Raw genomic sequence first — 230686 nt, forward strand, 5'->3', positions numbered from 1 at the left:
GCGACTGCCATTCCTGCAGGTCGTCGATTTTCAGAACAACAACATAGCGCTCATTCTGATTGACCCCGGTGACATTGGCCGGCTCGCCATCAAGCGTATAATAAGTACGCTCGATGTTGAAACCTTCTCCACCCGCAGGCAGTGACTGCGCAGGCGGTGCAACTGCGGTCACGACCGCATCAACCGAACCCTGACCCTTGTTAGTGACGACCAGCGGCTGTGCTTCAAGGGCTGCACCATTGAGACGCTCGGAGAACGCGCCCTGATGCGCTGTGCCATTGATGTCGAGGCTGATTGCACCATTGTCATCCTGAAGCCCGCGTGCTGCAAGCAGCATCCATGCCTGATCCTGCGTGCTCAGATAACGCGCGCGCTCACGTTGGAACTCGACCAGCGTAATCAGCGACGGCAGCACTTTCGGCGCAGGTTTGGTTTCCGCAGCAAGCGCCAGCATTGCCGCGCCATCACGCAGCGGCGAACCATAATCCGAGCGATTATAATCGTAGCTGGACTGGCTGGTTGCGAGCTGGAGCGACGAATTGAATACGCGTTCAGAGCGCGGCTGATCACCATAAAGGGCAAGTGCAGCACCAAGCTGGGCAACGGCCATCGGGCTTGCGAAGTTTTCGAGCTGGGTATCGGCGAAGTAACGCAGATCGCCAACGGAAGCCTTCTTGTTGCGGGAGAGAACATAGAGCGCATAGGCAATGTCGTTGCCGCGTTCCTTGACGTCGGTGGTATAGCCGAGCGCGTTCTGCAGATTGGCAAGTGCGGAGAGCATCGCCTGCTGCGGCACGTCATAACCCTTTTCACGGGCACGCGTGAGGAAGTCGGTCACATAGGCGTCCATCCAGAGATCACCCGATCCCGGCGACCAGAGGCCAAACGAACCGCTCGAAGACTGGTTGTTCAGCACGCGGAAAATGGAATCCTGTACGCGCTTCTTGAGCTCTTCCTGACTTTCCAGACCCGCAGCTGCTTCTGTACCTGCCGCCATTTCGCTCAAATAGAGCAGCGGCATTGCGCGGCTGGTGGTCTGCTCGGTACAGCCATACGGATAGCGGTCGAGCGCCATCAAAAGCGCTGGCACATCAAATGCAGCACTTCGCGTCACACCAACGCTGACAAAAGCACCATCAAGCAGGCTTTCCGACAGAAGGCCGCCGTCGACTTTCAGGCTTCCGCCATTGGCCGTGAGATTGACGACATGGCGGCTCGTGACCGGCAGATCGATCGGACGCACCGGCAATGCCAAGGCCTGTTCAACATTGAGGCCTGCATCGTTGGAAAGCCGGATCGTCACACCACCCGCACCCGTTGCCACAGCATTGAGTGGAACGGTGATCGACTGCCGTTTGCCACCTTTAAGCGCGATGCTTTCAGGATAGGAGCCAACCTCGACACCGAGATTATCGGTGGTCTCTAAGCTCACACGATAATCGCCATCCGGTGCATCCGTATTGGCAATATCGAAGCGGATATTGGCCTGATCGCCGGGGGCCATGAAGCGCGGCACACCAGCGGTAATAACCACCGGATCGCGGATGATGACATCGGTGACGGCGTGGCCGACAGCCTTCTTTGTCCATGCTACCGCCATGACGCGCGCGGTGCCGTTGAACTGCGGTATGTCGAAAGTGACTGTTGCCTTGCCGTCGCTGTCGAGTTCAACCGGACCGGAGAACAGCGCAACCAGCTTTTCGGTGGGCGGACTGCCTTCCGCTGCCATATTGCCACCATCGCCACCTGTGCGCAGCTTGCCGGTGACGCCGAGCGAACCATCGATCAGGCGACCATACATATCGCGCATTTCAAGGCCCAGCTGACGCTGGCCGAAGAACCAGTTTTCAGGGTTCGGCGGCTGATAGCGTGTCAGATTGAGAATGCCGACATCGACTGCCGCGACCATGACATAGGCCTGTTCGCCACCCGCATTTTCAACCGAAACAGGGATGGAAAGTGTGGAGCGCGGCGTGATCTTTTCAGGCGGGGTCAGCTTGACAGCAAGCTGCTTGTCGGCAGGATCGACCTTCAGCCATTTAAGACCAATCGCACGCGCAGGCATACGGCTTTCAATAGCCTCACCCGGACGGAACAAAGTTGCCGTAACGTAGGCGCCCGCACCCCAATCCTCACCAACCGGAATATCGATGGTCGTGCCACCTTCCGGCACACTGGCCGTGATGGTCTGGAGCAGCTTTTCCGCACCAATGGTGATGAGCAACTCACCGGCAAAACGCGGGGAGATTTTCAGTTCTGCCGTGTCACCCGCCGCATAATGTTCCTTGTCGAGCGCGATTTCGAGCCCGTCCGGTGTTTCGGTCGAGGTTGAGCTGACAAACCAGCCCGCATCAAATTCATAGCTTGTGGCCGGGCCCGAAGCATCAGCTGTTTCGATTTCCAGACGGTAACGACCCCAATCAACCGGCAGGCTGATTTCAGCTTCGCTATCGATTGTAAGGTCAATCTTGCCGTTGGAAACCGCCTTGGTGAACGTCACCGGCTCGTAATTCCAGCTGTTGCCGCTACGATACCACTGATAATTACGCTCGATCTTGACCAGCGACCATTGTGCGCCGTCGAGCGCCTTGCGATCACCCTTGCTGTCAGATGCGATTACACTGAACTTAGCGGTTCCGCCCTGCGGAACTTCATCGCTAGCAAAATCCGGGCGAATGCCGATGAGATCGGTTTCCGGCTGAATGGCCACATCGATCTTACGCTCAACCGCACGACCGCCGGTTTCGCGCATGCGAACGGTGACGGCTGCATTTACGAGGCGCGTTGTTGACGGCATTTCATCGATTGTAACCGGGAAAGTCGCCTTGCCATTCTCATCAACTTTTGACAGGCCATCGAGCGGCAGGCGCGTGGCTTCGCCCTGTTCTTCATCGGCGAGGCCGAAATAATAGCCCTTGAAACGGTCCCACTGACGCTTGGTCGAAAGCGTGACTTCGCCTTCAAGCGCAAGACCGGCGGCAGGCGCACCATAGAGGAAACGACCGTCCACGGTGATATTGGCAGTTTCGCCAACAGCGATTTCCGGCTTGTCAGACGTCAAATCGAACTCGATCCGGTCCGGCACGAAATCTTCAACCAGGAACATCTGCGTGGCAATCGCTGGCTGCTTGGGATCGGTATAGACCGAAACATTCCAGGTGCCGCGCATGGCGTTCGACGGCAAGGTCAGGTCGATGGCATGACCACCGGCCAGTTTGCTGTCGGAAACAAGACGGCGATCTTCCACGCCATCGGGACGCGTAAAGATGAAGGTGAGCGGCAGATCATCAATTGCAGTTGCGGTGTCGTCACGCGCAAGCGCACCCACATGCACAACTTCGCCAGCACGATAGATACCGCGCTCTGTCCATGCATAAAGATCAAGCGCTTTCGGCACGGCACGGCCCGTCACGCCGCGGTCAGACAAATCAAAACCAGCGCGCGCCATATCTAGGAATGTGAAATCCTCATCATCCCCGCTCGCCATCAGCACCGCTGGCACCATGCCGTCTGTGCCGCGTGTCAGTCCCGGCGTAAACGTCGCCCGACCATCGCTGTCGGTGGTCGCTTCGCCCAGCACTTCGTTGTTGCGTGCCAGCAGCGTCAGCTTCACGCCTTTAAGTGGCTCTGCGCTTTCCAGCGAACGGGCAAACACATTGATGCCGTCCTGTCCGGTATAGGTCGAAAGGCCGATGTCGGAAACAACAAACCACTGTGTTGCCTTGGTGCCATATTCATCATCGGACTTCTGAACCAGCGGCTCAGCAGTCAGCACATAGACGCCCGGCTTGCGTTCCGGCAGTGCTTCATCAACCGGGAAACTGGTCGTTGCTTCCTTGTTCAGCTCATTGCCTGCAACCTCGATCTCACCTTCCCAGACAGGTGCACCCATCTGTTCGGAAACCGTGCTGATATCGTAGCTGTCTAACTGGCGCAGGAACTGGTAGCCGGAAAGGAGCTGTGCCAGCGAACGGTCGCCGACGCGGTAGAGCTTGACCTTGGCTGTGCTCAAATTGACGCTGACCAGCGGAATGCCGCGACGGGCTTTCGCAGGCAGCACGAAGCTGTCGCCGGTAAAGCGCACCGATGGCGCGCGGTCCTGCACATAGATCGAAAGATTGACCGGAGCTGGCAGCACTTCGCCAACAGCCGATGGCAGACCCTGACGGAACGTCACCGTATAATTGCGGCCATGTTCCAGACCCTCGACGCAAATCTGGCGATCCTTGGCTTCAACTGCCTGCGGCGCGCCATTGTCAAGCTTGACGAAGCTTGAATAATCGACACCACTCTTGACCAGTTCTTCCGAGAACTGCGCGCAAATGCGCGGGGCGGCATTATCATTATCGACCGTGTTGTTGACGATGCGGAAGCCTTTGCGGGCTTTCAGATCTTCATAGACTGCACGAACGGATGCGGAATTGACGAGATCAAGGCTCGCTTCATAAGCCTGCAAGGCCGGGCGCGATGCATCGCGCTTTTCGAGTACCTGCGCCATGACGGCAAGCGCTTGCGCGCGCTCATCCTTGGTGCGTGAAGCCTGATAGGCAAACCACGAAGCCGACGTCGCATCGCGCTGGAATTTGGAGCGTTCCTGACCATTGGACGGCTCGGTCGCAAGCGCCGAAAGCGCATATCCGGTCCAGATTTCGCTTTCATCCGGCGACATGCTGGCAGCCAGGCGGAACTTTTCCATCGCCGTGCGCGGATCGCCATTCAGGCCCGCTGCACCTGCTTCATTTCGCAAAGTGCGCAGGCTGTCGGAGCTTTCAAGGCCATTGATTTCGCGCTTCAGACGACGGGCTTCGTCAACCAGATTGGTGGCAAAGAACGAGATGCTGGGCGGAGCGCCAATATCTTCAACTTCGCGGGCTGCAGCGGATTGCGTGACGACCTTACCTGCAATGGAGCCAACGGACTGATTGAGTTTGTTGAAATCGGATTTCAAGAAGCACCACTTGACCTTCGGATTATAGGTGAAGGCGAGGCATGCATTGTCGCCCAGACAAATGTTTTTGCACTGGTCGAGCGAGACATTCTTTTCCGTACGCAAGTCGAAGCCGAAATAATCGCTATCTTTGGTGATCTCTATCCGCCGGGTTTCGGCAGCTTGTGTAGTGTGTGGAGCTGCCGACAGGCAAGCTGTGACTGCAAAGGCCCAGAAAAGCCGGTTGAAACCAATAAGCATTTGCATCCCCTCACGACGACCGGTGCCATTTCCAATTCTATTAGAAAAGGCGAAAAGAATCCGGCTCATGTGAAGCCTCACCGCGACAAACTGTCAAGGCGAATAGGGATTATCTACAACTATTGGGATAAGTTTAGGGAATAATACGCTCTACGAGGTAAATGCCTCGCAGAGCGTGCACGGGTAATCTAGATGATCCCACCATTGGCGCGCAGTATCTGGCCATTTACCCATGCACCGTCGGGTCCGGCCAGGAACGCAACCACCCCTGCAATGTCTTTCGGGGTCCCCAGACGTTCGAGCGGGCTCATCTTGGCCATGCGTGCGACCAGCTCTTCGGATTTTCCATCGAGAAAGAGATCGGTCGCAGTGGGGCCGGGCGCAACGGCATTGACGCTGATGTTTCGACCGCGCATTTCCTTGGCCATGATGGCCGTCAGCGTTTCGACTGCGGCCTTGGTTGCAGCATAAACACCGTAGTTTTCCAGTTTCAGGCCGACGACAGTGGTAGAAAAATTGATGATACGCCCATTGTTGCGGAGGCGTTTGCCAGCCTCCCGCATGGTATTGAAGGTGCCCTTGAGGTTGACCGAAACGAGCTTGTCGAAATCTACGTCCTCTGTTGTGGCGAGAGGCGACAGGGTCATGATACCGGCATTGTTGACGAGAACATCTACGCCGCCGAAAGCGTCTTCGGCCGCATCGAACATTCTCTTTACTGCGACAGGATCGGCAACATCAGCCTGTGCTGCTCGCGCAATGCCGCCTGATGCCTCGATCTTGCTGACCACGGCATCAGCAAGAGCAGCATTGCCCGCATAGTTGACGATGATAGTAAAGCCGCCGCGACCCAGTCTTTCGGCAATGGCAGCGCCAATGCCGCGCGATGCTCCAGTAACGATGGCAACCTTGTTTTTCATATCGGACATTGTCTGCTCCGTTCCGGTGGTTTGGGTTTGTACAACCCTCAGCAAGATCGCACTTTTCTAACATCGTTTAATCCGGCATTATTTGTCATTACTATCCGAAAGTAGCGAACAATCAGATGGACCGGTTTGATGCGATGCGGGTTTTTACCCGTGTACTGGAACGACGCAGTTTCACATTGGCGGCGGAAGATCTAGGGATTCCGCGTTCGACAGTTACTGACGCGATCAAGCAGCTCGAAAGACGATTGGGCACGCAATTGTTCTTGCGCACTACGCGTCACGTTAATCCAACGCTTGATGGTCAGGCCTATTATCAGCGCTGCATAGAAATCATAGCTAGTATCGAGGATGCCGAAGGCGGATTTTCTGGCGCAATGCCGAGAGGTTTGCTTCGGGTGGAAGTGCAGGGCACGCTTGCGCGGCATTTTCTGCTACCGGAATTGCCAGCTTTTCTGGAAAAATATCCGGATATTGAACTTTATATGACCGAGGGCGATCGGTTCGTCGATCCGGTTCGGGAGGGTATCGATTGCGTTCTGCGTGTGGGTCTCCTGCAGGATAGCGACATGATTGCCCGGCGTGTTGCGATGCTGGATGAGGTTACTGTCGCGTCTCCTTCCTATCTTGCACGATTTGGAGAGCCCCAGCATCCAGATCAACTGACTGATGGCCATCAGATGATCGGCTTCCGAGCCAGCGGCAGCATAGCCCGTATGCCCCTGGAATTTATGGTCGACGGCAAGTTGCGAACAGTGACGATACCGGCTCCGGTTTCGGTCAATGCCGCTGAAAGCTATACGGCTGCGGCCAGCTTGGGCCTTGGGATCATTCAGATACCTCGCTATCATGCGATGAAGCATATCGCTGGCGGAAAACTGGTGCAGATACTCGGCGCTTATCCGCCCAGCTCGTCACCGGTATCTGTTGTATATCCGCGCGATCGGCAACTTTCGCCTCGGGTCAGGGTATTTATCGACTGGATTGCCGTGATACTCGCCCGTCAGAACAATTGAGGCCGTTAACCCCTCATTAAGAATTTGGAACAAGATGGCTTCTTACGTGTTAGAATAGAGCCTGCAGAAATGCAGAAAGCACATCGCTACGCACCACGGGAGGGAGGGCAGAGATGAGCAACATTCTATTCTGGACCGCTTTGGTAATCGTTCCTGTGCTTCTGGGCACAGCCTACGCTTATGTGCAATCGATACGGCATAGGGACGACTTCTAGAACGCAAGCGTAGCTGACGGAAAGCTGCTCTTATCTTGAAGCAGGCGAGTGGTCGCGTGCTTCAAGATAATTCTATTGCATAGAATTTTGTATCGACAGCCATCCGCGGAAAATCTTCCGGTAAATCTGTATGGGAGATTTCCACGAAGCCGTTCTTTTCATAAAACCGATGTGCGCCCAGAAACTTCTCGGTCGTTCCAAGCAATATTTTGGTAACGCCTCGTTCGTGAGCGTGCGAAATGAGCGTTGCAAGCAATTTGCGCGCAGTACCGAATTCGGAACCGCGATAAGCCTTGGCGACAAACATTTTCCGCAAAGCAGCCTGACCTTGCCCTATATCCTTGAGGGCTATGGTGCCGACGATGTGACCATCGGCTTCGGCTACCCAAAATTCACCGCTTCCCTGACGATAGAACCCCTCCACGTCTCGTATATCAGGTTGGTCGTCTGCGCTGATCGGAATGTCGAACTCGCATTGTTGTATTGGCAGGATTACAGCAAAAACACCGTCCGCGTCGCCCGTCTGGAATGTTCTAATTCTGATCAAGTCCGCTTTGCTCGTCATAGTGCTGCCGTTCATCTCGCCCGCGAATCTGCATTGATTTAGTTGTTAATGAATCCGCTTCTCGGATTCTGGGTCAAGAGACGTTCAAATCTGTCCGGCTGACGAGGTTTTCGTAGATAAAGTTAATATTGGGCTCGTTTTGAAGGTTTTGATCACATCCAGTTGGTGTTCGGTTGCTTAAACCAATTTCAACCAGAGCGCGCTGTGTGCGGCAGCGTGTGAATCCCCCTATTCAGGGGGATCAAGGCGAATATATGAGCAAAATTAGCAGTTTACGCTATAAAATATATTTCATGCTATTTTACTCGGAAGAAAAGGTGTCATATTTTGGTAATCGATATGGTTGCTTTGAACTTTTGATTATCTTTGTTTTGTGGAAGTAGTTTCACTTTTGAAGTGATATTTTACGTTGCCTAATGAAAGAAAATACCCTTCTATTGTTTTGAGTAGAGCACTGCAAAGAGCTGAGGGGTTTCAATGCATTGTCGCAACATCGGCTCGCGCGCCATCCGTTTTCTGTCCAGCACAGCGCTCATATCCTTAGGAACGGTTTTGCTACAAAGCACTCCCGGCATGGCTGCATGTTCGTTTTCGCCGACGCTAGGTGATGACACATTCATTTGCGACAGCGGCACATCTTCCGGCGGTCTTACCGACCTCAATGGTAACAATACATTGCTTTTGCCGACTGGAGGAACAGGCACCGTCAGCGGAGATGTAGCGTTCGGCTCCGGCGTGGACCGCGTGGAAGTCCATTCCGGTTCGATTGTCGGGAATGTCAATCAGGGCGATGGTCTCAACAGCTTTCTCATTACGGGCGGAAGCGTTACAGGCAATGTTCGTCAGGGAAATGATATTGACGAGTTCCGTATAACGGGCGGCGAGATTGGTTCGCTCAATCAGGGTAACGGGTACGACCAATTTTTTATGTCGGGTGGACGTATCGTCGATGCCTTTGACGATGGCGATTATGCCGTGATGACGGATGGACGCATCGGACGCGTCAATCTCAAGCTCGACAATAATTATTTCAACATGTCCGGCGGAACAATTGATCGCAATCTGATTGCCGGGCTCGGTAATGATACGATTATCGTGTCTGGAGGGATGATCGGCGGCAATATAAGCATCAGCAGTGGAACCGACAGTGTAACGATGACGGGTGGCACAGTCGCAGGCGATGTTTTGCTCGGTTTCGGTAATGACCAATTCTCATGGAATGGTGGCGGTATTATCTATGGGAAGATTGATCTTGGCCCGGATAATGATACGGCCGTTCTTACTAATCTTACTGATGCTAATATAGGCGCTACTGCGCAGCTTAGCGGCGGCGAGGGGAGTGATGTCCTCACGTTTAATAATGTGAAAACCGGAAAAGTCTCTCGTATTGACAGCTGGGAAACAGTCAACCTGACTGACGATACGCGCCTTGTTTTCGACAGCGCTCTCACGTTGGGCGACGCCGGAACAGGAACGGGGACGCTCAACGTTGATGCCACAAGTACAATTTATGGCGGTGCTGCAAAGGGCGGCGTGAACCCATTCGCCTCAGGCCAGCTGGCAAATGTTTTCAACGCCGGGCGTATCGACCTCACCAATGGCGGGACGAGTACGACTGACGCATTTACGATCAAGGGCAATTACGTCGGGCAGAACGGTCTTCTGTTTTTAGATACCGTTCTGGCTTCTGATGGCGCTCCTTCGGACAAGCTTGTGATCGATACAGGTGTTGCATCAGGTAATACCGCCATTGCGGTTACCAACGCGGGTGGGGCAGGCGCTGCAACAAATGCGGACGGCATTATGGTCGTACAAGCATTGAATGGTGGTTCCACCAGTCAGAATGCTTTTTCGCTGAACGGTCGTGCTGCTGCCGGTGCCTACGAATATTTTCTGTTCAAGGGCGGTGTAACGGCGAATACCACCGAGAACTGGTATCTGAGATCAACTTTGGTTCGTGGAAGCGAACCGCCTGCTTCGACGGGGGGAACATCCGTTTCGCCGGAAGAGCCCGAAACAACTGCGCCGCCACCCGCACTCGAGCAGCCTCCAGCGACTTTGCCTGTCGATCCGGATACAGAAACTCCGGTAACAGAAGATGCTTCCGCTCCCGATGCGCCTCCGCCTCCCGTATCGGCGGAGGCTCCCAATCCACCCGACAATACGACGGGTCAACAACAGAATGTTGTCCTTCCATTCGATGGAGCAGTTCCGCCTTCACCTGGCGCAACGAGGGTTAAGGGCGACGTGATTTCTCTCTATCGCAAGGAAGTGCCGGTTTATTCAGCATTGCCGCCTGTGGCGTACCATCTGGCACTTTCTACTCTCGGTACGTTTCATGAACGTCGCGGCGAGCAGGATTTGCTGAAAACTGCCGGATATCTGCCTGCGAGCTGGGGCAGAGTCTTCGGGCAGGATATTGATATGAAATGGCGGGGAACAGTTGCACCGGGTCTCGACGGAAAGCTCTTTGGTATTCAGGCGGGACAGGATATTCTGGGTCGCGAAACGGATGGCGGACATTTTGACCGTTTCGGTCTGTTTTTCGGTTATGCCCGCGCAACAGGTGATATCACCGGGCAAGCGCTTGGCTGGAACGATCTCGCTGTTGGCGATCTGGAAGTTACGGGTACGAGTTTCGGCGGGTACTGGACTCATATCGGGCCGCAAGGCTGGTATCTCGACGCCATACTTATGGGAACGTGGTTCGGTGGTGATGCAACCTCGAATGAAGGTCAGAGTATTGACCTCGACGGGCATGGGGTTACGGCTTCGCTCGAAGGAGGCTATCCTCTCGCCCTGAGCGAAAGCTGGACACTGGAGCCGCAGGCGCAACTGATCTGGCAGCATCTCTCGCTTGATGATCAGGCTGATCATTATTCCTCGATAGCGTTTGATACAGATGATGCGTGGACGGGCCGGATCGGGTTCAGATTGCAAGGTGAACAAGAAACTTCGGTCGGGAAATTACGGCCATATCTGAAAGCCAATCTCTGGCAGAATTTTTCATCGGATCAGACTGTACGTTTTGCCACCGATCCGATTGTGACTGATCTCAAGGGCACATCGCTGGAACTGGGTGGCGGGCTGACCTTGGATATTACCGAGAAAGCCAGTTTGTTTGCGACTGCAGACTACACGACCAATCTTGGTGGCGAACGCAACCGGATATGGGAGGGTAACTTGGGGCTGAATATAAAATGGTGAAGGCAATGGCGATCGGAGATGATCGCCGTAATGACAGAGGAGGGAACAACGGTAATGGGTAGACGTGCATACGAAAAGCTCGCGAGAATCTGTGCATCCCTAAACACATCCGAGCAGGAGCTGGCCCACTCTCTCGGTATTTCGCGAGTTGCGCTGAAAGCGATAGATCGCACTGATGCGCCGCTTTATCTTCGATTGGCATTGGCCGCTTTGGTATCGGAAATGGATCCGGATCAGGTGCTGAACTCCAAACGAGGGAGTTCAGAAATGGAAGCACCTCGTCAGCTCTTGTCGGTGAGGTGATCATCAAAAGTTATGGGTTTCAAAGGTGTTGTGGTGGCAAAATCTTTCGCCTTGCTTCTTTTGATTGGACTGTTCTGTTTCCCGCAATTGGCTGCCGCGTCCTGCACGCGTGCAGCCGGTGCTGCGGATATGATGACGCAGCGCCAGCTTTCGGCACTGCGCGCGCTGGAACGCAGCCGTGGTTGCAAGGGTGGCGACGAGCGCGGCGGTTTTTTCAATCCTTGCCGCGATCTTTCTCAAAGAATAGCTGAAATACAGCGGCAGCTTTCATCCAGTTCGCTTTCTTCCCGATCATGCGTAGAACAACCGACTGCCAGTCCGGCAGCAAAAGTGAAACCTGACCGTCCCAAAGTTGCGTCTGTCGCAACGAACGACAAGCCATGGGTGCCGAATGGTATCAAAGGCGCTCTGACTTATTGTGTGCGTTTGTCGGATGGTTATCTTTTCCCAGCTCCGCATTCACAGTTTCAGAAGTCCGACAGCGTGACGGAGACAGTGGCACAATGCCGTTTTATTTGTCAGGGGGAGAATGTCGATCTCTACGTTCTGAATGATCCGAACGGCGAAACGGCCGATATGGTGTCGGTCTCGAACGGTAAGCCCTATGTCGAGTTGTCTACAGCATATAACTATCAGGGAAGCGGTGATTTCAGAAGATGCAACTGGGCCGGTTATGTCGACAAGATCAGTGAGCTGCGGGCCAGTAGCAAGGGTGGTCGCGCGCTCAAAAATGTCGTTGTTCCCATGCCAGATGCTCGACCGACTCGTAATGATGACGTAGCTGCTTCAGCGGCGTCTTTTGCTCCCATAACAGACCGTAGTGTACGTGTTGTCGGCCCTGCCTTCATTTTTGATGACGGTGCGGGAAACATGAAGCTTACTGCACATTGACGGTGATGCACCAAATCCTCAAGTTCAATTTGAATGAGACGTGTCGCGATTGGGACTGAACCGCTCGCTTTCCGTCTGTAACCTCCCTGAAACGGGCGTTGTCAATTTGCGTCCGGAAACCATCGATCATTGCATTGTTTGAAATCTGTCAGTGTTGTTCGACCTGGAGGAGGTAGACATGAGCAAGAACCGTGGCGTCGTTTATTTGCGGCCCGGGACAGTCGAAGTGCGCGATATTGAAGATCCAGCGTTAGCGGCACCGGACGGGAGGAAGCTGGACCACGCCGTTATATTGAAGGTAATCTCGACAAATATTTGTGGTTCCGACCAGCATATGGTTCGCGGACGCACGACTGCGATGCCCGGTCTCGTGCTGGGGCATGAAATTACCGGTGAAATTATTGAAAAAGGCAGCGATGTCGAGATGCTTGATGTGGGCGACATCGTTTCAGTCCCGTTCAATGTCGCTTGTGGTCGCTGCCGTTGCTGTAAATCCCAGGACACAGGTGTTTGCCTGACGGTCAACCCGTCGCGTGCCGGTGGCGCCTATGGATATGTTGATATGGGAGGCTGGATTGGCGGGCAGGCCCGCTATGTCATGGTGCCCTATGCCGATTTCAATCTGCTCAAGTTCCCCGATCGCGAGCAAGCGATGGAAAAAATCCGCGACCTGACGATGCTTTCTGACATCTTGCCGACCGGCTTTCACGGTGCGGTGAAAGCCGGCGTCGGGGTTGGTTCGGTTGTATATGTCGCGGGTGCGGGACCGGTGGGGCTTGCTGCTGCGGCATCCGCTCGCATTCTGGGCGCTGCGGTCGTTATGGTCGGTGACTTCAACAAGGAACGGCTCGATCACGCACGGAAAGTGGGGTTCGAACCAATCGATCTTTCGGCAAGCGATCGTCTCGGCGACATGATTGCAGAAGTCACAGGCAGCAACGAAGTGGATAGTGCTATTGATGCTGTTGGGTTCGAGGCGCGCGGTCATAGCGGTGGCGAGCAACCGGCGATCGTGTTGAACCAGATGATGGAGATAACTCGTCCCGCCGGGGCAATCGGTATTCCGGGGCTTTATGTCACCGAAGACCCAGGTGCTGTCGACAATGCTGCGAAACAAGGCAGCTTGTCGTTACGGTTTGGCCTCGGTTGGGCCAAGGCGCAGTCATTCCATACCGGACAGACACCGGTTCTGAAGTACAATCGCCAGCTGATGCAGGCGATCCTGCATGGGCGCCTGAATATCGCCGAGATCGTAAACGCTCAGGTCATTTCACTTGAGGACGCGGCAAAGGGCTATGAAAGTTTCGATCAGGGCGCTGCGAAGAAATTCGTTCTCGATCCGCATGGCCTTTTGAGCAAGGTGGCTTGATTCAAGTCGATTTCGAAATGCGAAAAAAGGGCGCTCTCACGAGTGCCCTTTTTGTTTGTGATTGTTGCAATCTGTAACGTTACAGATTCATAGGTCTTGAGTGTTTCATGCTGAATATCTTACGAGATAAAACACAAGATGATTCTTTCGCGCCAAAAAAGTTCTTTAAGGAAAACAACAGAAGATCAATATGTTAGACTCTGCCTGAGCGCCAGATTCCACTCGTTGGAAATTAAGGACTTGCAAGCGAGATTGTTTTGAATACCATATCTGTAACGTTTCAGATTTGGGAGGATATGAAATGTTACCAGAAAGAGCAAAAGTTCTCGCCACATCCGTGTGTCTCGCTATGACAACGTTAACAATGGCAGATTCGGCTTCTGCGGCTAATCTTGAAGTTACGCATTGGTGGACATCTGGCGGTGAAGCGGCAGCTGTCAAAGTTCTCGCTGAAAAATATGATGCGCTCGGCGGCGACAAGTGGGTCGATGGGGCGATTGCCGGTAGCGGCGCTACAGCCCGCCCGATCATTATCAGCCGTATTCTCGGCGGCAATCCAATGGGAGCGACCCAGCTCAATCATGGACGGCAGGCTGAAGAACTGGTTCAGGGCGGATTAATGACGGATTTGACCGAGCTCGCCGAAAAGGAAGGCTGGGCCAACTTCATTCGTCCGAAGAGCCTCTTGGAATCCTGCACTTATGAAGGGCGCCTCTACTGTGTGCCGCTGAATATTCATTCGTGGGAATGGATGTGGATCAATCCGCAAGCCTTTCGCGAGGCCGGAACCGAACCTCCAAAAAACTGGAATGACCTTATAGCTGCAGCTCCCAAGCTGAAGGAAAAGAACATTGTGCCGTTGGCGACCGGTGACGGTTGGCAGGTGAATGGCATGCTGACTGTCCTGACAACTGCGATTGGCGGTAAGGACCTCTATCTAAAGGTCAATAAGGACAAGAACGCCGATGCGGCACGCGGTCCTGAAATGAAGAAGGTTTTTGAAGCGCTGGCTCAGGCGCGTTCACTGGCTGATCCGGGTTATGTGGGCCGTTCATGGAACGAGGCGACCAACATGGTGCTGACCGGCCGCGCCGGTACGCAGATCATGGGAGACTGGGCGCAAGGCGAGTTTGGGACAGCGGGCAAGGTTGCAGGCAAGGATTATGACTGCTTGCCAGGACTCGGCGTTCATCAATATCTGGATACTGGCGGTGACGCGATCTACTTCCCGAAGAACAAGGACCCGGAAGTCACCAAGGCGCAGCTCAAGCTGGCAAGCATGCTCGTTTCCAAGGAGACGCAGGTTGCATTCAATCTGGCCAAGGGGTCGCTGCCGATCCGCGGCGATGTGGATCTCGATTCAGCCTCGAGCTGCATGCGTGCAGGTATCGATATTCTGAAGAACCCGGACAACATCGTTCCCTCTGTGGAGCAGTTGCGTGCGCCGGATACCCAAGGGCAAATCGAAAGTCTGGCTGCCGAGTTTTTCTCCAATCCAGACATGACGGTCGATGATATTCAGGAACGTTTTGCGGAGATTATCGAACAGGCACAATAGTCACGTTCAAGTCCTGCGCTGTCGATGAGGACGACGGTACAGGACACTCCGAGAACCGGAACAGGGAGGAGCATCATGGCCGTCATGGAAGAGGGCAATCGTGGAAAGCCGTCGGGAATATTTCGCAATCTGAATGCAAAGGTTGCAGCACTTCCAATGATCGCGACGGTTCTCGTGGTCTTCATTGGCTGCACGCTCTGGACGGTTGTTTATTCCTTCACGTCCTCCAAATCGCTGCCTATGTTGAATTTTGTCGGCTTCGATCAATATACGCGCCTGTTTTCTGCAACCCGCTGGCATGTGTCAGTCCGCAATCTGGCGATCTATGGCGTCCTCTGCATGGGCTTTTCCCTTGTGGCCGGGTTTGTCCTTGCTGCCCTGATGGACCAGAAAATCCGCTTCGAGAACACATTTCGCACGATTTTCCTCTATCCCTATGCCCTGTCGTTCATTGTGACGGGCCTTGTCTGGCAGTGGATTTTCAACCCGCAACTCGGACTGGAGAAAGTCATTCGCGATATAGGCTTCGACAACTTCCAGATGGCTATCCTGTCGAGCCGCACCTACGTCATCTATGCAATTGTCATTGCCGGGCTCTGGCAGATGACGGGGTTGGTCATGGTTCTGATGCTGGCCGGGCTGCGCAATGTCGATGATGAAATCTGGAAGGCTGCACGAGTTGACGGCATTCCGAAGTGGAAAGCCTATCTCTTCATCATCCTGCCGATGATGCGCCCCGTTCTGGTGACGACCGTCGTTCTTATCGCGACAGGCATCGTCAAACTATACGATCTGGTGGTTGCCATGACCAATGGCGGTCCCGGCATAGCGTCGGAAGTACCAGCAAAATATGTCTACGATTTCATGTTCGGCTGGGCCAATTTGGGGCAGGGGCTTGCTGCTTCTACCGTCATGCTGACCACGGTTCTGATCATTCTCGTTCCTTGGACAATGCTGGAATATAGTCGGAGGAAAGCGCGATGACTGAAGCTGTCCTCAACAGGAAGAGGCCAGCCGAAACTGAGGCTGTAGCAGCCCAGGCTCGTCCGGCACAAAAGCGGGCTTCGCAGCCGTGGGGTCGTAAGCCAAAACGGCGCTTTGCACCGGCCACCATCATGCTCTACAGCATTTTGTTCGTTGCTGCCGTCTATTATCTGTTGCCGCTTTACGTGATGGTAGTCACTTCTCTGAAGGGTATGCCGGAGATCCGGCTCGGCAACATCTTTTCACCGCCAGTCGAAATCACCTTTGAGCCATGGGTCAAGGCATGGAGTCAGGCTTGTACCGGCCTTTATTGTGAAGGCATCAGCGCGGGGTTCTGGAATTCGATCAAGATCACCGTGCCGAGCGTGATCGTTTCCATCACCATCGCTTCAGTCAATGGTTACGCGCTGGCCAACTGGAAATTCAAAGGATCGGAAATATTCTTTTCGGTCTTGTTGTTTGGGGCATTCATTCCGTATCAGGTCATGCTTTATCCCCTCGTGATCATAACCCGCGAGCTTGGTATATTCGGCACGCTGACCGGCGTTGTCTTCATCCATACCATCTTCGGCATGCCGATCTTGACGTTATTGTTCCGCAACTATTTCGCCGGCCTGCCGCCGGAACTCTTCAAGGCAGCGCGTGTCGACGGAGCCGGGTTCTGGCGCATTTTCTTTCAGATCATGCTGCCGATGTCGCTGCCGATCTTCGTGGTTGCAATCATTCTGCAGGTGACCGGTATCTGGAACGACTTTCTGTTCGGCGTGGTGTTTGCAGGAACGCAGAATTTTCCGATGACCGTCCAGCTGAACAATATCGTCAACTCCATGCAGGGCGTGAAGGAATACAACGTCAATATGGCCGCCACCATTCTTACCGGGGCCGTGCCATTGCTCGTCTATTTTGTTTCTGGTCGGTATTTTGTACGCGGCATTGCCGCTGGCGCAGTGAAAGGATGAATTCATGAACTCCAGCGTTTCCATCCAGGATCTGTCGCTCGGCTTCGGCTCGGTCAATGTGCTGCAAAATCTCAATCTGGAAATCGGGGAGGGCGAATTCCTCGTTCTTCTGGGGCCGTCCGGTTGCGGCAAGTCCACTCTGCTCAATTGTGTAGCGGGCCTTCTCGATATCTCCGAAGGCAGCATTTTCATCAAAGGACGTAACGTTACCTGGGAGGAGCCGAAGGATCGTGGCATCGGCATGGTGTTTCAGTCCTATGCGCTTTATCCGCAAATGACTGTTGAGAAGAACCTTTCCTTCGGTTTGCGGGTTGCCGGCTTCCCGAAAGGGGAGATTGATAAACGCATCAAACGCGCGGCCGAAATTCTGCAGATCGAACCCTTGCTGCAGCGCAAACCTTCGGCACTGTCCGGCGGACAACGTCAGCGTGTTGCGATCGGTCGTGCGCTGGTGCGCGATGTCGACGTGTTTTTGTTCGATGAACCGCTTTCCAATCTGGATGCAAAATTACGTTCTGAGCTACGCGTTGAGATCAAGCGCCTTCACCAGAGACTCGGCAATACCATGATCTACGTCACGCACGACCAGATCGAAGCCCTGACATTGGCGGACCGCATCGCAGTCATGAAAGGTGGGGTGGTCCAACAACTGGCTGATCCGTCGACGATTTACAATCGCCCAAAGAACAGGTTCGTAGCGGGTTTTCTCGGCTCGCCGTCGATGAATTTCTTTACGGGAGAAATTACGGCTACAAATGGCAAGCCAGTCTTCCATGCTGGCGAGACCGCCGTTCAGCTTGATGGATATGACGGTGGGCTGACACCCGGACGTAAGGCCACTCTCGGGGTTCGTCCTGAGCATACTAGACTTGATGTCGAAGATGGTTTTGAGGCGACCGTCGATCTGGATGAGCCGATGGGTGCCGACAGTTTGGTCTGGCTTCGCCTGAACGGACATTCGCTATCCGCACGGGTGGAAGCGGGGAAGCGCTATCGGGCAGGTGAGAAGGTCAGGATCGGTTTCAAGCCGGATGCCCTGTCGCTTTTCGATGCGCAAACGGAGGAGAGGCTTTAGATGAATAGCGAAGAACGTTCCCCTTAAGAGCCTCTCCTGCGAGAGGCGAAGCTATTGGCTTTCAATGGACGGCACGAGGGCTTGCCTCGGACCGTGCGGGGATTTTTTGCTCGCAAGAAAGCCCGACACAATTCTGGATAGAGTTCTGAGGACGAGGACATGAACGGATATTCCTATCAACTTTACAGCTCCCGCAACTTCCAACCGTTGGAACGCACGCTCACCATGCTGCGGGATCTCGGCTATCGTCGGGTGGAAGGCTATGGGGGGATTTATGGTGATCCTGTTCGATTAAAGAAGGACCTCGACGCATTGGGACTTTCCATGCCTACCGGACACTTTGGTCTGGATATGCTGGAGAACGAAGTCAACCGTGTTCTGGAGATTGCCAAGGTCGCCGATATGAAGGCTATTTTCTGCCCTTATCTCGATGCAGACCGCCGCCCGGATAGTGTTGCCGGTTGGCAGGAGTTCGGAAAACGCCTTGCTGTCGCTGGAGAGCATTATCGCAAGGCGGGCTATGCATTTGGCTGGCACAACCATGATTTCGAATTCCGCCCGTTGGCCGACGGTTCCGTACCACAGGAACATATCCTCGATGCTTCGCCCGATCTTGCATGGGAGGCGGATATTGCGTGGATTATCAAAGGCGGTGCCGACCCGCTTGAATGGATCAGGCGCTATGGCGACCGAATCCTTGCGGTCCATGTCAAGGATATCGCCATAGCCGGTGAAAAAACCGACGAAGACGGCTGGGAAGACGTCGGACATGGCACTGTGGACTGGGCTGAATTGTTTACGGCTTTGCGCAAGACGCCCGTCCGCTATTTCATCATGGAACACGATAATCCGTCGGACGACACCCGATTTGCGCGCCGTTCCATCGAAACCGTAAAGAATTTCTGAGTTGGAGAACGAAATGACCAAGGCACTTGGTGTCGGCATTATCGGTTGTGGCAATATATCCGCTGCCTATCTGCGGCTGTCTCCCATGTTTCGAGGTATCGAAATAATAGCATGCGCCGATATAAATCCTGCTGCAGCAAAAGCGCGCGCAGACGAGTTTGGTATAAAAGCACAGACTATCGATGAGCTGCTTCAGAACGACGGCATTGATATCGTCGTCAACCTGACAGTTCCCGATGCTCATTATGCTGTCACGAAGCAAATTCTGGCCGCAGGCAAACATGCATACTCAGAAAAACCTTTGGTTCTCTCGATGGAGCAGGGGCTGGAACTGAAGGCGCTTGCCGATGGTCGCAACCTGAAAGTGGGGTGCGCGCCGGATACGTTTCTGGGTGGAGCCCATCAGCTGGCGCGGCGCGAAATCGATAATGGTAATGTCGGTCGCATCACCTCCGGTACATGCCATGTCATGAGCCATGGCATGGAACATTGGCATCCGAATCCCGACTTTTTCTTCCGAAAGGGCGGTGGGCCGATCCTTGATCTTGGACCGTATTACATCGCCAATCTCGTTAATCTGATTGGCCCCGTGAAGCGCGTCGCCGCTTTGACTTCTGCAGCTACACCGACGCGGACGATTAGCTCTGAACCACGCAAGGGCGAAGCCATTCCTGTGGAGACGCCAACGACCATTCACGCATTATTGGAATTCGAACAGGGCGCAACAGTAACACTATCAGCCAGTTGGGATGTCTGGGCGCATCGCCATGCGAACATGGAGTTGTATGGCACCGAAGGATCGCTTTACCTGCCCGATCCCAATTTTTTTGGCGGAGAAGTTCAACTGGCGAAGCCGGGCGAACCAGCGGAAATAGTGGAAAATTGGGAGCATCCATTTGGCGTTGCCAATGAACAGCATTCTCAAGGTATGATGGCTAACTATAGAACGGCTGGTCTGGCAGATATGGCGGCTGCTATTCTGAACGGCCGCGATCTACGTTGTTCGCTGGAACGTGCACTGCATGGGGTCGACGTCATGCTGGCTATTTTGAGATCAGGCGAGGAAAAGCGTTTCATTGACATCGAAACGCGCTGTACGCGCCCGGAAGCACTGAACATTAAAGCGGCTGAGGCTTTGTTGCTGCCAGTTGAAAATGGAAAGAAACGGGCGGCGAACTGACTTTGCATCGCTCCTCCCGAGCGATAGGAGGCCATTCCGGGCTCACGGGTCCGGAGTGGCCTCCGCCCATTCTTATCCGATGGTCTGCAAGGACCTCACATCGATGCCGTTAATCCGGCCCAGAATGGCTTTGCCAAGCTGCTGCCCGGCCAGCTTGAAACTTTCCTCGACGACAATCAGCCCCGGGCGAAACCAATGCAAAATCTGCGTCGATTGTTTGGCTGCGACATCGACTTCATTACCGATACTCAATCCCGCATCTTCTACACCGGCAACAATTGCCAGAGCGGCTGCACTGCCAGAGCAGATGATACCGTCCGGTCGATCAGGTCTTTTCATCAATTGAGCTATATGCTGCCGCAAATCCTCAAGCGGTGTATCCAGATCAACGTCTTCGAGCGGCGATCCACTACAGTGAAAGGCACGCAGACCTTCATAAAATCCACCTACCATATGCCGGTAATAGGTGAGATGTGCGGGCGGAGTCAGTAAAGCGAGCCGCTTTCGTCCGCGCGCTGCCAGTTTGCCAACCATATCCAGCGCGAAAGTGAAATTATCAAAGTCGTGAAAAGGATGCTCAATGCCCGTATCAGTGCGACCATGGGTGGCGAACGGAAAATCATGTTCCGTCAGATAATGGACGCGTTGATCGTCCGGTTCTGTACGCGAAAAAATAATACCGTCGGCTGAGCCCGTTTCCACGATATAGCGGATCGGTTCGATTGGCGCCCGCGAATGAAAATAGGGTGTCAGAATGAGATGGTATTGCGTTTCGGCAAGAACATCCGCGACGCCATGAATGACCTGGCTGGTAAAGCCCATGATCTCGTCCTGTGTGTTCAGGACAAGGGCAATGACATTCGTCTTGCCGGTTCGAAGGCGCACACCGGCACGATTGGGACGATAACCGATCTGTCGGGCGATCAGTTGTACGCGTTTTCGTGTTTCCGGACCGATTTCCGGTGCATCCTTTAAAGCACGCGAAACCGTGGTCACGCCAAGGCCGGTCATGAATGCAATTGTCTTCAGCGTCGGACGTTCATTTTCAAAGAACGATTTGGCTGGATTTTGCGGCTTGGAAGCCTGCGGGCTCCGTTTTTCATTCATGCGTATTTCGTCCGGCAGCGAGGAACGATGTGTACGGGAAAAGCTAGAATTCGCTTTATCTATCAATAGCTTGTTTTGACGGACTTGTCATCTTTTATGATGTTGAATCGATATTTTCAGATACCATTTCGAACGGTTTTTATTGCGTTCCGCACGTACTCGCTGAGGCATGCTTTCCATCGTCTCGGTGCTTGTCATTGCCAGCGATAAGAACTTCTCCTTGAACGCTGTTTTGACTAGATTGTCATGAAGAAATTTCAGTATAATAGGACAATTCTGGATATGTCATGATGGAGTTGGTAGACGCATGTGGGAACCCATGTTGGAAATGCGCAAGGGCGTCACCAAGCACAGGCTTTTGACAGATAAAATTGTCGACGATATCGAGAAGGGCGTTCTTTTGCCCGCCACGCGCATGCCGACCCATCGGGATTTGGCGCACAAGCTCGGGCTTTCGGTACAGACGGTCAGTATCAGCTACAAGGAGGCAGAACGGCGCGGTTATTTGCGTGGTGAGGTTGGCCGGGGAACCTATGTCTGCAACCGGGTGACGGAGCGGGCTGATCGTTTCATGCTTGATCGGGATCCCAGCGGAACGGCGGATCTATCCATCATTCGCGCAGTCTATACAGAAGCCCACGAGAATGCATCGCGTCGTCTGCTGGAGGAAATGAGCCAGTCGGACAATGCGAGCTTCATGCGTCCATGTCGACCTATTGCGGGGCTGGATCGACATCGCGCGGTCGCGCGAGACTGGCTGCGTGGCCTGTCGGTTGATGTTGATCCGGGCCGGATCATTATTACGAATGGCGCTGCTCATGGCTTGTTTCTGGCAGTCGCAGCGGTTGTGCAGCCGGGTGAGGTTGTACTGACGGAAAGCCTTACCGATCATGGCATCATAGGTCTTGCCAATGTGCTTGGCTTCACGCTGCGTGCGCTGCCGACGGATAGAGAAGGTATATTGCCCGATGCTTTTGAAACTGCGTGCAAGGCGGGAGATGTAAGGGCGCTGGTGCTCATTCCGACGCTTGGCAATCCGACTAGTCATTTGATGGGAGTTGAAAGGCGCATTGCTGTCGCGGATATTGCCCGGCGATACGGCGTTTGTGTCATCGAGGATGAAGTCTATAAGCCGATCCTTGAAGAGCCTCTGCCGTCAATGCCGGAACTGCTGCCAGAACTGGGCTTCTTTGTGACAAGCTTCACCAAGACGGTTATGACCGGCTTGCGGACAGGCTATCTTGTGGTGCCTGCGCATTATTCCATCCGCGTAACGTCGATTTTGCGCGTCACGAGCTGGAGCGGCGTCAATCTCGTTGCAGAGATGGCCAGCCGCTGGATCGAGGACGGAACGGCGACCGAGCTTCTGGATATTCAGCGTAGCGAGTTGCGTTCAAGGCAGACATTGGTAGCCGATATTCTTGAGCCGCACATTGCTGGCAGCAATCCGCTGTCGCTTTGTGCCTGGTTGAAGATCCCGCGCAACTGGTCGGAGGATGGTCTGGTCCGTGCTCTGGCAAGCAAGGGCGTCGCTGTCACACCTTCTGATCCGTTCGTGGCAGGTGGTGAGCGGGGGGATGGCGGCATCCGCATCTGCCTCGGCGGAAGGCTTTCGCGATCTGCCTTGCAGACGGCTCTTGAAACTATTCGCGAAACCTTCGCGCAACTGCCGCCAGTCTATGACGTCAGTTCTATAGCCTGAGCGCTATAGAACTGATTGCAGAAATTCTTTCGTCCGCTCTTCGGTCGGAGACTGGAATATCTGTTCGGGCGTGCCCTGTTCGCAGATGCGTCCCTTGTCGAAAAAACAGACACGATCGGAAACTTCGCGTGCAAAGCGCATTTCATGAGTGACGAGGAGCATTGTCAGGTCATGTTCTTGCGCGAGACTGCGAATGACTGCCAGAACTTCGCCGACAAGCTGCGGATCCAGCGCCGATGTGGGTTCGTCAAAGAGTAGAACACGTGGACGCATAGCCAATGAACGCGCAATCGCAACGCGTTGCTGCTGGCCACCTGAAAGCTGTGAAGGGTAGTGATCTTTTTTGTCAGTCAGGCCGACAAGAGCAAGAAGATCGAGTGCACGCGCCTCGGCTTCGTCCCGCTTCATACCGAGAACGTGTACTGGCGCTTCGATGATATTGCGCAGCACAGACATGTGCGGAAACAGATTGAAGCTCTGGAACACCATGCCGACATGCGATCTGATTTTACGCAAGTGGGCTTCGCTCGCTTGAAACGGTCCTTTGCCGTTTGGTTGGTGATAGGACATATCTGCGAGTTCGAGCGTACCCTCCTGAAACGGCTCCAGTGTCATGAGAATACGGAGCACCGTCGATTTTCCCGATCCTGATGGGCCGATCAGTGTTACTTTCTCGCCTGTCTTGACCGAGAAATTGAATTGATCCAGCACAGTCAGTGCGCCGAAACGCTTGGCTACGTCCTGAAAGCGGATGATTTCCTGGGTCATTTGAGGGCGATCCCGTTCTTTGGAAGTGTGCGTTCGAGCAGGCGTATGAGCGCCGAGCAGATAAGTGTCAGGATGAGGAAGATCAGGCCGACCATGGACAGCGGCACCAAATATTCGAAGGTGCGGTCGCCGATCAGATTGGCGAGGTTCAGCATGTCGACGATACTGACGACAGACAGAACCGGGGTCTCCTTCAGCATGGAGACGAGGTAGTTGCCCATGGCCGGGATGATCCGGGGTATGGCTTGCGGAATGACAATGTCGCGATAGGTGCGCCAAGGCGTAAGGTTCAGGGCGCGCGCTGCTTCCCATTGTCCGCGCGGAATGGCCTCTATACCTCCGCGGTAAACCTCCGACGTATAGGCCGAATATTGAAGGCCAAGCGCCAGAGCGCCGGTCAGGAATGCGGGCAGAACAATGCCATAGGCAGGCAGCACGTAATACAGGAAAAACAACTGTACCAGCAGCGGTGTATCGCGCAGAAACTCCACAACGACCACGGTCGGCCAGGATATGATTTTGTATGGGCTGCGGCGCAGAAGCGCAAAGACGAGGCCGAGCACTAGCGCAATAGCAAAGCCGGTGGCTGCGGCCTTGAGTGTTACTGTGAGGCCAATTCCCAGAATTGGTAGAATGGAAATCGCAAAGGATAGCGTGGACGAGGTGTCCCATGCATAGCCGTAGATCATGCGAAACCTCCTGCCATTGTCTGGCGTTTCAGTCGTCGCTCAAGCCAGCGAATAGCGGAGGCGAGCACCAGGGCCATTGCAAAATAACCAAGTAGTGTCAGCGAATAGATCGTCACATTGTCGAGCGTCAGATTGCGCAAACGCTGGGCCTGGAAAGTGAGATCGCTGATGGCGATAAGCGAGGCGAGTGCTGTATCTTTCAGATTATGAATAGCCAGATTGCCGAAAGCCGGCATCATCTCGACAACCGCCTGTGGCAGGACGATGTGAAACAATGTGTGGCCTCTGCTGAAGTTGAGGGCTCTTGCGGCTTCATGTTGCGCTTCAGGAACGGCCTGCAAGGCACCACGCACGACCTCAGCACCATAAGCACCAATGTTAAGGCCAAGCCCCATAATGCCGGTCGTGATCGGATCGAATGAAATGCCGATCAATGGCAGGGCGTAATAGAGCCAGAACAATTGCACGAGCAGGGAAGTACCCCGGAATATCTCGATATAGATCACCGCAATCGTGGAAAGGATCGGCCCACCCGCAAACCGGGCAATACCGGCTGCGAACGCCAGCAGAGTGCCGATAGCCATCGAACTGAGGGCAAGAACGACGGTGATTTGTGCGCCTTTGAAAAGGGCGGGAAGATACTCCGTCCAGTGCATATGGTCTTCTCCCGATAGAGATGAGACAAGGCCCGCCGAACCAATCATCATGGCACGGCGGGCGATAAAAGCGTTACTTTGCGTTGCAGAGGCTGGCCGTATCAACAGTCCGCGCCGCTTCGACGCTCTCTTCGCTAAGCCCATAGGTCATCAGGATTTTCTTGTAGTCATCGGTCTTCTTGAACTCGATAAGCTCCTTGTTGAAGGCGTCGTAGAACTCCTTGTCCTCTGGACGGAAGCTGAAAGCGCCAAAACTGCGCGCGGATTTGCCATCCACAACCGGATCGGTAAACGGATGTGCCTGTTCCAGTTGTGGCGAATTTTCAACGAGCTTGGCCACTGTCAGCTCTGTTGCGGCATAGGCATCCGCACGACCGGTCTGAACCGTGGATGGAGCGTCAGCATTGCCCTGAATCATGACGATCTGTGATTCATCGATACCCATTCCATGCAGGAAATCGATCTGATCGGCACCCGAAACAATTGCGACTTTCAGAGACGGATCTTTCTTGATGTCATCATAGGAATGAATGTTTTTTGGATTGCCTTTTGGAACCAGGAGACCTTCACCGTAGCTGGAATTGGCGACCGTGAACTGAACCTGTTTGCAGCGGTCGGGCAAAACATTCTGCTCGGCGGCGACAAACTCAAAGCGCTTGGCCTTCAATCCGGGAATAAGCGAGCCGAAAGGCGTAACAGTCCAATCGACTTCTTCAATTCCGAGTTTTTTGAAGATTGCTGCGGCAACGTCCGGGCCGATGCCTTTGGCTGCGCCACTCGCGTCCATATAACCATAGGGCACTTCGTTGGCAGTCGCTCCTCGCACAAAGCCCGCGCTTTTCAGATCGTCGATGGTGACGGCCTGTGACGGGATTGTAAGAGCTGCAAATGCTGCCGCGGAAAGCAGAGCGGAAATCGTATGAAATTTCATGCGCATGGTGTTCACTCCTCTTTATGGATGCCGGTTGTTTTTGGTCCGGCTTTTCAATTGGTCGGTACTGATTGATTTAAGACGAGGACGGTTCCTCGCTGATCGTGGCGATGACCGAAAGGCAATCACCCATCTTGATGAGACCCGGAAAGTGCCGTGCCGCGAGAATTCCGTCGAGTGCGGCGCGGTACTCTTGCGGAGCTACGCCGGTGCGTGCCACATTATGAACGCGGGCAATGAGGTCGCCCTTGCGTATTTCCGCGCCAAGATCGACCAAAGGTTCAAGCAAACCTTCGGTATCGGCAAAGCCGAAGCATTCCTGCGATGGCATATCGAGCCATGTCGTGGGTGAAAACTCCACTTCGCCATGCAAAATGTCTGCGTGACGCAGAAGGTTGCGAATGCCGCGCTTGGCGATTGTTGCCGACCGTGCTGAAATCGTGCCGCCGCCGGAAAGCTCGGTCGTCACAAACACCTTCCCGGCTTCCTCAGCGGTCGTGTCGTACATGCCTACAGCATCGATCTCGATCATCCGCATGGAGAAAGGAGCCGAAAAAGCTTTGACGGCAGCAAAGCATTGGGCTTCCTGAGTTGCATCGGGCAGGGCGTGTGCTGCTGCATAGGGCAGGAAATCAAGTGTGCGGCCCCCGGAATGAAAATCCATGACGATATCGGCTGTGGGCAGCAGATAGCGGGTGAAATAATCGGCGATCTTTTCAGTTACCGTGCCATCCGGGCGGCCAGGGAAACTACGATTGAGATTGCCTTTATCTATCGGCGATGTGCGTGTTCCCGCCGTGAAAGCTGGAAAATTCATTGCAGGAACAATGATAACGCGTCCGTTGATCTCAGCCGGTTTCAGATTGGCGGCGAGATCGTAGAGTGCAACCGGCCCCTCATATTCATCGCCGTGATTGCCACCCGTAAGAAGGGCTGTGGGTCCATCGCCATTGCGAATGACGCAGATTGGCAGCATCAGCGAGCCCCAGGCGGAATCGTCTCTGGACCAAGGCAGCCGCAAATGTCCGTGTTGCACGCCGTCGCGGTCAAAATCGACAGTTGGCGTGATTGGGGAGGGACGGGAAGGGGGCGAGCTAAGCATCATCGTAGCGTCCTAATTCTTGACCACGAGCTTGCGTGGCACATTCGACAGGCATTCGACGCCGGTTTCGGTGATCACGATGCTCTCGGTGATCTCCAGCCCCATGGTTTCCAGCCAGAGACCTGTCATGAAGTGAAAGGTCATGCCGGGCTGCAATTCGGTGTGATCGCCGGGGCGCAGGCTCATGGTGCGTTCGCCCCAATCCGGCGGATAGGACAGGCCGATGGAATAGCCGGTGCGGTTGTCCTTGATGATCCCGTATTTCTTCAAAACAGCGAAGAAGCCGTTGGCAATATCTTCGCAGGTATTGCCGGGACGAGCAGCAGCAAGTCCCGCTTCCATACCTTCGAGTGTTGCTTTTTCTGCATCAAGAAAAGCCTGCGTCGGCTTGCCGAGAAATACAGTCCGCGACAGTGGGCAATGATAACGCTTATAGCAACCTGCAATCTCGAAGAAGGTGCCTTCTCCGGTCTTCATCGGCAAATCGTTCCAGGTGAGATGCGGGGCGGAGGCGTCAGGTCCAGAAGGCAGCAACGGCACAATGGCAGGATAATCGCCGCCGAAATCGTCAACGCCGCGTGTGCCTGCATCATAGATTTCTGCAACCAGATCGCATTTACGCATACCCGGCTCGATTTTATCGACGATGCGCTGGTGCATGGCTTCCACGATGCGCCCGGCTTTGCGCATATAGCCAATCTCGGTTGAACTCTTCACCGCCCGCTGCCAGTTGACGAGACCTTGCGCATCTTTGAACTGTGCATTGGGCAGATGCTTCTGCAAAGCATGGTGGGCCGCAGCAGTGTACCAGTAATTGTCGAACTCGACGGCTATCGTCTTGTTACCCCAACCCTTTTCCTCAAGGGTTGAGGCCAGAAGATCCATCGGGTGGCGTTCCAGCGATTGCACGTAGTGGTCAGGATAGCCGATGATGTTGTCATGGCTTATCCACGCGGTGCGTTTCGCACCGTTGCCATCCTGACCGCGACCGTACCAGATCGGTTCGCCTTCCATCGAAAGCACAACGCATTGATGGACATAGAAGGACCAGCCATCATAACCGGTAAGCCAGTGTATGTTGGACGGGTCTGTGACGATGATGACATCGAAGCCTGCCTTCTCCATGGCGCGACGGGTTTTGGCTATCCGCTCATCATATTCCGCGCGGGTGAAGTTGAGTTCCACACTCATCGACTGGCTCCTGCAGTTATGGTTGAATCAATTTTCGTGCCTGCGTCGCGCAGGCTGGCGCGCTCCGTCGCAAGGCGAGCAATTGCGGTGTCCTGAACACCGGTGCCCGTGAGGTCGCAGAAGGTTATGTCCTCTGCCTGACGCTGGAATTTCGCCTTATTGAGAACGATCTGGCCCAGTTCTGAAAAGACAGTACCCGCTGCTACAATCCCAGCCGAAATTGCATGGTGCAATTCGCCAAGCCTGCGTGTCTGGGAGAGGCTGTCAGCGACATAGGTGATTGATCGCAGGAAAAGGGCGGGGTCGATCTCGTTCTTATGTTCGGCATCCGAACCCATCGCAGTAACGTGTTGGCCGGGTGCAAGCCATTCAGCCTTTATGAGCGGTGTTTCCGATGGCGTCGTCGTGACGATAATGTCAGTGCCATCGCAAGCTTCCTTTGCATCTGCGATTGCCGTCACCGGTATTCCGAGCTTTTGGGTAAAGTTCTGCGCGGCTTTTTTCGCGCTATCGACGTTGCGTGCCCAAATCCGCGCCTCGGTGATGGGGCGCACGAGTTTCAGCGCTTCAAGCTGCATTCCTGCCTGCATGCCCGCACCGATGATGGTGGCGACGCGGGCATTTTCCCGCGCCAGATATTTTGCTGCGACAGCACCGGCAGCCGCTGTACGCACATCGGTCAGATAGCCATTATCCAGCAATAGTGCTTCGATAAGTCCGGTCTTTGCCGAAAACTGGATCATCAGTCCGTTGGTAGAAGGCAGGCCGATGGAAGGATTATTGAAGAAGCCCGGACTTACTTTGATGGCAAAGCTGTCTAATCCAGGAATATAGGCCGTCTTCACATCGACTTCGCCACGCTCTGCAGGGATATCCAACCGAAGAATGGGCGGCATGCTGACACCGCCACTGGCGAGTGCCCGGAAAGCATCCTCCACGCACGCCACGCTTTCAAGGTCGAGGGCTATGATCTGTCGCAGATCAGCTTCGGTCAGAATTCTCATTTCAGCCATCAGCCTGCCCTCCGATAGCGGTCTTCCACGATTGCGCGATGTTGTTCGGGATCGATATTGCCACCAGAAACAATGATGGCGGTTGGTCCTGTCGGCTTGATTTTTCCAGCAAGCAAGGCGGCAATACCAACAGCTGCCGCGCCCTCAATAATCTCGCTTTCCAGCCGCGCCGCATGGCGGATGCCTGCTGCGATCTCCTCTTCATCGAGCAGGATCACATCATCAAGTAGCGAGCGGCACATCGCAAACGTCCAGCGATTGTCGAGCCCGATACCACCGCCGAGGGAGTCTGCCAGCGTGTCCAGTTCGTCAACATTGACTGGTTTACCCGCTTCGAGGCTCGCCTGCATAGCCGCACCGCGTTGCATGGAAATTCCAATTACCCGCGCTTGCGGAAGCTTTGCTTTCACTGCTGCAGCCACTCCGGCGGCAAGGCCGCCACCAGAAAGCGGAACAAGCACCGTGTGCAGTTCGGGGAGATCTTCGACAATTTCCAATCCCACAGTTCCCTGTCCGGCAATAATGCGCGGATCGTCGAACGGTGGGATGGCATTCATGCTTTCATCACGCACAAGCCGCATGACTTCTTCCATCGCGTCGTCCTGGGATTTGCCGATGATGCGCACATCAGCACCAAGTGCGCGGATGGCCTCGACCTTATTGAGCGGTACAAGCGATGAAAGGCAGATCATGGCGGTCAACCCTTGCGTGGACGCTGCATGAGCCAATGCGCGCCCATGATTTCCGGTAGAGGCTGTGACAAGCCCCCGCTCGCGTTCATTCCCGGACAGGCTGAGAACAGCATTTGTTGCACCGCGAAGCTTGAAACTACCCGTTGGTTGTCGGTTTTCAAGCTTGAGAAAAACCGGCACGCCTGATCGCCTGCTGAGACTTTCGGAGTGGATCAGCGGTGTTCTTTGGACATGACCATTCAGCCTGTCTTGGGCTTGCTCTATTTCGTTGAGACTGATCATTTGCGACACACTTCCCGACATCCGCACCGCCGTTCAAAGCGGCGTGACAATGGGGAGCGCTGCACCAAGCAAAGCACGTCTTCGCTGCAGGCGAGCAAGTTGAGGGCGCAATAAAGCACCATATGCGAAACCGTAAGGCCGCATCCTCGTTCCCCATATGTTTGATTTTTTGTTCTTGGCTCTATGTGTGAAAGACCAATTACATCATGTCAATAATTATATTGGATCATTACAATATTGCTCTGAAGTGATTTATTACTGGCGCAGGCTTGCCTGCGATATGCGACCATGCCAATGAGAATGGCCTTGAAACGCAAATACTCACTTACATTGGACCGTTATAATGAAATCCGCCCTCAAGCTTGATGCTGTTGATCTTCGCATTCTGGAAGCGGTGCAGCAGAACGCGCGGATCACCAAGCTCGCGCTCGCAGAGCAGGTGGGTTTGTCACCAACACCGTGCTGGCTGCGACTGCGCAAGCTGGAGGAGGCGGGCGTTGTCACGGGTTATCACGCGCGCATTGCCTATCGCAAAATCGCCCCCATTGCGCATGTCATGGTTCAGATCACGCTCGGTAATCACCGCCAGAGCGATTTTGACCGCTTTGAGCGCGCAATTGCTGTCATTCCCGAAATTGTCTCGTGCTGGTCGGTCGGTGGAGGCATAGATTATTTTCTGATGATCATGGCCCGCGATATAGATAGCTATCAGCGTCTGATTGACCGCCTGTTGGATCAGAATATCGGAATCGAACGCTATTTCACATACATCGTGACGAAGCTTGTCAAAGACGAGCGGACTGGAACACCCTTGTCGATCCTCGCCGACGAGGTAGAATAGTCCAAACGATCTGTTTGATCGCTGAAGTTTAGTCCAATCCTGCTGTTCTTCGTTATGCCTTTGGTCCGAATAATGGCCCAGCCTATGAGATGTTTCTTCCAGAATTGGGAGAAGCACAATGAACGCCGTTCTGGATCATCCGATACAACATGACGGGCTTAACAGGCTTCGGGACAAACACCTTTTTCGCGAACTTGGCTATATCGATGGGCGCTGGGTTGCGGGAGAGAAGGCTGAAACTTTTGCCGTTGTCGACCCGGCAACCGGGCGACGGCTGGCACGCGTTGCAAGTCTGAGCGAAGCCCAAACAACGCTTGCGATAGATGCGGCAGTAAAGGCGTTTTCGGCCTGGCGTGATAAGCTGCCCCAGGAACGATCCGCGGTCTTGCGGCGTTGGTTCGAGCTGGTCACGGCAAATCGCGAAGATCTCGCATTGCTGATGACGCTGGAGCAGGGCAAGCCGCTGGCGGAATCGCGCGGCGAAATCGACTATAGCGCATCTTTCATCGAATGGTTTGCAGAAGAGGCCAAGCGTCTTAACGGCGAAACCATAGCGAGCCATCTCCCCAATGCCGAGATGCTCGTGCGCCGTGAGGCGTTGGGTGTCGTAGCACTTGTTACTCCATGGAATTTTCCGCATGCCATGATCACACGCAAGGCGGCTGCAGCGATTGCCGCCGGTTGCCCGGTCGTCGTGCATCCGTCTTCAGAAACACCGCTTTCTGCACTCGCCCTCGCCGAACTGGCCGAACGTGCGGGAATGCCTGCGGGCATATTCAATGTGGTGACGGGCAAAGCCGCGCCTATCGTCGATGTATTGTGCCGCGACGAGCGTGTACGGGCGCTGAGCTTCACCGGTTCAACGGAAATCGGCAGGCTGATTGCCACCAAATGTGCGAACACGATGAAACGGCTTGTCATGGAGCTTGGTGGACATGCACCTTTAATCATCTTCGATGATGCCGATATCGAGCGGGCGGTCGATGTTGCTATGGCCGCCAAATTTGCGACCTCTGGTCAGGATTGCCTTGCCGCAAACCGTATCTTTGTTCAGCGCGGCATTCTGAAAGCGTTCACAAAGGCTTTTGCAGCGCGCATTGCGGCGCTGAAGGTTGGCAACGGTCTTGATCCGACGGCGGAGATTGGGCCTCTGATGCACAGCCGGGCGGTGGACAAGGTCGAAGAGCACGTGCGGGACGCTGAAAAGCGAGACAGTAAGATACTCGTCGGCGGCAACCGGCTGAGAGAGAACTCGCTTTTCTTTGAACCGACATTGCTGGTCGATGTGCCTGACGATGCGGCGATTATGCACGAAGAGACATTCGGGCCGGTGGCCGCTGTCACGGTTTTTGGCGATGAACACGAGGTCATAGCCCGCGCCAATGCCACACAATATGGTCTAGTTGCTTATGTCGTAACGACGAACGGTGCGCGGCAGCTCCGCATGGGGCGCGCACTCGAATATGGAATGGTAGCCATCAACCGCGCGAAAATTACTGGCGCACCGATCCCCTTTGGCGGCTGGAAGCAATCCGGGCTTGGCCGCGAAGGCTCCCATCAAGGCATCGAAGCCTTCACCGAACTCAAATATCTCTGCATCGATACCGCCGCGTGAAAGCGTGGCGACAGGAAAGGAACATAACCATGTTGAATAATAGCAATGAACTGACCGCTTGGGACCGGGATCACTTCTTTCATCCGTCCACGCATATGGGTATGCATGCCCGTGGTGAAACGCCAACGCGCGTGCTGGAAGGCGGCGAGGGCGTGTACATTGCCGACGCGAATGGCCGGAAGAGCCTTGATGCGTTCGCGGGTCTTTATTGTGTCAATGTTGGTTATGGTCGCACCGAAATTGCGGATGCGATTGCAGAACAGGCGCGCAAGCTTGCCTATTATCATGCCTATGTCGGCCATGGCACCGAAGTGTCCATCACGCTTGCCAAGATGATCATCGACCGTGCACCGGACCATATGAGCCGCGTCTATTTTGGTCTGTCCGGTTCGGATGCCAACGAAACCAACATCAAGCTGATCTGGTATTACAACAATATTCTTGGCCGCCCTGAAAAGAAGAAGATCATTTCTCGTTGGCGCGGATATCATGGTTCAGGCGTGATGACGGGAAGTATGACGGGTCTTGCAACCTTCCATAATGCATTCGATCTGCCGCGCGCGCCTATCCTGCATACGGAATCCCCTTATTATTTCCGTCGCGCAGACCGCTCGATGAGTGAAGAACAGTTCTCGCAACATTGTGCTGACAAGCTCGAAGAAATGATCCTTGCAGAAGGTCCGGATACGATTGCTGCCTTCATTGGTGAACCTGTTTTGGGCACCGGTGGTATCGTTCCGCCACCTGCTGGCTATTGGCAGAAGATTCAGGCCGTTCTTGATCGCTACGATATTCTGCTCGTTGCCGATGAGGTCGTTACCGGCTTCGGCCGTCTCGGCAGCATGTTTGGTTCCGACCATTACGGCATGAAGCCGGATCTGATTACCATCGCCAAGGGCCTGACCTCGGCCTATGCGCCGCTCTCGGGTTCAATTGTATCGGATCGCATGTGGCAGGTGCTGGTTCAGGGCTCCGATCAGATGGGTCCAATTGGCCATGGCTGGACCTATTCCGCCCATCCGATCTGCGCTGCAGCAGGTGTAGCCAATCTCAAGCTCATCGACGAGTTGAAACTGGTTGAAAATGCAGGCTCCACAGGTGCCTATTTCCGCAAGGCACTGCAGGATGCTCTTGGCGATCACAAGCATGTCGGCGAAATTCGCGGCGAAGGCCTGATGGCGGCAATCGAATTCATGGAAGATCGCGATGACCGCAAATTCTTCGATCCTTCGCTGAAGATTGGCGCACAGGTTTCAACGGCACTTCTTGCCAACGGCGTTATCGCTCGCGCTATGCCTGAAGGCGATATTCTCGGATTTGCTCCACCACTCTGCCTGACGCGTGAAGAAGCAGACAAGGTTGTTGCCGCGACGAAAAAGGCAGTTGCGACCGTCTTTGCTTGAGCCAGTAAAAGCCGTGGCTGTCGGATATTCAATGTCTGACAGCCACGGCTTTTCTCTTTGTCCGCCAGAACAGGAATGTGGCCTTGTCGAAGCCGTTCCATTCGCCATATGTGTTGGTGAGGCATTGAGGAACCATTCCTATGACGACGATTGGCTTGAAGCGTATTTATGAAGCTCCTTCACCGAACGATGGCTACCGTGTACTCGTGGATCGTGTTTGGCCGCGCGGTATGACGAAGGAGAAGGCGGATATAGATCTTTGGGCCAAAGATATTGCCCCGACCGCCAATCTTCGCAAATGGTTCTGCCATGATCCGGCGAAATGGAATGATTTTCAGATAAAATATCGCGAAGAGTTGGAAGGTAACAAGCCAGCACTGAAGGATTTGATCGCGACCGCAAAGGCAAGAGGTGGGCGACTAACGCTCTTATATGGCGCGAAAGACGAAGAGCATAATCAAGCTGTCGTCTTGCATGAATTCATGCAAACTCTGTAGACGACCTCAAAGAGTGCCACAACCGTGGCACTCTTTGGTATTCAATCTCGAAATCACCACTTGGTGTGGACCTTGAGTAGCGCTTTACGCCCTTCACCATAGCCGCAGACATAAATGCCCTGACAACCAGCGACATAGCTCTTGTCGAACAGATTGGTGACGTTGAGGTCGACCCCCCAATTGTCTTTTTCGTAACCGAGCTTCAAGTCGGCAAGCGCCACAGCTGGCACCTTGAGTGTATTTTCCTCATCAGCATAAGAGGAACCGAGGTAGCGTACACCGCCGCCGAGCGTCACCCCTTGAAAAGCACCGTCTGGCACCTTGTACTCGACAAAGACGGAGGCCTGTTGTTCCGGCAAGAGGTAAGGACGATTGCCGATAATATCGGGGTTGCTGTCATTCTCTTTGATTTTCAGGTCGTAGGCAGTAACCGAAGCAGTCACTTTCCAAGCATCGGTGATATTGGCCTGAACTTCCAGTTCGAAACCGCGCGAGTTGACCTTGCCAAGCTGCTCACGCGCGAAGCTGGAGCCAGTGAGGGCATTCTCCTTGGTCAAATCAAACAGTGAAGCGGTGATCAAGCCGTCGAACAAGTCCGGACGGTATTTGACGCCCACTTCATACTGTGTTCCCGTCTCCGGTTGAGCATAGCTGCCATCTGCCAGCGTTTCGATGATCGGATTGAAGAAAGTCGCGACGCTGACATAAGGCGTTATGCCATTGTCGAATTCGTAGCCCAGTCCAGCGCGGCCTGAAGCTTTGCCCTTGTTATATTCGTAGCTAGGCAATCCTGCCGCGTCGGTTTTGACATAGTCGTAGCGACCATTGAATGTTGCGATCCAGCCGTCGCCGAACTCTACTCGATCCTGTGCGTAAATGCCGATCTGGTGACGTCGCAGATCTTGATCGATATAAGGGTCGAACATCGGGCCCTGTGGTTCACCATATATAGGATTGAAACCATCGATAACAGTCGCCCCGCCGGTCTGCTGCATCTGTTCAATCCGGAAATAACGGTACTCGACACCAAACAGAAGATTGTGTGTCAGAGCATCGGTCTCGATTGTTCCCTCAAGCTGGTTGTCGGCAAGGAAGGTGTTGACCGTCGTATCGTGCCTGAAATTGATGCGCGCAATGTTCGGGTTTCCTGGTGCCGGCTGCGGCAAGAAACCTTCATAACCATAGGCGTAAAGGGTGTGTTCTTTCACATGTGAAAAACCATAGCGAACGTTCTGTCGTACAGTCCAGTCATTGTCGAACTGATGCTCGAATTCATAGCCGATGGAGGCTTGCTCGCGCTCGTAGGAATCAATGTCGGGCTCGGTGAAATTTCGCTTGCGCGAAATCTTGCCGAACTCGGTTGGAACGACAGTGCCGTAGTAGGGAAGAAAGCCTCCACCATCGTGGGTCAGATCAAGATGGGTATAGTTGCCGAGAATGATCAGCTTCGTCGCTTCGTCCGGCTTGTATTCAATGCTTGGCGAGATGACGCCGCGAAATTCCTTGGCGAAGTCTGTATAATTATCACCGCCCTGAATCTTGCCGTTTACACGGTAATTGACCGTATCGCTGGCTTTGTCGCCGATGTCGAAACCAAGATAGGCGTTACCGTAACTATTGATGCCCGTTTCTAGATATCGTAGCCGCTCGTCGGTCGGACGCTTGCTGATATAGTTGACAATGCCGCCCGGATTGGACCCGCCGTAAAGGGCAGACGATGCTCCACGCAGAACGTCGATACGTTCAATGCCAAAGCTATCGATCAGGAAACCACCGAAGCCGTAGCTGAAGTTCTGCAAGCCGTCGAGATAGGTGCCGTATTGGGTGGCTTCGAAACCGCGAATATAGAGCCAGTCGGTATCGTTATCGACACCGAAAGGCTGTCCGAGCACACCTGGCGTATAGCGCAATGCTTCGTCCAGCTTTTGCGCGCCGATGGCATCCATCTGCTTGCGCCCTACAACTGATACGGATTGTGGAATCTTTTCGATGGCAACGCTGTCTTTCGAGCCGGTTGTCGTTGCTGTTGGAACAAAGCCGTTTACCGGCGCAACACCCTCATCACTACGACCATTTCCCGTCTGTACGACAACCGTGTCAAGGCGAACCGTATTGTTAGCCTCTTGCGCATAGGTTGTCGAAACCGGCAGAAACGCAAATGCTGCGTTGCCGGCCAGCAGCATCAGGAAGTGTTGCTTTATCGATGTGGTCATTCGGTGCAAGCCCCTTGAGAAATCCTATATCTGACCCAACTTGCCAACGTCCGATAAGACAACAGCCAGGTGCGGCGAATGCGTCAGCGCTGCAACGCATTGCGAATTAATATGAGTATTTACATCAAGATATTGCTGGAAGATTGTTCGTTATTTCGCCTAATTGAATGATCTTTGGCTAATGTAAAATGTCCTCAAATATCGCTCGTGCTGGGTTTACTGTTGGTGTTGTCTGACCCAGGCGGCAGGCGTAGTGCCAGTCAGTTTCTTGAAAACACGGGTGAAATGCGCCTGATCGGCGAAGCCCGTGAGAGCTGCGATATGGGGTAGGGACACGTTTGGTTGCAGAAGCAGCATCTGCGCTTGGTCAATGCGCTTCCGCATCTGCCAGGCGTGCGGTGAAACACCTGTCGAGGCCTTGAAGGCGCTGCAGAAATAGGATTCGGACAATCCGGCGAGCGTTGCCAGTTCTTGAAGGCGGATAACGCGCGCGTAATTATCCTCCATGAATTCAGTAACGCGGCGAAGCTGTCGCGGTGAAAGCTTGCTGTTAAGTGTCCTTTGTTCCAACTGCGCTTCAAAGAGTTCTGTTACAAGTGCGGTTAGCAGGCCCTCTCCATAAAGGTCATGCATCGGTGCTTTTGAAATGCATTCTTCGGCCAGCAAGGAACCAATCTGTTCGATCTTCGAGTTCGAAAAGAACAGGCGAGGCTTTTCGATGCTACTTTTGTCCAGTACGTGACCGAAGCGTTGTTGTAGGGCAGCAATATCGAAATGCAGATCGAGATGCTTTAGTTTTCCCGGACGTGTTACGCGGCTCCAGATCGTCATGCCAGCAGGGACGTAGCAAAGCCTTTGCCGCGGTTGAACACTCGCCAGCGTATGGTTGGTTTGTTCGGGGCGGATTGCCAGTTCCCCTCGGCTTTCAAGCACAAGAAAAAGGCGCGGCGCTTCCGAAACATATTCTCCGCGTGCGCCTGGTCCGCAATCGACCGACCATACGTCGGCTATTGCGCCATTCCAAACGCGATAATGGAGATCGTCCAGTAAGCTGACGTCTTCAATGTGACTTTTCATATGCGGATGGAAGCCCAAACTCTTCTTCCCGATGGTGTTTCTCAAAACATGTATATCTTTCTCATATTTTGCTATCAACCTTCGATGAACTGCTTTATTGCAGGGCAGATATCTAGGTCCTGACCCTAGAGTTGACCAAAATCAGGAATGAGAATGATGACCTCCGCTCTGTTCGAACTCGAGAATGTCACCTTTTCAGCCGCCGGGCACGTCCTGTTGCAACCGCTGACGATGTCGATACCGGTGGGAAGCCTGACAGCGCTTATCGGGCATAATGGTTCAGGCAAATCAACACTTCTAAAAATTTTGGCTCGGCAGCAGCCAGTGTCCGGCGGGACTGTACGCTTTGCGGGTAAGGCGCTTGGTGATTGGGGTGACCGTGAGTTTGCGCGTAAGCTTGCCTACCTGCCACAGCAGACTGCACCTGCGGCAGGCATGCTGGTCAGGGAACTTGTCGCTTTGGGGCGCTACCCCTGGCACGGTGCTCTAGGGCGCTTCGGCGCAACGGACCGTCAGAAGGTGGAAGAAGCCATCGAACTGACCGGGATCGGAGCCTTCGCGGACCGATTGGTCGACACCCTTTCGGGCGGTGAGCGTCAGCGCGTCTGGCTCGCCATGCTGGTTGCTCAGGATGCGGAATGCCTTCTGCTTGATGAACCGACTTCGGCGCTGGATATCGCGCACCAGATCGAAGTTCTCTCGCTTGTGCGTAAGCTGTCACACGAAAAGGACCTGAGCGTCTTCGTCGTCTTGCATGATGTCAATATGGCCGCACGCTTTTGCGATGAAGTGTTTGCACTCCACAGCGGCAGATTGATCGCACAATCCACGCCTAAGGGAATTATGGTGCCAGAACGCCTGGAGGAAATCTATGGCATTCCGATGGAAGTCATGCAGCACACTTCTACGGGACAGTTGATCGCTTCGCCGCGATAGGCTGTCAGTCCCTACCTTCTTCGGGCGTTCCTAACGGAAACAGATGACGGAATGGTCGCGCTTCGTCGAGTGCGCGGGCATAGCTCGGCCGTGCAAGCAGACGTTTGCGATAGGTCCACACATTGGCGAATTTTTCGGGAATGGCATAGGTCCAGTCTGCGTAGAGCAGGGCAGGCGCCGCAGCGCAGTCGGCAAGGCTGAAATCATCCCCCGAGACCCATTTGCGCCCTTCCATATGTCGATCCAGAAACGCATAGGCTGTATCGAAGGCTGCTCGCCAGCGGTTGCCCCCGTCGTCATGCTCGCGACCAAGTGCGATATAGACGAGGCGTTGCTGCGGGTAGTTTATGTAATTATCGAAGAAACGATCCCACATTCTCACGTCCGCGCTGACAAGCGGGTCCGATGGGATCAGTTGTCTGGTGTGGGGATGGGTGGCGTCGAGATACTCGATGATACCGGTCGCTTCAAACACCAGTTTTCCATTATGCGTTAGCACGGGGAATTTACCGAAGGGCCAAACGGCGTTGAACTCGCTCGCTACCGGTTCCGTACCATCAAGCATTCTTGCTTCGAAAGTTATGTCCTTTTCATAGAAGGCGGTTATCGCCTTCTGGCAGTATGACGAAAAGGGATGAAGGTAGAGTTTCAAGGTCATCGTGGTCCTCCCAGACAGATGGCAGATGAACTTCAATCGCCGTTGGCGCGATAGTCCGCGCGATTGATGCCATGACGCTGCATCTTATCGTAAAAGGTCTTTCGCGGAATACCGAGCGCCTCAATCGTTTCCTGAACATTGCCATTATGGGCGGCAAGCGTTTCGCGGATGAGCGCTTCTTCGTAGCGCTCGAGCCGTTTTGGAAGTGTTTCTTGATTGCCGACCATCGATTGCAGCAAGTGAGCCGGTTTCGCAACGCCAAGCGCTACGCGGTCGGCAAAATGTGCCAATTCGCGGACATTTCCCGGCCAGCTATGGTTCATGAGATGTCGGTGTGTGGCCGCATCGATAGCGGGCACATCGCGATTGAATCGTTTCGACGCTCGCGTCAGGAAATGTGCGAAAAGCAACGGAATGTCGTCTCGTCTTTCTCTCAGCGGCGGGATGGAAAGCGTGACAACATTCAGCCGGTAATAGAGGTCCTCACGGAAGTCGCCTCTCTGGGCGGGGTCACCGAGGTCGATCTTTGCTGCAGCCACAACCCGCAGATCGACCGGGCGAACCTCATTCGTGCCGAGTGGTGTGATTTCGCGCATCTCAAGGACGCGCAGCAGTTTCACTTGCGTTGCTGCAGGCATGCTTTCAATTTCATCGAGAAACAGCGTGCCACCACTTGCATGTTCAACCCGTCCGAGCCGCTTTTTCTGAGCTCCCGTGAAAGCACCTGCCTCGTGACCGAACAGTTCGCTTTCAATCACCGTTTCGGGCAAGGCCCCGCAGTTGAGCGCTACGAAATTGCCTTTGCGACGATGGCCCCAGTTGTGCAGCAACTGTGCGACGACTTCCTTGCCACTGCCAGTTTCACCAGCCACGAGCACATCAACATCCGTATCGGCTATATCGCGCAAGGTACGGCGCAGATTTTCCATCGCCGGTGTCTGGCCGATCAACGGCAGATCGCCCTCCACATTCTCGGCGGCTTCGCGTAAGGCGCGGTTTTCAACGATAAGCTGTCGCTTTTCCCATGCACGACGGATGCTGTGCACGAGCCTGTCGGCTGCAAACGGCTTAGCGATGAAATCATAGGCACCGTCCTGAATGGCTTGCACCGCCATCGGAATATCACCGTGGCCAGTAATCAGGATTACTGGCAAATCGGGGTCAATGGTTTTGATCCGGGCAAAGAATTGGAGACCGTCGATCTGCGGCATGCGGACATCGGTAACGACAACGCCATCATACTCAAAAGTAACGCTGTTCAACGCATCCAGTGCGCTTGGAAAATCAGTAACCTCAAAACCGGCAAGCTCAAGCGTTTGACGAGTGGCGCGGCGGAGCGCCTTGTCATCGTCGACAAGAATAACGGAGGGTGACTTGCCCATCATGCTTTTCTCAGTTCGATGCGGAAAGATGTGCCTGCGGCATTACTTTCGGCGGAGATGGCCCCGCCATAGTCAGTGACGATCTCCTTGACGATCACAAGACCTAGACCGAGACCTTTCTCCTTCGATGTGTTGAAAGGCGAAAACAGATTGTCGCGAATATGCTGCGGCATACCCGGTCCATTGTCGGAAACCGATATGATGACCTTGTCACGATCTACATGAGTACGAACTTCTATTTTTCCGTCATTCTGTTTTAAATCAATGGCTTCCAGTGCATTCTGGAACAGGTTGATGAAAACCTGTTCCAGCCGGATTGAATGACCGATAACTTGCAGTTCCGGCGGTGGTAGTGCGATATCGAGCTGATCCATGCGCCCGGAGAACCTGCTTCGCAACAGTACCAGCGCACCCGAAATGACCTGACTGAGCGAAGTCGGCTCGGAAGGAGTGCGTCCTTTGCGGGCAAGTGCTTTAAGGTCGCCCGTGATTGTACCTATGCGGTCCGTTAATGCGGCGATTTCACTGAGGTTTTCGGTTGCGTCAGAAAGGCGTTTCCGTTCGATGAAGGTTTTTGCGTTGTCTGCATAGGCGCGAATAGTTGCGACGGGCTGGTTGATTTCATGCGCCACGCCAGCCGCTACTTGCCCCATGATGGCCAGGCGATTGGCGTGCACGAGGTCCTGCTGCACCCCTTGCAGCATTGTTTCGGTGCGACGGTGGTCGCTGATCTCAGCTTGCAGTCTGTCGCGTGCCAGACTGAGATCGCGGGTGCGCTCTTCCACGCGTTCTTCCAGTTCCATCTGTGTACGCTGTGCATTGGCGATGCGTGTCGCGATTTTCTGCCTGCGACGTAAAAGAAGTCCGGCAACCGTTGCGATGGCTGAAAGGATGATAAAGGTGAACAACCGGGATTCACGAATGGCGGAAGGAATCTGCGGGCGAATTGGCGCGAGACTGTACATCTGCCAGGGAGTGGAAGGCACGATCGAACGGATCGCGAGAAAGTCGGTATTGCGCGCATTGCCGGGCAGCAGCGCATCAATCAACTGTACATCCTCGCCGTCGATTGACTTGATCGACAGGGGCAAGGGTTTAAGTGGCGCGTCACCAAACTGCAGGCTATCGCGGATAGACTGAAGCTGCTCCTGATCGATCGAGCCAATGGTCATGAAACGCCAGGACGGCAAGCTTGTAATCAGAACGATATTTCGTTCATCCGTCACGAAGGTCGGTCGTCCGGCATTGTTCCAGTCACTTTCCAGCCTGTCGAACTCCAGCTTGACAACGATCACCCCCAAGGGACCGCTTGGGCCATCGATGCGACGGGATATGTAAAGACCGGGGCGATTGCTGACATTGCCGAGCGCAAAGTACTCTGCATCCCCGTTTTTCAAAGCGTTGTGAAAATAGGGGCGAAACTTGTAGTCGTTGCCGACAAAACTCGTTGGTCCGCGCCAGTTGCTTGCCGCGATGGCAATGCCGTCCATGCCGACAAGATAAATGACGGCCGCTTGCGTCCCATCCGCCAATGCTTCGAGTTTCTCATTCAAGGGATCGATTGTTGTGGCTGTTTTGTCCAGTAATGCAGCTTCCAGCGCCTTATCCTTTGACAGCACCAGAGGCAAAGCACGTTGCTTGTCGAGAACAGCGCGCAACAATGCAGTGTTGAGGTTGGCATCGATCCTTGTCTGCTCGCTTAATGCGAGGACGGCCTTGTCTCGTGCCATGTCGCCGACGACCCAGAATGCAAGCGCGAAAACCGCAGCCCAAAACAATCCGAACAACGCCCATGTCCGTCGGTTGATGTTTGTGGGTCGGGTGCGGCTGTCCGCTGGGGAGGGGTTCGAACTCATTGCTCTCATTGTGCAATATTTCACACAAATAGGAAATCCAAATGTGCGGATAATCGCACTTATTCTAGATTTACTTCGATGCGAAAACTCACAAATTTAAAGAAAACAACACGTTAGTGATCTATCTCCAAACTGGCACGGACATTGCAATCAATCAGTTCAGCAGCGGCTGGGACCGCTGGAATTCGAGACTGAAGGCTTGGGAGGCTGGACAGGTTCCGGACTGAGCCGAACGGAGGACACTATGATTGCAGTACCGACAGGTGCCGCGGCTGCGCCGCGCGGCCCAATCCCCTTTTACAAGCATCTTTATGTACAGGTACTGGTGGCTATTGCTGCCGGTATTCTGCTTGGCCATTTTTATCCCGAACTGGGCACGCAGTTGAAGCCGCTTGGCGATGCGTTCATCAAGCTCGTGAAGATGATTATCGCGCCTGTCATCTTCCTGACCGTTGCGACCGGCATCGCCGGAATGACCGACATGAAAAAGGTCGGTCGCGTTGCCGGTAAGGCAATGATCTACTTCCTGACCTTCTCGACGCTTGCCTTGATTATTGGGCTTATCGTCGCCAACGTCGTGCAGCCGGGCGCCGGGATGCACATCGACCCGGCTTCGCTTGATCCGAAGGCCGTTGCCAACTACGCCGCCAAGGCACATGAGCAGACCATCACCGGCTTTCTGAGCAACATCATCCCGACAACGATTGTTGGAGCATTCGCAGACGGCGACATTCTGCAAGTGCTGTTCTTCTCGGTTCTGTTTGGTATTGCGCTGGCTCTTGTCGGCGACAAGGGCAAGCCTGTCACCGATTTTCTTCACGTCCTGACAGCACCCGTTTTCAAGCTGGTTTCGATCCTCATGAAGGCCGCTCCAATCGGTGCTTTCGGTGCCATGGCATTTACCATTGGCAAATACGGCATCGGCTCGATTGCCAATCTCGCGCTTTTGATCGGCACATTCTATCTCACGGCCCTGCTGTTCGTGCTTGTCGTTCTGGGAGCTGTCGCCCGTTACAATGGCTTCTCGATCCTCGCTCTCATTCGCTACATCAAGGAAGAGCTGCTGCTGGTTCTGGGCACCTCTTCGTCTGAAGCCGCACTTCCTGCGCTGATGGACAAGATGGAGAAGGCTGGCTGCAAGCGCTCTGTCGTTGGCCTCGTCATTCCGACGGGTTATTCGTTCAACCTCGACGGCACAAATATCTACATGACGCTGGCAGCGCTCTTCATCGCGCAGGCGACGGATATTCCACTGTCACTGAGTGATCAGATACTGCTTCTACTGGTGGCTATGTTAAGCTCCAAGGGTGCAGCAGGCATTACGGGTGCCGGTTTCATCACGCTTGCGGCTACGCTGTCCGTTGTTCCAGCCGTTCCAGTCGCGGGTATGGCCCTGATCCTCGGTATCGACCGCTTCATGTCAGAATGCCGCGCTCTGACCAATCTCGTTGGCAACGCGGTCGCAACCATTGTCGTGGCACGTTGGGAAAATGAACTCGATACCGACAAGTTGGCCGCAGCGATGAACGGAACGCCTGTTGTCACAGACCTTGTTCCGCAGCTGGAACCTGCCGAATAACGGCATATCAGACAGTAAGAGAAACGGCCCGCTTCTGGCGGGCCATCTTCCATCTAGCGCTCTACAGGTTTGCCTTGCGTTATCAACCGGGCGCTATGCTGGCCGGAGATGTAAGTCCAGAGCCAGCTCCAGGCGACGGCGGCACGGCTTCGCGTTCCAATAAGGAAGAAGATGTGCGCAATGCCCCAGAACCACCAGGCGATGAGTCCCTTGAGCTTGAAGCGCCCCATATCAACCACAGCGGCGCCTCTGCCGATGGTCGCAAGATTGCCCTGATGCTTGTAACGGAATGGCATCGGTGGGGTCTTACCTTCAATGCGGCTTTTGATGACCTTGGCAACATAGGCACCTTGTTGCTTGGCGGCAGGGGCAATACCCGGAACCGGCTTGCCGTCCGGTCCCTCGACCCACGCCGTATCACCAATGACGAAGATATCCTCATGGCCAGGTACATTGAGGTTGGATAACACCTTCACGCGCCCTGCTCGGTCACTCTCGGCGTTGAGCCACGTTGCAGCTGGAGAGGCAGCCACGCCTGCTGCCCAGATTGCCGTCCGGCATGGAATGAACTCTTCGCCGACAGTCACGCCCTCGGCTGTGATGTCTTTGACTGGAATTCCGAGCCGTACTTCCACCCCCAGTTTTTCGAGCGCTTTCAACGCATAACTGGACAGGTCTTCTGGAAACGCCGCCAGAATGCGCGGACCGGCTTCAAGCAGCATCACGCGTGTCTGCCGCGTGTCTATATTGCGAAACTCCGGCCATATGGTTTGCTTGGCCAACTCAGCGATAATGCCTGCTAGTTCAACGCCCGTCGGCCCGCCACCCACGATGGCAAATGTCAACAATGCTTGCCGCTTTGCTTCATCGCTTTCACGTTCTGCACGCTCAAAGGCGAGAAGCAGGCGACGGCGAATGGTGGTTGCGTCCTCAAGCGCCTTCAGTCCGGGGGCCAACGCTTCCCATTGATCGTTGCCGAAATAGGCGTGTCGTGCTCCAGTGGCGAGTACGAGCATGTCGTACGAAATTTCGGTGCCGTTTTCGAGCAGCACCTGACGGTGCTCGGTGTCAACATCGGTGACTGTGCCCAATAGCGTGGTCACTTCCTTGCGATCTTTGAACAGATGCCGGATCGGCCAGGCAATTTCGGACGTGGCGAGGATAGTTGTTGCCACCTGATAGAGAAGCGGCTGGAACAGGTGATGATTACGCTGATCGATCAGCGTTATTCGCACGTCGACGTTTCTAAGGTCGTGGATCAGTTGCAATCCGCCAAAACCGGCGCCTACGACAACGAGATGGGGGGCTCGCTTTTCACTCATTACTTCAGCCTGCTTTCATCCTTAAAATGCTCGTCAATCACCCTGTTGCAAGAGGAGGATCGTCGTCAGACATATTTTATGTCTGTGTCCTGTTTTTTCCAGACATCTTACCCCGATATTGATCTATTTTAAGTTTTCATCACACAACGGTGTAAGGAGATTGTCTCCGTTCCAGAATAGAACAATTCCAGAAAGCACTTTCAACTTTTTGAGCGATCTTGTTTTTGCTGTCATTTCTTTTAACATTTTGCGTTTGCGGCCTCTTGTCTTTGGTGTTTCCGCTCTAGCTAACCCTAGGTTGTTATCGGAGCTTGGAGGGACGGATGCATTGGCTTCAGGCAATATTTCAGCAGGCACCCGAAATTGCTTTGTTCCTTTCCCTGGCCGGCGGGTATGCGATCGGCAAGATACACTTCGGCAAGTTCCAGTTAGGAGGGGTTGCCGGGTCACTGCTTGTCGCGGTGATAATCAGCCAGGTGGGCGTTCAGATCGATAATGGGGTGAAGGCTCTGCTCTTCGCCCTTTTTATTTACGCAGTCGGTTTCGAAAGTGGTCCGCAATTCTTTCGATCACTCGGGCGGCAATCCTTGCGTGAGATCGCAATGGCCGCGGTGCTCGCGATCAGCGGTCTCGCGACCGTCGTCATCATGGCGCGCATATTTGGTTTGGACAAAGGTCTTGCGGCGGGTATCGCAGCAGGTGGGCTGACGCAATCTGCAATCATCGGAACGGCAAGTTCGGCCATTTCCAAGCTTGGTCTGGCAGCCGACGAAGTGCAGCGATTGCAGGCCAATGTCGCTGTTGGATATGCTGTGACCTATATTTTCGGTTCCTTCGGAGCGATCATTGTCTGCGTCAATCTGCTGCCGAAATTCATGGGACGCACTATCCGCGACGATGCCATCAAGGCGGAAGCCGAATTGTTGGCTGGCATAAGGGTCTTGGGGCAGGGCGAAAGCGAAGCAGCTCCTGATCTTGTGGGGCGCATCTATAAGGTGGAACAGGCATCAGGAAAGATCGTGGCCCAGATTGAGGCGATGACCTCTGTTGAAGACGCCATAACCATTGAACGGGTCAAACGTGCTGGCAAGATCATCGGCCTCGCACCCAATCTTCATCTGGAAAGGGACGACATCGTTCTTGTGGCCGGCAGGCGCTCAGGCGTTGTCGCTTCTGGCAACAAGATCGGCACCGAATTGCAATCTTCTGAAGGCATGGATGTCGTCGTGCAAATCCGTGACGTGACGATCACTTCACCGGATTATGTCGGCAAGACCGTTGCTGCGATCAAGGAGAATATAAGCTCTGAACTGCGCCACGGCGTCTATGTTATCGGCGTCAAACGGGCCGACAAGCCTTTGCCGCTGCAACCTGATACGGTCATCAGTGCTGGCGATGTCGTTTCACTCTACGGAACCGATCAGGATTTGCAGCGTGCGGCGAAGTCTATCGGTCCGGTGATCGTTCCAAGCGATAAGACCGATTTCGTGTTCCATGGCCTCGGTATCGCTTTCGGTCTTCTGATTGGTCTGGCTGTCGTGCGTATTGGTTCGATACCGCTGACACTCGGCAGCGGCGGCGGCGCGCTTCTGTCAGGTCTGCTCTTCGGCTGGTATCGCAGCCGGAACATGACCATCGGCAATATGCCGACCGGCGCTTCCACATTGCTGCGCGATTTGGGCCTCGCTGGCTTTGTTGCAGTTGTCGGCCTCCAGTCAGGTCTGCAGGCCGTGCAGACAATTATCAGCAGCGGTCTCACCATTTTCCTGATCGGTGTGGTCGTAACCATTCTGCCGCTGATCATCACGATGTTCTTTGGCCGTTACGTGCTGAAATATGACAATGTGGCTATATTTGCTGGCGCTCTTTCCGGGTCGCGCAGCGCAAATCCTGCCTTTGGCGAAGTGCTCGACAAGGCAGGCAATTCCATTCCTACCACCCCGTTCGCAATCACCTATGCGCTTGCCAATGTCTTTTTGACATTGCTCGGGCCGTTGGTGGTCGCTTTCTCCTGAGGAGTAGATCATGGCGAAGACTGATTATAGCAAATATGCAAAGCTAAGCCCGTTCGAACTCAAGGATGCACTGATCCAGCTGGCTTCAAGCAAAGCTGATCTGACCATGCTGAACGCCGGGCGCGGCAATCCGAACTTTCTTGCCACCTTACCGCGTCGTGCCTTTCTGCGGCTGGGGCTTTTTGCAGTCGCAGAAGCCGAACTTTCCTATTCCTATATGTCGACAAGCGTGGGCGGTTTGCCGAAAGTCGAGGGAATTGAAGGGCGTTTCCAGAGATTTCTCTCTGACAATGGCGACCAGCCCGGGGTGAAGTTTCTCGGGCGTGCACTGTCTTATGTGCGTGATCAGCTGGGCCTTTCCCCATCAGAATATCTGCATGAAATGGTAGAAGGCATTCTTGGGTGTAACTATCCGGTTCCGCCGCGCATGCTGAAGATCAGCGAAGAGATCGTGAAGCATTATCTCGTGCGCGAGATGATCGGCGGTTACATGAGTTCCGATAAACTCGATATATTTGCGGTCGAAGGCGGAACTGCTGCCATGACCTATATTTTCGATACGCTGAAACAGAACAAGATACTTGATGAAGGCGATACAGTCGCCATCGGTATGCCAGCTTTCACGCCCTACATCGAAATACCGGAACTGAACAATTATAGGTTGAAAGAAGTGCACATCAATGCCGACCCGCACCAGGGCTGGCAATATCCGGAAGCGGAGCTGAACAAGCTGCTCGACAAGTCGGTCAAGGTCTTCTTCCTGATCAATCCGAGCAACCCGCCGTCGGTCAAGATGGATCAACGCGGCCTTGAGCAAATCGCGCGGATCGTCAAGGAAAAGCGTCCCGATCTCATGATCTTGACGGATGACGTCTACGGTACTTTTGCAGATAACTTTAAGTCGCTCTTTGCGATCTGTCCTTACAATACAATGCTCGTCTATTCTTTTTCCAAATACTTCGGAGCAACCGGCTGGCGTCTTGGTGTTGTCGCCATGCAGAAGGACAATCTTCTGGATGAAAAGCTCAAGAACCTTCCGTCATCGGCGAAGAAGGAAATGAATGAGCGCTATTCCTCACTAACGCCGGATGTCTCAAAACTGAAGTTTATTGACAGGCTTGTTGCCGACAGCCGCACTGTCGCGCTTAACCACACAGCAGGGCTATCAACGCCGCAGCAAGTGCAGATGGTTCTGTTCTCGCTTTTCGGTCTGATGGACGAAAAGGATTCCTACAAGGCCGAACTCAAGAAGTTGATCCGTCACCGTGAAGCGGCGCTTTACCGCGAGCTTGGGCTGGAACCACAGTCCGACGAGAATGAAGTCGATTATTATACGCTGCTCGATCTGGAAGATATCGTTCGCCGCCTCTACGGCGATGATTTTGCGGCCTGGGTGAAGAAGAATATCTCTCCAACAGAATTGCTTTTCCGTATCGCAGATGAAACCGGCATTGTTATGCTTCCGGGCACTGGCTTCGGTACTTTGCAGCCTGCAGGGCGTATCTCGCTGGCGAACCTCAATGAGTATGAATATGCTGCTATCGGACGTTCGCTGCGGCGTATGGCGGAAGAGGTTTACGACAAGGAATTCAAGCCAAAGAAGAAAAACAAATAAGTTGTCGGGCAGGGGCGCGAAAAGCGCCCCTTCACCCATTAGACTGACGACAGAACCAGCAAGTCGCGGCGGACGTCATCACCGTTGCCGCTTATGAGCTGCTTCTCGATATCCGCATGTGTGGCCTTCCATATCGGTACCGCTGCAGCAAGAGCTGCTTTTCCCTCTGGCGTGAGTTGCAATAAACGCTCGCGCCGGTCCTTTGGGTTGATAACGATCTCCACCCAACCTTGCCGCTGCAATGGCTTCAACGCTGCAGTCAAAGTCGTCTGATCCATGGCCAGAAGCTCAGCGACCGGCTTCATTGGCGGCGGTGCCGGGCGATTGAGCGACATCATCAGCGAGAATTGGCCGTTGGTCAGCCCAACTGGACGCAGAGCGTCGTCAAAGCGGCGGGCGAGCGCACGTGCGGCACGCTGAACATGCAAGCAAAGGCAGGTATCACGAACCAGAAGTGTTGTTTCAAAGGGTACATCGAGGCTATTTGACATGATTTATTAATATTGATATCAATGTAAATCGTCAAGCGGGAACATTGATATCTGGGCACAGACAGGGAGCAAAAGCCGGAGGAGGGCTTGCACCATGAATGAGGTCGTATCCCGAGAAGTTTGGCTTGAGGCGCGACGTGCGCTTCTGGCAAGTGAAAAAGAAGCCACCCATCTGCGCGACAAGGTCAATCGTGAGCGGCAGGCACTGCCATGGGTGATGGTTGATAAGGATTATGCATTCGATACGCCTTCTGGTCGGAAGTCGCTTTCCGAACTGTTCGACGGGCGTAGCCAGTTGCTGGTCTACCATTTCATGTTCGGACCCGACTGGGATCAAGGTTGCACGGGATGTTCGTTCCTTGCTGACAATCTTGATGGCGCCGTGACACATCTCAACAATCACGACGTCACGCTAGTTGCCGTTTCGCGCGGGCCTCTGGCAAAGCTGGAAGCTTATAAGAAGCGGATGGGCTGGCATTTTCCATGGGTTTCGTCAGAAGGTAGTGATTTCAACTTCGATTACCACGTCTCCTTTACGAAGGATGAGCTCGAGAATAACCGCGTTTTCTACAATTTCGACAAGCTGCCTGCAGAAGATGCTTTTGATGAGCTGCCCGGCATGAGCGCTTTCTACAAGGACGAAAGCGGTGCCATCTATCACACCTATTCCAGCTATGCCCGAGGCATCGAGGAGTGGATAGGCACTTTGATGATCCTCGACCGCGCCCCCAAGGGCCGGAATGAAAATGGCACGATGCATTTCGTCAAACGGCACGATGAGTATGAAGCACAGGCTTCCAAGCACAGCTGCTGCGGCTGATCATTCAACTGTGAAAGAAATCCAAGGGAGTACTTTCAATGAAAAACGGCTCTTCTCCGTTCGTCTGGTATGAACTTATGACAACAGATGCTGACAACGCACAGGATTTTTATACAAAAGTCGTCGGCTGGACAGCGAAAGATGCCGGGGTTCCCGGCATGAAATATACATTGTTCGAAGTGCCCGGATGCATGATTGCAGGCATGATGTCGATGGCGGATATGCCAAAGGAAGATTGCGGAGGCGAACCCGGCTGGATCGGTTATGTCGGTGTCGCAAATGCAGACGAATATGCCAAAAAGGTTGAAGCAGAAGGTGGCAAGGTGCTCAGAGCAGCGCAGGATATCCCGGACATTGGACGGTTTGCGATCGTTTCGGACCCGCAAGGTGGTATCTTTGCACTTTTTGAACCGAAAGACGACATGCCGCCACCGGCTGACTTCGGTTCGCGCAAACCGGGGCATCCGGGCTGGCATGAACTGTATGCTCAAAACTGCGAGACGGTATTTCCGTTCTATGAGAAAGTTTTCGGCTGGAAGCTCTCACGCAATTTCGACATGGGGCCTATGGGCAATTACAAGGTGTTCAGTGTCGATGGCGCCGATCACGGCGGTATCATGACCGCACCTCCCGGCACTCCTGTTGGCTGGGGCTTCTACTTCATGGTCGATGGCGTGAAGAATGCTGCCAGCCGGGTCAAGTCTCTCGGCGGAGCGGTTTTGCAAGAGCCGATGGAAGTACCGAACGGCGAATGGGTTGTTCAATGCAAGGATCCGCAAGGTGTGAACATCTCGCTCGTGGCGCCAAAACCGTAGGATAATTGCGCCTTGCGATTGACTGCCGATACATTTGCGATGATTGGTTGGACCATCGAAACGTATCGGCGGAAGATCGATCATGCACGACAGAAGGATGCGTCAGTCTCGGCAGGCAGGTACTGTTTTTGCCGCGGATGTTGGTGGGTCCTTCATTCGGCTGGCCCGCTCTGTACATCCGGGACACATCGAACTTCTTGAAAAGTTGCCGACCCCTGCAAACAGTTGGGATGAGTTCGGGGGCGCATTGGAAACTGCGCTTCGAACCCACGCATCGGATGAGGCGGGGCCACTTGCACTTTCCATCGCTGGATTGGTTGATCCAGTAACTAGTTCCGCTTTCTCGGCGAACATTCCTTGCATCACCGATCATAGATTAAGCCTTGAACTCGGCGAGCGATTGCAGCGACAGGTGATCGCCGCCAATGATGCTGATTGTCTGGCCCTTGCAGAAGCTATCGAAGGGGCTGGTAAGGGGCACGACATAGTTTTTTGCGCAGTGCTGGGCACAGGTGTTGGCGGCGGGCTTGTTATCGACGGTCGATTGGTTCGCGGTAAAGCCGGTTTGACTGGCGAATGGGGGCATGGCCCGATCCTCAACACGTGTGTAGAAATAGACGGACAAACAGTGTCGGTTCCTCGCTTCGATTGTGGCTGCGGTCAGAGCGGTTGCGTCGATACGATTGGTGGCGCGCGCGGGATCGAAAAGCTGCACCAGTTTCTGAACGGTATAGATGCGAGTAGCCATGCGGTCCTGCGGGAATGGCTGGAAGGCAGCCCGGAGGCGAGACGGACGATTATCGCTTATCTCCAGCTGGTTGCCGATCCGCTTGCAGCCGTCGTCAACATAACAGGCACGTCGATTATTCCGGTTGGTGGTGGACTTGCTACTGCTTCCGAATTGATCTCCGCACTTGATACGGCCGTCAGGGCCAGAATTTTGCGGAAAATGAACCAACCATTGGTCGTTCCGGGTGTATTCGGCAGTGATGGCGGTTTGGTTGGGGCCGCAATATTGGGGCATCAGACGTGAGCGTGTTACTTGAAGTCTGCGTGGATAGCGCCGAAGGGTTGCGGTCGGCAATTGAAGGTGGTGCGGATCGTATCGAGCTCTGTTCTGCGCTTGAGCTTGGTGGTTTGACGCCTTCGCTGGGATTGATGGAGCTTGCCTCGAAAGCGCCAATCCCGGTTTACGCAATGATCAGACCGCGCGCGGGCAATTTCTGCTTTTCGACAGAAGATGAAGCCATCATGGTGTCGGATATTCGTAATGCCACAAATGCCGGTTTGGCCGGTGTTGTTATTGGCGCTTCGCTGAGCGACGGTTCTCTTGATGTCGCCATGTTGGAAAGACTGGTTGCAGAAGCAAAAGGCCTTGGAACGACGCTTCATCGCGCATTCGATCTCGTTCCGAATATGGAGATTGCCGTACAGCAAGCAATTGCACTCGGCTTTGAGCGCATTCTGACGTCTGGTCTGTCACAAACTGCGGAAAAGGGGTTGGATAATCTGCGGGTGCTGGCTGAGTTGGCTGGTGGCCGCATCCGCATCATGCCCGGCAGCGGCGTCAACGCGGAGAACGCGAGACGGATCGTGGAGGCAACGGGCGCGGCAGAGATTCATGCTTCATGCCGTGTCCCGGTCGAAGAGAAGGATTCTCGCGCTATCGCTTTCGGTTTTGCCGCAGAACAATCATTTCGGTTATCAGCTCAGCGTGTAAGCGCTTTGAAAGCCGCCATAGAAAAAATTTGAAGGACGTTCATTCCAAATTTTGTAAGTCGCTGAGTGCAGCATTCATAAACTGATCGGCAAAAGAAATGGAAATTTCTCATACACTTTAAGGCGACACTTAAACCCTATTGCCACCCCGAAAGAGTTTGAGTAGAAGTGACATCACATCAAGAGTTGGGGAGACGCCCAACGCCAACCTGCCTCTCCGGGCAAGGTGGTACTCTCTGTAAAGAGAGGATGTGGCCAAACCGGCAAATATACGGACAAAGCCACTCGCGTCTTCCCCCAACATAAACTAGGGACCGACGCGACATGCCGATTAAAATTCCTGACGATCTGCCAGCAACCAGTGTTCTCCAGGCCGAGGGCGTTATGGTCATGCGTGAAGCAGATGCCATTCGTCAGGATATTCGTCCGCTGAAGATCGGCCTTCTCAATCTGATGCCGAACAAGGTCACGACAGAGACGCAGATTGCGCGTCTGCTTGGCGCGACACCGTTACAGGTCGAGCTTACCCTTGTTCGTATCACCAACCATGTGGCGCGCCATACGCCTGCCGATCACATGCTGTCGTTCTACCAGCCGTGGGAAGAGGTGCAGGACCAACGCTTTGACGGTTTTGTCATCACCGGTGCTCCGGTCGAACGCCTCGAGTTCGAGGAAGTCACCTATTGGGATGAGATGCAGCGTGTCTTCGATTGGACGCAGACCCATGTGCACCGGTCACTGAATATATGCTGGGCCGCACAGGCTGCGGTCCATCATTTCCACGGCATGGGCAAGTACGAGCTGCCGGGCAAGGCGTCGGGCGTCTATAGCCAGCGCAATCTTGCGCCGTCGTCTCCCTACCTTCGCGGGTTCTCGGATGATTTCAAAATCCCGGTTTCACGCTGGACCGAAGTGCGCAAGAGCGACATTCCAGCCGAGAGTGAGCTGAAGGTTTTGGTCGATAGTCCGGAAACAGGCCTTTGCCTGCTGGACGATCCACGTCATCGCGCGCTGCATATGTTCAATCACGTGGAGTACGACACAACGTCGCTTGCCGATGAGTATTTCCGCGACATTCAGGCTCAGCCTGAAACAAAGGTTCCAGCGAACTATTTCCCCGGAGATGACGCGACGCGCCAGCCGGAAAACCGCTGGCGCAGCCACGCACATCTTCTGTTTGGAAACTGGATCAACGAGATGTATCAATCGACGCCTTACGACCTGCAAAATATCGGGAAGCGTTAAGGGCACACAGTAAGGAAAGCGCGACCAGAATGCATCCGATCCACGGCAGGGCTTGCAAGTGCCAGTGCCGTAAAGCAAGTCCTCCCGTGGCCGTGCCAAGCGCTACGCCTATGTGCATGGCAGATAGATTGATCCCGACACCGGCATCTGCCGTTGCGGGATCGGTCGTGATGAGAAAGCTCTGAACGACGGGTGATATCATCCAACTGATACAAGCCCAGATCATCAGCACCGCGCCGAAAATAGTGCTGGACCCTGTTGCAAGTGGTATCGTTGCTAACGCCGTCAGATAGAGAAGTGGCGTCAGCACGATAGCCAACCTTGGTGAAAGCTTGTCGACGAGCAGTCCGCCGAGATAGCCGCCTGTCATTCCGGCCATGCCGAACGCCACCATCGCCCAGATGACTTTCTGTGAAGAGATGTGGACAGCCTCCAGAAGATAGGGTGACAGATAGGCGAACAAGACGAAATGACCGCCGATCATCAGGACGGAAACCAATTGTGCTGATACCAGCCGGAAGGATTTCAGGTGCGGCATATAAGGTGGCAAACCATGCGGGCTTCGTCCTGCACGGGGCAGGGAAAGCAACGACAGGAGCAGCACCAAAGCTGCCGCCAGTGCCAGGCACAGGAAGACCGCGCGCCAGCCCAGCCAATCGTTGACAATCATTCCCGTGGGGACACCGGCCACCATCGATCCGCTTATACCCATGAATATGATCCCGATGGCGCGTCCGCGCATTGCGGGACTAACCAGCTCTGTCGCCAGCATGGTGGCAATCAGGCAGACGACTGCACTTGCGGAGGCCATGCCGATGCGCGCGATAAACAGGACAGCATAATTGGGGCTAATGCTCGCGATGATATTGCTTGCGATGAAAACGCCCAAGGCGAAGACGAGGATGGCTTTCCGTTCGAAGCGCGTTGTTAGAACGAATGCCAGTGGTGCTGTGAGAGCGAAGGTAATCGAGAAGATTGATGTCAGCTGCCCGGCGGCACTGACTGAGACATTCAAACCGGGTGCGATGCCCGGAAGAATGCCGACGATAATGTTCTCGGCGGTGCCGGTAACGAAAGTTGCCAGCGCCAGCACAAATAACCGGATGTCCATATTTGCCATTCCCTTTCATGGTAACACCATGCGGGCAGCAAATGGCCCGGCATGGCGATATTGCATGCCGGGTTTCGAGGCAAAGCTTCGGTTATCCCTGATATAACTTCATAACATCCAAACTGGCTTTTGGCCAGTTTCTCGCTGTTTAGCTGGCGGCACGCGCCAGCCATCTGTGCCAGTCGTCCTCTGAGCCGTGGAAAACGTTCAGGTCAATCTTGCCGTTCACGCCCTGCGACAGACCCGACCCAGAATACTGCCAGAAGGTCCATGGGCGACCCGGATAGACCTTCGACGGATGCTGGGCAACGGCACGCAGCCAGAATGGATAGTTGGTAAAGGCACCTTTCAGATTATCGTCATAGAAATCCGGTGCGGTATAGATGATTGGCCGCTTGCCATAATGTTGCTCCAGTCTGTCCATGAACACCTGCATCTTTTCCCGCACCTGCGCCGGAGAAGGTCGACGCTTGCAGGAGGAATCGCCGTTCCATTCTACGTCGATGACAGGTGGAAGCGCATCGGCTTCCTTTGGAACATTGCGGATGAACCAATCGGCCTGCTGGCTTGCCACGCGGCACCAGTAGAAAAAGTGGTATGCGCCGCGTTTGATGCCCGCTGCTTTCGCTTCGCGCCAGTTCTTGCGGAACATGGGATCGAGGTGGTCGCCGCCGTCGGTCGCCTTGATGTAGGCGAAGTTTGCACCTTGCGTGCGCAGTCTCACCCAATCGATATCACCCTGCCAGCGGGAGACGTCCACACCGTGCACTGCCAGCTTGCGTGGCGACGAGCGTCCGAAATTGATCGGTTTCGCATCACGAAAGCGGTGGCTGTAGACTTTCGACCGTTCCTGTGGTGCGAGGCGCACCGGCGGATAGGCTGCGACTTCCGGCTTTGGAACAGAGATGCGCGCCTGGGGGCGTTCCTGCAACTGCGGTTGCGGTGTAACGGGAGCAGGCGGCTCTGCCTTGAACGGACCCGCATCTGGAATAGGGCCGGCCCAAGCCAGAACTTCTTCCTGCTCGGCAGCTGGCATGGGCTGCGGTGCGCTCGCCATTTCGCTCAAGGGGGCGGGCGGAACCGGGCGAGCCACCGAACTTGTGGTCTCAGCCGATGTCTTCGACTGGAGCATAATGCTGTCGATGCCCGAACTTGACGTACAGCCCGTCAAAGCGGCACAGGCAAGGGCAATGACTGATACAACCGAAGAACGCATGAGCACCCGTAACGCAAAACAAATGGGCTGCAACGCTCCCTCCGAGCTAATTGCTAATCAAAGCTTACCGGGAAATGCTGAATCCAAAGTTTACGAAATTGCTAATGCACATTCTCTAATTCGATTGTTCGAGAATTTTTATCAGCGCTGTTGCCGAATTCTCCAATGCAGTTTCATCAAATCCTGAGAATCCGAGGATAAGCCCCTGACGTGGCGTCAGTTTTGTATAAAGCGTCGATAGCGGATGAGCCTCGATACCAGCATCTGCGAGAATAGTGGCAAGGCGCGTATCGCTTTGCCCGTCTGGCAAAGCCAGCAGCAATGAAAGCCCGGCAGGAGGGGCTTCAATTCGGAAAAGCTTCGGATCTCCGGGAGCGAGCGCTGCAATCAGTTTACGCCGCCGCGATGCATGTATGCGCCGCATGCGCCTGATGTGCTGTGCAAAGGCTCCCGTTTCGATAAAACTGGCCAATGCCGGTTGGGCCAAGGGCGATGGCGCTGGGAATAAGGTTTGTCGCAGCGCCCTGAATCGAGTGGTCATGTGCGACGGTACAATCAGAAAACCAAGCCGCAGGAGTGGCGAAAAGACCTTGGAGAAACTTCCGATATAAAGGATGCGATCTGGATCAAGCGACATCAGGGATGGCAATGGCTGGCCGACATAACGGTGCTCGCTGTCATAATCGTCCTCGATGATGATGGCGTCGCGTTCCCTTGCCCAGGCAAGCAATTCCAGCCGGCGCCCTAATGGCATGGTCACGCCTGTCGGGTGGTGCCGTGCCGGTGTGACAAACGCTCCACGCGCATTGTTGGCCTTGTCTCGCGCGGTCGAAACATCGAGGCCTCCGCCATCAATGGGGACGGGAATGATGTCGAGGCCGTTGACGCCAAGGATCTTGCGCGCGGGCGGGTAGCCCGGTTCCTCCATCCACAGTCTGTCACCCGGTACAAACAGGGCCTCCCGAATGAGGGAAAGAGCGTCCGCGCTGCCGCCGGTAATGATAATCTGCTCTGGTGACACAATCATCCCCCGCCACTCGTGCAAATGACGGGCCAGTGAAGATCGCAAAAGATGAAAGCCGAACACATCGTCACTGCTTAGCAGCTCAGGGGATGGGTTGCGCCAGATGCGCCCGAGCAGCTTCCCCCACTCGTCGTGTGGGAAATGATCACTATCAAATACACCAAGATGAAAAGGTTTGGCTTCCTTGTGATGTAACTGCGGCTGGACTATCGCGTCGAGGGGCGGATGGTCGACTGTCAGGCTGGTGTCGGGAAGTTCGGCGGTGACATGGGTTCCGGAACCTTGACGTCCTTCGAGATAACCCTCGGCAATCAACTGGTCGAATGCCGCAAGAACGGTTGTTCGTGACAGGCCTAGTTCCAGAGATAAGGCGCGGGTAGACGGTAATCTTGAATCGGGTTTCAGGCGTCCGGCTAAAACCGCTTGTCTTATCTGATCAACCAGTTGGGCGGTCAGCGAGACATCGCTGGAGCGATCAATCCCGAATTCTGGAAGTGTATTCGAAATTGGCATTATATTATTCTCTTAAAGTGGCTATTTTCTCAAAGCCACTATGACGGCAGTTTGGCCGAATATAAAGGAGAAAAATCGGCCATGACGACAGCCCCTTCTGAACGCAGCCGTGTAAAACGCTTGCATGAGCGCGGTGCCTATGACGCAGCCACGGTTCACGCAATCATCGATGCGCAGCCTCTGGCGCATGTGGCCTATGTGTTCAACGGAACGCCCTATGTCACGCCTACGCTGGTCTGGCGTGAAGGCGATTTCATTTACTGGCACGGATCATCCGCCAGTCGTATGCTGGAAAGCTGCGACGAAGCAGAAGTGTGCGTAAGCTTTACGTTGCTCGACGGGCTGGTCCTCGCTCGCTCGGCGTTTCACCACTCCTGCAATTACCGTTCGGTCATGGCTTTCGGGACAGCGCGCAAAGTTTCGGACATCGCGGTGAAGGAACATCACTTGCACAGCTTCGTAAACGGCCTTTTTCCGGGTCGCTGGGAAAGCCTGCGGCCGATGATGGCAAAGGAGCTGAAGGCCACCATGCTTCTGGAACTGGAACTGAATGAAGCGTCAGCAAAGGTTCGCTCCGGTCCGCCGAAGGATGACGATGCCGATTATGCCCTGCCAATCTGGGCGGGCGTCATTCCCATGGCCACCCAGATGGGCGCGCCGGTGGATGACGGTCGTATTTTGCCGGGCGTTGCTGCACCGGACGCCATCATGCAGTTCGGTTATGTGGCAGAAGCCGCAGAATAGACGGTCGAAGGTTCAGGCGGGTCCGAGAAAGATGTGCGTCTCGGACTTCGCGATCCCGTCCATGGCGCGGATACCTGTTACCAGCCGGTGAAATTCATTCATGTTGGGGACTTCGATCTCGGCGATCAGGTCCCACGTACCATTCGTGGTGTTCACCGCGGAAAAGCCGGGGTTCTTGCGTAAAGTCGCTATCACGCTTTTGATGTTTCGCCCGGTCAATTCGATCATCATGATGCCGCGGATCATGTCGGTGGCACCATGATCCTTCAATCTGACTGTAAAGCCTGCAATGACGCCTGATGCGATCAGGCGTTCCATCCGGCTTTGGATCGTGCCCCGCGCCACACCCAAAATACTGGCGAGAGTCGGAATGGACGCACGCGCATTGATGCGCAGTTCCGATATTAATCGTTGATCCAGATCATCCATCACCACACCGCCATTTGACGATTTCGTCAGTTTGATTGCGTTTATCGCAGATTGCTGGACATTTCTATACAGAATTGACGTTTTCGTTGATCCTTTGCTCCGTTAGCGTGCTTGAAAACAAACAAGCCGGATAAGCAAGCAACGCAACCGGCAAGGGGAATTTCGGAGGTGGATCGATGGAGCTTTTCTTTCTCCCGCTCCTGGGTAACCAGAGCATATCGTTCTTGCCTGTTCCGAATCTGTTTTCTCAAGAAATTTGCCGTCGCCCGTCGGGCGTCGACGATCTGGAAAGATGCGTCCAGCCGGGCGCTCGGAACGGGCATCGCCCGTGATCGCGACACGATCACTTAGGAGAAAATGAAATGAAAACCCTTCTGTCTTCGCTCATTGCCGCTGGCGTCGGTGCGCTGATGATGCTCGCTCCCGCTCATGCGGACGACCTCGAAAAGGTCAAGCAGAGCGGCGAACTGCGCATCGGCATGAGCGGTGTTTTCCCGCCATTCAGTTTTGTTGATGGTCAGAACCAGGTGGTCGGTTTCGACGTCGATATCGGCACCGAAATTGCCAAGCGCCTTGATGTAAAGCCGGTTGTCGTGACCATCGCTTTCGACGGCATCATTGCAGGCCTGCGTGCGGGCAAGTTCGATGTGGTCGTCGGCAGCATGAGCATCACGCCGGAACGCGAAAAGGCTGTCGATTTCGCAGGCCCTTACTATCGCGGTGGCCGTGGAATTTTCGTGACGGAAACCTCGCCGGTGAAGTCCATGGACGAACTGAAACAGGGCAAGACCATTGCCGTGACGCTTGGCGAAACCAGCGACAAGTGGGCGCGCGAACAGGGTGGCTGGACCGTCCGTACCTATAAGGGCATCCCGGAACTGCTGCTTGAGCTTCGTTCAGGTCGCGTGGACGCCATTGCATCGGATGACATTCCGATCCTGATCGCCATCAAGGAAAGCGGCGAAAAGGTTCGTCAGCTCGATACGCCTGAACTTCAGGGCACCGACAATGTCGGCATCGCTCTGCGCAAGGGTAACCCTGAGCTTAAGGATGCGATCAACAAGGCTCTCGACGACATGAAAGCGGACGGTAGCTACGAGAAAATCTCGACCAAGTGGATCGGTCGCGACATCCGCTAACCGCATGAAACCCCGAGCCGGGACAGCTATTAACGCAATTGTCCCGGCAACATTTCTTTCCGGCTTGGGTTTCCAGACAGGAAAGGGGAGATAATGAACTTCTCTTTGATGGTGGAGGTCTTTCCATATTTTTTGGAGGCCGCCCTGGTTACCGTCGAAATATCGGCGCTTGCCATTCTGATCGGGTTGAGCGTCGGTGCGCTTGCCACATCTGCAAAACTATCGCGTTTCTGGCCGCTGCGTTTTATCGGTACAGCCTATGTCAGCGTTTTTCGCGGCACGCCGTGCCTTCTGCAGCTTTTCGTTCTCTATTTCGGCGGCCCGCAGATCGGCATCAATCTCGAACCATTCGCAGCCGGTGCCATTGGTCTTGGCCTTAATATCGGCGCTTATTATGCCGAAGCCATGCGAGGCGCCATTCTGACGGTCGATACCGGGCAGAACGAAGCCGCCCGTTCCATTGGCTTCAGCAACGGACAGTCGATGCGCTTTGTGGTGTTGCCGCAGGCAGCGCGGCTCATGATCCGTTCGCTCGGTGTCAACACAGTCATGCTGATCAAGGGGTCTGCTCTCGTTTCCGCGATTTCCGTGGTCGAACTGACTTACACGGCTCAACGTTTCATCGGCTCGACCTATCGTCCGTTTGAAATCTTCGGCATCGCCGCGGCCATCTACATGGTCCTCATTTATATCGTTGCACGCTTCGTCGATTTCCTCGAAGCCCGCTATGCGCTCAAATAGGCGGTGATCCCATGCAACTCGATTTCTCTATCGTCCCGCCCTATACTGAACTTCTGATGACCGGCATCTGGTGGACGCTCATCATCGCCGTGTCCTCATCCATCGTCAGCTTCTTCGGCGGTATCGCTTTTGCCTTGCTCGTTCTCTATGGCAACTGGCTGGTGCGTTACCCTGTCCGCTTCTTCATCTGGCTGTTCATGGGTACGCCGCTGCTTCTGCAGCTGTTCCTGCTCTATTACGGCCTGTCGCAGATCGGCATCAACATTCCAGCCGTATGGACTGGTATCATCGGCCTTGGCCTGCATTTTGCGGTCTATAATTCGGATATCTTCCGCACCGCGATCCTGACTGTCGATCCGGGGCAGAATGAAGGTGCCCGTTCGCTAGGTTTCGGCAACGGTCAGACGCTGCGCTACATCATCGTGCCGCAAGCTGTCCGCAACGCGCTGCCGCAGGTGGGCAACAATCTGATTGCGCTTTTGAAGGACACGGCGCTCGTATCGGTAATCGGTATTACCGAGCTGGTTCACGCATCGCAGCAGGCGATCAGTGAAACCTATAGCCCGTTTGAATTCTATATCACTGCCGCAGTGATCTTCTACGTACTCAATCTCATCCTGGAAGCCGGATTGCACTGGATGGAAAAGAAAGTCGAGGCTTACCGATGAGCAACAGCAAACCCATGGTGGAAGTGCGCGATGTCCACAAGGCTTACGGCGCGCTCGAAGTTCTCAAGGGCATCAATCTGTCGGTTGAACGCGGCCAGATCATCGCCATTATCGGGCCGTCCGGTTCCGGCAAAAGTACTTTGCTGCGCTCCATCAACCATCTGGAAACGGTCAACTCAGGCCAGATACTGCTGGATGGCGTACAGGTAAACCAGCCGTTGAACGGACGCGCCTTCGAGCGGCATATCAATGCCGTGCGCCAGCAGATGGGCATGGTTTTCCAGCATTTCAATCTGTTTCCGCATCTCAATGTCATGGAAAATATCACGCTCGGCCCCATTAAATTGAAGGGCAAGAGCAAGCAGGAAGCGCAGGAACTTGCCGTTTCGCTTTTGAAGAAGGTCGGTCTTGCAGACAAGGCCAGCATGTACCCGTCGCGTCTGTCGGGCGGGCAGAAACAGCGCGTGGCTATTGCCCGTGCACTGGCGATGCAGCCGAAAGTCATGCTGTTCGACGAGGCGACTTCTGCGCTCGACCCCGAACTGGTCGAGGAAGTCAATCAGGTCATGAAACAGCTCGCACATGAGCACATGACCATGCTCATCGTGACCCACGAAATGCGTTTTGCCGCCGAAGTTTCAGACAAGGTTCTGTTCATGGACAAGGGCGTTGTCGTCGAGGAAGGCAAGCCGGATGTGATCTTCACCAATCCGGAAAATGAAAGAACGAGAGCGTTCCTGCGAAAGCATCTCAACCAGTAAGTCGACGTTTAAACCAGATTTGAAAACCCGCCTGTGCCTTCCCCAAGGCACGGAGACGGGGAACTATTGAGCGAGGAAAGACCGTGGCATCCCCAAATGAATGGAACCCGACAGAACGGGTGCGAGAACTCTCCTATCGCATGGTGAGATGGCCGAGCGAAACGGGAACACCTGACGAGGCATCGTTCGGGCCGAAGCTGGCCGAGCTTTTGCGCGAGATCCCCTATTTCCAGAAGAACCCTGAAGATATTGCCGTCATCGACAGTCACGGCTCGCCGATGACCAAGAATGTTATCGCCGTCGTGCGCGGTGCCGGGCGGCGAACCCTGGCTCTGGCGGGGCACTTCGATGTGGTGGAAACTGCAAACTATCGCGATTTGAAACATCTTGCTTTCGAGCCGGATGCTCTGCTTAAGGCTCTTCTGAACGACCTTACCAGCCGTCCGCTTGCGCCGAATGAGGAAAAGGCACTCGCTGATTTCCAGAGCGGAAATTACATTCCCGGTCGGGGCATGCTCGACATGAAAAGCGGTGTTGCAGCCGGTATCGCAACGTTGGAACATTTCTCGCAGCAGGCAGATCGCGAAGGCAATCTAATTTTGTTTGCGACGCCTGACGAAGAGCGTGGTTCGCGGGGAATGCGCAGCCTGCGCGATGCGTTGCCGGAACTTGCCGAACGCTGGGGCCTCGATATCGTTGCCGGTATCAATCTTGACGCAACGAGCGATCAGGGTGACGGTGCGGAAGGCCGAGCCATCTATCGGGGCACAATCGGCAAGCAACTTCCCTTTGCTTTTGTGGTCGGACAGCCTTCTCATGCGAGCTATCCGTTTGAAGGTGTCAGCGCGCATCTCATCGCGTCGGAAATCATGCGTGCGGTGGAAGCCAATGCAACCCTTTGTGATACGGCTGATGGTGAAGTGTCGCCACCTCCGATCTGCCTTGAAGCGCGGGATTTTCGCGGCGGTTATGAAGTGACCACACCGGAACGGACGTGGATTGCTTTCAACTGGCTGACCCATTCCGTCTCGCCTGATGCTTTATTCCACCGGTTCAAGGCAATTGTCGGTGAGGCGCTGGATCGGGCGATCACGCACTTCAATGTGGAGGCAGAGCGCTTTGCAAAGCTGGTTGGCAGCGATGCAGATGCTAATCACAAGGGCAGAATTCTGACCACAGCCGAGTTGCGCGACGAAGTCCGGCGTATTGGTGGTGATGCGGCACTGGAACGGATAGCGGCACTGGAAGCTGAACTTTCAAGCAGCGACAACCCGCTTCTCATCACGCGGGAACTCGTCAACGCCATGGTTGCTGAGGCACGCGTTACAGGCCCGGCGGTCATTATCGGCTTCGGAAGTCTCGTCTATCCTCACGTTCGCATGGGGGTCGAAACGGCCGAAGAACAGCGTTTCGCAGAAGCTCTGGAAACCGCACGCGCGCATGCAGAGCGCCAGTTCGAAACGACGATCCGGTATCGTGAAATTTTCGCCGGTATTTCAGATATGAGCTTCTTCGGTCATATCCCGGACGCGACGGATAGTGAAGTCATTGCGGCCAACACACCAGCGGCTCAATTTATCGACCGCGCCAATCCGAAAGCGCTTTCTTATCCGGTGGTGAATATCGGCCCGTGGGGCCGCGAGTATCATCAGCGATTGGAGCGGGTCTATGCACCCTATGCCTTTACGGTACTGCCACAGTTTCTCAACGGCATCGCCACGCGCTTCCTGAAGTCATAGCGGTTCGCGAATAGCGGCGCGATGTCCTTCACTTTGCCTGATTGACGGTTATAGCGATCATGTGGAGGACATCGTCAGCGCTGCACCCGCGTGAGAGGTCATTAGCGGGTTTGGCGAGGCCCTGAAGCACTGGGCCTATGGCCTGCGCCCCACCAATACGTTGGGCAATCTTGTAGCCGATATTGGCGGCTTCGAGATTGGGGAACACAAAGACGTTGGCATTGCCCTTGAGCGGTGAGTCCGGCGATTTGGCATGGCTGATAGCCTCGACGAATGCCGTGTCGAACTGCAATTCTCCATCGATGCACAGATCAGGCTTACGCTCCTGCACCGTCCGGGTTGCCTGAACGACCTTTGATACGCGCTCATGCGCAGCGCTGCCGCCGGTGGAGAAGGACAACATGGCAACGGCCGCATCTTTTTCCGTGAGCTGGCGGTATGAATCTGCCGACTGGATGGCGATATCGGCAAGTTGTGCGGAATCCGGTTCCACCACGAGGCCGCAATCGGCAAAGACGAAAGCGCCTTTCTTCTGATGATGAGACTGGCACAGCAGCATCAGGAAGAAGCTTGAGACGAGTGATGCGCCTTCGGCCTTGCCGATGATCTGCAGGGCATGGCGCACCACATCGGCTGTCGTTGCGACTGCGCCAGCCACCGTCCCATCCGCATCGCCTTCGCGTACCATCATGGCGGCGAAGCCGAGTGGCGTCTTCGCCATCGCCTCAGCCTGTCCTTCCGTCATGCCTTTGGCCTGACGCAGCCGATAGAGTTTTTGCGCATAATCCGCGCTTTTGTCCGATGTCTCTGGGTTGATGATCGCGATCTTTGAGCCGTCAATCTGCCTGCTGATGACGCTTTCGGAGCCCAGAAGCGTGATGCGGGCAATGGCTTCGCGTTCGGCACGGAGCGCCGCATCGATGATGCGCGGGTCTTCGCCCTCGGCTAGCACGATGTGACGTGGCTTCGAACGAGCTTTCTCAAAAATCTTTTCCAACGGCAGCATGGCGCAATCTCTTCAAAAGGCCGGGAGTTGCGCTCCCGGCCTGATCACTGACGGACTGGTTCAGACGGGCATTTGCTGGCGCATGTCGGCCTTGTCGATGCCGGCCACGACAACGGGCTTCTTCATCGCATCGCGGCGGAATGGTTCGCCCAGTTCCTGATTGAGCACGACTTCGATGAAGGTAGTCACCCCCTTGGCCTGCTCGTCGATTGCCGTCTGCAAGGCTTCGGTCAGCGCCTGCTGGCTATCGACGGTCACGCCTTTCAGGCCGCAGCCATCCGCCACCTTGGCGTAGCTCAGGTTCGGATTGAGTTCGGTGCCGACGAAGTTGTTGTCGTACCACAGCGTCGTATTGCGCTTTTCGGCACCCCACTGATAGTTGCGGAAGATGACCATGGTGATCGCAGGCCAGCCCTTCCGACCGATGGAGGTCATCTCGTTCATGGATATGCCGAACGCACCGTCGCCTGCAAAGCCGACCACTGGCGTGTCAGGCTGGCCGATCTTGGCGCCGACGATGGATGGGAAGCCATAACCGCAGGGGCCGAACATGCCCGGCGCCAGATATTTGCGTCCGTGTTCGAAGCTTGGATAGGCGTTCCCGATGGCGCAGTTATTGCCGATGTCGGTGGACATGATGGCGTTCTTCGGCATTCCAGCCTGAATGGCACGCCATGCCTGCCGCGGCGACATGCGGTCCTTCTCGCGCTCGCGCGCACCGGCATTCCAATGCGTGCCCGGATCGTCATCCTCATGATCCATTGAGGAAAGCTGCTGCAACCAGGCGGATTTACGCTGATGGATGAGCTGCTTGCGCTCGTCGCGACCTGCATTGCCCGCATTGGCTCCCATCTGGTCGAGAATCTGCTGCGCAACCTGCTTGGCATCGCCGCAAATGCCGACCGATATCTTCTTGGTGAGGCCGATACGATCAGGATTGATGTCGACCTGAATGATCTTTGCATCCTTCGGCCAATAATCGATGCCATAGCCGGGCAGGGTCGAGAACGGATTGAGACGGGTGCCGAGCGCCAGAACCACATCGGCCTTGGAGATCAGCTCCATCGCGGCCTTGGAGCCATTGTAGCCGAGTGGACCTGCGGATAGCGGATGGGTGCCGGGAAAGGCATCATTATGCTGATAGCCGCAGCAGACCGGCGCATCAAGCCTTTCAGCAAGCGCGATGGATTCAGGGATCGCACCGCCGATAACGACACCGGCCCCGTTAAGGATGACCGGGAATTTCGCATTGGTTAGTAGCTTTGCAGCCTCGGCAATGGCATCGCGTCCGCCGCTCGGGCGTTCCAGTCGAACGATCTGTGGCAGGTCGACGTCGATGACCTGAGTCCAGAAGTCACGGGGAACGTTGATCTGCGCCGGTGCACAGCCGCGCCATGCCTTCTCGATCACGCGGTTCAGCACTTCGGGAATGCGCGTCGCGTCGCGCACTTCCTCCTGATAGCAGACCATCTCCTCGAACAGCGCCATCTGGTCAACTTCCTGAAAACCGCCCTGACCGATGGTCTTGTTGGCAGCCTGCGGAGAGACAAGCAGCATCGGCGTGTGGTTCCAGTAAGCAGTCTTGATGGCAGTCACGAAGCCGGTTACGCCGGGCCCGTTCTGGGCAATCGCCATGCCCATCTTGCCTGTCACGCGGGTATAACCGTCGCAGATCAGTGCCGCATTCGTCTCATGGGCGCAATCCCAGAAGGTAATGCCCGCCTTCGGAAACAAATCCGATACCGGCATCATCGCGGAGCCGATGATCCCGAATGCATGTTCTATCCCATGCATCTGCAAGACCTTAACAAATGCTTCTTCCGTCGTCATTTTCATGGCGCGTACCTTTCCTTGGAATTCAGAGAACTTCGTCTTTCAGCGCATACCAGTGATACATTGCGCGCTGGCCTATGCGCCTGAATGGCGTCAGCATGCCGTAACTCGGCAATTCAGAGGTGAAGATCGGCAGGTCGAGTTCCTGTCCCCGACCCGTCATCAGTTGGGCAACCCGGCGTCCGGCCTGCGCTGAATACATCACGCCGTTGCCGCCGTAGCCCATGGCATAGTAGATTTCCTGCGTCGGATCAGGACGATAGATGCGGGGCATCATGTCATGACTGACATCGACCCACCCCCACCAGGAATAATCGATCTTGATGCCTTTCAGAGCCGGGAACTTCCGGTAAAGGCCCGAAAGCAGCAGATCGTAATGTTTAGGGTTCGGTGCATCAGCCCCGGTAATGGCGCTGCGGCTGCCGATCTGCATCCGCCCGTCAGGCAGAAAACGATAATAGTGACGAAGCGTGCGCGTGTCGGTTAGCGGAATGCCGGTCTTGGGGCCGCATGCTTCAATTTCATCGGGCGTCAGTGGGCGTGTCACGACAGAGTTAGACAGCACCGGCATCAGCCGGTAACGGGTGAGAGGATGGAGGCCGGGTGAGGTGTATCCCGCTGTCGCGAAGCAAACCTGTCGCGCCGTGACCGTACCGTTCGGCGTGTTGAGATGGAATACACCGCCATTCTTGCGGCAGCTGAGAACCGGGCTTGCGGTATGCACCTTTGCGCCCAGCTTGCGTGCAAGCCGGAGATAGCCGAAGGCAAGTTTCGCGGCGTGAATGCCAATGCCGTCTGGCTCATACATAGCTCCGCGAGCTTCCTGATCCCGGATGAAATCGCGGTGAATCTCGTCGCGACCGACCATGCGCGTCCGATAGCCGAATACGTCATTCAGCAGGCGGGATTCTTTTTCCAGCGAAGGAATGACCTTGTCGCGATGGGCGATGTAGAGATGACCGCCATCCTGCGGATCACAATCAATTTCCGGTTCGGCAATGAGTGAACGAAAGAGATCAAAACCCTCGGCAATTTCCTTATGCAATTTCCGGGCGACGTCCACACCCCAGCGCTCGATCCATTGTGAACGCTTGAGCCGGCCAGCTGAAATCTGCGCCTGACCGCCATTGCGGGTACTGCAGCCCCAGGCGACGCCATTTGCTTCCAGCACCACGGCCTTGACGCCATGATCCCGAGCGAGATGGATTGCCGCCGAAAGACCGGTATAGCCTGAGCCGACGATAACGACATCGGCATCGACGTCTCTGCGAATAGGGCCATCGTCTTCCGGCGCCGGTCCGGCAGTGCCTATCCAGTAAGTCGGAGCATAGTCGCGGCCTTGTCCGGGTGTCTTCGAAACCACCGGATCATAGGCGGGGTCGAATGGCTGGGTGGCCGAGAAACTGTTGAGAGTGTGGGTATCCATATGTCGGTCCTCCAAAACACCGACTGGCGATGTTGGGGCTTACGCCTTCAGCAAAGGCCGGTTCTTGCGGAATGCCTGTTTGCGGACGATCTTGCCGTCGCGCTGTGTGAAGAGATCGCAGCCTTCTGCCTCGACGCGTGCGCCGTTGGCATCCGTTCCGCGAAAGGTCCATTCGGACACGGCACGGTCGCCGCTCACGAAATGCCTGTGTCCGTCCCATTTCACGTCGGGCATCGCGGCCCAGACGCCGGAAAAAGCCTTGGCAATCGCATCCTTGCCTTCGAGACGGGTGCCGTAAACTTCCTCACCACCGATGGTGTAAAACACACAATCGTCGGCAAAGAAGGCCATGATCGCGTCGATGTCGTGCCGGTTGAAGGCGTCGAAGAGGTCGGAAAAATGCTTCTCTGTGAGTTGTCCGGCGGACATTCGAATGCTCCTTGATAGGTCTGAAATCTGCCCTGATTTCGGGCAAAGCTTCCCTGTGGCGCGGCAGAGTTGCCGCGCGATTGATATTGCGAATTGGATTTCGGTCGGGCTGGTTAAAGCGGTTGTAGCGCCATCAGACTTTACCCTTCCACGGGATGAGGACCTTTTCCATGTAACGGATCAAAAGGTCGAAGGCGAAAGCGAATACACCGATGACGATGATGCCCATGATGACGGTGTCGCTGGCCAAAAACTGGGCTGCATTGAGTACCATGAAGCCAAGACCGCGATGCGCCGCCACCATTTCCGCCGCTACCAGCGTCGTCCAGCCCACACCGATCCCGATGCGCATGCCGGTGAAGATTTCCGGCATGGCCGCTTTCATGATGACCTGCGTTATTACCTGCGTCCGGGATGCGCCCATCGCATAGGCGGCATGGATCTGTTCGGTTGAGACCGAGCGCACGCCAGCTCTCGCTGCGATCGCCATTGGCGCAAAGATCGCGAGAAAGATGAGGAACACCTTCGGGAACTCGCCAATACCAAGCCAGATGATGATCAGCGGCAGATAGGCAAGCGGCGGCAATGGTCGGTAAAACTCGATAATGGGGTCCAGCACGCCACGAACAAAGCTGCTCATACCCATCATGATGCCGATGGGAATTGCCGTGATGCAGGCAATCGCGAAAGCACCCAATACGCGTCCAAGGCTGGCGAGCGTATGTTCGGCCAGTGTGGAGTTTGCCACGCCATCGGTCATGGCAACCATGAACTTGCCGTAGACAGCGAAGGGAGAGGGGAGAAACAGCGGCTTGACCCAGCCCATTCCCGTTACGAGAAACCAGAGCCCCAGCAAAATCAGTGCGGTTACAAGGCTGATGAAGCCGCTATTGCCGTCGCCGGGGGCGCCATAGATTTTACCGGGTTTGACTGGTCTTGCCCGAGTTACGAACTCAAGCATGGACCAGTTCCGGGTTTCCTGATGCACGTTCATCGCCATAGATAATCCCCAGAATTGTCTCACGCATCTTAATGAAGTCGGGACTGGACTTGACGGCGCGCGCGTCACCGCATTCCAGAAAGCGTCGGTTGAAATCCAGATCATAGGTATGGGTGATCCGTCCGGGGCGCGGCGACATGACGATCAGCCGCGAACCGAGGAACAAGGCCTCTTCGACGCTGTGAGTGATGAAGAAGAACATTTTGTTGGTCACTTGCCATACCCGCAAAAGCAATTCCTGGATCGTTTCGCGGGTGAGGGCATCAAGCGCTGCCATGGGCTCGTCCATAAGCAGCATCGCCGGGTCGCAGGTCAGTGCGCGGGCAATGCCGACACGCTGCTGCATACCGCCGGAAAGCTGGTAAATCTTGTGATTGTGGAAATCCTGCAGGCCGACCAGCGCCAGATTTTTCGTGGCACGCGCCCGGCGTTCTGCCTTCGGTACACCTTGAAGCTTCAGGCCAAACTCGGTGTTGTCAACGACATTGAGCCAGGGAAGCAGAGCATGTTTCTGGAACACCACACCCCGGTCGGCGCCGGGACCACGCACTTGCCTTCCGCCCAACGTGATTTCGCCGGATGACGGGATCATGAACCCCGCCATCAGATTGAGAAGCGTGGTCTTGCCGCAGCCGGACGCACCAAGCGCCACCACGAAATCCCCGCTGTCGATCCGCAAATTAACGCCCTTCAGCGCAATCACGGCTTCTTCCACATAAAGACCGGGATAGGTCAGACTGACATTCGATACGTTCAAGGTTTCCATTACGTCACCTTTCGGGAACGAAGAAGCGGTTCCGGCAAAAGCCAGAAGGCACACACAACATTGCAGGAACCGTCTCGGTTCAGCGGCTTGCCCGAAGGCATGCCGCTGGCGGAGGCGCTTGAATTACTTTACGTAATTACTTCGCTGCGGCTTCGGCAAAACTGCCATTTACGTTGCCGCTATAGTCATCCAGAGCTTGGTCGAGCTGTTTTTGGTCGACAAGAAATTTCGCACTCTGGGTGACGGATTTGAGCGCTCCGCTGTCCTTGCCACCGCCGAGCCATGTCGGGGAGGCTTGTTCTTCCACGGTGGGGAAGGACAACAGCGCGAGTGCGCCCGGTATGTCAGCGGCATTGCCACCGATCAGCTTGACCATACCTTTGACCTGTTCGGAGTCTGCCGTCCACTGGCCGCCATTGGCCTTGTAGTCGGCATAGGCATCCTTCAGCACCGTGGTAAAGGCGGTCATGAATTTGGGGTTTTCGCTGGCGAAGCTCTTATCCACCACAAGGCCGTCGAAAGTCGGGACGCTTTTCGCGCCGATTTCTTCGGAATTGGCAATTTCCTTGCCGGTCTTGAGGATTTCGGAAAGAGCAGGAGGCCAGACATAGGCTGCGTCGATATCGCCGCGCTGCCAGGCGGCAACGATCTGCGGCGGTGTCATGTTGAGTATTTCCGCGTCGCGCGGATTGATCTTCCAGATGTCGCTCATGCCGACAAGGAGATGGAAATGCGAGGTCGAGACAAAAGGCACGCCGACCTTCTTGCCCTTGAGGTCTTCCGGCTTCTCTATGCCCGAACCTTCGCGCGCTACCAGTGCTTCCGATTTGCCGATATTATCGAGAATCCAGAAAAGTTGAAGGTCAACACCGCGTGTGGCGGCTGCTGCGATGCCCGTTGAACCGATAACGCCGATCGGTACGTTGCCGGAAGCAAGTGCCGTCGAAATATCGCCACCCGATGCGAACTGGCGCCAGTCAATCTTGTATCCGGCTTCCTTGGCTGCAGCATCGAATTTTCCGTTAGCGATCGCGGTCAGAAACGGCCCGACGATCTGCTGATAACCGACCACGACCGTGGTTTCGGCATAGGCCGCAGACGTTGAAAGCGCTGCTACGGCCGAAAATAACACCACCCGTTTTATGCTCTTGAAATAGTTCATGGAGTTCCCCTTCCATTTAAGAACCATGCCTGACTTGGTCACGACTGTTGACGTTTTTCGCCAATCTGCAGTTCCAGTTACAAACGATAGCCATCTCATGAAATTTGCCTTATATCCAGTTGGAATAGTCAATAAGTCCAGTTTGACATTAAAGATGGCGCTACCCGGGAATTGGGGTTCGTGCTCACTTTACCGTCGAAATTATTCCACGAGGAGAAACAGAAAGAAGAAACACTATTGCTAAGTAGAGCACGAAGCGGAAAAACTGACGCGAACTTGGGTGTAATCGCAGATTCACTAATGGAGTAGGGTTTTGGATGCCGTCTCACCGACGATCTTCTTCATAGATGGCAGCAGAAATACCGGATTGCAGTCCCAAATCCGGGAAACAACGGTATCAGCCATTCTTTCAGGCGCGGTTTTGCCCGGTGCCAGCATGCCCTCCACGCGGCGGCTGGCGGATTATCTGAAAGTCTCGCGCCTCACGGTAACGCTGGCCTATCAGGAGCTTGTGTCCCAAGGTTATCTGGAAGTGCGTTCCCGCAGTGCCTATCACGTGGCTGCAGCGCCGCCCATCAGCCGTCCAGACAAGGATTTTTTGCAAACACCTGACACCGCCGTAGATTGGTCATCCAAGTTGCGTCTCGGCTTCAACATTGCCAAGACCATTCGCAAGCCTCTGGATTGGCGGAAGTATCGCTACCCCTTTCTCTATGGCCAGATGGATCAGACCTTGTTTGATCTCGCCGCATGGCGCGATTGCGCACGGCGCGCGCTGGCCAGAGAAGACTTTATCCTTATGGCGGGTGATTTCGCCGCTGCCGATGATGTGGAACTTGTCAATTATATCCGTTCGCGCACGCTGCCTAGCCGCGGAATACACGCGGAGCCAGACGAGATACTTGTTACCGTTGGCGCGCAGAACGCGCTTTGGATCATCAGTCATCTGCTTTTGACACGGCGCTCGCATGTCGTATGCGAAAATCCCGGACATCCCGATATTAGTGCCACACTCCATCTGACAGGGGCCAATGTAACAGCGCTTGACGTCGATGAAGGCGGCTTGCCACCCGAGTTGCTGCCAGATGAGATCGACGCGGTCTTCGTCACGCCGAGCCACCAGTCACCCACGGCCGCCACTATGCCGCGCGCGCGGCGTATAGCACTTCTAGAGGCTGCAGCCGAGCGCGATTTCGTCATTGTCGAAGATGATTATGAATTCGAGATGAGCTTTTTGCAGCCGCCGACGCCGGCGTTAAAGTCGCTCGACCAGTATGGCCGCGTTCTCTATGTGGGCAGTTTTTCAAAGTCGCTGTTTCCGGGGCTTCGGCTTGGATATCTTGTCGCGCCAGCGCCTGTCATCCGCGAGGCGAGGGCACTGCGCGCGCTCATGCTTCGTCATCCGCCCGGACATTTGCAGCGAACAGCCGCCTATTTTCTGGCTCTTGGTCACTATGATGCGGTTATTCATCGTATGCGGATTGAATATCACAAGCGCCATATTGTCATGATCGAGGCCCTTAATCGCGAAGGATTGAAAATCGCTGGTAAATCGGCCTTTGGCGGCACGGCATTCTGGATCGAAGGACCGGAGGGCATGGATGCCGACAAGCTCGCACGTGATCTGCGCGAGGATGGCGTGCTGATCGAGTCGGGGTCCCCTTTCTTCTGGAGCGATGACAGGCCATGCCGCTATTTTCGCATCGCTTATTCTTCCATTCCGATTAATCGGATTGCGGAAGGCATCGAGCTTCTGGCCAAAAGAATGCGGCAAATCTCGTAGTTTTGGAACGCTTGGGTTCAGGCTGCGTTCATGTGGATTACGATAACGGATTTGTGAAGTTGCCGGAATTTGTCCCAATTCGATGGATATCGCTGGCGGTTCTACGGCGTCTTTGCCCGCGATTCTGTGGGTGAGACGCATATCAATTCTGCCTTCCAGAAGGAGAAGGATTTATGTCTATTCGTTCGAAGCTTCTTGCCACTGTTGCCGTGCCGGTTCTGTCGGCCTCCATTCTAGCGCAACCCGTACTGGCGGATTCATTGACGGCTCCAATCCTGCTGGCACAGGAGAACGGAGACCAGCCATCCGACGAGCAGTTGCAGCAGCAACAGCGCGAGGCTGAAGAACAGCAAAAGGCAGCGGAAGAAGAAGCGCGTCGGGCTGAGGAACAACAGCGCGCTGCCGAGGAAGAAAATCGTCGTCAGGCCGAAGAGCAGCAGAAGGCTGCTCAAGAGGAAGCCCAGCGTCAGGCGGAAGAACAGAAGCGCGCTGCGGAGGCAGAGGCGCAACGTCAAGCTGAAGAGCAGCAAAAAGCCGCCGAGCGCGAAGCACAGAAGCAAGCCGAGGAACAGCAGAAGGCAGCCGAGCGCGAAGCGCAGAAACAGGCCGAAGAGCAGGCCAGGCAAGCTGCCGAACAGAAAAAGGCTGACGAAGAGGCACAGCGTCAGAGCGAACAGCAGCAGAAGGCCGCCGAAGAGGAAGCTCAGCGTCGCGCTGAAGAACAGAAGAAGGCTGATGAAGAGGCGGCTCGCAAGGCCAATGAGACGCAGGAACAGACCGCTCCCGCTGAAAAGCCGGTGAAGGAAGAGCCTGCACAGGAACCGCAAGCGAAACCTGAGCAGCCGGCGGCGAAAGAACCGGCCAAGCAGGCCGAGCAACCTGCCAAGGAAGCTCCGGCGCAGGAACCGGAAAAGCCAGCCGAACAACCGGCAGACGCATCTCCGGTCTCGCCTCCTCAGAAAGAACCAGCGGAAGAATCCGCTGTTGAGCATCCCGAAGAAGCTCAACCGCAAGAACCGAAAGCAAAGGAAGAGCCACAGAATGAGGCTCAGCCTGCACAGCCGGTCGAACAGCCGCAATCAACCGAAGACCAGCAAAAACCGTCTTCGGAGCCAGCGCCAGAGATCGTCGATCAGCGTTCGACCGAGGAAAAGCAGGAGATTGCGAAAGACCCTGCGAAGACGGACGATACGGTTGTCTTGCCGGTCGAAAATGGCGCTGCCATTCTCGACAGCGACAAGGACGCCGACAATTCCGGCGGAAGCCAGTCGCGTGAAGAGCGTCGCAAGCAGCGCGAACAGCAGCGCTCCGCTGAGGAAAGTGCACCACCGCCCGCAAATGATGCGGCGGCACAGGTTGCGATTCCAGAGGAAGTGAAGGCAGCGCTGCCGCAGAAGATCGAAGCCAATCTCAAGGAAGAGGGCACCCGTATCAAGGAAGCGCCGGTTTTTGCCGTGCCGGAAACCACCAATATCATCAACAACACGGTGGTGAACAATACGGTCATCAATAATACGACGGTCAATAACGTGACCAACAATGTCACCAACGTCAAAGTGATCGAGGAGGTGGATAATCGTGTCATTCTGGACGTGGGCGACCGTATCTTCGTTCGCGGCGATGATCGCCCAAGGTTGCGCCGTGATGCCGAGGAAACCTATTACGATGAACTGCCGCGCGGGCGCACCCGTGAAACCATTGTCCGCCCGGGTGGCAACCAGATCGTCACAGTCTATGATCGCTACGGCGATATTCTTCAGCGTTCCCGTATCGACCGGGACGGCAATGAATATCTGATGATCTATGCGCCGGAATATGACGACAATCCGCGCGCTTCGATTATCGATGTTGGTTACGAACTGCCGCCGATGCGTCTGACCATTCCGGTAAGAGATTACATCATCGACGTCGCGGACGATCCGGATCGCGATTTCTATGACTTCCTTGCCATGCCTCCGGTAGAACGTGTGGAGCGTGTCTATACGATCGACGAGGTTCGTCATTCAGCCCGCCTGCGCGACAAGGTGCGTCGTATCGATCTGGATACAATCCACTTCGCGACGGGCAGCGCCGAGGTTTCGCTTTCGCAGGCGAAGACGCTGCGCAAGGTTGCAACCGCCATGCAGAAGGTACTGGCAAAGGATCCGGGCGAAACCTTCTTCATTGAAGGGCATACGGATGCGGTTGGATCGGACCGTTCAAATCTGGTCCTGTCCGATAAACGTGCTGAATCAGTTGCGAGCCTTTTGACGGAAGTCTATGAAATTCCGCCAGAAAACCTTGTCACGCAAGGCTATGGCGAACGCTTCCTGAAAATTCGCACGCAAGCAGCCGAACAGGAAAATCGTCGTGTCACGATCCGCCGCGTGACTCCGCTTGTCCGCCCGGTGGCTCAGCGCTGAACAAACAAACACCCGGATGCGATTTTGCATCCGGGTGTTTTTCATGAAGTAATTTTGCTCAGGCAATCTTGGGCTGGATCGTCGTCACACGGTCGAGCATCTGTTCGCTCAACGGACGTGGTTTGACCGCTTCGATCTGCACCATGAGCTCGGCGATCTTCTCGGCATCCATGACGCCGCATTCATAGATCTGGATGATTTCGCGCGCCATTTCGTCTTTTTGGGGAGAAGTGATCGGACAACGAGCCATCGCTTCACACGACTTGACATAAGCCGCTTGCAGCTCCTCCAACTCAATGGGCTTGAAACGCCCGAAGTAGTAATCTCTCGAAAATGGCATTTTATGCATTCCGCAGTGGCGACAAACAGATAATCCCATCTAAACGCCTGAAAATTCTTGCGACTCGCTATACTAAAACATAGCTGATTGCAAAGCATTATAATCGAGAATTATTTAGTTTATGTAAAATATTCAGTCAGTTGCGAAACCGAAAGCATTAGAGAGCTAAAATTTGCTGAGGGATCGTAAGCAGACTCTTTTTCAACCAATGCCGTTAAACGCGATCAAGTTCCAGTTTGGCTACTATTTCAGCGATCTTGTCCGGATTTTGTTCGCCAGATTCAAATGTTCTTATAATTGCGCGTGCAAGCGCCTCTTTGCTTTCGTGCGTCGTTGAACATCGATCAAGCAGTGCGCAGCAGCGATTATAGGCAATCTGCAGCACTTGGAGATCGTTTGGCGCATATGTTCCCTGATATTTGTTGCCGCGAAATGGCATGGACGCCTCCCCGTTTGATTGATTGAACCTCTAATTCAGAGGGAAAGCAACAGATCGTTTTATGACAGCGATATCAGGCGCATCACGATAGTGTTCTTGGTGATCCGGTTCTTCCGAATATAAATAGCGATAATCTCTGGCTACCGGTTTACGGGGTTCGAAATCTCGCCGCGAGTTTGTTGAAAGCTGGTTGAAAGTTTGCCTGCGCTAACCATTCAAAACCGATTGAGGAATCGGCTGCATATCAGGAGGGGTCTGGCATTGCCGGGCCAACAGGAGCTCTCGGAGGAGCGTAGATGAAAATCTCTATCGATTCATGCCGCCATCTATTTGGCGCGGCCTTCATCGGCGGCGCAATGGTACTTGGAGCAGGCGCTGCCCATGCCGAAAAGCTGACAGTGATTGTCGGCGGTATGGAAAAGCAGATTTACCTTCCGGCAGTGCTGACGGAAAAGCTGGGTTACTTCAAGGATGAAGGCCTTGATGTCGAGCTGATCAACAGCCGCGCTGGCGTGGATGCTGAAAACGAACTTTTGGCCGGTGCGGCTCAGGCTGTGGTCGGCTTTTACGATCACACGATCGACCTGCAATCGAAGGGCAAGTTTATTCAGTCCATCGTCCAGTTCAGTCAGGCGCCGGGTGAAGTGGAACTCGTTTCCAGCAAATATGCCGACCAGATCAAGTCGCCGGGCGATTTCAAGGGGCATACGCTTGGCGTCACCGGACTGGGCTCCTCGACGGACTTCCTGACTCAATACCTTGCCATGCGTAATGGCCTCAAGCAGGGCGACTACACGCTGCTTCCTGTCGGAGCAGGCAATACTTTCATCGCTGCCTTCAAGCAGGATGCCGTTCAGGCAGGCATGACAACGGAACCGACCGTGGCCAATATGCTGAAGAGCGGCGATGCCAAGGTGCTGGTCGACATGCGCACGCCCGACAAGACCATCGAAGCGCTTGGTGGACCTTACCCGGCTGCGTCGTTCTATGTGCAAAGCGCATGGCTCGAGACGCACAAGGAAGACGCGCAGAAGCTTGCCAACGCTCTGGTCAAGACCATGCGCTATATCGCTTCGCACAGCGCTGAAGAAATCGCCGACCAGATGCCCAAGGATTATTACGTCGGTGACAAGGACCTTTACGTAAAGGGACTTGCCGAGGGCAAGGCGCAGTATACGCCGGACGGCCGGATGCCGAAGGATGGACCTGAAACCGTTCTCAAGGTTCTCGCAACCTTCAAGAAGCCGCTTCAGGAGAAGCAGGTCGATCTTTCGAAGACCTTCACGACCGAATTCGTGGACAAGGCCAACGCAACGCTCGACGCGGCGAAGTAAACAGCCCTCGACTGGCGTTCAAACATGAACGTCAGTCCCGCTGTCCTCCAAAGATTCAACCGCATTGCAGGCGCGCGACAGAGCATTTCCAGCAAACGTGTAAGACGGTTTTGCGCTCGGAGATCTTTGATAACGAAACTATCGCGCGCGAGCGGTGCCGCATACCCGCGAGGAACCCATGCTGATGGAAGCCCCCAGAACCATTGCGCGTGAGAAAGCTGCTGCAATCGCGCTCAACAATGTAACTCGCCGTTTCGTCACCCCCGACGGCAAGATGATGACCGCATTGCGCGACTTCACCATGAATGTTGCGCAGGGCGAGTTTGCCTGTGTTGTCGGTCCGACCGGCTGCGGCAAGTCAACGACGCTTAATCTCGTAACCGGTCTCGCCAAGCCAAGTGCCGGTGAGGTCCGCCTGATGGGCAAGCCTATCGAAGGTATCAGCCCTGATATCGGCTTCGTGTTTCAGGCCGATGCGCTTTTTCCGTGGCTTAATGTCATCGACAATGTGAGTGCCGGTCCGCGTTATCGCGGTATGGGCAAGGAAGAAGCCTATGAGAAAGCGCGTAGCTGGATCACCCGTGTTGGTCTGGCCCGTTTTGAAAAGCACTATCCGCACCAGTTGTCTGGCGGCATGCGCAAGCGCGTGGCGCTGGCACAGACATTCATCAACGAACCGAAAATCCTGCTCATGGACGAACCGTTCAGTGCGCTTGACGTACAGACGCGCACGCTGATGCAGGGTGAATTGCTCGATCTCTGGCAACAATCTGGCGCGTCCGTCATCTTCGTCACGCACGATCTCGAAGAAGCGATTGCGCTGGCCGATAAAGTCTATGTGCTGACCGCCGGTCCAGCCACGGTCAAGAGCGTCTACGATATCGACATCCCACGCCCGCGCGTCATGGAAGACATCCGCTACGACAGCCAGTTTGTGGATATCGCCAAGGTCATCTGGGACGATTTGCGCGAGGAAGTGCAGATCGGCCAGAAGCGCGCGCTGGCAAACGGAAACTAATCGGAGAAAATGATATGACAACACAAGCTCTCTCCGCGTCACCAAGCTTGCAGGTCAATGCAAGTGCCGACGAACTTGCGCGCACCGAAGCGAAATTTCGTGCCGACATGCGCCGCCGCCGAGCGGTCGTTATTCTTGTACGCCTCGCCATTCTGGTCGCCGTTCTGGGCGGTTGGGAACTCGGCGCACGGACCGGCCTGATCGATCCATTCTTCTTTGCGAGCCCCTCCGGCATTGCCGACCAGATATGGATCTGGGTCACGGAAGGCACGTCACAGGGACCGCTTTCGGAACAGATCATCGTAACGCTTGAGGAAACCGCGCTTGGTTTCCTTATCGGTGCGGTCGGCGGCGTCATTTGCGGCATCCTGCTGGGTCGCAACAAGTTCCTCGCCGATGTGTTCTCGATCTATATCAAGATCGCCAATTCCATCCCGCGCGTCGTGCTGGGTTCGATCTTCATTATTGCGCTTGGCCTCGGCATGGCATCCAAGGTGGCGCTGGCCGTCGTCATGGTTTTCTTCGTCGTGTTCGCCAATGCGTTTCAGGGCGTGCGCGAAGCCGACCGCGCGCTGATTGCCAATGCGCAGATATTGGGTGCATCGCGTTCGCAGATCACGCGCACCGTCATCGTGCCGTCGGCCATGAGCTGGATTTTGGCAAGTCTTCACGTCAGCTTCGGCTTTGCACTCGTCGGCGCTGTCGTCGGTGAATTCCTTGGTGCAAAGAAGGGCGTCGGCCTGATGATTTCCACGGCGCAGGGCACCTTCAATGCCAATGGCGTTTTTGCCGCCATGGTCATTCTGGCGGTTCTGGCGCTCGTCGTGGAATACATCATCACATTGGTCGAAAACCACCTGGTGAAATGGCGTCCACAGGCGCTTTCCGAACAGGGAAGCTGATAGTCGGTCAAATGCATGAATGTCAGGCGGCGGGCAAGGTGACGGTCACCGTAAGCCCGCCGCCTTTCGTTTGGGAAAGCTCGACATGGCCGCCCGCCGTGTCGGCAACTTCGCGCACGATGGCAAGGCCCAGCCCGCTTCCATCGGCGATGGTGCCCGGAACACGATAGAAACGCTCGAAAACGTGTTCATATTCATTTGCGGGGATTCCGGGTCCGTTGTCCTCGACCCGTATGTCGATTTTGGGCCCATCCTGATCAATCACAAGCGTTACTGTGCCGCCTTCGGGCGTGTAGGTAAGGGCGTTGTCCACCAGATTGACGATCATTTCTCGCAGCATGGTGCCGTCGCCAGAAATGATGGCTTTGGTTGCTTTGAGCTCGAACCCGAGATCGATCTTGCGGTCGAACGCCTTGCCCGAGAGGCTTTCCAGAATTTGTTGTCCCGCTTCCGCCAGATCAACCCGGTCAGCGCGAGGACGCCTGCTGCCTGGTTCGGCACGCGAAAGCGTCAGCAATTGTCCAGCAAGCCGCGACAGCTGCATGGTGGTATTCTTGATACCTGCCAGAACGTCTTTGCGGTCACTTTCGCAGGTTGTCCGTTCTGCGAAACTGGCCTGCGTTGATAGTGTAGCAAGTGGCGTGCGCAACTGATGTGCTGCATTCTGGATGAAACGGTGCTGCGCCGACATCTGCTTGCGCACGCGTTCCATATACTGGTTCAGCGCTGTGACGAGCGGTCGAAGTTCGGTCTGAACTGTCTGTGGATCGAATGGTTCCAGCTCGGATGTGCGATTGCGAACTTCGTTGCGGAGCCGGATCAACGGGCGCAATACAAAGCGCAAGCCCATTAACGAAAGGGCACCCGCGACGATGATGAGCAGCGATTGTTCCAGCACAGAGTTCAGCCAAAGCTCCCGCTGCATGGCGGTGTATCCTGCAAGGGTGACACCCACGACCACGTCGACAGCTTGTGGCAGGTTGGACGGTGCTGCAACGGGATGGCGCAAGACAACCAGACGCAAGGGATGGTCGCGATAGCTGCCCTCATAATGGAGTGGGTCGTAATTCGCGATTTCAGCCGGTTTCGGCAAGTCGGGAAACCCTGCAAGCAGGCGTCCGTCAGAAGTTTCGACCCGATAATAGACCCGGTCGCCATTTCCCGTCGAAAACATCTCCAGCGCTACCGGCGGAATGACAGCATCGATGGCATTATGCGAGGCAGCAGTCGCTTCGCCAATGGCGCGTGCTGACGCTGTCAGCATTCTGTCTGACACGATCCCGGCCATATTTTCCGACGCACGCCATGCGGTCCAAAGGTTGATCCCGGCCACGACAATCAGCGGAATCACGATCCAGGAAACGAGCTGTGCACGCAGGCTTTGGGAGAGGCGAGTGAACAGCCGTTTCATCTCAACTCGCCTCACGCAGCAGATAGCCCAGGCCGCGCAAGGTTACGATCTCGGCTTTGCTGCCCTCCAGCTTTTTGCGCAGACGATGAATGTAAATCTCGATGGCGTTCTCATCAGTCTCGCTGTCGAAATCGTAAATACCTTGAACAAGTGTTGTCTTGCTGACGGTGGTTCCGATGCGCCGCAGAAGCTGTTCCAGAACTGCATGTTCTTTGGGTGCAAGTGACAGTGGATCGTCTCCGAGTGAAAACAGCCGGGTGTTGGTGTCGAAACGCAAAAGGCCGCAGGTCACAACAGGCGCTGTCCGCTGACTGGACCGGCGAAGATGCGCACGGATGCGCGCTTCAAGTTCGCTGAGTTCGAACGGCTTTGCCAGATAATCGTCAGCACCGGCATCCAATCCGCGGATACGTCCGTCAAGACTTGCATTGGCCGTCAGGATGATGACAGGCACCTCATTGCCTCTGCCGCGGATGTGCTCCAGCACGTCGAGCCCGGTTTTGTCCGGCAATCCGAGGTCGAGAACCACGAGATCATACTCCGTGAAGGCGAGCGCCTGTTCCGCATCCGCCGCGTCGTGCACAGTATCGACGCTGTAGTTCGACTGCTGCAAGCTTTTTGCCAGCCAGTTTGCGAGGGTGAGATTGTCTTCGACGAGCAGAATTCGCATGAGTGACGATGATAGTGGTTTCTGTTCCGCGTCAAGAAGCTTGGGCGTTGAAACGATGGATGAGATGAATATCTTCCGGCTCGCGCTTGAAGAGCAATGGATCAGGCGTCGTGGTGACTTTTGCACCTTGCTTCACATAAAAATCGATGGTCCGCCGTGTGGGTGTCGCAGAAATATAGAAACCTTCTGCTCCGGCCTCCTTCGCAATGGCCACGCTGCGACGATAAAGTTCACCAGCAAGTCCCAATCCCCGGACTGTCTTCCCCACATGCATGAAGCCGAGCTGGTACAATTCGGGATAGGCACCGACAGGGCGTACATCCGTAACTGCGACGGCCACCAGAGTGCCATCGAGATAGGCGCCAAGAAATACGCCGCCGTGGTCGTGACAGTCGAGCAGGATATGTGTGTAGATTTCCGCTTCGCCCTCCGGCCAGCCCTGCACATCGTAGAATTGTGGCTCCAGCAGGAGTTGCTCTCCTTCGAGGCGATACATTTCCTCGATGATCTCGCTGCGATCAATTTGCCAGATGTCAGTCACTTCGCTGCGCTGCAGTGGACGTATGATGAAATCCGCATGCTTCTTTTCGTGTACCATGACCGCCGCCTTCGAAATTTCATTTGTACGATGAACTATCGTTTCATCGATAGGCACTCAAGGGGGAGCAGAAGTGGCGATCGCAGCGCTTCTACGAACTTGTTGGCAATTTGTCAGGAGGAACCTCTCATATTGCAAAAACTCACAATAATTTTGACCAATATCATGGCTACTCCCCGCCATTTGTCTCGGGTACTGCTGAGTACAGGTGCGAGGAATATTGAGGCGTGTGGGAGGCTAACAGCTAACTTCAATCGGACGAATTGACCGAAACAGCTTGTTGAGGGCAGAAAACTGCCTGAAAATGAGCGATTTCGCATCAACTCTCCGATCTGCCCTTGCGAGAGCGGGGCCTGAGTTCTATCAGCATCATCAAAAATTGCAGTCTGAGGAAGGTTCGGCAATTGCATTGCCTGAATGTCCTGATGCCCGCCGCCATCTTGTATGGCGTCGGTGAAATGATCGATGGAGCCGAGTTGAAAAACCATCACGATATCTGGGATATCGTCGACGCCAAGAGCGCCGCATATTTCGAACTGAGCGATACGGTTTGGGATAATCCTGAAACAAACTACGAAGAGTACAAATCGAGCGATGCCCATGCGGCGATGCTGGAAGCCGAAGGGTTTCGCGTCGAGCGTGGTATTGCGGGCCTGCCGACTGCGGTGATGGGCGAAGCTGGCGACGAAGGACCGGTCATCGCCATCCTTGGTGAGTTCGATGCATTGCCGGGCCTCAGCCAGATATCTGGACTGGTTGAAGAGCAGCCAGTCGAGGCCGGCGGCCATGGACATGGCTGCGGTCATAACCTGTTGGGCTCAGGGTCGTTGCTCGCTGCTGCGGCAGTGAAGGATTATCTTGCCGCACAGGGCATCAAGGGCCGCGTGCGCTATTACGGTTGCCCGGCGGAAGAGGGCGGTTCAGCCAAGGGGTTCATGGTCCGCGAAGGACTTTTTGACGATGTGGATATCGCGTTTTGCTGGCACCCGGCGCCTTTTGCTGGTGTAAACGATCCGGTTTCGCTTGCCTGCAACGAAATCAATTTTCACTTCAGCGGTCGCGCAGCCCATGCTTCGTCAGCCCCGCATCTGGGGCGCAGTGCGCTGGACGCAGTTGAACTGATGAATGTCGGCGTGAACTATATGCGTGAGCATATGCCGTCCACGGCGCGCATTCATTACGCTGTGACCGATACAGGTGGTTTTGCGCCGAATGTCGTGCAGGCCAAGGCAACGGTGCGTTATCTCGTTCGCGCCCGCAGCCTGCCGGAAATGCAGACCCTTCTGGAACGCGTCAAGAAGATTGCCGACGGCGCGGCGCTGATGACCGAAACGACGGTCCGCAGCGAAATCGTCAGCGGCGATGCCGATCTGATTGGCAACACGCCGCTGGAACAGATGATGCAGCTTCAGCTCGAGCGACTCGGACCTCCGGACTTCGATGAGCAGGACCGTGAAACTGCAAGCCGTTTCCAGAAGACACTGTCCAGGGAAGACATTTCAGATGCTTTCCGCCGCTTCGGCGTCGAGCCGAAAGATGGCCTCGCGCTTTGTGAAGATATCTATACGCCCTATAAAGGCGATAATACCCTCGTCGGCTCTACCGATGTCGGCAGCGTGAGCTGGGTCGTGCCCACCGTGCAGATGCGCGGCGCGACCTGCGCAATTGGCACGCCGCTTCATTCGTGGCAGATGGTGGCGCAGGGCAAGCTGCCCGCGGCGCATAAAGGCATGGCCCATGCTGCAAAGATCATAGGCAGCACGGCCATCGAATTGTTCCGTAATCCGGAGCAGATCAAGAAAGCCAAGCAGGATCACGAAAAACGGCTCGACGGAACCGTGTTCGTCAATCCGATTCCAGACAGCGTTCAACCCGCTCTGCCCGAAACCGCGAAATGACGCGGGCGGGCAGACAGAATCTGAAAATAGAAATGACATTCAATCCCCCAATTCCAACAGGGCCTGACGCATCATGAAGCAGATGGGCTTTCTCGATATTTTGAGCTTCGGGCCCGACGGCTGGGGCTACGTGCTGATGATGGGTGCACTGGTGAGCGTGGCGCTCGCCGTCCTGGGCTTCCTTCTTGGCGCTGCCATCGGCGTTTTTGCTGCCTGGGCGAAGATTTCCGGCGGGCGCACGCTTCGCGCTGTCGCCGATGGCTACACCACGATCATTCGCGGTATTCCGGATCTCCTCGTCATCTATCTGTTTTACTTCGGTGGCAGTGCGGCAGTCACAGCACTTGGCAAATATTTCGGCGCGGAAGGCTTCATTGGCTTTCCGGGCTTTCTTGCGGGTGTGCTGGCAATTGCCATTTCCTGTGGTGCGCACCACACCGAAGTGTTTCGTGGTGCATTCCGGGCCGTTTCCAAAGGTGAACTCGAAGCCGCTACTGCTTGCGGCATGGGCCAGATGCTGAAATTCCGCCGCATCATTGCGCCGCTGGCGCTGCGACATGCATTGCCGGGTCTTGGCAATGTCTGGCAGGTTTCGCTCAAGGAATCCGCTCTGGTGTCGGTTGCCGGTGTGGTTGAGCTTCTGCGTCAGGCACAGATCGGCGCTGGCTCGACCGGACTGCCCTTCAACTTCTTCCTCATTGCCGGTGCGCTCTACCTGCTGATTTCGTCTGTTTCCGGCGGACTTCTGCAGTTTGCCGAGCGTCACTTCTCGCGCGGCGTTCGGAGGGCAAAATGAGCCTTGAATTCTATTCCGATGCATTCTTCCAGATGCTGGGCGGCGTGCCGCTGACCCTGAAGCTTGCGGCAACTTCCATCGTGTTTGGTGCCATACTGGCCTTGCTTTTCGCCTTGATGCGCCTGTCGGGCATCAAGGTGCTGGACTGGATTGCCCGCCTTTATGTGTTCGTGTTCCGCGGAACACCGCTTCTGGTGCAGATATTCATCATCTATTACGGTCTCAGCCAGTTTCCGGCCATCCGTTACTCGTTCCTGTGGCCGGTTTTGCGCGAGCCTTACTGGTGTGCGATCATTGCGCTGACTTTGAACAACGCCGCCTATGCGAGCGAAATCATCCGTGGTGGCCTGCTGTCGGTGCCGCATGGCCAGATCGAAGCTGCAAAAGCCTGTGGCATGTCGTCCTTCACCTGCTTCCGTCGCATCGTCATGCCACTTGCGGTCCGTCAGGCATTGCCGGGTTACGGCAACGAGATGATATCGATGATCAAGGCAACCTCGCTTGCGTCGATCATCACACTCATGGAAGTGACTGGTATCGCAGCAAAGCTGATCGCCGAGAGCTATCGAGCCATAGAAATCTTCGTGATCGCCGGAGCGATCTACCTTGCCATCAACTTCGTTCTGACACGTGCGCTGATGTTCGCAGAATATAGACTGACCCCTTATCTGCGCCAGCCGGTCGTCAAGCTTTCCTCCGAAGGACAAACATCGTGAGCAAAATCGTTTCCCCCAATGCACCGGTGGCGCTGAAAGTCGAAAACCTGCGCAAGAGCTTTGGTGCGAATGAAGTGCTGAAAGGCATTTCGCTTGAAGCACGTGAAGGTGAGGTCATTTCGATCCTCGGTTCGTCGGGTTCCGGCAAGTCGACTTTCCTGCGCTGCATCAACCTTCTGGAAACACCGACGTCAGGCACTGTGACGGTTTCGGGCGAAACCATCCGTATGGCGAAGAATTCGAAGGGTGAAGCCTACCCGACCGACAAGAAACAGGTTTCGCGCATTCGTTCGGAACTGGGCATGGTGTTCCAGAGCTTCAATCTGTGGTCGCACAAGACCATTCTGGAAAACATCATCGAAGCGCCGATCTATGTGCAGGGACGCCCGCGCGCGGAATGCGTGGCAGAAGCGGAAGCTTTGCTGGCAAAGGTCGGCATTGCTGACAAGCGCGATTTCTATCCGGCCCATCTTTCGGGCGGACAGCAGCAGCGCGCCGCAATCGCCCGCGGACTGGCGATGAAGCCGAAAGTCATGCTCTTTGACGAGCCGACTTCAGCACTCGATCCGGAACTGGTCGGTGAAGTGTTGCGCGTCATGCGCGGCCTTGCCGAAGAAGGCCGCACCATGCTGGTCGTGACCCACGAAATGGGCTTCGCGCGCGACGTCTCCAACCGCGTCGTATTTTTCCATCAGGGTCTGGTGGAAGAAGACGGTGCGCCGGAAGACGTGTTCGGCAACTCGAAGTCGGAACGTTTCCGCAAGTTTATCAGCCACGAAAACGCTGCCTAATTACCGAAATTCTGTGTTCCGGCGTAAGCCGGACAGAAATAACCGCAACAGGATATCTGCAATGAAGACCACCGGACTTTTCAAAGCCGTGTTCATTTCCGCTCTCGCTCTGACGAGCGTCTCGGCCCATGCCGAGGAAAAGAAGTGGACAAAGATCACCATCGCCACGGAAGGTGCTTTCCGCCCTTACAACTTCACCAAGCCCGATGGCTCGCTGGATGGCTATGAAGTCGATCTCTACAAGGACCTCTGCGCCCGCATGAAGGTTGAGTGCACGATGGTTGCGCAGCCTTTCGACAGCATCATTCCGGCGCTCAATGCCGGCAAGTTCGATGCGATCATGGCTGGCCTTACTGCTACGCCGAAGCGCGAAGAAACTATCAGCTTCTCGATTTCCTATGGCTTGACGCCGCAGACCTTTGCGACGCTGAAGGACAGCCCTTACGCCAAGCTGCCGCATACCGGCGAAACCCTTTATCTCGCCAAGGATGAAGCGGCTGCCCAGAAGGCAATTGACGAAGTATCGGCTGAAATCAAGGGCCGCACCGTCGGCGTCCAGACCGCTTCGCTCGGCCTGTCGCTGCTCGACAAGTATTTCAAGGATGGCATCGACATCCGTGAATACAAGACCACGGAACAGCACGACCTCGACCTGAAGTCTGGCCGCGTAGATCTGATCGTGGCTTCGCTCGCTTACCTCACGGATGCGGCCAAGAAGCCGGGCAACGAAGACATCGTCATGACCGGTCCGTTCTTCAAGGGCGGCATTCTGGGCCGTGGCGTTGCTGTCGGTCTGCGCAAGGACGATACCGAACTGAAGAAGATGTTCGACGTTGCCATTGAAGCTGCAAAGGCTGACGGCACGATCAAGCGTCTGTCGGAAAAGTGGTTCGGCTTCGACGTTACGCCGTAATTTTCGAGTGACATCATAAGCAAAGCGCCGCCTTTGGGCGGCGTTTTCATTTGGGAGTATGCAAACCTTCACATCAAACCAGCGAGCGCCTATAAGATCGCCAGAAGTCTGCTGAGAGCCAAAAACTTACTGTGAGGGTGTGATGGTAAAGATCGGTTTCGTGACTGTTTCCGACCGCGCAAGTCGCGGGGAGTACGAAGACCTTAGTGGCCCTGCCATGGAAGCGTGGCTGAAAAGCGCTGTCGTCACGCCTTATGAAACAATCCGCCGTGTCATTCCCGATGGCATGGAATCGGTACGCGACACGCTTATCGATCTTTGTGACAACGAGGCCTGTGATCTTATCCTGACCACGGGTGGCACGGGACCAAGCCCGCGCGATGAAACACCGGAAGCCATGCAGGCCGTTCTGCACAAGGAACTGCCCGGTTTCGGCGAACTGATGCGCCGCGTCAGCCTGGAACAAACCCCGACCGCCATTCTATCCCGCCAAACGGCAGGCAGTCGCGGCAAGAGCTTCATCCTCAATCTTCCCGGTAAACCAGCTTCAATTGCCATGACCTTGCAGGCAATTTTTCCGGCAGTGCCTTATTGTCTCGACCTCATCGAAGCCGGGCGTATCGACACCGATCCGGCAGTCGTGAAAGCCCATCGACCGGGCTGAATTTTCGCCAGAGCTATGTTTGCGGGCGTAGTAGAACGCACCTCGGGGCTCATGTCGCGACGAAATTGCGCAACCCAGCTTTGCGCTTTTGCATAATTTCCATGCTTGCTTTTCCCTGAGTCAGGACTGAATAATAGGGAAAAAGAAGGGGAATTAAGTGAAGCCATTTGACGAGATGCTCAACCATGGCGGGAATGTCCGCCAACCATATGAATTTCTCAAGCAGTGGCTCGACAGCCAAGACCCGCACAAACTTCTGCAGAAAAGCGATGACGCCGAAAGCGTTTTCCGCAAGACGGGCATCACCTTTGCTGTCTACGGCGATCAGGAAGCGGGCGAGCGCCTCATTCCCTTCGATATCATCCCGCGTATCATTTCAGGTCAGGAATGGCGGCGTCTGTCGCAGGGCATCGAACAGCGTGTGATGGCGCTTAACGCCTTCCTCGATGACATTTATCACCGTCAGGAGATTGTCCGGGCAGGGCGCATTCCGAAAGACCTGATTTCCAAGAATGAAGCCTTCTTGCCCGAGATGATCGGCTTCCGTCCTCCGGGCAATGTCTACACCCATATTATCGGCGTCGATATCGTGCGCACCGCCGAGAACCAGTTCTATGTGCTGGAGGACAATGCCCGCACGCCATCCGGCGTTTCCTATATGCTGGAAAATCGCGAGACGATGATGCAACTCTTTCCCGAGCTGTTTCAGAACGTCAAGGTTCGCCCGGTTGAGAATTATCCGCAATTGTTGCGCCAGTCGCTGGCAAGTGTTGCGCCTCCCGGCACGCAGGATGTGCCGACCGTCGCGGTGCTGACACCCGGCATTTATAATTCAGCCTATTTTGAACACGCATTCCTTGCCGACCAGATGGGCGTCGAACTGGTCGAGGGAAGCGATCTGCGCGTCGTTGACGGACGTGTCGCGATGCGTACCACACAAGGTTATCGCGCTATCGACGTGCTCTATCGGCGTGTGGACGATGCGTTTCTCGACCCGCTGACATTCAGGCCGGATTCGACGCTCGGCGTTGCAGGCATCATGGATGTCTACCGGGCAGGGAATATCACGATTGCCAATGCGCCCGGAACCGGCATCGCCGACGACAAGGCGATCTATTCCTACATGCCGGAGATCGTGGAGTTCTATACGGGTCGCAAGGCCATTCTCGAAAATGTTCCGACCTGGCGTTGTTCCGAACCAGATAGCCTTGCTTATGTGCTCGACAATCTTGCCGAGCTTGTCGTCAAGGAAGTGCACGGCTCCGGTGGTTATGGAATGCTGGTAGGCCCCGCGTCGACAAAGGCCGAACGCGATGCTTTTTCAGAGAAACTGAAGGCAAGGCCGCGCAACTATATCGCGCAGCCCACGCTTGCGCTCTCAACGACGCCCATCTTTACCGAGAGCGGGCTGGCGCCACGCCATGTCGATCTGCGCCCATTTGTTCTGGTTTCGGATCGCATCCGCATCACACCCGGCGGGCTCACCCGTGTGGCATTGAAGGAGGGATCGCTTGTCGTGAATTCCAGCCAGGGCGGCGGAACCAAGGATACGTGGGTACTCGACGACTGAAACTGCATTAACGTGCTGCAACTGACGACAAGATCAGGGCGCGAAAAGGGGAATGATTTATGCTTCTTGGCCGTACGGCAAACGGACTTTACTGGATGTTCCGCTACATAGAGCGTGCCGAAAACATGGCACGTCTCGTCGATGCGGGGCTTCGCATGGCGCTGACGAAAACGTCTGACGCACCGGAGGAGTGGTCTTCGGTCGCGGTTTCAGCGGGTGCAAGTCAGGGCTTCTCTGCAAAATACGACGTCTATAACGCCGCCAATGTTGCGGACTTCCTGCTGCGCGATGCAGACAATCCATCAAGCGTGATGACCTGCATTGAAACCGCGCGTTCCAATGCCCGCATGGTGCGCACGGCGCTGACGCGCGAGGCGTGGGAAAGCGTAAACGAAGCATGGATGTCACTGAAAAAGTCGCTGTGTAAGCCGTTGAAGGAAAGTGACCTTCCGCAGCTTCTCGACCAGATCAAGCGCGAGACGGCGCTCATTCGCGGCTCTTTCCATGGCACGATGCTGCGCAACGAAATCTTCGACTTTGCAAGCCTTGGTACTTTCATCGAACGCGCTGATAATACGGCTCGTATTCTCGATGTGAAATATTATGTCCTGCTGCCTGCGATATCCTATGTCGGCACGACGCTGGACAATTATCAATGGGAATCGATCCTGCGGTCGGTCTCCGCGCACCGCTCTTATCGGTGGGTCTATGATGGTGATTACCGTCCTGCGCAAGTCGCGGACTACCTGATCCTGAACGGCCGTATGCCGCGTTCACTCCATTACTGTTATCGCAGCATCGCCGAACATCTGGATTACCTGTCGAAAGATTATGGCAATCGTGCTGCCTGCCACGCGACAGCGGACAAAATCTATGCAAGCCTGCAAAATCAGGACATATCCGCGATCTTCGATGTGGGCTTACATGAGTTTCTGACCGAATTCATCACTCGCAACAACCGGCTCGGCAACGAGATTGCTGAAACCTATAATTTCTATTGAGGTCTTCGCTTGCTGCTCAACATCCGGCACGTTTCACATTATCGCTATGAGCATCCGGTTCCTTATGCGGTGCAAAGGTTGCGGCTGCGTCCGCCAACGGTGCCGGGCCAGATGGTCAAGCACTGGGAGTTAAAAATCGAAGGCGGTGAGCCGGAGGTTTCCTATGTCGACGGCTTCGGCAACAAGACCGATCTGGTCCAGCATTCTCGCAATATCAATGAAATTGTCATAACCGCCAGCGGCAGCGTCGAGATGGAAGACCGGGCCGGAGTGCTTGGATCAGTCTATGGTTATGCGCCGCTCTGGCTCTTCGAGCGCGAGACGCCGCTGACTGCGCCGGGCGAACGCATCAAGGCGCTGGCAGCTGATCTCACGACCGGGCAGGAACGGCTTGCCCTGATGCACGATCTGATGAACACCATCCACAAGGCGGTCGCCTATATGCCGGGGACGACGAGCGTTTCAACGGATGCTGAAAGCGCTCTGGAAAGTGGGAAGGGCGTTTGCCAGGATCACACGCATGTTTTCCTTTCCACAGCCCGATTGATCGGCATTCCGGCGCGATACGTATCGGGATATCTGATGATGGAAGGTGTGGAAGAACAAACCGCAAGTCACGCATGGGCTGAAGCCCATATTGATGGTCTGGGATGGGTGGGGTTCGATGCCGCCAACAATATTTGTCCGAATGACCGTTACGTGCGGATTGCAACCGGCCTCGACTATCGTGATGCGGCCCCGATTTCCGGCGTTCGTCTGGGCGGCACGGTGGAAAGCCTTGCGGTTCACATCAATGTAGGGCAGTGATCTTTCTGGATAGCGAGTTGCCTGCCGGATATTGCTTATGACCTATTGTGTTGGAATGAAAATCGATCGTGGCCTTGTGTTCATGTCCGATACACGGACGAATGCCGGGCTCGACAATATTTCTGTCTTCTCAAAAATGCGAAGCTGGTCAGAGCCCGGCGAGCGCGTGATTGTTCTGCTTTCGGCGGGAAACCTCGCGACAACGCAAGCCGTTGCAAGTCTTCTGGAAGAACGGATGAAAGCTCCGGCAGACAGGCACCCTTCGGTTTTCGACGCGCCTTCCATGTTTCAGGTTGCGCGTCTTGTCGGCGACACCGTCAAGGAAGTGATCCAGAACTCCGCTACCGGTGGACAGAATGCCGATGCTTTCGGCGCATCGTTTATTCTCGGCGGACAGATCAAGGGCGGACAATCGCGCCTTTTCTATATCTATCCCGAAGGCAATTTTATCGAGAGCTCGGCCGATACGCCTTTTTTCCAGATTGGCGAGAACAAATATGGAAAACCGATCCTCGTGCGCGCTTATCAGGAGCAGATGAGTTTCGAGGAAGCGGTGAAGCTGCTGCTGGTTTCGTTCGATTCCACACTGAAAGCCAACCTTTCAGTTGGGCTTCCGCTCGACATGCAGATTTATGAAGCGGACAGTTTTGTAACTGGCGCTCGCAGACGGTTCGAGGCCACCGATCCTTACTATCAAACCGTATCGGAAAGCTGGTCGGAAGCGCTGAAATCCGCACTGGAAAAATTGCCGCCGTTCAGTTTCGACGACGAGTAAAAAGGCCGGGCACTTTGCCCGGCCTTTTCGTATCGCATCAGTCCTTCGTTACGGTCTGAACATAGTTGGCATCGGCCACCATGTTGAAATCGTGCACATTCGGACCCGTCACAGCCGTTTCAATCTGCTGATAGATGATCGCGAACGGGCTTGTTTCCTGAAACTTCTTTTGAAGATCATGATACATCGTCTCACGTTTGGCTGTATCGCGCTCTTCAACAGCAGCCATTGTTTCCGCCGTCAGTTCCGGAATTTCCCAATGCGCCTGCCAGGCGTTGGTGCGCATCGAAACATCTTCGCCATTGTTTGGATTGTTGGTGAACGTGACCGCATTGGTATGCGGATCCCAATAATCCGGTCCCCATATACCCAGCGCCAACTGGTGCTTGCGTGCGCGAACCTTGGTGGTGGTCAGCTTGCCGTCACCCTGCAGGATTTCCACCTGAACGCCTGCTTTACCCATCGTCTGCTGAATGCTTTCCGCTATCCCGACGAATGGCTGGCTGTTACGTACATCAAGCGTCACCTTGAAACCGTCCTTGAGGCCAGCTTTGGCGAGAAGTTCCTTGGCTTTATCGACGTCGTAGGTGAATGGCTTGTCGCCGACAGCACCGAACATGCCGAGTGGCAGGAAGGACTGGTGCGTGCGACCGATACCCTTGATGAGCTTCGCTTCTATCGTATCGTAATCGACCAGGTATTTCAGTGCCTGCCGGACTTCGGGCTTTGCGAGTTCAGGTACATTCTGGTTGGCGACCAGATAATAGACGCGCCCCTTCGGGGCGTTGATGACATGGTATTTCTGATCCTTGCTCAATTCCTCGATATCGCCAGGTTCCAGATTGCGTGCAATGTCGATGTCGCCCGCCTGCAAGAGCAGGCGCTGCGAAACGCCTTCTTTCACGTGGCGATAGATAACGCGCTTCATTGCCGGTTTTGCATCGCTATAATTTTCGTTGCGCTCCAGAAGCAGGACTTCATTTGCGCGCCATTGCTTCAATGCGAAAGGACCGGAACCGGCGTAATTGGTCTTCAGCCATTCATAACCGAAATCGGTTTCGTAAGGAAAATCCTTGGTCTTCTCTGCCTTCTGCTCATGCTCCTTGACCAACTTGCTGTCGACAATCGACGCAACGCTGGATGTCAGACAGTTCAGGACGAAGCTTGGCGCAAACGCCTTGCCGGTCGTGAACACAAGCGTTTCGTCGTCGGTGGCAACAATATTCTGATCGGCATTATCGCGAGTGAGACCGAACTGGCTGAGGATGAAGGCCGGGCTCTTGTCGAGCTTGATCGCGCGCTGCAGCGAATAAGCGGCGTCGTGTGCCGTCAGCGGGTTGCCGGAGGCGAATTTTAGGCCCTTGCGGATTTTGAACGTGATCGACTTACCGTCATCGGAAAAGGCCCAGCTTTCGGCAATCTGGGGGATGATCTTCGTCGGGTCCTTGGTGTCAGTCGTGACGAGGCGTTCATAGGTGCTGGTGAGCACTTCAGACGTCGTGATCTCGAAGATTTCCGCCGGGTCGAGCGAAATGACGTCATCTATGCTCATGGCAATGACGAGCGTGTCAGTCGGTGTAGCTGCTTCCACTGCCTTGGGTGATGCCGATAGAAAGAGCGTGAATGCCAGTGCGGCTGGAATCGATGCGCGCAGCAGCTTTCGTGCAAGGCCATATCTTGTATGGTCTGCCTTCGAGTTATTCTGAATGAGTGACAGTATTACGGTCGTCATGCAACTTCCCCTCCGGGCTGTGCAATACGCATATGTTGCGCAATCGCAGCCCTGCATTGATGAAGCTTCAAGAGCCTGTCGCTTTGTTCGCGACTCTCTTCAAAGCTTCTCCATTACAGCCAGCTTTTGGGGAGGGGACAACGGTCTGATGAAATATTTTTCCGCGGAAATGCAAAAGCCGGAGGAAAATTCCCCCGGCTCAATTCATACAGTACAATCAGGCGATTAGAAGAACACTTTGAAGCGGTCGCCATCGTCCATGAAAGCCTTTTCAGCAAAAGGCTGTTCGTTCGAGCCGAACGGCATCTGTGCGCGGAGCTTCCACGAAGCCGGAACGTCCCAAGCCTTGGCGACTTCGTGGTCGATCAGCGGGTTGTAGTGCTGAAGGCTGGCACCAATGCCGGCGTTGGCGAGCGCGGTCCAGACCGAATGTTGCGCCATACCGCCCGACTGTTCAGACCAGACCGGGAAGTTGTCAGCGTAAAGCGGGAAGTTTTCCTGAAGACCCTTAACGACGTTCTGGTCTTCATAGAACAGAACCGTGCCTGCACCGGCGGAGAAGCTGTCGATTTTGGCTTCGGTCTGGGCGAAAGCGTCGGCAGGAACGATCTTGCGAAGTGTTTCCTTCACGATGTTCCACAGCCTGTCGCTCTCGGCGTCAAACAGGATCACAGCGCGCGAGCTCTGCGAATTAAACGAAGACGGCGTATGCTTGACCGCTTCGCGGATCAGCTCGGCGGTGTCTTCATTCGACAGCGGAAGGGACTTGCCCAGAGCGTACTGTGTGCGGCGCTTCTTGATGGAATTCAGCAGAGAATTGTTCATTATTCTGTCCTGTTTTTCAGCGGTTCAACAGGCTGTCTGGCTTGGGATTTTCAAGACAACCTCATGAATGATGTTGAGGGAAATATTGTTATTTTGGCTGTCGAAGCCAGCCCGTGTTTCTGAAACACACTGTCAACGATCCGTTGTTAGCCGGGTTTTACTGTTTACGTTTTGATCGTTGCGTCCATGTGCTATCCGCGCCCTGCAGGCATCTGAACAGCGCAACATCCCAGCTTTATGGGGTTTACAAGAGCGATTGTTTATCGGAATCTAACTAAAACAGTGGGATTTAAAAACGATAGTTTGACGACGCGCTTTTCTTATCGTTGTCGTGAAAAGGGACGAGGTCACGATAGTTTGAAGTCATTCATTATCATCGGAGCGGGCGCAAGCGGCATCATCCTGGCCGCACAATTGCTTCGGCGCTCACCAGATTCGACCGTGCGGATTTTCGAGCGTTCAGGTCAATTAGGGGCAGGCATCGCATACGCGACGGAAAATCCGAGCCATCTTCTCAATGTCCGCGCCAGCAATATGAGCGCATATCCCGATCAGCCGGATCATTTCCTGAACTGGTTGCAGTCGAGCGACATTGCCGCTCCCGGCCATTTGTGGGAACCGCACAGTTTTGCACCACGCAAACTCTACCGCTCCTATCTGAAGCATCTTATCGCGCCTTATCTTTCTGACGATGATACACGTTTGAAGGTTGAAAAGACCGGCGTCGTCGATGTCGCACTGAAGGACGGCAGAGCAGCCGTTACCGCTGAGACAGGAGACACGTTCATTGCCGATGCGGTGATTGTGGCCACGGGAAATGAGGCCGCCATCGCGAAATCCGGCAATCACGTTACGGAATACTGGTCGAGCAATGGCTATTTCGATGTGCCGACAGATGCGCCGGTGACTATATTCGGCACAGGTCTGTCGATGATCGACAGCGTCCTGTCGCTGCTCGACAACGGGCATCGTGCGGAAATCTATGCGATCTCGCGCCGTGGGCTTCTTCCTGCGGTTCATGCCCCTGCGCAAGCTTTCCCGGTCGAGGCAGACGATCTCCCGCTATCGCTGGGCCTTTCCAAGCTTGTGCAGCACGTGCGTGCCATGATGACGGAAGCGGAAAAAACCGGTTCCGGCTGGCGTGGCGTGATGGATGGTCTGCGTACGCATACACAAAACATCTGGGCGAGCCTGCCGACTTCGCAGCGCCGCAGCTTCCTCCGTCATCTGCGTCCTTGGTGGGATGTGCACCGGCATCGCATGGCACCGGCTGTCGCAGAGCGTATCGAAGCTGCCGTGAACAGCGGCCAGCTTAAAGTCGCGGCAGGCCATCTGGTTTCGGTGCGCGACCAAGGCGAGGAGATTGAAGTCCGTTATCGCCCTCGGCGTAGTGAGCATGTCGAAAAACTGCAGGTATCGACGGTTATTGATTGTCGTGGCGGCAATCCACGTTTTTCGACAACCCGCAATGCGGCACTGATCGGTCTTATGGAACATGGCTTGGCCCGACCGGATCCACTCGATCTCGGTTTTGACGTCACACGGGATCTGCAGATTCTCAATAAGCGAGGAGAGCCATCCGGTCCGTTTTTCGGTATCGGACCTGTTACGAAAGGCGCGTTCTGGGAGGTTACTGCCGTACCGGACATTCGTGTTCAGGCCGAACGGCTATCGGCGATTTTGCTTGAAGGATGAAGCCGCATCTGCGGTAAAATTCATGGCAAGTTTTGTGTCATCCGGCTGAAAGATTTTCAGGTCAGTATGGTCGACAATCAGGTATCGAGGTTCGCAGCAGTCGACAAATTATAGATTTTCCGGCGCAGGGAACGATAAAATGATTCAAATCTATGCGATAAGCCATTGAAAGCTATTGCCATAATGTTCCGTGGCCGGTCATAATAAGGCCATCGGAATATATGATTCCTCACTACAACTTGCCGGAGCGATTCTGTTGCTGTTTTCTTGAGCGGTGCCTGCTTCGGATCAACCTTGATTTCGGCTAGGAGGCCTGTGGCGCATGACGATGGACGGCAGAATGCTTTTCCTGCTTGTCCTTCTACCATTTCTTGGCAGCGCCATAACCGGCTTATTCAGGGGGGCGGATCGTAGCGGTTCGGCCTGGTTTACGGCAGCGATTGCGCTTGTTGCCTTTATTGTCACCGCCAGCCTTTATCCCATCGTGTCGGACGGCAAGGTGCTTCATGGCACTGTGGAATGGCTTCCGGCCTATGGCCTCAATGTCACCTTCCGAATGGATGGCTTCGCCTGGCTTTTCGCGATGCTCATCACGGGTATCGGCCTGCTGGTCGTCATTTATGCGCGTTATTACATGTCGCCCGAAGATCCCGTGCCGAGGTTCTTCTCGTTCCTGCTGTCCTTTATGGGATCGATGCTCGGCGTAGTTCTATCCGGCAATCTGATATTGCTCGCCGTGTTCTGGGAGCTGACCAGCATCTTCTCGTTCCTGCTGATCGGCTATTGGTATCATAATGCCAGTGCCCGCGACGGCGCACGCATGGCGCTGACCGTGACGGGTATCGGTGGTTTCTGTCTGCTGGCAGGCGTTCTGATCCTCGGCCATATTGTCGGAAGCTACGATCTCGACACAGTTCTGGCAGCGGGGAACATCGTTCGGACACATCCGCTTTATAGCGTGGCGCTCATTCTGATCCTGCTCGGAGCATTCACGAAAAGCGCGCAGTTTCCGTTCCACTTCTGGCTTCCCAATGCGATGGCAGCGCCAACGCCCGTTTCGGCCTATCTGCATTCGGCCACCATGGTGAAGGCCGGAGTCTTCCTGCTGGCGCGCCTGTGGCCGGTTCTCAGCGGAACGGAAGAGTGGTTCTGGATCGTCGGTTCGGCAGGGCTGATCACGCTTCTGATTGCCAGCTTCTTCGCAGTTTTCCAGCAGGACCTCAAAGGGTTGCTTGCCTATTCGACCATCAGTAACCTTGGTCTGATTACCGTTCTGCTTTCTCTTGGCAGCCCACTTGCTGCGGTTGCCGCGATCTTTCACATGGTCAACCATGCGATTTTCAAGGCATCGCTGTTCATGGCTGCGGGCATCATCGATCATGAGACCGGCACGCGCGACATGCGAAAGTTGAGCGGGCTGTTGCGTCCCATGCCCTATACAGCAACGCTCGCCATGGTCGCGAGTGCGGCAATGGCAGGCGTACCGTTGCTCAACGGCTTTATTTCCAAGGAAATGTTCTTCGCTGAGGCGGTGGAAACGCACATGGCGTCGTGGCTCGATACGATCACGCCCTATGTCGCCACGATTGCCGGTATCTTCACGGTCGCCTATTCGGTGCGCTTTATTTATTCGACGTTCTTCGGACCACCACCGCATGACCTGCCACATGAGCCACACGAGCCGCCGCACTGGATGCGCCGTCCTATCGAGCTTCTGGTTCTGCTTTGCCTGTTGATCGGCATCATTCCTGGCCTTTCCATCGGACCGTTTCTGCATTCGGCTGTTCTGTCGGTGCTGGGCACGGCGACGCCTGAATATAGTCTCTCGGTCTGGCACGGCTTCAACCTGCCGCTGATGATGAGTATCGTCGCCATGATCGGCGGTATTCTTCTGCACTGGATGCTGAAAAACTACCTTGCCACCAGTGAAGACGGCCCCCCCTTATTCCGGCATTTGCAAGGGCAGCGCATTTTCGAACGTGTTCTCGTGACCTTGTCATGGAACTGGGCACGTAAGGCAGAATCCTTCCTCAGCACGCGTCGTCTGCAGCCGCAGCTCCGTATCGTGGTTGCGGTGGCCGTCCTTGCAGCTGCCTGGCCGATTTTCGTTTCCGGCTTGCAGTCAGGTTCGCTTGGCGCCCAGCCCGTGGACCCGATTTTTGCCGGACTTTGGATACTTGGTGGTGCCTGTGCTATCGGCGCGGCCTATCAGGCCAAGTACCACCGACTTGCGGCGTTGATCCTCCTCGGAGGGGCGGGGCTCGTTACCTGCATCACCTTCGTCTGGCTGTCCGCGCCGGATCTTGCTGTGACCCAGTTGCTGGTCGAGATCGTCACCACTGTTCTGCTGCTGCTCGGGCTTCGCTGGCTGCCGAAGCGTTGGGAAGATCCTGATCCGCTCCCGGTGCAGATAGGTCCGCGCATCCGCCGTTATCGCGACTTGTTGCTTGCAATCGGCAGCGGGGCAGGGGTCGCTGTCATCGCCTATGCTGTTATGACGCGTATTTCGCCCAGCAGCATCGGCGATTATTTCCTCGAAAACGCCTATTCAGGCGGCGGTGGCAAGAATGTCGTGAACGTCATTCTGGTCGACTTCCGTGCTTTCGATACGTTTGGTGAAATTGCCGTCCTCGGCATCGTGGGCCTCACGGTTTTTGCGCTCCTGCGTCGTTTCCGTCCTGCCCCTGACACAACCGGATCGACAGCCCAGCAGAAAATCCAGGACGCCTATGACGAGGCAGCGCCTGACCGCAAGGCAGGTGAAACACTGGCCGATTATCTGGCCGTGCCGTCCGTCATCATGCAATGGTTGTTCCCGGTTATCATTGTGCTGGCAGTGCATCTGTTCCTGCGCGGTCATGATCTGCCAGGTGGCGGATTTGCGGCCGGTATTACGCTCGCAATTGCATTTTTGCTGCAATATCTGGCGTCAGGCGCGCGTGTGGTGGAAGATCGCTTGCGCATTCTGCCCTTGCGCTGGATCGGGTTGGGTTTGCTGTTTGCAGCGGCAACAGGCGCGGGGTCGTGGTTCTTCGGCTATCCGTTCCTCACCACATTCTTCCAATATACGGAAATACCGCATATCGGAAAAATGCCGACAGCCAGCGCACTGCTGTTCGATCTTGGCGTCTTCACCCTCGTGGTTGGCGCTACCGTGCTGGTTTTAATTGCACTCGCACACCAATCACTCCGTAAACACCGTGTCGAGAAGCTCGCCGCAACGAAGGAGGAGAACTGATGGAACTCGTTCTTGCTCTGGCGATCGGCGTGTTGATGGCATCCGGCGTTTGGCTCATTCTTCGCCCGCGTACCTTCCAGGTGGCAATCGGTCTGTCGCTGATTTCCTACGCGGTCAATCTCTTCATCTTTTCGATGGGACGCTTGCGCACGAATGCTGCCCCGGTGCTCGATAGCGGTGTTGACGTTCAGGCCGCACAATATACCGATCCGGTACCACAGGCGCTCGTACTGACCGCCATCGTCATCGGTTTCGCAATGACCGCACTTTTCCTTGTCGTGCTGCTCGCTTCGCGCGGGTTGACGCGTACGGACCACGTGGACGGCAAGGAGAACTGATGTTGGACTGGAAAACGCACCTCATCGTTGCTCCAATCATTCTGCCGCTCGTCACGGCAGCTGTCTTGCTGCTGTTCGATGAGCGCAAGCGCAAGCTCAAGATGGCCATCAACTCCATCTCGACATTGGGTTTGATCGCGATTGCCATCATGCTTGCTGGCATGGCGAGCAACAGGGCCCCTGACGCTCTGGTTTACCTGATCGGCAACTGGCCCGCACCGTTCGGCATCGTGCTGGTTCTGGATCGTCTCGCGGCCCTTATGCTTGTGCTGACCAGCCTGCTCGGCATGGCTTCACTCAGCTTCGCACTCGCGCACTGGCACAAAGCCAGCCCGCATTTCCATACAATCTTCCAGCTTTTGCTGATGGGGCTGAACGGCGCATTTCTGACTGGTGATCTGTTCAACCTCTTCGTGTTCTTCGAAGTGATGCTGGCGGCATCCTACGGCCTGGCGCTGCATGGATCAGGTCCGGCGCGCGTAAAGGCCGGCATGCATTATATTGCCGTCAATCTCGTCGCGTCGTCTCTGTTTCTGATCGGCGTCAGCCTGATCTATGGCGTGACCGGCACCTTGAATATGGCCGATCTTGCACAGAGAATTCCGCAGGTCGCAGCTGAAGATCGTATGCTGCTTGAAGCAGGTGCTGCGGTTCTGGGCGTTGCCTTCCTCGTCAAGGCAGGCATGTGGCCGCTCAATTTCTGGCTTGCGCCAACCTATACGGCAGCAGCAGCACCGGTGGCGGCGGTCTTCGCCATCATGAGCAAGGTCGGCATTTACGTCCTTTTGCGCCTGTCGCCTCTGATGTTCGGCATCGGTGCCGGTTCTTCCTATGGTTTCGGCAATGACTGGCTCTATTTCGGTGGAATGGTCACACTGGCCTTCGGCCTGATCGGGGTGGTCGCATCGCAAGCAATGGGACGTCTTGCCAGCTATAGTATCCTCGTATCCTCGGGCACGTTGCTGGCTGCCATTGGCAGCGGTAACACCGCCATGACCGGCGCCGCGCTGTTCTATATGGTGAGTTCCACGCTTACCATCGCGGCTTTTTTCCTGCTGATCGAACTGATCGAACGCGGTCAGGATGCGGCTGCAAACGTTCTCGCCGTTACCATGGAAGCCTATGGTGACGATGAGGAGGAAGAAGACGAAGACGAAGTCGGGGCTGTGTTGCCCGCAACCCTTGCCGTCCTGGGAACGTTCTTCGGCATTTGCGCGATATTGCTGATCGGCCTGCCGCCATTCTCTGGATTCATTGCCAAATTCCTGATCCTGGCAGCGGTTTTCAACGGCGACAGTCCGACACCGCAGCTCGCAATGCCAGTCAGTCCGGCAAGCTGGGCTTTGGTCGCGCTCCTTCTGCTGTCTGGTCTTTCAGCGCTGATCGCGATGACACGTACCGGCATTCGCACGTTTTGGGCATCGCTCGAAGGCAACGTGCCACGCGTTCTGGTCCGGGAAGTCGTGCCGATTGCGGGGCTTCTGGCAATCTGTCTGGCGCTGACAATCGCTGCCGGCCCGGCGATGCGTTATATGGATGAAACGGCGCGTTCGCTGCACAATCCCGCATCTTATATCAGCAGTGTCCTCAATGCGCCCCGTGCAGGCACCGAAACGGAGGGGGCACAGTGAAAAAGATCCTGCCTTACCCGCTTCTGTTCGCCTCGTTGCTTCTGTTCTGGCTGCTTTTGAACGGCTTCACACGGGCACAGCTCCTGCTTGGTGCGATCATCGCGCTCGTGGCTTGTCTCATCATGACGGCCCTGCAACCGCAGAAGAACCATATTCGTTCGATCCCGACGATGCTCTTGCTGTTCGGCACCATGAGCTATGACATCCTGCAATCCAATATCGCGGTGGCTGGCATCATTCTGTCACGCAAGCGTAAGCGACGTCCGGGCTTTGTCGTTATCCAGCTTGATCTGGAAAACCGGACCGCTCTTGCCGTTCTCGCCTGCATAATCACAGCGACGCCGGGCACGGCCTGGGTGGATTACAACGCTGCAAGGCACGAACTGACCATCCACGTACTCGATCTGGATGATGCGCAGGCGTGGCGGGACACGATCAAGGGAAGATATGAGCAGCCGCTCATCAAGATATTCGGAGCGGCAGACGTCATGGAAGAGGAGAAATCCGCATGAGTGCAGTCATTATCTTCTGGTCCCTGCTTGCTGCTCAGCTGATGCTTCTTGGCGCTCTGGCTTGTGTAGTTTATCGGCTGCTTGTAGGCCCGCGTGCGCAGGATCGCATTCTTGCGGCCGATGCGCTCTACCTCAACGCGCTGCTTCTCCTGATCACGTTCGGCATACGTACGGGCAGCATCATCTATTTTGAGACGGCGCTGATTATCGCTCTTCTGGGTTTCGTTGCCACCGTGGCACTTTCAAAATTCCTCATGCGCGGGGAGGTGATCGAATGATCAATGCAGGTGAACTTCCCGTATGGGCCGCTGTGATCATTGCTTTTTTTCTGGTCTCCGGCGCCTTCCTGACACTCGTCGGATGCATCGGACTCGTCCGCTTCAAAAGCTTTTACGAGCGTGTTCACGCCCCCACGCTTGGCTCGTCGTTTGGTGCTGGCGGAATCTTGATCGCCTCGATCATATTTTTCTCCATCTTGCAATCGAAGCCGATTCTGCATGAAGTGCTGATTACCGTCTTTGTGGTCATCACAACGCCGGTAACGCTCATGCTGCTCAGCCGCGCCGTGATCCATCGCGACAGAACGCAGGACAGCAAGGAGCTGCCTTCATCTTCCGACCCGCTATAGGTCTGTAGGTATCATGCTTGAGGGTGCGGAGAGGGCGGAAAGCTTGCGTTTTCCGTCGCACCAAATGGGGAAATTCGCCGCTCCGTCATGGAAGCGGCGGCTGTTGCTTCCGGGCTGACCGGAGACCTGTTTTGGAGTTCGCTTCAAGACCGGCTATCCTGCCGATCGGAAACATTATCTGCCATTTGCCGAATCTCTGGCCTGACTGCCCACCGACTGCGGAGCGGAAGCGGTGGCCTATCGTGTTTTCGGGCATTTGGAGGAGTGTCCGGGGCTGCGGCCAATTGTCCATTCGGGCTTTCGCCCGGGACAAACGGATTGAAGGTTCAAGCCATTTGAATTATCTGAATTTCAGTAATTTCTGAAAATTCAGAATTTACGGGAGAGAGAGTTTTGGAATTGTCGCCAATCGTTCAGTCGTTCGTGCTCCACTTCGGAGAAATGGGCAGCCGTTGGGGCATCAACCGCACGGTGGGGCAGATTTATGCACTGCTTTACGTGTCGCCTGAGCCTCTTTGCGCTGACCAGATCGTCGATGCTCTCGGTGTGTCACGTTCGAATGTGTCCATGGGTATTCGTGAATTGCAGGGCTGGAATCTGGTGCTGCTGAAGCACATTCCCGGTGATCGCCGCGATTTCTTCACGACGCCCGACGATGTGTGGCAGATTCTGCGCACGCTCGCTGAAGAGCGCAAGAAGCGCGAGATCGATCCCACGCTCTCGGTTCTGCGTGAAATCCTGATGGAGCAGCCGAAAGGCGACAGCGATCTTTATGCGCAGGATCGCATGAAGGACATGTACGGCCTGATCGAAAGGCTGACCAACTGGTACGACGACGTCAAGCGACTCGATACCGACCGTTTGACAAGTCTTCTGGCGCTTGGCGCCAAGGTGACCCGCTTCCTTGAAACCACGGACAGGATCGTGGCGCTCGGACGCGGGCGAACATCGGCCAAAAAGGAGCCTAAGAGAGAGTGACATCCGTTGTCCCCCGAACGGAAACTTTGACGGCAGAAGACGGCGAAGCGGCAAGCGACCAACAAGGTTCGCGCCGCTCGCAGCGTCGTCCTGTTCCGTCTTTGCTGAAGCGGGGGGCATATCTTCAGGCGTTAGCCGCACTTTTGTGGCTGCCGCAAGCGGGCATTCTCGCATACGCAATCGGACGACTGGCCGACACCGGCTTCGATAATTCCATCTATTACAGCGCGGCGGGCATATTCGTTCTCGGCTGTCTGCGCAGCCTTCTTGATAGTGCAGGCGCTACCAAAGCTTTCGACGCCGCCCGACTGGAACTTTCCCGACTTCGAACCAATGCTGTTTCAGCGCTTGCGCAACGTTCACCGCTTGATGTGACGCGCCCGTCATCCGGTGAGGCGGCAAGCATTCTTGCCGAACAGGCGGAAATGGTCGTTCCCTATCTTTCGCGCTTTGTGCCGGTCCGCATCCGCGTGATGCTGATCCCATTCGCAATACTTGCCGTCGTACTCTGGTATTCCTGGGCTGCAGCACTTGTCCTGATGGTGGCCGCACCGCTGATACCGATCTTTATGGCATTGATCGGCTGGCGTGCAAAGGCGGCCAGCGAAAAGCAACTGACAGCCCTTGGTGGAATGAACGGCTTTCTGCTTGACCGTCTGCGGGGCCTTGCAACCATTCGCACATTCCATGCCGTGGACGCGACGGCGAACCGGCTGCGCCAGAACGCCGAAACCTTGCGTTCCAAGACGATGACTGTCCTGCGCATCGCATTTCTGTCTTCGGCTGTGCTTGAACTCTTCGCTGCTATCGGCGTTGCCATGGTCGCGGTTTATATCGGCTTCCATCTGCTGGGCCAGCTCAACTTCGGAGCGTGGGGCCATAAGCTGACTTTGGCCGAAGGTCTTTTCGTCCTGCTTCTATCGCCTGCATTCTTCGAACCATTGCGCGATCTTTCAGCGGTCTGGCACGACCGTGCAGCGGGCGAAGCTTCAATTGATGCACTGGAAAAGCTGGCTGAACATCCGATGCCAATTGTCGGCAAGGTTGGAAGCCACGCAGCAACTGGTGATGCTCCTACCGTAACTCTACACAATATCGACTTTGGTTATGGGACTGGGGGCAAGGTTCTCACCGCATTCAATCTCGATATTGCGGCAGGCGAGCACGTGGCTCTGCTGGCGCCGAGCGGCTATGGGAAATCGACTGTTCTGGCCCTTGTTGCCGGGCTGACGGCTCCTCAAACTGGCCAAATTGAAATCGGTGGGATCGGGTTGGCCGAAGATACAGCAGAGGCGCTTCGCTCAAGGATGAGCTGGATCGGACAGAAGCCGCATATCTTTGCCGGTTCTGCTCGTCAGAACATCACGCTCGGTCGGCAAGCCGATGTGGAAACCACCAAAGCCATCATTGATGACATGGCGCTCGGTCATGTTCTGGGTGTCACCGGCAACAGTCTCATCGGCGAGAACGGTGCGGGAATATCCGGTGGCGAAGCCCTGCGGCTGGCGCTGTCTCGAGCGGCAGTTGATCTCAATGCCGATATTATCCTGGCCGATGAACCTACAGCCCATCTTGACCAGGAAACCGCGAAGGTCATTGCCGACAGCCTTCTCAGGCTAGCCAAAGGCAAGACGCTCATCGTCGCTACCCATGACGAAACCCTTGCCCGCAGGATGGACCGTATCGTCCGTCTGGACGGCAGCGTGGATAACGATCCTGTCTGGCAGAGGAGGGCGGCAGAATGAACGGTTTTCAATCGTTGCAACCGATCCTGCGCCTCTTTTTCCGCACCAAGGGGACAGCACTTCTTGCGGGTATAGCGACGGCTACTGTAACGGTCCTTGCCGGTATCGCTCTTCTCGGCCTGTCAGGCTGGTTCATAACGGCAACGGCGATTGCGGGCTTGAGCATGGCGACGGCGGTTGTGTTCGATGTGTTCGCTCCTGCAGCCGGTATTCGTCTGCTGGCGATCTTGCGTACCGGTTCGCGTTATCTGGAGCGGCTCGTCACCCATGATGCAACGCTTGCGATCCTTGCCGCACTGCGCGAAAAGCTGTTCCGTAGCTGGGCGCGCCCGACCGCTGCAAACGCGCTATTGAAGCGCCCTGCGCGTCTCCTGTTCCGCCTGACGGCAGACATTGATGCACTCGACTCGCTTTATCTGCGCGTGGTGGTGCCTGTCGGTGCTGCACTCGCTACCGCGCTTGTGGCTGGCATCGCTCTCGGCCTGATGAGCCCCCTTTTCGGGTTGCTGGTTGCTCTTGTCCTGCTTGTTGCCGGTCTGGGCCTTCCGCTTGCTGCGGCTCGTCGTTCCGAAAAATCCATGCGACAACGAGCAAAAGGTACGGAAGCGCTGCGCGCCCGTACCGTCGATCTCGTTGCCGGGCAGACTGAACTTCTTATGGCTGGGCGCCTCGAAGATCAGAAGCTGGCTTTGGTCCGTGCAGACGGCTATGTCGCCGCTTCGGATCGCGAGCTTAATCGCATAGAGATCGTAACCGGCGCGGGTTTCGGCATTGTTCACGCTGCGTTGCTTGCAGGTGGCCTTGTCGCCGTTGGTTTGCTGATGCAGTCAGGAATGATCGGTGCGCCAGTTGCAGCGCTCGGAATGCTTATCATTCTTGGTGCGATGGAGCCGTTTTCAGCATTGCGGCGCGGCGCGATGGAACTCGGGCGCACGATACTTGCTGCCAGGCGGGTTGCACCTCAACTGAACGATGACGCTGAACTAACGGCACCCAAAAAACCTGAGAATGGCGTAGCGGTTCATCTGAAAAACGTGTCGGTTCGTCACGAGGGCGCGGATCACGATGCCCTCAAAAACCTCGATCTCGATATTGCAGCGGGCGAGCGTATTGCCATCGTCGGCACAAGCGGCGCAGGCAAATCGACCTTGTTCAATCTCCTTGCCGGAGAAATTCCGGCTGATCAGGGCAGCGTTTCGGTTTTGCCCGCGCGCCTTCTCACGCAGCGGACAGAGCTATTTCAGGATAGTCTTCGCGACAATCTCCGGCTGGCGCGTGCCGATGCGAGCGATGAGGAACTGATTGACGCTTTGCGGGCTGCGGGCCTTGGCGCGTTTATCGATGAATTGCCTGCCGGACTGGACGCAATGCTGGGCGAGGGCGGGTTGGGGCTTTCGGGCGGGCAAGCACGTCGTCTGGCCCTGGCGCGGCTTTTCCTGACCGATGCGCCGCTCTGGCTACTGGATGAACCGACCGAAGGTCTCGATAACGCAACCGCACAGGATGTTCTCGATCGCCTCAAGGCGAGAGCAGGTTCTCGCGCATTGCTGATCGCAACGCATATCAGTCGCGAAGCGCGAATTTGCGAACGGATCATTGTTTTAAATCAAGGCGCTCTAGTTGAGTCTGTAGGTAAGAGTTCGCCGCGCTTCGGCGAAATCCTCGAAACCATGAGGTGAGCTGCGCGGACATGGAAATGATTTGAAGTCCGTGTCCATATCTGGACCGATATTTGAAATTGAAGCGGAGTACGGTTTCCAGGAAGCCGCCGTTTTCAAAAGGGGGCCGCGCTGAAGCGCCGCTCATAACACCAGGAGGGCCGGGTTACCGGCTTAAAGAGATGGAACTCGATATTGTCTCCCTGTCGCGATTGCAGTTTGCAATCACGGCACTTTATCACTTCCTCTTCGTACCTCTGACCTTGGGTCTTTCCGTGCTGCTTGCCATCATGGAAACCGTTTACGTGATGACGGGGCGACTCATCTGGCGGCAGATGACGAAATTTTGGGGTACGCTGTTTGGCATCAACTTTGTCATGGGCGTCGCGACGGGCATCGTGATGGAATTCCAGTTCGGCATGAACTGGAGTTATTACAGCCACTATGTCGGCGACATCTTCGGCGCACCGCTCGCCATCGAAGGCCTTATGGCTTTCTTCCTTGAAGCGACCTTCGTAGGTCTGTTCTTCTTCGGCTGGGATCGCCTGTCGAAAGTCGGGCACCTCATGGCGACTTATGCGGTCGCGGCAGGTTCTAACTTCTCGGCACTGTGGATTCTGATCGCCAATGGCTGGATGCAGAATCCGGTCGGGTCGGCATTCAATCCCGAAACCATGCGTATGGAAATCACCGATTTCTTCGCAGTGCTGATGAACCCGGTCGCGCAGGCCAAGTTCGTGCATACGGTTTCTGCCGGTTATGTCACCGCGTCTGTTTTCGTCCTCGGTGTTTCGGCCTGGTATCTGCTCAAGGGACGCTCGGTAGAACTCGCCAAGCGCTCGATGACCATTGCAGCATCGTTCGGTCTTGCCGCGACACTTTCCGTCGTCGTCCTTGGTGACGAAAGCGGCTATCTGGCCAACGAACATCAGAAGATGAAGATCGCGGCGATTGAAGCCATGTGGGAAACAGAACCGGCTCCGGCTTCGTTCACCGTATTCGGTTTCCCGGATCAGGCAGCACGCGAAACCCACTTCGCGGTGCATATTCCGTGGGTCATGGGCCTGATCGGTACGCGTTCTCTCACCACCCCAATTCAGGGCATCAACGATCTTGTTGAAAGTGCGGAGAACCATATCCGCAATGGCATCGTCGCCTATGACGCCTTGCAGAAAATCCGTGCGGCTGGCGACACGAATGCCGTGCCGCAGGAAGTGAAGGACGTCTTTGCCGATAACAGTCAGTGGATGGGCTATGCGCTTCTGCTGAAGCGCTATGTCGATGATCCGCGTCAGGCAACCGACGCACAGATCACACAGGCCGCAAATGATACCGTTCCCGGTGTCCTGCCCCTGTTCTGGGCCTTCCGCATCATGGTCGGCATCGGCTTCTTCCTGATCCTGTTGACGGGCACATTCTTCGTGCTGTCTGCGCGTCGTAAACTCGACCGTTATCCGTTCCTGTTGCGGATTGCCGTGTTTGCGATACCGCTACCGTGGATCGCAGCCGAAATGGGCTGGATCGTCGCGGAGTTCGGCCGCCAGCCATGGGTCATCGAAGGCATATTGCCGACGGCAGTCGGGGTTTCCAATCTCGGAGCATCCACAGTGCTGCTGACCATACTTGGTTTCGTGGCGATCTATACGGTTCTCTTCATCATCGAGATGGGCCTGATGATCCGTGCTATCAAGGCTGGACCTGAACCCGACAGCAAGCCGGAAGCAATGCTCGCCCCGGCCAGCATCGCACCTGCGGAGTAAGGATCATGATACTCAGCGATTTGTTGGACTATGAAACCCTGCGTCTCATCTGGTGGGTGCTGCTCGGCGTATTGCTGATCGCTTTTGCCGCGATGGACGGGTTCGACCTCGGTGTCGACATACTCATGCCCGTCGTCGGCAAAACCGATGTCGAGCGACGCATCATCATCAACACGATCGGCCCCGTCTGGGAAGGCAATCAGGTCTGGTTGATCCTCGGGGGCGGTGCTATTTTCGCCGCCTGGCCACAGCTCTATGCGGTGTCTTTCTCCGGATTCTATCTGGCGATGTTTGTCATCCTGTTCGCACTCATCTTGCGTCCGGTCGGGTTCAAATATCGTTCCAAGCGCGAGAGTGAGGCCTGGAGGAGAGGCTGGGACTGGGCGCTTTTCATCGGCGGTTTCGTTCCTGCCCTTATCTTCGGCGTTGCCGTCGGCAATGTCCTACAGGGCGTTCCATTCCGTATCGCCGACGACTTTCAGATATTCTATGAAGGCTCGTTCTTCGGTCTGCTGAATCCGTTTGCACTGCTTTGCGGCGTGCTTTCGGTGACGATGCTCTGCATGCATGGCGCTTCTTGGCTGATGTTGAAGACGACCGGGGATATTCAGGCGCGTGCCCGGTCCTACGGCAGCATCGCAGCTCTTCTGACTGTCGTGCTCTATGTGCTGGCTGGGGTTGTCAGCTGGTTCTGGGTTTCGGGTTACCGGATCACGAGCGCCATCGTCACCGACGGGCCATCCAATCCGCTGCGCAAGACTGTGGAACTGGATCACGGTGCATGGTTCACCAACTATGTGAACTATCCTGTCCTGCTGATCGCTCCGGCGCTCGGCATTTTGGGGGCACTGGCGGTCTTCATCGCATTGCGTAGCCGTCGTGAATTAGCCCCGCTGCTGTTCGGAAAGCTGTCGATCTTCGGCATTATTTCGTCGGTCGGCGTGTCGATGTTCCCGTTCATTCTGCCATCGTCGCTCGATCCGCGCTCAAGCCTGACGGTATGGGATTCGTCTTCCAGCCATATGACACTGTTCATCATGCTGGTTGTGACGCTCATTTTCCTGCCGCTGATCGTTGTCTACACGTCCTGGGTTTACAAGGTCCTGTGGGGCAAGGTCGACAAGGACATGATCGAAGACGACAGCAATCACGCTTACTAGAGTGCTTTTTGATCTGATTGCATCAGATCGGCGCTCTATAAGTTTCGTTTCAACGCGCATCCCGAAAACCGTTTCAAACTTTTCAGGATGCGCTTGGAACAACCGAGAAAGGAAAGCGATATGTGGTATTTTTCCTGGTTGTTGGGGCTTCCGCTTGCTGCGGCTTTCGCCGTGCTCAACGCCATGTGGTATGAGCTGATGGATGACCGGGCGCGCAAGCGTCTCGCAGCCGATCCAACAGCGGATCTGGCTCGTGAAGGCAAGAAACATCACTGACATGAAATAAAAACGGCCCGGAAACGGGCCGTTTTCGTCGATAGAGGTCGCTTAGAGCATAATCCGACCGGAGTGAAACGAGGATCGAGAAGATTATGCTTAAAACAGAAGAAGTTAGAGCGCCGATCTGATCCAATCAGATCGAAACGCGCTCTAAGGCTGCGGTATTGTCAGCTCGGCTACGAAATCATAGGCATCGCCGCGATAGAGTGATTTTGTAAACTCCACCACCCGACCGGACGACAGATAAGAAATCCGTTCGATGGACAGGCCCGCATCGCCTTCCTTGACGCCCAGAATGCGTGCGTCGGGGTCCTTGATGTTGCAGGCTGCTATGCGCTGGACCGCACGCACAGGGCGAAATCCGGTGCGGCTCAGCTCGGCATAGAGTGAGCCCTTGACCGCATCCGGGTCGGGCAGGATTTCGCTTGAAAGACTTGCGCGCTCGATGGCCAGCGGCATGTCACTCGCAATGCGCAGACGACCGAGGCGAGCAACGCGGGTTTCCGAGGAAACGCCCAGCTTCATCATCTCTTCAGGCGAAGGGTAGTAAAGGCCGCGCTCCAGCCATCTGGATTGCGTGGTGATGCCGCGGCGCGCCATGTCTTCGGTAAATGAAGTCAGCATCGAGAGCGACTGCTGCACGCGCTCGCTCGGGCGCACGACGAACGTGCCCGAACCATGACGGCGCACGAGAAGCCCGGCCTTGACGAGATCATCCACCGCCTTGCGCACTGTCACGCGGCTGATATTGGCATATTCAGCAATGTCGCGTTCCGGCGGCAGGGCTTCACCGTCAACCAGCTGCCCGGCGCGGATCGCAGTCTCCAGTGACTGACGCAGCTGCATATAGAGTGGGCCACCAGAAGAGGGAGCAGAACCCTGCAGGTTCTTGGGCAGGAAAGCGCTGAAATTTCCGCTCATTCGCGCGCCTTTCCATTTTGCGACCCATATCGCTTGAGGGCCAGTTGTAGAGCGCCTGTCAAAGCATCCGCCGCCGGTTTGACCAGAAGCTTCTGCTGGTATGGCGGCAGCCATTCCACATAAAGCGGTGCCATGCCGCCAAGCAGGCTGATGCGTTCGGCGCCCTGTTTGATCAGTACGTCAAGCGTTTCACTCACATAACTGGCAGAACGCTCCAGCAACATCCGTGCGGTTTCGTCTCCCTCGTTCGCATACTGGAAAATACGTGGAGCATATTTGCCGAAGTCGCCCGGCTTCGCAGTCCAGGCAAATTCGACCAGATTATCCGGATTGTTGTCAAACTCGTTCAAAAGGTCCGTCGTCAGGCGTGTGCGTGGATGAATGCCGTCATGCACGAGCAGGCTTTCCTGCAACAAGCTTTGACCGAGCCGCGCGCCACTGCCGAGATCGCTCAGGGGAAAACCCCATCCGCCGACTGAATGAATTCGACCGCTCCGGCGTGTGATATAGGCCGTGCCCGTGCCGAGAATGGCAACGATGCCGTCCTGATCGCCAAGCGCACCCTGCAGGGCGATCACGCCGTCAAACTCCACATTGGAGTGCGCGAAGGGCAGGCCGCGTTCTATCGGGGTGCCTGCACCCACGACATTGCCGCCTGCCAGACCGAGAACTGCGTGACTGGTCGCATAATGCGTCTTGTCCAGCCCGGCATCATCAAAAGCGTTATCGATCGCCGCGATCACATTGATCAGCGCCGTTCGCGGATCGGTGACGATATTGGCGGAGCCGCTGCGCCCCGAACCCAGAATCGCACCATCGCTACCCGCCACCACGGCGCGACATCCCGTGCCGCCACCATCGACGCCAATGAAGAATTCAGTCATGAAGATACCTCCGGCTTGAAGATACCAAAAAAATACCATTAACCAAGCAGATTTGTCGGCTTGAGAAAAAATTGATTAATTCGTTGATAAAATTTGAGAAAAACGACTGTTTTAAATTTTTATGCGCGAAAGTTGTAAACTTCTCTGGACAATTGGTACGTTTTTGGCATTAATTTCAACAGAAGGGGAGCGCAATGCCGCTGAGGGCGAGGAGCACGCGGATAGGGATGGAGATCACCGGCGGGGGCCGGTACTTTTCCCACAACGCGAGGAGCGATCGTACTGAAGCGGTCTGGCGTACTTTCGCCTCTGTTGCGCATCCGCGCTAAAAAACGGGAGAAGGTCAAATGGTTCGTAATACGTTGAAACTCATGCTGCTGGGTTCCACGCTTTTGGCGTCGGGATCGGCTGCGCTTGCCGAAGATGTCACGTTGACGGTCGAAAGCTGGCGTAACGACGATCTGCAGATCTGGCAGGAAAAGATCATTCCGGCTTTTGAAGCCAAGAATCCTGGCATCAAGATCAATTTCGCACCGAGTGCGCCAACCGAGTATAACGCGGCCCTCAATGCCAAGCTCGACGCCGGTTCAGGCGGCGACCTTATTTCCTGCCGTCCGTTCGACACGTCGCTCGAGCTTTTCAACAAGGGCAAGCTCTCCGACCTGACCGATCTCGAAGGCATGAAGAACTTCTCCGACGTTGCCAAGTCCGCTTGGAGCACTGACGACGGTTCAAAGACCTTCTGCGTGCCGATGGCTTCGGTTATTCACGGCTTCATCTACAATCAGGAAGCCTTCGACAAGCTGGGGCTCAAGGCTCCGACCACGGAAGCCGAATTCTTCGAAGCTCTCGACAAGATCAAGGCAGACGGCACCTACATCCCGATGGCCATGGGCACGAAGGATATGTGGGAAGCCGCAACCATGGGCTACCAGAATATCGGACCAACCTACTGGAAAGGCGAGGAAGGCCGCAAGGCTCTGATCGCCGGTACAGAAAAGCTCACCGATCCGCAGTGGGTCGAACCGTTCAAGGTTCTTGCCAAGTGGAAGGATTATCTGGGCGACGGTTTCGAAGCGCAGACTTATCCGGACAGCCAGAACCTGTTCACGCTTGGCCGCGCCGCCATCTATCCGGCTGGTTCGTGGGAAATTGGCCTGTTCAATACGCAGGCGCAATTCAAGATGGGTGCCTTCCCGCCACCGGTCAAGAATGCAGGCGATACCTGCTACATCTCCGACCACAACGATATCGGCCTTGGCCTCAACGCTTCGAGCAAGCACGCAGAACAGGCAAAGGTTTTCCTGAACTGGGTATCTTCGCCTGAGTTCGCTGAAATCTATGCCAATGCGCTGCCGGGCTTCTTCAGCCTCAATTCGACGGCTGTGAAGATGAGCGATCCGCTGGCACAGGAATTCGTTTCCTGGCGCGAAAAGTGCAAGCCAACCATTCGTTCGACCTACCAGATTCTCTCGCGTGGCACGCCGAACCTCGAAAATGAAACCTGGGTTCAGTCGGCCAACGTCATCAACGGCACTGTGACGCCGGAAGATGCCGCGAAGAAGCTGCAGGAAGGTCTGGACAGCTGGTACAAGCCTGCGAAGTAAAAACGCGGGACAATATGGGCGGCGATCGCGGGGGCGCGCCGCCCATATCTTTTCGTCTGTCGCATCGACATGCAGTTTTGCAATCGGTGCATTCCGTGTCAGTTTAAAATGACGCGAGCGGGCAGGGATGGGAAATATTGTTTCCCGGTTTGCACGCATTCTCGTGAACGAGAACGCTAACCATCGGTTTTATGCATTTCCGAACGCAAATGGTTCATACCTTTGCTGGAAATGCTCTTGAAGAGCGAATGCCTATATGAGCCAATCTGCCGACATGACAGGTATTGTGCACAAGCGCCCAAGGCGTTGGCATATACTTGTATTTCTTCTGCCCTGCGTCCTGATCTATACGGCGGTGATGGTGCTGCCATTGATCGAGACACTTCGGCAGGCATTCTTCAATGTCGTCGACGGACAGCGCGCTTTTGTGGGGTTCGCCAATTTCCAGGCACTTTTCGGTGATCCGAACTGGTCACGCGATTTCTGGAATGCGTTGAAAAACAACGTTATATTCTTTTGTATTCACATGCTTGTTCAAAACCCGATCGGCATTCTGCTGGCAGCCATGCTGTCCCTGCCGAAGCTGCGTTTTGCCGCCTTCTACCGCACGGCGATCTTTCTCCCAACGCTGCTGTCCTTCGTGATCGTGGGCTTTATCTGGAAGCTGATCCTGTCGCCGATCTGGGGCGTCGCACCGTGGATGATGGACCTTGTCGGTCTCAAATGGCTGTTTGGCCCGTGGCTCGGCAAGGCGGATACGGCGCTTGTCACCGTGTCGCTCGTCTCGGTCTGGCAGTTCGTCGGCATTCCGATGATGCTGATCTATGCAGCTCTTCTGAATATTCCCGATGAAATCATCGAAGCCGCTGAATGTGACGGCATCACCGGTTGGAGCCAGTTCTTCAAGATCAAGCTGCCGCTGATCCTGCCTTCAATCGGCCTGATCTCGGTGATGACCTTCGTTGCCAACTTCAACGCGTTCGACCTCGTCTATTCGATGCAGGGTGCGCTTGCCGGACCGGACAAGTCGACAGATATTCTGGGCACGTTCCTTTATCGTACTTTCTTCGGCTTCCAGCTGCAGCTTGGCAATCCGTCCATGGGCGCAACCATCGCCGCCGTGATGTTCCTCATCATTCTGGCAGGTGTGTCGCTCTACCTGTTCGGCATCCAGCGTCGCATGCGCCGCTACCAGTTCTGAAGGACGAGACCATGTCGAAAGCACGCACATCGCCCATTCGCACCACTCTCGTTCATGCGGCCCTGATCTTCTACATGCTGATCGCCGTGTTCCCGGTGGCGCTGACGCTGATCAATTCGTTCAAGGATCGTAATGCGATTTTCCGCACGCCGTTGCAGTTTCCGACACCGGAAAGTTTCAGCCTCATCGGCTATGAAACGGTTCTGAAACAGGGCTCCTTCCTGACTTATTTTCAGAACAGCACCATCGTCACGGTGGTGAGCATCTTCCTTGTGATCCTGTTCGGTGCGATGGCAGCCTTTGCGCTCGCTGAATATCGCTTCAAGGGCAACACGCTGATGGGGCTTTATCTCGCCATCGGCATCATGATCCCGATCCGGCTCGGCACGGTTGCACTGCTGCAAGGCATGGTAGCCGCAGGTCTGGTCAACACGCTGACGGCGCTGATCCTCGTTTATACCGCGCAGGGTCTGCCGCTTGCGATCTTCATCCTGTCGGAATTCATGCGAACAGTATCCGACGATTTGAAGAATGCCGGGCGAATAGACGGCATGTCGGAATATGCGATCTTCTTCAAGCTGGTGCTGCCGTTGATCAGGCCTGCCATGGCCACGGTCGCCGTCTTCACCATGATCCCGATCTGGAACGATCTCTGGTTCCCGCTGATCCTTGCGCCAAGTGAAGCCACCAAGACGGTGACTCTCGGTTCGCAGCTGTTCATCGGTCAGTTCGTCACCAACTGGAATGCGGTTCTGTCAGCGCTTTCGCTGGCGATGTTCCCGATCCTCGTCCTTTACGTCATATTCTCGCGGCAGCTGATCCGCGGCATCACCGCGGGGGCTGTAAAATGAGTTCTGCAATGCAAAATCCTGTTCGTGTTCTTTCCGCCGGGCTCGGCAATATGGGCCGCAGCCATGCGCTCGCCTACCACCGCAATCCAGGCTTCGAGGTCATCGGCCTCGTCAATCGCACCAAGGTTGCTGTTCCGGATGAACTGGCAGGCTATGAAATTCATCCTTCCTTCCATGAAGCACTGAAGGAACTGAAGCCCGATCTCGCCTGCGTCGCCACCTATTCGGAAAGCCATGCGGATTATGCCGTCGCGGCGCTGGAGCAGGGCGCGCATGTGTTCGTGGAAAAGCCGCTGGCAACGACGGTTGAGGATGCGCGTCGGGTAATCGATTGCGCACGCGCCAACGGGCGCAAGCTCGTCATCGGCTATATTCTGCGCCATCATCCGTCGTGGATGCGGCTTATTTCCGAGGCACGCCAGCTCGGCGGACCTTACGTCTTCCGCATGAATCTCAACCAGCAATCCAGTGGCGCAACCTGGGAGACGCACAAGAACCTGATGAACACCACGTCGCCCATTGTCGATTGTGGCGTGCATTATGTGGACGTCATGTGCCAGATCACTGACGCCAAGCCGGTGGAAGTACGCGGCATGGGATTGCGCCTCTCCGACGAGATCAAGCCGGACATGTATAATTACGGCCATCTTCAGGTGTTATTCGATGACGGCACGGTCGGCTGGTATGAAGCGGGCTGGGGACCGATGATGTCGGAAACGGCCTTCTTCGTGAAGGACGTCATCTCGCCGAACGGCTGCGTCTCGATCGTCATGAACGAGGCCGTGACCAAGTCCGACGATGTGGACGCACATACCAAGACCTCGACCATCCGTGTTCACCGCGCCGAGCGCGGAGCAGATGGAAAGTTCCTGAAACCGGATACGGACCTCTCGATGGCCGACGAGCCCGGACATCAGGAGTTGTGTGAACGCGAGCAGGCTTACATGCTGAAGGCCATTCGCGAAGATATCGATCTCAACCGACATATGGATGACGCGCTGCAATCGCTGCGCATCTGCCTTGCGGCAGATGAAAGCGTGCGCTCGGGCCAGCCTGTCAAACTGTAAGCCGGTAGAAATTAGAGCGGTTCCAGTTAAAACGGAATTGTGGAACCGCTCTATCTCTTTGTTTTCACGCATTATCCTACGCAAAACTGCTTCGCACTTTTGGCTCGGAAATGCTCTAAGGGAATTTGTTACGTGGGATCGCTGCTACTCAAATCGGTACACAAGCGCTACGGCGCACAGGAAGTTCTGCAGGATATCAATCTTGAAGTGCAGGACGGCGAGTTCATTATCTTCGTCGGACCTTCCGGTTGCGGCAAGTCAACGCTGCTGCGTTCCATTGCCGGTCTGGAAGACGTCTCTTCCGGTCAGGTGCTCATCAATGGCGATGATGTCACAGTCACGCCGCCTTCCAAGCGCGGCATCGCGATGGTGTTCCAGTCCTATGCGCTTTATCCGCACCTGACGGTCAAGGACAATATGGGGCTTGGCCTCAAGCAGGCAGGTACGCCGAAGGCCGAAATTGAAACGCGCGTTTCCAAGGCTTCGGCAATGCTGTCGCTTGACCCTTATCTGGGTCGCCGTCCGGCTGAAATGTCGGGTGGCCAGCGCCAGCGCGTCGCCATCGGGCGTGCACTGGTGCGCGAACCGGAACTGTTCCTGTTCGATGAACCGCTGTCGAACCTCGATGCTGCACTTCGCGTGCAGACGCGGCTTGAAATCGCCAAGTTACACCGCGAGCTCAAGGCGACGATGATCTATGTCACGCATGATCAGGTTGAGGCCATGACGCTTGCGGACCGTATCGTTGTCCTCAATGCCGGCCGCATCGAGCAGGTCGGTTCGCCGATGGAACTCTATAACAAGCCTGACAATCTGTTTGTCGCGGGCTTCATCGGATCGCCGCAGATGAATTTCGTGGACGGCACCCGTGTTGGCGACACAGGAGCGAAGACGGTCGGTATCCGTCCCGAGCACATTTCCGTCAGCCGCGACAGCGGCAAATGGAAAGGCAAAGTCATCCACGCCGAACATCTCGGTGCCGATACGATCCTTTACGTCGAAACCGAAGCTGCAGGCCTGATTACGGTGCGGCTCTTCGGCGAACATCACTACAACGAAGGCGACATGATCTTCATTACGCCTGATGATAGCAAGACGCATCGGTTCGATGCGAACGGCAAAGCGATCCGCTGAACCGAACATTTCGCAGCTTCTTACCAAGCCTTACCCACAAGCCGCGCCCTCGGGTGCGGCTTTTCTTTTTGGAGAATCGGCGTCGTTTGATGGACGTAATTCTCGCTGGGATACATGGACAAAACGCCTCATGCTGAGTTTGTGAGAAACGAAAACCGTGCTCGAAAGGGCCGAAAGAGTACCAATAAGTACTGACGTTCTCGTCAATCAAAAGCAATATTATTGCGGTACTAGATAGTTAAACATTCCACTTAAAATCCCATCGAAATCACGGGAATAAGCTTGTTTCGTCCGGTGCACCTTAGCTGCGGCCAAAGCACGAGCGAACCCGTTTCACAAAAGAGTGCCGAAGCGGCCGAAAAATAATCTTGCTTTATTTTTGAACCCGTTCCACCCTGAAAACGGATGGTGCCGAAGGAGGAAATCGGCGCCATGTCGCATGGGAGGAACAAGGTCGGCAGATGTGACCAACAACGCCGACGATAGGGTTTCCGAAACGCACGGAACCAATCCGATATTCTCCCGTTCGACATTTTGTAAGTTCCCTAGGCCAGTTGCGAGGCCAGTTTCGAGGGTTACCCGCATGAGTGATGATGTCGTACTATCCCTGCATGTTCCCGAGCCGGAGTGGCGGCCTGGCGATGCACCGGATTTCTCCCATGTCAAAATCCCGCGTGCGGGAAGCGTTCGCAGGCCGGAAATCGACGAAAAGCCGGAAGCAATGCGCGATCTGGCTTTCAGCATCATCCGCGTTTTGAACCGCGAAGGCGAGGCGGTCGGCCCCTGGGCGGGCACCTTGACCGATGATGAGTTGAAAGACGGGCTTCGTCACATGATGATCCTGCGCGCCTATGATGCGCGTATGATGATGGCCCAGCGTCAGGGCAAGACCTCGTTCTATATGCAGCATTTGGGTGAAGAGGCGGTCAGCTGTGCTTTCCGCAAGGCATTGCGCAAAGGCGACATGAATTTCCCGACCTATCGTCAGGCCGGTCTGCTCATTGCCGACGATTATCCGCTCGTCACGATGATGAACCAGATTTTCTCCAACGAGCAGGACCCGTTGAAAGGCCGTCAGCTTCCGGTGATGTACTCGTCACAGGAACATGGCTTCTTCACCATTTCCGGCAACCTCGCGACGCAATATACGCAGGCCGTCGGCTGGGCCATGGCTTCGGCCATCAGCCACGATACGAAGATCGCGGCAGCATGGATCGGCGATGGCTCGACCGCAGAAAGCGATTTCCACGCCGCATTGGTTTTTGCTTCGACCTACAAAGCCCCGGTGGTGATGAATATCGTCAATAACCAATGGGCCATTTCCACCTTTCAGGGCATTGCGCGCGGCGGCTCCGGCACTTTCGCAGCACGCGGCCACGGCTTCGGCATTCCTGCCCTGCGTGTCGATGGCAATGACTATCTGGCCGTTCATGCGGTTGCCAAATGGGCTGTGGAACGCGCCCGGCGCAATCTCGGACCGACCATCATCGAATATGTGACCTATCGCGCTGGCGGACACTCAACCTCTGACGATCCATCCGCCTATCGTCCGAAGGCCGAAAGCGACGCATGGCCGCTCGGCGATCCGATCCTGCGGCTCAAGAACCATCTTATCAAGCGCGGCGTCTGGTCGGATGAACGTCACAAGCAGGCCGAAGCCGAAGTGATGGATCTGGTGGTGGCTGCACAGCGCGAAGCGGAAGCCATTGGTACATTGCATGACGGTCGCAAGCCATCGATGCGCGACATGTTTGAGGATGTCTATGCCGAAACGCCGCCGCATCTTATCCGCCAGCGTCAGGAGGCGGGGTTTTGAGCATTTCCAGGAAAAGTGTGAAGCGGTTTTCCGTTCGGAAATGCGGAGGAAATAATTCATGACCAAAATGACTATGATCGAGGCGATCCAGAACGCCCACGATATCGCCATGGAACGCGACAAGAAGGTCGTCGTGTTCGGCGAGGATGTTGGTTATTTCGGCGGTGTTTTCCGCTGTACGGCTGGCCTCCAGAAGAAATACGGCAAGGAACGCTGCTTTGACGCGCCGATCAGCGAGCTCGGCATTGTCGGCACCGCCATCGGCATGGCCGCTTACGGTCTTCGCCCCTGCATCGAAGTGCAGTTCGCGGACTATGTCTACCCGGCCTACGACCAGATCGTTTCCGAGGCCGCACGCCTACGCTATCGCTCTGCGGGCGAGTTCACCTGTCCTATCGTGATCCGCATGCCTTCCGGCGGCGGCATCTATGGCGGCCAGACGCACAGCCAGAGTCCGGAAGCGCTTTTCACCCATGTGTCGGGCCTGAAGACGGTCATGCCGTCGACGCCTGCCGATGCCAAGGGACTGCTGCTGGCGGCCATCGAAGACCCTGATCCCGTTATCATGTTCGAACCGAAGCGTCTTTATAACGGTCCTTTCGACGGGCATCACGACCGTCCGGTGACATCCTGGAAGAAACATGATCTCGGTGATGTGCCGGAAGGCTATTATACCGTGCCGCTGGGCAAGGCTGCCATTCGCCGCGAGGGCAGCGACGTGACGGTGCTTGCCTATGGCACCATGGTCCATGTGGCGCTTGCCGCCGCCGAGGAAACCGGCGTCGATGCTGAGGTGATCGATCTTCGCACGCTGCTTCCACTCGATACGGACACCATCATGGCGTCTGTGAAGAAGACCGGGCGCTGCGTAATCGTGCATGAGGCGACGCTGACCTGCGGTTATGGTGCAGAACTTGCCGCACTCGTGCAGCGTGATTGCTTCTATCATCTGGAAGCGCCGATTCTCCGCGTTACCGGTTGGGATACGCCTTATCCGCATGCGCAGGAATGGGCCTATTTCCCCGGCCCGGACCGGGTTGGCCGTGCGCTAACATCCATCATGGAAGCTTGAGGGGGAGGGAAACATGGCACATTTTACAATTAAACTCCCCGATGTTGGTGAAGGCGTTGCCGAGGCCGAATTGGTCGAATGGCATGTGAAGGTTGGCGATGTCGTGCGCGAGGACGATCTTCTCGCTGCCGTCATGACCGACAAGGCAACGGTCGAAATTCCATCGTCACGCGGCGGCAAGGTCATCGCCGTCAATGGTGAAGTCGGCGAGAAGATCGCTGTCGGGTCTGAACTCGTCCGTCTGGAGATCGAGGGCGATGCGACAGAAGAGAAATCCGAAGGGAACGCAGAAGAACCGGCTCTGACTGCTGTTGAAACGGCCAAGCCGCAACCAGCACCAACTCCCGAAACACCGGTTCTGTTGCAGACGCCGGTTCCTCCAAAGCCCGCTGCGCCGAAACGTGAGAGCGCAGGCCGCGCATTCTCTGGTGCGGGTCCAATACGCAGCGAGGGCGAAAGGCCGTTGGCAACACCGTCCGTCAGACTCCGCGCTCGCGATGCCGGCGTCGATCTGCGTCGTGTTCGCGGTACGGGTCCGGCGGGGCGCATCACGCACGAAGATCTGGACGTCTTTTTCCAGCAGGAAACAGGCGCGTCACCGGCTCTGTCCGGTTATGCAACCGACACCTCGGTCAACGAGATCAAGGTCATCGGCCTTCGCCGCAAGATTGCCGAACGCATGGCCGAGGCGAAGCGCCATATTCCGCATATTACCATCGTCGAAGAGGTCGATGTTACACAGTTGGAAGAGCTGCGTAGCGGCCTCAACAATGAAAAGAAAGAAGATCGCCCGCGTCTGACGCTTCTGCCTTTCATTATTCGCACTATCGTCAAGGCAGTGAAAGAACAGCCCGGTCTCAATGCGCATTTCGATGACGAGGCCGACATCATCCGCCAGTTTGGTGGTGTGCATATCGGCATCGCCACGCAGACGCCCAACGGTCTGATTGTGCCGGTGGTACGCCATGCGGAAAGCATGAGCGTGTTCGCTGCAGCTTCTGAGTTGTCGCGCGTTACCGACGCGGCGCGCAACGGTACGGCGAAGCGGGAAGAACTGACAGGTTCCACCATCACCATCACATCGCTTGGACCACTCGGTGCAATCGCCACGACACCGATCATCAACCGCCCGGAAGTCGCAATCGTCGGCATCAACAAGATGGCCGTGCGTCCTATGTGGGACGGCGTGCAGTTCGTGCCGCGCAAGATGATGAACCTGTCGTGCAGTTTCGACCATCGCGTGATCGACGGCTGGGATGCAGCGGTCTTCGTGCAGAAGCTGAAAAGCCTTCTGGAGACGCCCGCGATGATTTTTATAGAAGGCTGATCGAATGAGCGAGATTTCCTGCAAACTCCTGATCATCGGCGGCGGTCCCGGCGGCTATGTATGCGGCATCCGGGCAGGCCAGCTTGGCATTGATACGGTGCTGGTGGAAAAGACACGACTGGGCGGCACGTGCCTCAATGTGGGCTGCATTCCATCCAAGGCACTGATCCACGCAGCTGATGAATTCCACCACCTTTCCGTCTTTGCATCGAAGGGCGCGCTCGGCATTACGGCGCAGAATCCGGCCATTGATTTTGCCAGAACGCTTGAATGGAAAGACGGCATTGTGAGCCGTCTGAATGGCGGTGTGGCTGGTCTCCTGAAACGGTCGCGCGTGCGCATGTTCCATGGACAGGCACGCTTTCTCGACGGGAAAACCGTTCTTGTCGAAACCGATACCGGCCGCCAGACGATCCATGCCGAAAACATCGTTATCGCAACCGGCTCGGTTCCGGTTGAAATTCAGGCGCTGCCATTTGGCGGAAAAGTCATTTCGTCCACTGAAGCGCTGTCGCTGGAAAAGGTGCCGGAAAAGCTGGCCATCGTCGGTGGCGGCTATATCGGACTGGAAATCGGCACGGCCTTTGCCAAGCTTGGCGCGAAAGTCACTGTGGTGGAAGCCACTGACCGCATCCTGCCGCAATATGATGCCGAGCTGACGCGTCCGGTCATGGCGCGTTTGAAGGCGCTTGGCGTCGAAGTCCTGACCAGCACTTCAGCCAAGGGACTATCGAAGGATGAGGCAGGGCTTGAAGTCCTGACCGCCGACGGCGCTACGAAGACCATCGAGGCCGACAAGATCCTCGTCACTGTGGGCCGCAAGCCGCAGACCGACGGTTGGGGTCTCAGTGAAATTCGTCTCGATATGGATGGACGTTTCATCCGTATCGACGAGCGCTGCCGCACCTCCATGCGCGGTGTCTATGCCATCGGTGACGTGACCGGCGAGCCAATGCTTGCGCATCGTGCCATGGCACAGGGCGAGATGGTGGCGGAAATCATCGTAGGCGGCAATCAGCTTTGGGATAAGCGCTGCATTCCCGCCGTCTGCTTCACCGATCCGGAAATCGTTACGGTCGGGCTATCGCCGGATGAGGCACGCAAGGCCGGTCATGAGATTCAGGTGGGCATTTTCCCGTTTCAGGCCAATGGCCGGGCAATGACGATCGAGCGTGAAGACGGCATGATCCGTGTCGTTGCACGTGCGGATAATCACCTCATCCTCGGTATTCAGGCTGTTGGCGTCGGCATATCCGAGCTTTCATCATCCTTTGCGCAGGCGGTGGAGATGGGGGCAAGACTGGAAGACATCGCCGGTACGATCCACGCACATCCGACATTGAGTGAAGGCTTTGCCGAAGCCAGCATGAAAGCGCTCGGCCACGCGTTGCACATCTAGCTCTTCAACTTACGCTCGTGCCGCCAGAGGAAAATGGCGGCACCGGCAACCATGGCAGCAAGCGCAAACCATGTGATTGCATAGGAAAGATGGCTGTTACGGAATTTCACGACCGTCAGTCCACCAATGGGAAGCGCTCCTGTGCCAGCTGTTGCATCCGCATCGATGAAATAGGGCGCAGCAGGTCCCAGGTTTTCTTTCTTCGCAAAGGCTGCGACATCGCGTGAATTCCAGTCATTGCGCGCCGGATCGTTCGGACGCAGGAAGAACCCGTCAGGTTCCGGCATACGCAACAGGCCTGTTACGGTCGTTTCACCAGCAATCTGCGTTTCCTGCCGCGATGACGGATCGCGCTTGTCGCTTGGAACAAAGCCGCGATTGATGAAAGTCAGTGCGCCATCGGATGAACGCATCGGCGTCAGGACCCAATAGCCTGCGCCGCGCTCGGTCAGCGCATGGACCAGCACTTCCTTGTCGTTCAGATAGGTGCCGGTCAGCGTGACATGACGGTATTCATCGTCTTTCTGGTTGACGTTGGCCCAATCGTCCGGACCCGGCGCTGCAACTGGTTCGGCGTGAACGCGCGCATCGACCCTTGCGATGAGATCGAGTTTCCATTGCAGACGCTCCACCTGCCAGATGCCTAGCCCCATGAAGAGAATGAAGAAGAAGCCCACCAGAATCGTCAATAACCCCAGAAAGATGCCAGACTTCTTATTTTCCGGCTGTCCGTCGGTTTGAGCGGGCGAGGGCATAGCATTTCCTTGATGTCTGGATGAAGAGAGACAATTGCTATCCCTTACCCCAGACGTCTCCTTTTAAAAAGGGTAGGGCTGGAACAAGACCGTGATCGACACTGCCGACCAGCAAATATCGGAAAATAAAAAATGCAGCGCCTGCTGCGCTGGGATGCGAGCGACGCTGAAGAAAAACGTGATACGATTAATTAAACTCAGGCTAGTTTATGAATTCTGCGTCTGCGGTGCGAATAGCCACCCTTCGACAGGCGCAATACGTTGCAAACCTGTGTTTTGTCTTCGGAAGGCTTTGGCATCTGCTCATGAATGCGCAGCAAAATCTGCTGCGTAACTGTACGATCCTTTTCGGTAGCCGCAGGACCGATAATAATGCTCTTCATCGATCATTCTCCCTATCTTCTGGGCGCGAGACCGCTTTCGAGGCTATCTCGACCGATTATCAAGAATGTACGAATGAACTAAGTATTAACCAAATTTTACATCTTGACAAGCGCATTGGCGCAACAGTTTCCAACCTATTGGCAAGGCACAGCAAAAAGCCGAATCGCGTGTGCGATCCGGCTTTTTATAACTTGGATTTAGCAGTGATCAGTCGCGGTTGCCCGTCAGGATCTCGCGCTTGCCGACATGATTGGCAGGGCCGACCAGACCGTCCTTCTCCATACGCTCTACGAGCGAGGCAGCACGGTTATAACCGATACCGAGGCGGCGCTGGATATAGGACGTGGAGCACTTCTTGTCGCGCATCACGACCTTGATGGCCTGTTCATATACGTCATCACCATCTTCCGAACCCATCGAGGTTGCATCGAAAACCGCTGCGTCCTGCGTTGCGTCTTCGTCTTCCTCGTCTTCCGTGACGGTCGCCAGATAATCCGGACGTCCCTGTTCCTTCAGGTGGTTGACCACTTTTTCGACTTCCTCATCGGAAACGAACGGGCCATGGACACGGACGATGCGTCCGCCGCCTGCCATATGAAGCATGTCGCCCTGACCGAGAAGCTGCTCGGCACCCATTTCACCGAGGATCGTGCGGCTGTCGATCTTCGAGGTGACCTGGAACGAGATGCGGGTCGGGAAGTTTGCCTTGATCGTGCCAGTAATGACATCGACCGAAGGGCGTTGGGTTGCCATGATGAGGTGGATACCGGCGGCGCGGGCCATCTGGGCAAGACGCTGGACAGCACCTTCAATGTCCTTGCCAGCAACCATCATCAGGTCGGCCATCTCGTCGATGATGACCACGATGTACGGCATCGGCGTCAGGTCGAGCTCTTCCTGAATATAGGTCGCTTCACCCGTTTCCTTGTCGAAGCCGGATTGCACCGTGCACATCACGGTTTCGCCCTTGCCCTTGGCCGAGGCGGCGCGGGCATTGAAGCCCTCGATGTTACGCACGCCAAGGCGGGCCATCTTGCGATAGCGTTCTTCCATCTCGCGCACGGCCCATTTCAGAGCGACGACGGCCTTTTTCGGATCGGTAACAACCGGGGTCAGCAGATGTGGAATACCGTCATAGATGGACAGTTCCAGCATCTTCGGATCAACCATGATCAGGCGGCATTCTTCCGGCTTGAAACGGTAGAGCAGCGAGAGGATCATCGTGTTGATGGCAACCGACTTACCTGAGCCGGTGGTGCCTGCCACCAGAAGGTGAGGCATCTTGGCCAGTTCAGCGATGATCGGCTCGCCACCAATACCCTTGCCGAGGCAAAGCGGCAGACGGTAATTCGATGCCTCGAAAGTGCGGCTATCGATCATTTCGCGCAGGTAAACGGTTTCGCGATTGGCATTCGGCAGTTCGATGCCGATGACATTGCGGCCGGGAACCACAGCCACGCGGGCGGAAAGCGCCGACATGGAGCGGGCGATATCATCGGCAAGGCCGATGACGCGCGAGGACTTGACGCCGGGCGCCGGTTCAAACTCGTAGAGCGTGACGACAGGGCCGGGGCGGACATGAATGATCTCGCCGCGCACGCCGAAATCCTCCAGCACGCTTTCGAGCAATCCCGCGCTGCGTTCCAGCATTTCCTGCGTGATCACATTTCCGTCCTGTTCGGGCGGCATCTGCAGAAGGTCTCGCGGGGGAAACTCATAGCTGCCGTGAATGACAGGCGTTTCGGCGCGGGGGAGGGGTTGCGGCTGGTACAATGCAATCGAAGGCGCTGCCTTGGCCGCAACGGGCTTTTCGATGACCGGCTCCGGAACCACTACTTCCTCGAAGACATGTTCTTCCGCTTCAGCAACGGTGAGTACAACTTCGTCCTCGGTGGCTTCGCCGATAACTTCGGGTGCGATCTCTGGCGCAGCCACAATCGGCTGCGGCGCGGGCGTTTCGACCTGAACGGTAGCAACAGGTTTCGGTGCAACCGTTTCAACTGGCGCAATGGCAACCGGTGCCTCTACGACTGGCTGAATCGTGGCTACTGCAGCTGGCGCCGGTTGCTTGTTCCATTCGCGAATACGGAACTGTGCCAGAATGGATTCAACGGTCGGCAAAGGCTTGCGCGGTTCTGCTGGAACAGCAGAAACCAGAGGCTCCGCCGGCACGATTGCCGTATCGATGTCGCAACCTTCCCAGAAAGCGAAGTCTGAAAGATAGGTGAAGGCCGATGGCTTGGCCGGATTTACAATGTCAGCCGCGACCGGTTCAACCGCAACTGGGGCTACTTCCAGAGCGGGCTCTGCAGAAGCTGCAACAACTGCCACAGGAACCGCAGGCATTGCGGGCGGCACCGGTGCTATTGGCGAGCGAACCATGCTCTGCGACACGGTCTTCTGCATTTGTGCGACAGCCATAGGCTGGGCTTCGGCAACCTTCTCGACGCTGATCTCTGGCGCAGCTTCAGCTTGAGTGCGCTCATTGATGCTCGGGAGTTCCTCGCCGCGACGACGCAAAAGCTCAACTTCTGGCGTACGGGTAAAACGAACATTCGCACCGAGCGAAAAATGGATTTTCCAGGCATCGTCACTGGCGGGATTTTGACTACCCGTCTGACCGCTAGGCTGCTTCGGGTCCTGAGCGTTCTCTGCACGATTTCCTGTAGACTGGGGGAAATTTTCTCTCAAATTACGCATGATACCTGAACCATAGATACTGTCGCCTGAATGAGCCCAAGTAATAAAAAATGAAGGTTAACAACCCCCTTCCGAAACGACCCAAAAGACAGAAATTTCTTGCGGGACATATATCCTCATGCATAGCCTCCCAAAGGCGATATTACCTTCGGTTGCATATATAAAATCAGCAATATCAATCTAATAAAGGTATTTCTTATATTGATTTATGCGCAATGCAACAATCAAGGGTAGTTTCCGCTACCTGTTAATTCTGCAGTCGTGAACGGCATCCGGCGGCAGAGAGTCGTCAAGTCCGAGACTCACCGATCAGTCCCGTGCGAGGGCGACGACCGGATCGAGTTTGGAGGCGTTGCGAGCCGGAATAAAGCCGAATCCGATGCCGATCAAGCTCGAGCAGACAAGCGCAACCACGATGGAGGCGGGCGAATAGATGAGCTGGAACATCGAACTGAACTGCGCAAACAGCAGGCCGAATCCGGCAGCGATGAGAACACCAAGCACGCCACCGATCAGACAAACGAGAATCGCCTCGATCAGGAACTGCTGCAAGATATCGCTCTGGCGTGCGCCAATGGCCATGCGGACACCGATCTCGTTGATTCTTTCCGATACGGCGACAAGCATGATGTTCATGACACCGATGCCGCCGACAAAAAGCGATATGCCTGCAATGCTGGACACGAGAAGGGCAAGCGTCGCTGTGGTGGCCTGAATGGTCTTTTGCAGGCTGTCGGTATTGAAGACTGAGAAGTCCTTCTCGCCATGCCGTTTGGTCAGGAAGGCCGTAATCAGTTTTTCGGCTTCCGACGGGTCCATTGTGTCGGCGACGCGAACGAGGATCATCTGCAATGAACGTGAGCCGGTCATGCGTGTCTGCACAGTCGTGTAGGGCAGGTAGACTTCAAGCGTCTGCGCGCCACCCGGTCCGCGTTCCTCGGCCTTGACGACACCGACAATGCGCACTGGCACTTTGTTCAAAAGGATGATCTTGCCGATGACAGAGCCTACTTCATGGGGAAAGAGTGTCGTCTTGGCTGTTTCATCAACCATAGCCACCTGTTCCAGATCATCGACATTGCGCTGATCGAAAAACCGGCCTTCGAGCAACTTGCTGTTGCGTGTGACGAAATATTCCGCACCCACACCATTCACCGAAACGCTGACTTCTTTGTCGCCGACACGGATCGTGGAACTTGTCGAACCGGATGGCGTCGCAGCCACCACATAGGGCAGTTTCGCGATCTCCTTGGCATCGTCCAGATTGAGTGTTGTAATCTGCGCGGCTTTCAGGTCACCAAATCCCCTGCCGGGACTGATGTAGAGCGTATTGGTGCCAAGATCGCTGATCCGCTCCAGAATCTGCCGCTGTGACCCTTGTCCCAGCGCCACGACGCAGACGACCGATGCCGTGCCAATAATGATGCCGAGCATCGTCAGAAACGTGCGCAGCCGATGCGCATTCATCGACCGGAGCGCCATTGCGAATGCCTCGTTGAAGCGGTCGCGAAGCCCGGCCAGTAGCCTCGGCTTGGCCTGCTGCTGCTCAACCGGCACAGACATCACTCGCCGCTCGGTCTCACCGTTACGTGTATCGGAGATGATTTCGCCATCGCGAATTTCGATGATGCGCTGCGCCCGCGCTGCAACCTGCCGGTCATGCGTGACGATGACGATGGTGCGTCCTTCGCGGTTCAGTTCCTGAAGGATGCCAAGGACTTCCTCGCCGCTATGGCTGTCGAGCGCACCCGTTGGCTCGTCCGCCAGAATAACATCAGCATCGTTGATGAGGGCGCGGGCGATGGAAACGCGCTGCTGCTGGCCCCCGGAAAGCTGACTGGGCCGGTGATGGGTGCGTTCACCCATACCAAGCCGCTGAAGGATCATTTCAGCCTTTTCGCGCCGTTCCGCCTTTTTCTGGCCTGCATAAATGGCCGGGATCTCGACATTGCCCACGGCATCCAGTTCACCAAGCAGATGATAGCGCTGAAAAATGAAACCGAAATGCTCACGCCGCAATTGTGCCAGCTCATCAGCTTCAAGTTCCGACGTAGCGCGACCGGAAATCAGATATTCGCCTTCCGACGGACGATCCAGACAGCCGAGAATATTCATCAGCGTGGATTTGCCCGAACCGGACGCGCCAATGATCGCCACCATCTCTCCGCGCTCGATGGTCAGGTTCACATGGTTCAGAACCGTCGTGAAGTCGTCACCTGACGGATACTGTCGGGAAACGCCCTTGAGCGAGAGAAGCGGCGTATCGCTCATGTCAGAAACTGTCCGGGGCAGGAGCACTAACCTGATTATCGGTGACGACTTTGTCCCCCTCGTTCAGACCCGAACGGATTTCGGTGTTGACCTTGTCGGTAATGCCGGTTTCGACCGTGCGTTCTTCGATCTTGTTGGCGCTTGTCACCACGCGAACCGTGGCCTTCCCCGGTTCACTCGTGTCCTTGAGAGCGGTCACAGGCGCAATCAAGGCGTCTTTTGCCTTCGCAAGCAGAATATGAACTTCGGTCGTCATGTAGGTTCTGAGCAGCCCATCCGGATTGGGAACGCTGAAAATACCCTTGTAGTAAATGGCCGAGGCAGTCGCCGAGCTCGATGCGCTCACAGCCGTTGTCGTGAAGCTTTTGTCACTGACGATGGAATCCGGAGCCGGTTCAATCTTTTCCAACGTCGCGTCATAACGTTTCAGGTTTTGTCCCGATATGGTGAAATAAAGCGGCATTCCTTCGCGAACCTGAGTAACATCCGCTTCCGAAATGTCCGCCTCGACGGTCATCGTGTCGAGTTGGCCGAGAATAGCGATCGTCGGCGCGCTTTGCTGCGCGTTGACGGTCTGGCCTTCCTGAACCACCGTCGCAAGGATCGTGCCGTCAATGGGCGCTGTAATGCGGGTATAAGCGAGATTGGTTTCGGCGATCTGGACGTCGACTTTCGCCGCCGCAATCGCCGCCTCGCTGTTGGCGACCTGTGCTTCCTTCGACTTTACGGTGCTGACCGCCTTGTCGTAATCCGCACGTGCAACGGCATTCTTGCCGATCATCATCTGGTTTCGCGCCAGATCCTGCCTGGCCAGCTCGAGATCGGCAAGGTTCTGTGCACGGGTGGCTTCGTTCTGGCGAAGCGACGCCTGGGCCTTGTTCAGCTCGTTCTGCTGATTGGTCGAGTCAATCAGGGCAACGACTTCGCCGGCCTTTATCTGCTGGCCCGGTTTCACTTTGAGCGAAAGAATGCGGCCTGTCGCCTGCGCGCCGATGGCAACCAGATTTTTAGGCCGCAAAGTACCCGTTGCAAGAACCGAACTTTCGATCTCGCCGCGCTTGATTTCAGTCGTGGCGGGCAGAGGTTCTTCTTTCGTGAGGGAGCGGACGACAAAATAGCCCACGATCAGCAATGCGATGAGGACGGCCAGCCACAGGCGCCAGCGAAAACGGCGTTTCGACTTGGGTTTCATAGTGGTCTCTTATCGGTTGTCAGTGGAGGAAGCGGCGGGGTCTTGACGATGCGCGGACCCGTATAGCCGTCAACGACTTCAGGTTTCGCAACATCAATGATGCCGTTCCAGCCACCACCCAGTGCTTTCTGCAGGGCGACATAATTCAGGACCAGATCGGTCCGGGCCTGACTAAGGTTGGTTTCTGCGCTCAGAAGGTCACGCTGCGCCGTCAGCACATCGACGAAGCTCTTCGTGCCAGCTCTATATTGCTCCAGCGTCAATTCGTTGATCTTGCGGCTGTTGCCAACGATTTTCTGTAGCTGCGCGGTGCGCAAACGGTTCTGGTTGAGCGATACGCTGGCATTCTCGACTTCGCTGAGCGCCGTCAAGATGATTTTGCGATAGGCGATGAAAGCCTGGTCTCTTGCTGCTCTTGCCGCGTCGACGTCCGCATTCAGCTGGCCGCCATGGAAGACAGGTACGCTCAAACTTGGACCGAAAGCCCAGCTGATTGTCGACAGTTTTCCAAGGTCACCGAAATTGGCGCCACCCGTATTGATGTTGCCGGTGAGCGAAACACTTGGATAGAGCAGGGCCTGTTTCTGGCCGATGCTGGCAGTTGAACTTGCATAATCGCGTTCCGCTGCGCGGATATCCGGGCGGCTGAGCAGCAAATCGGCAGGCAGGCCGGCTGAAATTTTGCGTGGGATCGCGGGTATCGGACGTGATTTGTCCAGAACGCTCGCAAGTGCCGAAGAAGACCGGCCCGTCAACACTGACAACTGATTGAGATATTGGGCGTAGCTGATCCGCAGACCCGGTATCTGGGCTTCAGTCGATGCGGCCTGTGTCTCGGCGCTCAAAAGATCGACCTGCGAGATTTGTCCGGCTTCCAGCTGGCTGCGTGTCAGTGCTACGGTCTGCCGCTGGGACGCTGCATTGCGCTGCGCAATGGCAATATTGGCCTGCGCACCGCGCAAGTTTGCATAGTTGGTTGCGATGTCGCCGATCAGCGTAATGAGCGCTGCCCGCAATTGCTCATTTGCGGATTCGACATTGTAGTAGGCTGCTTCCACACCGCGCCTGTTGCCGCCGAAAAGATCGAGTTCCCATTGGGTTTTAAAACCCATGCTCGACTGATTGGAGGCAAGAGTAGTTCCACTGTCAGATCGCGTGAAGCTTCCGCTTCCATCCAACTGCGGATAAAGCGCGCCACCGGCCGAGGTGTAATTGGCGCGGGTCTGCCGCACCTTCGCCTTCGCAGTAGCAACATCCGGGCTACCGGCAATTCCGTCCGCTATCAGCTGATCCAGAACCGGGTCTTTCAGGTTTTTCCACCAATCACCCAATTGAGGGGCACGCTTGTCAGCCTTGCTGTTCCAACCAGCAGGCGTCAGCACATTTGGCTTCTGATAGTCAGGACCAACGGTGACGCATGCCGCCAGCAATGGCAGGATACTTCCCAGTACAGTCAGGCGAACAAACGATGTCGTCAAAAAATTGGTCCTGAAATTTCAGCGCTGTCATCGATTCGGCATATGACTGCCCCGAAAACGAAGCGCCCTTATACCGGCAACGGTTGTGCCTAAGCAGCCCAAACTCGTGGGAGCGTGCCATGGGTCGCGCCGAGTCGCGGTTTTGCAGCATATTGCCATCCTTCGACTTCGACCATTAGGGTATGATCGAAGCCAAATGTGGCAATACACAGAAAATATCAGGATTTGATGTGGACCCCGTCAGAGGTTGCGGGGCCTAATCTTTGTTGCTTTCCAGCCAGTCGGCCAGCGAGCGGCGGTTTGCGGCGCGTCCGCGCATAGGTTCAGCCATGCACATGGAGTTGAGGACGGCTTCCTGCGTGCATTCAACTGCCGCGCGAAACAGCGTATCGATACGGTTTTCGTTGAGCACCGCGATTTCAACCATATCACGTGTTTCATCATGGTCGAATGTCACAGCCGTTGAAAAGCCGATGGCGATATCACCGCTTCCGTGGCCCCAGAATGCACCGAGGCGTGCCAGTCCCGCGCCACAGCGGCGGGTCACGCGCTTCAACTGTCGGTGTTCCATCGGAACATCTGTCGCCAGCACCAGAATGACTGAACCTTTTTCCGGCTGTGCTTCGGCCTTCGGCGAAGGCCTGCGCCCGTCCGGAAGAACCAGATCACCGGCGCGGCCAAAATTGGTCAGCGCCAGAACACCGAGGTGATGCACCTTGCCGTCAAGTTCGAACCGGCGCGAGGATGTGCCGATGCCACCCTTGAAACCGAAACAGCTCATGCCGGTTCCTGCACCGACATTGCCTTCACCAACGTCCGTTCCCGCAATCTGCAAGGCTTCCTGCGCATCCGCTTCCGTGACGGCCATGGCCTGAATGTCGTTGAGCGGACCGTCATTACATTCCAGAACGACCGGATTGACGGTCGCCGTGGTGCGCCCGATATCGGGATTGCCTGCAATCGCCTTTCGGATCAACGCATTGGCGCAGGTTCCGACGCCAAATGTATTGGTGAGCAGGATCGGCGTTTCCAGCGTGCCCAGTTCCTCGACCTGCACGAGACCTGTGCTTTTGCCAAAACCATTGATGACATCGCAAGCGGCCAGCACCTTGCGGCGATATATGTTGCCGTCATGCGGGATGATTGCTGTCACGCCGGTATTGATATCGCCGTTGCGCAAGGTGCGGTGCCCCACGCGCACGCCCGGCACATCGGTGATGGCGTTGTTTTCGCCCGACTGCATGATGCCGCAGATGATGCCGTAGTCGCGTGCCTTGCCTGTCATGGTTATTTCCGTGTGCTGGCCTCGATAATGCGCATGAGGAAAGCCCACAGCAGCGGGCCTTCCTCTAGGATTCTATCGTTTTGCAGAAAACAGGTCTTGTTCGCAACCTTGCAGGCAAAACCCGTTCGTTAGTTACGACTGAAGTACCGGCTCCGATCCCGTGCGAGCCATATCCATGTAGATCTCCTGCAAACGGCGGGTGATCGGCCCCGGCTTGCCGTCGGAAATCGTATGATCCTGAATGCCGATGATTGGCGTCACGAAGCTCGATGCGCTCGTGAGAAACGCTTCCTTGGCGGCCTTCGCCTCATCGACCGTGAACAGGCGCTCTTCAATGCGAAGGTGCTGTTCTTCCGCGATCTTGATCACGGCGCGACGCGTGCAGCCAGGGAGGATAGCGTGCGAATTCGGCCGCGTTACCAGCACATTGTCATTGGTGATGATGAATGCCGTCGACGAACCGCCTTCGGTAACGAAGCCGTCTTCAACCAGCCAGACTTCATGGTAGCCCTTGCTCTTGGCCTGCTTCTTTGCCAGCACCTGCGCCAGAAGCATGACAGTCTTGATGTCGCGGCGCGCCCAGCGCGTATCCGGTGCAACATCCACCCTTACGCCATTCTGGACCGACGGCGAATTGGCGAGGTTCTTGGCCTGCGTGAACATGACGAAATTCGGCTTGATGTCGTCGGTATAGACAAAATCGCGTTCGGCTTCGCCGCGCGTCACCTGCATATAGACGACGCCTTCATGCAGTTCATTGCGCTTCATCAGCTCGATCTGTGCGGCGCGAATGGCGTCCAGCGAAGCAGGCAACGGAATTCCGAGTTCCCTGACGGAGCGCTCCAGACGGGCGAGGTGAAGTTCGTTGTCAACAAGGCGGCCATCGATGACAGCACTGACTTCGTAAATACCGTCACCAAACAGAAAGCCGCGATCGAACACCGACACTTTCGCCTCGTTCTCAGCAACGAAAGCGCCGTTCAAATAAATTACCCTGGCCAAAACACGTCCTCGGACATCTATGTGATTGATTGTGCGCACCCCGAAAAACGTGAAGCGGTTTTCGGAACAGATGCGCGTTTAACAGTTTTGCCGGACGGTATGGAAAAAGCTTGGGAGCTGCCAATGCTATGTTTTGCAATCACTATGCAGAAATTGCATAAGGGGTAAGGCAGCAGGAAAAAGGTCTCGTTCAAGCCGAACCAAACATACTGCCCTATTGCCATACTGCCTTATTGCCCTTTGCTGGAAAGGCCCCGACCCAATGGAACTGAAATGGCTGGAAGACTTCATCGCGCTGGCGGCAACGTCCAGTTTCTCGCGCGCGGCGGATACCCGGCATGTGACGCAATCCGCGTTTTCCCGTCGCATCAAGCAGCTTGAACTCTGGCTTGGCGTTACTCTCGTCAATCGCGCGACTTTTCCTGCAGAGCTTACTCGCGAGGGACGAACCTTCCTGCCAGTCGCGCAGGATACCGTTCGCCAGTTCTACAACACACGCAAGGCGCTGCAGCCGAGCCGCGAAGTCCAAAACCCCGTCCTCACATTTTCAGCCTTGCACACGCTGACAGTCACATTCTTTCCGCACTGGCTGAAGCAGATCGATGACGATGTTGGCAGCATACGCTCTCTGCTCAGTCCGGATCGGGGTGGTTTCGAGGACAATATCGCGACGCTGACGGAAGGAGAGGTTCATTTCTTCCTGACCTATGCGCATAATTCCGTGCCGATCCTGATCGACCGCACGCAGTTTCCTTATATCGTGCTCGGCACGGAACGGCTGATGCCGGTCTCGCGCCCGTCTCCGACAGGCCCGATCCTTGATCATGCCGTTGCCAGCGGGGAGCCATTGCCATATCTGAGCTATGGTGACTTTTCCTTCTTTGGCGCTGCCCTGTCGCAGAAATTTGCATCCGGTACCGCGTTCAAGCGTCAGGTGGTTCACGAAAACACCATGTCGATCGGTCTGAAGGCCATGGCGCTTGCAGGCTGGGGGATGGCCTGGCTGCCCGAAAGCCTCATTTATGATGAACTGCAACGCGGCGAGCTAGTGCCAGCCTCAACTGATCCCTATTGGGATTTCACGGTCGAGGTCCGTATCTATCGTCACGATGCGGCACTTCCGGCCCATGCCGAGAGCTTCTGGGAATATTTGCAGGCAAAAGATCGGGCAATATCTGAAAAGGGCGATTGACAGCAGCCCATCGTCGGCGCTGTAAAAGGCAGCATATCTTCAGCCGGTAGCAGGGGACACATCACGGCATGAAAGTTACCATCGAACAGACGCTCGATCAGGCGGGTACGGGCGCATTTCAGCGCGGTCTTCTGGGTGTGTTTGGCCTTGTCTGGGCCGCCGATGCCATGCAGGTGCTGGCGGTCGGCTTTACAGGTGCTGCCATTGCAAAGACTTTTGGCCTGACCGTCCCACAAGCATTGCAGACCGGCACGCTGTTCTTCCTTGGCATGCTGATCGGCGCGGCGGTCTTCGGGCGACTGGCGGATAAATACGGTCGCCGCCGTGTGCTTCTGATCACTGTCGCCTGCGATGCCGTTTTCGGACTGCTTTCGGCATTTGCGCCGAGTTTCGGTATTTTGCTCTTCCTGCGCTTCATGACAGGCGTGGCAGTCGGCGGAACATTGCCGGTCGACTATGCGATGATGGCCGAATTCCTTCCCGCCAAAAATCGCGGTCGCTGGCTTGTGATGCTCGAAGGTTTCTGGGCGGTCGGCACCGTTATCATCGCCCTTGCGGCATGGGCCACCAGCCTTGCAGGCGTAGAAGATGGATGGCGTTATATCTTCATCGTCACTGCTGCACCGGCGCTCATCGGCATCTGGCTGCGCCTCTGGGTGCCGGAATCCCCGATGCATCTTCTGAAATCGGGACGTCCGGAAGAAGCCAAATCGGTCATGAACCGCGTGCTTCGCCGTAATGGCAAACCGGAGTTGCCGCCGAAGGCCCGGCTAGAAGCGCCCCTTATGGTGACAGGCGAAAAGCTTCTGTCGCCAAATCTGCGCCAGCGCACGCTGACGACGCTGGCAATCTGGTTTCTCGTTTCGGTGTCCTATTACGGTATTTTCACCTGGATACCGGCCAAGCTTGCCGGTGACGGTTTTGGCTTTGTCCGCGGCTACGGCTTCCTTGTCGTGGTTGCACTGGCCCAATTGCCGGGCTACGCCCTCGCCGCCTATGGCGTGGAAGCGTGGGGACGCAAGAAGACGCTGATCACCTTTCTGTTCATCAGCGCTGCGGCCTGTGCTCTCTTTACAGTGGCCAACAGTTCAGCGGTTGTCGGTGTATCCATTCTCATCATGAGCTTTGCCCTGCTTGGCACATGGGGCGCGCTCTATGCTTTTACGCCGGAACTTTATCCGACAGGATTGCGCGCAAGTGGAATGGGAGTGGCGGGCGCGATGGCTCGCCTTGGCGGCTTGCTTGCGCCGTCCGCGCTGGCACTCGTCATCAGCCAGAGCTTCTATGTCGCCGTGGCACTGTTTGCGGGACTTCTGGCGCTGGCAGGTATTATCGCCTTTTTCATCGATGTGGAGACACGGCAGAAAGCGTTGAACTAGAACATGTCTCCCAAAAAATGGGAACCGGTTTTGGGATAAAGAAATGTTAGGAAAAACAGCCCGGAGATCAATTTTATCTCCGGGCATATTATATATTATTTCAGTGATTTATGCCGTATTCTTTATCCATTGCTTTCGGTACGCAGCGTAGGCTTCATTGCCCGGTCTGAAAATCCTGCCGTGTTTCTCCGGAACCGTTGCACCTGCGAGCAATCCGGCACCAAGCGACGTGCCGGTCGATCCTGATACGGCTTCGACGTCTCGTCCCGTAAAATTCGCCAGCGCTTCAAGATAGACCGGGTTTCCGGCAAACGGCCCTTCGACGATAACCGGTCCATCGGCACCCAGCAGGTGGAGACAGGTTTCCGTCATCAGCGCCGCATAGATGCAGGCGGCAACATAGCGCTCTGCATCGCTGGCTGTGTCAGCATTGATCCAGCGAAGATTGGAACTCGGATAGGGGCCGCAACCCGGCACGGCTGACGGCAGCGCCATGATGTGCTGCACCAGAACCTTTGCTGCAATATCGGGCTGGTCGATGACCGGGGGAACGGTCAGTCCTTCCGTCATGATATCGAATTCGCGCCCGCCCATGTAACGGGCGGATGGAACAGCACGACCATAGGCATCGACATTGGCAAGCGTGTCGCGTTCCGGGTCAAGCCCGTCGAAATTGCCGCCAACGGCGAAACTGACCACCCACGTCCCGGTCGAGACGACCGAGAACGGGGCCTCCCGATCCATTAGATGCGCGAGCAGCGATGCATTGGAATCGTGAATGCCGCAATGAACCGGCACAGCTTTGCAAAGGCCGACCTCTGTTGCAATCTCGGGCAAAACTTCGCCCAACGCATCGAAGGCAGAGCGAAGTGGCGGGAGTTTTGCACGGATGCCCAGCCGGTCGACAAGAGGTGAGAAGGCGGATTCCTTCGGCAACCACAGATCCGTATGACAGCCGAGCGATGTCACTTCCGAAGCGGCAATGCCAGTCAGGCGCCATGCCCAATATTGCGGATAGGTGAATATGAAATGTGTGCGCGCAAAATCATCGGGAAACGTCGTCTTCAGATAATGAAGCTGCGCACCCAGATTGAGACCGAGCGACAGGGGCGGCGAGAATGTATCTTTGAAATCCGGCTTTATGTCAGCATAGGCTGCGCGGATTTCAGCCGGATAGTCGAGTTCATAATCGAGGACTGGCATGGCCAATGTGCCATCTGCTGCGACGAGAGCCGCCGCCGCGCCATGCGTGGTGATGGAGATGGTATCAAAACCCGGCTCTTTGGCAAAAGCGGCAAGGCTTTTCAGGAAAAAGCGCCACAGAGCCTCGATGTCATAATGTGGATAGGGGCCATCGCACAGCACCGTATTGGAGATGCGGTTTGCGACGATTTCTTCGCCGCTTGCCGCATCAAGCACGACGACTTTGGCGTTGGTCTTGCCTATATCCAGAATGGCAATGCGCTTCATGGCATGTGAAACACTGGCTTGAGGTCCACGGAAACCGGCGAATTATCGGCATTCGTTGCCATGATATCCGCCATATGCGCCCACCACTTTTTCATTACCGGATGATCAGGCAGGGCGGCCATGCCGTGATTGGGCTTACGTGTCAGCACGCCGAACAGGGTACTGGTCTCTTCATCGAGATAGATCGCGTAATCCGACACGCCTGTCTCGTGCAGAAGGTCCACCAGTTCCGGCCATATCTCGTCATGCCGACGGCGGTATTCCGCTTCCATGCCAGGATTGAGCTTCATGCGAAATGCATAGCGTTCGCCAGTCATGCTGCGCGCCTTGTTTTGAACTGCCGGATGAGGATCGGCAGTGAAATGGTGACGATCAGCAGGAGGCCGATGAAGATCGACATGACGATGCCCGGCACATTGAGAAGCCCAAGCCCGAAGGTCACGAGACCCATCACGAAAGCGGCAATCACCACGCCGACAATTGTGCCCGAGCCGCCAAGGATCGACACGCCGCCCAGCACGACCATGGTGACGACTTCCAGTTCCCAGCCTTGCGCAATGGAGGGGCGCGTGGAGCCGAGGCGCGAGGTCAGGCAGACGGCGGCGATGCCGCTCATCACGCCCGTCATCAGGAAAAGCACGAATTTGGTTTTCTCGACCGGAATGCCGGAAAAGCGCGCCGCGAATTCATTATTGCCGATGGCATAGACGCGGCGACCGAAGCTGGTGGCATGCAGCAGTATGCCAGACAGCGCGGCGAACAGCACCAACAGCGCGAATTCGAAAGAGATCACCCAGAACACATAGCCCTGTCCGAAATAGGCAAAGCTTGCCGGGTAGCCGCCAAAGGCCTGATCACCCAGCACGATATAGGAAATGCCGCGGAAGAGGCTCATCGTGCCGATGGTCACGACGATGGACGGCAGTTTCAGCCCGGCAACCAGCCCGCCATTGATCGCGCCACAGACAAGACCGGTGCCGATGCCGATCATCACGAGGCCGGGTGTGCCGACACCGGCCTGCGCCGCTGCCCCCATCGCCGTCGAGGCGAGCGCAATGATCGCGGCGACCGAAAGATCGATTTCGCCGGAAATAATGAGAAGCGTCATCGCAAAGGCGATCAATGCCTTTTCGGTGAAATTGAACGTGGCATCCGACAGGTTCCAGGCATTGAGGAAGTAGGGCGAGGCAAAGGAATTCGCGATGAAGATCGCAATTGCCACGCCAAGCAAAAGCATTTCCCAGCTTGCGAAGATGCGGGAGAATGGCGTTCCGAGCCGGTCGGGGATACGACGGCGCTGTTCATTATTCATGCCGCAACCTCCTCGTAAGTTTTTGCAGCCTTGTCGCGCAGGATGATGCGTCCGCGCCGCTTTTCCTGTCGTGCATTGAAGATCACGGCCAAGATGATAACAGAGCCGGAAATCGCCATCTGCCAGAAGGGCGATATGTCGATGACCGGCAGTGCGTTCTTGATGACGCCGAGGAACAGCGCACCGAGAACCGCACCGGCAACAGAGCCTATCCCGCCAAGTGTCGAGATGCCGCCAATGACGCAGGCCGCAACGCTGTCAAGTTCGAACCCAGCGGCCACATCCACATAGGCGACGGCATAGCGCGACACCCAGAGGTAGCCGCAAAGCCCGGCGAGCGCGCCGGAAAGCACGAAGGCGAAGAAGCGCGTGCGGCCCACATCGATGCCCGTATAGACGGCGGCAGTCGGATTGCCGCCGGAGGCATAAAGCGCGCGTCCGAAAAACGTCCGCGTCAGCAGAACGTAGACGAGCGCCACGATCAGGATCGCCGTCCAGCCAAGCAGCGGCAGGCCAAGAAAAGGCGTGCGCGGTGTGTTGAGGAAGGGCGCGGTCATCTGATGCGCGTTCACCCACGCGCCGCCGGAGAGCACAAAAGCCATGCCGCGATAGATGGTAAGCGTACCAAGCGTGACGACAATCGCCGGAATGTTGAGCTTCCAGACCAGGATGCCATTGATGGCGCCCAGAACCGCGCCGATGCCAATTGCCAGCACAATGAGAAACACGAGCGGCAGGCCCGGATAGGTCGCATTCAGCATCGCCACGGCCATGCCGGTAAAGGCGAGGTTGGCGGCGACCGACAGATCGATCGACTTGGTCAGGATCACGGCCATCTGTCCAAGCGCGACAATGATGAGGATGGACGTGTCGTTGAAAATATTCGCCAGATTATGCGCGCTGGCAAAACCCGGAGCGCGGCTTGCGAACAGCCCCACCAGAATAGCGATGATGACAAGAAGCAGGAGTTCGCGCTGCTTGAGCAACTGTTTCATCGTCTACTCCGTGTTTCCGGTGGCGGCGCGCACCAGCACTTCCGCGTCGAGGCTGGCACGCTCAAAGATGCCTTCCATCAGCCCTTCGCGCATCACCATCACACGGTCCGACATGCCGATGATTTCCGGCAGTTCCGACGAGATCATGATGATGCTCAGCCCCTCGGCGGCCAATTCGCTGATAAAGGCGTGAACCGCAGCCTTGGAGCCAATGTCGATGCCCTTGGTCGGCTCATCGAGAATGATGACTTTCGGATTGGTGGCAAGCCACTTACCGATGACGACCTTCTGCTGATTGCCGCCGGACAGCGTGCCCACCGGTACGGAAAGGGCGGCGGCGCGCAGGTCGAAACGCTCGGCATATTTGCGCGCCAGCGCCAGTTCTTCCGCCATGCGCAGAAAACCATTGCGCGAGGTGCGGGCGAGTGACGGCAGCGATACATTCTGGAAGATCGGCAGTTGCAGCACCGCGCCGTGGCGTCCGCGTTCTTCCGGCACATAGACGATGCCATGCGCCACCGCATCGCCGGGGCGGCGGATACTAATCTCGCGATCTTCAAGCGTCACGCGGCCACGCGATGGCTTGGTGACGCCGAACAGCGACTGCGCGAACTCCGAACGTCCCGCGCCGACAAGGCCGTAAACGCCAAGGATTTCGCCCTTGCGAAGCTCAAAGGAAATGTCGCGGAATTCAGTTGGATGCGAATAGTTTTCGACCTTGAGCACCGGCTTGCCGATGGCGACATCCTGCTTGGGGAAAGCCTGTTCGACAGACCGCCCGACCATCATGCGCACAATATCGTTCTGCCGCGTGTCGGCAAGCGCTCCGTGTCCAACTGCGTGCCCGTCACGAAAAACGGCATAATTATCGGCGATTTCATAGACTTCATCGAATTTGTGGCTGATGAACAGGATGGCTTTGCCCTGTGCCTTCAGCCGCGCCACGATGCGGAACAGATCGTCCACTTCCTTGCGCGAGAGCGCTGCGGTCGGCTCATCCATGATGACGATGCGCGAATCCACCGACAGCGCCCGCGCAATCGCCACCAGATGGCGCTGGGCGATGGACAGTTCTTTCAGCTTGATGCGGGCATCGACCGTCGTTTCCAGCGAGGACAGCAGCGCCTGCGAGCGGGCATAGACGGCCTTCCAGTTGACGAAGCCGAATTTGGTGCGCGGCGCATGGCCGAGATAGATGTTTTCGCCCACCGACAATTCGTCGAAGAGCACGGTTTCCTGATGAATGGCCGTCACGCCATGATCGGTCGCATCCTGTGCGGTTGCGAAATGTACCGGCTTGCTGTCGATGAAGATTTCGCCTTCGTCGGGCTGGTAGATGCCAGTCAGGATTTTCACAAGCGTGGATTTGCCAGCGCCATTCTCTCCGATCAGCGCCGTCACCTTGCCTGGATAAAGCGCGATGTTCACGTCATCAAGCGCACGCACGCCCGGAAACGTCTTGGCTATGCCGCGCATTTCCAGAATGGGCTGATCCGTGGCGGAAAGCGTCCGCTCTCCGCCGGATGGGCCGCTGGATTGAAAGGCTGCATTCATCGCAGATACCTGAAATCGGGTTTGGAAAACGATAGGCGGCATTGAGCTTGCATATCCAATGCCGCTTTTTTGTACGCGCATCTTTTCCGAAAACCGGTTTCCACTTTTCGGGATGTGCTTACCGATCAGAAGACCTTGGAGAACTCGTCGATATTCGACGCGTCATAGACGAAAGGATCACTCATTGCGGCTTCGCCGTTTTCGCCGATCTTGATCTTGCCCATGCGTCCGGCTTCGATTTCCGAGCCCGGCTCGCCATCGGCATCGCCCTTTACGAGGTGGTAGGCAATCTGGGTTGCCGAATAGCCAAGGTCGATCGGGTTCCAGATGGCGAACTCCTTGGTTGCGCCCGACTTGATGGCGCCGGCCATTTCGGACGGAAGACCAAGGCCGGTCACATAGACATCACCAATCTTGCCCGCATCCTTTACGGCCTGCGAGGCAGCGAGAACGCCAACGGTGGTGGGGGCCACGATGACCTTCACATTTGGATTTGAAGTCAGCAAGCCTTGTGCTTCACGGTAGCTCTTGTCGGCCAGGTCGTCACCATAAACGGTGGTCACCAGATTGAGGCCGGGGAAGTCCTTGAGTTGCTTCTTCATCTCGCCAATCCAGATGTTCTGGTTGGTCGAGGTTGTGGTGGCAGACAGGATCGCGAAATCGCCCTTGCCGTCCGGCAGGTGATCGGCTGCGAGCTTGAGGCACATCTTGCCGATCAGTTCGTTGGAAGACGGGTTGAGGTGGACGATACGGCCTTCAGGTGCGACGCCCGAATCCCACGAGATCACCTTGATGCCGCGCTGTGCAGCTTTCTTCAGGGCAGGGACGACAGCATCCGGATCGTTGGCCGAAATGGCGATGGCGTCCACACCCTGCGCGATGAGGGAATTGATGACCTCGATCTGGCCCTCTGCCGTCGTGGTGGTCGGGCCGGTATAGATCACCTCGACGCCGCCTAGCTCCTTGGCGGCTTCCTGCGCGCCCTTGTTGGCAGCTTCGAAGAAGCCGTTACCGAGCGACTTCGCGACAAGTCCGATCTTCATGTCGGCGGCCTGCGCATGGGCCGCCATGAAGGCAACAGCCAGCGCAGTTCCTAGTGCCAGTTTCTTGAAAAGTTTCATGTCTCATTCCTCCCAGTATAAAGACATATGTTTCGCTTGTTCCGGCTCAGGCCACCTCGGCAGAATCCTCCCGTGGGTCGCCCTTGCCGACATTTGCGGAGACCTGCGCCACGATGAGCCGGATGCCCGCATTTTCCACCATGCGCCGCGCGTCGTCCGAAATGCCGTCATCGGTGATCAGTGTGCTGACCCGGTCGAGAGGGCAAAGGATGAGGCTGGAACGGCGTGTGAATTTCGTTGAATCGACCATCAGGACAAGTTCGTCCGCCTGGCCCATCAGTTTCTGTTCGCTCTGGATGATCAGCGCATCGGATTCCATGACGCCGAGCGGGCTGATCCCCTGACAGCCCATAAACATGCGCCGTCCGTAGAAATTGCGAATAACGTCATTGTCGAACGGCGACAGGATAAGGCTCTGGTCGCGATAGATTGCACCGCCGGGCACGATCACCGTGCTTTTCGACTGGCGCAGAAGATGTTCGGCGATGGCAAACGAATTGGTCAGCACCTGAAGGCGGCGCGGAGCAAGATAATGCACCATCTGGAAAGTCGTGGACCCGCCATTGATGATGATGCTGTCGCCTTCCTCGCAAAGCGCAACAGCTTCGCGAGCGATTGCACGTTTGCGGTCCGTGTTTTCGGTCTCCGAAACCTTGAAAGGACGGCCTGCGAGATTTCCGAACTGCGGCGGATGAATAGCCTCTGCGCCACCACGCACGCGCTTGATACGGCCCTGCATATGGAGAGAAGCAATATCCCGGCGAAGGGTCGCTTCCGACGCCTCCGTCAATTCCACCAGATCCTGAATGGTAATCACCGGCTTTTCCTGAACAGCACTCAGGATGATGCGGTGGCGCTCTCTTTCGTGCATGGCTCCTCCTTGTCTTTGTATCGGGCATAAATGTCGCTCATGTCAATCACAAACAATCATAATAGGGCGCAATAGTCACATTAATGATTGATTATGATCGTTTATGATTGACAGCAATTCGTTTGATACGTCATATCTGCCGCAACATGATCGCTGGCACATGGACATGCATGCGGATGGACATGCAGACGTACAGGCGGCTTGCGATTCACCATAACAGAATTGGGAGGATGACATGGTGGCCCAGAGCAGGCTTCTCGAAAACCGGTGGGATGATGCCAAAGCGGCAACGATGGATGAGCCGGGCAAGCTGCTTTATCGCTCCAATCTGCTCGGTTCCGACAAGCGCATTACCAATTACGGCGGCGGAAATACGTCCGCCAAGGTGGAGGAAACCGATCCGCTGACTGGCGAAAAAGTTCAGGTTCTCTGGGTTAAAGGTTCGGGCGGCGATGTCGGCACCATCAAGCTCGACGGTTTCGCCACGCTTTATCAGGATAAGCTGGATGCTCTGAAAGGCATCTATAAGGGCGTTGAAGATGAGGATCGCATGGTCGGTTTCCTGCCGCACTGCACCTTCAACCTCAATCCGCGCGCCGCTTCCATCGATACGCCGTTGCACGGATTTGTCGCCTTCAAGCATGTGGATCACATGCATCCCGATGCGATCATAGCAATCGCTGCATCCGAGAATTCTCGTGAACTGACTGCCGAGATTTTCGGCGGCGAAATCGGCTGGCTGCCATGGCGTCGTCCCGGTTTCCAGCTTGGCCTCGACCTTGAAGCCTTCGTGAAGTCAAATCCCAACGCTAAGGGCGTTATCCTTGAAAGTCATGGACTTTTCACTTGGGCCGACGATGCCAAAGCCTGTTATGAAACCACGCTTGCCATCATCAACAAGGCCATTGAATGGCTGGATCAGAAGACGGCTGGCAAGCCCGCTTTCGGCGGTGCTGTCACGCAGAGCCTCCCGGTTTCCGAGCGCCGCGCCATTGCAGCACGGCTGATGCTGGAAATTCGCGGACTTATCGGTAAGGATGAGCGCAAGCTCGGTCATTTCGATGATCAGGATGCCGTGCTGGAATTTGTAAATTCAAACGATCTGCGCCCGCTGGCAGCGCTTGGCACGTCCTGCCCGGATCACTTCCTGCGCACCAAAATCCGTCCGCTGGTCGTTAATTTCGACCCGGCCAAGCCCGATATCGATGCCGTGGTTGCCGGGCTTGAGGGTGCACTGGAAGCCTATCGCGCCGACTACAAGCGCTATTACGAGGCGTGCAAGCATGACAATTCGCCGAAGATGCGCGATCCCAATCCGGTAATTTTCCTGATCCCCGGTGTCGGCATGCTGTCCTTCGCACGCGACAAGGCGACTGCGCGCATCGCCGGTGAGTTTTATGTCAACGCGATCAACGTGATGCGCGGTGCATCCGGCGTATCGGAATATCAGGGCCTGCCCGAACAGGAAGCCTTCGATATCGAGTATTGGCTGCTTGAGGAAGCCAAGCTGCAGCGCATGCCAAAGCCGAAAAGCCTCGCGGGGCGCATTGCATTCATTACCGGCGGCGCTGGCGGCATCGGCTTTGCCACAGCAGAACGGCTTGCAGGCGAAGGTGCTTGCGTGGTTCTGGCAGATATCGATGCAGGATCGCTCAAAACCGCTCACGAAAATCTCGCAAAGCGCTTTGGTTCCGATCAGGTGCGCAGTGTCGAACTGAACGTCACCGACGAAAAAGGCGTCGCGAGTGCGTTTGTCGAAGCCAGCGTCGAGCTGGGTGGCATCGACATTCTGGTTTCCAACGCTGGTATTGCATCATCCGCGCCGGTAGAAGCGACCGAACTTTCCATGTGGAACCGCAATATCGACATTCTGGCGACCGGCTACTTCCTCGTTTCGCGGGAGGCGTTTCGCTTGTTCCGCCGCCAGAAAATCGGCGGCAATGTGGTATTTGTCGCCTCGAAGAACGGGCTTGCAGCTTCGCCCAATGCTTCGGCCTATTGCGCTGCAAAGGCCGCAGAAATCCATCTGGCGCGTTGTCTGGCGCTGGAAGGTGCAGATGCAGGAATCCGCGTCAATGTGGTCAACCCAGATGCGGTTCTGCGCGGCTCCAAGATATGGGACGGCGAGTGGCGCGAACAGCGTGCAGCATCCTCGAAGATTGATGTTTCCGAGCTTGAGGAACATTATCGCAAGCGCTCCATGCTGAAGCTGAATGTCTTCCCCGAAGACATTGCCGAAGCCATCTACTTTCTTGCAAGCGATGCTTCGGCCAAGTCGACCGGCAACATCATCAATGTCGACGCCGGAAACCAGCAGAGCTTTCCGCGCTGACCATATAATCTGGACATTCTGGGAGGAACCATGTCCGAGCAACGCATTGCGGCCGATTTCATCGCCGAGCATAATTCCGGTTTTGAGAAATCATTGAAGAGCGATTATCAGGCGCTCGGCGAACAGCTTTTGCGCCGTGGCATCGAGATCGACACGATTACAGACAAGGTGGCGGCCTATTACGTGGCCGTACCTTCATGGGGCACAGGCACAGGCGGCACCCGCTTTGGGCGCTTTCCGGGAAGGGGCGAACCGCGCGGCATTTTCGACAAGCTGGACGATTGCGCCGTCATCAACGAGCTTTGCCGTGCCACACCGAATGTTTCCCTGCATATTCCGTGGGACAAGGCCGACCCGAAGAAACTTAAAGCCCATGCCGAAGCGCTAGGTCTCGGCTTCGACGCCATGAACTCCAATACATTTGCCGACGGCGCAGACCAGAAGCTTTCCTACAAATTCGGGTCGCTTACCCATGTCGATCCGGCAGTGCGGGCGCAAGCCGTAGAGCACAATATCGAATGTATCGAAATCGGAAAAGCCATAGGTTCCAAAGCCTTGACCGTCTGGTTGAGCGATGGTTCCAACTTTCCGGGCCAGCAGAATTTCACCCGCGCCTTTGAGCGCTATCTGGCTTCCATGGGTGAAATCTATCACGCACTACCCGACGACTGGCGCCTGTTCTCCGAACACAAAATGTATGAACCGGCCTTCTATTCGACGGTGGTGCAGGATTGGGGCACCAATTACCTCATCGCCTCGACGCTAGGGCCAAAGGCGCAATGTCTGGTCGATCTTGGCCACCATGCGCCCAACACCAATATCGAAATGATCGTCGCGCGGCTGATCCAGTTCGGGAAACTTGGCGGTTTCCATTTCAACGACAGCAAATATGGCGATGACGATCTCGACGCCGGCTCCATCGATCCGTATCGATTATTCCTTGTTTTCAATGAGTTGGTGGATGCAGATTATCGTGGTGTGGCCGACTTCCATCCGGCTCATATGATCGACCAATCGCACAATGTGACCGACCCGCTGGAGAGCCTGATCTCATCCGCCAATGAAATCCGCCGTGCCTATGCGCAGGCGCTTCTGGTGGATCGTGAAGCGCTCGAAACCTATCAGCAGGAAAACGACGCGCTGATGGCATCTGATACGCTGAAACGCGCCTATAGAACCGACGTCGAACCAATTCTCGCGGAAGCACGTCGCCGCACCGGCGGGGCCATCGAACCGATTGCCGCCTACCGAGCCAGTGGCTACCGCGATAAGGTTGCGAAGGAGCGTCCGGAGAGTAGAAGCGACGGCGGGGCGTTTAACTAAAACTCCACTTGCCACAAAACCGCCACATAATGAACGGTCCTTCGCCGCAATTAAAAGGCGATTTCTGTCGCTTGTCCGTTCCGAAAATCGCGTTTGGCAACTGTCAGCGCGATTTTCTGAATGTCAGATTGAGGCGAAACGGACCTAGTTTTTCATGCTCGCCGCGCTTCAGGGCGAGTATGCCATGATAGAAGAGACGTGAAGGTCCGCCCCACACAACCACGTCACCGTGATGCAGGATATATTTCGCAATCGGGTCGGTTCGCTTCAACCCGCCGAACTGGAAAGTCGCAGGCAGACCGAGCGACACCGAAACAATCGGATTGTTGAAATCCTGCTCGTCCTTGTCCTGATGCAATGAAAGTTTCGCACCCGGTTCATAACGATTGATGAGACAGGCATCCGGCGCAAAATCAGGATAACCAGCTTCACGGGCAGCAGTTTGGGCAAGCGCGCGGAAGGCATCCGGCATGGTCGGCCAGAGAAGGCCGGTTTCCGGATCGTCGGTACTGTAGCGATAGCCGGTCCGGTCCGTGATCCAGCCGAATTCTCCACAATTCGTCATCGCAACCGACATGCGATACCCGCCGGGCGTGGTCATATGGCGAAAGGGGGCCACGGCAGAAACATCGGCCACAGCTTTCAGAACGGCATCCTCACTTGGAAGCGCAAAGCCACGCAGAAGTACAGCGCCCGGCGCCCGGATTTCATGCGGTTCAATCTGGTCGAAAAGGTCTCTCATGAGACCTTTCTAGCATGAGATCAGGAGACAGCCTCCCGAAACCTGCTTTCAAACTCAAGCCAGTCCTGTGGCTTTTTCGAAAGAGCGCATGAAAAGATCATTTTCTTCCGGTGCGCCGACACTAACGCGGATGAAAGTCGTGTAGCCCTGCTGCTTCCAAGGCTTCACGATGACGCCGTCTTCCAGCAGTTTTTCGGCAAACGCAACAGAATCCGATTTCACGTCGATGAACAGAAAATTCCCCTTGGAGGGCGCAAAACGCATTTGTCGCTCGCTCAGGAAACCGGCCATCCGTTCCCGCTCGCTAAGCGCAAGCGCGATACCCTTTGCGAGATGGTCTTTATCCCGGCGCGCAACCAGCCCCGCAGCCTGTGCAATGCCATTGGCGTTGAAAGGCGTGCGGGCGCGGTCCAGAAACCCGCGCAAGTCCGGGTCGCTGACAAGCCCGAATCCCAGACGCGCACCGGCCAACCCATAAGCCTTGGAGAAGGTACGCAGCGCCACCCAGTGAAGGCCGCTGTCGCGCAGAAGTGTAGCGGCAGACGGATAATCGTCGCCGGCTGCATATTCAGCATAAGCTTCGTCCACGACCAGCAGCGTCTCCGGCGAGACCGCATTGACAACGCGCTGCAAAGCCTCCGGTGTCAGCCAACTCCCGACCGGATTGAGCGGATTTGCGAACATCACGAGACGTGGAGCGGTCGCAACTGCCGCCACCAGCGCATCAACGTCGACTTCAAGCGACGGCGTCACTTCAACCCGTTCGACACTTGCCCCCATGGTCGTCGCATAATCCTCGTGCAACGGAAAGGACGGGTAAAGTGTGACCACCCGGTCGCGCGGCCGCAAAACGGTGCGGCAGATTACGCCGATCAGGTCTTCCGATCCGTTGCCGAGAATGATGCGGTCCTGCGGCCAATCGAACTCGATCGCAATTTCCTGCGCCAGTTCGCGTCCCGACGGGTCGGGGTAGAGCCGCAGCAGATCATGGGCACCGGAAAAGAGCGCCTGCACCTTGGGTGACGGTCCAAGCGGGTTCTCGTTGGAGCCGAGTTTTGCGATTGCCGGAGGATGATAGCGCGCCTCCACCTCGGCAATGGTGAGACCGGCATTATAGGGGCTGAGACCACGGATTTCGGGTCGAATCAGATCGCCAAACCGGGCATTTTCCTGCGCCATTCACGTTCTCCTCTGGTGCAGCGCGTCACTTGTCGCGCGCCTTTGGGAGAGAAGTTCTAAGACTAAAATCCAATTTTGTATATATATGTATAGACAAGTTATGAAAAAGATGTTCCTATGCTGGGGAGACCACAAAAAATTGCTAAACATTCGACCCGGAACAGTTAGAAGTTCGGGCAACAATATTGTTTGCCAAAGGTCCGCAGGGGAACATGATGCAGGTTTTATCGCTTTTCGACCTAAGCGGGCGTAAAGCGCTGGTTACCGGTGCCAGCCGGGGACTGGGACAGGCTATTGCCGAAGCACTCGCCTCGGCTGGTGCCGATGTTGCCATTACAGCGCGCAAGTCCAACGACCTCTCCGAAACGGCATCCCGTATCGCCGCCCATGGCCGCACCTCGGCAACTCTTTCTCTCGATGTGCGCGATGTTGCCGCCTGTGCTGCTGCTGTCGCGCAAGCGGCAGAAGCTCTTGGCGGCCTCGATATTCTCGTCAACAATGCGGGCTATGAAGAAATCCGCCCCTCGCTCGATGTGGACGAGGCGCTCTGGGACCACATCGTGGCGACCAACCTCAAAGGCGCATTCTTTTGCGCGCAGGCCGCCGCCCGCCACATGACAGAGAGCGGGAAGGATGGAGCGATCATCAATCTGTGCTCGCTGACCTCCTATGTCGGTGTGCCAACCGCTGCTCCCTACGGTTCTTCCAAATCCGGTCTCATGGGCATGACCCATGCTTTGGCCACCGAATGGGCGCCGTCCGGTATCCGCGTCAACGGCATTGCGCCGGGCTATTTCCGCACTGCCATGACGGATGTGTTTTACGAGAATGACGACTGGCAGAAGGCGATGCTGGGCAAGATTCCGCAGGGCCGTTTCGGCGCAATGGAAGATGTTGCGGGCGCCGTGGTGTTTCTGGCAAGCGCCGCATCGTCCTATGTCACGGGGCAGGTGATCCCGATTGACGGAGGCTATCTTGCATCCATCTGAGAACCTGCTCCAAAAGTCGCCCTGTGTGGCTGCAAATGGCAATTTACCTGCGTTCCGGTGCTCACGTACCTTCAAGTACGCTCCGCTCCGGTACTCGAAAATCACCATTTTCGCACACACATGCCGCTTTTTGATTCAGGTTCTGATATCCTTACGTAGAACATCATCAGATCGTGAAATAGCATTGAAATAACTTCATAAAGCACCTTCCGGTGCTTTGACTGAAATGGGAAACTGCGATGAATACAACCGAAACCGGAACTGGCCGTAAAGTCTCCAACGGACCGGCTGCCGTATCGGTCAACAATGTCAGCATGATCTATAACGGCTTCCATGCCGTGCGTGCGGCATCTTTCGATCTCGCCAAGGGCCGTTTTCTGACCATTCTCGGGCCGTCGGGTTCCGGCAAGACGACGCTTCTCCGCCTCATCGCCGGTTTCCAGAAACCGAGCATCGGCGAAATCTTCATCAACGATGAAGCTGTCAGCGCCGTGCCGCCGCACAAGCGCTCCATCGGCATGGTTTTCCAGAAGCTCGCGCTTTTCCCGCATATGACGGCGGCCGAAAACGTCGCGTTTCCGCTGAAAATGCGCCGCTTCGATGCGCGTTCGATCCCTGAGCGGGTGGAACGCTATCTCGACCTCGTTCGTCTGAACGGCCTCGGCGAGCGCCGTGTGCACGAGCTTTCCGGTGGCCAGCAGCAGCGCGTGGCCATCGCGCGCGCCCTCGTTTTTGAACCGGACCTGCTTCTGCTCGACGAACCTCTGGCGGCACTCGACCGCAAGCTGCGCGAGGAAATGCAGCTTGAATTTCGCCGTATCCAGCGGGAACTCGGCGTCACGACCATCAATGTCACCCATGACCAGCGCGAAGCGCTCGTCGTATCTGACGAAATCATCGTCATGGATGGCGGTGAAATCCAGCAGATGGCGCAGCCATCCGAGACCTATCGCAACCCGTCCAACGCCTTTGTGGCGAACTTCATCGGCGTCACCAATTTCATTTCCGGCAAGGCATCGTCGCTCGACGGCAATCTCGTGCGGGTCGATGCAGGAATGGCTCTGGTAGGCATGGCAGGCGAGGGGCGCGGACCGGTTGCCGCCAACGCAAATGTCTCGTGCGCAATCCGCGCCGAACAGATCCGTATCGGCGGCAGCGCCGCAGCGCATGCGGAACTCGATACCGTGCTTGAAGGCATCGTTACGGATGCGATCTTCGAGGGCGAACGCATCGTCTATGAATTGCGGGTTCCTGCGTTAGGAGACGTGTTGATGCGCGTCTTCGACCACGATCCCATCGGCCATAGCCAGTTTGCAGAAGGTGAAACCGTGCATCTTGGCTGGAACGCCCGCGATCTCATCGTCTTTGCCGTATGAACTAAAACGTTACGGGGAAACTCCAGAGGAGAAACAAAATGAGCAATCTGAAGAAACCTTTTCTGATACTCGACCGCCGCCGCTTCCTGCAGAGCGCAGGCGCTTTTGCCGCCGCAGCCGGCACGACATCGCTCGGCCTGTCGCGCGCATTTGCTGAAGAGCCAGCTAAGCCGAAGGAACTGATCGTGCGCGCCTGGGGTGGCAGCTGGGTGGAGGCGCTTAAAGCGGGCGTGTCCGATCCGTTTACCGCCAAGACCGGCATTTCCATCCGTCACGACCTGACGGAAGACAACGAAATCCAGCCGAAGCTCTGGGCTGCGGTCGCGCAGAAGCGTGTTCCGCCGATCCACGTCAACTGGGATACGACCACCAATGCGACCAAATCGGCATTGCGCGGCGTGACGGAAGACCTGTCGGACCTGTCGAACCTCAAGAACACCACCGATCTTGCCAAGCCGGTTGGTCTCGACGGCTATCCGATCGTCAACACCTATGGCTATGTCTATGTGCTGGCCTATCGTCCGGAAGCCTTCCCGGATGGCCCGCCGAAGTCGTGGCACGCCCTGCTCGATCCGAAATTCAAGGGACGCATCGCGCTTTATAACGATGGCATCGGCTTCCACTTCCCGGCGCAGGTTGCCGGTGGCGGCAAGCTGGAAGACATTCCGGGCAACATGCAGCCCGCATGGGATTTCATCACCAGGGTGAAGCAGCAGCAGCCGCTTCTCGGCGAAGACCCGGATTTCACCACCTGGTTCCAGAAGGGTGAAATCGATCTGGCCTGCACCATTTCCACCAATGCGCGCGAAGCCCAGAAGAACGGCGTCAAGATCGACTGGACCGTTCCGGAAGAGGGCGCGAAGTTCGACACCGACGGCCTTTGGATTCCAAAGGGCCTGCCGGAAAACGAGCTTTACTGGGCCAAGGAATATATCAATTTCGCCCTTACCAAGGATGCGCAGCAGGTCTGGCTCGACGGCCTCGGTCTGCCGGGTGTCGTGCCGGGCCTGACCCCGCCCGCCGATCTGGTGAACGATCCGGCCTATCCGACCAAGGACGAGGATTTCAAACACCTCATCCGTATTTCGGCAAAGGTGCAGGTGGAAAACGAGAGCGAGTGGTTCTCGAAGTTCAAGGCTATCATGCAGGGCTGATCCAGCTCCATGAAAGCAAGACGGGTCGCCCGAAAGGGCGATCCTGATGCCCGACATCTTCGGGCAAACATTTTCGGACAAACATTCAGGAATTGAAACATGCGAGCGGCACGCACTGCCTATCCCATGACATGGCGCATCATGGACGCGCTGGAAGCAATCGCAGCCTTTTTGTGGCCCGCGCGGTTCAATCGCGCCGTGCCTTATCTGATGCTGCTTCCGGCGATTGCTCTGGTCGGACTGCTGGTGCTGGGCTTGATCCAGATCGCGGATACCAGCCTGCGCACGCTCGACACTTCGACGTTCCTGATGTCGGACTATTACACGCTCGCCAATTACAAGCGCGCACTGACGGAAAGCCTCTTTGCAACCGTGGCATGGCGCAGCCTGTTCGGCTCGCTCGTCGTGACCGCATTCACGCTTCTTCTGGCATTTCCCTATGCCTATCTCATGGTGCGCACGCCATCGGCTGCATTGCGCAAATTCCTGCTGATCGCGCTGTTCCTGCCCTTCTTCATCGGTCAGGTCGTGCGCGCCTATGGCTGGCTCATCATTCTCGGTAATCAAGGCATGGTCAACGAAGCGCTTGGCCTTGTCGGTATCGCGCCAATGCGGCTGCTCTATAATTATCCGGCAGTTCTGTTCGGCCTCATTCAATATATGTTGCCATTCGCCGTGCTGATGCTGGCGCCAGCCCTGACGGCCATACCGGAGGAAATGGAAGCGGCGGCAAGCTCGCTCGGTGCGAACTGGCTGCGGACCTTCGCCCACGTCGTCCTGCCCATGGCCCGTCCGGGCCTGATCGGCGCGGGACTGGTGGTGATGACGCTGTCGCTCACCGATTTTGCCGTACCGGCTATTCTGGGCGGCGGGTCGCAGGATTTCATCGCCAATGCGATCTATGACCAGTTCTTCCGCACGTCCGATCAGGGACTGGGCGCAACGCTTGCGCTGCTTCTCGTCGGCGTCGGTTCCGTTCTCGTCGGGATCGTATTCACGCTGTTCGGGGCTGGCACGCTGGCCATGGGGAGGGCGCGCAAATGACCTCGCCACTGTCGAAATCCATCGTCATATGGACGTTTGTTATCGCCGTGCTGGTGCTGCTTTCCGCACCGACCATCGTGGTGCTTGGAGCTTCCTTCACATCGGGCAACATGATTACCTTTCCGCCAGAAGGGTTTTCGCTGAAATGGTATCAGAAGATCGCCGGAACGAGCGACCTCTGGGATGCATTCCTGCGCTCGCTCTACGTCTCCTTCATCTGCACCATTGTCGCCATTCCGGTCGGGACGCTCGCGGGCATAGCGCTGGCGAAATATGCCGTGCGGTTTGAAAAGACAATCCAGATTTATCTGCTGCTGCCCTTCACCATTCCGCTGATCGGTTCTGGTATTGGTCTCATGCTGGTCTTCGGTCAGGCCGGCATTCTGGGCCAGCTCTGGCCGGTGGGGATTGCAGCCTGCGTCATCAATCTGCCTTTCATGATCTGGGCGGTGACCGCAAGTGCCGCCAATCTCGATGCCGATCTGGAACTCGCCGCCGCCAATTGCGGAGCAGGGCCGATCTCGACCTTCTTCTTCGTCGCCTTACCGGTCGTCGTGCCGGGCGTCATCAGCGGCTCGCTCTTGATGTTCATTCTGGCGCTGAACGAATTTCTGGTAAGCCTGCTTCTGGTCGATGCACGCATCGTGACGCTGCCGGTGCAGATCTACAATTCGATCCGGTCCATCATTACACCAGACCTCGCGGCCATCTCCGTCGTCTTCATCGCCTGTGCCGCTGCTGCCATCTTTCTGCTCGACCGGCTGGTCGGGCTCGACATCTTCCTCAAATCGAAATGACGGGTTGCGCCACCACCGCAACCAGCAAGGAGCCAATCATGTCCGATGTTTCTTTTCACGAACTGGCTAAACTGGGCGATGCAGCGCGCGCCGAACTTCTCAAGCGCTCGGAAACCGACCTGTCGGGCTTTATCGAGAAGGTTAAGCCGATCATCGAAGCCGTTCGCACCGAAGGCGACGCGGCGCTTGTCCGCTTTGCGCGCGATCTCGACAAGGCAGAAGTCGATCCGGCGAACATCAAGGCGACGGAAGCCGAGTTCGATGCCGCTTTCGACAAGGTGGAAAAGGACGTGATCGAGGCGATCCAGTTCGGTATCGACAATATCCGCCATTTCCATGAGGAGCAGAAGCCAGAGGCCATGTGGCTGAAGGAAATGCGTCCCGGTGCCTTTGCAGGCGACCGTTTCACGCCGATCCGTTCCGTCGCGCTCTATATTCCGCGTGGCAAGGGGGCGTTTCCGTCCGTCACCATGATGACCGCCGTTCCGGCTGTGGTTGCTGGCGTGCCTGATCTTGCCATCGTCACCCCGCCGACGCCGGATGGTTCCGTCGATGCTGCCACGCTCGTTGCAGCACGCCTTGCCGGTGTGGAAACCGTCTACAAGGTTGGCGGTGCGCAGGCCGTTGCTGCCGTCGCCTATGGCACGGAAACGGTGAAACCGGCGCTCAAGATCGTTGGCCCCGGCAGCCCATGGGTGGTCGCAGCCAAGCGCCTGCTCGGCGGCGTCATCGATCCCGGCCTGCCTGCGGGACCTTCCGAAGCTGTCATTTTCGCCGACGACACAGTGAAAGGTGGCCTTGCGGCGCTCGATCTGCTGATCGAGGCGGAACATGGCCCGGATTCGTCGGCATGGCTCGTCACGCATAGCCGCCGCGTCGCGGAAGAAGCGCTGGCTGCATTGCCGGACCATTGGGCGCGCATGACCGAACAGCGTGTCGGCTTCTCCAAAACCGTACTTACCGGCAAATATGGTGGCATCGTCCTGACGTCTTCCGTGGAAGAGAGCTACAAGTTCATCAACGACTATGCGCCGGAACATCTGGAGCTTCTTTCGACCGATCCGTTCGCGCATCTCGGCCATATCACAGAAGCTGCCGAAATCCTGATGGGACCGCACACGCCGGTCGTCATCGGCAATTTCGGCCTCGGCCCCAATGCCGTGCTGCCGACCAGCCGCTGGGCGCGCACCTATGGTCCGCTTTCGGTAACGGATTTCGTCAAGCGTTCGTCCATCGGCTATGTGACGGCTTCCGCCTATCCGGAATTTGCAAAACATGCCCGCACACTGGCGCGTTACGAAGGGTTCTCCTCACACGAGAACGCCGTGTCAGAAATCCGCAAGGATTACCTCTAGAAAGAGCCGGGGAGGCTGACGATGAAGGCTGTCCGGCTTTATGCGGCGAAGGATTTGCGGGTCGAGACAATCGACCCGCCGTCGCGGCCTAAGCCGGGCTGGGTCCGGCTGAAAGTGTCGGCTGCCGGTATCTGCGGCTCCGATCTGCATAATTTCATGACCGGGCAGTGGATCAGCCGGTCACCTTCGGTCGCAGGCCATGAATTTGCAGGTGTCGTGACTGAAACCGGTGCTGGCGTGACCGGCTTCAAACCCGGCGATACGGTGATCGCGGACTCCCGCTACTGGTGCGGCGAATGCCAGTCCTGCAAAAGCGGCAGGCACAATGTCTGCGAAACGCTGGGGTTCATCGGTGAAGTCTGCGATGGCGGTTTTGCCGAGGAGACAGCACTTCCTGCACGGCTCCTCGTTCACTACGATCCGGCCATCAACCCGGTGGTCGCCGCCATGGGCGAACCGCTTTCGGTGGCGTTGCACGCCATCCGCAAGCAGCGCGTACCGTCGGGCGAAGCGGTCCTCGTTGTGGGTTGCGGGCCGATCGGCGGGCTTGCAGCACTTCTTCTCTCCCGCCTGCATGACGGTCCTGTACTGGTCTGCGACCGCAACGAGCAGCGCGCCAGTCTTGTTTCAACTGTCACCGGCGCAACCAAGGTTCCGCTCGACAAGGCGGCAATTGAAGCCGCACTCGATGGCCAGCCCATCCGCTATGCCATTGATGCCACCGGCAATATCGGCGTCCTCAAGGCAATTCTCGACGTGCTTTCCGGCGGCGGTTCGCTGGCACTTGTCGGCATATCCCACGGCAGGATCGAACTTGATCCGAATAGTCTGGTCGAGCGGGAGATCAGCCTGATCGGCTGCCATGCCTATCAGGACGAACTGCGTGAAATTGCAAAAATCCTGCCCGATCTTGAGGCGTCGCTGTTGCAGCTTGTCGACCGGGAAATTTCGCTCGATGAGGTTCCGGACGCCTATGCCCGGCTGATTGCCGGTGAAGCGGACGGCTTGAAAACGATCATACGGACAGGGATGTGACTCATGGGTGCTGGCGACAAATCGGAATCCCATCATGCCGCCGACATGGAACTGCCCGAAACCGCCGGGCCGCTCTATGAGAAGGTCAAGGCGCAGGTGCTGGACAACATCCGCTCCGGTCGCTGGCCCGGCAATCATCGCCTGCCTTCGGAACATGAACTGGTGGATGCACTCGGCATTTCCCGAATGACCGTCAACCGGGCCCTGCGCGAACTGACCGATCAGGGCATATTGAAACGTATTCAGGGCGTCGGCACTTTCGTCGCGCCCCCGAAGCCGGAAACGACGCTGATCGAAGTCGTCAACATCGCCAATGAAATCAAGGCGCGTGGCGGGCAGCACCGCGCCGAAGTCGTCACCCTCGACATTATCGAACCGACGCCCGGCCTGCTCAATGCGTTCGAGCTGCGCAAGAGCATTCCCATCGCCCATTCGCTGATCGTGCATCTCGAAAACGATGTGCCGGTGCAGCTTGAGGAGCGGTTCGTCAATACAAGCCTCGTGCAGCATTACGAATTGCAGGACTTCCGGGCTATCACGACTTACGATTATCTTCAGAAAAGCACCCCGATGACCGAGGTTGAGCAGGTCATTTCGGCGATAACACCAGACGCGGAAATTGCGCGTCTGCTGCGTCTCGATGATGGTATTGCCTGCCTGCTTCTGGACCGCCGGACATGGACGGGTGAAACGGTTGCGACCGTCAACAAGCTGATCTATGCCGGCAATCGTTACCGTCTTGGCAGCCGTTACAAGCCTGAAATCTATAGATAACCCAAACCACTTCGTAACGATCACATTTATCTGACCCAGTGCTTTTCACTGGTTGTGTTGACATTTGCTGATTCTCGTAACATTTATAGTTACATGAAAAGAGACAGCAAATTATCGGGCGTTCTGCACGTCCTTCTCCACATGGCGGAACATAAAGGGCCTGTCACATCGGAGGTTCTCGCCAAGGCCATGACCACCAATCCAGTCGTCGTGAGACGTGTCATGGGCGGCCTGCGTGAGCAGGGCTATGTTCGCTCGGAAAAGGGACATGGCGGCGGGTGGGAGATCGCCTGCGACCTCAATAAGGTTACCTTGCGCGACATTTACGAGGCCATCGGGGAACCAGCGCTTCTGGCCATGGGGAACCGCACCGAAATGCCGGGCTGTCTGGTGGAGCAGGCAGTCAATGCCTCGCTCAGCAAGGCATTCACCGACGCCGAAAACCTTCTTCTGGAGCGTTTTGGCGAGGTCACGCTCGCCATGCTGAGCGCGGATTTTCATCAGCGCGCGCTGGAGCGCGGCGTAACATTCGATTTGGAGAGCAGTCATGCATCATGATGCAATCATTATCGGCGGCAGCTTCGCTGGCTTGTCTGCCGCAACCTATCTGGCGCGCGGCAGACGATCTGTCCGCGTGATCGACGCTGGAAAACCCCGTAACCGTTTCGCCGAACATTCGCATGGTTTCTTTGCACAGGACGGCAGCAACCCGCTGTCCATGCTGGAAACGGCAACAGCGCAGGTCGAAGCCTATCCGACTGTCACGTTCACACAAGGGAAGGCCGTTTCCGGTAGTGGCGAAATCGACAACTTCGCGATCGAACTTGATAGCGGCGAAATCGTTGAAGGGCGCAGACTGATCCTTGCTTTCGGCATATCGGATGAACTGCCGGATATTCCCGGCCTCGCGGAACGATGGGGCAATTCCGTCATTCATTGTCCTTATTGCCACGGCTATGAATTCAGCGACCGTCAGCTTGGCGTTCTCAATATGTCGCCGATGTCGGTGCATCAGGCCATGCTGATCTCCGAATGGGGATCGACAACCTTCTTCATTGACAAGGGACTGGAGCCGGATGCGGAGGCATTCGCAGAACTGGAACGGCGCGGCGTGAAGATAGAACGCAGCCCGGTCCGTGCGTTGCACGGCGAGGGGATCGACATTTCAGAGATCGAACTTGAAGACGGGCGACTGGTCCCACTCAATGCGCTTTACATCGGGCCACGCAATTGGCTGAACAGCCAGATTGCCGACACGTTCGGCTGCGCAATGGATGAACTGCCACTCGGCAGAACGATACAGACAGACGGGTTGAAGACGACAACGGTACCAGGCATTTTTGCGGCGGGCGATATTACCCGTGGCGCGCACAGCGTCGCCTGGTCGGTCGCTGACGGCGTGACGGCAGGAACTGCGGCGCATCGATCTCTGGTGTTTTAGCCTCCCAATTTGTTGCAATCCGGCTACATTGGCACATCTGTCTGCGGCCGTCATATATCAGCCCCTTGCTTACACGCTCCAGTCCTGCAAATTCAGCGTTCGTGGCCCTTTCCGCAGTAGGGATTCTAGGGCCGGATCGAGGAATCCATGGTCACCGGGTCAGTTAACTCAAGACCGCTCGCAGGCATCGCGCTTGCTTGCGGCGGTTACGCCTGTTTCGCCCTTCAGGACGCGATGGTAAAATGGCTCGTCGCGACCTATCAGGTGCCGCAGATATTGTTCATGCGCAGTCTGGTGATCGTAGTCATTACCGGCGTACTGATACGCTATCGCCGCCATCCGTCCATTTTCCGAAGTCCTTATCGCAACACCATCGTCCTTCGTGCCGCACTTATGCTTGGCGCGTGGTTGCTGTTCTACAATGCGGCCCGCCATCTCGAGCTGGCAGAACTGACCACGCTTTATTTCTCCGCACCGATCATGGTCATGTTCCTGTCGATCCTCGTGCTCAAGGAGAAAATCGGACCGGGGAGGTGGATCGCCTGCGCCGTCGGGTTTGTCGGTGTAACGGTTGCTGCTAATCCCACCCATTCGCCCAATCTCATTCCCGCCGCCATGTGCATCGTGGCAGGTTTCTGCTGGGCGTGGAGCACGATCCTGGTCCGGCTCGTCAGCCGCAGCGAAACTACGATGACGCAGATGTATGCCACCGGCCTGCTTTTCGGTCTGGCCTGCGCGCTGTCCTTTCCGTGGACATGGCAGGACCCCGATCTCTCCGGCTGGCTTCTGATGATCAGTCTGGGACTTGTATCGACGCTCGGCCAGTTCCTTCTCTATGAAGGATTTCGCCATGCACCCGCCTCGGCGCTGGCGCCAGTGGAATATAGCGGGCTCATCTGGGCCTTTATCTACGGTTATCTCATCTGGGCGGAGGTTCCGGCAGCAAATGTGTTTGCCGGTGCATTCCTCATCGTGCTGGCAAGCCTGCTGCTCATCGCCTGGGAGCAGCGACAGGCAAACTTGCGCAAACGCCGCGCCCCCTGTTGAGAGCCCACTCCAAAACTCGCCCTGTGTGGCTGCAAATGGCAACTTGTCTCCGTTCCGGTACTATGTACCCAAAAGTACATTGTGCTCCGGTACTCGAAAATCACCATTCTCGCACACACATGCCGCTTTTGGATTCAGCCTCTAAGGCGCGGCCGCGTCACTCTTGAAGCGATGTCAAACCGCTTCTGCGGTCTGCCCGAGCGGTAGTGGGAACAGTCTGTCATATGCAATGTTGAACACAAACGCATAGACCAGATAGAAAACGACAATCGCTATATCCATCACAAGGGCGGCAATCAGCGAAATTCCCAGATACCAGGCGATGAACGGGATCAGCAGCACGATCAACCCGGCTTCAAAAAGGATTGCATGAAGAACACGGACGGCCATGCTCTTGTTGACGCTACCCGTGAAACGCAGCATCGCTTTGTCAAAGCCCAGATTGAACAGAAAATTCCACACGGTTGCGGTGGTTGCCGAAACAACCCCGATCACGCCCATCTCTGCTGCAGGCTTGTCCAGAATGAAGGCGGAACCGGGTATGAAGATCGCCAGACCGATGATTTCGAACATCGTTGCGTGGCGGACACGGTCCATAAAACTGCGCATTTCCTTTAATCCCTGTTGTTAATGCGCGTGCTTCTATCTTATTCTGGCGATAAGAAAAGTTAGATACTATCTGGATTTGCGATAAATGAGTATCGAACTCGAACAGCTAGAAGCCTTTGTGGCCTCAGCGGATCACGGCTCGTTCTCCGCTGCTGCGCGATATTTGCGTAAGGCGCAGTCCGCCGTCAGTGTGCTGGTTTCCTCGCTGGAAGACGATCTTGGCGTCAAGCTGTTCAGCCGTGCATCCCGCAATCCTGTGCTCACGGAGGCGGGTGCGCGGCTGTTGCCGGAAGCGCGGTTGCTGCTTGCCCGGCGTGAACATCTGATTTCCGTCGCCAGAAATTTCGGCGATCATGTTGAAAGCCGTCTCGTGGTCGCAATCGACGAGCTTTATCCCGAACCGGCTATCGCGACGCTGTTTGCAGTCTTCGCGCAGGAATACCCGCATGTCGAACTGGAGCTGACTTTTCCGCCGTCAACGGCAATAAGCGGGCTTGTGCTGGAAGGAAAGGCGGACCTCGGCGTGATGTGGCGCGCCGAGCAGATGCCGGATGAACTTGGCTTCCACACCATCGGATGGGTGCCTCTGGTTCTCGTCTGCGGGCGAGAGCATCCACTGGCTCATACGGCGGTCAGCTGGGAAGATTTGAGATCGTTTCGCCAGATCATGGCCCGAAAGCACAGCGATACGGCTGAAAGCCGTCGTCTGCGGGTGGGTGCCGAGGTCTGGTGGGTGGAAAGCCACTGGGTTATCCTGCAGATCCTCACGCGAGGGATCGGCTGGGCATTCATTCCCGAACATATCTTGCAGGATTCACCGCTGGCGCCGGAACTCGTCATTCCGAAACTGCAGTTCGACGAAGGTGCGCATCCGGTCGCGCTTGAGCTGATCTGGAACAAGCGGCGACGGCAGGGGCCAGCCGCCCAATGGCTGCAAGAGCGCTTTGCCAAGAGCCGCTTTTGAACTTCCGGCGACGAAGGTGCAAAGGGCAGGGAATACCCCTGCCCAAAGCGGATTATGCCTTTGCGGCTTCCACGAAACGTGGATCGAAAGTTTGCGCAAATGAGATATCCGCACTTGCCAGTTCCGGATCGAGCGCCTTGAGCATTTCGAACAGGCTCTTGAAGCCGTCTTCCGCAATCAGGCCCTTCTCGGAATACATGGCGCGGGACTTCTCGAAGCCGGTCTTGTAAAGCTCGCGGTCGCCCAGCAGATACTCTTCCGGCACAGCATCAGCCACGTCATCGGCAGAAGCCTTGTGAATCCAGTTCAGCGACTTGACGAAAGCGTTGACGACCCGCTGCGTCGTTACCGGATTTGCATCGATGAAGCTCTGCTGCACATAAACGGTCGCGGCCGGATTGGTGCCACCGAAAAGCTGGCGCGTGCCTTCTTCGGTGCGCGTATCCAGAAGCAAGGTGATGTCGCCATCCACTTCCAGTCGCGTGATGACCGGGTCAAGATGGACGAGGGCTGCAATTTCGCCCTTCTTGACGGCTGCGACCGCGCTTGCGCCACCGCCGACACCGATGATTGAAGCGGCATCTGCTGCCAGACCGTTCTTGATGAGCGCATATTGCAGCAGCAGCGAGGTTGAAGAGCCCGGCGCCGTGACACCGACATTCTGGCCCTTGAGATCGGCAATCGTCTTGATTTCGCCTGCGAGGTCCTTGCGCACGCCGATGCAGATGCCCGGAAAGCGGCCAAGCTCACAGACGGCCTTGATGTCCTGTCCCTTGTTCTGCATGCGAATGGTGTGTTCGTATGCGCCGGTTACCACATCGACCGAACCGCCGATCAGCGCCTGCAGGGACTTTGCGCCGCCACCAAAATCATTGATGGTCGCCTTGATGCCTTCTTCCTCAAAGAAACCCTTGCGCTCGGCAATGGTGAGGGGAAGGTAATAGAAGAGCGGCTTGCCACCAACACCGAACATCAGCTCCGGCTTTTCCGGCGTCGCAGATGCATCCTGCGCATAGGCAGGCAGGCGCGAGGCAATACCCGCAAGCCCGAAGGCTGCGGCGCCCAGCAGTATATCTCTACGTGTTGTTCTCATGGTTTCCTCCTTGAATCCTCTTAACCGTTGTGTCCGGCAGCTTTCGGGCGCCAGACAAGCAGGCGTTCCTCAACGATCGTTACACACCAGTCGATAATCAGCACGAACCCGGTCAGCACCAGCATGCCGGCAAAGACACCGGTGACGTCGAACACGCCTTCCGCCTGATGGATCAGGTAGCCAAGCCCTGCCGACGAGCCGAGATATTCGCCGACAACCGCGCCGACGACGGCAAAGCCGACAGCCGTATGCAGGCTTGAAAACATCCAAGACAGTGCGGAGGGCAGGTAGACGTTGCGCAGAAGCTGGCGTTCGTTCATGCCGAGCATACGCGCATTGGCGAGCACGGTCTGGTTCACTTCCTTCACGCCCTGATAGACGTTGAAGAATACGATGAAGAAGACCAGCGATACGCCGAGCGCCACCTTCGACCAGATGCCAAGGCCAAGCCAGAGCGCGAAGATCGGCGCAAGCACGACGCGCGGCAGCGAATTGAGGGCTTTCACGTAGGGGTCGAAGATCGCCGCGAGCAAAGGCTTGCGGGCAAACCAGAACCCGATCAGCACGCCGCCAATTGCGCCAATGGCAAAGGCCAGCATGGCTTCAAGCAACGTGATGCCGAGGTGATACCAGATCGTTCCATCAGCGAACCATTTATAGATGCGCAGCGCCACATCGCCCGGCGTCGCAAAAAAGAACTTCGCCTTGGCCGGATTGCCTAGCAGATGGGTGGCGGTGAAGAGGTGCCAGACCAGAATAACGACGACAGCCACGCTGAGCTGCGCCAGAAACAGCATAGGCTTTTTCATTTCTTTTCCCCACTCGTCTGCTGATAGCCCTTGAGAACCTCTTCCTTGAGCGCGCTCCATATTTCGCGATGAATTTCGTGAAACTTGTCGTCGAGACGAATTTCGGAAATCTCGCGCGGGCGGGCGAGGGGGATTTTATATTCGGCCATGATGCGGGCACGCGGCCCGGCGGACATGATGACGACGCGATCCGCCAGCGCGATAGCCTCTTCCAGATCGTGGGTCACGAACATGACCGCCTTCTTGTCCTGCGACCACAGGTCCAGCAGAAGGTCGCCCATGATAACCCGCGTCTGCGCGTCGAGGGGGCCGAAGGGTTCATCCATCAGCAGATATTTCGGATTGCGGATCAGCACCTGCGCAAGGCCGACGCGCTTGCGCTGTCCACCCGACAGCATATGCGGATAGCGGTCGCCGAAACTTGCAAGACCGACGCGGCCGAGCCACTCACGGGCCTGTTCGCGCGCCTGAGCCTTCGAGGTGCCTGCAATTTCCAGCCCGATGGAGACATTGTCCAAGACAGTCTTCCAGGGCATGAGGGCATCCTGCTGGAAAAGATAACCTGCCTTGCGATTGAGACCCTGCAGCCGCTGGCCGCTGATTTCGACCGTACCGCTGGCTGGTACGAGAAGCCCGGCAACGGCATTGAGCAATGTGGATTTTCCGCAGCCGGTCGGACCGACAATCGCCACGAACTCGTTTTCAGCAACTTCAAGATTGCTTTCGGCGACAGCATCGAAGCGGCCGCCATCGGCCAGCTTGAACGAAATTTGCACATCCTTGAGCGCGATTGCGGTCTTGCGTGTTGCTTCCGGCTGAATACGGCTTGGTTCGGCGCTCATCGCTCGTCACATCCGGTGAACTGACGATGTGCTTTGCCATAACGGCTCATATTTCCGCTCCTTTTCGGGTAGCGCCTCATGAATGGGGGAACAGACAAGACGCGGAATCTTGCCATCTAAAATGAGACGCAAAAATTTGCGATAGAGTCCCTTCGTATAACGTCCCGGTAAGAACATGCAACGAAAAGCGGACAACGCATTTCATTCTGTCGACAATAATATGTCTATACGAAATATTATTGCGATCAGCCGCGCCAGGTCAAGAAACGCTTCTCGATCTGCCCGATGATGAAATTGACGATCAGTCCCATCACCGACAGGATTGTGACTCCGGCAAACAGCTTTTCAAGATCGTAGAGCGATCCGGCTTCAAGGATATAGGAACCGACGCCGAACTGGGCGCCGAGCATTTCGGCTGCAACCAGCAGAATGATGGCGATGGAGATCGACACTCGCAGCCCGGACAGGATCGCAGGAAATGCGCCGGGCAGGATGATCTTGCGCACGATCGACCACCATCCGAGACCGAAGCTCTGGCCCATGCGCACAAGCGAACGATCCACATTATCGACCGCGCCGTAAGTGGCGACGACGGTGGGCGTAAAGGTGCCGAAGGCAATGAGCATGTATTTCGACATTTCATCGATGCCAAACCAGATCACGAAGAGTGGCAGGAGTGCGATCTTGGGTATCGGAAAGAGGGCGGCAACGAGCGGCACCAGACCGGCGCGGACATAGCTGAACAAGCCGATCATTACCCCGAGACTCACACCGACCGCGATGCCAAGACTGGCACCGACAACAAGCCGCCGCAGCGATGGTAGCAGATGCTGCCACAGAAGGCCCGTCTGCCAGAGCTGGACGAAGGTTTCCAGCACGGCGGATGGGCGTGGCAATGTCAGATTGGATATGAAGCCGCTTCGGGTTCCGATTTCCGCCAGCGCCAGCAGCGCTATAAACAGGATCAGGGCCATGTGACGCACCGGCTGAGGTGCGAAACCGCCACCTCGGAAAGGAACCGGGCGAACATCCTGGCTGGACTGCTTCATTTCTGCGATCTCAACCATTGATCAACTCCTGATCTGCTGCCTGCGCTTCCGCCCGCATCAGCTCCCAGAGCTGCTTCTGCTTTTCTTCCAGAACGGGGTCGCCAAGATGACGCTCGGAAAGGGGAAGATCGATGTCGACAATCTCCCTGATCCGTCCCGGCCGTCGCGACAGCACCACCACCCGATGACCGAGCCGCACCGCCTCGTTGAGATTGTGCGTGACATAGACTGAGGTGAATGGCTGGCGCGTCCACAGCGCAATCAGGTCATCCATCAGCAGCTCCCGTGTCTGGCTATCGAGCGCCGACAAGGGCTCATCCATCAGCATGACGGCAGGACGTACCGACAAGGCGCGTGCAATCGCCACGCGCTGGCGCATGCCACCCGAAAGCTGCTTCGGCAATGCCTGTCGGAAATCAGACAGCCGGGTACGCTCCAGAACATTGGTTACGATCCTGTCCATTTCTGCCCGGCCAAGACCGTGATCCTCCAGCACCAGCTTGATATTTCCTTCCACGCTGCGCCATGGCAGCAGCGCAAAGTGCTGGAAAACATAGGTGAGGGGATTGAGTGAATCTTTCGGCGGCGAGCCGATCTGCAGCACTTCGCCCGAAGATGGCCGCTCAAGACCGCCCAGAAAACGCAGGAGCGTGGACTTTCCGCAGCCCGAAGGGCCGATCAGGCAGACGATCTGCCCCTGCGGGATGGTAAGCGATATATCTTTGAGAACTTCGACCGGACCATAAGAATGGCTGATATTTTTCAGTTGCAGATCCATTTCAACTCCAGTCAGAAAGTCCGCCCTTCGACGTTAGAGCGCGTTTCGATATGATTGGATCAAATCCGCGCTCTATCTCGTTGTTTTGACGCGCATCCCGGTTTGGAATACCTGTCGTCGGGCTTTGCGCCCGACAAAACCTGCCGGCCCGGAATGTTCAGTTTCAACCAGCCTTAGCCAGTTTCAAATTGTCTTGACATAGGATGTGTCGAACAGCTTTTCCTGTGTGACGGCTTCCTTGACCATGCCTTCGGAGCGGAACCAGTCGAGCTGCTCCACGCAGCTGTTGAGTGACAAGGCCAGCCCCTTGTTGATGCGCATAGCACCATCGATCAGGTTCTGTTTTGCCGTCTCGAACGGGCTGTCGCTTTCAACATATTTGTGCACGATCGTTGCAATGTCGTCGCGCGCTGCATCGTCTGCAGTGTTGTCGACAAAGGCCGCATTATAATCGTCGATTGCCTTGGAATAGGCTTTGACGAAGGCTTCGGTCATGGCGCGCTCGTCGGACGCATTCTTAGTAGACGTGAATGCTGTCGTGACCTGATAATCCGGCGCATAATCGGAGACGAGACCGATCTGCTTTGCAGCGCCCTCACGGATGAGCTTCTTGGCGATATTGGGCTGGATGGCCCAGGAATCGATCTGCCCGGTCGACAGGGCACCGACAACAGCGCCGAGCTTCTGCAATGGGCGCAGCTGGATTTCAGAAAGAGGAATGTTGTTGGCCTTGGCAATCTTGTGCGCCATGAAATGGAATGACGATCCTGCCGTGGTGATGCCAAAACTGTGTCCCGCCAGCTTGGACGGTTCCGTCAGCCCGCCTTCATAGGCCTTGTTGGAGGCCAGAATGACATTGCCGGTAATGCCTTTTTCTTCTGCAAGCGCACCGCCGATGACCTTGATCGCACCCTTGTCGGCCAAACTGATCAGACCGCCGCTCATTGCCGTCACACCGAAATCTGCATCGCCGGATGCGATGGCTACAGCCATGGGCTGGGCGGCTTCAAAGAACTTCAACTCGATATCGAGACCAGCATCTTTGAAATAGCCACGCTCGTGCGCGATATAGCTCGGCGCATGGCTCGCCAGATGGAGAACGGCCAGATTTCGCGTCGCGGCGCGGGCAGGGGAGCCGAAAGCCGTGCTGATGCCCAACGCACCAAGTCCCATCAATGTCTGACGGCGTGTCAGGGTGAAATCCATTCCGGTTCTCCTCCGATGCGGGTGTCAGCCTGGCGCAACAGATTTCCTGCTAGGCCCGGCAAACAAAATTTCATTACGTCTCTGCCACGGAAAAATATGGAAGATTGCTTTCGCATAAAGCCACATAGCGGGATTTTCAATAAGATTAACGGTCTCGTACTTGTTCTGCCGCCAATGCACCGGCATCGATTCTCCGCAGAAACGGGTCTAACCCAGCCAGTATTGGACCTGAAGCCATCTCAGGCAGAAGATGCCCGCCAGCCAGTCCTTCGCCGTCAACATCGATGGCCCAGTCTGCCCATATATCGAGCGGTTCGCGCCCGCCGCCATAGCGTCGGCCTTGTTCCCAGAAAACCAGAACCGGCGCATGAATGCGCCGTCCTGCCGCCCGATCCGCAAGATCGTCAGCTTCATCCACACCTGCGCCTGCGCGGTAATCCTCGCATATCCAGTGCCGGACTTCCGCACTGTCAAAGGCTTCCCGATAATCCGCAAGTGCAAGCGGATGCAGCTTGTCGAGACCATGCGCCATCTTCTGCAAGGTCGTATCGATCATGAAACGAGGATTGCCGGAAAGAAGCATTTCAGGCAGCGGTTCGGGCTGTGCCAGCATGAACCAGTGCCACGCCCCCATACCGAAAGCCTTGCTGGCGCCTTCCCACATTTCCGGAGTCGGTACGACCGTCACGGATACCAGTCCAACCACATTGTCCGGGTGATCCAGTGCCATGCGATAGGCGACACGCCCACCGCGATCATGCCCGATCACAACAAACCGCTCATGCCCGAGCGCCTGCATCAACGCGACCAGACTAGCGGCCATCCGGCGTTTTGATCCGGCACCAACCGGATTGGACGTGATGCGGCTTCGTCCATAACCCGGCAGATCAGGCACGACGACTGTGCGGGGGCGGGCGAGTTTAGGGGCAATGCGATGCCATGCAGCCATGGTTTCCGGATAACCGTGCAGCAACAGAACCGGCAGGCCTTTACCACCAGTCATGACCGCGAAACAAACATCATTCGTTTCCACTTCCCGCATCTCAAAGCCGGGAAAGAGCTGCTCGATTGCTGGTTTCATACCCCACCGTTTTGATCTCGTCGGAAACTGATTCAGTTGAAAGTGCTATGCTAGAGCATTTCCTGTTTTGATTGAAACATTGGAATCAGGCCACCGCGCAACCCGTCCGCGCGATGGCCATACAACCAGCCTTTATTTCATTTGCTTTGAAGAGACAGCCAGCGGGTTGCGTGTATGTTCATCAGATTATCGCTGTAGCCTTCAACCTTATCTGCCACGAGCGCTTGTGATGAAGGATAGAGCAGTGGGATGACCGGAACCTCTTTCAGCAGAATGCGCTCAGCCTGAGCAAGGGTTTCAGCCCGCGCTCCGGTGTCGGTCATCGTTTCCGATTTTGTAATCAGCGCGTCATAATCCTTGTTCGACCAATCGGAATTATTGAAATAATTGTCGGTCGTGAACATGCTCAGGAAGGAATAGGCGTCGTTGTAATCGCCGATCCATGCCTGATAGGCAAAATCATACATGCCTTTTTCATGCAGATAATTGAAATAAGTCGCGCCCTCCACTTCGTCCTGCGAAGCATTGATACCAATATTCTTGAGCATGTCTGCGATAGCAATCATCGTGTTCTTGTTGTTGACCGAAGTGGCATAGCGCAACTTGACCGACAGGATTCCCGGTGCGACACCGGCCTCCTTCAGCAATTCCCTGGCTTTGTCCTCACGATCCAGAATATCGAGATTCATGTAATCCAGCCGGGGCGCGTCCACGACATAGTTTTCAGTACCGGGAGGCACCATCGAATAACCCGGCATCATCATGCCACGCCGGATTTCATTGGCCAGAAACTTGCGATCAATCGCCATCGATATGGCTTCACGCACACGAGGATCGCGCAGCTTACTATCCGGTTCGCCTCTGACACTGACATAAAAGGTGCCGAAATAGGGGGCGACACGCAGATTATGCCCCAGATTGGACTTGATGTAGTCCATCTGCTCGGCGGGGACCGTACCGCAAATGTCGATCTCCCCGGCCTCAAACCGGCGCATGCACGACGCCGGTTGCTCGAATGGAATCCAGTTCACCACGTCGATCTTTACATTGGATGCATCCCAGTAGTTCGGGTTTTTCTTCATGACGATCTGCGCATTTGGTGTGAAGCTGGCCAATGTATAAGCACCGTTCGACACCATGTTTCCCGCCAGAGTGAACTTGTCGCCATATTTCTCGACGGCTTTCCTGTTTAGCGGCAAGGTCGTCTGATGGGTCAGCAGTGAGAGGAAATAAGGGGTAGGGGACGTAAGCGTGATTTTCAGCGTGCGGTCGTCAAGCGCCTCGACGCCCAGCTGATCCAGTGGGAGCTTGCCGGTATTGATTTCTCTGGCGTTCTTGATCGCATAGAGAACATTGGCATAACCCGCACCAGTCTTCGGGTCGATGATACGGTGCAGCGAATATTCGAAATCACCTGCGGTAACCGGATCGCCGTTCGACCATTTTGCACCCGCGCGCAAATGGAACGTATAGGTCAGTCCGTCGGGAGAAATATCCCACGACTGCGCCACACCCGGTATCAGCTCGCCCTTTGCATCTTCGGTAACAAGCCCCTCATAGAGATCACGCAACAAAGCGCTTTCATTGACCGTCGTTGTACGGTGCTGATCCAGTGTTGATGGATCGCTGCCGCTATCACGGTTCAACACGGTTCCAGCTGACGCGACGGTAACCAACAAAAAACAGCAAGCGCCTGCAAGAAAGAAACTGCGATGCATAAAACCCTCCCATTGATGGCGCGACCCCGATCCGGAGTCGCCAGACGCATCGACTGTATATTTCTTGTTTTAATCTTACTATTTTAAGTAATAACTCCCTAATTATTGTGATAATTACTTTAATAGCACACATATAAGCACGCACTATAATTCGCTTATTAGAATTTGCGATTATAGAAAACATTTTTATGTTTTACCTTGACGACGTTTTAGGCCGGGAAAGTATTTCCGGTCATATTTTTATATTTGTGAGGGGACATGAAGTTTACTTTATCGCTGGCAGGCTGCATTGCGACGGCATGCAGTGCATCTGCAGCCTATGGTGCTGACGCAGTCATCGCGCCGGAACCGGAATCGACACAATACGTCCGGGTTTGTGACGCATACGGCGCGGGATATTTTTATATTCCCGGAACTGAAACATGCCTGCGGATACATGGCTATGTCCGCTATCTTATGCAGGGCGGGGACGATGTTTATGGCCGCGGCTTCACTGACAAGGACGACACACCTCATCTCCAGCGCAATAGCAAGCGCGATAGCTGGGACAATTCTGCCCGTTTCACATTGCGTGCCAGCACGGCATCCGAAACGGAGCTCGGCACACTAAAAACCTATGCGGAAACCCGTTTTCAGTGGGGCAATGGCAAGGATTCCGGCTCCACCGGCTCGCTGCGCGTTGCATATATCGATCTGGCGGGACTGCGTGTCGGCCTCGATTTTTCGACGTTCATATCCTTCGTGGGGTATCTCGGCGACGTCTTTAACGATGATGTGATCCTTGCGGGCGGCTATCGTACAGGCTTGATCAGCTATACCTACTCCGGCAGCAACGGCATTTCGGCGATCCTGTCGCTGGAACAGGGCAACAATCTCGATACAGATAAGCAATATGGCTTTGATGGCACTATCAGTGACTATACCCCGCACATCGTTGGTGGTCTGAAATATGCCCAAGACTGGGGCGCGGTCATTACAGTTGCTGCATACGATGCCCGGAACGAAAAATGGGCGGGCAAGCTGCGTGGCAATCTCAACATCAATGACAAGCTGTCCGTATGGGCCATGGGTGGCTTTAAGTCCAACAAAGACAGCTATATGGACGTCAAAGGCGACAACGGACAAGTTGCAGGCCAGGTTCGCGCGATCAATAGTTTCTACGGCCAATGGGGCGGCGACTGGGCTGCCTGGGGTGGCGGTGCTTACAAAATATCCGACAAGGCCATCATCAATGCCCAGCTTTCCTACGATGCCACAGACACGTTCTACACGACGGCAAACGTCGCTTACGAACTGGTTCCTGGCTTCACGGTCACGCCCGAAATCTCTTACGTGCGCTGGCGTGACAAAAAGTCTGTCCTTAACGGGTCAGACGCGTGGCAAGGCCTGATCGCGCTCCAGCGGACATTCTGAGACAAACAGAAAGAGGCGCCTGAAAAGGCGCTTCTTTTCATGAGTGATCAAGTTTCCCTTGGTCTCAACATAAATCAGATAATATGTATTATGGAACAAACCCATATCCATCTGTCTTGAAACATCGCGACAACCGCTTGCAGCGCTGTCGACATCTGAGCCCTGAATATTCGCGGCACCAAGCACTAGAGAAATGGCACTGAAAACGAGCATGTAACTTCCAGCGAATCGGACCGTTTTTCCACCTCGTTTCAGCTGACATTCAAACGTCGCAAACGGCGGAAATTACGGCGTTTTTCGGGCGCGCTCAGCGAGCATTTCTACTTTGTAAATCCGGCGAAAACCCATAGTTCCGTACCAGAATTCGAGCACTTAATTCGCTCAAGAAAATGTGAATATGTTAATTAAGTCAAAGTGTTGATAAGTTCTCTTGCAAGTGGCGCGCTTATCCATAAGATGCGGGCCATTTCAAAAATTTCAAAGGAGGGGTTCTCAAATGTATCGTAAATTTCTACTGACGGGTGTGTGTCTTCTGGCTCTGGCTGGCGCAGCTTCGGCTGAAGTCGTTCTCAATCGCGGCAACGACACTGATCCGGCGACACTGGACCATCACCGCACCTCGACGGTGGCTGAAGGCAATGTCATGCGCGACTTGTATGACGGCCTGACTATTCAGAACGCAAACGGCGAAGCAGTTCCGGGCGTAGCCAAATCCTGGGATGTTTCCGAAGACGGTACGGTCTACACCTTCCATCTGCGCGATGACGCAAAATGGTCGAACGGCGATCCGGTCACGGCCGGTGATTTCCAGTTCACCTTCCGTCGCCTGATGGACCCGAAGACAGCCGCCGGGTACGCCAGCATGCTGTTCATCATCAAGAATGCCGAAGATATTGCCGGTGGCAAGAAGCCGACTGACCAGCTCGGCGTTGAAGCCGTCGATGACCATACGCTCAAGGTCACGTTGAACGCCCCTGCTCCGTATTTCCTTGAGCTTCTGACCCACCAGACCGGCTTCCCGATGAACCAGAAAAGCGTCGAGGAAAATGGCGACAAGTTCACCACGCCCGGCAAGATGGTGACGAACGGCGCCTATATGCTGGAAAGCTTCACACCGAACGACAAGATCGTGATGAAGAAGAATCCGTATTACTATGAAGCGGATCAGGTGAAGATCGATACGGTCAACTGGATACCGTTCGAGGATCGCGCAAGCTGCATGCGCCGTTTTGAGGCGAAGGAAGTGCAGATTTGCTCCGACGTTCCGGCCGAGCAGATGGACTATGTGAAGAAGAACCTTTCCAAGGAATTCCGCATGGCGCCTTATCTCGGCGTCTATTATCTGCCGGTAAAGGGCAAGACCGCCGACAGCAAGCTGAAGGACCCACGCGTCCGTCAGGCGATTTCCATGGCCATCGACCGTGATTTCATTGCCGATCAGGTCTGGCAGGGCACCATGCTTCCGGGCTACTCGATGGTTCCTCCGGGCATCGCCAATTATGTGAAGGATGCGCCAAAGCTCGACTATTCCGACGACATGCTGGAACGCGAAGACAAGGCCAAGGAACTGTTGAAGGAAGCTGGCGTCGAACCGAACACGCTTTCGATCGAACTGCTTTATAACACTTCGGAAAACAACAAGAATACCATGGCCGCCATCGCCGATCAGCTCGGCAATATCGGCGTCAAGGCTTCACTGAACGAGACCGAAGGTGCGACCTACTTCAACTTCATGCGCGACGATGGCCCGTTCGATATCGCGCGTGCAGGCTGGATCGGTGACTATAACGATCCGCAGAACTTCCTTTTCATCAGCCAGAGCAATGTGAGCTTCAACTATTCCAAGGTGAAGAACGCCGACTACGATGCGCTGATGGCAAAGGCGGAAAAAATTCTCGATCTCAACGAGCGCGCCAAGACGCTGGCTGAAGCTGAAAAGCTGAAGCTCGATGAGATGAGCAATATCCCGATCCTCTATTATTCGTCGCGCGCCCTTGTTTCGGACAAGATCGACGGTTGGAACGACAACCTCATGGACAGCCACAAGACGCGCTGGCTCTCGTTTAAACAATAAATTTTCAGCTTGGGCTGCGCCTGTTGGCGCGGCCCTTTTCTCTTCCGGCAGTTCCGGAGGGCCCTCTTTTGTCGGGGCTAACATTTTTTAATAAGCATATGGGAGTTTTCAATGGTTCGCGGATTCTTGATGACAGGCGTTTGCCTGATGGCGCTAGCCGGTGCCGCATCGGCAGAAACAGTGCTTAACCGGGGCAACGATACTGATCCCGCCACGCTGGACCAGCACCATACAACCACCGTTTCGGAAAACCGTGTTCTGCGCGACCTTTATGAAGGTTTGTTGGCGCAAAACGAGAAGGGCGAAGCCATTCCCGGAGCGGCTGCATCGTGGGATATTTCCGAAGACGGCCTCACCTACACATTCCATATGCGCGAAAATGCCAAGTGGTCGAACGGCGATCCCGTAACTGCTGGCGATTTCGAGTTTTCCTTCCGCCGCATCATGGACCCGAAGACGGCTGCCGGCTATGCCAGCGTCCTCTACGCCATTAAGAATGCCGAGGAAGTTGCCACCGGCAAGATGCCGGTCGATCAGCTTGGCGTGAAGGCGCTTGACGACAAGACGCTGCAAATCACTCTCAAGAACCCTGCCCCTTATTTCCTCGAACTTCTCACTCATCAGACCGGTTTCCCGGTCAACAAAAAGGCTGTCGAGAAGTTCGGCGACAAGTTCACCCTGCCCGGCAACATGGTGACCAATGGCGCCTATACGCTTGTCAGCTTCACTCCCAATGACAAGATCTCCATGAAGAAGAACCCGAATTACTGGGATGCTTCCAATGTGAAGATCGATGCGGTGAACTGGATACCGTTCGAGGATCGCGCAAGCTGCATGCGCCGCTTCGAGGCGAAGGAAGTCGATATCTGTTCCGATGTTCCTGCCGAACAGATGGACTATGTGAAAAAGAACCTCGGCGGTCAGTTCCGCCTCGCTCCCTATCTTGGCATCTATTATGTCGACATCAAAGGCGAGCCATCGAGCAAGCTGCGCGATCCGCGCGTGCGCAAGGCCATATCGATGGCCGTCGATCGTGAGTTCCTCGCCAATGAAGTCTGGCGTGGCGTGATGCTGCCAGCCAGTTCCATGGTGCCGCCCGGCATTGCGAATTACGTCAAGGACGCGCCGAAGCTGGATTTCGCCGACGAAGATGTGCTGGACCGCGAAGATAAAGCCAAGGAATTGCTGCACGAAGCCGGTGTCCAACCGGGTGGCCTTTCCGTGACGCTGCGCTACAACACCTCGGAAAACCACAAGAATACCATGGCAGCGCTTGCCAACATGCTGGGCAATATCGGCATCAAGGCAACGCTCAACGAAGTCGAAGGCGCCACCTTCTACAACTACCTTCAGGAAAAGGGGATGTTCGACATCACCCGTGATGGCTGGATCGGCGATTACAACGATCCGAATTCGTTCCTGGAGCTTTATACCACCGGCAATTACTTCAATTATGCCGAATGGTCGAACAAGGATTACGACGCGCTGATGGCGAAATCCGCAACCACGACCGATCTCGCCGAGCGCGCAAAAATCCTCGCTGAAGCAGAGAAGATACTGCTCGGGGACGGGGCCGTCGTGCCGCTGATGTATTATTCGTCCACCGCTCTCGTTGCCGACCGTGTTCAGGGTTACGAAGATAACCTCATGAATTCGCACGGCACACGCTGGTTATCGACAAAGAACTAAAAACAAAATGAAACACGCCCTTAGTGGGATTTGCCGGATCGTTCAAAGCGATCCGGCAAAGAAGGGAAAAGAACATGCTGGGCTATACGCTCCGACGATTGGGTAGTGCGATACCCACGATATTCATCATCATCACGCTGACGTTCTTTCTGATCCGGCTTGCGCCCGGCGGACCTTTTGACCTTGAAAGGCCGATTGATCCACTGATCCTGGAGAACCTCAAGAAGGCCTATAATATGGATGCGCCGCTGTGGCAGCAGTATCTGATTTATCTGGGCAATCTTCTGCACGGCGATCTTGGACCGAGCTTCACGCGACGCGACTTCTCGGTGAACGATCTTTTCGCTTCCGGCCTGCCGGTTTCGATCATGCTCGGCACGCTCGGTCTGACGCTTGCAGCGATCATCGGAACATTCCTCGGCACGCTGGCGGCATTGAAGCAGAACTCAGCTGTCGACTATTTCGTCGTTGCGCTGGCTACATTCGGCATCACCACGCCCAACTTCGTCGTGGCCCCTCTCCTCAGCCTTCTGTTCGGCGTCATTCTCGGATGGGTTCCGGCGGGCGGCTGGTCTTCGGCCAATATAACCTACTGGATATTGCCGGTCCTGACGCTTGCATTGCCGCAGGTCGGCGTCATTGCGCGTCTCGTGCGTGGCGCGACGATTGAGGCATTGCGCGCCAATCACGTGCGCACCGCGCGCGCCTATGGCCTGCCGTCACGGGTGGTTGTGGGTGTGCATGCCTTGCGTGCCGCCATGCTCCCCGCCGTATCCTATCTCGGCCCGACGGCTGCAGCCCTGCTCACAGGTTCGGTCGTGGTCGAGACGATCTTCGGCATTCCCGGCATCGGTCGTTACTTCGTGCAGGGCGCGCTTAGCCGCGATTACACCCTCGTCATGGGAACCGTTGTTGTCATTTCGGTCTTCGTCGTGGTGTTCAACCTGATCGTCGATCTTCTTTATGCATGGCTTGATCCGAGGGTTCGCTATGACTGATCTTACTGTACCGACGGAAACAGCCCGGCTGGAAGTTCCAAGCCGCTCGCTCTGGCAGGACGCATGGTTGCGCCTGCGCAAGAACAAGGCTGCCGTGGCAAGCGCTATCGTCCTTCTTCTGATGGCTTTTCTGGGCATTTTCGGCCCGATGCTGAGCCCGCACCCCTATGATAAGATTTATCCGCAGTTCGTGCGTGTGGCACCGAGCCTCGAAGCCTATCCGCGTGAAGATACAATCATGCCTGGTCTTGAACGCGAACTTGCCCGGGCGCGGCTGAAAGCTGCCGGCGAGCCGGAACTGAACGGCAACAATGTCGTTGTCGACTTCACCGCACAGCGTCCGACGGACGAGCGTGTGCTGCGTTATTTCCAGCGCTCCGACCTGTTCAGCAATCCGAAAATCGAGATCGCTACTGACGGGCTGTCGGGCAAGCTGACCCTCGACGTGGCGCGCAATTATTTCCTGCTCGGCACCGATAATCTGGGCCGCGATCTGATGACGCGCATCTTCATCGGTGTGCGCATGTCGCTTGCCATCGGCCTGCTTGCCTCGGCGATGGCACTGGTTCTGGGCGTGTCCTATGGCGCTGTCTCCGGTTATCTCGGCGGGCGCATCGATAATGTGATGATGCGGCTCGTGGATATTCTCTATTCGCTGCCCTTCATCTTCTTTGTGATATTGATGCTCGTCTTCTTCGGGCGATCCATTTTCATCATCTTCATCGCCATCGGCGCGACGGAATGGCTGGATATGGCGCGCATCGTGCGCGGACAGACATTGAGCCTCAAACGTCAGGAATTTGTGCAGGCTGCGGAAGCGTTAGGCGCGACACGGCGCGGTGTCATCACGCGCCACATCATTCCGAATGCGCTCGGCCCGGTCATCGTTTTCGTGACGTTGCTGGTGCCGAAGGCAATCCTGCTCGAAAGTCTCCTCTCCTTCCTCGGTCTCGGTGTTCAGGACCCCCTCACCTCTCTGGGGCTGCTGATTTCCGAAGGTGCCCAGAACATGCGCGGCGCAAGCTGGCAATTGATCTGGCCTGCCGCAACACTGACCATCATCCTGTTTGCGCTGAACTTCCTTGGCGATGGCCTGCGCGACAGCCTTGACCCGAAGGATCGCTGAGATGACGAGTGAAAACATTCTGAGCGTGCGCGACCTGAAGGTCACATTCGACACGCATGACGGTCCGGTAGAGGCAGTGCGCGGCATCAATCTTGATGTCAAAGCTGGTGAAACCATCGCCATTGTCGGCGAGTCCGGCTCCGGTAAAAGTCAGACCACCATGGCAATGATGGGCCTTCTGGCCCAGAACGGCAAGGCAACCGGCCAGGCGCTCTATCGCGGTCAGGATCTGATCGGCATGTCCGAAAAGAAGCTGAACAATATCCGCGGCGCAAAGATCACCATGATCTTTCAGGAGCCGATGACGTCGCTCGATCCGCTTTACCGCATCGGCGACCAGCTTGCCGAGCCGCTTCGCTATCATCGCGGCATGAACAAGAAGCAGGCGCGCCCGCGTATTCTTGAACTGCTCAAGCTGGTTGGCATTCCGGAGCCTGAGCGCCGCATCGACAGCTATCCCTATGAGCTGTCGGGCGGGCAGCGTCAGCGTGTCATGATCGCCATGGCGCTCGCCAACGAGCCGGATATCCTGATTGCGGACGAACCGACGACCGCGCTGGATGTCACCATTCAGGCGCAGATTCTCGATCTTCTGGCCGATCTGCAGAAGCGGCTGGGCATGGCGGTGGTCTTCATCACGCATGATCTCGGCATCGTGCGGCGCTTTGCCGACCGGGTCTATGTGATGCGTTCGGGCGAAGTGGTTGAAACCAACGAAACGGAAAAGCTCTTCACCGCACCGGAGCATCCCTATACGAAGATGCTGCTCGACGCGGAGCCAGAAGGCGAAAAGGCCCCTCCCCGTGACGACGCGCCGGTGCTTGTTCGCGCCGACAATGTGAAGGTCAATTTTCTTATCAGCAAACCATGGCTCGGCGCTGCGAACTATCTCACCGCCGTCAACAATGTCTCGCTGACATTGAAAGAAGGCCAGACCATCGGCATCGTGGGTGAATCCGGTTCCGGCAAGTCCACGCTCGGTCGCGCTATTCTGCGTCTTCTCCCATCAGAAGGCCGCATCGCTTATCTCGGCAAGGAATTGCCGACGGAATCGCAGGCGATGCGTCCGAAACGCCGCGAATTGCAGCTCGTTTTTCAGGATCCTTTCGGCTCGCTCAGCCCGCGCATGACGGTGGGACGCATCATCACCGAAGGGCTTCTGATCCACGAACCGAACCTTTCGGCGAAAGAGCGTGATCGTCGCGCGCAGGAGGCCCTGCGGGAAGTCGGCATGGACCCGGCCATGCGTAATCGCTATCCGCACGAATTTTCCGGCGGCCAGCGCCAGCGCATCGCCATTGCGCGCACGATGATCCTGAAACCGCGCGTGATCGTGCTCGATGAGCCGACAAGCGCACTCGATCGTTCGGTGCAGAAGCAGATCGTCGCCCTGTTGCGCGACCTGCAGAAAGACCACGGCTTGTCCTATCTCTTCATCAGCCACGACATGGCGGTCGTGCGGGCCGTTTCGGACTATGTGATTGTGATGAAGAACGGAAAGATTGTCGAACAGGGCGATACCGAACAGGTCTTCGATCACCCGCGCGAAGATTATACCAAGGCTCTGATGGCGGCGGCGCTCAGCGAAGAGCGCTTCGGTACGTGATGTAATGACGGAATGAAAAGCGAAAAGGGCCCGATTTCAGGCCCTTTTCATTTGAAAGAAGCTCAAGCGACGCTGTGCAGTTCGGTGCAGACCTTGTTGCGGCCCAGATGCTTGGCACGATAGAGCGCCGCATCTGCCCTGCGGAAGACCGTTTGGAAATCTTCGTTACCCGGCATGCAGAAAGCGATGCCTGCGCTGGTCGTCGTTGAGAAATCTCCAGCCGAAGCCTCGAACACGATCGCCGAAAAGGCTTTCCGGATCGTGTCGGCCAAGGCAAGAACATCGCTATTATGTTTCTGCCTCAGGATCAGAACGAACTCCTCACCGCCGATGCGGGAGATGAGGGCCGCGCCTTTGACATGGCTACGCAGAACGCCGGAGAACGTGTACAGCACTTCATCCCCGACGATGTGGCCATGCGTATCATTGATGGATTTAAAAGCATCAAGGTCGAAGATCACGACTGAATCCCCGAGCTGCAGTTCATTATCGTCCAGCACGTCATAAAGCGCGCGCCGGTTCAGCAATCCGGTCAGGCTGTCGGTACGCGCCTCGTTGGCATGACGACGCGCAATGCGCGACTGGGTGAAATTCAGCGACAGCGCGCCAATACCCGTAATGCCTATGATGGCGGTGATGGCATTGATATCTTCGGCCCAATTGCTTGGGATCGTAGTCATGACCCACTGTTGTTGATGCAGGATGAAAGCGCCGCACAGAAAGAATGAAATCGCTGTCAGGGTATAAAGAACGATCATGCCAATGACCGGGACCGGCGCTTCCCGATAGACATGGAAATATTCTTTCGCCGTCAGCAGGAGCAACAGGGCCGAAGTCAGGTTGAAGATCGCCGTGCCGGTGCCCGTCTGCCCGGCCAGAATAGGCAGCGTGGTTGCGCATATGACGGCAATCGCCAGAACGACCAGAAAGCTCCGTTGTATCGGACGTCCGGAAATCTGCCGTGACCCGACAATCAGGAAGATGAAACCGACGCTCTCCAGAGCGAAGGCGACAATGGAGGCCGTAGCCAGCGGCAAAGGCCCCGCATAGTAAAGTACTGCCCCCGTGCCGAGCAGGATCATGCCAAGGCAGCCCCAGAGCAGAAATTTGTCACGCGAGTTCTGATACCAGACGCTGAGAATCGTCAGCCCTACTGCCAGAGAGCAGATACCTGTCGCAAAAAACAAAGTGTTCTGGTCGAGTCCCAAAGCTGCACTTCCCCCGCTGCATAGCCAAGTGTAGTTCAGCTCTTGATAATAAGCGATAAGCAATATGTTTAAATCGATCAACCATCGGTCGACATGATGCCATATCTATACAGAACAGATGAGCTATGGTTAATAATCGCCATACATGGCTTTGGTAAAAGAGGTCGAGATGTTGAAAATTGCATTGCTGGCAGGCAGCCTGACACTTCTTGCAGCACCATCGTCTTTCGCCGACGAACAGACAATCGAAGGCGTGGGCCTCGGCAGGGAAATCACCTGCACCTCCGGCGATGTCGGGATTTACGGTGCGGAAAATAACGTCAAGCTCAAGGGAGAATGCGGCCATGTCACCATACATGGCGTTTCTCATACAGTGACGTTCGAAAACGCCCGGAAGCTTTCGGTATCCGGCACGGACAACACGGTTTCGGGCGGAGCAACGCAAAATCTGATCGTTGAAGTGTCGAACAATCAGGTAACCGCCACCTTGAAGAAAGGAACGGATCCTTCAATTCTGGAGGTTTCCGGCGCGGAGAATATCGTCAACGTGAAGGTCGATGGGCCTTCGCAGTTCGATGTCAGCGGCGCGAACCATCAGGTGACCTGGTCGCTTGCAGGCGGTTCCGCCGAACCGACGATCTCGATCTCCGGCGCCGATAACGATGTAACCAAGGCTGAATGAAAATGATCTGCGCGGCACCGTGGTCTGGCGCCGCGCAGATTATCGATTTCAGGCTGCCAGCGAAGCCATATCGATGACAAAGCGGTAGCGTACGTCGCTCTTCAGAACGCGTTCATAGGCTTCGTTGATCTCCTGAATGTTGATCTTCTCGATTTCCGAAACGATGTTGTGCTGGCCGCAGAAGTCCAGCATTTCCTGCGTTTCCTTGATCGACCCGATCATCGATCCTGCAAGCGACTTGCGGCCGGGAATGAGCGAAAACGCATGCACCGGCACCATGTCTTCGGGAACGCCAACGACAACCATCGTTCCGTTTACCTTAAGCAGGCCAAGATAGGCATTCCAGTCGATAGCGACGCCAACCGTGCAGATGATGAGATCGAACGATCCCGCCAGTTTCTCGAAAGTGGTTGCGTCGCTAGTCGCATAATATTCATGGGCGCCGAGCTTGAGGCCATCTTCCTTCTTGGAAAGTGACTGGCTTAGAACCGTAACATGCGCGCCCATGGCATTGGCGAGCTTGACGCCCATGTGTCCGAGTCCACCCATGCCGACAATCGCCACACGCTTGCCGGGACCTGCATTCCAGTGACGCAACGGCGAGTAGAGGGTGATGCCTGCACAGAGCAGCGGTGCTGCCGCATCGAGCGGGAGATTATCCGGGATCGAAAGGACATAGCCCTCCTTGACCACGATATGATCGGAATATCCGCCCTGCGTCCGCGCCTTTCCCTCCGCATCGGGGGTGTTATAGGTCTGGATGAGGCCCGGAAGATACTGCTCATTGTCGACATCACGGCTGGCGCAGCCGACACAGGAATCCACGAAGCAGCCGACGCCTACCTTGTCGCCGACCTTGAACTTGGTGACGGCATTGCCGACGGCAGTAACGACACCTGCGATCTCATGTCCCGGAACGATGGGATAAACTGCATTCTTCCATTCGTTGCGGACGGTATGGATGTCGGAATGGCAAACGCCGCAATACTGGATCGAGATGACCACGTCATCCGCGTTGGGCTCGCGCCGCTCAAAAGTGAACGGAACCAGCGGCTCATCCGCATCCGTAGCAGCGTAACCTCTTGCTATGGCCATGATAGACTCCATTTATTGGATTGGGGAAGCAGGCAGAATATGCCGGAAGCAAGGGCAGAAGCGGTAGACCGATCCTGCAAGCTTCTTGCACGATCCTGCAAAACTGCCTGCTTCGCGATTGCCGATGCATGCCTGCCTGATCAATAATTGCTGTATTCTATCTCATCTGAAGCGGATCACCTATGACGTCACTGAACGACACCTTCGAGGAACTTGCCGCGCTGGCGGAGCGTTTCACCGCACAGGACGGCGAATACCGAACGCCGATCGAAGGTCTGGGGATCAGCAGGCGGACGACGCCGAGCATACCGTGCCACAGCAGCTATCGGCCCTGTCTCGCCATGGTGTTGCAGGGCGCGAAATCTTTGCGTCTCGGTTCCGAGACGATCAACTATACCAAAGGCGAATATCTGGTGACTTCGCTCGACCTGCCCGTCACGTGGCGGGTAGTCGAGGCAAGCCCGGAAGCACCGCATCTGTGTCTGGCTCTTGCCATCGACAGCGAAAAGCTCACCGACCTGATCGGACGCGCCGACGTTCGCAGGCACATGATGGGCGTTGGCGATCAATGGGGCATTACCGTCAATGCTGCGCCTGCGGGGCTGCTGGATGCAGCCCTGCGCCTGCTGCGCCTTCTTGACAATCCCGAGGATATTCCGGTGATGGCACCGCTGATCGAACAGGAAATTCTCTATCGTCTGCTGACGGGTCCGGGCGGTGAGCGTTTGATAAACATCGCAACCGCCGACAGTCAGGCCAACCGGATAGCCCGGGCTATCGCTTGGCTTCGGCAGAACTTTGCAGCACCACTGCGGATCGAGCAGCTTGCCGAACACGTCAATATGAGCGCGTCGTCATTTCATCATCACTTCAAGGCGATCACGGCAATGACGCCGGTTCAGTATCAAAAGCAACTGCGTCTGAACGAGGCGCGCAGGCTGATGCTGGTCGAGCGGCTGGATGCCGGTACGGCTGGCCATCGCGTCGGCTATCAAAGCCCGTCGCAGTTCAGCCGCGAATATAGCCGCTTCTATGGAAACCCGCCGATGCGTGACATCGAAGCGGCTTAGATAGCAGAACGGCGGAACTCTCGTTCCGCCGTTCTATTGTCAGTGCCCCTGGCTGTTGCGGACTGCTGCAACATCTGCCGCCTTTACCGGGCCTGCACTGTTACCCCATGCCGAGCGGACGAATGTGGCCAGTTCGGCAACTTCATCATCCGACAGGCGGTCGGCATAACCCTGCATCACCAGACGCATCGGACGCTTCGCCGTGGACGGAACCTCGGCGCCATGCAGGATGATCGAGATCAGCGGTTTCGTCTCCGAACCTGTCACAAGATCATTACCGGCAAGCTCAGGAAAGATTTCCGGCGCGCCCTTGCCCGTCACGAAGTGGCAGGCGGCGCAGTTATCGATGTAGAGACGTGCGCCCAGAGGCATATCCGGAGAAGCTTCCGTCAGCATCTTTGTCGTTGCTTCACCGGCCGCATCGGCCGGAGCCGCTGGCAGCGCCATCGACGCCTTTGAAGCGAAGCTCTGCGGCACTTCGACAGCCGCACCGTCGATCCCCTTCAGGAAAGCGGCCATCGCCAGATTGTCTGCATCGGTGAGATGCTGCAGCGAATGCTCGACAGCGAGGCCCATTTCGCCATTGGCTGTTGAATGGGAATTGCGGCCTGTTGCGAGATAGGTTGCCAGCTCCTCGATGGACCATTTCTGCGGAGCGGAATTGGCACCGCGCAGAGACGGCGCATTCCAGCCATCGACAACACCGCCGGTTAGGAAGTCCTTGTCACCGACCTGCGTGCCGCTCTGCGCCATCAGCGGATTGCGTGGGCTGTGGCAGGCAGCACAGTGTGCCGGTCCTTCGACCAGATACTGTCCGCGATCCTCTGCTTCCGACTTGCCGGCGGCCTTGAAGCCCGCTTCCTGGCCGAGAGCAAGCCAGTTCCAGGCGCGAATGCCGAAACGCATGTTGAACGGGAAGCCGAGCTTGGTTTCCTGAACGACATTGTTCACCGGCTCCACCTGATGCATGAAATAATCATACAGAGCGCGGACATCTTCTTCCGTCAGCTTGCGATAGTTCTCATATGGCATTGCTGGATAAAGATGCGAGCCGTCGGCACGAATGCCATCATAGAGAGCGGCGCGAAACTGATCGAGTGTCCAGTTTCCAATGCCGGTTTCCTTATCCGGAGTGATGTTGGTCGTCCAGATCGTACCCATCGGGCTTGCAATCGGGCGGCCACCGGCAAAGGGCTTGCCGCCTTCCGCCGTATGGCAGGCCATGCAGTCGGAGGCATACATGACATATTCGCCCTGCCCTTCGGCAGGCTTCCAGTCTGCGGCCAGTTCCTTGGTCGGTTTAGTCAGTTGTACCGGCACGAAGATGAAGGCCAGCAGTGCGACAATACCGATGACGACCAGAGCGCCGATTATGCGAAGAAAAGTTTTCATCACCATTCTCCTCAGATCAGCGGACGCGGATTGGACAGATATTGCGTGCGGATCGCATGCGCAGTCGAATAGGCAAGCCCGCCGAGCAGGCCTGTCGGATTGTACTGCGTGTTCTGCACGAAATTGCCCGCGCCGGTCATGAACACATTGTGCTTGTCCCATGCCTGCGAGTAGCGGTTGACCACGCCCTCACGCGGGTTTTCCGACATGCTATGGCCACCCGTATTGTGCGTCGTCTGATAGGGACGCACGTCATATTGCGCGCCTTCCTTCTTGAAGGACGACTGCATCAGGTCCGGGTTCATCGTCTTGGCCAGTTCTTCCATCTTGGTCTTCATGTACTGGGTCATCCGGATATCATTCGGATTCCAGTTGAAGGTCATGCGCATGAGCGGGCGACCGTGACGATCCTTGTAGGTTGGGTCCAGATCGAGATGGTTGGTCCTGTAAGCCATATGCGAGCCATGGCTGCCGATGGACATGGCATGGCCATACCATTCAGCAATTGCCTTCTTCCATGCACCGCCCCAGCCCGGCGTACCGGACGGCAGTGGCATGCTGCGGATCGGCTGGCCGTTGGTCTGGCCTGCGCGCCAGTACGAACCGCCGATGAAGCCTTCTCGTCCGAAATCGATCTGGTTGACACCGAAATCGTCGATGCACATGCCGTTCGCGCCGGTGCCGATGAACGGATTGAACTCTTCATCCTTGAAGAAGAGCGTCACACCGCCATTCATCTGATAGGCATAATTACGCCCGGTCACACCTTCGCCCGTTGCCGGATCGTATGGCTGGCCGATGCCGGAAAGCAGCGCCAGATGCACGTTGTTGAGCGAGAAGGACGCAAGAATAACGATATCGGCGGGCTGGAACACTTCCTCCTGCGTCGCCTCGTCAAAATAGGTCACGCCCGTAGCCGTCTTGCCGTCTGGCGCCATCTCGACACGCAGAACTTCCGACTCCGTGCGATAGGAGAAGTTCGGCATGCGCTTCAGCGCATCGAGGATTGCTGTCTGAGGCGAAGACTTGGAATACTGGTAGCAGCCGAAGCGCTCGCAGAAACCGCAATGGTTGCACGGTCCCATCTGCATGCCATATTCATTGACATAGGCCGTCGACGCGATGCCGCCGGGCGACGGGAACGGATGATACCCCATGCCCTGCGCGGCATCGGCAAACTTCCGGCCGTCCCAGGTCGTGTGCATCGGTGGCATGGGATAGTCGTTTGAGCGCCATCCCTCAAACGGATTACCGCCTTCGGCGATCTTGCCCTTGAGGTTGCCAGCCTTGCCGGAAATACCGGCAATATGCTCGAAACGGTCGAAGAACGGTTCCAGCTCGTCGTAATGGATCGGATAATCGCCCAGAAGCATGTCTTCCGGAATGATCTGTTCGCCCCAGCGTTCCTGCACATAGGAGCGCAGGCGCAGCTCTTCCGGCTGTGGACGCCAGTTCAGGCCGTTCCAGTGCGTGCCCGCTCCGCCAACGCCGTTGCCAGGCAGAAACGAACCAAAACTGCGATACGGCAATGCAACTTCATTCTCGTTGCGTCGGATCGTGACCGTCTGCTGGCTGGCGCGCTGCATCAACTTCAGGCGCACGCCATATTTCAGCTCATCGATCATGTTGGGATACTTGAAATCGGGGACCGTGTTCTGGTCGTGACCGCGCTCAAGCGCAACGATTTCAAGCCCTTCCTGAGCCAGTTCCATGGCCAGAATAGCGCCGGTCCAGCCAAGGCCGACAACGACCACGTCTTTTTTCTTTTCCTGACGTGCCATTGTTAAGCCCTCTCGCCCTTGATCGAAACCGGGCCTAACGGGTAGCGAACATTGTAGCGTTCGACCCATTCCTTGTAGCTGCCGCGCGCGCCGGGGAAGCCGATATAGCTCCAGGCCTGCATGCCGTGATTGCCGCCATACATCGGATCGGCGAAATAGCCTTCCTTGGTGTTCTGCAACAGGACTGTGAAGAAGTCGCGCAGTTCAGGCTGCAAGCCGACCTCCCCCTTCTGCAGCGAGGTCAGCGCCGCGTCTTGCTGTTCCGCCGTCAAGGCCGAGAACGCAGCGCCATGCTTCTGCTCGCACCACGCATTGAAGGCAGGAATACCCTGCCTGTAAATCTGCGCAGGGTTGAGCGGCGTCTGCCAGCCGCGCGTCGGATCGGCGGACGCATCGTGGGGACCAACCATGTACCAGTCATCCGCGCGACCGTAATCACCGGCAAGCTGGAGATCGATGAAGACAGGAACACGGGCTTCGATAGCGCCTGGACCATCGCCTTCAGACGGGATCAGTCTTGCCGTTGCGGCGAGAATGAAAGCCCATTCGACTTCATTGAAATATTGACGTTCATATTCTTCGAGTGGAACCGGGGGAGTTTGTGGTTCCGCTTTAGCTGAGACAGCGAGCCCTGAAAGCATCACGCTTGCCGCGGAGGCTTTCAGAAAACTGCGACGACTCGGATATCCGGGAAGGTCGGTCATTGTCGTTTCCTGCCGATTAGGTGGGTAAGACTTTTGGAGGTGTTTCCGAGAAAATTCCACGATACGCAGATGAGAAACATACGCTCTGGATACACAAGCCTCCAGAATTGTTCAAACAACTTGTACCCTAGTTGTGCATAACCAACCTGCGTTCGCTATAAGACTAGAGCCTTAGCGCAATCCGAAAAGGCCCGGAGAATGACGAAAATCCGGTCGAATGACGCCGAGGCGCGGGCAGTTTTCACAATCACGTGAAGACAATCCCTGCCCGCCACATATTGCCCGGTCTTGCAGTTACGATCACCCATCAAAGCTGAATTGGGTTCGCCTGACCGGAACCGGCAGCAGCTTTTCACGTTGAAAGCGATGGCCGGAAGTGGCCATTATGGTGCTGTCGCGGTTTGCACGCGACTGGAGTGAAACGAAGGGAGGTCAGAAAAATGAAGGCACGCACAGCGACTGTCGGTGATCTTGAAAGCGTTTTTCACGACCTTTCGAGGCGTATGGCGATCGAATATATCGCCGCCGGCAAGGATACTAAAGCCGCTTATGACAACCTGATGATGAACCTGCGGGAAGGCCGTGCACATGCTTTGCTGCAGGACGGCAAGGTGGTTGCTATCATCGCCTGGCATGAGGGCGACGGTGCCACCGATACGCTTTTTGCGGCGAAGGAAGAATTTTTCAACCGAAATACCGTGCGTTTCTGCAAGCAGCATATCCGGCAGATTCAGGCTTTGGCCGGTGATCTGCCAATCCATTCACGAAGCTGGCTCGACCGATCCGACATCGTAAAATGGTTCAAGATCATTGGTTACCAAGAAAAAGGAACCGACAATGGTGCCCGCCTCTTCGAACTGCCTGCCCGCCGTGATAGCATAGTGGCAGCATGACATCTCGCCACCGGAGCAAGTTCCGGTGGCGTTTCTATCCCTCGCCTGTTTGAAGCAACAACCGAATTCCGTTTTTCGTTTTCTGTGAATACAAAGTAAAATCAAAGACATAAAATAATTACTGGAGCCAATTGCGAGTCTCGCATGAGTTGCGGGGAAAGATCGCTTCTTTCAAGCCTTTAACGCATTCCTGACGATTAGCCGTTATTTGGAAAGATGACTGCCATTCGGGGGAAATCATGGCTTGGAAATTCATGCTTGCAAGTGCCGTTCTTGCCGTAACTCGAACGATGCCGAGGGGTTTCGTTGCGCCCACGGGACCAGCTGTGGTCTCCGATAATGCAATGGAAATGGAACTGAAACCCGCACCGATCAATCCTGACTGGGTGCTGGACGGCACTCCGCAGGCGCGCTCCAGCGAGCAATCAGCAAGCCGGGACGGAGCCGCCTATACGGCCATCTGGGATTGCACCGCAGGCACTTTCCGCTGGTATTTCGGCTGGGATGAAACCGTCTATATTCTGGAAGGTGAAGTGCACGTTACCGACGCTGACGGCGGCACGCGCACCTTGCGGGCTGGCGACGTTGCCTATTTCCGGGGCGGCACATGGGCAACCTGGAAAATCGACAATTATCTGCGCAAGGTCGCCTTCATGCGGCGCACTTTGCCTGCACCCGCTTCGTTCCTCTATCGCGCCAGCGACGCGGTGAAACGGCGGCTAGGACGCCGCAAGAGCGGCGCGCTGAACTGATTACCGGTTTGTGATCGGGATGGGCGCCGCATCCGCGCCCATCACGTTGACGAACAGTCCGATATTTCAGTATAAATCAATGACGGCTTTCGCCGTACATGATGGGAATGGGGTTCTCCCGAAACTGCCAGCAATTGGCTGATGACTCCTGCTTGAATTGAAACAGGAGAAGAGTGCGTCGCAAGACCTCTCGAAGTGAGATATTCTATCGAATTTCCAGACGTCACCGACTAATCTCTATCCATTATTGAAATGGACACAGAACAATGCAAGCAACCCTCATGGTAGCGCTCGGTGGAGCGATCGGAAGTGTCGCGCGGTATTGGCTGGCCCTCTTGATGCTGCCGATAAGCCGCGAACTTCCCTGGGGCACCATCGTCATCAATATTGCCGGCTCTTTTGCAATCTCGTTCTTCGGTGCACTGACACTGGAGCAAGGCCGTTTTCCCATACCGGAAATCTGGCGCCTCGCCTTCATGGTCGGCGTGTGCGGTGGCTTCACCACTTTCTCGTCTTTCAGCCTGCAAACGATGGATCTTCTGCGCGCTGGACAACCCGGCAAAGCCCTGTTCAATATCGGTTTTTCGGTTGTGCTTTGCCTGATCGCCGTGTGGCTCGGGCTGCTTGCCGCAGAACGCTTCAATGGTGGTATCGAACAGGTTGCGCAGAATGTAATCGAAGAAGAAGCATCATAAGCTTCACATACGATTGCAACAGCAACGGCCGGTGTTAACGCGTGCCGTCCGGCTGTGGGCGCACAACGCGCTCTAAATATTTGTTTTAACGCGCATCTTATCCGAAAACCGTTTCACACTTTTCGGGATGAGCTCTAATGGACGCACGTGTGAAAGTGGCCCGGCTTTCAGATCCACGGCTCATATGAAAACACCCTCCATTTGCTATATTATGCAAATAAAAAATGAAGATATATTGACTTTGACGACTTTCATTTACTTAAAACGAATCAATTACTGGCCGTAAATTAAGTTTTATGATATGTTTTACCTATATTATATTTTAGGATTTATAAATATGGGACTTGATACATTCTCTGTTCTTCAATCTCTTGCATTGTTTGCAGTCGTAATAGTGATAATGTTCATGATATTTATCGGCATTAATACCAATGGAACATTGTGATTTAATCACGACCTGCTTCACTGGAACGTATCTGGAAAAATGTGAAACAATTTCCGGGACAAAAGAAGACAGAACACTTGCTATAGCTCCGGAAAATATGTGCGACGCGACCTCTCAACGCTTTCCGTCACTAAATTTCTCGGTTGCGAAATCCAGGAAACTCCTGAGCTTGGGCGTCATCTGTCGATCTGAAGCATAAAGCGCATGCAGGGCGCGCGATGGGGGTTCGTATTCAGGGAGAAGCCGGATCAGCTTTCCTGACGATATCTCATCGGCAACCAGTTCATACGGTTGAAAGAGGATGCCCATACCAGAAAGCGCTGCAGCACGCAGTGCTTCACCGCTGTTGGCACAGAAACGACCTGTGATTGAAATAGTCACCTCTCCTTCCGGCCCAATGAATGACCAATGAGTGCGGAGCGATGAATGCGTGAAGATCAGGCATTCATGTTCGACCAGATCCTGCGGTGTCTTCAGGCTGCTTGCAGAATCCATATAGGCAGGCGCAGCACATAGAATAAGGCGATAGGGCGCAAGACGCTTGGCGATAAGGCTGCTGTCGGGGAGATCGCCAGCACGAAAAATCACGTCAAACCCCTCCTCCACCAAATCGACATTTCGGTTCGTAAGATTGAGGTCTACCGACACCTCGGGATGCCGCCTGAGATATTCCGAAAGTTCGGGCGCAAGCGCATGGCTTCCAAAAGTCACCGGAGCACTGACGCGAAGCCTTCCCCTTGGTTCAGACCTTGTCTCCGCCATCAATGCTTCGGCAAGGTCCATTTCCGCCAGAATGTTCTTCGCGCGCTCGTAGAACACTTGCCCGCTATCAGTAAGGCTTTGCCGACGCGTCGTCCTTGTCAGCAGTCTTACGCCCAGTCCGAGCTCCAAGGCACGTATCTGCTTGCCGGCAAGCTGTGACGACATCTCCAACTCGTGTGCCGCCGACGAGATGGATCCGGATTCGACTGCCTTTACGAAGACTCTCATGCCAGTCAACCGATCCATTACAAACAATCCGTTTCTATTATTGAAAAGTATGAACCATTTTATCCTCAGTGTTTCATAACTACAATATGCATGAAGCTGCCATTATCCCGCGATCGACCGGGACAGCACCATTTAGAAGGAAAGGCACCAAGCCATGCAACCCGTCTCTGATACAACAAGCACCGCGATCCGTCCCAGCGCACAGCAACCAACTGTAGTCCTCGTGCATGGAGCATGGGCCGATGGATCGACGTGGAGCCGACTGATCTCCCTGCTGCAGGAAAAAGGCGTGAATGTCGTAGCCGTACAGAACCCGTTGACCTCCCTGGAGGACGACATCGCGACCACCCGGCGCGCGCTTGAAAGACTGCAAGGCCCTGTTGTGCTGGTCGGCTGGTCATATGGTGGAGCCGTGATTACCGAAGCCGGCCAGAACGACAATGTGAAAGCACTTGTTTATGTGGCGGCCTTCGCGCTTTCCGAAGGTATGTCGGTCAACCAGACGGCCAAGGATTACCCGCCCCCTTCCGGTTTTAATCACGTCCAAGCCGACAAGGATGGCTTCCTGACATTGACATTGGAAGGTGTGCAGCAGCATCTTGCTCAAGACGTCGCGCCTGCACAAACCAAGGTGATATTCGCTACACAGCACCCAACCCACGCCAGTAGTTTCGATGGCAAGGTGTCCGTGGCTGCGTGGACGACGAAACCGTCCTGGTATGTGGTGAGTGAACAGGACCGCATGATTCAACCAGATCTCCAGACAGCAATGGCGCAGAAAATCTCCGCAAAGGTGACCACTCTGCCAGCCGGGCACGCACCGCACATTTCCCAACCGTCGGAAGTCGCAGAAGTTATTCTTGAGGCGATTGCCCACGTTACCCAGTAAAGAGAAGTTCGCTTCAGAACAGGCCACCACCACACGAAGCCTGCCCCCAAACCGGGGCGGGCTTTTTGCGTCTTACCAGAAATGTTGATGGAAGCAGGCTCTGGACCGTGCAGCTTGCACCGAAGCACCCGTTGCTCGCAACCGGAGTAACGCGATCGGCTTCGGTTTGGAAACGATAGGCGGCGGCTAGTGCCAGCGTTTAGATTTTATACTGAAATGGCGGAGGGGGTGGGATTCGAACCCACGGTACAGTCTCCCGCACGCCGGTTTTCAAGACCGGTGCCTTAAACCGCTCGGCCACCCCTCCAGACAATTGTTTTATCTATGCTTTTCACAAGTCTGGAAAAACAGCAAATCGCAGCAAGCTATCGATTTGCGCCCAATTGCTTAGCGAGTGACTTCTTAGCAGCTTTTCTTGCGGCGTCAACGTGCACTGTTTCATTTGCCAGCATTCTGAACAACACGGAACGAAACCGGCAGCGGATACCGATCACAATAGCTCGATCCAGCCTCCAAAACCTAACTTTCAATGTTACTGCCATGGCCAGCGGTTAAATGCGCTCTAAGTTCTTTGGCGCAGCCTCAATTGCAGATTGCCGTTCCGGCATCATTCAACACGGAGGATTCCCCATGCAGCACAAAATCCAGGAGAATATGGAAGTCATCGGCGCCGATGGCGTGCATGTCGGCACGGTCGATCGCGTCGAAGATAACCGCATCAAGCTGAAGAAAACCGATAATTCCGGCATGCACAGCGACCATCATCATTATATCGAACTCGGTTTTGTCGCCGATATCGAAGGTGACAAGGTCAGGCTGTCGGCCAATGCCGATGTTGCTGTAACCTTGGAAGAGGAAGCATCCGGTCGCCCAGTCGATCTTTGAAGCAATATCCAAGGCCGCTCATAACACGGGGCCAATGGCAGCCGTGTTATGAGACAAACTCCCCTCACCTGCTTCCCATTCTCGGTCCTGGCGCATTGTTGCAGATCGAGACTTCGATCTGTTAGAAATTCAATGCCAAAACGCCGCAAGGAAGCAACCAGACTTGTCCTTTGCCACATTGCGGCTTAAACTTGAGTTTAATAATCAAAATAAGAAAAAGGGAAGCTATGAGTCTGGATTCTGTTAAGGCATTTTTTGCGGCCAAAGCGCCTGAAATCGAAGTGATTGAGCTGTCGACGAGCACCGCCACTGTTGTTCTCGCCGCCGAAGCGCATGGCGTGGAACCGGGACAGATCGCCAAGACGCTTTCTTTTTCCGCCAAAGACCAGACCATTCTTATTGTCACCCGTGGCGATGCGCGTATCGATAATCGCAAGTTCAAGGATCAGTTCGGAACCAAGCCTCGTATGCTTGATGCCGAGACCGTTCTTGCCGAAACCAGCCATCCGGTCGGAGGCGTATGTCCGTTCGGTCTGCCGAGCGCATTGCCCGTTTACTGCGATGTATCGCTGAAGAATTTCGAGGAAGTCGTGCCCGCTGCCGGAGCGACCAACAGTGCCGTGCGCATCGCTCCGCACAAAATGGCTGAGCTGGTCAGCGCCGAATGGATAGACGTTTGCCAGTAGGTCAGAATGGGCTTTTGCAGCGGGTCTGGGAGGAACTCGCGGTTATTTGATACCGGTAACAACTTTTCCCCTTTAAAGGTGAGAAAAGACTTCATATATTTTAAGAATGATTCTAAAGTGGGTTAAGAAACATATATATCCGCTTTAGCGCATGATCCGATCGAGCCTTGAACCTTTCCGGATCGCAAATGCGACAAGACCAGAATTTTGGAGCAGTTCCGAAACAGGGATAAACCGCTTTCGGTTTGGAATTGCGAACTCAAGGATTGGAGCATCGCGTCCTCGGCATCGAGGTTGCAGTTGTTCCGAGACGTGTTGAAAGGAACAGTGATGCGTCTTACCCGCCAGACGAATTATGCCGTTCGTATGCTCATGTATTGTGCTGCCAATGACGGCAAGCTCAGCCGCATTCCGGAAATCGCACGCGCCTACGGCGTTTCTGAGCTGTTTTTGTTCAAGATTCTTCAGCCGCTCGTTGAACATGGGCTGGTGGAAACTGTACGTGGCCGCAATGGCGGCGTGCGCCTCGGACGTGCAGCACAGGACATTTCGCTGTTCGATGTTGTGCGTGTGACCGAAGAAAACTTCGCCATGGCGGAGTGCTTCGAGAACGATGCCACCGAATGCCCACTGGTCGACAGCTGCGCACTCAATTCAGCGCTGCGCGAGGCACTCAATGCATTCTTCGCCGTGCTGATGAAGTACAGCATTGCAGACCTCGTCAAGGCGCGCCCGAATGTGCGGCACCTGCTTGGTCTCGATGAAATGGAAGAAGAGCGCGTAGCGAGCTGATAATTCAGCGCGAAGTTTGAAATGAAAAGGTCCGGCTTAGAGCCGGACCTTTTTTATTCTGCGGCTGCGCGATAGGCAGACTGAGGCAATACAAAAGGCACCCCCTTTTCCGGCGGGACACCCACCCGCAACGTGCATTCATAAACACGTTCGAGCCTCTCGTCGGTCAGTGCTTCGCGCGGTGTGCCCATCACATCAAGCTTGCCTCTGTTCATGACCGCAATACGGTCGGCGAACATGGCAGTCAGGTTGAGATCATGCAGGATAGCAATCACCCCGCCGCCCGCTGCCGCGAAATCTCTCGCAATCTCCATCACCACAATCTGGTGACGTATATCGAGACTTGAAATCGGCTCATCCAGAAAAAGATAGCGCGCCTCACCATCCACAACCGGTTTCCAGACCTGACAAAGAACACGGGCAAGCTGCACGCGCTGCTGTTCTCCGCCGGAAAGTTCCTGATAAAGCCGACCGCCGAAGCCAGCGAGATCAACCCTTTGCAAAGCGAGATCGGGCAAGCGCTTTTCTTCTTCGCGAGAAACCCCACTATAGCCGCCGGTGAGCCCGATCTTCACGATCTCGCGGACCGTGAAGGGAAACGACAAGGCGCTTGCCTGTGGAAGCACCGCCCGCCGCGCCGCCATCTGCCACGGCTTGATTTCAGCGAAGGAGCGGCCGTCCAGATAGGCTGTTCCCGTGTAAGCGACGTCACCGGCAAGCGCACGCAACAGCGTAGTTTTGCCAGAACCGTTCGGCCCGACAATTGCGGTCACCTCGCCCGGATTAGCGGAGAAGGCGATATCGCTGATGATGGTCTTGCCTGACAGGCTTACGCCCAATGCTTTTGTTTCAATCATGATAGCCTCACAGATCGAGCAGGCCGCGCTGGCGCAGCAATATCCAGAGGAAGAACGGCGCGCCAAAAAGTGCGGTGATGATGCCAATCGGCAATTCTGCCGGGGCCACAATCGTCCGACTTACCGCATCCGCCAGAAGCAGAAGCGTTGCGCCGAGCAGCGCCGACGCTGGCAGGAGATAGCGATGGTCTGGACCGATGCTGAGGCGCAGCATATGCGGCACCACAATGCCGACAAAGCCGATCCCACCAGCAACGGCGACAGTCGCGCCGGTAGCTGCCGCTACGGTAACGATAGCGATGTTTTTGATGCGTTGCACCTGAATGCCGAGATGACCGGCTGCAGCCTCGCCCAACGCCAGTGCGTTGAGACCACGCGCAAGCAATGGCGAAACCACCAGAATGATGGCGATGATTGGTCCCGCAGCGCCAATCTTGGCCCAGGTGGAACCTGCAAGCGAACCAAGCCCCCAGAATGTCAGGTCGCGCAACTGTCGATCATCGGCCAGATAGATGAGCGCGCCGGTCGCAGCGCCCGCCAGGGCGCCAAGTGCAATACCTGCGAGCAGCATGGTAGCAACAGACGTACGGCCCCGACGCGTCGCGACACGATAGAGCAGCAAGGTGCTGGCAAGCCCGCCCAGAAATGCAGCCAGAGGCAAGGCATAGACGCCAAGGATCGCAATAACGGGAGCAAGAAAAGTGCCGCCCAGAACAATCATCGATACCGCGCCAAGTCCAGCCCCGGCGGACACCCCGACGAGACCCGGATCGGCCAGAGGATTGCGGAAAAGGCCCTGCATCACGGCACCGGAAACCGCTAACCCCGCCCCTATCAGCATACCCATGACGATACGCGGCAGGCGGATCTCCATGATGATCAGGTGATCGCGACGGAATGCATCCGCGCCTTCGGCTGCGCCGGAGGAGGTCAGAGCGCGCAGAACCGAAAGCACGGACGCATCCGAAGCGCCTGCTGTCAGGCTGAACAAAGCCGCGATGCATAAAGCAACGGCGAGCAATATGATGGTGAACCGTGCACGTGCGGCACGGTCTCCCGTGATGTCACCTTCTGAGGTGGTGACTTCATTTTCTGATTGACGCGCTGCAAAGCGCTGTTCGCGCGCTACGCGACCTTGGCTGGTCATTTCGAATAATCCTTACAATCAGACTTGCGTGCTCTTCAATCCCGCAAGTCTGATTATGTTATTGCGCTGCAGAGGCGCCATAGAGTTTTGCTGACAGGTCCCGAATGGCAGAACCAGTTCGAGGCCCAAATCCCAACAGATACGACGCTTCCATCGAAACGACATTCTTGTTACGCCCTGCCGGTGTTGCAGCGATAATGGGATTCTTCAACAGCGATTCCGGCGTCATCCCGTCCGCTCCCGTATCCATCATCAGGATCATATCGGGCGCGGCCTTCTCGACGGCTTCGTCGGTCAGCTGCTTATATCCGTGAAATTCGGTGATGACGTTTTCACCACCGGCAAGCTCAATCATGCCATTGGCCGCAGTACCTGTGCCCGAAGCCATCATGCGCCCGCCGGGAGCCGACAGAACGAAAAGTACACGCTTGCGCGAACTGTGGCCAGCTGCGGCCTTCTCAGCCGCTGAGATATCGCGTGAGACTTCGCTCGCAAGCGCCCTGGCCTTCTCTTCCAGACCGAGAGCCTCGCCCACGATCTCGATTTTCTTGACGACGCTTTCGCCGGTATAGGTTTCCGGCACAACGATCATTGGCACAGACGCTTTCTTCAAAACATCGAGCGTATCCTGTGGGCCGCTGCCTTCAAGGAGCAGAATGCCGGTCGGATTGACCGAGAGCACACCTTCTGGTGCAAGCTGACGCATATATCCGATATCCGGCAGCTTCTTTACCGCGTCGGGATAGGCGCTTGTCTGGTCGCGCGCGGCGAGCATCTTTTCTGCGCCAAGAGCGTAGACAATTTCCGTCAGCGAGCCGCCGACGGAAACGATGCGCGACGTATCGCCGAAATGGTCGACGGCTTCTGCGCGTGCAGCACCACCAGCTGCCAGCGACAAAGCGATGGCAGCCAGAGCAGCTCCGCGCCTGAAGCGCAAGGAAATGAACGACATTGCCGTCACCTTATGCAGCGGAAGACTGTGGCAGACGCGGAAGATTTTCCGCGATCATGCGCCAGTCGGCCAGTTCGGCTTCGCCTTCATGACGCTCACCAAAGAACTGAACAATCAGTTCGCCATTGGCATCATAAGCCTCCAGCGACGTCACATGCCCGTCCTTCGTCGGCTTGCGCACGACCCAGACGTCAGCGATGTGATCGATGCGCAGATGCATATGGAACGTCGGGTCCAGCACGTTCAGCCACGGGCCCATCATCTTGATTTCATGGATTGGACCAGTGTGAATCTGGATGCAGCCACGGCTTCCGACAAAGCACATGATGGGCAGCTTTTCCTGCACCGCATGGTTCATCATGGCCTCGACCGATGACGTATCGACACGCCAGGCGAAATCATGACCGGCAAGATGCACAGCCTGATGGCGGTCCACACCGAAATCCTTCAACAGGCCAACGAACTGGTGCACATCGGTGAGTGCGCCCCAGCGTTCGCGGAATGCGTCGATATCGAGAAGCGATACGTCTGCCTTCGGTCCCTTTGTTGCAAGCGCACTGGTCTCAACAGCTGGCGACTGATCGTCCAGCAGCAAATCGGCGACAAGAGCCTCATAGGCTTCAACGTTCGAAGCTGGGCGCAGATGAATCTTGAAAACCGCCTCGCCCGTGGCATCGAAAAATTGCAGGCTGCGACGCGTTGCTTCGCCATCCTGCTTGGCAACGGCAAAACCGTGAACCCAATGCTTCGGGAAAATACGAAGGTCGATTTCCTTGCCGAGCGCCAGCGAAGCATGTTGGCCCCAGATCGTCTTCTCAAAAGGCCCGATCTTTTCATGAACGACGCTCTCATTACGCGTCAGCGCCATGATTTCGCCGACAGCAGCAATGCGGTTCAACAGCGTTTCGACATCGGCGCGAATACGGCGCGCCGAAATGGGGGCTGCTATATCCTGTCCGCAATGTGCTGCTACAAAATCGGCTTCTGATACACCGAGGCTCTGCGCAAAATCACGTTCGCGCATTTTCGGATTATCAGCCCGTGCCTTGAGGATCTGCTCTGGGGAGGGCTTGGAATGGGTCGTCATCTGATGGTTGCCTACTTGTTTAGGATGAGCTTGCCTTGGCGGGTGATCTTGAGACGATAGAGCGAACCGCCGTGCTCTATGCCCACTTCCCGGGAGCCGTCGAAGAGTTCGCGACTGCCATAGGTTTTCAATTGCGGCTCAAGACCACCTTCGCCGAAGCGAGGTTTCGCCTGAGCTGGGACAGACCCGGTTGAATCGCTGCGGAGCTGGCTTTCAGGAATGCGATTTGCGGCTCGTTCGGAAACGGGTCCGCGTGGTAACCGCACCTGCATGTCGATATGGATTCGCCTGTTCATTTTCTCGCCTCAGCATCGACTTTCCACACGGTGATGACAGCAAATTTGTTTTGTTGACATCAACAGTCATGTTTATTAATCACTGCATTACTGGAATAATCGAGTCAAGTTTAAATCTCGCTTTTTCCGCGCAAGCCCGGAAGAAATCCTCTTCCCAGCCAGCACGCGCCTTCTCCCGAGGGGGAAGTCATAAACAATTGAATTTTTTAATTTCTTCGTCACCCATCGGGTCGGCGAAGCGCGTCTGGGTCATGAAGGAAACATTGGAAATGCGGGCGACTGGTGGGGTTCACAAACGGTCAATTCTGGCGAGCACGGGGCTTGCTGTCATTCTGGTGGCGATGACGTCACAAGCCTTTGCGCAGGAACAGAAAGCTTCTGAAGAAGAAGCTGGCGTCGCGTTGAAGACGATCACCATTCGCAGAGCGAACGACGCTCAGGCGCCGACTTCCGTTGCGGCACCGGTTGGCAGGGTTGACCGCGAAGAGATCAATCGTTTCGGCGGCGCGAAGCTCGACGACGTGTTGCGCGGCACCGCTGGCGTGTTTACCTTGCAGAATGCTTCCAATCCCGGCGTTGCGGTCAATATTCGTGGTTTTGAAGGCTCCGGCCGCGTCAACATGATGATCGACGGCGTACCGCAGAGCTACCGCAACACCGCGCACGATGCGCAGGGCTATGCCTATATCGACCCGAACCTGTTATCTGAAATCGACGTGGCGCGCGGCGCTGTGACGACCGAAGGCGGCACTGGCCTTGCAGGCAGCGTCAATTTCCGCACCCTCGGCGTCGATGATGTCATTCTGGATGGCAAGGACAAGGGCGTCCTCGGCCGCGCTTCCTGGGGTAGCAATGGAACCGGCTTCTCCGAAATGCTGGCCGGTGCCGCCCGCGTCAATTCCATCGGGATTGTTGCGGCCATCAGCCGTCACGACTCCAACGATTACAAGAACGGCGACGGCGTGACCGTCGAGAAAACCGGCGAAGAACTGACTTCCGGCCTGTTCAAAGCTGAGTTCGGCCTTGGCGAAGACCAGAAGCTGACGCTTGGTGGCGTGCTCTACAACAACCACTACGGAACATATGCGAACGGCTACCGTCCGGGAACCTATACGATCTACGATATGTTCCTGCAGAACCGCACGTTCTTCGCACAGTACAACTACAATCCGTCCGACAACGATCTCATCGGCCTCGACGTCAACCTCTACCACAACAGCACATTGCAGAACTGGGAAGACGGCAATGGCAGCTTCGTAGGACGGCAGGTTTCGACCGAAACCACCGGCATGACGGCCTCGAACACGTCGCGCTTCACCTTCGGCGAAGTGGCGGTCGCGTGGAAGAACGGCTTTGAAATCAACCGCGACACCGCTGGCGGCACCCAAACGGGCGTCAATCCGACGGATGCCACATCCAATCGCGGCGCGGTTTTCTCGGAAGCGACCTGGAATTATCAGGCCCTGCAAGTCGTTACCGGCCTTCGTTACGATTATTTCAAGCTCGAAAGCGAAGACAGCTCGATCTCTAACAGCGATGGCGAATTCAGCCCCAAGGTCACCGTTGCCTATAACCTGACCGACTGGTTGCAGCCCTACATCACCTATGCGCATTCCATGCGTTCGCCCAGCCTGCAGGAAACATTCCTCGGTGGCGTGGCGCATACCGGAACCGGCATGATGCACGGCAATCCCAACCTTCGTCCTGAAAAGCAGCGCGGCTGGGAATTCGGCGTCAATATCGCTCGCGATGGCATCCTGACTGCTGAAGACGGACTACGCCTCAAGGCTAATTACTACACGATGCGTGTTGAGGATTACATCACGGCTGCATCCGACTACAGCCAGTTCATCAATGTCGACGGCACTTCGACAGTGAAAGGCTTCGAACTCGACGCGCGTTATGATGCGGGCTTCGCGTTCGGTGGCATTGCTTATACGCATTCCACCTCTGAACTGCCTGAGCAGACAGCTGGCATGGGCGCAAACCAGTATTTGCCGGAAGATGTCGTAACGGTTACCGCCGGTGCGCGTTTCTTCGAGCGCAAGCTCGAAAGCGGTCTGCGCGTTCAGCACGTTTCGAGCGGCAAAAGCATCAGCGGAAACGACACCGATCCCTACACGCTGGTCGACGTCTTCGCGAAATACAAGTTCACCGAAACGGTCGATCTTTCGCTTCAGGTGCTGAACATCGCCGACAAGGAATATACCCCTGCCCTCAGCACTTATGGTTCTGGTCGCGGACGTACATTCCTCGTCTCGACACAGTTCCAGTTCTAAAACTTTGGGAGGCGTTCTCGCCTCCCGTTCATGATCGTCACATCTTCGAAGACCGACCAACCTGACCGCGGCGGCCTTCTGATCCCGAGATGTGACGCGGCGGGTGCGGCCCCTACCGCTGCACTCGCCAAAAGTTATATAAAGTAGCCAATCCCAAACCTGATGGAAAAGGATCAGCAATGTTCATAGCCATGAATCGCTTCAAGGTTCGCGTCGGCAGCGAAGCCGACTTCGAGACCGTATGGAAAAACCGCGACTCGAAACTGTCCGAACTTCCCGGTTTCGAGAGTTTTCACCTTCTCCGCGGTGCGACCAATGAAGAGGAAGGCTACACGCTTTATGCTTCGCACACGGTCTGGCGCAACCGCGATGATTTCGTCGCCTGGACGAAGTCCGAACAGTTTCGCGATGCGCATCGCAATGCCGGAGACAACAAGCCGCTCTATCTGGGACCTCCGCAGTTTGAAGGCTTCAGCGCCGTTCTCGGCTCCTGACGCACGGTAGAAACGCCTATCCACAAGGTGCGGCGAAATAGCGCATAATGTCATAGCGGCGCCATTCGGAGGCCGCTATAACGATAGTAAAGCACCAATTATCTTTTAAAGATGGGTAGTTAACTCATATTTAGAATGATTCTAACTTATTGATTTTTAGAACATTTCAAAAACATAAAAATTGACAGAACGGAGCCCTACCAGCCATAACCTGACTTAATTTGGTGGGTTTTATAAACGCCACTTAAGTAATGCCTTTAATGTTCGGGCCTTTAACCCTTGCAGTTGGAGGAACCATTGACCGGTTCAGTTCGGCCTTGCGCCACGAGTGAAATAAAGCTGCCAGTTTTTCAGGTCAGCAACACAGTTGAAGTAAAGAGTGAGCCGGTAAAGTCTCTCCAGTCGACGCTTTTTGCGTCTGATTTCTGCTTTTCGGGCATGGGAGATACTTCCTCATGCTAGTCTGCAGCTGTAACGTTATTACCGATAAAGACATTGAAGCCGTTGTTATTGAGCTTCTCGATCAGGATTGCTGGCAACTTATCGTTCCTGGCACCGTCTATAATGTCATGTCCAAACGCGGCCGTTGCTGTGGCTGCTTCCCAAACGTCGTGGAAACGATCATAAGGGTGACTGAAGAGTATCATCTTCGTCATAACCAAATGGACGAAAACGTGGTCCAGTTCATGGATCGTGTACGTTCTCTACGCGACAAATTCGGGAGTTCATGGAATGAAAGGCGAACCAAAGGTCATCGAGCGGCTTAACGAGGCATTGTTCCTCGAGCTTGGCGCTGTAAACCAGTACTGGCTTCACTACCGCCTCCTCAACGACTGGGGCTTCACGCGTCTTGCCAAGAAGGAACGTGAAGAATCCATCGAAGAAATGCATCACGCAGACAAGCTGATTGACCGCATTATCTTCCTCGAAGGTCACCCGAACCTGCAGACCGTAGCTCCGCTGCGCATCGGCCAGAACGTCAAGGAAGTTCTGGAAGCCGACCTTGCAGGTGAGTACGACGCACGCGCTTCCTACAAGAAGTCCCGCGAAATCTGCGACGAACTCGGCGACTATGTTTCCAAGCAGCTTTTCGATGAGCTTCTGGCGGACGAGGAAGGTCATATCGACTTCCTCGAAACCCAGCTCGACCTCCTCGCCAAGATCGGCGAAGAGCGTTATGGCCAGCTCAATGCGGCCCCAGCCGATCAGGCTGAGTAAGCCAAATCCGCTTTGCGAATGGAAGCCGGGGCTTTGCGCTCCGGCTTTTTTTATCATCTCAACTTTACCGTTGCCCCTTTATCGTGATATTGCGCGCGCAATTTCCGATATTTTGCAAGGTTCTCCCAATGAGCGCACCGCGCGTCAGTTTCGTTTCTCTTGGCTGCCCGAAGGCGCTTGTCGATTCCGAACGCATCATCACCAGCCTTCGCTCCGAGGGCTATGAAATCTCCCGCAAGCATGACGGTGCCGATCTGGTGATCGTCAATACCTGCGGCTTTCTTGATTCCGCACGCGATGAATCGCTGGATGCCATTGGCCTTGCTCTCAACGAGAACGGCAAGGTCATCGTAACCGGCTGCCTTGGCGCAGAACCCGATGTCATCCGTGAGCGGCATCCGAACGTGCTGGCCATCACCGGTCCGCAGGCTTATGAAAGCGTGATGAGCGCGGTGCATGAAGCCGTCCCTCCCGCGCACGATCCATTTGTGGACCTGGTGCCGCCACAGGGTGTGAAGCTGACCCCGCGCCATTATGCCTACCTCAAAATCTCCGAAGGCTGCTCAAACCGCTGCTCCTTCTGCATCATTCCGGCGCTGCGCGGCGATCTGGTATCACGCCCGATCGATTCTGTGCTGCGTGAAGCGGAGAAGCTGGTCAATGCAGGCGTGAAGGAAATCCTCGTCATCTCGCAGGATACGAGCGCCTATGGCCTCGACATCAAGTATCAGGAAGCCATGTGGCAGGACCGCACGGTTCGCACCAAATTCCTCGACCTCTCACGTGAACTGGGCGATATGGGCGTGTGGGTGCGTATGCACTACGTATACCCTTACCCGCATGTCGATGAAGTCATTCCGCTGATGGCTGAAGGCAAGATTCTGCCTTATCTGGATATTCCTTTCCAGCACGCCTCCCCGGCGGTTCTGAAGAACATGCGCCGTCCGGCACATCAGGAAAAGACCTCGCGCCGCATTCAGGCCTGGCGTGAGACCTGCCCGGATCTGGCCGTGCGTTCCACCTTTATCGTCGGCTATCCCGGCGAAACGGAAGAAGATTTCGAAATACTTCTCGACTGGCTCGATGAAGCCAAGATCGAACGCGCCGGCTGCTTCAAATATGAACCGGTCAAGGGCGCAAAAGCCAATGACCTCGGTCTTGAGCAGGTGCCGGAAGAAATCAAGGAAGCCCGCTGGCATCGTTTCATGGCCAAGCAGCAGCAGATTTCGACCAATCTCCTCAAGAAGAAAGTTGGCAAGCGCCTGCCGGTCATCATTGATGAAGCAAACGGCACAATCGGCAAAGGCCGTACGCGCTACGACGCTCCGGAAATCGACGGCAGCGTTCACATCCAGTCGCGCCGCCCGCTACGCGTCGGCGACATCGTAACGGTGAAGATCGAGGCGAGCGACGCTTACGATCTGCATGGTATCGCGGTCTGATGGCGGCGGAAGCTGCCATAGCGATCAGAAAAGCCGCCGCGGCTGACGTGGCGGCAATTGTCGCCATGCTCGCCGATGACGCGCTCGGCGCACAGCGCGAAGATGCGAGCCTCCCCTTGCGAGATTCCTATCGCAGCGCCTTTGCGGCAATCGATTCCGATCCCAATCAGCTCCTGGCTGTCGTTGAACATGATGGCGAGGTCATTGGTTGCATGCAAATCAGCTTTATACCCGGCCTGTCGCGGATGGGCATGTGGCGCGGACAGATCGAAAGCGTGCGGATTGCGAGCCATATTCGTGGCGGCGGAGTAGGCCGTCAGATGATCGTTTGGGCAATCGAGCAATGCCGTGAACGCGGCTGCGGCCTTGTGCAACTGACAACCGATAAGTCGCGTTCCGACGCGCTGCGTTTTTATCAGTCGCTCGGCTTCACCGATAGTCATGAAGGTCTTAAGCTATCGCTTTAACAAATAGCTTTAATATTTTGTAAGAAAATAAAAAGGGCGCTTTGAGCGCCCTTCTTTGTTTCTGTATGGAACCGCTTACTGCGGCAGCTTGTCGTCCACGCCAGCGACGTAGAAATTGAGGCCAAGCAAGGTCTTGTCGTCAGCCTGCTCGCCTTCTTTCAGCCAGACGGAACCGTCCTGCTTCGTGATCGGACCAGTGAAAGGCTTCAGTTCGCCCGACTTGATCTTGGCTTCGGTTTCTTCGGCCAATTTCTTCACATCGTCCGGCATGTTGGTATAAGGCGCCATCTTCACGAGGCCTTCCTTCATGCCCCACCAGATGTTTTGGCTCTTCCACGAACCGTCGAGAGCAGCCTTGGCGCGGTCGATGTAGTAAGGGCCCCACTCGTCCACGACAGCGGTAAGCTGCGTGTCAGGCGCAAACTTGATCATGTCCGAAGCCTGACCGAAAGCCTTGATGCCGCGATCATGGGCCACCTGAATCGCTGCAGTGGAATCGGTGTGCTGGGTGATGATGTCTACACCCTGGTCGATCAGCGCCTTGGCCGCATCAGCTTCCTTGCCCGGATCGAACCACGAATTGACCCAGATCACCTTGACCTTGAAGTCGGGATTAACCGACTGCGCGCCGAGCATGAACGCATTGATGCCCTGAACGACTTCCGGCACCGGTACGGAGGCGATGTAACCGGCAACACCCTTGGTCGACATCTTGGCGGCGATCACGCCCTGCACATAACGGCCTTCATAGAAGCGCGCATTATAGGCAGACATGTTGTCGGCAGTCTTGTAGCCGGTCGCATGTTCGAACTTCACGTCCGGGAATTTCTTGGCAACCTTGAGGGTCGGGTCCATATAGCCGAACGACGTCGTGAAGATCAGCTTGTTGCCAGCACGCGCCAGACGTTCGATGGAACGTTCAGCATCGGCACCTTCCGGAACGCTTTCCAGAAAGGTGGTTTCGATCTTGTCGCCAAGTGCCTCGACCAGCTCCTTGCGGGCCTGATCGTGCTGATAGGTCCAGCCAAAATCGCCCGGAGGTCCGATATAGATGAAACCGATCTTCAGTTTTTCTTCTGCATGCGCCGCGCCACCGAGCATAAAGCTCGCCGCAGTGGCAATCGCCATAAGCGTCTTTTTCATGTTCCCTGCACTCCTTGTTTTTTACCCACTAACCACAACGAAAACCCTTGGGACGGTTTACGTCTACCCCTCAGCCGTTCGTTCTACCGGTCTGGCACGAACGGCTTGCCGAGCGAAGCCGGCGTATTCATCATCGTCAGGCGCTTGTTGCGCGATATGATGACCAGCACCACAATCGTCGCGAGATAAGGCAGCGCAGACAGAAACTGCGATGGCAGGCCAAAGCCCAGCGCCTGCGCGTGAAGCTGACCGATGGTCACCGCACCGAACAAGTAAGCGCCGATCAATACGCGCCATGGCCGCCACGATGCGAACACGACAAGCGCAAGTGCGATCCAGCCACGACCGGCCGTCATGTTTTCCACCCATTGCGGCACGTAGACGAGTGACAATTGCGCGCCTGCAAGACCGGCACAAGCACCGCCGAACAAAACCGCCAGAAAGCGCGTGCGCACCACATGCACGCCGAGCGCATGGGCCGAGCCATGGCTGTCGCCGATGGCGCGCAATGTAAGCCCTGCACGCGTGCGGAACAGAAACCATGCCACACCGATAACCAGCAGGATCGAAAGATAGAAGATCGGATCCTGACCGAAGAAGAACCGCCCGACAAGCGGCAGATCGGTCAGATAGGGAATATGGATGGCTTCAAGCCGGACACCTGGAAGCCCGACAAAGCTTTCGCCGAGCAAGGCCGATGCTCCAACGCCAAGAATCGTCAGCGCCAGCCCGGTTGCGACCTGATTGGTGACGAGTATGAGCGTCAGAAAGCCAAAAATAGCGGAGAAAAGCGCACCGACCAGAACGGCGGCAAACAAGCCTAACCAGGCCGAGCCGGTCATTTGTGCAATGGCGAAGCCGGACACGGCCCCCATCAGCATCATGCCCTCGACACCAAGATTGAGCACGCCGGAACGTTCAACAACCAGTTCGCCGATGGCAGCGATCAGGAGCGGTGTCGCTGCCGTTGCAATTGTGAGAAGAATAGCCTGCGTCAAATCCATGGGATCAGGCCTTTCCCGCGTGGCGACCGGATATGAAGCGAATGCGATAAAGGATGAGTGTATCGCAAGCGAGAACGAAGAATAGGATCATGCCCTGAAACACGCGCGCAGATTTTTCGGAGATGCCGATAGCCACCTGTGCAGCTTCGCCTCCAAGATAGGAAAGCGCCAACACCAGACCGGCTGCTATTGCTCCCAGCGGATTGAGGCGTCCCAGAAACGCGACGATGATCGCCGTAAAACCGTAGCCCGGAGATATGACCGGACGAAGCTGGCCGATGGCACCGGAGGTTTCCGCGATGCCTGCGAGACCGGCAAGGGCACCGGAAATCGCAAAGACGAAGAACACCATCTTGCCCGCGCTGAAACCCGCGAAACGCCCGGCTCTCGGACTTTGGCCGATCACCTTGACCTCGAAACCCTTCAGCGTGTGCTTGAGCAGGAGCCAGACGACAACCGCTGCAACGAGCGCAAAGATGAAGCCCCAATGCGCGCGGCCCGATGCGCTCCAGATTTCCGGCAGAATGGCGCTATCGTTGAACTGACGGGTTTCCGGGAAATTATATCCTTCCGGGTTGCGCCATGGCCCGCGCACGAGCCAGTCGAGGAACAGCTGCGCGACATAGACAAGCATAAGGCTGGTCAGGATTTCATTGGTATTGAAGCGCACTTTCAGCAAAGCGGGAATGGATGCATAGGCCGCGCCGCCTGCCATCCCCATCAGCATCATCAGGGGCAAAACCACCCAAGACTGCAGTTCAGGGAACATAACGGGCAAGATCGATCCCGCTATGGCACCGGCGATGAACTGCCCCTCGGCACCGATATTCCAGTTGTTGGACAGAAAGCAGACGCAGAGGCCGACCGCGATCAGGATCAGCGGCGCAGCCTTCACGAGCAATTCATGCCAAGACCAGATGTCGAACAAAGGCTCGACAAAGAAGACATAAAGCGCATGTAACGGATCCTTGCCCATCAGCGCAAAAGCAAGTCCGCCGAAAATCAGTGTCAACGACAGTGCCAGCAAGGGTGACAAAGCACTGAAAAGTCTCGACGGCTGCGGGCGTTTGACGAGTTCAATCCGCATCATGCAGCTCCCGCCTCTCCTGAGATACCGCCCATCAAAAGACCGATCTTTTCCAGCGTTACATCGGCAATCGGCAGAGGATCGGAGAGCTGGCCATGATTCATCACGGCAATGCGGTCACTGATTTCAAGAAGCTCATCAAGGTCCTGACTGATGACGAGAACTGCGGAACCGGAGCGCGCAAGATCGACAAGTGCCTGCCGGATATGTGCTGCGGCACCGGCATCCACGCCCCATGTCGGCTGGTTCACAATCATGACCGATGGTGAGCGATCAAGCTCGCGCCCGATGATGAATTTCTGCAGGTTTCCGCCAGAAAGTGCAGATGCGGGCGGATTTTCAGCACTCTTGCGCACATCCATCCGTTCAATGATGCGTTTTGCAGCCGATCGAAGTGCGCTCTCTGCGATCAGCTTCATCTTGCCGCCACGCAGGAACATCTTTGCGTCGGTCTTGTATCGCGACAAGAACAGATTGTCGGTCAGCGTCATGGTCGGAACAGCACCGTGACCAAGCCGCTCCTCCGGCACGAAAGCTGCCCCCATCATGCGGCGGTCGCTGATGCCGACCTTGCCTGCATCCTTCCCGCGAATGCGCACATTCGATGGATTTGACTGCAGCACTTCACCCGAAACAGCTTCGAAGAATTCACCTTGCCCGTTGCCTGCAACACCGGCAATGCCAACGACTTCGCCTGCGGCGACCGAGAGAGAAATATCTTTCAATGCCGTCGAAAATGGCCCACGCGGCGGTTGCGACAGTGACTTGATTTCAAAAAGCGCTTCATTACCGACATCTACCGCCGCCGCGATGGGACTGCGTGCTACAACATTGATATCATTACCGACCATCATACGGGCGAGCGACGCGGCGGTTTCCTTGCGCGGATCGCAATGCGCAACGACCTTGCCATGCCGCAACACGGTTGCGCGGTCACAGAGGCGTTTCACTTCCTCCAGACGATGGCTGATATAGAGGATCGACTTGCCTTCGGCTTTCAGGCGCTCCAGCGTTTCAAACAACTTGTCGGCTTCTTGCGGCGTCAGCACCGAAGTCGGCTCATCAAGGATGATGAGATCCGGCTCCTGAAGAAGACAGCGCACGATTTCGATACGCTGACGTTCGCCGACGGACAGATCACCAACATGGGCCTGCGGGTCGACCGGAAGACCGTAAGTCCTGCCAACCTCACGCGCACGCTTCGCAACGTCTGAAAGCGGTAGCGAACGGTCGAGCGACAAGGCAATGTTCTCAGCGGCAGTTAGTGAGTCGAACAGCGAAAAATGCTGAAAAACCATGCCTATGCCAAGTTTTCTTGCGGCGGCAGGTTCATCTATCGTGACAGGTTGCCCCTTCCAGACGATTTCGCCTTCAAGTGGCTGCAACGCGCCGAACAACATTTTCACAAAGGTTGATTTTCCGGCGCCGTTTTCACCCAGAAGCGCGTGAATTTCGCCTTCCCCGATGGTGAGATCGACACCATCGCAGGCCCGCAGCTGACCAAATACTTTCGTGAGCCGGCGGACATCCAGAAGAGGCCGGTCGGTTAAAGGCGCTGTCATTGTTCCCCAAAATTATATTTTTGAGCGACCTTATCCAGCAACTCTGCTCTTGAAAAGCCCAAAAGCAAGCAGCGGTGGACATATACACACTGCTGCAATCATCAGCCTGATCATGGAAGCAGAATGGTGGTTCCCGTCGTCTTGCGGGCTTCCAGATCCTCATGCGCCTTGCCCGCATCCTTGAGCGCATAGGTCTGGTTGATCTCGATCTTGACGGCTCCGCTTCCGACCACGTCGAAAAGCTCTGCTGCAGTCTTTTCGAGGTCCGCCCGCTTGGCGATATAATTGAACAGCGTCGGACGCGTGGCAAAGAGCGAACCCTTCTGCGCCAGAATGCCGAGATCAAACGGCGGAATGACACCCGATGACTGGCCAAAGCAGGCAAACATGCCAAGCGGCTTCAACACGTCGAGCGAACCCATATAGGTATCGCGCCCAACAGAATCATAGACAACGTCGACACCCGCTCCGCCCGTCAGTTCCTTCACCTTTTCGGCAAAATTCTCGGTGCGGTAATTGATGACATGGTCGTAGCCATGCTTTCTGGCCAGCGCGATCTTTTCTTCCGATCCCGCCGTGCCGATGACGGTGGCGCCAAGATGCTTCGCCCATTGTCCGGCAATCAAGCCTACACCACCGGCAGCGGCGTGAAACAGGATCGTCTGGCCCGGCTCCACCTTGAATGTACGCCGCAGAAGATATTGCGCCGTCATGCCTTTCAGCATCATGGAGGCGGCGGTTTTCAGATCGACATTATCCGGAACCTTGACCAGCCGGTCCGCTGGCAGAATGCGCTCGTCTGCATAGGAGCCCGGTGTCGCCACATAGGCAACACGGTCACCGACACGAACACCCTCAACGCCCGGACCAACCGCAATGACTGTGCCCGCGCCTTCATTGCCAGGCGTGAAAGGCATCTGGGCTGCCTTGTAAAGCCCGGTGCGGAAATAAACGTCGATGAAGTTCAGACCGACGGCTTCATGGCGCACTTTTGCCTCGCCCGGACCGGGTTCGCCTATCTCGATCTGTTCATACTTCATGACTTCCGGCCCACCGGTCTGATGGACGCGAATGGCATTGATCATCATGCTTCTCCACTCTTCTTTGCGGCAGCGGCTTCTTCAGCCGCGATGACGGTGGCAGTCCGCCCCAGTCCAGGGAAAAACTGCATGACAGCGCCGATGAAGTAGATGTAGAGGCCCGTCACGGATATGCCGACGCGGACCCACAACGGCGCGTCCAGAGTATAATAGAGCGCAGCCGCACCAAAGGCACACCAGAGCAGGAAAACCGTCAGATTAAGCGGCCGCAGGCGCACAACACGTACCGGATGCAGGAAATTGATCGGCAGGAACGACAGGATTGCCGACACGACAACGGTTGCAAAGGCGACCCACTCTCCCGGTTTGACTATGAAGAGTGTAAAGACAACCATGTTCCAGACGACCGGAAACCCCTTGAAGAAGTTCTCCTTGGTCTTCATGCCGGTATCGGCATAGTAGATGGCGCTCGAGACCACGATGATAGCGCCGGAGATGAAGGACAGATAAGTCCCCATAAACCCGCTTTGATAAAGCGCGAAAGCCGGTATCAGAACATAGGTGACATAGTCGATGATGTTGTCGAGAAGCTCGCCAGACCAGTTCGGCAGAACATATTTGACTTCAAGCTTGCGCGCGATGGGGCCATCGATGCCGTCGACGAAAAGCGCCAGCCCCAGCCACCACCACATCGCCGTATAGCGCCCATCACTGGCCGCCACGATGGAAAGGAACGCCAGAAACGAACCCGATGCCGTCAGAAGATGAACCGAAAACGCCTTGGCTTGCGGCGCGGTGACTTTTTTGGCTTTGAGTTTTCCGGTCAGTTTGGTTTTCACGCCGTCCGCCATTTCAGTTTGTCGCCGCGCATATCCCGCCGAAGATAATCCCCAAGGCAGCGAGTACATTTCATCAAACGGGGAACGCGTACACCAAACAAACTGACGTCCCCAACCCTCAAGATCGTTGAATAGCTTCTCCCCCAGGAAAAGCCATGATCCTGCAGCAGCTTTCCCTGAATAAGCACAAAAGAGCAAGTAAGGCGTGAGGCAAATCCGCCATAATCCCACGGAAGAATGGTCTTTTGCCTGCAATTCGGTTTAAGTGCAGCTCAAACGCATCCGTCTGGAATCATCAGACAATGCGATATGCATAGCGAACGGTCACGAGGTCTGCACTGTCGGACCAGGGATGAAACACGATGAACGATCTTGTTGTGAACAAGCCTCTCACTGACATTGTCATCAGCGGCAGCGGGCCTGCCGGGATGATGGCAGCGCTGGCGCTTGGCGCAAAAGGCTATCGCACCGTGTTGCTTGGACCGGAGACCGATAAGGGTGACCGCCGCACCACCGCACTCATGATGCCTGCCATCAGACTACTGGAGGGACTGGACGTCTGGTCGGATATCGAGCCGGAAGCAGCCCCCCTCGCTTCCATGCGCATTATAGACGCCACGCGACGGCTCGTGAGAAGCCCTGTCGTCACCTTCCGTGCGGGCGAAATTGATGAGACTGCGTTCGGCTACAATATCCCCAATGCCGTTTTGAACGAGAAGCTGGCTGACGCCGTTTCCCGCAATCCGAGTATCCAGCGCATCAATGCCTCTGTTATCGAATACCGTCACAATGGCGACCACGTAACCATCACGCTTTCAGGTGGCGACACATTGCATACGCGGCTGGTCGTGGCAGCTGACGGGCGCAATTCGATGGCCCGCGAAGCGGCAGGCATCCGCACACGCCGCTGGAGCTATCCGCAAACAGCCGTCGTGCTTTCCTTCTCGCATAGCGTCGACCACGAGAATATTTCGACGGAGTTCCACACCGAAGAAGGCCCTTTCACTCAAGTGCCGTTGAAAGGCAAACGCTCAAGCCTCGTCTGGGTGGTCAATCCCGGTCGCGCCGAAACGCTGCTTGCGCTTGACGAAGCCACGCTCGCTCAGTGCATCGAAGACATGATGCAGTCCATGCTGGGCAAGATTAACCTCGAGATCAAGCCGCAAGCCTGGCCCCTTTCCGGCCTCGTGCCCCATGTCTTTGCGGCCAAGCGCACGATCCTGATTGGTGAAGCCGCACATGTGTTTCCACCGATTGGCGCACAAGGCCTCAATCTGGGTTCCCGCGATGTCGAAACGCTGGTCAAGGCTATCGAAAGCGATCCTGTCGACCCGGGCTCAAATCGGGTCATTCGCGCCTATGACCGCGCAAGACGTCCGGATATTCTAGCCCGTACCGGCTCTGTCGATGCGCTCAATCGTTCGCTTCTCTCCGGCATGCTTCCGGCGCAGATCGTGCGTGGAGTGGGATTGGAAATGCTCCGCTCATTCGCACCGCTGCGCGCATTCTTCATGCGTGAGGGGCTTCGTCCTGGCAGCGGTTTCTCGCATCTGCTACCGAAACTGCCAAGCCTTCCACACCGAAGCGACGGCAAACGTTCCGGCTAACTTGATTTTCGGACCATCCGAGACATCGAACAGACAGAATTGCCGGTTACCGCCGACTTTAATTTGTCACGCGGTGAACTACATAGTGTTGCATGGGTATGACACAGATAAAGCACGCGAAATTTCAGATCGGTCAGGTCGTCAAACACCGGCTATTCCCCTTCCGCGGGGTTATCTTTGACGTAGACCCCGAATTTGCAAATACGGAGGAATGGTATGAGTCCATTCCGGAAGAAGCGCGCCCGCATCGCGACCAGCCGTTTTACCATCTGCTCGCGGAAAACGCGGAATCCGAATATGTCGCCTATGTATCGGAGCAGAACCTGGTGCCGGATTTAAGCGGCGAGCCTTTGCGCCATCCTCAGATCGAGGAGATGTTTGATCGACAGGACAATGGTTCCTATCGCGTAAAGTCGCAACATTCTAACTAATATAGCACTATCTTCTAAAGTGATGGTTCAAAAAAAGGGGCGCTCAAAGCGCCCCTTTTTCATAACACACTGGACAGACAGCAGCTTAGTTGGCTGCGCCCTTTGCCTTGTCCTGTTCAGCCTTCATCTTGGCTTCGAAATCCTTCTGGCGCTTCTGGACAGCGTCCTGAAGTTCCTTCTGGCGTTCTTCCAGTTCCGACTGCTTGAGAGCCGGGCCGGTCAGAGCGCCAGAGAAGCCGGTGAGTGCAACCGGAATCGGGTTCGGCTTGTTCTGATAGTTGACCGAAGTCAGGGTCAGCTTGCCGCCCTTCTTGAGCGCATTAATGAGATCGTCGGTCAGCGGAGCTTCTGCGATGCAGCGATCCGGGAAGCAGATGCCGTATTCAAGCTTGACCGGCTTGTTGTTGTCGATCTGGAGGCCGACGCCGGCAGGAATCAGACGACCAATAGGAACGGTCACCTGAAAGATCTTGCGGTTGATCTTGCCCTTGATCTCGATGAGGTTGACGGCGGTCAGGAGCTGGCCGGAATCTGCAGTGACGATGTTCTGCGTGTTGCAGATGTCATTGTCTTCCTGCTTCGAGCAAACCTTGAACCAGCCCTGTGGCGGCTGCTGTGCCGATGCAGGCATCGTCGCGGAGGCAAGCAGGGCGAACGCGCCAGCAATGGCAGATGCGGCAGCGATTGTCTTAGTGCTGGACATGATCAACAGGTTCCTTTCAACGCTCTGATCTATAGTTCCCGTTCTGTATTATAAGTCAGCGATAGACCGTCACTGGTTTTAAAATGCGGCAACAGCGTGACCTTGGGGATTTTAGCCCCCATCCGGACCCTTGCGGGCCCCAATCCGGAGCCGTGTTACAACGACTAGGGGTATGAATCCAGATGAGTTTCGACATTCCATGCCCGGAATCCGCCAAAATCTTTATTTTAGCCCCTACTGTCGCGTGACGGACACGCCCTAATTCCGCACTTAATGTACGATCATGCTAGTTTTCGGTTCCGAATCGACGCTTCCCGGCGGCGACCATCAAACTTATTTACAATGGACGATTGAAGTTGAACGGATTGATTGCCTTTCTCCGCAAAGTGGTTCTTGCGAGCCTTACCGGAGCTGTCGTCGGCGTGCTGCCGGCGCAGGCGATAGCCGAAGCACAGCCGGACTATGCGCTCTCCATGCATGGAGATGTGGCGCTGCCGGCTGACTTCACCCATTTCCCCTATGCAAATGCCGACGCCCCGAAGGGCGGCGCCATCACAATGGGCGTTGTCGGCACTTTCGACAGTCTCAACCCATTTGTTCTGAAAAGCATGCGTACGACAGCGCGCGGCCTGTTCGGGGATGTCGACCTCGGAAATCTGGTTTACGAAACGCTCATGCAGCGCTCGCGGGACGAACCCTTTACCCTTTACGGCCTGCTTGCTGAAAAGGTTGCGGTTGACCCGCACCGCAAATGGGTCGAATTCACCCTGAACCCGAAAGCGAAATGGTCGGACGACCAGCCGGTGACGGTGGACGACGTTCTCTTCACCTATGACATTCTGACGGAAAAGGGACGCCCTCCCTACAACAACCGGATGAGTCGGGTCGAGAAGATCGAAAAGACGGGGGAGCGCTCTGTTCGCTTCACCTTCAACGACAAGTCGGATCGCGAATTTCCGATGCTGATTGCCTCATCGATGCCGGTGCTGCCAAAGCACGCCATTGATCGCGAAACCTTCGGCAATTCATCCCTGAAACCACCTGTCGGCAGCGGCCCGTATCTCGTTTTCGGCGTGCAGCCCGGCCAGCGTATTATCTACAAGCGCAACCCTGACTACTGGGGCAAGAATCTGCCGTCGCAGCGCGGTCTCAACAACTTCGATACGTTGACGATTGAATATTACCGAAACGAGACGTCCCTGTTTGAGTCTTTCAAGAAGGGGCTGCTGGATGTCTTCATCGAAGCAAACCCGACTCGATGGGAGAAGCTTTATGATTTCCCGGCTGTAAAACAGGGCCGTGTCATCAAGGACAGCTTTGAAAAAGGCACGCCAGCCAACATGTTCGGCTTCGTGTTCAACACGCGCCGTCCGATTTTCGCCGACCGTCGTGTCCGGCAGGCTCTGGGGCTGCTCTTCGACTTCGAATGGGCTAACCGCAACCTTTTCGCCGATCAGTATCGCCGCACGCAGAGTTTTTGGGAAGGATCGGAGCTTTCCTCCGTCGGCAAGCCTGCCGATGACCGCGAGAAGCAGTTGCTGAAACCATTCCCCGAAGCCGTTCGCGACGATGTCATGAATGGTACATGGCATCCGCCCGTAACGGACGGCAGCGGTCATGACCGCACGCCTGCAAAGAAAGCCTACGATCTCCTGACTGACGCGGGTTTTCAGTTTGAACACGGCCTCGCCGTTGATCCCTCTGGCAAGCCGCTTAAATTTGAGATCATGACGCGCTCGCCCGACGAGGAAAAAGTTGCGTTGGCTTACAAGCGCAATCTCGCGCGACTGGGCATCACAATCGAAATACGCACTGTGGACGACGCCCAATATCAGCAGCGCCTCCAGACATTCGACTACGACATGATTCTCGGAGCGTTGACCGGATCGCTTTCGCCCGGCAACGAACAATGGATGCGCTGGGGCGCAGCCTCGCGTGACGTTCAGGGAAGTTTCAACTATCCGGGCGTTGCTGATCCGGCAGTAGATGCGATGATTGAAGCACTGCTGGCAGCCAGAAGCCGCGCCGATTTCGTGAGTGCGGTCCGCGCCCTTGATCGTGTGCTTATCTCCGGGGATTACTACATTCCGCTTTACCACCTGCCCTATCAGTGGGTAGCGCGCTGGGATCGCATCGAGCATCCAAAGAAGACTTCGCTCTATGGTTATCAACTACCAACCTGGTGGCGCGCAAAGCCATGATCGGGCTTTAACGTTGATGTAATTCGCCCTACATGCACCCAATATATGATGAGTATTCAACCGGAGGCCGCGCCTCTGGTTCCCGTATGGAGACACTGCCATGGCCACCAGAAAGATAACTATCGATGTCGTGTCCGACGTCGTCTGCCCTTGGTGCTTTCTGGGGCGCAAGCGCCTTGAGGCGGCACTTGCCATGGTGCCGGATGTGGAGGCCGAAGTGCGCTGGCGTCCCTTTCAGCTCGACCCTACCCTGCCTCCGCAGGGAAAGGATCGCCAGACCTACATGCGCGACAAATTCGGCACCGGCGGAAAGATTGATGACATCCACAAGCAGCTGACCCAGCTTGGTGAGGAAAACGGCATTGTCTTCGATTTCGATGCCATCGCCCGCGCGCCAAATACTCTGGACGCACATCGCGTCATCCATTGGGCAGCACAGGCTGCACCCGATACACAGGACCGGATGGTCGGCATGTTGTTCTCGCTCTATTTCGAGCAGGGACAGGATATCGGCGACCACGAAGTGCTGGTTGATGCTGCGGCAAGCGTCGGCATGGATGCCGAAGTGGTCGCCCGGCTCCTGCAAAGTGAGGCAGACAAGGCAACGATTCGTGAGGAGATCGATACCGCCAGCCGCATCGGCGTGCGCGGCGTACCATGCTTCATCATCGATCAGAAATATGCCGTCATGGGCGCTCAGACGGCAGATGTCCTTGCTGACGCTATTCGCCAGACGGCTGAAGGCTTTGAGCCGGGGATTTCTGAAGATCGCTAAAAGACGCGAAGCGGCGGGTTAACCCGCCGCGATCTTCGCCAGTTGCGTCATGATGACGGCAGAACCGTTGAGGCGCTTTTCCGGTGTCGGCCAGTCGCGGATGAAGACGATGCTCTGATCCGGCCTGATCTTGGCCATGGAGCCCTGTTCACCGATCATTTTCACCAGCCCGACCGGGTTGTTGAACGTCGCATGACGGAACTGGATGACCACGCCCTTCGGACCGGCATCGAGCTTCTCGACATTCGCACGGCGGCAGAGTGCCTTGATGTAAACGATCTTGAGCAGGTGCTGCACTTCATCCGGCATCGGACCAAAACGGTCAATGAGTTCCGCGCCGAAAGCATCTATATCCTGCGGCTCTTCCAGATCGGCGAGACGGCGATAAAGGCCGAGGCGCAATTGCAGGTCCGGCACATAGGCTTCGGGGATCATAACCGCCGTGCCAATAGCGATCTGCGGCGACCACTGGCTGTCTTCCACTTCGCCGGAACCCTTGAGCGTCGCAACGGCTTCTTCCAGCATCTGCTGGTAAAGCTCAAAACCGACTTCCTTGATATGGCCAGACTGTTCCTCGCCGAGCAGATTGCCTGCCCCGCGAATATCCATATCGTGGCTGGCAAGCTGGAAGCCTGCGCCCAGCGTGTCGAGCGACTGTAGAACCTTTAGGCGACGTTCCGCCATCTGCGTCAGCATCTTACCTGCCGGAAGTGTGAACAGCGCGAAAGCGCGCTGCTTCGAGCGACCAACACGACCGCGCAGCTGGTAGAGCTGTGCCAGACCGAACATATCGGCGCGGTGCACGATCATCGTGTTGGCCGTCGGAATATCGAGACCGGATTCCACAATGGTCGTGGACAGAAGCACATCATACTGGCCGTCATAGAAGGCGTTCATGATGTCATCGAGCACGCCCGGCGCCATCTGACCATGGGCCACGGCCACTTTCAGTTCGGGCACGTGCGTTTTCAGGAACTCCTCTATCTCGCCAAGATCGGAAATGCGCGGGCAGACGTAGAAACTCTGGCCGCCACGATAGCGTTCGCGCAAAAGCGTCTCGCGAATGACGAGCGGATCGAACGGTGAGACGAAGGTGCGCACCGCCATACGATCGACGGGTGGCGTGGTGATGAGCGACAGTTCGCGCACGCCGGTTAGCGCAAGCTGCAAAGTGCGCGGGATCGGCGTGGCGGACAATGTCAGCACATGCACGTCCGACTTCAGTTCCTTCAGCCGCTCCTTGTGCTTAACGCCGAAATGCTGCTCTTCATCGATGATGAGCAGACCGAGATTCTTGAATTTGATCGAGTTGCCGAGCAGCGCATGCGTGCCGACGACAATATCGACCGTTCCTTCTTCCAGTCCCTTTTTGGCAGCCGCAAGTTCTTTCGTGCCGACAAGACGCGAGGCATGGGCAAGATTGATCGGCAGACCATGGAAGCGCTTCGAGAAGGTCTTGAAATGCTGGCGCGACAGGAGCGTTGTCGGCACGACTATCGCCACTTGAACGCCACTCATTGCCGCAATGAAGGCAGCGCGCAGGGCTACTTCCGTCTTGCCGAAGCCGACATCACCGCAGATCAGGCGATCCATCGGCTTGCCAGCAGCCAGATCGTCCGCCACGGACTCGATTGCCGTCAGCTGGTCGTCGGTTTCATCATAGGGGAAGCGAGCAGAAAATTCGGCATAGAGACCATCTGGCGGCGTCATCACCGGCGCACCGCGCATCTGCCGTTCGGCAGCGATCTGGATCAGATGCCCGGCAATCTCAAGCAGGCGTTTCTTGAGCTTGGCCTTGCGCATCTGCCATGCGCCGCCGCCAAGCTTGTCGAGAACAGCATCGGAGCTTTCCGAACCGTAGCGCGACAGAAGCTCGATATTTTCGACCGGCAGAAACAGCCGGTCATCGCCCGCATAGTGAATTTCAAGACAGTCGTGGGGAGCGCCAGCGGCGGTAATGGTCTTGAGGCCAATGAAGCGACCGATACCGTGATCGACATGGACGACGATATCGCCAGCGTTTAGCGAGGCAACTTCCGAGATGAAATCCTGATCGCGTTTGCGGCGCTTGGAACGGCGGATAAGACGGTCGCCCAGAATATCCTGCTCGGCCACGATGACGAGATCGCCAGCATCGAAGCCGCTTTCGACAGCCAGCACCGCCGCCGTCACCTTGTCGCGTGACAGCGCCTTGACGGTAGAAAGCCGGTCAACCGACTCGATCTTTTCCAGCCCATGCTCGTCAAGAACCTGCAAAAGACGGTCGAGAGAACCTTCCGTCCACGCGGCAACCAATACTTTCTTGCCCGACGCACGCAGTTCGGCAATATGTTTCACCACCGCTTCGAACAGGTTTACGTCGGTGGCGGCGCGCTCCTCGGCAAAGCTGCGGCCCTTATGCACATCCGCATGAACAATTATCCGCCCCGTAACCTCCGGCGCACCGAATGGCGTCAGGTCGATGCGCATACCTCCGGCCTCAGCGTGCTTCTCGACCTCTGACGGGGTTAAATAAAGCGCTTCCGGCTTGACCGGCTTGTAGGGTACTGCATCGCTGCCCGGCTCCTTGCCTTCCGCCTGTCTCAGCCGCGACTCGTAATGGTCAACGACCATAGTATGGCGCTCGGTCAGCGCCTCATGCACCAGATGGTCGAAAACCACCGGCATATTGCCCGCATGGTCGAAGACGGTATCAAGCTTGTCGTAGAAAAGCGGCAGCCAATGTTCCATGCCCGCAAAGCGACGACCTTCACTGATCGCCTGATAAAGCGCGTCATCGCGCTGCGGCGCACCGAACATCGCGACGTAATTCTTGCGGAAACGGCTGATCATGTCCGGCGAAAGCGTGATTTCGCTCATCGGCTGGAGCACGAACTCCTTGCGTGTGCCCGTGGTACGCTGCGAAGCCGGATCGAAAGCGCGGATCGATTCCAGTGTGTCGCCAAAGAAATCAAGCCGCAACGGCTCTTCCGCGCCGGGTGCATAAAGATCGAGAATACCACCACGAACTGCAAATTCGCCGATGTCGCGCACGGTGGAAACACGTTCGAAACCGTTACGTTCCAGCCGGGATGCCAGATCGTTCATATCCAGCTGGTTGCCGGGACGCGCCGAAATCACCTGTTCGGCAATAGCCGCCTGTGGCGGCAGTTTTTGCAGAACAGCATTGGCAGTCGTGAGGATGATCGCCGGATGCGGCGTCTTTTTAAGCTCGGACAGCGCGCTGAGTGCAGCCAGTCGGCGTGCAGATGCGTCTGCGCCGGGCGATACGCGGTCATAAGGCAAGCAGTCCCAAGCAGGCAGATGCAGAACCGGCATATCCGGCGCCACGAAACTCAAGACCTGCTCCAGATCGGCAATGCGTTGCCCGTCGCGCACGATATACATAATCGGTCCGCGTTCGCCGATCTCTTCCGCCAGACGAATGAGACAGAACGCCTCGTAACCGTCGGCAACGCCGTCGATCACGATATGACGATTTGCCCCGAGTGCGCTGGAGGACTTGAGACCTAGTTTGCTGAAAACGGGCATGGGAACCTTGAACTCAGAATTCTATGCGGTCGCGGAACGCGACAATATCGCGGAACAGAGGCGTGTCATAATCTGCCGGGATCGGGCTTTCACCCGTCACCCATTTCAGAAGATCGCGGTCAAGCACTTCAAGAATATGCTCGAACTCATTGAGCTGCGGATCGGTGAAGCCGACAATATATTCATCCGCATATTGCCCAAGGATCAAATCCATCTCGCGCATACCGCGATGCCACGCGCGAAACAGAAGCTTGCGGCGCCGTACATCCAGATTTTCCGTCGCCAATGTGCTGCCAGTCATCCTCGGTAAGCTCCAATCATTCAAATTGCTGCTGGTATATAGCATCTGCGCCGCAAACGGGAACCCGTTTATCCAACAAGAACAAAAAGAGCACAGAAAGATTGCGCACCGCCCTTGCACCGCAGGACGAAGCAGTTAATGCTCAAGCCCATGCGCCCATCCATGCTCGATCCATTTTTTGCTTCCGTTCGTTCGCTTTCCGGCATTGGCCCGAAGGTTGCCGCCCTGCTTGGCAAACTGCTTGGCACCGACATACCGGGCGCGGAGCCCAAGGTCGGTCAGCTCCTGTTTCTGGCACCGCACAGCGTGATCGACCGACGCAATCGGCCTGGTATCGCGCTTGCTCAGGAAGGTGCAATCGTCACGCTGGAAGTCATTGTAGACCAGCATCAGCCTGCACCACCCGGGCGTGGTAATGTTCCGCATCGCGTCTTCGCTCATGACGACACCGGCGAAATCGCGCTGACCTTCTTCCATGCGCAATTGCCTTGGCTGCAAAAAATGCTGCCTGAGGGTGAAACTGTCATCGTCTCGGGCAAGGTGGAATGGTTCAACGGTCGCGCCTCCATGGTCCACCCGGACTATATTGCGAGCTTAGAAGATGCAGCCAATCTGCCGATGGTCGAACCGGTCTATCCGCTGACCGCGGGTCTGTCGCCAAAGACATTGGCGCGCGCCGTCAAGGAAGCACTGACCCGCGTGCCTCCGCTGCAGGAATGGATCGACGGCCCGTTGCTGGCGCGGGAGCGCTTCACCAGTTTCCAGCAATCGCTGAACACGCTTCACCTGCCTGAAGACCCGTCGGATATCGCGCTTGAAAGCATTTCGCGGCGCAGGCTCGCATATGACGAGTTTCTGGCCGGACAATTGGCACTCGCCCTTGTTCGCGCGAAAACACGGCGGCTTTCCGGTCGTCCTCTGGAAGGTACAGGGCGCATCGTCGCCGAAATCATGCGCCACCTGCCCTATCGCTTGACCGAGGGGCAGGATCAGGCTGTTCGCGAAATCATCACAGATCTTAAATCGCCGGAGCGCATGTTGCGGCTTTTGCAGGGCGATGTCGGCTCCGGCAAGACGGTCGTTGGATTGCTTTCCATGGCCCACGCCGCAGAATCTGGTGGACAGTCAGCACTCATGGCGCCGACGGAAGTTCTCGCCCGTCAACATTTTGCAACCATCGCGCCGCTTGCAGAGAAAGCGGGACTGAAAACCGCCCTTCTGACCGGTCGCGAAAAGGGCCGTGACAGGAATGCAGTTCTCGAAGGATTAAAAACTGGCGAAATCGATATCGTCATCGGCACGCATGCGCTTTTTCAGGAAAAGGTCGAATATCACGACCTCGTTCTGGTCATCATCGATGAACAGCATCGTTTTGGCGTGCACCAACGTCTGATGCTGACCGCAAAGGGTTCTGCACCGGATATGCTGGTCATGACGGCTACACCTATTCCGCGTACCCTCGTCCTCACCGCCTTTGGCGATATGGACGTGTCGAAACTGACCGAGAAGCCTGCCGGACGCCAGCCCATCACGACCGCCATCGTGCCAATGGAGCGCATGGGCGAACTTGTCGAGCGCATCCGAAAAGCTGTGGCAGAAGGACAGAAAATCTACTGGATTTGCCCGCTCGTTGAAGAATCCGAAGTCGTTGAACTGACTTCGGCGGAGGAACGTTTCGAAAACCTCAAACCCGTCTTTGGGGATCGCATCGGTCTCATCCATGGCCGCATGAGCGGGGCTGAAAAAGACGAAGCCATGCGGGCATTCAAGCAGGGCGAAACGCGGTTACTGGTCGCGACCACTGTGATCGAAGTAGGCGTAGATGTTCCCGATGCGACGATCATTGTTATCGAACATGCCGAACGTTTCGGCCTGTCGCAACTGCACCAGCTGCGCGGCCGCGTGGGGCGCGGCGACAAACCGTCAACGTGCTTGCTGCTTTACAAAGGCCCGCTGGGCGAAATCGCACAAGCCCGGCTGAAGGTCATGCGCGAGACGGAAGACGGTTTTCGTATCGCGGAAGAAGATTTGAAACTGCGTGGCGAAGGCGAATTGCTCGGCACGCGGCAATCCGGCACCCCAGGCTTCCGCTTGGCTTCCATCGAAGCGCATGGTGATCTTCTGGAAATCGCCCGCAAGGATGCGCGCTATATTCTGACAAGCGATCCCGATCTGGAGTCCGAACGCGGACAGGCGTTGCGCGTACTGCTTTATCTTTTCGGGCGTGACGAAGCTATCCGGCTGCTTCGAGCAGGATAATAAAATGGCGGCAATCAGCCGCCATTTCTATTAACTTATCGAGTTTTTGCTATAACAAGCTGAATTTACTCGACAGTTACCGACTTTGCGAGATTGCGTGGCTGATCGACATCCGTCCCCATCAGAACGGCTGTATGATAAGCCAGCATCTGGATCGGCAGCGCATAGACGAGCGGCGTGATGAATTCCGGCACATCCGGCAGAATGATGGTTGCCATCGTGTCGATGCTTGCTGCCTCGGCACCCTTCTTGTCGGTGATGAGAATGATGCGACCGCCGCGTGCTGCAACTTCCTGCATGTTGGAAACGGTCTTCTCATAGAGCCGATCAGACGGCGCGATGACGATAACCGGCATGGTTTCATCGATCAGCGCAATCGGGCCGTGCTTCAACTCGCCGGCGGCATAGCCTTCAGCGTGGATATAAGAAATTTCCTTGAGCTTCAGCGCGCCTTCCATCGCCAGCGGGAAAGACGTGCCACGACCGAGATAAAGCACATGATTGACCTTGGCCAGTTCATGGCAGACCGCAGCGATCTGGTCTTCAAGCTTCAGAACCTGGTTGATGAAACGCGGCGCCTCGGAAAGCTGGCGTACCAGTTCCTGTTCCCGCTTATCATCGATTGCGCCACGCGATTTCGCAGCTGCAATTGCCAGTGAGGCCATGGCCGACAGCTGGCAGGTAAAGGCTTTGGTGGAAGCAACGCCGATTTCAGGGCCCGCAAGCGTTGGGAAAACAGCATCGGATTCACGCGCAATGGTCGAGCCGGTGACGTTCACGACAGCGGCAATCTTCAATCCTTGCGACTTGCAGTAGCGCAGCGAAGCAAGCGTATCAGCCGTTTCGCCTGACTGCGACACGAACATCGCCAGCGAATCCTTCGAGAGCGGCATTTCGCGATAGCGGAATTCGGAAGCAATATCGCTGTCGACCGGCAGGCGCGCTATCTGCTCGAACCAGTATTTGCCAACGGATGCCGCATAGTAGGCCGTACCACAGGCAGAAATCGTCAGGCGGTCGATCTTGCTGAAATCGATATCAATCGCTTCCTGACGCACCTTACCCGTCGTGAAGTCGAGATAGTTGGCAAGCGTGTGGGAAATCACTTCCGGCTGCTCAAACATCTCCTTCTGCATGAAGTGACGATGATTACCCTTGGAGACGAGCATATTCGCCGTCTGCGTTTTCTGGATCGGCCGCTCAACTTCGCTGTTGTTTTCGTCATAGACAGTCACGCCCTTGCGCGTCAGAACGGCCCAATCGCCATCTTCGAGATAGGCGATGGTATCCGTGAAAGGCGAAAGTGCGATAGCGTCGGAACCGAGGAACATTTCGCCCTCACCGTAACCGACGGCGAGTGGAGGCCCCTGGCGTGCTCCGATCAAGAGTTCTTCGTCACCCTCAAACAGGAAAGCGAGTGCGAAGGCACCATGCAGCATCGGCAGACTGTCGCGCACGGCTTCGACCGGAGACTTGCCTTTTACCAGTTCGCGGGTCACCAGATGCGCAACCGCTTCGGTATCGGTTTCCGTCTGGAACTTGTAGCCTTCCGCCTCTAGCATGGTGCGAAGCTCGGCGAAGTTTTCGATAATGCCGTTGTGGACGACCGCAAGACGCTCAGTAATGTGCGGATGCGCGTTGCGCTCCACAGGCTTGCCGTGCGTAGCCCAACGGGTATGGCCGATACCGATGATGCCGGGAAGCGGCTCTCCGGCCAGGCGCTTTTCCAGATTGACCAGCTTGCCTTCGGCACGGCGCCGGTCGAGCCGGCCGTTCTGTAGTGTGGCAATACCGGCAGAGTCGTAGCCGCGATATTCAAGCCGCTTCAGTGCATCCACAAGAAGCGGAGCGACTTCGTTATTTCCGATGATGCCGATAATTCCACACATAGGCTGCTCCAAATCCGACGTTCAGGCGTGTTGCTTTGCGGTTTAAAGATTCTAACGCAGAACGGCAACCCAGAGGATTGCCGTTCGGTTAAACAATTGGACGACTTATTTGGTCGCAGTTTTAGCCGCTTTGATGGCAGCGTACTTCTCTCGCAGGATCTTCGCCCGCCCCTCTTTTGTTTCCTGCCGGGCACGACCGAAAGCCAGCGCATCGGCAGGGACATTGTCGGTAATCGTGCTGCCAGAGGCGATATAAGCATTGTCGCCGATTTCCACCGGCGCGACCAGTGAGCTGTTCGACCCGATAAATGCGTTTTCGCCGATCACCGTCTTGTATTTGTTGTAGCCGTCGTAATTGCAGGTGATCGTGCCAGCGCCGATATTGCTGGAGGCTCCCACAGTCGCATCGCCGATATAGGTTAGGTGATTGATCTTCGCCCCTTTGTGCACGGTGGCATTCTTCACTTCGCAAAAATTGCCGACCTTGGTTTTCTCACCGAGATTTGCACCCGGGCGCAGCCGCGCAAACGGCCCGATTTCGGCCTTCGGCCCAACGTAAGCACCTTCCATATGCGAGAAGGAATGGATCAGAGCTCCCGTCGCGACATGCACGCGAGGACCAAAAAACACGTTCGGTTCAACAATGACGTCGGCTTCGATCAGCGTATCATGCGAAAAGAAAACAGTTTCAGGTGCGATAAGCGTTACACCTGCAAGCATCATCTCGCGACGCTTGCGCTGCTGCCAGATGGCTTCGGCTTCGGCCAGTTCAACACGATTGTTGATGCCGATGACATTATCGACCGGCACTTCGATGGCCGTCACGTTCATGCCCTTGCTATGGGCGATGGCGACGATATCGGTCAGGTAATATTCGCCCTTGGCGTTGTCATTGCCCACCGCATCCAGAAGCGCCAGGGCGTGTTGACCGCGAACCGCCATCAGCCCGCCGTTGCAGAATCCGATCTGCTTCTGCTCTTCGGTTGCTTCCTTTTCCTCAATGATGGCGACAAGTTTGTCGCCTTTCTCGATGAGGCGCCCGTAGCCATGTGGATTGTCTGGGCGAAAACCGATAACGACAACGTCTGCACCCTCGGCCAGTCGTTCGCGAGCTTTCTGCAGAGATTGCGCCTCGATCAACGGCGTGTCACCGAAAACGATGAGCAGATCGTCATAGCCGCGTTCGATTGCTTCGCGGGCAGCGAGAACCGCATGCGCCGTGCCCAGGCGTTCCTTCTGCTCGAAAGCCGACACCGGGCCTGCGTTCTTTTCCACTGCCGCCCGCACATCGTCGGCGCCACGCCCCACCACCAGCGCAATGTCGCTCTTTCCGGTCCCCTGAACCGCCGTGACCACGTGAGAGACCAGCGGCAAGCCTGCCACCTGATGCAGTACTTTGGGCAAGTTGGATTTCATGCGTGTGCCTTCGCCAGCAGCAAGTACGATGGAAAGGCAGGTACGGTCTGTCATGGTATCGTCCAGAAAATTGAGATGATTTTCGCTCTTAACATCAAAGAGTCTATGAAAACTTACGGGCTGCTGCCAAACCTTTAACCCAACCGCCCGAGCGCGGGGAAATTCTCAAGCAGCCAGAACGAGAAGGATTGCATGCCTCCGGTCAGGAACAGGACACCTGCAGCGACCAGAAGCGCGCCCATTGCTTTCTCCACCTTGCCGAGATGCACGCGGAAACGTGAAAGAAACCGCATGAATGCGCCGGAAAAAAGGGCGGCAATCAAAAACGGAATGCCAAGGCCAAGCGAATAGGTTGCCAGCAATAACGCGCCCTCACCAACCGTGCTGCTGCCGCCAGCCAACGTCAGGATTGGCCCAAGAACTGGCCCGATGCACGGCGTCCAGCCGAAGGCGAATGCCAGTCCCATGACATAGGCTCCAAGCGGCGATGCCGGAGCGTTGCGCGCCTGAAAACGAGCTTCGCGGGACAGGAACGAGAAACGCAAGATGCCAAGAAAGTTTAGTCCCATCAATATGATGACGACGCCCGCAACGATTGCGATCTCCTGCTGCCATGCGCGCAGGAAGGCGCCGATGGACGAAGCTCCAGCGCCGAGCGCCACAAAAACAGTTGTGAAACCGAGAACAAAGCAAATTGCCGCAAATGCCAACGAACGGCGCGCCGAAGGCGCGGCGGCAACGGCTGTCGCCTTATCTGCGCGAAAATCTTCTACGCTCACGCCCGCCATATAACACAGATAAGGCGGCACGAGCGGGAGAACACAGGGCGACAGGAACGACAGCGCACCGGCTCCGGCTGCGGTCATATATGAAATATCGAGCACCAATACCTCTTTCAGTTCATCAAATCGCTTGCGGTCTGGCCAAACCACAGGCTTATATAGACTAGATTCTGCTCTACTTAGAATATTTTCAATGCGGCATCTCGCTCGAACACAAGTTCGCCCTAAATCGAGATCATTGCGCGATTTATAATATATTGCTCCAACCGGACGACGTTCCTATGAGCCTTATTGATGATGAAGTGCCTTCAACACCACCTGCAACGTCGACAAGACATTCTGGCTGGCTCAAGCGATACCAACATTTTCTGTTTCCAATAGCGGGCATCGCCATTGCGCTGCTGGCGATCTATGTGCTGGAGAATCTGCTCCAGAATACGTCTCGCACGGAAACACTCGCTGCCTTCCACAACATTTCGTGGATGACACTTGGTTTAGCTGTGTTCTTCACAGTTCTGAGCTACGCAGCCGTCGCACTCTACGATGTGGTGGCTGTCGATACGATTGCGCCCAACCAGATACCGCGCCGCATCGCTGCCGTCGCAGGTGCTGCCGGCTACGCAATCTCCAACGCGCTTGGGTTTTCCCTGCTGACCGGCGGCGCATTGCGTTATCGCATCTATGCTGCGGAGGGTGTTAGCCTTGCCGATATCGGCAAGATTGTCGGGACATCATGGTTCGCGATCTGGTTCGCACTGATCATCATGGTCGGTGCAGCGCTTCTTATCGACCCGCAGGATGTTCCCTGGCTTTCCGCCATCGATTCCCGAATCGATATCGTCGCCGGTATCGCCATTCTGGGTGGCATCGGCTGGCTGATCTACTGGCTGTCGCATGGACAGCGTAGTTTTACGGTGGGTTCGTTCAGTCTGCGCCTGCCGAACTCAAAAGGCGCTCTGACCCAGATCTTTGCCGGGCTTGTGGATGTAGGCGCAGCTGCCGCTACACTCTATGTACTCATGCCTGCCGACGCAGTGCCAAGCTTTGCGGTTTTCGCGCTAGTCTATGTCATCGCCATCGTGCTGGGCATTGCCAGTCATGCTCCGGGCGGTCTAGGCGCATTTGAAGCGACAATCATTGCTGGACTCGGCCTAGGCGGGAAACCGGATGCAATTGCGGGGCTTCTCGCCTACCGTCTTATCTATACGGTTATGCCGCTCGTTGTAGCGACCGCAGGCATTCTCATATGGGAGATCATGCGGCGACGTCATATGCTCGGCAAGCAGGCGCGCTTCGCCAAACGTCTGGTCGAGCCACTCATCCCGAGCCTTTCTGCCAGCATCATCTTTCTCGGCGGCATCATTCTTCTGGTGTCCGGTGCGACACCAGACCTCCGCTACCGCGTAAAATTGCTCTCCGACATTGTTCCTGAATCTTTCATGGAAATGTCGCATCTTGCCGCCAGCCTCGTCGGAGTCGCGCTGCTGATCGTTGCACGCGGTCTGTCTAAGCGGCTTGCACGTGCGTGGGTAGCAGCACTAATCCTCCTCCTCAGCGGCGCTGTCTTTTCCCTCGCCAAAGGCCTTGACTGGGAAGAGGCGACCATCCTTTGCATTTCTGCGTTCACACTTTGGGGGTTCCGGGATTCGTTCTATCGCCGCCCGATTTCCGGACCGTTCGATTTAAGCTGGAACTGGATCGCGACCGTCGGCACGACGGTACTTGTCTCCACATGGCTCGGCTTCTT

General features: G+C 55.8%; 198 protein-coding genes, 1 tRNA gene and 2 riboswitches (2 of these 201 cut by a window edge). Of the genes, 110 read left to right on the plus strand and 89 right to left on the minus strand.

All coding sequences use genetic code 11. The annotated features are described in order from the left end of the window. Together OANT_RS17830 and OANT_RS17835 are read right to left on the minus strand one after the other, a co-directional pair. Positions 1-5194, minus strand: partial view of an alpha-2-macroglobulin family protein gene (locus tag OANT_RS17830; RefSeq protein WP_080514354.1) — the 5' portion only. It extends 311 nt beyond the left edge of the window; 5194 of the gene's 5505 nt are visible here — the first part of the coding sequence; the start codon lies at positions 5192-5194; the stop codon falls past the left edge of the window. A 182-nt stretch (positions 5195-5376) separates the two neighbouring features. Next, on the minus strand, positions 5377-6117 hold the full coding sequence (locus tag OANT_RS17835) for an SDR family oxidoreductase (protein ID WP_012092870.1): 741 nt from the start codon (positions 6115-6117) through the stop codon (positions 5377-5379). A 116-nt stretch (positions 6118-6233) separates the two neighbouring features. On the opposite strand from OANT_RS17835, the gene OANT_RS17840 reads away from it, so the two are divergent. Continuing rightward, positions 6234-7130, plus strand: coding sequence for a LysR family transcriptional regulator (locus OANT_RS17840; protein WP_012092871.1), 897 nt, complete (start codon positions 6234-6236; stop codon positions 7128-7130). Positions 7131-7406: 276 nt separating this feature from the next. Here OANT_RS17840 and OANT_RS17845 read toward each other — a convergent pair whose 3' ends face one another. Further along, a complete protein-coding gene (locus tag OANT_RS17845) occupies positions 7407-7925 on the minus strand; it encodes a GNAT family N-acetyltransferase (RefSeq protein WP_012092872.1) in 519 nt (172 codons plus the stop codon). A 462-nt stretch (positions 7926-8387) separates the two neighbouring features. On the opposite strand from OANT_RS17845, the gene OANT_RS17850 reads away from it, so the two are divergent. From OANT_RS17850 to OANT_RS17895, 9 genes are all read left to right on the plus strand, one after another. Next, positions 8388-11117, plus strand: coding sequence for an autotransporter family protein (locus OANT_RS17850; RefSeq protein WP_012092873.1), 2730 nt, complete (start codon positions 8388-8390; stop codon positions 11115-11117). Between the two features lie 432 nt (positions 11118-11549). After that, on the plus strand, positions 11550-12311 hold the full coding sequence (locus OANT_RS17860; RefSeq protein WP_231771499.1) for a DUF2865 domain-containing protein: 762 nt from the start codon (positions 11550-11552) through the stop codon (positions 12309-12311). A gap of 178 nt (positions 12312-12489) precedes the next feature. Further along, a complete protein-coding gene (gene fdhA / locus OANT_RS17865) occupies positions 12490-13680 on the plus strand; it encodes a formaldehyde dehydrogenase, glutathione-independent (protein WP_012092875.1) in 1191 nt (396 codons plus the stop codon). Positions 13681-13981: 301 nt separating this feature from the next. Then, the gene (locus OANT_RS17870) at positions 13982-15238 is read left to right on the plus strand and encodes an ABC transporter substrate-binding protein (protein WP_012092876.1); all 1257 of its coding nucleotides are present in this window, start codon (positions 13982-13984) and stop codon (positions 15236-15238) included. Positions 15239-15313: 75 nt separating this feature from the next. After that, a complete protein-coding gene (locus OANT_RS17875; RefSeq protein ID WP_012092877.1) occupies positions 15314-16222 on the plus strand; it encodes a carbohydrate ABC transporter permease in 909 nt (302 codons plus the stop codon). Next, positions 16219-17181 (plus strand): carbohydrate ABC transporter permease, encoded by a 963-nt coding sequence (locus OANT_RS17880; protein WP_012092878.1) that lies wholly within the window; start codon positions 16219-16221, stop codon positions 17179-17181. Before OANT_RS17875 ends, OANT_RS17880 begins: the two co-directional genes overlap by 4 nt. Positions 17182-17185: 4 nt before the next feature. Beyond that, a complete protein-coding gene (locus tag OANT_RS17885) occupies positions 17186-18256 on the plus strand; it encodes an ABC transporter ATP-binding protein (RefSeq protein WP_012092879.1) in 1071 nt (356 codons plus the stop codon). A 159-nt stretch (positions 18257-18415) separates the two neighbouring features. Then, positions 18416-19162, plus strand: a complete 747-nt coding sequence (locus tag OANT_RS17890; protein WP_012092880.1) for a sugar phosphate isomerase/epimerase family protein — start codon at positions 18416-18418, stop codon at positions 19160-19162. A gap of 13 nt (positions 19163-19175) precedes the next feature. Further along, positions 19176-20342: a Gfo/Idh/MocA family protein gene (locus tag OANT_RS17895; protein WP_012092881.1), complete on the plus strand. Its 1167-nt coding sequence runs from the start codon at positions 19176-19178 to the stop codon at positions 20340-20342. A 72-nt stretch (positions 20343-20414) separates the two neighbouring features. On the opposite strand, the gene OANT_RS17900 is transcribed toward OANT_RS17895, so the two are convergent. Next, positions 20415-21449 (minus strand): LacI family transcriptional regulator, encoded by a 1035-nt coding sequence (locus OANT_RS17900; RefSeq protein WP_012092882.1) that lies wholly within the window; start codon positions 21447-21449, stop codon positions 20415-20417. Positions 21450-21756: 307 nt separating this feature from the next. Here OANT_RS17900 and ehuR point away from each other — a divergent pair, with 307 nt between their 5' ends. Continuing rightward, entirely contained in the window at positions 21757-23151 is a 1395-nt protein-coding gene (gene ehuR, locus OANT_RS17905) for a MocR-like ectoine utilization transcription factor EhuR (RefSeq protein WP_040128351.1), read from the plus strand. 3 nt (positions 23152-23154) lie between these two features. Here the strand turns inward: ehuR and ehuA are convergent, their stop codons facing one another. The 8 genes from ehuA to eutB form a co-directional block, all read right to left on the minus strand. Beyond that, a complete protein-coding gene (gene ehuA / locus OANT_RS17910) occupies positions 23155-23919 on the minus strand; it encodes an ectoine/hydroxyectoine ABC transporter ATP-binding protein EhuA (RefSeq protein WP_012092884.1) in 765 nt (254 codons plus the stop codon). Next, complete coding sequence (ehuD, locus tag OANT_RS17915; RefSeq protein WP_012092885.1) at positions 23916-24608, minus strand: ectoine/hydroxyectoine ABC transporter permease subunit EhuD; 693 nt, start codon at positions 24606-24608, stop codon at positions 23916-23918. The genes ehuA and ehuD overlap by 4 nt, the downstream gene beginning before the upstream one ends. Further along, positions 24605-25264 (minus strand): ectoine/hydroxyectoine ABC transporter permease subunit EhuC, encoded by a 660-nt coding sequence (ehuC, locus tag OANT_RS17920; protein ID WP_010658663.1) that lies wholly within the window; start codon positions 25262-25264, stop codon positions 24605-24607. The genes ehuD and ehuC overlap by 4 nt, the downstream gene beginning before the upstream one ends. Before the next feature lie 73 nt (positions 25265-25337). Beyond that, positions 25338-26201, minus strand: a complete 864-nt coding sequence (gene ehuB / locus OANT_RS17925) for an ectoine/hydroxyectoine ABC transporter substrate-binding protein EhuB (RefSeq protein ID WP_012092886.1) — start codon at positions 26199-26201, stop codon at positions 25338-25340. A 70-nt stretch (positions 26202-26271) separates the two neighbouring features. After that, positions 26272-27300: a N(2)-acetyl-L-2,4-diaminobutanoate deacetylase DoeB gene (gene doeB, locus OANT_RS17930; RefSeq protein WP_012092887.1), complete on the minus strand. Its 1029-nt coding sequence runs from the start codon at positions 27298-27300 to the stop codon at positions 26272-26274. A 9-nt stretch (positions 27301-27309) separates the two neighbouring features. Continuing rightward, the gene (doeA, locus tag OANT_RS17935; RefSeq protein ID WP_012092888.1) at positions 27310-28488 is read right to left on the minus strand and encodes an ectoine hydrolase DoeA; all 1179 of its coding nucleotides are present in this window, start codon (positions 28486-28488) and stop codon (positions 27310-27312) included. Continuing rightward, the gene (locus tag OANT_RS17940; protein WP_012092889.1) at positions 28485-29501 is read right to left on the minus strand and encodes a cyclodeaminase; all 1017 of its coding nucleotides are present in this window, start codon (positions 29499-29501) and stop codon (positions 28485-28487) included. Before OANT_RS17940 ends, doeA begins: the two co-directional genes overlap by 4 nt. Then, positions 29501-30475, minus strand: a complete 975-nt coding sequence (eutB, locus tag OANT_RS17945; protein WP_012092890.1) for a hydroxyectoine utilization dehydratase EutB — start codon at positions 30473-30475, stop codon at positions 29501-29503. The genes OANT_RS17940 and eutB overlap by 1 nt, the downstream gene beginning before the upstream one ends. A 343-nt stretch (positions 30476-30818) precedes the next feature. Here eutB and OANT_RS17950 point away from each other — a divergent pair, with 343 nt between their 5' ends. The 4 genes from OANT_RS17950 to OANT_RS17965 all read left to right on the plus strand — a co-directional run bounded on the left by OANT_RS17950 (position 30819) and on the right by OANT_RS17965 (position 34831). Then, positions 30819-31316: an Lrp/AsnC family transcriptional regulator gene (locus OANT_RS17950; RefSeq protein ID WP_012092891.1), complete on the plus strand. Its 498-nt coding sequence runs from the start codon at positions 30819-30821 to the stop codon at positions 31314-31316. A gap of 118 nt (positions 31317-31434) precedes the next feature. Then, the gene (locus tag OANT_RS17955; protein ID WP_012092892.1) at positions 31435-32931 is read left to right on the plus strand and encodes an NAD-dependent succinate-semialdehyde dehydrogenase; all 1497 of its coding nucleotides are present in this window, start codon (positions 31435-31437) and stop codon (positions 32929-32931) included. 29 nt (positions 32932-32960) lie between these two features. Then, the gene (locus OANT_RS17960) at positions 32961-34334 is read left to right on the plus strand and encodes an aspartate aminotransferase family protein (protein ID WP_012092893.1); all 1374 of its coding nucleotides are present in this window, start codon (positions 32961-32963) and stop codon (positions 34332-34334) included. Positions 34335-34474: 140 nt separating this feature from the next. Beyond that, positions 34475-34831 (plus strand): DUF488 domain-containing protein, encoded by a 357-nt coding sequence (locus OANT_RS17965; RefSeq protein ID WP_010658672.1) that lies wholly within the window; start codon positions 34475-34477, stop codon positions 34829-34831. Between the two features lie 53 nt (positions 34832-34884). Here OANT_RS17965 and OANT_RS17970 read toward each other — a convergent pair whose 3' ends face one another. Next, positions 34885-37044: a TonB-dependent siderophore receptor gene (locus OANT_RS17970; RefSeq protein WP_012092894.1), complete on the minus strand. Its 2160-nt coding sequence runs from the start codon at positions 37042-37044 to the stop codon at positions 34885-34887. A 216-nt stretch (positions 37045-37260) separates the two neighbouring features. Continuing rightward, positions 37261-38121: a helix-turn-helix domain-containing protein gene (locus OANT_RS17975; RefSeq protein WP_226622719.1), complete on the minus strand. Its 861-nt coding sequence runs from the start codon at positions 38119-38121 to the stop codon at positions 37261-37263. A gap of 156 nt (positions 38122-38277) precedes the next feature. Between OANT_RS17975 and OANT_RS17980 the strand changes: the two genes are divergently transcribed. After that, a complete protein-coding gene (locus OANT_RS17980) occupies positions 38278-39057 on the plus strand; it encodes an ATP-binding cassette domain-containing protein (protein ID WP_040128704.1) in 780 nt (259 codons plus the stop codon). Positions 39058-39061: 4 nt separating this feature from the next. Here the strand turns inward: OANT_RS17980 and OANT_RS17985 are convergent, their stop codons facing one another. From OANT_RS17985 to OANT_RS17995, 3 genes are read right to left on the minus strand one after another with little or no spacing between them, the layout of a single operon-like run. Continuing rightward, entirely contained in the window at positions 39062-39715 is a 654-nt protein-coding gene (locus OANT_RS17985; protein ID WP_012092897.1) for a glutathione S-transferase family protein, read from the minus strand. A gap of 32 nt (positions 39716-39747) precedes the next feature. After that, entirely contained in the window at positions 39748-41100 is a 1353-nt protein-coding gene (locus OANT_RS17990; RefSeq protein WP_012092898.1) for a sigma-54-dependent transcriptional regulator, read from the minus strand. Continuing rightward, positions 41097-42962, minus strand: coding sequence for an ATP-binding protein (locus tag OANT_RS17995; protein WP_012092899.1), 1866 nt, complete (start codon positions 42960-42962; stop codon positions 41097-41099). The genes OANT_RS17990 and OANT_RS17995 overlap by 4 nt, the downstream gene beginning before the upstream one ends. A 235-nt stretch (positions 42963-43197) precedes the next feature. Between OANT_RS17995 and OANT_RS18000 the strand changes: the two genes are divergently transcribed. Next, positions 43198-44532 (plus strand): dicarboxylate/amino acid:cation symporter, encoded by a 1335-nt coding sequence (locus tag OANT_RS18000; RefSeq protein WP_012092900.1) that lies wholly within the window; start codon positions 43198-43200, stop codon positions 44530-44532. Between the two features lie 53 nt (positions 44533-44585). Here the strand turns inward: OANT_RS18000 and OANT_RS18005 are convergent, their stop codons facing one another. Then, complete coding sequence (locus OANT_RS18005; RefSeq protein WP_010658680.1) at positions 44586-45854, minus strand: NAD(P)/FAD-dependent oxidoreductase; 1269 nt, start codon at positions 45852-45854, stop codon at positions 44586-44588. 323 nt (positions 45855-46177) lie between these two features. Here OANT_RS18005 and aspT point away from each other — a divergent pair, with 323 nt between their 5' ends. Together aspT and OANT_RS18015 are read left to right on the plus strand one after the other, a co-directional pair. Next, positions 46178-47869, plus strand: a complete 1692-nt coding sequence (gene aspT / locus OANT_RS18010; RefSeq protein WP_012092901.1) for an aspartate-alanine antiporter — start codon at positions 46178-46180, stop codon at positions 47867-47869. 10 nt (positions 47870-47879) lie between these two features. Further along, positions 47880-49484: a bifunctional aspartate transaminase/aspartate 4-decarboxylase gene (locus tag OANT_RS18015; RefSeq protein WP_012092902.1), complete on the plus strand. Its 1605-nt coding sequence runs from the start codon at positions 47880-47882 to the stop codon at positions 49482-49484. A 38-nt stretch (positions 49485-49522) separates the two neighbouring features. Here the strand turns inward: OANT_RS18015 and OANT_RS18020 are convergent, their stop codons facing one another. After that, positions 49523-49975 (minus strand): MarR family winged helix-turn-helix transcriptional regulator, encoded by a 453-nt coding sequence (locus tag OANT_RS18020; RefSeq protein WP_012092903.1) that lies wholly within the window; start codon positions 49973-49975, stop codon positions 49523-49525. A gap of 94 nt (positions 49976-50069) precedes the next feature. Between OANT_RS18020 and OANT_RS18025 the strand changes: the two genes are divergently transcribed. The 5 genes from OANT_RS18025 (at position 50070) to metA (ending at position 54574) form a co-directional block, all read left to right on the plus strand. Beyond that, positions 50070-50795: a DUF899 domain-containing protein gene (locus OANT_RS18025; RefSeq protein WP_012092904.1), complete on the plus strand. Its 726-nt coding sequence runs from the start codon at positions 50070-50072 to the stop codon at positions 50793-50795. Between the two features lie 38 nt (positions 50796-50833). After that, positions 50834-51610: a VOC family protein gene (locus OANT_RS18030; protein WP_010658685.1), complete on the plus strand. Its 777-nt coding sequence runs from the start codon at positions 50834-50836 to the stop codon at positions 51608-51610. Positions 51611-51692: 82 nt separating this feature from the next. After that, on the plus strand, positions 51693-52643 hold the full coding sequence (locus tag OANT_RS18035; RefSeq protein WP_012092905.1) for an ROK family protein: 951 nt from the start codon (positions 51693-51695) through the stop codon (positions 52641-52643). Next, positions 52640-53362, plus strand: coding sequence for a copper homeostasis protein CutC (locus tag OANT_RS18040; RefSeq protein ID WP_012092906.1), 723 nt, complete (start codon positions 52640-52642; stop codon positions 53360-53362). Before OANT_RS18035 ends, OANT_RS18040 begins: the two co-directional genes overlap by 4 nt. 138 nt (positions 53363-53500) lie before the next feature. After that, a riboswitch (SAM-I-IV-variant riboswitch) is annotated at positions 53501-53610 on the plus strand. Between the two features lie 43 nt (positions 53611-53653). Continuing rightward, the gene (metA, locus tag OANT_RS18045) at positions 53654-54574 is read left to right on the plus strand and encodes a homoserine O-acetyltransferase MetA (protein WP_012092907.1); all 921 of its coding nucleotides are present in this window, start codon (positions 53654-53656) and stop codon (positions 54572-54574) included. Here the strand turns inward: metA and OANT_RS18050 are convergent. From OANT_RS18050 to pdxR (OANT_RS18060), 3 genes are all read right to left on the minus strand, one after another. Continuing rightward, a complete protein-coding gene (locus OANT_RS18050; RefSeq protein ID WP_012092908.1) occupies positions 54519-55685 on the minus strand; it encodes an MFS transporter in 1167 nt (388 codons plus the stop codon). The genes metA and OANT_RS18050 overlap by 56 nt on opposite strands. Before the next feature lie 148 nt (positions 55686-55833). Beyond that, a complete protein-coding gene (locus OANT_RS18055; protein WP_012092909.1) occupies positions 55834-56901 on the minus strand; it encodes a glycoside hydrolase family 25 protein in 1068 nt (355 codons plus the stop codon). 115 nt (positions 56902-57016) lie between these two features. Continuing rightward, complete coding sequence (gene pdxR / locus OANT_RS18060) at positions 57017-58438, minus strand: MocR-like pyridoxine biosynthesis transcription factor PdxR (RefSeq protein ID WP_012092910.1); 1422 nt, start codon at positions 58436-58438, stop codon at positions 57017-57019. A gap of 81 nt (positions 58439-58519) precedes the next feature. On the opposite strand from pdxR (OANT_RS18060), the gene OANT_RS18065 reads away from it, so the two are divergent. Beyond that, complete coding sequence (locus OANT_RS18065; protein WP_012092911.1) at positions 58520-59182, plus strand: pyridoxamine 5'-phosphate oxidase family protein; 663 nt, start codon at positions 58520-58522, stop codon at positions 59180-59182. 12 nt (positions 59183-59194) lie between these two features. Here the strand turns inward: OANT_RS18065 and OANT_RS18070 are convergent, their stop codons facing one another. Further along, complete coding sequence (locus OANT_RS18070) at positions 59195-59611, minus strand: Lrp/AsnC family transcriptional regulator (RefSeq protein WP_010658693.1); 417 nt, start codon at positions 59609-59611, stop codon at positions 59195-59197. Positions 59612-59973: 362 nt separating this feature from the next. On the opposite strand from OANT_RS18070, the gene OANT_RS18075 reads away from it, so the two are divergent. The 5 genes from OANT_RS18075 to OANT_RS18095 all read left to right on the plus strand — a co-directional run bounded on the left by OANT_RS18075 (position 59974) and on the right by OANT_RS18095 (position 64659). Next, positions 59974-60750, plus strand: coding sequence for a transporter substrate-binding domain-containing protein (locus tag OANT_RS18075; protein ID WP_012092913.1), 777 nt, complete (start codon positions 59974-59976; stop codon positions 60748-60750). 93 nt (positions 60751-60843) lie between these two features. Then, a complete protein-coding gene (locus tag OANT_RS18080; RefSeq protein WP_012092914.1) occupies positions 60844-61491 on the plus strand; it encodes an amino acid ABC transporter permease in 648 nt (215 codons plus the stop codon). Between the two features lie 11 nt (positions 61492-61502). Then, on the plus strand, positions 61503-62159 hold the full coding sequence (locus OANT_RS18085) for an amino acid ABC transporter permease (protein ID WP_012092915.1): 657 nt from the start codon (positions 61503-61505) through the stop codon (positions 62157-62159). Next, complete coding sequence (locus OANT_RS18090; RefSeq protein ID WP_012092916.1) at positions 62156-62920, plus strand: amino acid ABC transporter ATP-binding protein; 765 nt, start codon at positions 62156-62158, stop codon at positions 62918-62920. The genes OANT_RS18085 and OANT_RS18090 overlap by 4 nt, the downstream gene beginning before the upstream one ends. Before the next feature lie 140 nt (positions 62921-63060). After that, positions 63061-64659: a M20/M25/M40 family metallo-hydrolase gene (locus tag OANT_RS18095; protein WP_080514355.1), complete on the plus strand. Its 1599-nt coding sequence runs from the start codon at positions 63061-63063 to the stop codon at positions 64657-64659. Positions 64660-64687: 28 nt separating this feature from the next. Here OANT_RS18095 and pta read toward each other — a convergent pair whose 3' ends face one another. From pta to tauA, 7 genes are all read right to left on the minus strand, one after another. Further along, a complete protein-coding gene (pta, locus tag OANT_RS18100) occupies positions 64688-65665 on the minus strand; it encodes a phosphate acetyltransferase (RefSeq protein ID WP_012092918.1) in 978 nt (325 codons plus the stop codon). Between the two features lie 60 nt (positions 65666-65725). Further along, the gene (gene xsc / locus OANT_RS18105; RefSeq protein WP_012092919.1) at positions 65726-67501 is read right to left on the minus strand and encodes a sulfoacetaldehyde acetyltransferase; all 1776 of its coding nucleotides are present in this window, start codon (positions 67499-67501) and stop codon (positions 65726-65728) included. 22 nt (positions 67502-67523) lie between these two features. Continuing rightward, positions 67524-68924 (minus strand): NAD(P)/FAD-dependent oxidoreductase, encoded by a 1401-nt coding sequence (locus OANT_RS18110; RefSeq protein ID WP_012092920.1) that lies wholly within the window; start codon positions 68922-68924, stop codon positions 67524-67526. A gap of 39 nt (positions 68925-68963) precedes the next feature. Then, positions 68964-69353, minus strand: coding sequence for a nuclear transport factor 2 family protein (locus OANT_RS18115; protein WP_012092921.1), 390 nt, complete (start codon positions 69351-69353; stop codon positions 68964-68966). Between the two features lie 133 nt (positions 69354-69486). Next, entirely contained in the window at positions 69487-70314 is an 828-nt protein-coding gene (locus OANT_RS18120; protein WP_010658703.1) for an ABC transporter permease subunit, read from the minus strand. Continuing rightward, a complete protein-coding gene (locus tag OANT_RS18125; RefSeq protein ID WP_010658704.1) occupies positions 70307-71119 on the minus strand; it encodes a taurine ABC transporter ATP-binding protein in 813 nt (270 codons plus the stop codon). Before OANT_RS18125 ends, OANT_RS18120 begins: the two co-directional genes overlap by 8 nt. A 136-nt stretch (positions 71120-71255) precedes the next feature. Then, positions 71256-72281, minus strand: coding sequence for a taurine ABC transporter substrate-binding protein (tauA, locus tag OANT_RS18130; RefSeq protein WP_040128344.1), 1026 nt, complete (start codon positions 72279-72281; stop codon positions 71256-71258). A gap of 313 nt (positions 72282-72594) precedes the next feature. Between tauA and pdxR (OANT_RS18135) the strand changes: the two genes are divergently transcribed. Then, positions 72595-74064, plus strand: a complete 1470-nt coding sequence (pdxR, locus tag OANT_RS18135; protein ID WP_012092923.1) for a MocR-like pyridoxine biosynthesis transcription factor PdxR — start codon at positions 72595-72597, stop codon at positions 74062-74064. A 173-nt stretch (positions 74065-74237) separates the two neighbouring features. Then, positions 74238-76466 (plus strand): OmpA family protein, encoded by a 2229-nt coding sequence (locus tag OANT_RS18140; RefSeq protein ID WP_012092924.1) that lies wholly within the window; start codon positions 74238-74240, stop codon positions 76464-76466. Between the two features lie 58 nt (positions 76467-76524). Here OANT_RS18140 and OANT_RS18145 read toward each other — a convergent pair whose 3' ends face one another. Together OANT_RS18145 and OANT_RS18150 are read right to left on the minus strand one after the other, a co-directional pair. Then, positions 76525-76806 (minus strand): hypothetical protein, encoded by a 282-nt coding sequence (locus OANT_RS18145; RefSeq protein WP_010658708.1) that lies wholly within the window; start codon positions 76804-76806, stop codon positions 76525-76527. Positions 76807-77020: 214 nt separating this feature from the next. After that, on the minus strand, positions 77021-77245 hold the full coding sequence (locus OANT_RS18150; RefSeq protein ID WP_010658709.1) for a hypothetical protein: 225 nt from the start codon (positions 77243-77245) through the stop codon (positions 77021-77023). A gap of 296 nt (positions 77246-77541) precedes the next feature. Between OANT_RS18150 and OANT_RS18155 the strand changes: the two genes are divergently transcribed. From OANT_RS18155 to OANT_RS18165, 3 genes are all read left to right on the plus strand, one after another. Continuing rightward, a complete protein-coding gene (locus OANT_RS18155) occupies positions 77542-78579 on the plus strand; it encodes an ABC transporter substrate-binding protein (RefSeq protein WP_010658710.1) in 1038 nt (345 codons plus the stop codon). A gap of 178 nt (positions 78580-78757) precedes the next feature. Next, positions 78758-79597 carry an ABC transporter ATP-binding protein gene (locus OANT_RS18160; protein ID WP_012092926.1) on the plus strand — a complete coding sequence of 280 codons (840 nt, stop codon included), beginning with the start codon at positions 78758-78760 and terminating at the stop codon, positions 79595-79597. A 14-nt stretch (positions 79598-79611) separates the two neighbouring features. Beyond that, positions 79612-80499: an ABC transporter permease gene (locus OANT_RS18165; RefSeq protein ID WP_010658712.1), complete on the plus strand. Its 888-nt coding sequence runs from the start codon at positions 79612-79614 to the stop codon at positions 80497-80499. Between the two features lie 22 nt (positions 80500-80521). Here OANT_RS18165 and OANT_RS18170 read toward each other — a convergent pair whose 3' ends face one another. The 3 genes from OANT_RS18170 to OANT_RS18180 are packed head-to-tail and all read right to left on the minus strand — an operon-like array spanning position 80522 to position 83178. Further along, on the minus strand, positions 80522-81910 hold the full coding sequence (locus tag OANT_RS18170) for a sensor histidine kinase (protein ID WP_012092927.1): 1389 nt from the start codon (positions 81908-81910) through the stop codon (positions 80522-80524). Position 81911: 1 nt separating this feature from the next. Further along, positions 81912-82580, minus strand: a complete 669-nt coding sequence (locus OANT_RS18175; protein WP_010658714.1) for a response regulator — start codon at positions 82578-82580, stop codon at positions 81912-81914. A gap of 31 nt (positions 82581-82611) precedes the next feature. Beyond that, entirely contained in the window at positions 82612-83178 is a 567-nt protein-coding gene (locus tag OANT_RS18180; protein ID WP_010658715.1) for a GNAT family N-acetyltransferase, read from the minus strand. Between the two features lie 425 nt (positions 83179-83603). Here OANT_RS18180 and OANT_RS18185 point away from each other — a divergent pair, with 425 nt between their 5' ends. The 10 genes from OANT_RS18185 to OANT_RS18230 all read left to right on the plus strand — a co-directional run bounded on the left by OANT_RS18185 (position 83604) and on the right by OANT_RS18230 (position 93109). Beyond that, on the plus strand, positions 83604-85076 hold the full coding sequence (locus OANT_RS18185; RefSeq protein ID WP_012092928.1) for a M20 family metallopeptidase: 1473 nt from the start codon (positions 83604-83606) through the stop codon (positions 85074-85076). 73 nt (positions 85077-85149) lie between these two features. Then, positions 85150-85872, plus strand: a complete 723-nt coding sequence (locus tag OANT_RS18190) for an ABC transporter permease (RefSeq protein WP_010658717.1) — start codon at positions 85150-85152, stop codon at positions 85870-85872. After that, on the plus strand, positions 85869-86588 hold the full coding sequence (locus OANT_RS18195; protein ID WP_012092929.1) for an ABC transporter permease: 720 nt from the start codon (positions 85869-85871) through the stop codon (positions 86586-86588). The genes OANT_RS18190 and OANT_RS18195 overlap by 4 nt, the downstream gene beginning before the upstream one ends. Continuing rightward, positions 86585-87379, plus strand: coding sequence for an ABC transporter ATP-binding protein (locus OANT_RS18200; RefSeq protein ID WP_012092930.1), 795 nt, complete (start codon positions 86585-86587; stop codon positions 87377-87379). Before OANT_RS18195 ends, OANT_RS18200 begins: the two co-directional genes overlap by 4 nt. Before the next feature lie 61 nt (positions 87380-87440). Then, positions 87441-88292: a transporter substrate-binding domain-containing protein gene (locus tag OANT_RS18205; protein WP_010658720.1), complete on the plus strand. Its 852-nt coding sequence runs from the start codon at positions 87441-87443 to the stop codon at positions 88290-88292. A 142-nt stretch (positions 88293-88434) separates the two neighbouring features. Then, entirely contained in the window at positions 88435-88956 is a 522-nt protein-coding gene (mog, locus tag OANT_RS18210) for a molybdopterin adenylyltransferase (RefSeq protein ID WP_010658721.1), read from the plus strand. Positions 88957-89113: 157 nt separating this feature from the next. Then, positions 89114-90526: a circularly permuted type 2 ATP-grasp protein gene (locus OANT_RS18215; protein WP_012092931.1), complete on the plus strand. Its 1413-nt coding sequence runs from the start codon at positions 89114-89116 to the stop codon at positions 90524-90526. A 59-nt stretch (positions 90527-90585) separates the two neighbouring features. Next, complete coding sequence (locus OANT_RS18220) at positions 90586-91527, plus strand: alpha-E domain-containing protein (protein WP_010658723.1); 942 nt, start codon at positions 90586-90588, stop codon at positions 91525-91527. 9 nt (positions 91528-91536) lie between these two features. Beyond that, the gene (locus OANT_RS18225) at positions 91537-92334 is read left to right on the plus strand and encodes a transglutaminase family protein (protein ID WP_012092932.1); all 798 of its coding nucleotides are present in this window, start codon (positions 91537-91539) and stop codon (positions 92332-92334) included. Between the two features lie 37 nt (positions 92335-92371). Then, positions 92372-93109 carry a proteasome-type protease gene (locus OANT_RS18230; protein ID WP_012092933.1) on the plus strand — a complete coding sequence of 246 codons (738 nt, stop codon included), beginning with the start codon at positions 92372-92374 and terminating at the stop codon, positions 93107-93109. A 37-nt stretch (positions 93110-93146) separates the two neighbouring features. On the opposite strand, the gene OANT_RS18235 is transcribed toward OANT_RS18230, so the two are convergent. Beyond that, positions 93147-94841: an ABC transporter substrate-binding protein gene (locus OANT_RS18235; RefSeq protein WP_012092934.1), complete on the minus strand. Its 1695-nt coding sequence runs from the start codon at positions 94839-94841 to the stop codon at positions 93147-93149. Between the two features lie 225 nt (positions 94842-95066). Continuing rightward, entirely contained in the window at positions 95067-95666 is a 600-nt protein-coding gene (locus OANT_RS18240; protein ID WP_012092935.1) for a nitroreductase family protein, read from the minus strand. A gap of 357 nt (positions 95667-96023) precedes the next feature. Between OANT_RS18240 and OANT_RS18245 the strand changes: the two genes are divergently transcribed. The 13 genes from OANT_RS18245 to cydX all read left to right on the plus strand — a co-directional run bounded on the left by OANT_RS18245 (position 96024) and on the right by cydX (position 111285). Further along, positions 96024-97361: an FAD/NAD(P)-binding protein gene (locus OANT_RS18245; protein ID WP_012092936.1), complete on the plus strand. Its 1338-nt coding sequence runs from the start codon at positions 96024-96026 to the stop codon at positions 97359-97361. A 322-nt stretch (positions 97362-97683) separates the two neighbouring features. Next, the gene (locus tag OANT_RS18250; protein WP_012092937.1) at positions 97684-100599 is read left to right on the plus strand and encodes a monovalent cation/H+ antiporter subunit A; all 2916 of its coding nucleotides are present in this window, start codon (positions 97684-97686) and stop codon (positions 100597-100599) included. Beyond that, positions 100599-100937, plus strand: a complete 339-nt coding sequence (locus OANT_RS18255; protein ID WP_010658730.1) for a Na+/H+ antiporter subunit C — start codon at positions 100599-100601, stop codon at positions 100935-100937. Before OANT_RS18250 ends, OANT_RS18255 begins: the two co-directional genes overlap by 1 nt. A gap of 2 nt (positions 100938-100939) precedes the next feature. Then, a complete protein-coding gene (locus tag OANT_RS18260) occupies positions 100940-102568 on the plus strand; it encodes a monovalent cation/H+ antiporter subunit D (RefSeq protein WP_040128694.1) in 1629 nt (542 codons plus the stop codon). Then, positions 102565-103080, plus strand: coding sequence for a Na+/H+ antiporter subunit E (locus tag OANT_RS18265; RefSeq protein ID WP_010658732.1), 516 nt, complete (start codon positions 102565-102567; stop codon positions 103078-103080). The genes OANT_RS18260 and OANT_RS18265 overlap by 4 nt, the downstream gene beginning before the upstream one ends. Then, positions 103077-103358: a K+/H+ antiporter subunit F gene (locus OANT_RS18270; protein WP_010658733.1), complete on the plus strand. Its 282-nt coding sequence runs from the start codon at positions 103077-103079 to the stop codon at positions 103356-103358. The genes OANT_RS18265 and OANT_RS18270 overlap by 4 nt, the downstream gene beginning before the upstream one ends. Beyond that, positions 103355-103708, plus strand: a complete 354-nt coding sequence (gene mnhG / locus OANT_RS18275) for a monovalent cation/H(+) antiporter subunit G (protein ID WP_012092939.1) — start codon at positions 103355-103357, stop codon at positions 103706-103708. The genes OANT_RS18270 and mnhG overlap by 4 nt, the downstream gene beginning before the upstream one ends. 393 nt (positions 103709-104101) lie before the next feature. Further along, positions 104102-104686, plus strand: a complete 585-nt coding sequence (locus OANT_RS18285; protein WP_012092941.1) for a GbsR/MarR family transcriptional regulator — start codon at positions 104102-104104, stop codon at positions 104684-104686. Then, the gene (gene cydD, locus OANT_RS18290; RefSeq protein WP_012092942.1) at positions 104683-106431 is read left to right on the plus strand and encodes a thiol reductant ABC exporter subunit CydD; all 1749 of its coding nucleotides are present in this window, start codon (positions 104683-104685) and stop codon (positions 106429-106431) included. The genes OANT_RS18285 and cydD overlap by 4 nt, the downstream gene beginning before the upstream one ends. Further along, positions 106428-108110 (plus strand): thiol reductant ABC exporter subunit CydC, encoded by a 1683-nt coding sequence (cydC, locus tag OANT_RS18295; RefSeq protein ID WP_012092943.1) that lies wholly within the window; start codon positions 106428-106430, stop codon positions 108108-108110. Before cydD ends, cydC begins: the two co-directional genes overlap by 4 nt. Positions 108111-108271: 161 nt before the next feature. Then, positions 108272-109849: a cytochrome ubiquinol oxidase subunit I gene (locus OANT_RS18300; RefSeq protein WP_012092944.1), complete on the plus strand. Its 1578-nt coding sequence runs from the start codon at positions 108272-108274 to the stop codon at positions 109847-109849. Positions 109850-109854: 5 nt separating this feature from the next. Beyond that, complete coding sequence (gene cydB, locus OANT_RS18305; RefSeq protein ID WP_010658740.1) at positions 109855-111009, plus strand: cytochrome d ubiquinol oxidase subunit II; 1155 nt, start codon at positions 109855-109857, stop codon at positions 111007-111009. 120 nt (positions 111010-111129) lie between these two features. Next, on the plus strand, positions 111130-111285 hold the full coding sequence (cydX, locus tag OANT_RS25815; RefSeq protein WP_029375948.1) for a cytochrome bd-I oxidase subunit CydX: 156 nt from the start codon (positions 111130-111132) through the stop codon (positions 111283-111285). A gap of 153 nt (positions 111286-111438) precedes the next feature. Here the strand turns inward: cydX and OANT_RS18315 are convergent, their stop codons facing one another. Further along, positions 111439-112209 (minus strand): GntR family transcriptional regulator, encoded by a 771-nt coding sequence (locus OANT_RS18315; protein ID WP_012092945.1) that lies wholly within the window; start codon positions 112207-112209, stop codon positions 111439-111441. Continuing rightward, on the minus strand, positions 112206-113093 hold the full coding sequence (locus tag OANT_RS18320; protein WP_012092946.1) for a glucosamine kinase nucleotide-binding domain-containing protein: 888 nt from the start codon (positions 113091-113093) through the stop codon (positions 112206-112208). Before OANT_RS18320 ends, OANT_RS18315 begins: the two co-directional genes overlap by 4 nt. Positions 113094-113440: 347 nt before the next feature. Here OANT_RS18320 and OANT_RS18325 point away from each other — a divergent pair, with 347 nt between their 5' ends. The 9 genes from OANT_RS18325 (at position 113441) to lpdA (ending at position 124567) form a co-directional block, all read left to right on the plus strand. Further along, the gene (locus tag OANT_RS18325; RefSeq protein WP_010658744.1) at positions 113441-114700 is read left to right on the plus strand and encodes an ABC transporter substrate-binding protein; all 1260 of its coding nucleotides are present in this window, start codon (positions 113441-113443) and stop codon (positions 114698-114700) included. Between the two features lie 256 nt (positions 114701-114956). Next, on the plus strand, positions 114957-115901 hold the full coding sequence (locus OANT_RS18330; RefSeq protein ID WP_010658745.1) for a carbohydrate ABC transporter permease: 945 nt from the start codon (positions 114957-114959) through the stop codon (positions 115899-115901). Between the two features lie 11 nt (positions 115902-115912). Beyond that, the gene (locus tag OANT_RS18335; RefSeq protein WP_010658746.1) at positions 115913-116752 is read left to right on the plus strand and encodes a carbohydrate ABC transporter permease; all 840 of its coding nucleotides are present in this window, start codon (positions 115913-115915) and stop codon (positions 116750-116752) included. After that, positions 116749-117819: a Gfo/Idh/MocA family protein gene (locus tag OANT_RS18340; protein WP_012092947.1), complete on the plus strand. Its 1071-nt coding sequence runs from the start codon at positions 116749-116751 to the stop codon at positions 117817-117819. Before OANT_RS18335 ends, OANT_RS18340 begins: the two co-directional genes overlap by 4 nt. Before the next feature lie 132 nt (positions 117820-117951). Then, positions 117952-118953 carry an ABC transporter ATP-binding protein gene (locus OANT_RS18345; protein ID WP_012092948.1) on the plus strand — a complete coding sequence of 334 codons (1002 nt, stop codon included), beginning with the start codon at positions 117952-117954 and terminating at the stop codon, positions 118951-118953. A 583-nt stretch (positions 118954-119536) separates the two neighbouring features. After that, a complete protein-coding gene (locus OANT_RS18350) occupies positions 119537-120769 on the plus strand; it encodes a 3-methyl-2-oxobutanoate dehydrogenase (2-methylpropanoyl-transferring) subunit alpha (protein ID WP_012092949.1) in 1233 nt (410 codons plus the stop codon). 58 nt (positions 120770-120827) lie between these two features. Then, complete coding sequence (locus tag OANT_RS18355; RefSeq protein WP_010658750.1) at positions 120828-121841, plus strand: alpha-ketoacid dehydrogenase subunit beta; 1014 nt, start codon at positions 120828-120830, stop codon at positions 121839-121841. A gap of 13 nt (positions 121842-121854) precedes the next feature. Next, positions 121855-123168: a dihydrolipoamide acetyltransferase family protein gene (locus OANT_RS18360; protein WP_012092950.1), complete on the plus strand. Its 1314-nt coding sequence runs from the start codon at positions 121855-121857 to the stop codon at positions 123166-123168. Between the two features lie 4 nt (positions 123169-123172). Further along, on the plus strand, positions 123173-124567 hold the full coding sequence (lpdA, locus tag OANT_RS18365; RefSeq protein WP_012092951.1) for a dihydrolipoyl dehydrogenase: 1395 nt from the start codon (positions 123173-123175) through the stop codon (positions 124565-124567). Here the strand turns inward: lpdA and OANT_RS18370 are convergent. From OANT_RS18370 to OANT_RS18405, 8 genes are all read right to left on the minus strand, one after another. Next, entirely contained in the window at positions 124564-125322 is a 759-nt protein-coding gene (locus tag OANT_RS18370; RefSeq protein ID WP_012092952.1) for an SURF1 family protein, read from the minus strand. The genes lpdA and OANT_RS18370 overlap by 4 nt on opposite strands. A 197-nt stretch (positions 125323-125519) precedes the next feature. Continuing rightward, positions 125520-125705, minus strand: a complete 186-nt coding sequence (locus OANT_RS18375; RefSeq protein WP_010658754.1) for a hypothetical protein — start codon at positions 125703-125705, stop codon at positions 125520-125522. A 208-nt stretch (positions 125706-125913) separates the two neighbouring features. Then, positions 125914-128283: a DNA translocase FtsK gene (locus OANT_RS18380; protein WP_373366458.1), complete on the minus strand. Its 2370-nt coding sequence runs from the start codon at positions 128281-128283 to the stop codon at positions 125914-125916. 432 nt (positions 128284-128715) lie between these two features. Next, complete coding sequence (locus OANT_RS18385) at positions 128716-130677, minus strand: MacB family efflux pump subunit (protein ID WP_012092954.1); 1962 nt, start codon at positions 130675-130677, stop codon at positions 128716-128718. A 1-nt stretch (position 130678) separates the two neighbouring features. Beyond that, positions 130679-131869 (minus strand): efflux RND transporter periplasmic adaptor subunit, encoded by a 1191-nt coding sequence (locus tag OANT_RS18390; RefSeq protein WP_012092955.1) that lies wholly within the window; start codon positions 131867-131869, stop codon positions 130679-130681. Next, positions 131866-133347, minus strand: coding sequence for an efflux transporter outer membrane subunit (locus tag OANT_RS18395; RefSeq protein ID WP_012092956.1), 1482 nt, complete (start codon positions 133345-133347; stop codon positions 131866-131868). Before OANT_RS18395 ends, OANT_RS18390 begins: the two co-directional genes overlap by 4 nt. A gap of 256 nt (positions 133348-133603) precedes the next feature. Further along, positions 133604-134632: a DmpA family aminopeptidase gene (locus tag OANT_RS18400; protein ID WP_040128331.1), complete on the minus strand. Its 1029-nt coding sequence runs from the start codon at positions 134630-134632 to the stop codon at positions 133604-133606. A 132-nt stretch (positions 134633-134764) separates the two neighbouring features. Next, a complete protein-coding gene (locus OANT_RS18405; protein ID WP_040128329.1) occupies positions 134765-135634 on the minus strand; it encodes a D-amino-acid transaminase in 870 nt (289 codons plus the stop codon). A 262-nt stretch (positions 135635-135896) separates the two neighbouring features. On the opposite strand from OANT_RS18405, the gene OANT_RS18410 reads away from it, so the two are divergent. Then, positions 135897-136826 carry a LysR family transcriptional regulator gene (locus OANT_RS18410; protein ID WP_012092959.1) on the plus strand — a complete coding sequence of 310 codons (930 nt, stop codon included), beginning with the start codon at positions 135897-135899 and terminating at the stop codon, positions 136824-136826. Between the two features lie 68 nt (positions 136827-136894). Then, the gene (locus tag OANT_RS18415) at positions 136895-138205 is read left to right on the plus strand and encodes an MFS transporter (RefSeq protein WP_012092960.1); all 1311 of its coding nucleotides are present in this window, start codon (positions 136895-136897) and stop codon (positions 138203-138205) included. A gap of 108 nt (positions 138206-138313) precedes the next feature. Here the strand turns inward: OANT_RS18415 and OANT_RS18420 are convergent, their stop codons facing one another. From OANT_RS18420 to OANT_RS18450, 7 genes are all read right to left on the minus strand, one after another. Beyond that, positions 138314-139675 (minus strand): FGGY-family carbohydrate kinase, encoded by a 1362-nt coding sequence (locus tag OANT_RS18420; protein ID WP_012092961.1) that lies wholly within the window; start codon positions 139673-139675, stop codon positions 138314-138316. Beyond that, positions 139672-139992 carry an L-rhamnose mutarotase gene (gene rhaM / locus OANT_RS18425; protein WP_012092962.1) on the minus strand — a complete coding sequence of 107 codons (321 nt, stop codon included), beginning with the start codon at positions 139990-139992 and terminating at the stop codon, positions 139672-139674. Before rhaM ends, OANT_RS18420 begins: the two co-directional genes overlap by 4 nt. Beyond that, entirely contained in the window at positions 139989-140987 is a 999-nt protein-coding gene (locus OANT_RS18430) for an ABC transporter permease (RefSeq protein WP_012092963.1), read from the minus strand. Before OANT_RS18430 ends, rhaM begins: the two co-directional genes overlap by 4 nt. After that, positions 140984-141982, minus strand: a complete 999-nt coding sequence (locus OANT_RS18435) for an ABC transporter permease (protein WP_010658766.1) — start codon at positions 141980-141982, stop codon at positions 140984-140986. The genes OANT_RS18430 and OANT_RS18435 overlap by 4 nt, the downstream gene beginning before the upstream one ends. A 3-nt stretch (positions 141983-141985) precedes the next feature. Continuing rightward, positions 141986-143536, minus strand: coding sequence for a sugar ABC transporter ATP-binding protein (locus OANT_RS18440; protein WP_012092964.1), 1551 nt, complete (start codon positions 143534-143536; stop codon positions 141986-141988). 125 nt (positions 143537-143661) lie between these two features. Then, positions 143662-144657 (minus strand): rhamnose ABC transporter substrate-binding protein, encoded by a 996-nt coding sequence (gene rhaS, locus OANT_RS18445; protein ID WP_012092965.1) that lies wholly within the window; start codon positions 144655-144657, stop codon positions 143662-143664. A 46-nt stretch (positions 144658-144703) separates the two neighbouring features. Next, positions 144704-145528, minus strand: a complete 825-nt coding sequence (locus OANT_RS18450) for a DeoR/GlpR family DNA-binding transcription regulator (RefSeq protein WP_012092966.1) — start codon at positions 145526-145528, stop codon at positions 144704-144706. A gap of 235 nt (positions 145529-145763) precedes the next feature. Here OANT_RS18450 and OANT_RS18455 point away from each other — a divergent pair, with 235 nt between their 5' ends. Then, positions 145764-147860 carry a bifunctional rhamnulose-1-phosphate aldolase/short-chain dehydrogenase gene (locus OANT_RS18455; protein WP_012092967.1) on the plus strand — a complete coding sequence of 699 codons (2097 nt, stop codon included), beginning with the start codon at positions 145764-145766 and terminating at the stop codon, positions 147858-147860. A gap of 30 nt (positions 147861-147890) precedes the next feature. Beyond that, positions 147891-149183 (plus strand): L-rhamnose catabolism isomerase, encoded by a 1293-nt coding sequence (rhaI, locus tag OANT_RS18460; protein ID WP_012092968.1) that lies wholly within the window; start codon positions 147891-147893, stop codon positions 149181-149183. A gap of 103 nt (positions 149184-149286) precedes the next feature. On the opposite strand, the gene alkB is transcribed toward rhaI, so the two are convergent. Together alkB and OANT_RS18470 are read right to left on the minus strand one after the other, a co-directional pair. Then, entirely contained in the window at positions 149287-149925 is a 639-nt protein-coding gene (gene alkB / locus OANT_RS18465; RefSeq protein ID WP_012092969.1) for a DNA oxidative demethylase AlkB, read from the minus strand. 54 nt (positions 149926-149979) lie between these two features. Then, entirely contained in the window at positions 149980-151104 is a 1125-nt protein-coding gene (locus OANT_RS18470; protein ID WP_012092970.1) for a histidinol-phosphate transaminase, read from the minus strand. Positions 151105-151319: 215 nt separating this feature from the next. Here OANT_RS18470 and OANT_RS18475 point away from each other — a divergent pair, with 215 nt between their 5' ends. From OANT_RS18475 to OANT_RS18525, 11 genes are all read left to right on the plus strand, one after another. Further along, positions 151320-152093: an SDR family NAD(P)-dependent oxidoreductase gene (locus OANT_RS18475; protein WP_012092971.1), complete on the plus strand. Its 774-nt coding sequence runs from the start codon at positions 151320-151322 to the stop codon at positions 152091-152093. A gap of 239 nt (positions 152094-152332) precedes the next feature. After that, positions 152333-153469 (plus strand): ABC transporter ATP-binding protein, encoded by a 1137-nt coding sequence (locus OANT_RS18480; RefSeq protein WP_012092972.1) that lies wholly within the window; start codon positions 152333-152335, stop codon positions 153467-153469. Positions 153470-153507: 38 nt separating this feature from the next. Further along, positions 153508-154623 (plus strand): ABC transporter substrate-binding protein, encoded by a 1116-nt coding sequence (locus OANT_RS18485; RefSeq protein WP_012092973.1) that lies wholly within the window; start codon positions 153508-153510, stop codon positions 154621-154623. A gap of 99 nt (positions 154624-154722) precedes the next feature. After that, on the plus strand, positions 154723-155667 hold the full coding sequence (locus OANT_RS18490) for an ABC transporter permease (protein ID WP_012092974.1): 945 nt from the start codon (positions 154723-154725) through the stop codon (positions 155665-155667). Then, a complete protein-coding gene (locus tag OANT_RS18495; RefSeq protein WP_012092975.1) occupies positions 155664-156464 on the plus strand; it encodes an ABC transporter permease in 801 nt (266 codons plus the stop codon). Before OANT_RS18490 ends, OANT_RS18495 begins: the two co-directional genes overlap by 4 nt. A 38-nt stretch (positions 156465-156502) precedes the next feature. Continuing rightward, positions 156503-157819: a histidinol dehydrogenase gene (gene hisD, locus OANT_RS18500; RefSeq protein WP_012092976.1), complete on the plus strand. Its 1317-nt coding sequence runs from the start codon at positions 156503-156505 to the stop codon at positions 157817-157819. A gap of 21 nt (positions 157820-157840) precedes the next feature. Further along, on the plus strand, positions 157841-158854 hold the full coding sequence (locus tag OANT_RS18505) for a zinc-dependent alcohol dehydrogenase (protein WP_012092977.1): 1014 nt from the start codon (positions 157841-157843) through the stop codon (positions 158852-158854). 3 nt (positions 158855-158857) lie between these two features. Further along, positions 158858-159628, plus strand: coding sequence for a histidine utilization transcriptional repressor HutC (gene hutC / locus OANT_RS18510; protein WP_012092978.1), 771 nt, complete (start codon positions 158858-158860; stop codon positions 159626-159628). A 93-nt stretch (positions 159629-159721) separates the two neighbouring features. Continuing rightward, entirely contained in the window at positions 159722-160186 is a 465-nt protein-coding gene (locus tag OANT_RS18515; protein WP_012092979.1) for an Rrf2 family transcriptional regulator, read from the plus strand. Continuing rightward, positions 160176-161069 (plus strand): NAD(P)/FAD-dependent oxidoreductase, encoded by an 894-nt coding sequence (locus tag OANT_RS18520; RefSeq protein WP_012092980.1) that lies wholly within the window; start codon positions 160176-160178, stop codon positions 161067-161069. Before OANT_RS18515 ends, OANT_RS18520 begins: the two co-directional genes overlap by 11 nt. A gap of 147 nt (positions 161070-161216) precedes the next feature. Next, positions 161217-162116 carry a DMT family transporter gene (locus OANT_RS18525; protein WP_012092981.1) on the plus strand — a complete coding sequence of 300 codons (900 nt, stop codon included), beginning with the start codon at positions 161217-161219 and terminating at the stop codon, positions 162114-162116. A gap of 174 nt (positions 162117-162290) precedes the next feature. Here OANT_RS18525 and OANT_RS18530 read toward each other — a convergent pair whose 3' ends face one another. Further along, positions 162291-162725 carry a PACE efflux transporter gene (locus OANT_RS18530; protein WP_012092982.1) on the minus strand — a complete coding sequence of 145 codons (435 nt, stop codon included), beginning with the start codon at positions 162723-162725 and terminating at the stop codon, positions 162291-162293. Positions 162726-162810: 85 nt separating this feature from the next. Here OANT_RS18530 and OANT_RS18535 point away from each other — a divergent pair, with 85 nt between their 5' ends. Beyond that, complete coding sequence (locus tag OANT_RS18535; RefSeq protein ID WP_012092983.1) at positions 162811-163689, plus strand: LysR family transcriptional regulator; 879 nt, start codon at positions 162811-162813, stop codon at positions 163687-163689. 52 nt (positions 163690-163741) lie between these two features. On the opposite strand, the gene OANT_RS18540 is transcribed toward OANT_RS18535, so the two are convergent. The 8 genes from OANT_RS18540 to OANT_RS18575 all read right to left on the minus strand — a co-directional run bounded on the left by OANT_RS18540 (position 163742) and on the right by OANT_RS18575 (position 172265). Continuing rightward, positions 163742-164782: an ABC transporter substrate-binding protein gene (locus OANT_RS18540; RefSeq protein ID WP_012092984.1), complete on the minus strand. Its 1041-nt coding sequence runs from the start codon at positions 164780-164782 to the stop codon at positions 163742-163744. A 20-nt stretch (positions 164783-164802) separates the two neighbouring features. Beyond that, positions 164803-165591: an ABC transporter permease gene (locus OANT_RS18545; protein WP_012092985.1), complete on the minus strand. Its 789-nt coding sequence runs from the start codon at positions 165589-165591 to the stop codon at positions 164803-164805. After that, positions 165588-166433, minus strand: a complete 846-nt coding sequence (locus tag OANT_RS18550; RefSeq protein ID WP_012092986.1) for an ABC transporter ATP-binding protein — start codon at positions 166431-166433, stop codon at positions 165588-165590. Before OANT_RS18550 ends, OANT_RS18545 begins: the two co-directional genes overlap by 4 nt. A 245-nt stretch (positions 166434-166678) precedes the next feature. After that, positions 166679-167500, minus strand: coding sequence for an ABC transporter permease (locus OANT_RS18555; RefSeq protein WP_012092987.1), 822 nt, complete (start codon positions 167498-167500; stop codon positions 166679-166681). Continuing rightward, positions 167493-168260 carry an ABC transporter ATP-binding protein gene (locus tag OANT_RS18560; RefSeq protein WP_012092988.1) on the minus strand — a complete coding sequence of 256 codons (768 nt, stop codon included), beginning with the start codon at positions 168258-168260 and terminating at the stop codon, positions 167493-167495. The genes OANT_RS18555 and OANT_RS18560 overlap by 8 nt, the downstream gene beginning before the upstream one ends. 183 nt (positions 168261-168443) lie before the next feature. Beyond that, complete coding sequence (locus OANT_RS18565) at positions 168444-169466, minus strand: ABC transporter substrate-binding protein (protein ID WP_012092989.1); 1023 nt, start codon at positions 169464-169466, stop codon at positions 168444-168446. A gap of 145 nt (positions 169467-169611) precedes the next feature. Further along, positions 169612-170547, minus strand: coding sequence for an alpha/beta fold hydrolase (locus OANT_RS18570; protein ID WP_012092990.1), 936 nt, complete (start codon positions 170545-170547; stop codon positions 169612-169614). 137 nt (positions 170548-170684) lie between these two features. Beyond that, complete coding sequence (locus OANT_RS18575) at positions 170685-172265, minus strand: peptide ABC transporter substrate-binding protein (RefSeq protein WP_012092991.1); 1581 nt, start codon at positions 172263-172265, stop codon at positions 170685-170687. A 258-nt stretch (positions 172266-172523) separates the two neighbouring features. Between OANT_RS18575 and OANT_RS18580 the strand changes: the two genes are divergently transcribed. The 6 genes from OANT_RS18580 (at position 172524) to OANT_RS18610 (ending at position 181171) form a co-directional block, all read left to right on the plus strand. Then, complete coding sequence (locus OANT_RS18580; protein ID WP_012092992.1) at positions 172524-173678, plus strand: porin; 1155 nt, start codon at positions 172524-172526, stop codon at positions 173676-173678. Positions 173679-174174: 496 nt separating this feature from the next. Continuing rightward, positions 174175-175752, plus strand: a complete 1578-nt coding sequence (locus tag OANT_RS18590) for a peptide ABC transporter substrate-binding protein (protein ID WP_010658796.1) — start codon at positions 174175-174177, stop codon at positions 175750-175752. 111 nt (positions 175753-175863) lie between these two features. Continuing rightward, positions 175864-177441 carry a peptide ABC transporter substrate-binding protein gene (locus tag OANT_RS18595; protein ID WP_012092993.1) on the plus strand — a complete coding sequence of 526 codons (1578 nt, stop codon included), beginning with the start codon at positions 175864-175866 and terminating at the stop codon, positions 177439-177441. A gap of 74 nt (positions 177442-177515) precedes the next feature. Continuing rightward, positions 177516-178439, plus strand: coding sequence for an ABC transporter permease (locus OANT_RS18600; protein WP_010658798.1), 924 nt, complete (start codon positions 177516-177518; stop codon positions 178437-178439). After that, positions 178432-179565, plus strand: coding sequence for an ABC transporter permease (locus tag OANT_RS18605; RefSeq protein ID WP_010658799.1), 1134 nt, complete (start codon positions 178432-178434; stop codon positions 179563-179565). The genes OANT_RS18600 and OANT_RS18605 overlap by 8 nt, the downstream gene beginning before the upstream one ends. Position 179566: 1 nt before the next feature. After that, positions 179567-181171: an ABC transporter ATP-binding protein gene (locus tag OANT_RS18610; RefSeq protein WP_012092994.1), complete on the plus strand. Its 1605-nt coding sequence runs from the start codon at positions 179567-179569 to the stop codon at positions 181169-181171. Positions 181172-181233: 62 nt separating this feature from the next. On the opposite strand, the gene OANT_RS18615 is transcribed toward OANT_RS18610, so the two are convergent. Continuing rightward, positions 181234-182379, minus strand: a complete 1146-nt coding sequence (locus tag OANT_RS18615; RefSeq protein ID WP_012092995.1) for a GGDEF domain-containing protein — start codon at positions 182377-182379, stop codon at positions 181234-181236. A 169-nt stretch (positions 182380-182548) separates the two neighbouring features. Between OANT_RS18615 and OANT_RS18620 the strand changes: the two genes are divergently transcribed. After that, positions 182549-183061, plus strand: coding sequence for a DUF3060 domain-containing protein (locus tag OANT_RS18620; protein WP_010658802.1), 513 nt, complete (start codon positions 182549-182551; stop codon positions 183059-183061). Between the two features lie 48 nt (positions 183062-183109). Here OANT_RS18620 and OANT_RS18625 read toward each other — a convergent pair whose 3' ends face one another. Next, positions 183110-184156, minus strand: coding sequence for an NAD(P)-dependent alcohol dehydrogenase (locus OANT_RS18625; RefSeq protein WP_012092996.1), 1047 nt, complete (start codon positions 184154-184156; stop codon positions 183110-183112). 182 nt (positions 184157-184338) lie between these two features. On the opposite strand from OANT_RS18625, the gene OANT_RS18630 reads away from it, so the two are divergent. Further along, positions 184339-185226 carry an AraC family transcriptional regulator gene (locus OANT_RS18630; RefSeq protein WP_012092997.1) on the plus strand — a complete coding sequence of 296 codons (888 nt, stop codon included), beginning with the start codon at positions 184339-184341 and terminating at the stop codon, positions 185224-185226. Between the two features lie 39 nt (positions 185227-185265). Here OANT_RS18630 and OANT_RS18635 read toward each other — a convergent pair whose 3' ends face one another. From OANT_RS18635 to OANT_RS18645, 3 genes are read right to left on the minus strand one after another with little or no spacing between them, the layout of a single operon-like run. Beyond that, positions 185266-186618: a cytochrome c gene (locus OANT_RS18635; RefSeq protein WP_012092998.1), complete on the minus strand. Its 1353-nt coding sequence runs from the start codon at positions 186616-186618 to the stop codon at positions 185266-185268. A gap of 11 nt (positions 186619-186629) precedes the next feature. Next, positions 186630-188399, minus strand: coding sequence for a GMC family oxidoreductase (locus OANT_RS18640; RefSeq protein WP_012092999.1), 1770 nt, complete (start codon positions 188397-188399; stop codon positions 186630-186632). Between the two features lie 2 nt (positions 188400-188401). Beyond that, a complete protein-coding gene (locus tag OANT_RS18645) occupies positions 188402-189103 on the minus strand; it encodes a gluconate 2-dehydrogenase subunit 3 family protein (RefSeq protein WP_012093000.1) in 702 nt (233 codons plus the stop codon). Between the two features lie 440 nt (positions 189104-189543). Here OANT_RS18645 and OANT_RS18650 point away from each other — a divergent pair, with 440 nt between their 5' ends. From OANT_RS18650 to crcB, 3 genes are all read left to right on the plus strand, one after another. Next, on the plus strand, positions 189544-189996 hold the full coding sequence (locus OANT_RS18650) for a hypothetical protein (protein ID WP_012093001.1): 453 nt from the start codon (positions 189544-189546) through the stop codon (positions 189994-189996). Between the two features lie 239 nt (positions 189997-190235). Next, entirely contained in the window at positions 190236-190748 is a 513-nt protein-coding gene (locus OANT_RS18655; RefSeq protein WP_012093002.1) for a cupin domain-containing protein, read from the plus strand. Positions 190749-190842: 94 nt separating this feature from the next. Beyond that, a riboswitch (Fluoride riboswitch) is annotated at positions 190843-190906 on the plus strand. Positions 190907-191014: 108 nt separating this feature from the next. Continuing rightward, positions 191015-191443 carry a fluoride efflux transporter CrcB gene (gene crcB, locus OANT_RS18660; protein WP_012093003.1) on the plus strand — a complete coding sequence of 143 codons (429 nt, stop codon included), beginning with the start codon at positions 191015-191017 and terminating at the stop codon, positions 191441-191443. A 559-nt stretch (positions 191444-192002) separates the two neighbouring features. Here the strand turns inward: crcB and OANT_RS18665 are convergent. Beyond that, positions 192003-192896: a LysR family transcriptional regulator gene (locus OANT_RS18665; protein ID WP_012093004.1), complete on the minus strand. Its 894-nt coding sequence runs from the start codon at positions 192894-192896 to the stop codon at positions 192003-192005. Positions 192897-193032: 136 nt separating this feature from the next. Between OANT_RS18665 and OANT_RS18670 the strand changes: the two genes are divergently transcribed. Beyond that, complete coding sequence (locus tag OANT_RS18670; protein WP_012093005.1) at positions 193033-193767, plus strand: alpha/beta fold hydrolase; 735 nt, start codon at positions 193033-193035, stop codon at positions 193765-193767. A gap of 217 nt (positions 193768-193984) precedes the next feature. Here the strand turns inward: OANT_RS18670 and OANT_RS18675 are convergent. Beyond that, positions 193985-194074, minus strand: a tRNA-Ser gene (locus OANT_RS18675). A gap of 323 nt (positions 194075-194397) precedes the next feature. Here OANT_RS18675 and OANT_RS18680 point away from each other — a divergent pair. From OANT_RS18680 to rirA, 3 genes are all read left to right on the plus strand, one after another. Beyond that, positions 194398-194652: a DUF2171 domain-containing protein gene (locus OANT_RS18680; RefSeq protein ID WP_012093006.1), complete on the plus strand. Its 255-nt coding sequence runs from the start codon at positions 194398-194400 to the stop codon at positions 194650-194652. Positions 194653-194879: 227 nt separating this feature from the next. Next, positions 194880-195338, plus strand: coding sequence for a YbaK/EbsC family protein (locus OANT_RS18685; RefSeq protein WP_012093007.1), 459 nt, complete (start codon positions 194880-194882; stop codon positions 195336-195338). Between the two features lie 330 nt (positions 195339-195668). After that, positions 195669-196130 (plus strand): iron-responsive transcriptional regulator RirA, encoded by a 462-nt coding sequence (gene rirA, locus OANT_RS18690; protein ID WP_010658815.1) that lies wholly within the window; start codon positions 195669-195671, stop codon positions 196128-196130. A gap of 53 nt (positions 196131-196183) precedes the next feature. On the opposite strand, the gene OANT_RS18695 is transcribed toward rirA, so the two are convergent. From OANT_RS18695 to hemP, 5 genes are read right to left on the minus strand one after another with little or no spacing between them, the layout of a single operon-like run. Then, positions 196184-196987, minus strand: a complete 804-nt coding sequence (locus OANT_RS18695) for a heme ABC transporter ATP-binding protein (RefSeq protein ID WP_010658816.1) — start codon at positions 196985-196987, stop codon at positions 196184-196186. Between the two features lie 7 nt (positions 196988-196994). Then, complete coding sequence (locus tag OANT_RS18700; protein WP_010658817.1) at positions 196995-198134, minus strand: FecCD family ABC transporter permease; 1140 nt, start codon at positions 198132-198134, stop codon at positions 196995-196997. Positions 198135-198192: 58 nt separating this feature from the next. Further along, a complete protein-coding gene (locus OANT_RS18705) occupies positions 198193-199086 on the minus strand; it encodes a heme/hemin ABC transporter substrate-binding protein (protein WP_012093008.1) in 894 nt (297 codons plus the stop codon). 10 nt (positions 199087-199096) lie between these two features. Then, positions 199097-200173, minus strand: coding sequence for a hemin-degrading factor (locus OANT_RS18710; protein ID WP_012093009.1), 1077 nt, complete (start codon positions 200171-200173; stop codon positions 199097-199099). Positions 200174-200184: 11 nt separating this feature from the next. After that, on the minus strand, positions 200185-200394 hold the full coding sequence (gene hemP, locus OANT_RS18715) for a hemin uptake protein HemP (RefSeq protein WP_371264656.1): 210 nt from the start codon (positions 200392-200394) through the stop codon (positions 200185-200187). A gap of 272 nt (positions 200395-200666) precedes the next feature. Here hemP and OANT_RS18720 point away from each other — a divergent pair, with 272 nt between their 5' ends. From OANT_RS18720 to OANT_RS18745, 6 genes are all read left to right on the plus strand, one after another. Continuing rightward, complete coding sequence (locus tag OANT_RS18720) at positions 200667-202748, plus strand: TonB-dependent receptor domain-containing protein (RefSeq protein WP_231771557.1); 2082 nt, start codon at positions 200667-200669, stop codon at positions 202746-202748. A gap of 179 nt (positions 202749-202927) precedes the next feature. Then, complete coding sequence (gene hmuQ, locus OANT_RS18725; protein WP_010658822.1) at positions 202928-203242, plus strand: heme-degrading protein HmuQ; 315 nt, start codon at positions 202928-202930, stop codon at positions 203240-203242. Between the two features lie 455 nt (positions 203243-203697). Beyond that, a complete protein-coding gene (locus OANT_RS25825; RefSeq protein WP_012093011.1) occupies positions 203698-204009 on the plus strand; it encodes a (2Fe-2S)-binding protein in 312 nt (103 codons plus the stop codon). Then, on the plus strand, positions 203975-204460 hold the full coding sequence (gene bfr, locus OANT_RS18735; RefSeq protein WP_010658824.1) for a bacterioferritin: 486 nt from the start codon (positions 203975-203977) through the stop codon (positions 204458-204460). The genes OANT_RS25825 and bfr overlap by 35 nt, the downstream gene beginning before the upstream one ends. A 128-nt stretch (positions 204461-204588) precedes the next feature. Beyond that, positions 204589-205902, plus strand: a complete 1314-nt coding sequence (rimO, locus tag OANT_RS18740; protein WP_012093012.1) for a 30S ribosomal protein S12 methylthiotransferase RimO — start codon at positions 204589-204591, stop codon at positions 205900-205902. Further along, entirely contained in the window at positions 205902-206369 is a 468-nt protein-coding gene (locus tag OANT_RS18745; protein WP_012093013.1) for a GNAT family N-acetyltransferase, read from the plus strand. Before rimO ends, OANT_RS18745 begins: the two co-directional genes overlap by 1 nt. Positions 206370-206444: 75 nt before the next feature. On the opposite strand, the gene OANT_RS18750 is transcribed toward OANT_RS18745, so the two are convergent. From OANT_RS18750 to pcsA, 6 genes are all read right to left on the minus strand, one after another. Then, the gene (locus OANT_RS18750) at positions 206445-207512 is read right to left on the minus strand and encodes a BMP family ABC transporter substrate-binding protein (protein WP_010658827.1); all 1068 of its coding nucleotides are present in this window, start codon (positions 207510-207512) and stop codon (positions 206445-206447) included. A gap of 83 nt (positions 207513-207595) precedes the next feature. Continuing rightward, positions 207596-208516: an ABC transporter permease gene (locus OANT_RS18755; protein ID WP_012093014.1), complete on the minus strand. Its 921-nt coding sequence runs from the start codon at positions 208514-208516 to the stop codon at positions 207596-207598. Between the two features lie 4 nt (positions 208517-208520). Continuing rightward, positions 208521-209603 (minus strand): ABC transporter permease, encoded by a 1083-nt coding sequence (locus OANT_RS18760; RefSeq protein WP_040128691.1) that lies wholly within the window; start codon positions 209601-209603, stop codon positions 208521-208523. Continuing rightward, positions 209603-211165: an ABC transporter ATP-binding protein gene (locus OANT_RS18765; RefSeq protein WP_012093016.1), complete on the minus strand. Its 1563-nt coding sequence runs from the start codon at positions 211163-211165 to the stop codon at positions 209603-209605. Before OANT_RS18765 ends, OANT_RS18760 begins: the two co-directional genes overlap by 1 nt. A 110-nt stretch (positions 211166-211275) precedes the next feature. Then, complete coding sequence (locus OANT_RS18770) at positions 211276-212250, minus strand: quinone oxidoreductase family protein (protein WP_029927378.1); 975 nt, start codon at positions 212248-212250, stop codon at positions 211276-211278. Further along, on the minus strand, positions 212250-213056 hold the full coding sequence (gene pcsA, locus OANT_RS18775) for a phosphatidylcholine synthase (protein WP_049768436.1): 807 nt from the start codon (positions 213054-213056) through the stop codon (positions 212250-212252). The genes OANT_RS18770 and pcsA overlap by 1 nt, the downstream gene beginning before the upstream one ends. A gap of 350 nt (positions 213057-213406) precedes the next feature. On the opposite strand from pcsA, the gene OANT_RS18780 reads away from it, so the two are divergent. Together OANT_RS18780 and hspQ are read left to right on the plus strand one after the other, a co-directional pair. Then, positions 213407-214651, plus strand: a complete 1245-nt coding sequence (locus tag OANT_RS18780; protein ID WP_012093019.1) for a UbiH/UbiF family hydroxylase — start codon at positions 213407-213409, stop codon at positions 214649-214651. A 92-nt stretch (positions 214652-214743) separates the two neighbouring features. Beyond that, positions 214744-215082: a heat shock protein HspQ gene (gene hspQ, locus OANT_RS18785; RefSeq protein WP_010658834.1), complete on the plus strand. Its 339-nt coding sequence runs from the start codon at positions 214744-214746 to the stop codon at positions 215080-215082. 85 nt (positions 215083-215167) lie between these two features. Here the strand turns inward: hspQ and OANT_RS18790 are convergent, their stop codons facing one another. Then, a complete protein-coding gene (locus OANT_RS18790; RefSeq protein ID WP_010658835.1) occupies positions 215168-215785 on the minus strand; it encodes an invasion associated locus B family protein in 618 nt (205 codons plus the stop codon). A gap of 350 nt (positions 215786-216135) precedes the next feature. Between OANT_RS18790 and OANT_RS18795 the strand changes: the two genes are divergently transcribed. Further along, positions 216136-217986, plus strand: a complete 1851-nt coding sequence (locus OANT_RS18795) for an extracellular solute-binding protein (RefSeq protein ID WP_040128315.1) — start codon at positions 216136-216138, stop codon at positions 217984-217986. Positions 217987-218086: 100 nt separating this feature from the next. Further along, positions 218087-218761, plus strand: coding sequence for a DsbA family oxidoreductase (locus OANT_RS18800; protein ID WP_012093023.1), 675 nt, complete (start codon positions 218087-218089; stop codon positions 218759-218761). An 18-nt stretch (positions 218762-218779) separates the two neighbouring features. Here OANT_RS18800 and mfd read toward each other — a convergent pair whose 3' ends face one another. Together mfd and OANT_RS18810 are read right to left on the minus strand one after the other, a co-directional pair. Next, a complete protein-coding gene (gene mfd, locus OANT_RS18805; protein ID WP_012093024.1) occupies positions 218780-222292 on the minus strand; it encodes a transcription-repair coupling factor in 3513 nt (1170 codons plus the stop codon). A gap of 13 nt (positions 222293-222305) precedes the next feature. After that, a complete protein-coding gene (locus OANT_RS18810; protein ID WP_012093025.1) occupies positions 222306-222593 on the minus strand; it encodes an FAD assembly factor SdhE in 288 nt (95 codons plus the stop codon). 138 nt (positions 222594-222731) lie between these two features. On the opposite strand from OANT_RS18810, the gene recG reads away from it, so the two are divergent. Then, on the plus strand, positions 222732-224852 hold the full coding sequence (recG, locus tag OANT_RS18815) for an ATP-dependent DNA helicase RecG (protein WP_012093026.1): 2121 nt from the start codon (positions 222732-222734) through the stop codon (positions 224850-224852). 65 nt (positions 224853-224917) lie between these two features. Here recG and glmS read toward each other — a convergent pair whose 3' ends face one another. The 3 genes from glmS to OANT_RS18830 all read right to left on the minus strand — a co-directional run bounded on the left by glmS (position 224918) and on the right by OANT_RS18830 (position 229041). Beyond that, on the minus strand, positions 224918-226741 hold the full coding sequence (gene glmS, locus OANT_RS18820) for a glutamine--fructose-6-phosphate transaminase (isomerizing) (RefSeq protein ID WP_012093027.1): 1824 nt from the start codon (positions 226739-226741) through the stop codon (positions 224918-224920). A 105-nt stretch (positions 226742-226846) separates the two neighbouring features. Next, complete coding sequence (gene glmU, locus OANT_RS18825; protein ID WP_012093028.1) at positions 226847-228211, minus strand: bifunctional UDP-N-acetylglucosamine diphosphorylase/glucosamine-1-phosphate N-acetyltransferase GlmU; 1365 nt, start codon at positions 228209-228211, stop codon at positions 226847-226849. A gap of 80 nt (positions 228212-228291) precedes the next feature. Then, complete coding sequence (locus tag OANT_RS18830) at positions 228292-229041, minus strand: cytochrome c biogenesis CcdA family protein (RefSeq protein ID WP_012093029.1); 750 nt, start codon at positions 229039-229041, stop codon at positions 228292-228294. 179 nt (positions 229042-229220) lie between these two features. Between OANT_RS18830 and mprF the strand changes: the two genes are divergently transcribed. Next, positions 229221-230686 carry the 5' portion of a bifunctional lysylphosphatidylglycerol flippase/synthetase MprF gene (gene mprF, locus OANT_RS18835; protein WP_012093030.1) on the plus strand. The gene runs 1153 nt beyond the window's last position, so 1466 of the gene's 2619 nt are visible here — the first part of the coding sequence; the start codon lies at positions 229221-229223; its stop codon lies beyond the right edge, outside the window.

Source organism: Brucella anthropi ATCC 49188 (genome assembly GCF_000017405.1).
GTDB classification, from domain to species: Bacteria; Pseudomonadota; Alphaproteobacteria; order Rhizobiales; family Rhizobiaceae; genus Brucella; species Brucella anthropi.

What these genes read in the sequence shown, in the direction of transcription:
- OANT_RS17835 (WP_012092870.1), bottom strand. Translation starts at nt 6,117, where the DNA reads ATGTCCGATATGAAAAACAAGGTTGCCATCGTTACTGGAGCATCGCGC.
- OANT_RS17840 (WP_012092871.1), top strand. Translation starts at nt 6,234, where the DNA reads ATGGACCGGTTTGATGCGATGCGGGTTTTTACCCGTGTACTGGAACGA.
- OANT_RS17845 (WP_012092872.1), bottom strand. Translation starts at nt 7,925, where the DNA reads ATGAACGGCAGCACTATGACGAGCAAAGCGGACTTGATCAGAATTAGA.
- OANT_RS17850 (WP_012092873.1), top strand. Translation starts at nt 8,388, where the DNA reads ATGCATTGTCGCAACATCGGCTCGCGCGCCATCCGTTTTCTGTCCAGC.
- OANT_RS17860 (WP_231771499.1), top strand. Translation starts at nt 11,550, where the DNA reads ATGATGACGCAGCGCCAGCTTTCGGCACTGCGCGCGCTGGAACGCAGC.
- fdhA (WP_012092875.1), top strand. Translation starts at nt 12,490, where the DNA reads ATGAGCAAGAACCGTGGCGTCGTTTATTTGCGGCCCGGGACAGTCGAA.
- OANT_RS17870 (WP_012092876.1), top strand. Translation starts at nt 13,982, where the DNA reads ATGTTACCAGAAAGAGCAAAAGTTCTCGCCACATCCGTGTGTCTCGCT.
- OANT_RS17875 (WP_012092877.1), top strand. Translation starts at nt 15,314, where the DNA reads ATGGCCGTCATGGAAGAGGGCAATCGTGGAAAGCCGTCGGGAATATTT.
- OANT_RS17880 (WP_012092878.1), top strand. Translation starts at nt 16,219, where the DNA reads ATGACTGAAGCTGTCCTCAACAGGAAGAGGCCAGCCGAAACTGAGGCT.
- OANT_RS17885 (WP_012092879.1), top strand. Translation starts at nt 17,186, where the DNA reads ATGAACTCCAGCGTTTCCATCCAGGATCTGTCGCTCGGCTTCGGCTCG.
- OANT_RS17890 (WP_012092880.1), top strand. Translation starts at nt 18,416, where the DNA reads ATGAACGGATATTCCTATCAACTTTACAGCTCCCGCAACTTCCAACCG.
- OANT_RS17895 (WP_012092881.1), top strand. Translation starts at nt 19,176, where the DNA reads ATGACCAAGGCACTTGGTGTCGGCATTATCGGTTGTGGCAATATATCC.
- OANT_RS17900 (WP_012092882.1), bottom strand. Translation starts at nt 21,449, where the DNA reads ATGAATGAAAAACGGAGCCCGCAGGCTTCCAAGCCGCAAAATCCAGCC.
- ehuR (WP_040128351.1), top strand. Translation starts at nt 21,757, where the DNA reads ATGTGGGAACCCATGTTGGAAATGCGCAAGGGCGTCACCAAGCACAGG.
- ehuA (WP_012092884.1), bottom strand. Translation starts at nt 23,919, where the DNA reads ATGACCCAGGAAATCATCCGCTTTCAGGACGTAGCCAAGCGTTTCGGC.
- ehuD (WP_012092885.1), bottom strand. Translation starts at nt 24,608, where the DNA reads ATGATCTACGGCTATGCATGGGACACCTCGTCCACGCTATCCTTTGCG.
- ehuC (WP_010658663.1), bottom strand. Translation starts at nt 25,264, where the DNA reads ATGCACTGGACGGAGTATCTTCCCGCCCTTTTCAAAGGCGCACAAATC.
- ehuB (WP_012092886.1), bottom strand. Translation starts at nt 26,201, where the DNA reads ATGCGCATGAAATTTCATACGATTTCCGCTCTGCTTTCCGCGGCAGCA.
- doeB (WP_012092887.1), bottom strand. Translation starts at nt 27,300, where the DNA reads ATGATGCTTAGCTCGCCCCCTTCCCGTCCCTCCCCAATCACGCCAACT.
- doeA (WP_012092888.1), bottom strand. Translation starts at nt 28,488, where the DNA reads ATGAGTGTGGAACTCAACTTCACCCGCGCGGAATATGATGAGCGGATA.
- OANT_RS17940 (WP_012092889.1), bottom strand. Translation starts at nt 29,501, where the DNA reads ATGGCTGAAATGAGAATTCTGACCGAAGCTGATCTGCGACAGATCATA.
- eutB (WP_012092890.1), bottom strand. Translation starts at nt 30,475, where the DNA reads ATGATCAGTCTCAACGAAATAGAGCAAGCCCAAGACAGGCTGAATGGT.
- OANT_RS17950 (WP_012092891.1), top strand. Translation starts at nt 30,819, where the DNA reads ATGAAATCCGCCCTCAAGCTTGATGCTGTTGATCTTCGCATTCTGGAA.
- OANT_RS17955 (WP_012092892.1), top strand. Translation starts at nt 31,435, where the DNA reads ATGAACGCCGTTCTGGATCATCCGATACAACATGACGGGCTTAACAGG.
- OANT_RS17960 (WP_012092893.1), top strand. Translation starts at nt 32,961, where the DNA reads ATGTTGAATAATAGCAATGAACTGACCGCTTGGGACCGGGATCACTTC.
- OANT_RS17965 (WP_010658672.1), top strand. Translation starts at nt 34,475, where the DNA reads ATGACGACGATTGGCTTGAAGCGTATTTATGAAGCTCCTTCACCGAAC.
- OANT_RS17970 (WP_012092894.1), bottom strand. Translation starts at nt 37,044, where the DNA reads ATGACCACATCGATAAAGCAACACTTCCTGATGCTGCTGGCCGGCAAC.
- OANT_RS17975 (WP_226622719.1), bottom strand. Translation starts at nt 38,121, where the DNA reads ATGAAAAGTCACATTGAAGACGTCAGCTTACTGGACGATCTCCATTAT.
- OANT_RS17980 (WP_040128704.1), top strand. Translation starts at nt 38,278, where the DNA reads ATGACCTCCGCTCTGTTCGAACTCGAGAATGTCACCTTTTCAGCCGCC.
- OANT_RS17985 (WP_012092897.1), bottom strand. Translation starts at nt 39,715, where the DNA reads ATGACCTTGAAACTCTACCTTCATCCCTTTTCGTCATACTGCCAGAAG.
- OANT_RS17990 (WP_012092898.1), bottom strand. Translation starts at nt 41,100, where the DNA reads ATGATGGGCAAGTCACCCTCCGTTATTCTTGTCGACGATGACAAGGCG.
- OANT_RS17995 (WP_012092899.1), bottom strand. Translation starts at nt 42,962, where the DNA reads ATGAGAGCAATGAGTTCGAACCCCTCCCCAGCGGACAGCCGCACCCGA.
- OANT_RS18000 (WP_012092900.1), top strand. Translation starts at nt 43,198, where the DNA reads ATGATTGCAGTACCGACAGGTGCCGCGGCTGCGCCGCGCGGCCCAATC.
- OANT_RS18005 (WP_010658680.1), bottom strand. Translation starts at nt 45,854, where the DNA reads ATGAGTGAAAAGCGAGCCCCCCATCTCGTTGTCGTAGGCGCCGGTTTT.
- aspT (WP_012092901.1), top strand. Translation starts at nt 46,178, where the DNA reads ATGCATTGGCTTCAGGCAATATTTCAGCAGGCACCCGAAATTGCTTTG.
- OANT_RS18015 (WP_012092902.1), top strand. Translation starts at nt 47,880, where the DNA reads ATGGCGAAGACTGATTATAGCAAATATGCAAAGCTAAGCCCGTTCGAA.
- OANT_RS18020 (WP_012092903.1), bottom strand. Translation starts at nt 49,975, where the DNA reads ATGTCAAATAGCCTCGATGTACCCTTTGAAACAACACTTCTGGTTCGT.
- OANT_RS18025 (WP_012092904.1), top strand. Translation starts at nt 50,070, where the DNA reads ATGAATGAGGTCGTATCCCGAGAAGTTTGGCTTGAGGCGCGACGTGCG.
- OANT_RS18030 (WP_010658685.1), top strand. Translation starts at nt 50,834, where the DNA reads ATGAAAAACGGCTCTTCTCCGTTCGTCTGGTATGAACTTATGACAACA.
- OANT_RS18035 (WP_012092905.1), top strand. Translation starts at nt 51,693, where the DNA reads ATGCACGACAGAAGGATGCGTCAGTCTCGGCAGGCAGGTACTGTTTTT.
- metA (WP_012092907.1), top strand. Translation starts at nt 53,654, where the DNA reads ATGCCGATTAAAATTCCTGACGATCTGCCAGCAACCAGTGTTCTCCAG.
- OANT_RS18050 (WP_012092908.1), bottom strand. Translation starts at nt 55,685, where the DNA reads ATGGACATCCGGTTATTTGTGCTGGCGCTGGCAACTTTCGTTACCGGC.
- OANT_RS18055 (WP_012092909.1), bottom strand. Translation starts at nt 56,901, where the DNA reads ATGCGTTCTTCGGTTGTATCAGTCATTGCCCTTGCCTGTGCCGCTTTG.
- pdxR (WP_012092910.1), bottom strand. Translation starts at nt 58,438, where the DNA reads ATGCCAATTTCGAATACACTTCCAGAATTCGGGATTGATCGCTCCAGC.
- OANT_RS18065 (WP_012092911.1), top strand. Translation starts at nt 58,520, where the DNA reads ATGACGACAGCCCCTTCTGAACGCAGCCGTGTAAAACGCTTGCATGAG.
- OANT_RS18070 (WP_010658693.1), bottom strand. Translation starts at nt 59,611, where the DNA reads ATGGATGATCTGGATCAACGATTAATATCGGAACTGCGCATCAATGCG.
- OANT_RS18075 (WP_012092913.1), top strand. Translation starts at nt 59,974, where the DNA reads ATGAAAACCCTTCTGTCTTCGCTCATTGCCGCTGGCGTCGGTGCGCTG.
- OANT_RS18080 (WP_012092914.1), top strand. Translation starts at nt 60,844, where the DNA reads ATGAACTTCTCTTTGATGGTGGAGGTCTTTCCATATTTTTTGGAGGCC.
- OANT_RS18085 (WP_012092915.1), top strand. Translation starts at nt 61,503, where the DNA reads ATGCAACTCGATTTCTCTATCGTCCCGCCCTATACTGAACTTCTGATG.
- OANT_RS18090 (WP_012092916.1), top strand. Translation starts at nt 62,156, where the DNA reads ATGAGCAACAGCAAACCCATGGTGGAAGTGCGCGATGTCCACAAGGCT.
- OANT_RS18095 (WP_080514355.1), top strand. Translation starts at nt 63,061, where the DNA reads ATGGTGAGATGGCCGAGCGAAACGGGAACACCTGACGAGGCATCGTTC.
- pta (WP_012092918.1), bottom strand. Translation starts at nt 65,665, where the DNA reads ATGCTGCCGTTGGAAAAGATTTTTGAGAAAGCTCGTTCGAAGCCACGT.
- xsc (WP_012092919.1), bottom strand. Translation starts at nt 67,501, where the DNA reads ATGAAAATGACGACGGAAGAAGCATTTGTTAAGGTCTTGCAGATGCAT.
- OANT_RS18110 (WP_012092920.1), bottom strand. Translation starts at nt 68,924, where the DNA reads ATGGATACCCACACTCTCAACAGTTTCTCGGCCACCCAGCCATTCGAC.
- OANT_RS18115 (WP_012092921.1), bottom strand. Translation starts at nt 69,353, where the DNA reads ATGTCCGCCGGACAACTCACAGAGAAGCATTTTTCCGACCTCTTCGAC.
- OANT_RS18120 (WP_010658703.1), bottom strand. Translation starts at nt 70,314, where the DNA reads ATGCTTGAGTTCGTAACTCGGGCAAGACCAGTCAAACCCGGTAAAATC.
- OANT_RS18125 (WP_010658704.1), bottom strand. Translation starts at nt 71,119, where the DNA reads ATGGAAACCTTGAACGTATCGAATGTCAGTCTGACCTATCCCGGTCTT.
- tauA (WP_040128344.1), bottom strand. Translation starts at nt 72,281, where the DNA reads ATGAACTATTTCAAGAGCATAAAACGGGTGGTGTTATTTTCGGCCGTA.
- OANT_RS18140 (WP_012092924.1), top strand. Translation starts at nt 74,238, where the DNA reads ATGTCTATTCGTTCGAAGCTTCTTGCCACTGTTGCCGTGCCGGTTCTG.
- OANT_RS18145 (WP_010658708.1), bottom strand. Translation starts at nt 76,806, where the DNA reads ATGCCATTTTCGAGAGATTACTACTTCGGGCGTTTCAAGCCCATTGAG.
- OANT_RS18150 (WP_010658709.1), bottom strand. Translation starts at nt 77,245, where the DNA reads ATGCCATTTCGCGGCAACAAATATCAGGGAACATATGCGCCAAACGAT.
- OANT_RS18155 (WP_010658710.1), top strand. Translation starts at nt 77,542, where the DNA reads ATGAAAATCTCTATCGATTCATGCCGCCATCTATTTGGCGCGGCCTTC.
- OANT_RS18160 (WP_012092926.1), top strand. Translation starts at nt 78,758, where the DNA reads ATGCTGATGGAAGCCCCCAGAACCATTGCGCGTGAGAAAGCTGCTGCA.
- OANT_RS18165 (WP_010658712.1), top strand. Translation starts at nt 79,612, where the DNA reads ATGACAACACAAGCTCTCTCCGCGTCACCAAGCTTGCAGGTCAATGCA.
- OANT_RS18170 (WP_012092927.1), bottom strand. Translation starts at nt 81,910, where the DNA reads ATGAAACGGCTGTTCACTCGCCTCTCCCAAAGCCTGCGTGCACAGCTC.
- OANT_RS18175 (WP_010658714.1), bottom strand. Translation starts at nt 82,580, where the DNA reads ATGCGAATTCTGCTCGTCGAAGACAATCTCACCCTCGCAAACTGGCTG.
- OANT_RS18180 (WP_010658715.1), bottom strand. Translation starts at nt 83,178, where the DNA reads ATGGTACACGAAAAGAAGCATGCGGATTTCATCATACGTCCACTGCAG.
- OANT_RS18185 (WP_012092928.1), top strand. Translation starts at nt 83,604, where the DNA reads ATGCCCGCCGCCATCTTGTATGGCGTCGGTGAAATGATCGATGGAGCC.
- OANT_RS18190 (WP_010658717.1), top strand. Translation starts at nt 85,150, where the DNA reads ATGAAGCAGATGGGCTTTCTCGATATTTTGAGCTTCGGGCCCGACGGC.
- OANT_RS18195 (WP_012092929.1), top strand. Translation starts at nt 85,869, where the DNA reads ATGAGCCTTGAATTCTATTCCGATGCATTCTTCCAGATGCTGGGCGGC.
- OANT_RS18205 (WP_010658720.1), top strand. Translation starts at nt 87,441, where the DNA reads ATGAAGACCACCGGACTTTTCAAAGCCGTGTTCATTTCCGCTCTCGCT.
- mog (WP_010658721.1), top strand. Translation starts at nt 88,435, where the DNA reads ATGGTAAAGATCGGTTTCGTGACTGTTTCCGACCGCGCAAGTCGCGGG.
- OANT_RS18220 (WP_010658723.1), top strand. Translation starts at nt 90,586, where the DNA reads ATGCTTCTTGGCCGTACGGCAAACGGACTTTACTGGATGTTCCGCTAC.
- OANT_RS18230 (WP_012092933.1), top strand. Translation starts at nt 92,372, where the DNA reads ATGACCTATTGTGTTGGAATGAAAATCGATCGTGGCCTTGTGTTCATG.
- OANT_RS18235 (WP_012092934.1), bottom strand. Translation starts at nt 94,841, where the DNA reads ATGACGACCGTAATACTGTCACTCATTCAGAATAACTCGAAGGCAGAC.
- OANT_RS18240 (WP_012092935.1), bottom strand. Translation starts at nt 95,666, where the DNA reads ATGAACAATTCTCTGCTGAATTCCATCAAGAAGCGCCGCACACAGTAC.
- OANT_RS18250 (WP_012092937.1), top strand. Translation starts at nt 97,684, where the DNA reads ATGACGATGGACGGCAGAATGCTTTTCCTGCTTGTCCTTCTACCATTT.
- OANT_RS18255 (WP_010658730.1), top strand. Translation starts at nt 100,599, where the DNA reads ATGGAACTCGTTCTTGCTCTGGCGATCGGCGTGTTGATGGCATCCGGC.
- OANT_RS18270 (WP_010658733.1), top strand. Translation starts at nt 103,077, where the DNA reads ATGAGTGCAGTCATTATCTTCTGGTCCCTGCTTGCTGCTCAGCTGATG.
- mnhG (WP_012092939.1), top strand. Translation starts at nt 103,355, where the DNA reads ATGATCAATGCAGGTGAACTTCCCGTATGGGCCGCTGTGATCATTGCT.
- cydC (WP_012092943.1), top strand. Translation starts at nt 106,428, where the DNA reads ATGAACGGTTTTCAATCGTTGCAACCGATCCTGCGCCTCTTTTTCCGC.
- OANT_RS18300 (WP_012092944.1), top strand. Translation starts at nt 108,272, where the DNA reads ATGGAACTCGATATTGTCTCCCTGTCGCGATTGCAGTTTGCAATCACG.
- cydB (WP_010658740.1), top strand. Translation starts at nt 109,855, where the DNA reads ATGATACTCAGCGATTTGTTGGACTATGAAACCCTGCGTCTCATCTGG.
- cydX (WP_029375948.1), top strand. Translation starts at nt 111,130, where the DNA reads ATGTGGTATTTTTCCTGGTTGTTGGGGCTTCCGCTTGCTGCGGCTTTC.
- OANT_RS18315 (WP_012092945.1), bottom strand. Translation starts at nt 112,209, where the DNA reads ATGAGCGGAAATTTCAGCGCTTTCCTGCCCAAGAACCTGCAGGGTTCT.
- OANT_RS18320 (WP_012092946.1), bottom strand. Translation starts at nt 113,093, where the DNA reads ATGACTGAATTCTTCATTGGCGTCGATGGTGGCGGCACGGGATGTCGC.
- OANT_RS18325 (WP_010658744.1), top strand. Translation starts at nt 113,441, where the DNA reads ATGGTTCGTAATACGTTGAAACTCATGCTGCTGGGTTCCACGCTTTTG.
- OANT_RS18330 (WP_010658745.1), top strand. Translation starts at nt 114,957, where the DNA reads ATGAGCCAATCTGCCGACATGACAGGTATTGTGCACAAGCGCCCAAGG.
- OANT_RS18335 (WP_010658746.1), top strand. Translation starts at nt 115,913, where the DNA reads ATGTCGAAAGCACGCACATCGCCCATTCGCACCACTCTCGTTCATGCG.
- OANT_RS18340 (WP_012092947.1), top strand. Translation starts at nt 116,749, where the DNA reads ATGAGTTCTGCAATGCAAAATCCTGTTCGTGTTCTTTCCGCCGGGCTC.
- OANT_RS18350 (WP_012092949.1), top strand. Translation starts at nt 119,537, where the DNA reads ATGAGTGATGATGTCGTACTATCCCTGCATGTTCCCGAGCCGGAGTGG.
- OANT_RS18355 (WP_010658750.1), top strand. Translation starts at nt 120,828, where the DNA reads ATGACCAAAATGACTATGATCGAGGCGATCCAGAACGCCCACGATATC.
- OANT_RS18360 (WP_012092950.1), top strand. Translation starts at nt 121,855, where the DNA reads ATGGCACATTTTACAATTAAACTCCCCGATGTTGGTGAAGGCGTTGCC.
- lpdA (WP_012092951.1), top strand. Translation starts at nt 123,173, where the DNA reads ATGAGCGAGATTTCCTGCAAACTCCTGATCATCGGCGGCGGTCCCGGC.
- OANT_RS18370 (WP_012092952.1), bottom strand. Translation starts at nt 125,322, where the DNA reads ATGCCCTCGCCCGCTCAAACCGACGGACAGCCGGAAAATAAGAAGTCT.
- OANT_RS18375 (WP_010658754.1), bottom strand. Translation starts at nt 125,705, where the DNA reads ATGAAGAGCATTATTATCGGTCCTGCGGCTACCGAAAAGGATCGTACA.
- OANT_RS18385 (WP_012092954.1), bottom strand. Translation starts at nt 130,677, where the DNA reads ATGAGCGATACGCCGCTTCTCTCGCTCAAGGGCGTTTCCCGACAGTAT.
- OANT_RS18390 (WP_012092955.1), bottom strand. Translation starts at nt 131,869, where the DNA reads ATGAAACCCAAGTCGAAACGCCGTTTTCGCTGGCGCCTGTGGCTGGCC.
- OANT_RS18400 (WP_040128331.1), bottom strand. Translation starts at nt 134,632, where the DNA reads ATGACAGGCAAGGCACGCGACTACGGCATCATCTGCGGCATCATGCAG.
- OANT_RS18410 (WP_012092959.1), top strand. Translation starts at nt 135,897, where the DNA reads ATGGAACTGAAATGGCTGGAAGACTTCATCGCGCTGGCGGCAACGTCC.
- OANT_RS18415 (WP_012092960.1), top strand. Translation starts at nt 136,895, where the DNA reads ATGAAAGTTACCATCGAACAGACGCTCGATCAGGCGGGTACGGGCGCA.
- OANT_RS18420 (WP_012092961.1), bottom strand. Translation starts at nt 139,675, where the DNA reads ATGAAGCGCATTGCCATTCTGGATATAGGCAAGACCAACGCCAAAGTC.
- rhaM (WP_012092962.1), bottom strand. Translation starts at nt 139,992, where the DNA reads ATGACTGGCGAACGCTATGCATTTCGCATGAAGCTCAATCCTGGCATG.
- OANT_RS18430 (WP_012092963.1), bottom strand. Translation starts at nt 140,987, where the DNA reads ATGAATAATGAACAGCGCCGTCGTATCCCCGACCGGCTCGGAACGCCA.
- OANT_RS18435 (WP_010658766.1), bottom strand. Translation starts at nt 141,982, where the DNA reads ATGAAACAGTTGCTCAAGCAGCGCGAACTCCTGCTTCTTGTCATCATC.
- OANT_RS18440 (WP_012092964.1), bottom strand. Translation starts at nt 143,536, where the DNA reads ATGAATGCAGCCTTTCAATCCAGCGGCCCATCCGGCGGAGAGCGGACG.
- rhaS (WP_012092965.1), bottom strand. Translation starts at nt 144,657, where the DNA reads ATGAAACTTTTCAAGAAACTGGCACTAGGAACTGCGCTGGCTGTTGCC.
- OANT_RS18450 (WP_012092966.1), bottom strand. Translation starts at nt 145,528, where the DNA reads ATGCACGAAAGAGAGCGCCACCGCATCATCCTGAGTGCTGTTCAGGAA.
- OANT_RS18455 (WP_012092967.1), top strand. Translation starts at nt 145,764, where the DNA reads ATGGTGGCCCAGAGCAGGCTTCTCGAAAACCGGTGGGATGATGCCAAA.
- rhaI (WP_012092968.1), top strand. Translation starts at nt 147,891, where the DNA reads ATGTCCGAGCAACGCATTGCGGCCGATTTCATCGCCGAGCATAATTCC.
- alkB (WP_012092969.1), bottom strand. Translation starts at nt 149,925, where the DNA reads ATGAGAGACCTTTTCGACCAGATTGAACCGCATGAAATCCGGGCGCCG.
- OANT_RS18470 (WP_012092970.1), bottom strand. Translation starts at nt 151,104, where the DNA reads ATGGCGCAGGAAAATGCCCGGTTTGGCGATCTGATTCGACCCGAAATC.
- OANT_RS18475 (WP_012092971.1), top strand. Translation starts at nt 151,320, where the DNA reads ATGCAGGTTTTATCGCTTTTCGACCTAAGCGGGCGTAAAGCGCTGGTT.
- OANT_RS18480 (WP_012092972.1), top strand. Translation starts at nt 152,333, where the DNA reads ATGAATACAACCGAAACCGGAACTGGCCGTAAAGTCTCCAACGGACCG.
- OANT_RS18485 (WP_012092973.1), top strand. Translation starts at nt 153,508, where the DNA reads ATGAGCAATCTGAAGAAACCTTTTCTGATACTCGACCGCCGCCGCTTC.
- OANT_RS18490 (WP_012092974.1), top strand. Translation starts at nt 154,723, where the DNA reads ATGCGAGCGGCACGCACTGCCTATCCCATGACATGGCGCATCATGGAC.
- OANT_RS18495 (WP_012092975.1), top strand. Translation starts at nt 155,664, where the DNA reads ATGACCTCGCCACTGTCGAAATCCATCGTCATATGGACGTTTGTTATC.
- hisD (WP_012092976.1), top strand. Translation starts at nt 156,503, where the DNA reads ATGTCCGATGTTTCTTTTCACGAACTGGCTAAACTGGGCGATGCAGCG.
- OANT_RS18505 (WP_012092977.1), top strand. Translation starts at nt 157,841, where the DNA reads ATGAAGGCTGTCCGGCTTTATGCGGCGAAGGATTTGCGGGTCGAGACA.
- hutC (WP_012092978.1), top strand. Translation starts at nt 158,858, where the DNA reads ATGGGTGCTGGCGACAAATCGGAATCCCATCATGCCGCCGACATGGAA.
- OANT_RS18515 (WP_012092979.1), top strand. Translation starts at nt 159,722, where the DNA reads ATGAAAAGAGACAGCAAATTATCGGGCGTTCTGCACGTCCTTCTCCAC.
- OANT_RS18520 (WP_012092980.1), top strand. Translation starts at nt 160,176, where the DNA reads ATGCATCATGATGCAATCATTATCGGCGGCAGCTTCGCTGGCTTGTCT.
- OANT_RS18525 (WP_012092981.1), top strand. Translation starts at nt 161,217, where the DNA reads ATGGTCACCGGGTCAGTTAACTCAAGACCGCTCGCAGGCATCGCGCTT.
- OANT_RS18530 (WP_012092982.1), bottom strand. Translation starts at nt 162,725, where the DNA reads ATGCGCAGTTTTATGGACCGTGTCCGCCACGCAACGATGTTCGAAATC.
- OANT_RS18535 (WP_012092983.1), top strand. Translation starts at nt 162,811, where the DNA reads ATGAGTATCGAACTCGAACAGCTAGAAGCCTTTGTGGCCTCAGCGGAT.
- OANT_RS18540 (WP_012092984.1), bottom strand. Translation starts at nt 164,782, where the DNA reads ATGAGAACAACACGTAGAGATATACTGCTGGGCGCCGCAGCCTTCGGG.
- OANT_RS18545 (WP_012092985.1), bottom strand. Translation starts at nt 165,591, where the DNA reads ATGAAAAAGCCTATGCTGTTTCTGGCGCAGCTCAGCGTGGCTGTCGTC.
- OANT_RS18550 (WP_012092986.1), bottom strand. Translation starts at nt 166,433, where the DNA reads ATGAGCGCCGAACCAAGCCGTATTCAGCCGGAAGCAACACGCAAGACC.
- OANT_RS18555 (WP_012092987.1), bottom strand. Translation starts at nt 167,500, where the DNA reads ATGGTTGAGATCGCAGAAATGAAGCAGTCCAGCCAGGATGTTCGCCCG.
- OANT_RS18560 (WP_012092988.1), bottom strand. Translation starts at nt 168,260, where the DNA reads ATGGATCTGCAACTGAAAAATATCAGCCATTCTTATGGTCCGGTCGAA.
- OANT_RS18565 (WP_012092989.1), bottom strand. Translation starts at nt 169,466, where the DNA reads ATGGATTTCACCCTGACACGCCGTCAGACATTGATGGGACTTGGTGCG.
- OANT_RS18570 (WP_012092990.1), bottom strand. Translation starts at nt 170,547, where the DNA reads ATGAAACCAGCAATCGAGCAGCTCTTTCCCGGCTTTGAGATGCGGGAA.
- OANT_RS18575 (WP_012092991.1), bottom strand. Translation starts at nt 172,265, where the DNA reads ATGCATCGCAGTTTCTTTCTTGCAGGCGCTTGCTGTTTTTTGTTGGTT.
- OANT_RS18580 (WP_012092992.1), top strand. Translation starts at nt 172,524, where the DNA reads ATGAAGTTTACTTTATCGCTGGCAGGCTGCATTGCGACGGCATGCAGT.
- OANT_RS18590 (WP_010658796.1), top strand. Translation starts at nt 174,175, where the DNA reads ATGTATCGTAAATTTCTACTGACGGGTGTGTGTCTTCTGGCTCTGGCT.
- OANT_RS18595 (WP_012092993.1), top strand. Translation starts at nt 175,864, where the DNA reads ATGGTTCGCGGATTCTTGATGACAGGCGTTTGCCTGATGGCGCTAGCC.
- OANT_RS18600 (WP_010658798.1), top strand. Translation starts at nt 177,516, where the DNA reads ATGCTGGGCTATACGCTCCGACGATTGGGTAGTGCGATACCCACGATA.
- OANT_RS18605 (WP_010658799.1), top strand. Translation starts at nt 178,432, where the DNA reads ATGACTGATCTTACTGTACCGACGGAAACAGCCCGGCTGGAAGTTCCA.
- OANT_RS18610 (WP_012092994.1), top strand. Translation starts at nt 179,567, where the DNA reads ATGACGAGTGAAAACATTCTGAGCGTGCGCGACCTGAAGGTCACATTC.
- OANT_RS18620 (WP_010658802.1), top strand. Translation starts at nt 182,549, where the DNA reads ATGTTGAAAATTGCATTGCTGGCAGGCAGCCTGACACTTCTTGCAGCA.
- OANT_RS18625 (WP_012092996.1), bottom strand. Translation starts at nt 184,156, where the DNA reads ATGGCCATAGCAAGAGGTTACGCTGCTACGGATGCGGATGAGCCGCTG.
- OANT_RS18630 (WP_012092997.1), top strand. Translation starts at nt 184,339, where the DNA reads ATGACGTCACTGAACGACACCTTCGAGGAACTTGCCGCGCTGGCGGAG.
- OANT_RS18635 (WP_012092998.1), bottom strand. Translation starts at nt 186,618, where the DNA reads ATGAAAACTTTTCTTCGCATAATCGGCGCTCTGGTCGTCATCGGTATT.
- OANT_RS18640 (WP_012092999.1), bottom strand. Translation starts at nt 188,399, where the DNA reads ATGGCACGTCAGGAAAAGAAAAAAGACGTGGTCGTTGTCGGCCTTGGC.
- OANT_RS18645 (WP_012093000.1), bottom strand. Translation starts at nt 189,103, where the DNA reads ATGACCGACCTTCCCGGATATCCGAGTCGTCGCAGTTTTCTGAAAGCC.
- OANT_RS18650 (WP_012093001.1), top strand. Translation starts at nt 189,544, where the DNA reads ATGAAGGCACGCACAGCGACTGTCGGTGATCTTGAAAGCGTTTTTCAC.
- OANT_RS18655 (WP_012093002.1), top strand. Translation starts at nt 190,236, where the DNA reads ATGGCTTGGAAATTCATGCTTGCAAGTGCCGTTCTTGCCGTAACTCGA.
- crcB (WP_012093003.1), top strand. Translation starts at nt 191,015, where the DNA reads ATGCAAGCAACCCTCATGGTAGCGCTCGGTGGAGCGATCGGAAGTGTC.
- OANT_RS18665 (WP_012093004.1), bottom strand. Translation starts at nt 192,896, where the DNA reads ATGGATCGGTTGACTGGCATGAGAGTCTTCGTAAAGGCAGTCGAATCC.
- OANT_RS18670 (WP_012093005.1), top strand. Translation starts at nt 193,033, where the DNA reads ATGCAACCCGTCTCTGATACAACAAGCACCGCGATCCGTCCCAGCGCA.
- OANT_RS18680 (WP_012093006.1), top strand. Translation starts at nt 194,398, where the DNA reads ATGCAGCACAAAATCCAGGAGAATATGGAAGTCATCGGCGCCGATGGC.
- OANT_RS18685 (WP_012093007.1), top strand. Translation starts at nt 194,880, where the DNA reads ATGAGTCTGGATTCTGTTAAGGCATTTTTTGCGGCCAAAGCGCCTGAA.
- rirA (WP_010658815.1), top strand. Translation starts at nt 195,669, where the DNA reads ATGCGTCTTACCCGCCAGACGAATTATGCCGTTCGTATGCTCATGTAT.
- OANT_RS18695 (WP_010658816.1), bottom strand. Translation starts at nt 196,987, where the DNA reads ATGATTGAAACAAAAGCATTGGGCGTAAGCCTGTCAGGCAAGACCATC.
- OANT_RS18700 (WP_010658817.1), bottom strand. Translation starts at nt 198,134, where the DNA reads ATGACCAGCCAAGGTCGCGTAGCGCGCGAACAGCGCTTTGCAGCGCGT.
- OANT_RS18705 (WP_012093008.1), bottom strand. Translation starts at nt 199,086, where the DNA reads ATGTCGTTCATTTCCTTGCGCTTCAGGCGCGGAGCTGCTCTGGCTGCC.
- OANT_RS18710 (WP_012093009.1), bottom strand. Translation starts at nt 200,173, where the DNA reads ATGACGACCCATTCCAAGCCCTCCCCAGAGCAGATCCTCAAGGCACGG.
- hmuQ (WP_010658822.1), top strand. Translation starts at nt 202,928, where the DNA reads ATGTTCATAGCCATGAATCGCTTCAAGGTTCGCGTCGGCAGCGAAGCC.
- OANT_RS25825 (WP_012093011.1), top strand. Translation starts at nt 203,698, where the DNA reads ATGCTAGTCTGCAGCTGTAACGTTATTACCGATAAAGACATTGAAGCC.
- bfr (WP_010658824.1), top strand. Translation starts at nt 203,975, where the DNA reads ATGAAAGGCGAACCAAAGGTCATCGAGCGGCTTAACGAGGCATTGTTC.
- rimO (WP_012093012.1), top strand. Translation starts at nt 204,589, where the DNA reads ATGAGCGCACCGCGCGTCAGTTTCGTTTCTCTTGGCTGCCCGAAGGCG.
- OANT_RS18745 (WP_012093013.1), top strand. Translation starts at nt 205,902, where the DNA reads ATGGCGGCGGAAGCTGCCATAGCGATCAGAAAAGCCGCCGCGGCTGAC.
- OANT_RS18750 (WP_010658827.1), bottom strand. Translation starts at nt 207,512, where the DNA reads ATGAAAAAGACGCTTATGGCGATTGCCACTGCGGCGAGCTTTATGCTC.
- OANT_RS18755 (WP_012093014.1), bottom strand. Translation starts at nt 208,516, where the DNA reads ATGGATTTGACGCAGGCTATTCTTCTCACAATTGCAACGGCAGCGACA.
- OANT_RS18760 (WP_040128691.1), bottom strand. Translation starts at nt 209,603, where the DNA reads ATGCGGATTGAACTCGTCAAACGCCCGCAGCCGTCGAGACTTTTCAGT.
- OANT_RS18765 (WP_012093016.1), bottom strand. Translation starts at nt 211,165, where the DNA reads ATGACAGCGCCTTTAACCGACCGGCCTCTTCTGGATGTCCGCCGGCTC.
- OANT_RS18770 (WP_029927378.1), bottom strand. Translation starts at nt 212,250, where the DNA reads ATGATCAATGCCATTCGCGTCCATCAGACCGGTGGGCCGGAAGTCATG.
- pcsA (WP_049768436.1), bottom strand. Translation starts at nt 213,056, where the DNA reads ATGGCGGACGGCGTGAAAACCAAACTGACCGGAAAACTCAAAGCCAAA.
- OANT_RS18780 (WP_012093019.1), top strand. Translation starts at nt 213,407, where the DNA reads ATGAACGATCTTGTTGTGAACAAGCCTCTCACTGACATTGTCATCAGC.
- hspQ (WP_010658834.1), top strand. Translation starts at nt 214,744, where the DNA reads ATGGGTATGACACAGATAAAGCACGCGAAATTTCAGATCGGTCAGGTC.
- OANT_RS18790 (WP_010658835.1), bottom strand. Translation starts at nt 215,785, where the DNA reads ATGTCCAGCACTAAGACAATCGCTGCCGCATCTGCCATTGCTGGCGCG.
- OANT_RS18800 (WP_012093023.1), top strand. Translation starts at nt 218,087, where the DNA reads ATGGCCACCAGAAAGATAACTATCGATGTCGTGTCCGACGTCGTCTGC.
- mfd (WP_012093024.1), bottom strand. Translation starts at nt 222,292, where the DNA reads ATGCCCGTTTTCAGCAAACTAGGTCTCAAGTCCTCCAGCGCACTCGGG.
- OANT_RS18810 (WP_012093025.1), bottom strand. Translation starts at nt 222,593, where the DNA reads ATGACTGGCAGCACATTGGCGACGGAAAATCTGGATGTACGGCGCCGC.
- recG (WP_012093026.1), top strand. Translation starts at nt 222,732, where the DNA reads ATGCTCAAGCCCATGCGCCCATCCATGCTCGATCCATTTTTTGCTTCC.
- glmS (WP_012093027.1), bottom strand. Translation starts at nt 226,741, where the DNA reads ATGTGTGGAATTATCGGCATCATCGGAAATAACGAAGTCGCTCCGCTT.
- glmU (WP_012093028.1), bottom strand. Translation starts at nt 228,211, where the DNA reads ATGACAGACCGTACCTGCCTTTCCATCGTACTTGCTGCTGGCGAAGGC.